The following is a 230,686-nucleotide window of genomic DNA, read 5'->3' as shown; positions in this document are numbered from 1 at the left end:
CATCGTCTCCGGATCGTATCCCGCTTGCGTGCCGAAGCCGATGGTACAGCCCCAGGCTGCCTTGACCAGCAACTCGATCGTACCCTCCAGTCGTCGTTCCCAGCGGCGGACCACGCTTCCCTCGACCGGACCGGTCAGGCTCCACAGGTGCTGCAGTTTCGACCAAAACGGGTATTCGTACCAGGGGGTCGTATGGATGAAGGTGGAATAGTCTTTGGCGACGGTTTGCATGAACCGATCTTCCCTGGTTCTGGCCTGCCAGGGGCCCTCTGAGTCCCACCAGGTGGTCAGGGCACCGATCGTACGTTCATAGGTTCCCTTGAGAAGATATTCGGCGGTAAAGCTCGAACCGATCACGCCGATCATCACGTGGTACCCCCAATTGAAGGAGGGGGCGTTCCACGTTTCGCGAAGCACTTGTCGGTAGAGACACCAGAACTGCCGGATGCTTTTGAAGTAGGGGAAGTCGCTGGGGGAGTGTGTTTGAACGAAGCGGCCGAACTCGTCGGCGCTATAGACGATGTACCATTCGGGGAGCGTCAGGAAGGTTTGATCCCTGCTACGGGTGTGCGCGGTCAATGCGCGGAGTTTTTTTTTATGTCTTCGGCTGAAGGGGTGACCACCGATGGCTGGGCCACGGACGAGACTGCCGCCATCGTGGGATGGTAATACTTGTCCCACAGTTTGTTGCGAAACCGATTCTCGGGGTCGAGGCGCTGCTTCAGGTTGAACCATTCGGCGACTCTCGGGTAGGCCCGATGAAACTGGTCTTCCGTCGCATGGAGTTGATAGGGGAGGTAGTAGGTGCCCCCGACCGACAACACGGCGTCGATCAACTCGCGGGTCCAAATGCCGACTGCCGTTTTCTCGTGCGGCCTGGTGCCCTGTTTGTAATAGATCACGAAGGCAAAGACTTCTTCGCGCGCCCAGGCCATGAGGGATCCACGATCCGGCGTCGCGTGACGAATAGAGACGTTGAGGATATTGGCATCGTAGCGCGTGAAAATTTCGGCCATCTTAGGCACGAATTCATCGAACCGCTGCACCGGGACGAAATATTCTTCCAGGACATAGGTCGATGATTCCCTCGACGGCGGCTCCAGCTGGTGAACGTCGTAACTGGCCTCATAGTTGCGCCACACGACCGCGTCGCCGCGCAATCGGAGCGGATCAATGACGTGTTGGCGCAAAGACTTGCCGAGGGGCATTTCCGATAGCCAATACGAAGCCAGTTGGTCGAGTGGATACTGGTTCTGTTTGGGCATCAGGCGATCCTCGACCGTGACGCTCTTGTCCGTTGATGCCCAGGTGATGGCGACCACCTGGTTGTAGTCCGGCGGGTAAATGTCGCCGTTGTGAAAGATGGCGGTCTTGGACGGCTTGATCTGGCGGACAAAATAGTCCCGGTAGGCCGTCACCGGCATGCGGTCGACCAGACGTTCGACCTTCTGATTGTCGGCTAAGTTCAGTGTGGCTTCCACGATCACGCCGAGCCCGCCATACCCTCCGATGCAGCCGAAAAAGAGTTCGGGGCGCTCCGTCGGACTGGCCTCCACCAACTGTCCATCGGCGAGCACGACCTTGATGGATCGAACGGACCCAATCAACGGGCCCTGTCCCACATAGCGTCCATGCACGTTTACGCTCAGCGATCCGCCGACGGTAAAGTTGGAATAGGACTGCATGATTTTTAGCGACAGATTGGACCGATCGATCACCTCTTGAATCGCGCGCCAGGTGATGCCCGCCTCCACCGTGATGGTTTTCGACTCCGGCGAAAATGTGACGACGTGGTTCAGCCCGCGCATATCTAAATGCAGTGTGTGCTCCGACGCCGTTTGGCCGCCCATACTGAAGTGGCCGCCGCCGATGGAGATGGGGCCGCGATGGGTGCGAATGAGCGTACGCACCTCGTCGATGGTGGTCGGCACGGCCACCTGATCGACCTCAATCGGATTGATCTGTGTGACATCGTTGACGATGGGGCCCGCAGTCGCAACGAGGGGCGATGTCGGAAGGGCGCAGATGAGCAGGGCCGCGAGGAGGCGATATGGGATGAACATCGTGTTACAGCGGTCTGCTTCCGGGTTTGACAAAGACCATCAAGGTGTTTTTCGTCGGATCATGGGCCTGGAGGGCGATCGCGTTGGATTTCTGAAATCCAACCGTGCCGAGCGCCTGCTCCAACTGCGGGACCGATGTGAAGTTCCGAACCTGTGCCGCGTTGTCTGCCCAGCTGATGTGGAGCCCGGCATTGAAGACGTCATGCGCCAGGGCGACGAAGGCCTCCATTTCAGGGCTATCGACATCGTGGTCGCGCACGACCAGCCGTCCACCGGGCCGTAATACCCGCCAAGCCGACTCGATAAAGCGCGCCCGCTTCTCTTTCGGCGCGTGGTGGAACCCGATGAAGTTGCTCACCAAGTCGACGCTTTCGGATGGAATCAGGTTGCCGTCGAATGGATCGTAGTCGCCCATCGGGACGTACTCGCCGAGCGTCGTCAGTTGTCCGCGCTCGGCGATGTCGTTGGGCGAGAAACCCGGCTCCAGATCGTTCACGATATAGAGCGGCCCGTCGATCGGGATCAGCTTGCGGAGTCCGTTGGCGTAACGTCCCGTGGTGCCGATCTCGACATAGCCGGAGAGCCTGCGCGTGTTGCCGAGGAGATCCGCCGTCTGGCGGGCCATCTCTGCTTGTTGTTTCTTGAGCGCGGGCAGGCCGTAGGTGACTTCGGAGAGAAAGGGTTTGATGCCGGTAAGCCGCTCCTGCAATGTGCGATAGATGTCCTGGTCGGACCGCAATTCCCCGGTCGTGTCGATGATCAATTGATGAAACGGACTTTCGGGATAGAGGTGGTAGACGTTCTGCAGAAACAGGAAGAACCGGTCGCGGGCCCGCAGGTCATCGTACACCGCATGGAAATTCGAGCGCGTCGCTATCGGTGGCTGAGTTGTCGCCATGGTTGTGTGCGAGCCTTCGGGCATCATGCCGGCTTCGGCCCTGTTGGTAAGATTCAGGAGTGATGCCAGCGGCGAAGAGCCGTCCACGAGTCTTGTCCAGGAAGAAACGGCGAGGGAACCGACTGCGGCTGCCGCACATGTGAGTGCCGTACGGCGTGAGAGGGATGGGGGTGTCTGCATACGATTGATGGGGCTGAGCCCAGTGTGGGAGTTGTGCTTGTCAGTATAGGCGCTTCATTGTGAGGCTCAAGAAGATTTGCGTATTGCGCGGCGGGCCATGGCCTTCGGCTTCCTCCCTGCTGGGCGTGGCCTTCTCCAGGTCGTCGTCCCAACAGGCGAGTGCTGAAAGTGCGACATGAGGGGGTCTGCTCAAATAAAAATGTCTGGGGCCGGAAACATTCTCCTTCTCTTCTCGTCATATTCAATATGTGACGCATGGGCAGGTGTGATGCGCGCATGGAGACCTGGCAGTCTGTTCGATTGTGACGCATTGTCGCAGTCGTGGAGCGATTCGTGAGGAGGAGGAAGACAAAATTGTGAGTGGAAGCGATTCTTTTGGCGCGGAGGGTTGATCTCAGCGCATTGCTCCGTTAGCTATGGAGGGGTACGTCCCTGACGGCCGCAAGCCGGTCCAGTGCAGAGCGAGACGAGAACATTCTCGCCGCACGGATGCTTCTCCTCTCGGCGGGTTTTCCTCGCTCGAAGCCGACAGCGGGCTTCAGTTGTTCCGTATAAATCGTCGGTCCTTGGCGCGTCTCTCGGGGTCGCGTCGTGGGTCATTTGTACAGAGGGGTTCGGCGCGTAATGGATCTGGTCAAAACTCATCATGGATTCCGGTTGCTGTCCCGCCCTGGGGCCGACGCAGAGCCTGCCTGCTTGGACGCTCCGCCCGCTCTCGGCCGGCCCGATCAGCCGGTGCTTGTGGATCGGATCGATTGGATCGTGGCTGCGTTGGTGGCGAGTTTCGTTGCGGGCGCGTGCCTGCTGCTCGCCCGATCCATGCCGTCATTCTTGTTTCAGTCGATGGATTTTTGGTTCGAAGCCGATACGCTGCGAGAAATCTCGAACATGACCCGTGTGCATGATGACCACTATCGGACGTCGGTCCACCCGTTGTTCTCCTTGCTCACGTTCATTCCGGTCTACCTGCTGAAACATGGTTTGGCGACCACTCCGCTTCGCGCGGTGGTGCTCGTGAGCGGCGTGATCGGCGGGCTATGGGCCGGGACGTCATACCTGCTGTTCCGCTTGCTTGGTTGTCGCAGGCCGGATGCGTCGGTCTTTACGCTGCTCGGGCTCTGCAGCGCCTCGGCGCTGTTCTGGTTTCCGGTGCCCAATTCCTATTCCTGGGGCTCGCTCTCGATCATGCTGGCTCTCGTACTGCTGTTGTGTGCTGAACAGCGGCCGTTCGGCGCCACGGCCTATGTGATCGCGAGTGCGCTGACGCTCAGCTTTACCGTGACGAACTGGATGGCAGGCCTACTGGTGACGTTGGTTCGATGGCCCTGGAAGCAGGCGGTGCAACTCTCCGTTAATGCGTTGTGTGTGGTGGTCCTGCTCTGGGGCGTGCAGAAGTTCATCTTTCCCACGGCGGAATTTTTTATCGGCCATCGGGAAGAAACGGAGTTCATCAATCATCCTCAATCCGGGGGCGTGGCCAACGTCCTGTCCTCCATCATTTTCCACACGATGGTTGCTCCGGATGTCCGATTCATGAAAGACGATGCGTACACCCAGGCCAAGACCGATTCGTTTCGCCTGTCCGAACGGCTGACGTTTCAATTTTCTCGCCCGGGATCGTCCGGGCCGCTGGGGCTGCTGGCCGTCGGGCTCTGGTCGGCCTTGCTGTTGAATGGGCTGTGGCGGCTGATCACCCTCAAGCAGCATCTTCGGTTCCGCCTCGTTCTGGCCGGCCTGCTGGGGTTTGAGATGCTGCTGCACCTCCTCTATGGAGAGGAAACGTTCGTCTACAGCCTGAATTTTCTTCCCCTCCTCCTTGCCGTTGCCGCCTTGGGGGCTATCAGTCCAGGCCGTCGGGTGGTGGTGGGTCTGGCCGCGTTGCTCGCGCTCTGTGCCGGCCTGAACAACTGGCAACAGTTTCAGGAGGCCACGCGCTCGGCGACGCAGTTTACGCCGCAGCGTGAGCTGATGACGAACATGATGCAGAAAGATCCGGATCGACTCTGGCCCCGCTCGGTGGGGCATGTGCCGCTGGCGCTGCCGGGCGCTCCCGAGGGTGGCGCGGCCTATCACGAGCCGGGCGGAGACTTCAGCCCGCATGTCCCCAGTTTCGGTGTCTCGCTCTGGCTCTGCGATGCCGACGGATTGCCGGTCGTGACCAGCCAGACGGTGCCGCTCAGCGATATCCAGCAGCGATTCGCGCCCTCGACGCATCCGAACATTCCGGCCATCGTGACGCAGACACCCTATTATCAGGCAACCTGGTCGCGCTTGGATGCCACGCATTGGGAGCTGCGGTTCAAAAATTACACGACTTATATTCCCGCGGTTGTCATTCGAAGCGTGGGCCCGTCTGGAGGTCCGGTGACGGTGTTGGACTCTGACGGGACGCAGGTTGGCATCAATCACCGGTGGGCGGTGAAAGCCACGCCTACGCCCGATGCGATCACCCTGGGAGATGAGAATACGTCCGACTGGATGATCGCGCAGTCACCGGCCAAATCCTGGAATGGCGAGACGGGCTGGGGATATGCCCGCATGAAGTTTGCGGCGCCTTCAGCAGGACCCGACGGCGAGGTTCGTGTGGTGGTATCCGATATACAGCCTCCCGTCGACAGCCGGAATTACTACACGCATTTGCCGAAGCGTGCGCGTCTTGCGCTGCCCGAGCCTCGCCTGCAGACCTCCATGGATGCACAAACCGCGCACCTCATGATGAGTCTCGTCGAGGATGAAACCCGACCCGGCGATCCCACGTTTTTTTATCGTGCCTGGCATCGACAGGGTTCGTACATTACGGCGGCGCTGACGCGGGCCGGTGATCCCCACGTCAGTCGGGTTCTCTCGCAATTTCTGGCCTCGCATGATTTTGCCGGTGGCTCCGGCCCCGAGGCCGATGCCCCTGGATTGGCCATCTGGGCGTTGACTGAGTCGGCCTCCTACATTGCGGATCCGGTGCACGACCAGTGGCTCTGGCCGCACATTCTCCGGAAAGCCCAGCGTATCGAGGGGATGTTGACGGCCCGGGCACCACTGGTGGAACCCTATTGGATTCCTTCTCCCCATGACTTCAACCACGGTCGGCAGACCAGGACGGCGTTGCTGGCTCAACCGGCGCAGGACGGCCTGATTGTCGGCCGCGTCGGAGAAGACTGGCCGCTCTTTTATGTGAATGCGGTCAGCTATCGCGGCTTGCTGGCTGCTGCTGAATTCGCCGAGCGGCTGGGAAAGCGTCAACCGGCGGCTCGCTGGCGACAGCATGCCCGGGAGTTGGAAGAGAGTTGGCAGCGGCAATTTCCAAACGGCTCGCCGGACAGCGTTACCATACCGGTCAGCCTGCGTTCATTGGCCGGTTCCGCGTCACGACGTCATCCGTTGGGGCAACCGATCACGACGTATCGGCCTCCTGCGGTGTCCCCGACGGCGGCCACCCAACTGACTCAGGCGCACCGGGCATTGCGGTTTGGCCGACCGGAAGCGGTCTGGACGGTGCTTCATCAGCTCTGGAGTCATCAGGCGTCGCCGGGCCTGTATACCTGGGATGCGCCTCGGCCGACGCAGGATGAAGTGGCGGATGGGTGGCAATACGCGCGAGGTTGGCACAACGAAACCGCCGTCTCGCCGGACTATGAAACGGCGGCGTTGCTGCTGTTATTGCAGCAGGACATGCTGGCCTATCTCGATGAAGCAGCGGCGGAGCCGACGGTGGTGGTCGGCGCCGGTATTATTCCGGCCTGGCTGTCACAACCGATGGCGGTATCGAGTCTCGCCCTTCCCGGCGGGTCCATCACATGGCAATGGGACGGGCAGAAGATGCGGGTGACGTTGCGTGGGCCCTCACGGAAGATTCAGTTGGGTTCGGCCTTCCCTCCCGGCACCGAGCTCTCCGTCGTGCAGAAGCCGGTGCGCCGTTGAGTCTGCCGGTGGCCACATGAATCGCCGGCGGTCAGAATCCCCGGCCACCGCCGCCGCCGAACCCGCCGCCTGACGATCCGCCTCTGCCGAATCCAGATCCGCTGGAGCTGCGTGGGGCCGACGTCATGGTGGAGCCGGCGCGTGTGGCCATGTCGCCCATGCGGCTGGTGAACCCGCCGGTGTTGAATCCACCCGGATTGACGCCTTGATACCAGACGGGTGAGGTCAGCACGATGGATTCAAAGGCTCGTGCCCAATTCTTTTCCACTCCGAGCGCCATCGCATAGGGGAGAAATTTCTCGAACAGCTCCGGCGTCTTCACGACTCGATCGAAACGATCGGCTTCCACGCGAGTCAGGAATTCCTCGAATCCCAAGACGCCCTCCAGGGCCCTGGTGCCTTGCAGGGTGCGAGCCGGCATGATGCGGCCGAACCCGACCACGATCAACCCTGACAGCACACCGGCCCAGAGGAACGTCATCGGCGCCATGCCCCACCGACCGGCCAGCGCGGAGAGGGCCACGGTCAGCAGCATCCCCAACACAATCCCGCCGATGAGATATGCCTGCTTCACTCGATCGGGGCGCTGCGCGTAGTACTTCCGTTGTTGGAGCGACTCGAAGATGGCGTCCTGAATAGGGGGCAGGGATTTGTAGAAGCGGTGTTCCAGCGAACTCAGCGAGACGTCCTCGGTGGTGCTGTCGCTGAACAACGCTTCCAGCAGGAGCCGCTCGTAGGGTGGCAAGATGGCCCACTCCTGCGCAGGCTTGGTGCGCTGAAAGCGATAGTCGGTACTCGACCAGAGGCCGAACAAGTGTTCGGCCTTCTGCTCGGCAATTCGAAGATAGCCTCGTACAGCGAGATCGACGAGGGTGGCGGTGAGGTCGCGAGTGTCGGGACTATCATCCACGAGTGTGCCGGCTTCGGCGGGAGTCAGTCGATCCGGTGGTTCGTAGACGACCGTGATGGGCCGGAGTCGCGGGTCCCTACCTCGCGTGGCCCACAGCCGATACATCACGATGAAGACGAGCAGGGGAATCCCCAACGCCCAGTTGCTCACGAGGAACGTCTGTGCCTGATCCAGGGCCGTAGGGGCCGCCACGATGCCCTTGTCCCAGCCGACGACGGCCGTGAGGCCTTCGCGAAACCCGAGGGCACGGGGCATGGTCATCCACACGCCGGCCCCGACGATCTCGACGGTGGCCGCGGTCTCGCGTGCGCCATAGGCTCCGGTGAAGGCTTGGGCGCGGATGCCTGTGGTCTGCGGCGGGAGAATGATCCGCACGGAAGCCTGCTCGATGGGCACATCCCATTCGTCGCCGGTGACGTTCCAATAGAGTTCGTCGTGGTCCTCGAAAAATTTCAGTCCGTTTCTGACACGGTATTTCAGCACGAAGGTTCGGGTGGCGTCGGTCGCACCTGGAATCCAGATCCTGAAATTCCGGTAGTGCCGCTCTCGACTGCTGTCGACTTTGAGCGGTGTTCCGGCGTCATCCGTGACGGTGACGCGATCCAGCAGGAGGCTGTAGTTAAAGCCTTGCGGCGTCCGATATTCGATGGGGATCAGTCGCTCGATTCCGTTCCACGCTCCTTCGAAACGGGGACTGACGGTCTCCGTGACCAGCAGGTCTCCGCCGGACAGGACTTGGAGTTCGACATCGAACCGGCTGAGCACGAACGAACGGGCTGCCGCTGGGAGCAGGTGGCTAAAGGTGAGGAGGCAGAGCAGAGGGACGATGAGCAGGCGCGGCGCAAGCCGTGGTTTTCGCCCGGCGCTCACGGTCGAACCGGCGGGTCGGCCCACGCTAGAACTGCACCCGTGGTGGCTCGCGTTGGATGGTGTCCGTGAGTTCGAAGAACTGGCGGCCGACGAAATTAAACCAGCCGGCAATGAGGTTGGTGGGAATCTCCTGGGTCTTCGCATTGTAGTCGCGGACCACGGCATTGTAATAGCGCCGGGCGTTCTGCACGGCCTCTTCGATTTGATTGAGGCTGCCCTGGAGTTGGTTGAAGGCTTCCACTGCCCGCAATTGCGGGTAGGCTTCGGCGAGGGCAAACAGGGATTTCAGCGATTGGCTCAGCTGGTTTTCCGCCGCGCCTTTCGCCTCGGGGCCCTGTGCCGACATGGCTTTCGCCCGGGCGTTGATCACGGCTTCCAGCGCGCCCTTCTCATGGGCGGCATAGGCCTTGACGGTTTCCACGAGGTTGGGAATCAGATCGTACCGGCGCTTGAGCTGTACGTCGATATCGGCCCAGGCGCTTTCGCAGGCGGCGCGGAGACGGACGAGCGAGTTATACATGCCGATGACGATCATTAGAAACACGATCAACGTGGCGAGGACCATCCAGCCCATCGGTGTCTCCTTACGGATTGAGGTGAGGTACGTACGGACCTTCCGGGATGATAGCCTGCCCCCTGAAATCTGTAAAGCCGAGGCTGGTTCCTTGTCTTGCGGCGGAGCAAGATGTGCCGCGGTTCCTGCGGGTGGGGAAGGTCTGCCGAATAGCTTGACCGCGCGTGACTTTGTGCGGTGCCCCAGGTATTCTCCCGCGACGTGAACTGTTGCGGGGAATGGCCCTCGAATCGGCAGCCGGGCCGGTGGTCACTTCAAGGAGGTGTGTATGCGGCATCGTGGGGGACGAGCGGGATTGAGCTTGGTGGTGCTGTTCCTCTGGTTACTTGGCGGGGCTTTTGTCGGTGTCCCTTCCGTACCGGCCGAGGACTCGACGGTCGAACTCAACAGCCCGGATGTCATGCGTCAGCTCCTTGAACAACAGGTCGGCAAACGGGTGAAGATCAAGCTGCTCTCCGGGCAGGATCTCGATGGGAAGGTGGCCAAGGTCGGGACGCAGGCGGTGCTGCTCAGCGAACTGAGTGGCATGGAATTTTTCGATGCCACCCTGCGCCTGGATCAAGTGGCCGCTGTGGTCGTAAAGGTCCGCACCAAGTAGCGGGTCTGCCGTCCCTTACCGCTCGACACAGTCCAGCAACAGCCGGGGCAAGCTTGGATCGAGGCAGGGAAGTCGGGGCGCGGTTGACTCGCGGGCGTTGGACGAAACGTATGGCATGATGGGAGTGCGTGCATGAAGGAGGGCAGGGATGCAGGGCTTCTTGAGCAATTCCTCGCTGAGGATCATCGACGGCTTGATATATTGCTGCAATCGGCGGTAGCCGAGTCGGGGCAGGTCAATCACCAGGCGTACGATCAATTCCGCGCCGGACTGCTTCGCCACATCGGCATGGAGGAGAAGATTCTGTTTCCTGTCGTCCAACGATGGCGTGGCGGGGACCCGTTGCCGATGGCCGCCAAGCTTCGACTCGATCACGGCGCATTGGCCACGTTGCTCATGCCCACGCCAACCCCTACGATCCTGGCGACTATCCGACGCTTGCTGACGGATCATAATGCGTTGGAAGAAGGCCCTGGTGGTGTGTACGATCTTTGCGATCAGCGGGCTGGTTTCGAAGCCGAGTCACTACTGACGGCATTGCGCGCCGCCCCGCCGGTGGCTGTGATGCCGCATTCCGACAGCGCTGCGGTGATGACCACGTTGCGCCGCACCTTGGAGCGGGCCGGCTATCGCCTGGATACAGACTCAGGTCGCGATGTGTCGATGCCTCCGACCCGGGTATCCTGACAGAAAGTTTTCGCGCCTATGGTTGTCCGACACCCTCAACGTCTTCCGCTCTTGGCTTTGGGCATGCTTGCATTGCTCACAGGTCTGTGGGCGGGGCTTGCGCGGCTCGGGTGGAACGTCCCGCTCCCGCGGGCTGGATTTTCCTCGTTGCATGGCCCGCTCATGGTGTCCTGTTTCCTGGGCACGTTGATCAGTTTGGAGCGTGCGGTCGCGTTGGCTCGTCCCTGGGCCTATGCCGCGCCGTTGCTGACGGGACTCGGCGGTGTGGGCTTGATCGTCGGAGCCCCGCTTCTTGCGGCGCAATTGTCGATCCTTGCCGGCAGCCTCGGGCTGGTGGCGATCTTTGCGGCGATCGTTCGCCGTCATCCGGCGCTGTATACGTTCACCATGGGTGGCGGGGCCATTCTGTGGGCGTCGGGCAATCTGCTCTGGTGTCTCGGATGGCCGGTTTTTCTGGTTGTCTTCTGGTGGGCGGCGTTTCTGGTGGTAACCATTGCCGGTGAGCGTTTGGAGCTGGCCCGGTTGCAGCAGGTGAGCGGAGCCGCGCAGGCGGCGTTTCTGTTGCTGCTCGGCATCCTGCTCACCGGGCTACTGCTTCTGGGCTGGTCGTATGACGGCGGTGTTCGTGTGTTCGGGGTGGGGCTGGTCGGTCTCGCCCTGTGGTTGGGACGGCATGACATCGCAAGGCGAACCGTCAAGCAAACAGGGCTGACGCGATTCATTGCGATCTGCCTCCTCACTGGGTATGTCTGGCTCGGCATCAGCGGGTTGTGCGCCATGCTGTTCGGCGGTATGCCGGTAGGCCCGAAGTATGACGCCACGTTGCATGCCTTTTTTCTTGGGTTCGTCTTTGCGATGATCTTCGCCCATGCGCCGATCATCTTTCCGGCGGTGCTTGGCGCGAGGATGACCTATCGTCCGCTGTTTTATGCGCATGTGGTTCTGCTGCACATCACCTTGTGTCTGCGTCTCATCGGTGACGCGGCAGGGTGGAGCGCTGGTCGCCAAGTCGGCGGCCTGCTCAATGCCGTGACGCTGCTCCTGTTTCTCGTCAACACGGTGTCGGCGCTGCAGAGTCCTCCGGCGCAAGCGGGACGAGTGGAAATCCGGACCTCGTGATGTATGCGGCAGGCAGACGGCGGTGTTGCCGGTGAAAGGATCAGTTGAATGACGATGGAGAAACAGAGTGCAGGTTCCGACCCACGCGTACTCGACGCCCTGCGGCAGGTGGTTGATCCCGAGCTGGGTGTCAATATTGTCGATCTGGGATTGGTGTACGGCAGCGAGGTGCGGGATGGTCAGGTGCATGTGGCCATGACGATGACGACGCCCGCCTGTCCGATGGAAGAATTGTTGATGGAGATGGTGCACTCGGCGATTTTGCGCGAGCTGCCGGAGGCGCGTTCGGTGGACGTCGATCTCGTATGGGATCCTGTCTGGAAGCCGGAGATGATGAGTCCGGAGGCCAAGGCACAGCTGGGTCGGACGTAGGAATGATCAGATGCCTGTGGAGGCGGCACGAGTGTGCGTGGCGGAGAGTGACTGAAAGGTGTGTCGACCGTGAGCGAGGACCAATCCAGGCAGGCGCGCGAGTTGGTGGAGTCGGTGTACCGCTCGGACTCCCGCCAGGTGCTTGCCACCTTGATTCGTCTGCTTGGGGACTTCGATACGGCTGAAGAGGCCCTACACGATGCCTTCGCCGTGGCCGTGGAGCAGTGGGCGCGGGAGGGGGTGCCGGCCAATCCGAGGGCCTGGCTTGTCTCCACCGGCCGCTTCAAGGCCATCGACGGCCTGCGACGGCGCGCCCGCTTCGACGCGTCTTTGACGGAACTCGCCAGACACCTGGAACTTAGCACGAGCGACCCCGAAGACTGGAACGACGAGGCGGTCGAGGATGACCGGCTGCGGCTGATGTTCACCTGCTGTCATCCTGCTTTGTCGCCAGAAACGCAAGTGGCGATGACGTTGCGCGAAGTCTGCGGTCTCACGACCGATGAGATCGCCCGCGCATTTCTCACGAAGCCTGCCACCATTGCGCAACGTATCGTGCGGGCCAAGGGGAAGATTCGTGACGCCCGCATTCCGTATGAGGTGCCCTCGGCAGCCGATTTGCCTGACCGGCTGGATGCCGTGCTGCGGGTCGTGTACCTGGTTTTTAATGAAGGGTATAGCGCCTCGTCGGGGGACTCGCTCACCCGGCACGATCTGTCCGGTGAGGCGATTCGTTTGGGCCGACTGTTGATCGGGTTGCTGCCAGAGCCCGAGGCCCTTGGGCTCCTGGCGGTGATGTTGCTGCACGACTCGCGTCGCGCCGCGCGCACCTCGCCGACCGGCGATCTGATTCTGCTGGAGCATCAAGATCGCTCGTTGTGGAATCGGGAGCAGATGCTCGAAGGAGCCGCGCTGGTGGAGCGGGCACTCGCGTTGCGTCAGGTCGGTCCCTATACCATTCAGGCCGCGATTGCCGTCGTGCATGCCGAAGCCCCCGATGCCGCGTCGACCGATTGGGCGCAGATCGTCGGTCTCTACGATGTGCTGGTGCAGGCTGAGCCGTCAGCCGTGGTCGAGCTGAATCGGGCGGTGGCTGTGGCGATGCGCGACGGTCCGGCAGCGGGGCTGGCCTTGGTCGATGCGATTCTTTCCCGAGGCGAACTCGTGAACTATCACCTGGCGCATGCCGTTCGAGCCGACCTCTGCCGGCGACTGGGGCATCACACAGATGCCCGGGCTTCCTATGAGCGTGCCGTGAGCCTTACGCAACAGGAACCGGAGCGGAGGTTCCTGCAGGGACGATTGAGAGAGCTGGCCGACTGAGTAGGGCGCGTGCTCGCACGTGATCGGGCAATTGCGCATGCACGACGTGGTGATCGCCGTAGGCTGTGAATGGATGTCGGGTATGCCCCAAGCGGCCAATGATGCGTTGGAGCAGATGGGTTCGCACTCGAACCGTATCGCCATTCAGCTGATCACCTGTTGGTCACACCTCTGTGGCCGTGGCGCCCAGGTCGGTACAGGTCGCCGGCTTGTCTGCCCCCTCAGTATATTGTGCGCACAAGTCCGCCTTCGGCGCGGATACAGGCTCCATTGATGACCGACGCCCGCGCGCTGCACACAAAGGCGACGATGTCTCCGATTTCTCGGGGCTCGATCAGGCGACCGATGAGGGACGTCGGACGGTTCTCCGCAATGAATCGACGTTCAGCCTCCGTCTGAGGAACGCCGGGAAAGACATCCCGGATGAATTTCTCAACTCCCTCGGTGCGTGTGGGGCCGGGGAGCACGGAGTTCACCGTGACCGTTGTGCCTTTGGTGAGTTCAGCCAAGGAGCGAGCGATTCCCAACTGCATCGTCTTGGTGGCGCTGTAGTGCGCCATCTCGGGCGCGGGTGAAATCCCTGATTCACTCGAGATGAACACGATCCGCCCATGGCCGCGTGCCAACATTCCCTTGAGATACTGTCGTGCCAGCCGCACGCCGCTCATGATATTGACGTCGAATATCTTCTGCCAGGCGGCATCTGTCTCATCGAAAAATCCGATGGCTTCGTAGATACCCAGATTGTTGACGAGGATATCGACCTCCGACCAGGTCGAGAGGGTTGTCGCGCATCCCTCGGCGGTGCCGTTATCAGCCACCAGGCCGACGAGGTCGAGGTTGGACAGGCTCCGGCGGAGTTCCGCCAATGCCGTCTCGACGCTGGACGGTGTGCGACCGTTGACGATGACTCGTGCCCCTTCGATGGCCAGGGAGCGCGCGATTTCCAGCCCGATGCCTCCGGTCGAGGCGGTCACGAGAGCGGTCAGACCATTCAAGTTCAAGTGCATGCCAACAGACCTCCCACGCTGAAGGGTTTTCTTCTCAGCCCAGGCCAGGGACCAAGGTTGGTGGAGACGTTCCGATCGCCAACGGATGCCGTCCCTCGCATCAGGATTTCCGTCGATGGATAATGATGGAATTCCCATCCGGGTCTGAGACGATCGCCATGTGGCAGACGGGTGTTTCCAGCGGTTCAAGCCGGAACGGGCACTGGTGCTCCTTGAGGCGTGCAATGGCCGCGGTGAAATCTTCCACTTCGAGACCGACCGACCCGCCGCCTGGGGACGGCTTCCAATCCGGTGCGCTGTTTCCGATGCTGAGCGTGTTCGACCCGAGATCGTATTCGACGAACCCCTTGTCTCCCTTGCCGAAAAACCGCGATTCTTTGAGCCCCAACAGGCCCTCATAAAACCGCCGCGCCCGCGGGAGGTCGGTAACCGGATAACAGGTGAACGCGATGTCCGTGACCTTCATGTCGCTCCTTTCGTCGATTGGTCGGCGCCCAGCCTATGCTGCACGTTGGCGATCGTGCTTGCAAGGGCGGTGGTGGTCGTTACCGCCGAGGTAGAGTCGGAGGTGCTGAGTTCCTAACAACTCGAAATTATAAGCGATTCATTGGTTCGTTGTGCCATGTCGATTTTGCCCGATGCCGACGACTATCTTCTGTAAGGGGATAACGAACAGAAGGAGGACATGATGGCGACCAGGACCAAGAAACGGGCGGTGAAGAAACCACAGGCGGCGGCCAGTGTTGTCTGGTTTGAGGTGCCCGCCGACGATCTCGACCGGGCGAAGAAATTTTATGGCGCATTGTTTGGCTGGAGCTTCGCCAAAATTCCTGCCGCCATCGACGACTACTGGCACATTGATACTGGGGGGAAGGATGCGACGCCCGACGGCGGCCTGATGCCACGTCTGTATCCGGAACAGTCCATCACCAACTATGTGGGTGTGCCGTCGGTGACGATGGCAATGAAGAAGGTCGAGAAGCTGGGAGGCACGATTTGCAAGCTCAAGACGGCAGTGCCCGGCATGGGCTATTTCGCGATCTGTCAGGAGACGGAGGGCAATACGTTTGCCCTATGGGAAATGAACGAACGCGCCAAGTGAGAATGCTGCACAAAAGCCCTCCAGCGTCGTTCTTGTATCGCTCACTGCGGCCCTGCTGGCCTGGCTGGCCTGGCTTGTTCAGCATTCTCAATGCAGTCGTAGCCCCTTAGCACCGTGAATCCATTCGAGAGAGGAGTGGTCATGAAATATCTCTGCCTGGTGTATGTCGAAGAAAAGACGTTGAATGCCCTGCCCCGGGATCAGCGAGTCGCGTTGTCGGACGAATCGATGGCCTACTGTGATGAGCTGCAACAAAACGGACAGCTTCTTGGAGCCTCTCCCCTTCACCCGGTCGAAGCGGCAACGACGGTGCGGGTACGCGCCGGGAAGGTCTCCACGACCGATGGGCCCTTTGCTGAAACGAAGGAGCAGCTGGGCGGGTACCTGTTGATCGATGTCAGAGATCTCAACGACGCCGTCCGGATCGCCTCGAAGTTTCCCGCCGCTCAGTACGGCAGTATCGAGGTGCGGCCGATCAAAGAGGGCGGCTGTGCGTGATGGTTCGGTCGATTAAGGTCACGGATCGATGAGCCTTGTGGAGGCGCGGCATGAAATTCATCTTGTTGGTGCATCACGACGAAACGGCATTCGAGCAGATGAGCGACGAGACAAAGAAGGGCCTGCTGACGGAATCGATCGGGCTCTGCCATCAATTGGATGCGAAGGGGGAGTATGTGCACGCCTCGCCGGTTCACCCGGCTGCCACGGCGGCGATCGTTCGGGTTCGAGAAGGTACGCCCATTGTCACCGACGGCCCCTTCATCGAAACGCGGGAGCAGATGGCGGGCTATTTTCTGATCGAGGGGAAGGATCGTGATGCAGCCGTGGCGATTGCCGGTCGGGTGCCCGGCGCGCGCATCGGGACGGTTGAGGTGCGGCAAGTGAGGGAGATCACTGGATTGCCGTGACGCGTGAAGAATGAATGCTTCAGACGTTTCAGGAGATACGAACGACGAGATACGCGTTACGGAATACTCACGGTTGAGAAAGGAGTCCGATATGAGCCGGGTACGGGTACTTGTCGGGACGAAGAAAGGCGCGTTCATCCTCACCTCGGATGGTACACGGAAACGGTGGGACGTGCAGGGGCCTTACTTCGGTGGTTGGGAGATGTACCATCTGAAAGCGTCGCCTGTCGATCCGAATCGGTTGTATGCCTCGCAGACCAGCAGCTGGTTCGGCCAGGTGATTCAGCGGTCGGATGACGGCGGCAAGACCTGGAACCCGCCGGGAACCAAACCGGAAGATTTGATGGGGACGGACGGGATGCCCAATGGCGCCAGCAACATGTTCGTCTACGATGCGTCGACGGAAACCGGCCGGCCGCTGACCACCCACCAGCATTATGACGGCACGCAGCGGCCATGGGAGTTCAAACGCATCTGGCACTTGGAACCCTCGCTGACCGATCCGGATACGGTCTTTGCCGGTGCGGAGGATGCCGCAATCTTCAAATCATCGGATGGGGGCAAAACCTGGAGTGAACTGCCGGGCCTCCGCAGCGCGAAGGGCCATCTTTGGCAGCCTGGCGCCGGAGGGATGTGCCTGCATACCATTCTGTTGGACCAGAGCCGGCCCAATCGTATGTACATTGCCATCTCTGCGGCGGGGGCCTTCCGCACCGACGATGGCGGCAAGACCTGGAAACCGATCAATCGCGGTCTCACATCACCATATGAGTTGCCGGACGCGGATGTCGAAGTCGGCCACTGTGTGCATCGCATTACCATGCATCCGTCACGTCCGAACGTGCTGTTCATGCAGAAGCATTGGGATGTCCTGCGTAGCGACGATGCCGGCGACTCGTGGCATGAAGTCAGCGGCAACCTGCCGAGCGATTTTGGGTTTCCAATTGCGGTGCATGCCCATGAACCGAATACGGTCTATGTGGTGCCGATCAAGAGCGATTCGGAACATTATCCGCCGGAGGGGAAACTCCGGGTGTATCGCAGCAAGACCGGCGGCAATGAATGGGAGGCCCTCACGAAGGGGCTGCCGCAACAGGATTGTTATGTGAACATTCTGCGGGACGCGATGGCAGTGGATTCACTGGAGCCCTGTGGGCTCTATTTCGGGACGACCGGTGGGCAGGTCTATGCCTCCCGCGACGGCGGTGACAGTTGGACGGCGATTGTGCGGGATTTGCCGGGGGTGTTGTCTGTAGAGGTTCAGGCCCTGTAGCGAGACGCCGAAACCGCCTTCCAGCGGCGTTCTCGCCTCGGACGCGTCCTCAACGTAGCCCCAAGGCTACGCCTCCGGCGCCTCCGTCGGCTGCGGCCTTGCTGGAAAGGCGTTTTGAGCGCTCGCCAAGAATCGTCAGGTGCGGCCTTGCTGGACGTCCATTTTGAGCAGCCTTGTGATGAGGCGTAGCGGGTGAGAGGTCACGAGGAGTTGAACGTTTATCGAACCGTTCGCGAGATACGAGATACGCTTCACGAGATACGTATTCCAGCCCACGAGATGAGAGACAAACCATGGTACGAATCATATTGCCACAGCATTTGCGGACCTTGGCGCGTGTGACAGGGGAAGTGGCGCTGGATGTGACCTCTCCAGTGACGCAACGGGCCGTGCTCGATGCGCTTGAGGCTCGGTATCCCATGTTACGTGGAACTATTCGTGACCACGTGACGCACAAGCGGCGGCCGTTCATTCGTTTCTTTGCCTGCGAGCAGGATTTGTCGCACGAGTCGGCTGACAGTCCGCTCCCTGAGCTTGTCGTGACGGGCGCTGAGCCGTTGCTCGTTGTTGGGGCAATGGCGGGGGGATAAACAGGATGGAGAGCATATGGATCATAGCCTGTGGCAAACAGCGAAGGCCTGAAGGCACGGATGAATCTTGCTCTCGTGCCATGGGCTATACGCCATAAGCCATTGGCTCTTATCGAGGAGTGACCTGTCATGCAAAAGATAGCGCCATGTTTGTGGTTTGACGATCAGGCCGAAGAGGCAGCGAAGTTTTATGTGGCGACCTTCAAGAAGGCGAAGCTCGGTCCTATCACCTACTATGGCCAAGCCGGCGCGGAGGTCTCGGGACGGCCGAAGGGGTCGGTCATGACGGTGGCGTTTGAGATCGATGGGCAGGAGTTTCTCGCGCTGAACGGCGGCCCGATCTTCACGTTTTCTGAAGCGGTGTCGTTGATGGTGAAATGCGAGACGCAGGACGAGATTGATTACCTGTGGGAGGCCCTCTCTCAAGGTGGAGAAAAGGGACAATGCGGGTGGCTCAAAGATAAGTTTGGGCTCTCATGGCAGATCGTGGTGCCGGCGTGGGATGAGATGTCGCGCGACCAGGATGCTGCGAGGGCGGAGCGGGTCATGGTGGCCATTCTCAGTATGACCAAGCCGGACTTACAGCTTGTTCAACGGGCCTATGAGGGGCAGTGAACGCAGACAGGACTGGGAGGCACAACCATAATCGCCGTCAGTCTTCTGCCGGTTATGCCGTGGGTGCGATCGTGACACACGTATGGATCGATCAGCGAGCCGGTTGTGTTCCAGCTCGTGCGGGGTCTCTTCGACAGACTGCAAGTACACCTGCGCTTAGAGAGCAGGAAGAGCGGCTACGGGCGCGAGTGGCCGGGAAGCAGTGGGAGTGGGGTATGGCCAGACTTGATCTGATCGTATGAGACGAGCATAGTTCTAGAAGAAGATACTCAACTCCTCTGAGTCAAAATTAGGAGGTTATGATGCGATACATTACGGTGACACTGATTGCGCTTGCGGTGGTCATGAGCACGTCGTTTGTTTTCGCTAAAGAGAAAAAACATGACAAACAGATGGACCCGCAGGCGATGATGGAGCTCTGGCAGAAGTTGGCTCAGCCCGGCGAGCCGCATCAGGCGTTTGCTGGTTTGGCCGGCAGTTGGACGACGACGACCAAGGAGTGGATGGAGCCGGGCAAACCTCCCACGGAAGCCGGCGGGACCGCTGAACTGAAGATGCTGTTGGACGGACGCTTTCTCTATCAGGAGTTCAACAGCCAGATGATGGGGCAGCCGTTTTCGGGAATCGGGATCGATGCCTACGACAACGTGCGCAAAAAATATGTGACCGCCTGGATGGACACCATGGGAACGGGAATCTTTATCATGGAAGGAACGGCAAGTGCCGACGGAAAGACCATCACGCTGAAAGGGTCGCATCCCGAACCGGGCGGCGGGCAGATGCGCCATCGCGCAGTCTGGAAGTTGGTGGACCACAATACGCAGACGTTCGAGATGTATGGGAACCACGGGCACGGCAAGGAAGCGAAGATGATGGAGATCACCTATACGAGGAAGCCGTAAGGTGCCGGCCTCCGCGGTCGTGTTGCGTGACGCGTGCACATCAAGGGATGCTGACAGGATAGGACAGGGTGCAGATATCATGACCAGGGTTGCCGAATGAGCGGCTCGTGGGTCATCAATGTTTCGAATGGAGGCCTGTATGCAGCGAACGATAGGATTGCTCGCGATGGTGCTGATGTTGACGAGCCTGAGCGGCTGCAGTTATCTCTTTTACCCCCGAGCCGGTGACTATGCCACGCAGGCGAAGGGAGCGAACGGTGTCGAGACGATGATGAACCTCACCAGTATGATGGAGGCGACCGCCTCCAAGGCGAAGGGTGGAAAGGGTGTCGATACGGCTTTCGACGACCTACACAATCAGTTCCATGCCTTGAGTGATTCGTTTTGCGGTGTGACGGATGCACAAAGCAAAACACCGGCCTATGCGTTGGCGGTAACGCATAAGAAGGAACTCGGAGCGATCTTCAAGCGGCTGTGGAAGTTCAAAGAGGATCAGCCTCAGCGAGACCAGCATCTCGACTTGCTAGCTGCTGAGTTGAAAGAACTTCGCGAGACGGTACAGACGATCAAGTAGCGCTGGTTGCAGAGGGGATGGCAGTCGGGGAGCCCAGACGAAGGCCCGCCTCATCCCTAATCTTCATCCTCACCTTAATCATGTGTCACCTCGTTGTGAGGTATGACCCGTACGTCTCATGATGTCTCTTTTTGAGCAGTATCGGTAGCGTCCGGTGCTGCGTCTACACGCAACTATCAGCTGCATACGTGGCCCTGCCCGCGTTGCTTACGCAGGAGCAACTCTGTAAGATACGCGTCCGATTATTTTCCGTGAATTGCGTATTCAGCTTTTATCAGGGAGTAAGCATGGCCAGGCGATCACGACTTTCAACTGTAGCCCCGATGCTCTACGGGTGCCTTGCATTGGCGCTGCTCTCGAGTTGTAAGCAGGAGGTCGGGTCCTCCCAAGCTCCTCCAATGCCTGAGGTCGGTATTGTCGTGGCGACAGCGCAGGATGTGCCCGATGAGCCGGAGTTCATCGGACAGTCGGAGTCTTCGCGGCCGGTGGAAATCAGATCGCAGGTGACTGGGATTCTTAAGGAGTGGTTCTTCAAGGAAGGCCGCGACGTTAAAAAAGGCGACCGCCTGTATCAAATCGATCCGGTGCCCTTCCATGCCGCGATGTTGAGCGCCAAGGCGAAAGTCGCTCAGGCGGAAGCGCGACTGGTGCAGGCCAAGCAGAATTTAGCCAGGGTGAAGCCCTTGCTGGCCGAGCAGGCTGTGAGTACGAAAGATGTCGATGATGCGGTGGCCGAAGAAATGGCCGCGAAGGCAAACCTCGAAGGCGCCAAGGCGGAACTGGTCAAAGCCAAATTCGATCTCGACAACACGCTGATTGTGGCCCCTATCAGCGGCATGATCGAGCGGACGCGCGTGTATGAAGGGCGGCTGGTGTCGGCCCAAACCGATCTCCTGACGATCATTCAGCAGGTCGATCCCATGTATGTGATTGTCAGCGCGCCGGAAAGTTTTCTGCTGAAGCGACAGCGTGACAGTACGGCCAAACGAATTCAGCACCCTGGCGTCTATCAATTGCGCGGTGTGCTGACCTTTGCGGACGGAACCACATACGGGCAGGAGGGGGTGTTGGACCTCCTGGATGTCGGACTCAAAACTGATACGGGCTCTCGGCAAGCGCGGGTGGTGTTTCCCAATCACGATCGTGTGTTGCTGCCGGGGCAGTTCGTACGGGTGCGCTTCAAGGGCACGGTGAAGACGGGCGCGATTCTGGTGCCGCAACGTGCTGTGCAGCAAGGCGCCAGGGGGTCTATCGTGTTTGTCGTCGGGAACGACGATAAGGTCGAGATGCGGGAGATTCAAGCCGCGAGCTGGCAAGGCAATCAATGGATCGTTGAGCAAGGGTTACATGTGGGGGACCGCATTATCGTGGAAGGTCTGCATAAGATCGCGCCCGGCGCGCCGGTGAAGCCCGTGCCGCTTCCTGCTCCTACCGCGACGACCGTTCCGACTGCCGCCAAGCCGCAGCCGGAGAACGCCTCGTGATCTCCCATTTTTTTATCGACCGCCCGATCTTTGCGTCGGTCCTCTCCATCGTCATCATGGTGATCGGCCTGGTCGCGCTGCAGGCGCTGCCGATCGCTCAATTTCCTGAAATCACTCCCCCCGTCGTCCAGATTGAGGCCGACTATCCGGGTGCCAATGCGGAGACCGTCGCCGACTCTGTGGCGCGCCCCATCGAGGTGCAGCTCCCTGGCATCGATAACCTGCTCTACTACGATTCCACCAGCACGAACGACGGGCACATGTCGATCAAGTTGACGTTCGAGATCGGCACGAATGTCGACATCGCCCAAGTGCAAACTCAGAATCGGGTGAAACTCGCGGAACCTCAGCTGCCGCCTGAGGTCGTGCGCCAGGGTGTTAACATCAATAAAGTCTCTCCCGATCTGCTGGCCGTGGTGGCGCTGAGCTCCACCGATCCGACGCATGACACGGTGTATTTGTCGAACTATGCGATTCTGCGGGTCCTCGATAACGTGAAGCGATTGCGCGGTGTGGGCAATGCGGTGGTGTTCGGCTCCCAAAACTATTCAATGCGGCTCATCCTGGACCCCGTCCGAATGGCTCAGCTCAGCTTGACGCCGACGGACATTGTCAACGTCGTGCGTGAGCAGAACCGTGATTTTCCTGCCGGGACGATCGGCCGTGAGCCGGCCTTGAAGGGCACCGAGCTCACGATTCCCGTCATTACGCAAGGCCGATTGACGGAGGTGAAGGAGTTCGAGGAGTTGATCGTCCGTGCCATGCCGAATGGATCGATGGTTCACTTGAAGGATGTGGCTCGCGTTGAACTGGGGGCACAGTCCTATACGTTGGAAGGGCGTTGGAACGGCAAACCGAATGTGTTTTTGTTGACCTTTCTTTCTCCTGGCGCTAATGCGCTCGAAACGGTGAAAGAGCTTCGAGCTGAACTCGCCGAGGTGTCCAAGAGTTTTCCGAGCGGCGTGTCCTACGATATTCCTTATGACACGACACGCTTCATCGATGTCTCCATTAAAGAAGTGGTGAAGACGCTGGCGGAAGCGATGGTGCTCGTGATTCTGGTGGTCTATCTTTTCCTCCAGAGTTGGCGCGCGACCTTGATTCCCGGCGTGGCGGTGCCGGTTTCTCTCGTCGGCACCTTTGCCGGGATGCAGGCCTTGGGTTTTTCCGTCAATACCTTAACTCTGTTCGGTATGGTATTGGCAATCGGCATCGTGGTGGATGACGCGATTGTTGTGGTGGAAAATTGCGAACGGCACATGACTGAAGGAGGGCTTTCTGCCAAGAATGCCGCCAAACGGGCGATGGAAGAGGTGACGGGGCCGGTCATTGCCATTGTGTTGGTGCTGTGTGCGGTATTTGTGCCGGTCGGATTCTTGGGTGGCATTACCGGCGAGTTGTATAAGCAGTTCGCCATTACCATTTCGATTGCGGTCATTATTTCCGGGTTTGTTGCGTTGACCCTCAGTCCAGCGCTCTGTGCCCTCGTTCTGAAGCCCGGTGAGGAGCGGCATCATGGATTGTTTGGCCTTTTTAATCGATTCTTTGCGTGGCTGCAGTTGCGGTATGTCTCGACAGTCGGCCTGGCGCTGACCCGACGATTTTTGTCGGTAGCGGTGTTTGCGGTTCTGCTGACCGGCGTATTCATGTTGTTCCGGATCATTCCGACCAGTTTCTTGCCTGAAGAAGATCAGGGGTACTTCATCACCATCGTGCAATTGCCCGATGGCGCCTCCAAGCAGCGGACGGATGCGGTACTGAGCAAGATCGAGAGTTATTTCCTGGCAAGTCCGGTCATCCATTCGACCGATTCCTTGTCGGGTCAGAACTTCGTCTTCAATACGCGAGGGCCCAATTCCGCCACGATGTTCGTGCCGTTGACACACTGGGACGAGCGCAAGGCTCCCCAGCACCATGTGAAGGCCCTGATCGGCGCCGCCTTTGGAGAGTTTGCTAAGATCCCGGAAGCGCTCATTCTGGCGTTCAATGCGCCTTCTATTCGCGGGCTCGGTGCGACGGGTGGGTTTACGCTGCAGCTTCAGGATCCGAGCAGCGGGGATTTCAACAAATTCTCCGCTGCCGCCCAGGAATTCGTCGGCAAGGCAAGGCAGAATCCGGCGGTCGGGGCGATCGGCACGAGTTTTCGCGTCAGTGCGCCGCGCATTCTTGCGACGGTCAATCGCGAGCGGGCCAAGGCGTTGGGCGTGCCGATCTCGGAAGTGTTCGATACCATGCAGGCCTATTTCGGCAATTTCTACATCAACGACTTCATTAAGTTCGGTCGCGTTTTCCGAGTACAGACCGAGGCCGATGCGCAGTATCGATCCACACCTGAGGATATCTCGAAGATTTATGTCCGGGCGATTGGGCCTCAGGGCGCCACCATGATTCCCTTAGACACGGTGGTGAAGACGGAGTTCTCGAGTGGTCCTGATCCGGTAACGCATTTTAATGGCTATAATACGGCGTTGGTGTTGGGGGCTGCGGCACCTGGATACAGCTCGGGTCAGGTGCTGGACGCGCTCGAACAAGTAGCGAACGAGGTGCTGGTCCCGCAGGGATACGGGATCGATTGGAGCGGCATTTCCTATCAAGAGCGTATGGTCGGCAGTCAGTCGCTCTATGCGTTCGCTTTCGGGTTGCTTATGGTGTTCCTGGTGCTGGCTGCGCAGTATGAGAGCTGGGTGGTGCCGTTTGCGGTGATTCTGGCGGTGCCGATCGGTTTATTCGGCGCGCTCAGCGCGGTCTGGCTGAAGGGTATGACCAATGATATTTATTTTCAGATCGGCCTGGTGACGCTGATCGGACTTTCGGCGAAAAACGCGATTCTGATCGTGGAATTCGCGAACAAACGATACGAGGAAGGCCATCCGTTACTGGAGTCGACGATGGAGGCGGCGAAGCTCCGGTTTCGGCCGATCGTCATGACGTCGATGGCCTTCATTCTCGGGGTGGTACCGTTGGTTATTGCCACCGGCGCCGGCGCCGCCAGCCGAAATTCCATCGGTACCGGGGTATTCGGAGGGATGTTGGCGGCGACCTTTCTGGCCATCTTTTTCGTGCCGCTATTTTTTGTGTTGATCCGCTCGTTGAGTCGCCGCGTGAAAAAGCAGACTCCTCCGGGACAGGATCCGCCGGGTGATCCCGAAAAGGAGCGAGACTATCAACATGCGTAGACTAGCCCTGGTTCTTTCCGCAACTCTTCTGGCGTCCTGTGCTGTCGGCCCTGACTTCACCAAGCCGGATGCGACCACCCCGGATGCCTTCCGTATGGCCGAGCCCGGTAGCGACGCGGCATCAATCGCGAATACTCCCTGGTGGGAGCTGCTCAAGGATCAGGAGCTGCAAAAGCTGATTCGTACGGCCTTGGATGAAAACAAGGACCTGAAGCGCGCGGCGGCGGCGGTGGAGGAGTTCCAATCTCGGTTGTTTATCGCCAAAACTGATTTCGCTCCGCAGATGACCGTGACGGCGAATGGGCCGGTGCTCGGTCGAAAAACCAATTTCTTGTTTCCCGGGTTCCCCAACCCGTTCAACTATTACCTGCAAGGCAACTTATCCTGGGAGCTCGACATCTGGGGGCGCATTCGTCGATCCAATGAGGCTGCGCGTGGGGATCTTTTGTCGCGAGAGGAAAATCGGCGTGCCATTGTTTTGCAGTTGGTGAGTGGCGTCGCGGAGGCCTACTTTGAGTTGTTGCAGTTCGATATGCAACTCGACATTGCGCGGCGAACACTCAAGTCTTGGGAGGAGTCCGTCAGGATCGCTCAGGCGCGTTTGCGGCAGGGAATGATTTCCAAGCTCGATGCCGATCAATTCGAGGCTCAGCGGGCTAATGCTGCTGCTAAGGCGGCGGAGTTCGAACGTCAGAAAGTACAGAAGGAAAATCAACTCAGTGTGCTGCTGGGCCGGAATCCGGGCCGGATTGTTCGTGGGCATTCCTTGACGGAGCAGGTGATGCCGCCCGACGTGCCTCCTGGTCTCCCCTCTGAATTATTGCAACGGCGTCCGGATATTCTGCAGGCGGAACAGGATCTAGCCGCCGCTACGGCTCGCATCGGGATGGCTAAAGCTGATCGTTTTCCGAAAGTGAGTATCACCGGCATCCTAGGTGTGGCGAGTCCGCATTTGTCACGGCTTGTGGCCAACGAAACGGCATTCGGCGTGGCAGGGTTTGGCTTGACCGGACCGTTGCTGAACGCACAGATTCTTGGTTTCCAGCAGGAGGCTGCTGAGGCGCAGGCCCGCCAGGCCGTGGCTCAGTATGAGCAGTCTGTGCTGGTCGCGTTTAGAGAGGTGGAAGATTCGCTCGTGGCAGTCAGGACGGTTCGGGAACAGCGTGTGGCACAGTTGCAGCAGGTAGACGCATTGCGGTCAGCACTGAGTCTCGCCAACCTTCGCTACAAGGGTGGGCTGGCAAATTACCTGGATGTGTTGATTGCGCAGCGCGATCTGTTTGAGGCCGAGCTGGCACTCATGGGTACGCATCGGCTGCATCTGGTGTCGATTGTGCAATTGTACAAAGCGTTGGGTGGTGGATGGATACCGGGAGAGGAGTCGCCGGTGCAACCTTTACCTGCGTCTTCTGGGTCCGAACAACGTTCGTGATGCTGGTTCCCTCGCTTCAGCTCTAGCCTGTCCCCCATTATTTCTTGCCGAATCTCTCATGCGTTGAGATGCAGTGCACGGGCATGCCGTCAGCCTAAATACCTTCGTGGAAATCCGGAAGGTGTTGCTGTGGGAGTCAGGCTCGTCGGTGTGCTGTGGTTGTGAGCGTGAGAATCATGGCGAGGATTCCGCCTAACAAAGCCATGAGCAGAATTGTAAGCCCGCTGTGTATCCATGCTGAGCTCGTCTGGACCCCGAGAACGATGTTCGTAAGGTTGAACGTCCAGAGGCTGGCTGCCACCCACCCCAAGTGCTCTGCCCGGTTTTGAGAAACACGAATGCCTGCCAGGGCGAAGCCCAGCACTCCTGACAATAAATTTCCTAGATACGTAGTCGACGGTTGGTTCTCCAGGTTCATCCCTGCCATAGCCATGCCCAGCCCGGCAGCAAAGGTAAGTCCATATACGATCGCCGCGTCACGTGTCACAGTTTTTAGGTAGGAGCTCATTGCCGGCTCTCCAACTGAGGGTGCTCGCCGGGTTGTCCTGTCTCCAATCGCTTCAAGGGAAAGAACAGCAGAGTGTGAGAGATGCCAGGAGAGGCCGCGGCATGTGGTAGTTGAGGTCTCATGCTCTCGGCTGTGAGGTGCTTCACCCGTGCCTCCATGTGATTTTCAATAAAATGTGCGATTTGGAGTAACCGCCCTGGGCGACGAGGGCGGGTGGGAACTCGGACTTTGGTTCCATCCTGGCCCAGAACTGGCTCTGGCGGACCGCTCACATGGTGTTACGGCCTTCTTTTGTGAGTTGGACTGAGAGGGCGGGCCGCGGAGTTGATTGATTTTCGGTTACGCCACCAACGACTAAGACGCCGAGTCAGCGCAAACACGAGGTTGTCGATTGCGAGCACCACCGCGCCGATGATGAACAATCCCAAAACGAGGGCGAGTTCTACGTCAATGGACATGGTCTATTCCGTCGGTCTAGTCACGCGTGAGTCATGAGGTGTGCGAGGTGTTTCAGTGTGTGACCCTCTTTCTGATTATCGTGACCAGGATGCCTCGTGCCGAGTGCTTCGTGGCATCCTGGTCGGGATTCTGAAACTAGGCAGCCAGGTGAGCGATCGCTTCTGCTCCTAGGTGGATAATCTCTCTGTCGTGGGCGGGAGTTCCGGAAGTGGGAAGATGGAGTGGGGTGCCTTGAGTCGCTCGGTTGTGCTGCAAGATCTTCTCGGCCACATTCCCGCAGTTCATGCATCGTTTGGCTTGAAGCCACATGGGCCCCGAGGAGTCTTCCATGTCCAAAAGGAAATCTTCGACCATACATCCGTTGCAGCGAGTACAGTTCATAATGTGTCCTCCATTGTTCAGTGCCTATGTGTAAGCGTAGGTCCGGAAGGTCCTCTCCGATAGACCTGAATGAAGTACTTCCTTGGCGGTACCCGTAAAGGCGTGGTGTCGAGGGCGTATCATCGTGCGTTCCTTTCGAGGGCAGGGGAGGGCCTGCCCTATCTATGTCCTACTCTGCAACTGTAATGGTGAGTTCCGAGCGTATATCTTGAAATTCGGGCTCCGGGGGCAGGTGTGCGGCGAGAAATCCATCTAGATGAGTGCGCTCATCGGCATCCATGATGAGCAACTCCACGCCAAATCGATCTCCTTGTACCCAAGTCACTTGTGCCAAATGGACCGACACGGGTCGGTGGGCGTCGGGCCGCTGTAGCTTTAGTGCGAGATAGTCTCCATCCACGAGGCTGTGAGGGGTGGGGCAAGGTGATCCGTCCGGGTCGGTATCGAGGATACGGCCTCTGTCGGCGCAGCCCATGGTCACATCAGACAGGATGCAGTGGACTAAGAGCTTTCGATGGGATGGACGAGTCATACGAGCCTCCTGCATCCGATGAGCGGGTTCGCCGTCATCTCGATCCTGAGAGTAGCTCGGTTGTGCCTGATCAGATAGTCTGCGAAGTGGGTACTTCTAACGAGGGAACGGCCAGGGCTGGGCTGCCGGAAACAACGGCCGCGAGCAACTGTAATATGCGTCCAGGGCTTCCCTGGGTGTATGGGCTAGCGTGTCGTGGGTTTGTCTGTGAGGGTGGGGGGCGAGGTATTCATCGGAGACAGCTGGTCAGTCAGATAACGGTGCAATGCCGCATAGTCCTGGTGTTCAGGTCCCAGGTGGATAGTTCCGTGCTGCTTTCCGGTTAAGAGTGCCCATGCAACCGCCTGTTGAACCAATTGCGTGTCGGATAGTGCATAACGAGAGAACTGAGCTCGCGCCGCCGGCGGCACTATCACTTCGATCGAAACAGGGGCAGAGCTGTACGTACAATAAAACTGATGGCCGGTACGAAACACCAAATGGATGCCCTCGATCGATACGGCGCCGTGATGATCGCAGGTGAGACAGTAGAACCACGTGAGTCCACTGGGTGATGGCGAGAGGCCTCGGCGTGTCGTTCCTTCGGTCATGATGCCCCCGCAATCCGGCTTTGGACAACGGGGTCTCTGGCGTGAGAGAGGTGCGCTCGGTGAAAGCATGGCTTCTTCATCTGCAGGTTCATTCGAAATGTAAGACACTCTTCAACCCTTCGTTTTTGGGTCGATACTGGGGGTCGTGGATCAGGCGTGCGTGGACGGAGGCATCCAGCACTTCAGTATTCGTCCCTGTTTGCATGACTGGCCGATAGAATCGTGAATGAAACCATTTCCGAAAGCTGCCAAGACACTCGGTGAAGGAATCGTGGATGGGGCTCAGGGCGTTGGGCTTCACGGGGATCGCCTGCGCCCCAATGGCTAATCCCTTCTCGATCGAGTGCAGTTGTAGCCAGGCTAAGCCGAAGTCGGCCAGATTCCGGTCCGGATAGGTTCCGCCTAAGTCGCCGTGTGCGCCGGCGAACCATCGTTGTTCAATAGATTGGTCGGGGCCGGCTGGAGAGGTCCATAGGGTCGCGTTGTGGTCCGCACGATGCTCATCAATGGCGAGGGCGTGGTAAGCCCGTCTCACGATTGCGCTCAACTCCGTATCGTGAAAGTTGTAACGGTGATCGTTCAACCACTTGAGGGCGTTCGTCGGAATGCCAAGCGGGCCGACCGTGTCCCAGAGACCCAGCAACGTGATGGAAACCTCTAGTGTTCCTCGCCGTCGTGTGGACGGCGGTATCCTGCGGTGGCCATTGCTGGGCCCATTTCGATAGAGGCGATAGGCTTCGTCGAGCGCTTGATTGGAGGGATCGAGGATGAGCTCGGTGAGGCATTGGGTAAGAGATGTAGACGGTTCAGCTGAGCTCGCAAGCTGGGAGGCTGCCTCGCGTACACGGCCGACAAGGTCTGCGTTCAGTAACTCTGCAGAGACGAGGCCTGTGGTGTTGAGAAGGCCCGCCAGGGAACGGGCGGTATACGCGCCGCGACTGAACCCATAGATAAAGAGATCGTCTCCTGGTTCATAAGAGGCTGCGAGATACGCGTAACCATGGAGAATCGATTGGTCCACCCCGTAACCAAATGCGCCATCGCGGAACCGATGAAACCAGGGGAATTGGGTTCCGGAGTCATACCATTTTTGTTGCGCCCGTCCGTCGCACGTCCTCGGCAGGATGGAATGGTAGAGCCGCAGCACATTCGTGGTCGCTGTTGACTCTTGGCGCATGCCGGGAGGGGGTTGTTGGGCGGAAATGCCTGAGGACGGTACCCATCCCTCAGTGTCCGGAGGTTGCTCCCACATGCCGTCGAAGCACAGAATCAATTGTTTGGACACACAACGTCTTTCTCTCACGCAGCCGAGAGACCAATGGAGCACTTCGTGTGATCCGCTTGCCGTGAGAGGAAGCGGTCCGGTTCAAGCAGCGATGTGGCTGCAAGGGCTCGGCCCTACGAGAGCAATCTTAATGCCACTATTGTTTGTCATGGGTCTGGCGACGCGGGCATCATGGAATGTGAAAGATAGACGGGGGAATGGCGCGGGAACAGCCCTTGTGGACGGAGAGTGAAGAAAGGTTGCCGTTCACTGGTGAGATCTCTGTATCGAATGGGATACGTGTTCGTATCCGAACGCATACTCAGTGCATTCGTGAACTTGTGGGGGAATGTGGTGGTGGTAGTTGAGCGAGAGCCGCGCGGGTGAGCAGAGAATCGTTTCGGCCTTTTGCTTAAGGATGCTCACGCAGCTGATGGTGAGTCAAAATTCGTTCGTCGCGCAGATGCATGGGGGCGCGGCTATTGGCCGCCGGACTTTCTGAGTAGCTCTCGATCCTGTTCGATTTGGGAGGCCAGCTGGTGGAGTGCTTGTGTGGTGGCGTCGGTGATGGGGTCTTGATCAGAGGCCGTAACCCATCTCACTGACGAGCCGAACGCTTCGCCTTCGGATGCGTAGGTCTTGAGCGGAGCTTGGCCGGAAACAGATAAGTCGGTTTCAAGATGTACCCGGTACAGGTAGCGGTCAGGTGCCCGAAGTGTCAGCCATGCTTTGACAACCAGGCGTAGGTCGGCGGGTTCTGTGCCGATGGTGGTAAAGGTTTGACGCTGTGCGAAATACTCGATGATGGCATGTCGCAAGTCTGTCGCCGGCCATTCAAGGAGGGGAATGCCCGGCATATGATCCGCCCCTTCTATGGCGAGGAACGGCACCTCGAGCTGCACTCTAGCGGGTAACGTCGCGGAACTCTGTTCCTGCGGCATCGGGGCGACGTGGATGTTGTGCACACACCCGGAGGCGAGGAGAGATGCGGAACAGAACAGGATGGTCAGTCGATGCCTGATTTTCGGCATGGTTCGAAGCATACGTCGTGTCACCGGGATTGTGAGGGCGACGGAGGGCTGAGGATGTTCAAGTCACGAATAGCGCGTGTTGCTTGCTCTCGATAGGTCCGTTCCGTCGAGCCCGTGTAGGTATCAATGACACGCTGGTAGGTCGCTCGGGATTGCGGGTACTGTTTCTTGATCGAGAGGTATTGCCCCAAGGCTAACCAGTTTTGGGCCGCCGTTTCATTGGCCGTCCGTAGGTCGGTCCATTCACGATCCACCTGGTTGGTTCCCGGCTGATTGACGCGTCGAGTGACGATCTCGCCCAACTGGGATGAGAGGTGTTCGATGGCTTCGTTCTCTCGGATGGCGGCTGCCACGCGATCATGTTTCAAGTGATCGTAAAAGGCTTCGACATGATCCTTGATGGTGTCGGCGCGTTTCTCATGGATGTCATGTGAGCAGTGCGCAAAGGTGAGGCCGATCATGAGCAACACCACGCCCCGCCCTATCGAAGTTGTCAGTGAGCGAATCGCCATCGTTGCCTCCTCGGTCGTGTGGATCTGGTGCGCGACGTTGTCTGTTCGATGTCGCGATCCTACCCTAGAGGCGCTGGAAAGGCGAGACCGCACTTGAACCTACGGCACAGACTTGAAGAACAGCACAGAGAGCGGTGGCAGGGTCAGGGTCAACGAGTGTGATCGTTCATGGGCCGGAATAGGCTCCGCGGTTACGCCGCCGAGATTCCCGAGTCCGGTCCCGCCGTAGATGGCCGCGTCACTGTTCAGGAGTTCTTTCCAATACCCGCCGTGCGGGACACCGATGCGATAGTGCAGTCGTGGAACCGGCGTAAAGTTACAGACGACGGCGATGTGTTGTCCCGGTCCGCGGCCATGGCGTAAGAGGCTGATGATCCCGGCATCCACATCCTGACAATCAATCCACTCGAATCCTCGCCGGTCGAAATCGAAATCATGCAGGGCCGGTTCGGCGCGGTAGAGCTGGTTGAGGTCGGCGACCCATCGTTGCAGACCTTGGTGAGGCGGGTACTGAAGCAGGTTCCAATCAATGCTGTCATCGTGAGCCCATTCCCGCCACTGACCGATTTCGCCGCCCATGAAAATCAGCTTCTTCGCCGCCTGCGCATACATGTAGCCGAACAGCGCGCGGAGATTGGCGAACTTCTGCCAATCGTCGCCAGGCATCTTCCCTAGGAGCGAGCCCTTCCCATGGACGACTTCGTCGTGGGACAGCGGCAACAGGAAGTTCTCCTGGAAGGCGTATAGCATGCGGAAGGTAAGATTGCGGTGGTGGTGTTTGCGGTACACGGGATCCAGTGCCATGTACTCCAGTGTGTCATGCATCCATCCCATATCCCATTTCATGCCGAAGCCCAGTCCACCGGCGTAGGTTGGTCGCGAGACGGATGGCCAGGAGGTGGATTCTTCCGCAAAGGTCTGCACATCCGGATGGCGGCGATAGACTTCTTCGTTGAGTTGGCGCAAGAAGGTGATGGCCTCCAAGTTTTCCCGGCCGCCGTGGCGGTTGGGAATCCAGTCGCCTTCCTTTCGCGAATAGTCCAGATACAGCATTGAGGCCACGGCATCCACTCGCAGCCCGTCGGCATGGTACTGCTCCAGCCAGAAGAGCGCGCTGCTGATGAGAAAGCTTCGCACCTCGTTGCGGCTGTAGTTGAACACCGCCGTCCCCCAATCGGGGTGGAGCCCCTGGCGGGGATCCGCATGCTCAAAGAGATGGCTGCCGTCGAATCGGCTCAGCCCGTGTTCGTCGGTCGGAAAGTGTGACGGGACCCAATCCAGAATCACTCCGATGCGGTGTTGGTGGAGCTGGTCGATCAGGAACATGAGGTCTTGCGGCGTCCCATAGTTGCCGGAGGGGGCAAAATATCCGGTCGTTTGATACCCCCAGGAGCCGAAAAACGGGTGGTCCATCAGGGGGAGGAACTCCACGTGAGTGAAGCCCAACCGCTGTACATATTCGATGAGTTTCGGCGCGGCTTCGCGATAGCTGAGGGAGCGGTTGCCTTCGCCGGGAACCCGCATCCACGAGCCCAGATGTACTTCGTAAATGCTGATCGGAGCATCCAGCGCGTTGTGCTGGGCGCGGGTGCGCATCCAGTCGTGATCCTGCCAGGTGTAATCAAGGTTCCAGACCACGGAGGCGGATTTCGGCGGGATTTCGTTTAGTTTGGCAAACGGGTCTGTCTTGATGAGCACCGCACCGTGGTGCCGCGATCGGATGTGAAATTTGTACAGGGTGCCCGTTCCCACTCCAGGGACGAACCCCTCCCAAATGCCTGAAAATTGACAGGGGTGGAGAGGATGGCGTGTGGGATCCCAATGGTTGAAGGTCCCGAAGACCGAGACCTGCTCAGCTTCCGGTGCCCACACCGCAAAGTAGGTACCGTCGATACCCTGGAAGGTTGCGGGATGTGCCCCCAGTTTGTCGTAGAGGTGGAAGTGCGATCCTTCGTTAAAGAGGTGCAGGTCGTCCGCCGATAGCAAACTGCACGCCTCGGCCGTGAGGTTCGTTGCTTGCGAGCCCGGAGCGAGCGGTTCGTCGGGGCGATGATGTGCACGAGTATCCACAGTTGCAGAGTACTGTGGTTGAGGGCAGATCGTCAATCAGCCGATTGTCCCAGGAGTCGGCAATTTTTCCGAAGGCAGGAGTCAGGCAGACTAGTGACACCTCTCAATCAAGTATGGTATGAATCAACCCGCTTGTACGGAGTCTCTTCGTCCCCATCGTCTAGCCTGGCCTAGGACATTGCCCTTTCAAGGCAGTAACACGGGTTCAAATCCCGTTGGGGACACCACACCAACCCACAGTACCGCTCTTAGCCCAGCGTTGTATCATTCGTTATGCCTATTCACAGGGCCGACTGTAGGCATCTACGCTTTACATCTACGGTCTGTGAGGTCCGGCGCGTGTGGCGCTATTACACCGAACCCAAGCCGCTCTGCATCACGAAACCTTTCTTCGTCGTCTCCGAAGCGTACATGAAAGAATTTTCCAACCGGCAGCCACACACACAGCCAGATTCGAGCGGAGGGCAACGGTTCATACAGGTGATGAGAAGGGACAAGCCAGGAGTGGCCTTCCAAAGCTTACCCTAGGCCAGATCTCCGGGATGGGCTCAAGGTTCTGTAACTGGAGCTTCCCATCCGCATACGCGGCCGTCTCTTCCTCGGCCGCTCACCCTGCCTGACGCATCAGAAGTGTCCATGACACGTAGTTCCTGGTGAATTTTCTGGACTCGAGAAGTATGCTTTTTCTGTAGTTTGCGCATTCTCTGCATGTTGATTAGGTAGGATGCGGTAAGATCTCTTTCCTGAATTATCAAGGTCTATGTCGTCAGTCTCACTGCCGTGATTCTCTTCTGGCCGGTTCCAGGCCAAAGTCAGGTCTACTTTGATTTTGATCAGGCGCTGTGTCATACCTGCTACATTGCAGGTGCCTGCATACTAAGCCTGCCCAGGATTCCCCCGTTCGATGGAGCCTATATTCCTGTCCGTACGCCGGCACTGATACCTCGGAGATGAAAGGGCAATGTGAACGCGAGCAACTGTTGGCTCGGCAAGCGCGAGCCCTTGTCCGCTCTGCCCTTAGTCGAGCCGAAGAGAAACATTTGCGCGAAGCCAGTCGAGATCAGTATTGCAGGATTGATGCACGTGTATTCGCCGACGGTCAGGACCTGTGTAAGAGCCTGATAGGCGAGGGCACGCGCCGTGCGCTATGACCGAGGGATAACAATAAAAGATTGGTGCACAGGGATTGAAGGCAATGTTCTTGGATTGTTTGGGGAGGCGGGCCATGACGCGTGAAGAACCCTTATACTACTGTCCTATTTGCCGGACTCCTGTCGTGCCCGAACGCCTTCTGATCAGGCCGGACGCTCCCAAGAGGCGTGGGGCTCCTGCGCGGCCTGAGTGGCACTGCAACCAATGCGGACGAACCTTCGCCCCGGATTACTTCGACGCATCGCCCTAGCAAAGGATTCGAGACTTGGAGCGATGAAGGATGAGGCGTGGCAATCAGGATATGTAGCAATGCGAGCCGCATCTTCATGCGGCGTCCTCATGGCATACGGGAATCAGAAACGATTGAGGCAGGGGTGTGCGCGCTGCCTGCCTATCAGGCTAGAGAGGTTCGGGTGTGCGCGAAGGGAAGTGCCGTCCTCTCCAGGCCAGAGGAGCATCTCGACGGTTTGGCGGTCTCTGCACGGGCTGATCGAGCGAACGCTCCGGCTCCCAAGTCGGTCTGCTTGAGGCAGCCGTTGCGACCTTAACCCCAAGCGAGTAGTGTGCCAATTGATCGAATTTCTAAAAATGCTGGGGGCTGGGTTAAGCGGAGTTTATACTGTGCTGCTGGAGCGTGGGTTCAGTCAGAATCACTCCGCGATCTATGGAGAGCAGTCGTGCTGAAAATACTTGCGCATTGGCCTATGGTCACGATCACTTCGGTGTGGGTCACTTCATTGATCGCCATTTTATTGTTCGTTCCCGACCATCAACGGTATCACCGCCGAGTTGAAAAGATGGAAATGCTATTGCGCGCGAACTGTGCGCAATGGAACGTGGTCAAGGACCCTCCCTTTATTCCCGTTCACCAATTGCTCGTCACGAAATGCCTTCCGCCCAAGGCGTGAGGGAATGCAGCTGGCGACGAGTGTCGCGGTGTGAACACGATATCCAACAGTCTGCATGAGCTGGTCTGCCGGTCTCTCAATCCTGCTCAAACACACTCCACGATGACGCGTTGCTGAATCTGTCCGCCGACTTCGCCCGTATGCTCAATCGCCTGCCGTCGGGCATGCATGTAGGGCGCGGCGTTCGATGCGACCTCTGCTGCCCGTTCAAACAGCGTCGGCCATTTCCCGCCATGTGTTTTGATAGCTGTCGATTCCTTTTCAACTAGTGAACTCCTAAACGGCTCACGTATGAACTGTGACGGCCAGACCTGTTTGCGCGTGGCGGCACGTCACTGACCCCGAAGAGCAGCGTCTGCCATCAAGACCGTCTGGCGCGAATAAGGTCTGCAACCGGGAACCCCCAGTTCTTGGCTTGGGCGACGAGGCGCTGGTAGGTGGTTTCCTCGAGCTGAGGTGATCGCGAGAGAATCCAGAGAAATCGGCGATCGGGCGTGCCGACCATCGCGGTTCGGTATTCCGGATCAAGCGCAAGAATCCAATAGTTCCCTTCACGAGACGAACCGAAGAGCCGTGCGAAGAAGTTGTCGAAGACCACGGTGAGCCGTGCGTTGGTTGCGGGATCGATCACTGTTGCCACACCATCCACGTGGTCCACTCCGCCGCTGTCCGTCACGCACTCGTTGTGGACCCCGAGGGTGCCGTTGGGCTGGTTGGTATATAGCGCTGTGGAGTTGATGCAGTGACGTTGAAACCACATCGGCAATCGGGCGATCTCGTGCCATGTTCCGGCGTACCGGGCGAGATCTACTGAAGCCACTGTCGATAGGGGATCTTTCTGCTCCACGCTCGCACACGCTGTTACGGTAACGCAGAGTGCCGATATCGCCAACGTCGTGCTCACTCTGGTCCAGTTATCTAGCAGGCCTCGCATCCGTAATTTATCAATCAGGGTGTTCATAGTGTGCACGTGGGGTGTTGCAAGGATGCGCTCCGTGAGATCATCAGCTCGGGCCGTCACAGCCGTGGTGTCATCATAACAAGCACCGATGCCGCTGTGTATGCACACGAGTGGATGCACATTGAGTGCAAGAGGTTGTGCGGAGTGAAGAACCGACGCCGTGCTTAACCCGTATGCTCGTGGCACTGTTTTGGTTCCTTGTGCATCATCGGTGTGAGCGGAATGTCCACCCACCTCTCTCCTTCATGGCGTTCGAGTTTCTAAATGGAGTGCAGGCTAAACCCGATTCGCCCGTGAATGAGTTCTGGCTCAGACTTCCAGATCATCACGCACCCGTCTTTTGTCAGACCCACGGTTCCCATATGCCAGCCTGGAACCAGGTCTGACGACTCAAAACGAACTAACAGCCCTTCTGGCAGGTCCTGTGCAGACGTCGGAGTGGGAATGTGGAGAAGGACCAGGAGCGTAATCGATAAGACGAGCGCGATGTGAGACATGGCAGCTCCTTTCTCGACGAACTGGTTCGGCCAGTGTGGGGTGATCTAAAAAATATGTCAATGCGGGAAAGCCGAAGTCGAGATGATTCGCGGCAGCTACTATGTAGCCTTCAAGTTCAAGGTTGTCCCGTGCCGTAGGTGTTTCTCCATGCCGCCTCTCCTTAAAAAATGGGTGAGGGATTGCAGGCTCTAGAAAGGAGTATGAACCGTGAATTGAAAGCGCCTCACCGTACTGTGCAGAGGTATCCCAAGCCCAACAACCAGGTCGTTCTCAGCGGATAGTCCGGCGACACACAAGTCCGCCGGCTACAAACCTCCTACGAACCTCAATTGGCCAGCATCCGCTTCCTGACAGCGTAACGGGTTTATCGGGGCTGAGTGTTCTGTTAGAGGCCTGGCCCTCTCCCACGCGCCATCTTCCCTACGGCTGCATTTCCCACTGTCTTGTCAGGTGTAAGTTCCGCCACGAGTCACGTGACCGTTCCCTAGGTAGATATCGTGGCCTACCAAAGTTTTTGCCCGCGTCCATCTTCCGAGGAATAGTCCGCCAAATGATCTCCGTTTAGGATCGCCCCAGTCGAACGTGAGGCACGCGAACTCGTCGAAGATCGAATTACCTTCAATCAATCAGAGGAGACACAGCATGGCAGAGGTGAATGAGTCCAAGTCGCAGGGCGGGAAGTCGGTGGCAGTCAATGTTCGGCTAAAACCGGTCGGTCCGTTGGATCAGCCGACTCTCGTGAACTACACCCATGTCGGTCTCGCTCAGGGCCTCGGCTATGTCGATTTCGGATTTCTGGAGCCTGCTTTACTGGGGGCGCTCACCCAGCGCGCGCAACGGGGAGAGGCCTTACCCAAGCACCTTGAGGGGGTCAGAGCCGCACGCATCGCGCTCCCGCTTGATGCCCTGGTGCGCTTGCAGCAGCAACTGACTACGATGGTGAATGGCTTCCAACGGACTCCTACCGCGCAGTCGTAACCCATTTTCAGACGAAACACGAGCTTCATGGACGCACTCGCCCACGAATCCAATTTGCCTGTCTCGGATACGGGACTCCACTGCCTGTTGTTACTGGCCCGCTTCCACGGCTTGGCGGCTGATGGCGCGCAGCTGCGGCATCAGTTCGGGGAGGCGAGCCGGCCGCTCACACTCGGTGAGTGGCTGCGTGCCGCTACGCATGTAGGGCTCAAGGCGGGGCGGGTCAGGACAACCTGGGCCGGCCTCGCCGACAAGCCGCTTCCCGCCATGGCGGTTGGTACGGACGGACGCTGTGTGCTTCTGGCGAAAGTGGAGGCTGGTCACGTGCTGCTGCAGGATCCGCAGCAGCCACGGCCCACGATGTTGCCTCAAGCGCAATTCGAGTCGATGTGGGGTGGGGAACTTGTCCTGGTGACCAAACGGGCCGCTCTTCGCCCGGAGGATGTTGCGTTTGGTTTCAGTTGGTTCATTCCTGCGATTGTCAGACACCGACGGTTGCTCGGCGAAGTCCTGCTCGCCTCCTTCTTTCTGCAACTCTTTGCCCTCGTCACCCCGCTTTTCACGCAAGTCGTGATCGATAAGGTGCTTGTGCACAAGGGATTTACGACCCTGCATGTCATGGCGGTCGGCATGATCGTACTGGCGCTGTTCGATGCACTGTTGAGCGGCCTGCGTACCTATCTTTTTGCGCATACCACCAACCGGATCGACGTGGGTCTTGGCGCCCAACTGTTTCGACATGTGCTCGCCCTGCCGCTGGCGTACTTCGAGGCGCGCCGGGTGGGCGATACAGTCGCGCGCGTGCGAGAACTGGAGCAGATCCGCCAGTTCTTGACGAGCAATTCCGTGACCGTTCTGCTGGATGTCCTGTTCACAGCCGTGTTCCTCGCCGTCATGTGGGGCTACAGTTCGACACTGACATTGGTTGTCCTCGCCTCACTGCCGCTCTACGCGATTCTGTCGGTGGCGATCACGCCGATGATCCGCACCCGCCTCAATGAAAAGTTCACCCGCGGTGCTGAGAACCAGTCCTTCCTCGTCGAAACCATCAGCGGTATCCAGACGGTGAAAGCGTTGGCGGTTGAGCCGCCTCTCCAGCGCCGCTGGGATGAACAATTGGCCGGCTACGTCAGCGCCAGTTTCAAGGCGACAAGTGTCATCACGATCGCGGGCCAGATTGCCGGCTTTCTTCAGAAGGCCACCACGATTGCCATTCTTTGGATCGGTGCCTATCTGGTCATCGGCGGGGAGCTGAGCATCGGGCAGCTCATTGCCTTCAACATGTTGGCTGGCCAGGTGACCGGGCCACTTCTTCGGCTGGTGAATCTCTGGCACGAGTTCCAGCAGGTCGGTATTTCGATCCAGCGATTAGGGGATGTGCTGAACACCAGGCCGGAGCCCTCTTACAACCCGAGCCGGACGACGCTCCCGCAGGTGGTCGGTCAGATTATGCTGGAGGGCGTCACCTTTCGGTATCGACCCGATAGCCGCGACGTGCTCCGCCAGGTTTCCCTCCTGATTCAGCCGGGGCAGGTCATTGGCATCGTCGGTCGATCTGGCTCGGGGAAGAGCACCATCACGAAATTGATTCAGCGGCTGTATGTTCCTGAACGTGGCCGGGTCCTGGTCGATGGCGTCGATTTGGCACAGGTGGACCCAGCCTGGCTCCGGCGGCAAGTCGGCGTGGTGTTGCAGGAGAATTTTCTTTTCAACCGCTCTGTCCGGGACAACATCGCCTTGACCGACCCGGGGCTCTCCATGGACCGTGTCATACAAGCGGCGAAGTTGGCGGGCGCCCACGAGTTCATTCTTGAACTTCCGGACGCCTACGATACGGTCGTCGGGGAGCATGGCTGCTCCCTCTCCGGCGGGCAGCGGCAGCGTATCGCCATCGCACGCGCGTTGATTGCCAATCCCCGGATTCTCATCTTCGACGAAGCCACCAGTGCTCTGGACTATGAGTCCGAAGCGATCATTCAGCAGAACATGGCGCAGATCTGCAAGGGCCGCACGGTCATCATCATTGCTCATCGGCTCAGCACGGTTCGCCCCGCGCACCGGATCTATGTCATCGATCAAGGCCAACTGGTGGAGCAGGGGACACATGAGGAATTGCTCAAACGGCAAGGCATGTATCACCGGCTGCACGCACACCAGGAAGGGAAGGCCGCATGAGGATACACATGATGCGATGGTGGCAGCTCTGGTCTGCGGCCTGGGAGGCAGACCGACGACGGCCGCTTGCGGCGGCCCCTTCGCAGAGATCGGTCGAGTTCCTACCGGCGGCGCTGGAGATTCAAACCGCACCCCCGTCCCCGATCGGGCGGGCCATCCTCTGGACGATCATGGCGTTGCTCACCGTTTCTGTGGTCTGGGCCTCGGTTGGTCGGATCGACATCGTGGCGACGGCGCAAGGGAAGGTTATTCCCAGTGGGTATTCCAAAGTCATTCAGCCTTATGAAACCGGTGTCATCGCCGCGATCCGCGTACAGGACGGCCAGGTGGTGAAACGGGGTGAGGTGCTGATTGAGCTCGATCCGACCCAAAATCAGGCCGACCGTGACCGTGCGTCGAATGAGTATCGTGCCGCCAGGGTGGAAGCCGCCCGTCTCCAAGCCCTCATTGCAGGCGTGCCCACGTTTGTGGCCCCACCGGAGAGCGATCCGCAGTACGTCCGGCTCCAGCAACAATTGCTTCGCGATCAGCTGACCGAGTATCAGGCGCGAGTCGACGCCACTCAACATATCATCGCGCAGCGGGCAGCGAGCATGGATGCCACCAAGGAAAATATTCAGCGGCTGATCTCGACGGTGCCCATGGAGACTGAACGGGCCAGCGCATTCAAACGTCTGATGGAGCGTGGTGCCGTCACCAAGTTGGACTATCTCCAGGCGGAAGGGCAACGGATCGACAAGTTGCAGGAGTTAACCGGGCAACAGCACAAGCTTCGGCAGGATCAGGCCGCCTTGGCGGAAGCTGAGAACAATCGCCGTGCGCTGGTCTCAGAATTCCAGCAGACCAAACAGGCCGAACTGTCGGCCTTGGAGACCAAAGCCGCTTCTCTATCGCAGGAGGTGACGAAAGCCGGGCAGAAGGCGGAACTGCAGCGGCTCGTGAGTCCGATCGATGGCGTGGTGCAGCAGCTGGTGGTCCATACGGTCGGGGGCGTGGTGACCCCGGCGCAGCCGCTGCTCATCGTAGTACCGCAGGACCATCCGGTCGAAGTCGAGGCGCAGTTGGAGAACAAGGATGTCGGCTTTGTCAAAGAGGGGCAGTCCGCCGAGATCAAAATCGAGACCTTTCCATTCACCCTCTACGGCACTATCCCGGGCAAGGTGCTGACCGTGTCGGACGATGCCCTGTCGCTCAACAAAGATAAATCGACGGAGGGATTAGTGTTTGCTACGCGAGTGAGCCTTGCGAGTGGGACCATTCCGGTAGAAGGCAAACTGGTGCATCTATCTCCCGGCATGGCGGTGACGGTGGAAATCAAGACCGGCCGCCGGCGCGTGATCGAGTACCTGTTGAGCCCAGTGCTCAAGTCGTTGCAAGAGAGCCTGAGGGAACGGTAAGCCGATGCCACGTCTTGGACTCCCAGTCGGGCGGGTACTTCTCGTTGCGAGCTTGATGGCGCCGTTGATCATGTTCAAGGTGGCGGGTGCCACCGAGGCACTGCAGGCGACGAAGATTTCCGTGCAGGAACTTCACCTGAGCCTACGGGCGGCGATGGCTGCCGCGGCCGAGCAGAACCCCTCGGTGTTGCTGTCCAAAGAACGAATCGAGGCAGCCCAAGGGGAGGTCACGACCCAATTAGGCGCCCTGCTTCCAAATCTTTCCGCCAACGCGCGGCAAAGCCAACAGACGCAGTTTCTCGGTACCTTCGGTCTCGCACCGGTTCGGACCGAACCCTTCAGCATTTTTGATGCGCGGGTGAGCGCCTCGCAGAATCTATTCAGCCTCAGTCTCATTCAGCGCTGGCGTGCGTCGCGGGAAGCGCTTCGGGTCGCGGAGTTTGACGCCCAAAGCAGCCGCTTCGATACGATGGCCAGCACAGGCTTGGCCTATCTCGAAGGGGTCAAAGCGGCCGCGGCGTTGTCCATGCGTCAGGCCAATCTCCGGTTAATTCAGGAGCTGTTGGCGACGACCAAGCTTCGGCAACACGAAGGGGCGGCAACCGGATTAGAGGTCGCGCGTTTGGAAGGGCAACTGGCGAACGAACAGCAGCAGGTCGTGGCGGCACAGGCTGAGCTGGACCGGGCTAAGAACACCCTCGGGAATCTGTTGGGGCTCACCGTTGAGGTCCGGATGACGCTCACTGATCAATTGCAGCCCCAGGTGCCGGAGGCCGCGGCCGCCCAGGCGGCGTGGGAGCAGGCCGTCACGAATCGAGCTGAGGTGCAGGCGCAGGCCAAGCGGATTAAGTCAGCGGAACTCAGCTATTCATCTGTGACCGGAGAGCGACTACCGTCATTGGTCGCGCAGGGTGATACGGGCCTGATCGGCAATCGTTGGAACAATAGCCTGGATACGTACAATATGGCACTCTTACTGCAGATTCCTTTGTTCGACGGCGGCCAACGCGAGGGACGGATCAGTACGGCCCGGAGCCAGGTGCGACAAGAAGCTTTTCGAATGCAGGTGGTGCTGAATCAGGTGCGCGCCGAGGTCAATGAAGCCCGTATCGCGCTGGCCGCAGCCAGAGACAAGGCGGCGCTAGCCCAGGCGGGGTTACAGGCCGCGACGAAAGAAACGACCTTGGCTAAAGACCGCTATGCCATCCTCACGGCCGCCAGCCAGTTTGATGTGATCACCGCCATCACCTCGATGGCGCGGGCTCGAGAGAATCTCGTTGGGGCGTTATTTGAACTCAACGCCGCCCGGGTGAATTATGCACGGGCGACGGGGACATTGGAGTCGTTGGGGTAGGGGCCCGCACAAGCTTGATGGCGTGAACGGTTATTCGTGGGGACAGAGGATACGAAGGCCTTGCAGGAGGGGTGGTGTCGAGGCGGTGAGGTGAGAGTTGGTCGAAGCCATTGAGGCGGGAATAAGCTGGGCGAAGCAATGCACCTTCACGGAAGAGGGTTGGTCATGAGAAGTCGAGGAATCGGGATGGCGATGCGGCTACTGGTCGCAGTGATGGTTCTGGAAGGGATGGCCGGAACGAGCCATGCGGGGCTGTTTGGAGCAGACGAGACGCCTGGTGAGCGGTTTCGGAAGGCCACTGCACGGGAGGCAGAATACTGTGCTACGCACAAGATTAAACCAACCAATCGTCGGTGTGACATTACGACGCTACAACCGGCTGATCCCTTGGCGACAGAGGAGGGTCGGTTCGCCCACTCCATCAGAATTCCGAATCCCGTACCGGCAGACAGCGGCTACAAACCGGGTATGACGCCGGAGCAATACTTTGACCATTTGTGCAAGACCGAAGCGGGGGAATTCATCTACAAGACGGTGGAGGATGTGGAAGGGCTGTACATGATGCGGCCACGGAAGGGAGCGACAGACTTTGAACTGGAGCACTTGTATGCGCTGGAAGATCCGTATGGGCATGAGAACTGGGAAGCGACAGCGCCTGCTCCTGCATTCGTGCATCCGGGTCAGTACGGCTTTCTGGAAATGCCGATAACGGATAGACGAGAGCCTGATTGGCGCAAAAAATATGTCCATTCGTCCCTCATGGTTCCACCACAGCCAGGGGCAAACATTCAGCGATATTTTGGATATGACGGGCGTAATCAAAAAAGTTTGCAGAAAGAATACGACGTGAATCGCAAAAGCCGGCATGGGTACACATGGCGTGGGATCACGCGGCCCCATGATCGGGAGATGGGAATTGCAGGGGGGGAACTAATTGTATTGGATTTGGAGGCAAACGAGGTGCTGGCTGTGAGGCGTGGATATATTCGTAGTGGAGACGTACGGAAAAACTTAACTGGGGTTTGGTGGTTGGGCGGACACGTTTGCAAGAGTGATAGCACGAGATTGTTCCGGACGGTTGAGTATATCGCACAAGTTCTGCATCCAGTGCCCACACAAAACAAGGAGACATTCCATGTCACAAAGTGACATTCCCCTTTGGCTCAACTTTGCGCTGCAGCAGTTAGCTGCCGAGAGTTATCTGCACGACGTCAATAGAAATGATCCCACTGCAGCGGCAGCTGCTCTGGTCAAAGGTAACAACCGCGCGGGCTTTCCTGAAACCGGCTTCACGCGCATGACGACGGTGCAGGCAGAGCAATTCGTCCAGCGCTATCAAATCGTCGATCAGCACGCCAATGATGCCACGGGGTTCAGCGCGACGTTAATCAAAGATCTGAATGATCCAACCGGCAAGACCTTCACCCTCTCCTTCCGCAGTAGCGAATACCAAAATCAGGTTCAGGGTGGCGATTGGGAGCGTGATGGGGCTGCAGCCGCCGACGGCGAAATCGGCCGCTATGGGTTTGCCCTTGAGCGAAGAAATGGTGTCAGGACTCATTTTGAGGCATCTGTGGCCTGCATAAGGGCCGTGTGAGGAGTGCATGGGGCGTCCACGTCGCACGACGTAAGCCGATCTGGTCTACACGTCCTCAATCAGGGCAATGGACGGATGTGCCTGTTCGAGCAGGACGGGGACTACGCGGTCTTTGAGCGGGTGCTCGCGGAGGGATGTCGACGCGTGCCCATGCGGATCGTGGCTTACTGCTTGATGCCCAATCACTGGCACCTGCTGTTGTGGCCGGCGACAGATGGCACCGTGTCCCGCTTCATTGGCTGGGTGACGCTCACGCATACGAAACGGTGGCATAGCTATCGGCAGAGTGTGGGGACTGGTCATATGTATCAAGGGCGTTTCAAATCCTTCGTGGTGCAGCAGGATGCCCATCTGCTGACCGTCTGCCGATACGTCGAACGGAATGCCGTGCGCGCAAAATTAGTTGAGCGGGCCGAGCAATGGCGCTGGAGTACCGCGGGCCAGCAGTCCGTCTCAGACCGGGTGGTTCCGCTGAGTACCGGGCCTGTCGAGTGGCTACGGTGGGTGAATGAGACCGAATCGGCCGAGCAGGTGGTCGCCACTCGGAAGAGTGTGGTGAAAGGCCAGCCGTGCGGGACGGACGCGTGGGTCGCGCAGATGGTGATGGACTGGGGCTTGCAAGCGACCCTGCGCAGTCCCGGACGATCACGCCGTGACGACCGGAAATGAGTCCTGACACCATAATGCGCGATGCCGACAAGGAGGCATAGATGATAGCGCTGTCTCTGCTAATTGTTCTGGTGCTCTATATTGTGCTTGCGTGGATTATGATTCGAACGGTCGGGTGGCTGTCCGGTGTCTTCGCCTTCACGGCTGTCACAAGGAAAATCTTGCAAGGCCTCTGTGCTGTATTCTTTGTGCTTCTGCCGACATGGGACATTATTCCTGGCCGACTGTCCTTCCAGCATCTGTGCGAGACCGAAGCGGGAATAAAAGTGTTCAGAACAGTTGAGGTGGAAGACGAATTCTTCATGTCAGATGGGCAGCCTGATCAGAAAAAGCTTGTTCTGCTGTACTCACAACAAGACAAGAGGGACTCTGAATTCTCACCATGGATGCATATAGTCAAAGTTGAAAGCTCGATCCAGGCAAAGCGAACAGGGGAAATTCTGGGAGCAGCGACAGACTTTGTTTATTTCGGCGGATGGATAGGTTCACGAATCGCGCCCATGTCCCCAATTACTTGTCCCAAATATCCCAATCACAGCGTTCACGGCATTATTTGGCAAGGGGTCTTCAAACCAAAGCAAGCATTCATGCAGGGAGGGAAGTGAGATGTCCGATCCCATTGGTGTGTATTTTCAAAACGCCCAACTATCGATGGCTGCCTATGCAGACTTAACTTTATCCATGAACACCAGCCCTAATATATTTAAACAGCAATTAAAGGATCATGGATTTACGAGCTCCCTGGCGGATCAATTTATCGCCACATACACCATCGCTGCTGACACCTTTACCGATCCTTCGACAGGGTTGTCGGTGACCCTATTTCAGAAGAATGGGACTACCGAGAAAGTCTTGGCGATTCGCGGAACAAATACAAATGAGATCAGCGATCTCATCACGGATGGTCTGCTAGCGGCCGGAGAAGCTGCGACGTTAAGTCCTCAGTATATAGCGCTCCAGCAGTACTACTCGCAGCTAATTGAACAGGGGATACTCCGCTCCAATGAAACTCTTACCGTCACAGGCCATTCGCTTGGCGGATTCTTAGCCCAAGCCTTTACGGTTGATTATGCTACCAATGTTCACCACACCTACACATACAACGCGCCAGGCATAGGTGGTGTGGCCATTGAGGTGCTGGAACGGTTGGGCGTTGCAGCAAGCGCAGTCACTTCCGGCCTCATCACCAACATCATCAGCAAGAACGGACTATCAGTCGCTGCTGGGCTAGGCACACAAATTGGTACGCCGGTGAACATCTTTATCGAGGCGACAGGTTTCAACACTTCTTTTCATGACCATCAAATAGTCACCGCTACTGATGCCCTTGTATTTTACGATCTCGCTGCGACCATTGATCCGACGATCGAGCTTGCCACAGTTACCAAATTTCTTGAGGCCTCGTCATCAACAGCTGGCCGTCGTTTAGAGGCGAGTCTTGATGCCCTCCGTGTCCTGTTTACGGGAGATCGGACGCCGACTCCTTCAGGGCCATCTGGATTAGGTGATCCCAACCGTGAGGCCTATTATTCCAACCTCATCGATCTCCGCAACGACCTCGTCGCCATCAATATTTATCAAATCAACAGTCTGGTTGGTGCGCCGAGCAGTACCGTGTTTAGTCAGGCGAAGAGCCTGACCCTCGATGGACTGTCCTACCGCTACGCCTTACGCGAACTCAATCCATTCGTCGTGACTGGCATCGACTATGAGACCCTCCACAATCAGGACCATTCGCTCGACCTCTACGATGCCAATACTGGTGCGGGTGTGTGGACTCAGCTGGCACTTAGCGACCGAGCGGAATTATTGGCCGAGAAATTGCGGTTCAATCAGGCGGATGGGGTTCCTGCCAGTCAGATATTGTTTATCGATGAGGCGAGCTTCTTCAATAACCAACGTGGGGCTGCGGCGTCCGAAGCGGTAATCTTCGGGGATGCTGAGGGTCGAGAATATCTCGGGAGGAGAGGAAGCGACCATATATATGGTGGGGCTGGAGAAGACACGATTCGTGGGGCTGGAGGTCAAGACTATCTTGAGGGTGGTGGGGACAACGACAGGCTATTCGGCGAAGCTGATAATGATATTTTACTAGGGCAACAAGGCAGCGATTTTCTCGACGGAGGTCGTGGCGCGGATCGTATGAGTGGCGGCACCGGAGACGATATCTATATTGTCGATAACCCAGGCGACAGAGTCGTCGAGTTTGAGGCGGGGGGAACTGACGAGGTGCAGGCTTTGGTGGATTTTACGCTGAGTGCCAATGTGGAACGGTTGATTCTTACAGGATCCGACAACATCGCTGGCATCGGTAATGAGCTCGACAACACGATAATAGGTAATAGTGCTAACAATAGACTGGCAGGACGGAGAGGCGACGACATCCTCGAAGGCGGGGTTGGATTTGATACGTATATCTATCAGTCAGGCGATGGAACAGACCGGATCGAAGATAGTGATGCGAAAGGGGAAATTATTTTTGATGACCGCTTGTTGCAAGGAGGCATTCGTCGCGTTGGTGATGGCGCCAATACCTACACCAGCCTTGATGGCCGAACCACCTATGTGATGGCCAATACCGACCTCATTGTGAACGGCGTCCTCATCGTGAACGAGAACTTTCAAAGCGGGCAGATGGGGATTCAGCTGCGAGATGTTTCCCATCTTCCGTCTGATGCAGGCGCTCCAGTGGGGCCCTTTGGTGATGTGCTGGTGGGAGATGGTGGGGATGAGATTCTCGTTGCTACCAACCCGTATTCGTACGCCATGTATGGCAACGAAGGAAACGACGTTCTGCTCTCCCAGGTGCCGTCATTTCATGATTCATTCTCTGATCTTCGTGATGGTGGGGCTGGTGACGACATCTTATTCGGTGCCGGAGGGAATGATTATCTTGTCGGAGGCAGCGGGAATGACTATGCCGACCTATCCGATGGAGATCTTTTTTTCGGGGGCGATGATAATGACATTGCTGTGACGGATACGGAGATCGCGAATTACGTATGGACCCGTATCGGCGACGGGGCACATTACATCGACGGCGGCGCCGGTCAGGACGTGTTATTGGGAGCGCTGGGTGTTGACGTGCTGCTTGGTGGCGCGGGCGATGATGTTCTCAGGGGAGAAAATCGGCCGGAGGGTTGGATCGCAAAAATATATGACGGAAATCTGACGTGGAACAATTTTCCCATGCATGCGTTCGTATCGACTGTGGGAGCGGACGACTATCTGGACGGCGGTGCAGGAAACGATTTCATAGTCGGCGATGGCGGCGATGATGTACTGATCGGTGGAGAAGGGGACGATACTCTCCACGGCGAATCGGACTTTGCACAGACTCTTCCTGGAAACGATTGGCTTGAGGGCGGCGCCGGCCATGACCGGCTGTTCGGTGGAGCGGGAGCCGATTTGCTTTCCGGTGGGGATGGCGACGATCTCCTAATCGGTGATTTTTCAGACGATCCTGGATCAGCCGATATTCTCGATGGCGGTGCCGGAACTGACGAGCTCCAGGGTGGAGGGGGCGACGATATTCTCTATGGCGGCATTGGTATAGATCGGCTCGGTGGATTCGGGGGGGATGACTTTCTCGATGGCGGAGCCGACAACGACGAACTTCAAGGGGGTGTTGGCGCAGACTCTCTTTGGGGCGGGACCGGTGACGATAGTCTCTATGGCCAGGAAGATGATGACAGTCTTTTCGGGGACGAAGGCGATGATCTCCTGGTCGGTGCGGAGGGCCGCGATACGCTCTTTGGAGGACGAGGTCACGATGGCTTGTTTGGTCAGGATGGTGATGACCTCCTCGCTGGAGAGGAAGGCGACGATCTTGTCGTCGGTGGACTCGGCAATGACCAGCTTGAGGGCGGAGACGGGATCGATGACGTGCAGGGCCGAGAGGGTGATGATGTGGTGATTGGCGGCGCTGGGAACGACTTTCTGTATGGTGATGGCAATGACCCTACTGTCCTGAATCTCCTTGGGGGTAATGACACGCTGACTGGCGACGAAGGTGATGACCAATTGTGGGGCGGCGCGGGGCAGGATCAATTGTTCGGTGGCGACGGCGCTGATCAGTTAGTCGGTGATGTGGGAGATGATGCCTTGTTCGGGGATGCCGGTGATGATTCCCTCTTTGGAGACTCGCCGCTCTTTGTGAATCAGGCGGGAAACGACATACTCGACGGCGGTGACGGCAATGATGTACTTCAGGGCGTGGGCGGAGATGATGATCTCCATGGCGGTGCCGGGAATGATCTCCTGATCGGTGGGGACGGACTTGATACCTATCGCTTTAATCTGGGGGATGGCGTCGACTCAATCCAGGATGATGCGAGGCAGAGTAACCGATTGGTTTTTGGCGCCGGTATTACAGCGGCATCCCTTAGTCTGGACGTCGCAGCTGGGGATTCGCTTGTGGTGCGCGTGGGCAACAGTGGCGATGCTGTTCAGATCGTCGGTTTCGGGCTCGATTCACCGGCGGAGTTTTACACCATCGGCCGGTTCGAGTTTGCGGATGGCACTGTATTGACGGATGCCCAACTACTCGCGCGAGGATTTCACCTGTCCGCGCCGCTGAATGGGGGAACATTACTCGGCACTCCCTTTGCCGACCATATGCAAGGCAGTCAGGCCGCTGATTGGTTTCACGGGGGCGATGGAAACGACGTCTTGATCGGCGGCGAGGGAGCTGATGTGTTGGAGGGGGAGGCCGGTGACGATCTGGTGGATGGTGGCGCCGGGAATGATCGTTTGTATGGGGGCGGTGGCGTGAATGTGTTGTATGGCGGCGCCGGGGACGACCTGTTAGAGTCGAGTGACGCCGGCGATCAGCTATTCGGCGGGACTGGCGATGATATCTATCGCCTCCTCTCCGAGCTTCCCACCGTGTCAGAGGATGCGAATTCAGGTATCGACACCATCCAGCTGGCGCTAACTGCTTCGCTCGCCTTTCACGCTCCTGACCATGTTGAGAACGTTCAGATCCTAGACGATTTTTATTTAGACCCGACGCAGCGAGTGGATGTGGTAGGGAATGTTCTAGACAATCAACTGTCTGGCCCCAACCTGCTCGATGGGCGGGAGGGAAACGACGTTCTTGTCGGGGTAGGTGACAATACATTTGTGTTTGGCCGTGGGTATGGGCAAGACATCGTACGTATGGGCATGCAGATGTATGCCCATACGGGTCTCGACCAAGTGCAGTTCCTGGCGGGTGTCGCACCCGCTGATCTCGTGCTTGAGAATCATGCTAACGATCTGGTCGTAAAGATCAATGGAGCCACCGATCAATTGACTGTCGGGTCCTACTTTGTATCGCCGGACAACAAAGTTGACCACTTTGTCTTCGCCGATGGAACGGTTTGGAGTCTGAGTGATATCGAGGGACGCGTACGGGCGTTCGTCGGCAGCGAGGGTGACGACACGTTCTACGGAACCTTGGGGGATGACACCATTCGAGGGTTAGGCGGCAACGATCAAATTCGAGCTTCACTAGGTAACGATCGTCTCGATGGAGGTACAGGAAACGATTTTCTGGAGGGGTATGTCGGTGATGACATCTATGTGTTCGGCCGGGGATACGGGCAAGATGTTATTGATGAGCAAGGCGATGCCACAGATGTAGATACGCTTCAACTTGCGGAGGGAGTTAGCCCGGGCGATATCATGTTACAGGCGACGCCTGATTTCGGCAGCGACGTGATTCTTAGGATCAACAATACTTCGGATGAACTAACTCTCGGCGGATTTTTCTTGTTCGACTCGCTTCGTGTGGATCGGATCCAATTCGCTGATGGGACTACCTGGGATTACAACGCGATGCTGGCTCGCGTCGAAGGTGTAAATCTGGTGGGTACGGAAGGCAATGACTATCTCTTCGGGAATGTCACGAACGATACTCTGTCGGGATTGGGAGGGGATGACAGTCTTGACGGTGGAGCCGGTAATGACACGCTTCTTGGGGGCGTTGGGGCTGACCAGCTGGATGGCGGTACAGGAAATGACACGTTGGACGGAGGGACTGGTGTCGACGGCATGGTCGGTGGATATGGAAACGACCTCTACCTGGTCGATGATATCGGGGATGGAGTGACGGAACTGGTAGGCCAAGGAACGGATACTGTTCGGAGCAGTGTCACCTATACGCTGGGCGCGAACGTTGAGAATCTGATTCTTAGCGGCAGTGCGGTTATTAATGGCACTGGAAATTCCCTCAATAATATCTTGACCGGCAATGGCGCGGCCAACGTCCTCACGGGCGGTACTGGGAACGACACTTACGTCGTCGGGGTAGGGGACACGGTTGTGGAAGCGGTGAGTGCCGGAACTGATACCATCAAGACCGACATGGGTTGGACCTTGGGCGCCAACGTGGAGAATCTGGTATTGACGGGAACCGCAGCTGTGGACGGGACGGGGAACACTCTCGCCAATAGCCTGACGGGGAACAGCGCTTCAAACACGCTCAATGGAGGGGCGGGGGCAGATACGCTGATCGGAGGTCAAGGCAACGACACGTATGTAGTGGACAACATCAGTGACAAGATTACTGAATTGGCCAATGAAGGTACCGACACGGTTCAGAGCACGGTGACCTATACGCTGGCTGCCAATGTGGAGAATCTCACGCTGGCCGGGACCTCGGCGATCAACGGAACAGGGAATGGGTTGAGCAATATTCTGATTGGGAATAGTGCTGCGAACCGACTGACAGGTGGTGCCGGGAACGACACCTATATAGCTGGGGCGGGCGACACCGTTGTCGAAGCCCTGAATGCCGGGATTGATACCGTCCAGAGTTCTGTGACCCATACGCTTGCGGTAAATGTCGAAAACCTGACGCTTACAGGGATAGCGGCCATCAATGGAACGGGCAATAGCTTGAACAACGTCCTGACTGGCAACAGCGGCGCGAATGTGCTCACTGGCGGGACTGGCGCCGATACGATGGCCGGTGGGGCGGGGAATGACACCTATGTCGTGGACGATGCTGGAGACGTGGTGACAGAAACTGCAGGCGGGGGAACTGACCTGGTGCAGAGTTCTATCACATATGTCCTGGGAAGCGAGGTTGAAAACCTCACGTTGACGGGCACCTTGGCGATCAGCGGCACCGGGAATGCACTGAATAACAGTCTCACCGGCAATACCGGCAACAACATTCTGGATGGAGGCGCGGGTGCCGATGCGCTGGCCGGAGGGACTGGCAACGATATCTATGTGGTGGATAACCTCGGGGACACGGTGACCGAAGCTGCGAGCGCCGGTACGGACAGGGTACAGAGTGCCGTCACCTTCACGCTTGGAGCCAACATCGAGAATCTAACGCTCACGGGCACGGCAGCGATCAATGGGACCGGTAATACGCTGAACAATATTCTCGTCGGCAATAGTGGCGCGAACGTGCTGAGTGGGGGGACGGGAGCCGACGCGATGTCCGGCGGGGCCGGCGACGACACCTACATTGTGGATAATGCCGGGGATACGGTGACGGAGAATGCGAATGCAGGCCTCGATACGGTGCAAAGTTCCCTCACGTATATTCTCGGTGCCAATCTCGAGAGTCTGACACTCACCGGCACTGGCGCTATCAATGGGACGGGCAATACACTGGACAACGTTTTGATCGGCAACAGTGGCGCAAACGTCTTGACTGGTGGGGCGGGTAACGATACCTACGTCGTCGGGACGGGCGATTCGGTGGTTGAAAACGCCAGCGCGGGGACGGACACCGTCCAGAGTTCGATCATGTGGACGTTGGGCGCCAATCTCGAAAATCTGACGTTGACGGGCAGCGCGGTGATCAACGGGACCGGCAATGCCATGGATAATACTCTGGCAGGCAACACTGCGGGCAATGTCTTGACCGGCTTAGGGGGCAACGACACCTACTTGTATAGTCGAGGCGGCGGCCAGGACACAGTGATCGACAACGCGGGCACAGCAGACAGCGTGCTCTTCGGAGCCACAATCAATCCACTGGATCTGGTGCTCAGCCGACAGGCCAATGACCTGCGACTTGCGATCCACGGCAGCACGGACCAGGTGACGATTCAGAGCTGGTACGGAGGTGCGACGAATCAGACAGAAATGATTCAGGCGGGTAATGGACAAACGTTGCTGAATACGCAAGTCGATCAATTGATTCAGGCCATGGCGACCTTCACTCAACAGACAGGGCTGACGTGGGACCAGGCCATCGATCAGCGACCGCAGGAGGTCCAGACCGTCCTCGCTGCCAACTGGCACTAGGCTGCAGAGCCGTCGCCCCGCCTAACTGGCGGGGTGATGTTCTTCCTGACCACGTCACTTGCTCCTTCTTCTCGGCAAGGCCGGAGCATAATCCTCTCTATCTCCTCACTTTCCACACGCTCTAGTCAGGAAAAACGCTCAATGGGCGGGGTGCTGCGCGGGTTTGCGCTCCCCAGTACCGAAGAGGTACAGCCTCCGTGGGATGGCCGGGACTGGTTTGGGTGGTACAGTCACAACATCACCGCAAGGCAAACAATCTGAGTCCATACCGCGCGCCATTCTGACCGCGCTTGTGAGGAGGTCAATGATGTCACAACGAACGGTTCTGTTTCTCTTCCTGTCGATGGTATTGGCCAGTGCCATCCAAGGCTGTACCACCATGAAGGCCGGCTCTTCCACCACCTTGCCCAGCAGTGCGTTCTTCTCCGTCGAAGGCATTGAGTTGAAGTCACTTCAAGCGATTGCTCACACGCAAGATGCCCGCATCAAGAGTTGCCACAAAGGGTCGGCCTGTGAGGAGGCTTACTACATGCGTGGGTTGGTGGCCCTTTTTGAGAATCGTGCCGATGCCATTACGGTGTTTCAGGAATTACGCACGACCATGCCGAATAGCCGTTATGAGGTTGCGACGACGGGGTGGTTGAATCTGTTGCAGGATAAGGCTCCGGACTCACCACATCACCAAGCATTGATGGTTCAGTTAAAGGAGGAAGTGCTCCATAACCTAATGGATCGATCGGACCTTGCTGTGGTTCGGAGTGTGAAAGAGCAGGATCGTCGGGTTGCAGAGCTGAAATGATCAACTGTGACTAGCGTCTGACTTCGCCTCTTGTCCGGCGGGCATGGTTCGCATGCCTGCCGGTACTGTTTCTGCACCCATCTCCCCCCATCATTCCTTGGCGTATTTCCTGATTAAAAATAGGCAGCGATTGCTTCCACCAGCCGGAAAGCGCTCCGGGCCCGTGTGCCTCCTTGGCGTGCAGTTGAGTTTGGCCAGAGGGGCGGCTACACTTTGCGAGGAGTCGCGCCGGGTTACCGGTAGGTGTTTTTCTGGTGGGAGGTGCGTATGCGTCTGCTCGATATCACCGTTGTGTTGTCCGCCATCCTGGTGTTTGGAATTGGCTCGATTCGAGCGGCCGAGCCGCAGGCGGGAGCGAATGGTCTGGCAGGAGGGGCGCAGTCGATCACAGGAAAAGATGGTGCGCCGATGATGTTGATTCCGGCCGGGGCGTTCACGATGGGGAGTAATGACGGGTTACCGGCAGAGCGTCCTGAACATACGGTGACCCTCGATGCGTATATCATCGATCGATATGAAGTGTCGCTGCAGCTCTATCGAAAGTTTCTCCTGGAGGCGAAACGTGATGCGCCTCCAACCTGGGACGATGAAGCGGCAGAAACGGTCGGCGATCGTCCGGCGGTCGGGATGGGCTGGGGTGATGCGGTGGCCTACTGTACTTGGGCGGGGAAACGGCTCCCGACGGAGGCCGAATGGGAAAAAGCGGCGCGCGGGACCGATGGGCGGCGCTACCCATGGGGACACATGCAGCCCTTTGTTGATATTGCGAACTACAATCGCGGGATATGGGTGAGCGAAGCCGTTACGTTGGTCGGTGTGGCCGGTGGCGTGGAGGGGATGAGTGTCCGCCATGGATTGAAAGAGGGCGGCCGCAGTCCGTACGGCCTTCATCACATGGCGGGGAACGCCGCTGAATGGGTGGCCGACTGGTATGATCGTGACTACTATTCGAAAAGTCCTGATAAAACGCCCGCAGGCCCGTCCAGTGGCGAGAAACGGGTGATTCGTGGTGGGTCGTGGTCCGATCTGCCGATGACGTTACGTGTCTCCGCGCGTGTGTCGGCTGAGCCGGATTTTCAAGATCGAACGGTTGGATTTCGCTGTGCGATGGCGGTTGCGCCATAGTGCCACAGGTGAGTCCTAGAGGGATGCGTCTGTAAGGTTCCCATCGCTTGTCTATGCGTGATTCGGGTGCCACGTCCTCGTCTTTGCCGTCGAACCGAAGGCACAAGGCGTTAGCCGCGTTGGCTGCTGCGTGTGTGTGCTTGGTTGCCCTGGCGGGGGTTCGGAATCTCTCGTCTTCTCCAGGTTCTTCCCCATCTGCTCAGAGTATAGATCCGAACATGGTGCCGTTGGTGACGGGAGATGAACCGATTCAGGAGATCTTTGTCCGTGCTGGTTGCCCGGTCTGTCATCAGATCCCAGGCATTGCCGGTGCGAAGGGGCAGGTTGGTCCACCACTGTGGCTGGGGAAGACCGGGGCGAGTCGCCTGTCCGATCCGCAGTATAAGGGGCAGGCGCAGACGGTTCGGGAGTACGTTGTGGAGTCCGTGGTATCCCCGGAGACCTATGTCGTGCCAGGGTTTCCGGCGAATACTATGCCGACGTGGTACGGACGGAAGTTAAGTGCGGGTGCCTTGGCGAAGATCGCGTCGTATCTTGAGCAGGCTGCAGACGAGTCGCCAGCCGGGCTTCCCTAGACGGAAATGCCGATCAAGTGTGTGGCGCCGTGGTGCGTCGGAGCCCCGGCAGACCTCAGGCATCGCGCGCCTTCGTTTCCTCAGCGTTTCTTGTTGCCGCCCTGGCCCATTTGTCCTTGAATCTGGAATCCTTTTTCATTCCGGTCGTTCTTGTCCAGGAGCGCAGCCACTGCGTCGTCGCCTTTCAACCCCGCCAGTTTAATTTTTAGGCGCAGGTTGTTGGCGCTGTCGGCGTTGATCAACGCTTGTTCGATGCTGATTCTTCCAGCTTTATAGAGTTGCAACAGCACGTGGTCGAATGTCTGGCAGCCCTCGTCGATGCCCTGTTCCATCGCCTCTTTCAACGTATCGATCTCCGAACGTTTGATGAGGTCCTTGATGCGCGGTGTATCCAGCATGATTTCGAGCGCAGGTACGCGGCGGCCGTCGAGGGAGGGGATTAAGCGCTGAGAGATGATGGCCCGGAGGTTCAGCGAGAGCTGCAGATAGATCTGCGCGTGCCGTTCTACCGGGAAGAAGTTCATGATGCGTTCGATGGATTGGTTGGCGTTGTTCGAGTGCAAGGTGCCGAGGCACAGGTGACCGGTTTCGGCGAAGGTGATGGCCGCTTCCATGGTTTCCGTGTCACGAATTTCTCCGATGAGAATGACATCCGGGGCCTGGCGCAAGGTATTCTTGAGTGCGTTGCCGAAGGAATGCGTGTCAAAGCCGACCTCGCGTTGGGTGACAATCGATTTCTTGTGGTGGTGGACGAACTCGATCGGGTCTTCCACGCTGATAATGTGCCCGGCGTGTACGGTATTCCGGTGGTCGATCATTGCGGCCAGGGATGTTGATTTGCCTGAGCCGGTGGCACCGACGACCAGGACCAGCCCGCGCTTGGTCATGGCGATGTCCTTGACGATGGGCGGCAGGTCCAGTTGCTCAACGGTCATGATTTCCGCTTTGATGTGACGAAACACCAGTCCGACATTGCCCTTTTGCCGGAAGATGTTCACGCGGAAACGGCCGAGTTCCTTGTAATAAAGGGCGAGGTTCATCTCCATCTTCTCTTCGAACTCACCGCGTTGCTGTCCACGCATGAGGGCCAACGCCAGCGTTTCGAGCTGCTCGTTCGTGAATGGGGGAGCATCGGTCCGATGGGTCGAGCCATGGATGCGATAGATGGGGGGTGCATCGACGGTGAGATACAGGTCTGACGATTCCTGTTTGACCATCACTTCGAGAAGGGTGCGAACATCCATGAAATGCCTCTCTGTAATCCTGAGTGAAGCCCGAGACGACTGCGCGGACGGTGCTGCTTACGCGGCACCTCCTGCTGCGGCGCTAAAGAGATTGGCATTCATGCTGCGCGACTGTGCCTCGGCTTTTGTCACCATGCCACGTGTGGCGAGGTCGAACAGGGCCATATCCATGGTCTGCATGCCGTCTTTTTGGCTGGCCTGCATGATGCCGGGTATTTGATGGAGTTTGCCTTCGCGGATGAGGTTCCGCACCGCCGTGGTGCCGACCATGATCTCCACCGCGGCAATCCGTCCGCCGCTCTTTTTCTTGAGGAGCGTCTGGGTCAGGACTGCCTCCAGCGTTTCTGAGAGCTGCGCGCGGACCTGAGCCTGTTGATTCGGAGGGAAGGCGTCGATGATCCGGTCGATGGTCTTCGGTGCGCTGGACGTGTGCAGGGTTGCAAAGACCAAGTGCCCGGTTTCGGCCGCGGTCAGAGCCAGCTGAATCGTATCTAGGTCGCGCATTTCGCCGACGAGAATGATATCCGGGTCTTCGCGAAGCGCGGCGCGGAGGGCATTCGCGAACGACAGTGTGTGCACGCCCAGTTCTCGCTGGTTGACCAGGCATTTTTTGGATTTGTGCACAAACTCCACCGGATCTTCGATGGTGAGGATGTGGCCTTCAAAGGTGTTGTTGAGATAGTCGATCATGCCTGCAAGCGTGGTGGATTTTCCGGAGCCGGTCGGACCGGTCACCAGGATCAGGCCTTTCTCTCGGTCGCACAGTTGTCGAAGGATCGGCGGCATGCCGAGTTTTTCCAGGGGAAGGATCTCTGTCGGAATGGTCCGGAAGACGGCCCCCAATCCACGTCCTTGCACAAAGACGTTGACGCGGAATCGGGCAATGTCACCCAGGTCGAATGAGAAGTCACATTCCCGGTGTTCTTCGAAATTTTTCCGTTGCGCGTCGCTCATCATGTCATAGATGAGCGCGTGGGTTTCATCCTGAGTCAGTGGGGGATGGTCGAGTTTCTTGAGATCGCCATGCAGGCGGATCATCGGTGGTTCACCGGCGCTGATGTGGCAGTCCGAGGCGCCCTGTTGGACGCCAAAGGTCAACAATTTGGAGATATCAATCATCAGATCACTCCATGCAGTGAGAAAATGTATGGATGAACGAGCGTCGCTATGAGTGGATGATCATGGCTCGTCAGGTTGATTCGATCATGCCATAGGGGTGTAAGAAAGCAAGAAAATACCCAGAAGAGACGAGGCTGCCGGATGCGTATCTGCGGAGAGAAGTTGGTGCTTACATCATGTTGAGTGAGCGACCCACCTCGGTCAGTGCTGCAAGCGCGTGGTCGATATGCTCATCGGTGTGGTCGGCGGTGATCGTAAGACGAATCCGACTCGTGGACGCCGGCACCGTCGGTGGACGAATTGCGGGGGCGTAGACTCCCAGAGTGAGCAATGTGCGGGCAAAGTGCATCGCGCGATCGGGATTGCCGACGATGATTGGGAGGATGGGGCTCTCCGATGAGGCGAGCCGGAAGCCGAGGTCACTGAGTCCTTGTGCGAGGCGGTCGCGATTCCGCCATAATCGGGCGCGCCGTTCGGGCTCCTGCCTGATGATGCGGAGTGCCGCTGTGGCGGCTGCCGCGGAACCCGGCGTGGGGGCAGTCGTATAGGTGAAGGCGCGGCAGGTATTTACGAGATACGCAATGAGCTCGGTTGATCCGGTCAGGTACCCTCCGGCGCTTCCGATGGCTTTACTTAAGGTGCCCATGTGATAGGGCACGCGCGATTCGACATGGCAATGTTCAAGGGTGCCTCGTCCTGTTTCTCCGAGGATGCCAGTGCCGTGTGCATCGTCGACATAGACGGCTGCGCCAAATCGTTCCGCCAACAGGGCCATATCTCTCAAGGGTGCGATGTCTCCGTCCATACTGAAGATACCGTCGGTCACGATGAGAGTGGGGTTGCTGGAAGTCCTACGGGCGAGCAATTGTTCCAAATGATTCATGTCCCGATGGTGGTAGATGCGAAATGTGGCCCCGCTCAAGCGGCAGCCATCGATCAGGCTTGCATGGCAGAGGCGATCGGCCAGGATGAGTCCGTCTTTTCCGATCAATGCCGGAATGGCGCTGATATTGACCAGATATCCGGCTGCGAAGGTGAGTGCGGCTTCCGTGCCTTTAAACCGGGCGAGTGCTGTTTCGAGTTCCTCATGGGGTGTCAGGCTGCCGCAGACGAGACGTGATGCCCCGGATCCCGCTCCGTAGTGACGCGTTGCTTCGACGGCCGCTTCGACGACAGCCGGGTGCGTGGCGAGCCCCAGGTAATTATTGGAGGAAAGCAGGATGACGGTCTGTCCGTCGAGCGTAACTGTCGGTCCCGTGGCCGAGGCGATGGTGCGGAGTCGGCGCAGCAGATGCTGGTCCTGTAATTGTTGAAGATGCTCCTTGAACATGGCGTCCTGTGCCGTGAGAGCCTCGAATATTTGACAAGGCTGACTGCTCCCTAGTATAAGGCGCGAGGCCTTCGGAAACGACCGCTTCTTTTACCGTGTCTATGGACTGATCGAGAGAGCATGAGTTATCGAATTAAGGTTCCCGCAAAGGTCGATCCACTCGATGAAGCTCACCTGTTGACCGGAGTGGAGCGGTTTCTGCTCACCTTGCAGGAACAGCGGCGGGCGGTTCTGGTTGGACTGGGAGTCTTGCTCGTTGCTGCGGCGGTGGTCGCTGGCGTCGTGTGGTACGACTACCAGGCGACGCTAAAGGCTCGCGAACTCGATCAGGAAGCGACGCTCCACTATCTGAACCGGCCAGCTGACGATCCGAAAAAATCGCACGAACAGCTTTCGCAAGCCATCAATCTCTACAAGCAGGTTGTAGATCAATACCCACGGAGCCCCGTTGCTCCGCTGGCCCTATTTCATTTAGGGAATGCGCAGGTGCTGGCGAATGAGGTTGACGCGGGGATTGAAACCTACAAACGATTCATGTTGCTTCATGGCTCCAATATCTCGCTCTTGGGGCTTGTTCAGCAGCGGCTGGCCTACGCCTATTTGGCGAAGGGCGATCGTGATCAGGCGGTGAAGGCGTTTACCGGCATTCTCGAGATCCCCGGCGCCCTGAATAAAGACCACGTACTCTTTGAATTGGCAAAATTGGAAGAATCGCAGTCTCGTCCTGAGGGCGCCCTGGCGCACTATCAGGACCTGATGAAGAATTACCCCAACTCGCCCTTCACCAGTGAAGCGGCTGTCAGAGTGAAAGTGTTGGAAGTGAAGAAGTCTCCGGAGAGTCCGGCGGCCACTGCGACACCTGCTCCGTCCGTCACCGCGCCGGCCCCCCAACCCGAAGCGCCAGCCAAGTCCTCGAGCAAGTCCCCCGCATCGTCCTCCAAGAAAAAGCCCTAACGCGTTCCTCGGGGTAATCCGCTGGAGGTGGTCGCACTAGTTGGCGATGACCAGGCGGCTTCCTGCCTTGATGGTCTGGCTCGTCAGATTATTGTTCGATTTGAGTGTCTTCACGGAGATATTGAATCGCTTGGCAATTTTCTCGAGGGAGTCGCCCACGCGCACGCGATACCAATGACCGGAGTCAGGCGTGCCTTTCACCTGTCGGACCTTCACTGGCAGTGGCAGGGGCGCAAATTTGTGTGTCGGAGCGCGATCCAGCAATTGTTCGACCTTCTCTCTGGTACCGACTGGAACTTTCAGATGATATTCAGGATCGTCCGGCGGTGTGGCATCGCGCCGTAATTCCGGGTTTAGGATCTTGAGTTCCTGGTACGAAATTCCTGTGACATTGGCAATCGCTTTGAAGTGGATGGGACGCTTCACCACGACTTCTTCAAACTGATGAGGGCGGACGTCGTTTTGCGGAAAACCATAACGATCCGGGTTCTTAGCGATGATGGTCGCGGCCATGAATCGGGGGACGTATTCTTTCGTTTCTCGCCGGATCAGTCGTGTTTTCGCAATATCTGAAAAACTTTCTGCTTGCGCCGTATGGAGCGCTCGCATCACTTTGCCTTCTCCGGCGTTGTAGGCCGCCATGGCGAGGGGCCAAGTCCCAAAGAGGTCATAGAGATCCCGCAGGTAACGCGCTGCTGCGACGGTCGATTTGACCGGGTCTCGTCGTTCGTCTACATAGCTGTCCACGCGCAGCCCATAGACTTTGGCGGTCCCCTTCATGAATTGCCACGGACCGGCTGCCCGGGCGCGTGAATAGGCGTGGGGATTGAATCCGCTTTCCACGAGAGAGAGATAGATGAGATCGCTCGGGAGCTCGAATTCGGAGAAGATGCTATCAACGAGCGGGCGATAGTGGCTGAGGCGGATGAGCCACTGCTCAAATCGATTACGGATCGAGACATTAAAGAAACGAATATGGCCTTGAACGGCGGGGTCGAGCACAATCGGCACGTTGTAGGCCGTGGCCTCTTCCGATTCTGGCCCCTGTACCGCGGCAGCTTCTTGGATCACCTCTGCCGGTGGGGTCAGGAGATCAGTAAATCGAACGGTTTCGCCAGTGAGGGGCTTGAGCTGAAGGAGCGCCTCGGCCGGCGGGACTTCCGTTGACGGATCGCTGGCAATGGGGGCTGGAGGTTCAGTCGCGTCGAGTTCTGCGGAGGTACGGTCTTCTTCTTCGTCCAACGAGTATTCCGGTTCCTGGACCGGGGAGGGGGCGCCTTCAGGGTTCGCTTCTGCGGTCGCAGGTGCGTCAACTGGAGGTAGAGTTGGTGACTCCGCTCCTGCCAAGGCCAGCCACGACAGAGAGACTAGGCAGAAAGAAAGCAGCGGCAGCGCACGGACACCAGTGCCCAGGAAACGTGCATGCATAAGTGTACCTACTAGACTGTTCAGGGAATGTGAGACAACCGACTCTCGAAGGGTAGCCTATCGATGAGGTCACAACTTGTCAAGAAATTGAGGGAGTTGAGTTATTGGCAAGAGGGTGGTTCGAAATGATGTCGCAAAAGTCGCGCTTCATTCCTGCGAAGAATCTTGTGTGACGGAGTGAAGTGGCTGAAAAGATGAGTATCTTCACGGTTCCTTACCTTGACACCTCAGGGGGGCTATGGTAGCGTACGCCCCTTCTAAATCCCTGACATTGTTCGTTCTGCACAGTTGAGGAGGATCGCCCCATGCTCAAACGGTATCTGCTAGCTCCCGGCCCCACCCCCGTTCCTCCGGAGGTGTTACTGGCGATGGCCAGACCGATGATTCATCACCGGGCGCCTGAATTCGATAAAATCTTCGCCGAGGTTCGTGAGGATCTGAAGTGGTTGTTTCAAACCAGGAATGATGTCTTGATTCTCGCGGCGTCCGGCACCGGAGGCATGGAGGGATCGGTTTCGAATTTCTTGTCACCAGGAGATAAGGCGCTCACAATCAACGGCGGCAAATTCGGTGAGCGATGGACGAAGCTGTGTAAGGCATTCGGCGCGCAAGTGACTGAGTTGAAAGTTGAATGGGGGCGCGCAGTCGATCCCCAGGCTGTCGCCGATGCGTTGAAGAAGGATCCGTCGATCAAGGCCGTGTATGTCCAGGCAAGCGAAACCTCCACGGCAGTCGCCCACGACGTCAAAGCGCTCGCCGATATCGTGAAGGGGTACGAAGAAACTATTTTGGTGGTGGATGCCATCACGGCGTTGGGCGTACTCGACCTCAAGACCGACGCTTGGGGGCTCGATGTGGTCATTACCGGCTCGCAGAAGGCCTTGATGTTGCCGCCGGGGCTCGCCTTTGCCAGCGTGAGTGAGAAGGCGTGGCGATTGGCTGACAAGGCGAAGAATGCCGCCTTCTATTTCAATTTTAAGCGCGAACGCGAAAACCAGCAGAAGAGCACGACCGCCTATACGCCGGCCGTGTCCCTCATTCTGGGGCTGAAAGAAGTGATGAACATTCTGAAGGCCGAGGGGTTGGAGGCCGTCTTCGCCCGTCATGCGATGTTGGCGACGGCGATGCGGGAAGGTGTGAAGGCCGCTGGGCTTTCGATCTTCCCTCAAGAGCGTCCGAGCGATGCGCTAACCGCTATTTCGGCGCCGGAAGGCGTGGACGGCCAGGCGATCTACAAGAATTTACGAACCCAGTACGGGATGACGGCGGCAGGCGGCCAAGACCACCTGAAGGGTAAAATCTTCCGTATTTCGCACATGGGCTATATCGATAGTTTTGACGTCATCACGGCCCTGGCGGCGGTGGAGATGGTCATCAAGGGGCTGGGCTATCCCATAAAACTCGGTAGCGGGGTGGCGAAGGCTCAGGAAATTATTATGGGCAAGTCCTAGACTCACCGTCAGGTAAGGCGTCACGACAATGAAAATTTTGGTCAGCGATAGTCTCTCGAAGCAGGGTGTTGAGGTATTGGAGAAGGCCGGCTTTACGGTGGTGGTGAAAACCAAACTGCCGAAAGAGGAGCTGCTGAAGGAAATCAAGGATGCGGACGGACTGATCGTCCGCTCCGGGACGAAAGTCACCGCCGAAGTCATCGCGGCAGCCAGTCAGCTGAAGGTCGTCGGACGAGCCGGTTCCGGCTTGGACAATGTCGATACCCCCGCTGCCACCCGTCGTGGCATCGTGGTCATGAATACGCCGGGCGGCAACACCGTGACGACGGCCGAGCATACGATGGCCATGATTTTTTCAATGTCGCGTCGCATCCCGCAAGCCACCGCCTCGACGAAGGCAGGGAAGTGGGAAAAAGAAAAGTTCATGGGCGTGGAGTTGTATAACAAGGTGCTTGGCATCGTTGGTGTCGGTCAAATCGGCGGGTATCTGACCAAGCTTGCCCAGGGAGTCGGGATGCAGGTGATGGCCTATGATCCCTATCTCGCGCCGGAACGCGCGGAAAAAATGGGCGTGACCATCGTCGAGTTGGACGAGCTGTTCCGCCGAGCCGATGTCATTTCCGTGCACACGCCGCTGACCCCTGAAACCAAAGCGCTGATCAATGCCCAAGCCATCGCCAAGATGAAAACCGGCGTGATGATTGCCAACTGTGCGCGTGGCGGGATCGTCCACGAAGGGGATTTGTGCGAGGCGCTCAAGTCGAAGAAGGTTGCCGCAGCGGCATTCGATGTGTTCGAGGATGAGCCGGTGAAGCCGGACAATCCGCTGTTGGCGTTGGATAATTTTATCTGCTCGCCGCACATCGGCGCCTCCACCACGGAAGCGCAGGAAAATGTGGCCATCGGTATTGCTGAGCAGATCGTGGAGTATTTTACCAAAGGGATCGCGCGTGGTGCGGTCAACATTCCCTCGGTCTCGCCGGAGTTGTTGCCGAAACTTCAGCCCTATCTGTCGCTTGGGGAGCGTGTCGGTCTGTTGCAAGCGCAACTATTGGAAGGTGGCCTGGAACGGTTGACCGTCGAGTACAGCGGAGAAGTCGCGGGCTTGAATGTGGCACCGTTGACGATTGCGGTGCTGAAGGGCCTCCTGACCCCCATCCTCGAAGATCCGGTCAACTATGTGAACGCGCCGGTCGTCGCCAAGGAACGTGGCATTGAAGTCAAAGAAGTGAAAATCAGCGATGCCGGAGACTTTACCAGTGTGATCCGTGTGCGGGTGGAGGCCGGGAAGAAGTCTCATCAAGTTGCCGGGACCCTCTACCACCGCAAAGATCCGCGTATCATTGAGATCGATCAATTCAAGGTGGAAGTGGTGCCCGACAACCATCTTCTGCTGATCCAGAACGAGGATCGTCCTGGGGTGATCGGCACGTTGGGGCATATCCTTGGCGATCACAACATCAATATTGCGCGGATGCAATGTTCACGGGAGGAGCGCGGCGGCAAAGCGTTGCAGATTTTCGGGCTTGACGCGCCGCTTCCTAAGCCGGTCCTCGATCAGATTACGAACAGCAAGCATATCCTTTCCGTGAAGGTCGCAGACCTGTCGAAAGGGTTGTAGATTGCCCGGCAGTCGACCATGGGCGCTCTTTCGTTGAAGGCCACTTCTGCTTCCTCGCCTCTGATGGCAGGTCGGGAACGGTCACTCATTCCGGTTGGAATGAGTACCATCCTTCCTGACGCCGCTCGACGTATCCGACATCTCGAGCAGACGCTGCTCGCCGTGCTTGCGCGGGGGGGCTACGAAGAAATCATCCTGCCGATGTTCGAGTACCTAGACGTCCTTGCGCCTGGTCTAGAATCGGAGCTCCTCGAAAAGTGTTATCAACTGGTCGATCGGACCACGGGTCGATTGATGCTGCTCCGTCCCGATGCGACGGCTCAGATTGCCAGAACCGTAGCCATGGGCATGATGGGCGAGCGGCTTCCGCTGCGGCTCTGCTATCGCACATCCGTGTTTCGGTATGAACGCGAGCATGCCGGTCGTGACCGTGAAATTTTTCAAGTCGGAGCCGAGCTTATCGGTGTGGACGGGGTTGCCGGCGATGCTGAGGTGCTGACGCTCCTGTTGGAATGTTTGGCGCGAGTAGGACTGTCTGCGTTTAAGGTTGCGGTCGGCCATGTCGGATTTTTTACGGCCTTACTGGCCAAATCCGGCTTATCGCAGGAGGGCCAAAAACGTGTGGAGCATGCGGCTGCACGGAAAGACATGCCGTTGCTCGAAGAATTGTTGACGCGGGACGGTGTATCTCGGTCGGCGGGGCGTGTCATCCTCGAAGCGCTGGAATTGTGCGGCGGCCCAGAAGTCCTTGCGCGGGGACGAAAGTTGGTGGGCCGTGATCGGACGCTCCTGAGACCGCTCGAGCGCCTCGCGCAGGTGTATGAGCGCTTGGTGTCGCCCGGGCAGCAGTCCGTATTGATCGATCTGGGCGAGTTCCGCGGGTTTGAATATTATGATGGGATTGTTTTTGACGTCTTTGCCCCGGGTATCGGTGCGGAGTTGGGAGGCGGGGGCCGATACGACCATCTGATGGGCCGGTTCGGGCGCACCGCGGCCTCCACCGGGTTTGGCCTTGACGTTGATCGCCTGTTTCGAGCCCTCGACGCGTCCGGCGCCTCCACGCTGTCTCATGCATCCTCCTCTGAAGTTCCCCGCTCCAAACGCGTGGCGGCGGAGTCGCGACGGCGCAGGAGCCGGGCATGAAGTCGCTCTCCTCGGTTGATCTCACTGCCCCCAAATTGCCGCCGCAAAATGTCGAAGCCGAACAATCGGTGTTGGGCGCAATTTTGCTCGACAATACGGCGATGGCGAAGGTCATGGAGGTCCTGACGGATGAAGAATTCTACCGGACCGCGCATCGCAAGATTTACCAGGCCATGTTGGAGTTGTCCGATCGCGGCGAAGTCATCGATCAGATTACCCTCACGGAATGTTTGAAGGGGCGCTCCGAACTCGAAGCGGTCGGGGGATCCGCCTATCTAGCCGAATTGGTACAAGTGGTGCCGACAGCGGCGAATATCCGCTATCACAGCAAGATCGTGCGCGATAAGGCGTTGCTGCGAGGGCTCATTCAAACTTCGACGGAGGTGGTGACCCGCGGCTATGACGGAACAGTGGCGGTCGATGAATTGTTGGATTTCGCCGAACGTTCCGTGTTCAGTCTTGCCCAGGGAAAGCTGGATCGTTCCTTCACGCCGGTCAATCAGATCATCAAAGAGAGTCTCGATGTCGTCGACAAGCTGTCTAAGCGGAAGGAACGTGTCACGGGCGTGCCGACGGGTTATATCGATCTGGATGACCTTACGGCCGGATTGCAGCCGTCGGACTTGATTGTCATTGCCGGCCGTCCGAGCATGGGCAAGACCAGTCTGGCCCTGGGGATGGCGCAGCATGCTGCGCTGCATGCCAAGACCGTCGTCGGTATTTTCAGCCTCGAAATGTCGAAACCGCAGCTCGTGCTCCGCATGCTGAGTTCCGAGGCCCGTGTCGATTCGCACGCACTCCGGACCGGCCGGCTGCAAAAGGAAGATTGGTGGCGGTTGGCGGAGGCGGCCGGCAAGCTGGAGCAGGCGCCGATCTTTATCGATGATTCCGGTGCGGTGACGGTGCAGCAGATGCGTGGAAAGGCCAGACGGCTCAAGGCCGAGCGTGGGCTCGATCTGTTGATTGTCGACTACCTGCAGCTCATGCAGGGGAAGAGTGATTCCGAGTCACGACAGCAGGAAATTTCGGATATCTCGCGTTCCTTAAAAAGTCTGGCCAAGGAGCTGAACGTCCCGGTCATTGCCCTGTCTCAGTTGAGCCGTGCGGTGGAAGCCAGAAAGCCGCCGGTTCCCATGCTGGCCGACCTGCGTGAGAGCGGTGCCATCGAGCAGGACGCCGATGTGGTGATGTTTATCTATCGTGAAGAGGTGTACGAGCCGGGCACCGAGCGAAAAGGTATCGCCGATATTTTGGTCAGCAAGCATCGCAACGGGCCGATCGGGAAGCGGGAACTATTCTTCCACGACCGGTTCGCCAAGTTCGAGAATCTTGAGACGCGTGAGGTCGTTTGACGCGTTCTTTCTCGGGCCGGTATAATTCCCCTCATCCACGGGCCCTCGAACCGTCCCCCTGCAGATTGAGCGGATGATTGTGCAACGATTGTGTGAAGAGTATCGGCAGCCACCTCTCTCCAGAGAGTGCGCTAGCATCAGAACCGTAGTGCTCCTGTTGGCAGCCGTGTCGTGTCTCACTGCCGCGTGTCAGAGCGCGCCGCCTGCTCGGTCTATTCCACCGCCGGTTCCCGCAGTTGCGCCGGTGGTTCCTCGTGCCACGCCCTCCTCCTCCGATTCTCGCGCCTCCTATCACTTTCTCCTCGGGTATCAGGCTGAGCTGGCACAGGAGACGGAGTCGGCGATCAAGGAATACCAGCTCGCGTTGCAAACGGATCCCACGTCGAATTATCTCAAGGCCCGTTTGGCCGTCCTCTACTTCACCGCGGGTGATGTGCCGTCGGCAGTGCGCTTTGCGGATGACGTGGCTGATGTGCCGGGGTTGGATGCGCAGATGTTGGGGCAAATCGGCGGCATGTATGCGGCTGCTGGAAAGCCCGACAAGGCGTTGAGGTTGTTCAATCGTGCGATTGAGCAGGAGCCGCAGCGCAGCGAGCATTTCTTTGCCAAGGGGCTGTTACAGGCCAATCAGAAACAATATGCCGAAGCCGAAGACACGATTCGCGCCGGGATCAAGATCAGCCCGGACTCGGCAGTTGGGTATTACTATCTGGGTCGTATCGGAGTTGAGGCCAGGGATTTTGACAAAGCGACCACTCACTTCGAGCAGGCGGTGACGTTAAATCCGGCGTTTGAGCCGGCGTACGTGGCGCTTGGATCTGTCTATGAAGCCAAACAGGACCGAGATAAGGCGATCGAGATCTATCGCCGCTACTTGCAGAGTGTGAACCCGAAAAATCGGGAGATTCGGCACCATCTTATTCGCCTGCAAGTGTCGGCGAAGCAGTACGACGAAGCCTTGAGGGAGTTGCAGGAGATGTTGGCCGAGGATCCGTCTGATCTTGATGCACAACTTCGGATGGGGCTTGTCTATGGGGAGCAGAAGAACTATCCCAAGGCGATTCAGCAGCTGACGCAGATTCTCACGGTGCGTCCGACGGAACTCAAGGTCCGCGACTATCTCGGTTACTTGTATGAGGAGAGCAAGGATTACGTCAATGCCATGGAGGCGTACCGCTACAATCTCAGCCTGGAGCCTTCGTACTTTGAGGGACATCTTCACTTGGGTGTGTTGCAATATCGGACCAAGCAATACACAGAGGCCATTCAGCATCTTCGCGAAGCCGGCCGATTGAATCCCAAGCAGCCTGAGGCCCATATCGTTCTTGGCCTTGCGCATTTTCAAGTCGAGCAGTATGAGCCTTCGCTCAAGGCGTTTCTGGAGGGAATCCGCCACAATCCGGACAATGCGGACCTGCATTTCAACGCCGGCACCGCTTATGACAAGTTGGATCGATTCGACGACGTGGTGAAGTCGATGCAGATGACACTCGCCTTGGATCCTCACCACGCCGATGCCATGAACTACTTAGGTTATAGCTATGCAGAACGTGGCGTGAAGATTGAAGAGGCCATCGCGCTGACGAAGCAGGCCGTCGCACTTCGACCGACCAACGGGTATTATGTCGATAGTCTGGCCTGGGCGTTTTTCAAGAAGGGCCTGCTATCTGAAGCGCTGACGGAGATGAAGCGAGCGGTCGCACTGGTCGGCGACGATCCCGTAATTTATGAGCATCTCGGTGAAATTTACTTAAAGCAGCAACATCTCTCAGATGGGCGAGAGGCCCTCCTGCATTCCCTCGAACTGGATCCCTCGAATGACAAGTTGATGCAGCGATTTCGTGAACTCGGTCTGGGTGATCCCGACAAGGAAGACCGCATCCGACAAGCGCTTCGACGCGTCTCAGATCGTAAGGGGGAGTCCGCGACTCCCGCTCCATAGTACTCCCGCGCTGCTTCACTTCCATAGATGGTCATGACCTAGTCCGGTGCCGTCGACGGGATGCCCGTTCCAGCTCCGGTTTTTCCTGCCGATTTTCAACCTACTTACGAATAATAGGCACCTTCAGCTTCTCACCGATCCTACAGGTGAGAGCTGTGCCTGTTCGATTCAGTCAATTTTTGGCACTTTTCCCCTAAGGATTCAGGTCCACGAATTGGCGCTGATCGGGCTCCCTTGAAAAATTGCGCAATAAATGTCAGTTTTGACAAGTACTTATAAGTATGGCTGCCAAGTGGCGGGTTCTTGGCACAAGGCCTGCTTATGGAAGGCCTGACTGTAGCGCGTGTGCGACAGGGGGCATCTGAATGGGATTTCTCAAGATCTGTGATCGCACCGTATGGTGATTGAAACGAAGGAGCGAGGGTTCACGCTGATCGAAGTGATGGTCGTGGTGGTGATTATGGGAATTCTTGCTGCCTTTGCCATACCGAATTTTCTTCGATATCGGGCGCAGGCAATGCAGGCTGAGGCACGGTCGAATTTGGCGGGTATCTTCGTGGCCGAGGCCTCGTTCTTCACGGAACGAAAAGAATATGGAAACTTCACGGATATTGGATTTGCGATCGCTGGGGCTGGGACGAACCGCTACACCTATCGTACCGGATTAGGGCTTGGAGCAGGTCTTGGGCCGAATGGCGGCAATCTCTGCGGGCCGTCCAGTAGTTGCGACACGATTCAGACGGAATCGCCTGCAGCGGGAACCATCATCTTCACGGGAATAGTCGGAACCGCGTTGACCTCGTCGTCAGGGTTTACCGCAACAGCCGCTGCGGATCTCGATGGAGATGCCACCCATGACGGCTGGTTTGTGAACGATGTGAAGCAGGGATTGAATGGTGCGCAACCCAACGATGTGTCGAGTTAGTGAGAGGGCAAAACTTGTCAGAAGATGACGGAAAACGGAACCGGGGCTAGGCAGCGCTGGTCATGGTTGAGTCGAGAGTGGATCTAAGTAACTGGAAAATAGAGAAAATGAAGAAGAACTACAGGAAGGAGGTGTTGGGCATAGAATCTGCTATACCCAAGATCTGCTAGGCTTGAAAAAGGTGTGTCGTAGGAAGAGGCAAGAGAACAATGTGTCGGGTGAAGTGGCAACATTAGGAAAGGGAGGACGTATGTTGAAGCAAATCAAGGGTCAGAAAGGTTTTACGTTGATTGAGTTGATGATCGTCGTGGCGATCATCGGTATCTTGGCGGCCATCGCCATTCCCAACTTCTTGCGCTACCAGGCGAAATCCAGACAGTCTGAAGCCAAGACCAACCTGGGCGCGATCTTCGTGGCGGAGACGGCCTACCTCAGCGAAAACTCGAAATATGGAAGCTTTTCTGAGGTTGGATATGCCCTTGCTGGTAACACCAACCGGTACACCTACCGAAGCCCGGCGCCTGGTGGTAACGCGGCTTCCGCAGGCACGGCTTACCCGGCTGCCAACTACGACCAGATTCCCTGCGGTGCTCCTGCTGGTTGCCCGGTTCAGAGTGACGCATCCCCAGCGGTACCGTCATTGGCAAGCAACGGAACGTCGGGTGCAGTCGGCTTCACCGCGTCGGCGGTGGCCAGCATCGACAATGATGCGACGGTTGACGGATGGTCAGTCAATGATATCAAGGGTGGTTTGACCCAGGCGGTTCCTGACGACGTGATCAGCTAACGATCAGTCGTAGCGTGTCTCAGAGACGGGGGAGGAACCATGTTCCTCCCCCGTTTTAATTTCGGGCGATCCATTGGCGGCCTGCGCGATGAACGCACTGGGTTTGTCTGTTCTGCGGCCATTGCCTACCACGTCGAGTATTCAAATTCACTTTGCCAAATGGGGCTTGTCTGATAAAGCAGGAGGGAGCTGCTTCGCCACGAGACTAAGGCCTCGTTATGAACGTTCCGCACTCCATGTCGCTGCTGATGATCAGCGCACTCGTGATTATCTCGCCCCTGCAAGAGGGTGGTACGACTCATCCCGCACAAATGGTCATCAGGCTGTTGGTTCTGGCGTGGCTGGGAATTGTTTTGGCAGCCGGTGTTCGAGCAGGGAAGCTCACCATCCCTGTACTGACAATGCGGTACGTCGTGCTGGCGTTTGTCGGACTGGCTTTGGTGGCGACGATTTTTTCGCCCTACGCTCATCCGAGCCGGCAGTGGTTCATCATGATCGCGGGGTATGCGACGTTGTTCTATTTGCTGGTCTCCTTCGTGGACCGATGGGAGCATATTCGTACGCTGAGCATTGTGATCGTGCTGATGGGCGTGGGCGAAGCAGCTGTGGCCATCGTGCAAGGATTGGCCTGGGATGTCTTGAGACCCACCGGCACGTTTTTCAACCCCAACTTTCTTGCCGGGTATCTCACGGTGACTTGGACAATTCTGTTGAGCGTCGCCATCTACGGCTCTCGTCAGGTCTCGGCACGTTCACGGTTGTGGACGTCCCCTGTCTTGTGGTGGTTTGGGCTGGGCACGGCTTTGGGCGGCCTGTTCTTTGCGGTTCTATTGACCCAGTCTCGTGGGGGCATCATCGTATTTCTTGTCGGAACGGTCTTTGTGCTGATGGCTCGGTATGGATGGAAATTAGCCGGCAGTTGCGCGTTGTTGCTGGTGCTCGCCGGTATTCTAATTCCCACGCCGATCCGCGAGCGTATCCTGATTGAGCATCAACAGAACCCTGTCTCCTATGCTCGTTGGCAGATGTGGCAGGCAGCGATCTCGCAGATGGTCGACCATCCGTTGGGCATTGGATTGGGGCTCTATCAGTACACGTACCCTCTCTATGCGTTTCCTGTTGATGGTGAAATTTCCCGGTTTGGAAAAGTGGCGCAAACTCCGCACAACGATTATCTCCAAATGGGCGTCGAGATGGGGCCCGGGGCGATACTCGTGTTTGGAGTCGGGATTGTCCTGCTCCTCCGAGAGCTGCGGCAGGTCCTTCAGTCTCGACTGCGGCGTTGGCAGAGAAGTCTCGTGGTGGGGGCTGGGGGAGGGGTCATCGGATTGTTGACCCATGCCATGCTCGACTCGAGTTTGCGCGAGTCGGCTCTGGCGATCCTGCTGGTGGTCTGTGGCGCATTGATTGTGTCGGCCGCACGGTTGACTCGTGGGCAAACCGACGCCGTGTATGTCATGTCGACTCATTCACGCTGGGCATGGGGAATCGGGGCAACATGTCTGGTGCTGGTTGCCGGCGTAGACGTGACGCGGATGGGTGTCGCCTGGATGACGTTTGACCGGGCTTCGCGTCAGGCCATGACGGGTGAAACGGATGCGGCAATCGAGGGGTTGAAGACCGCCGTTGCATTGGATCCAGGCAAGGCGCTGTACCATCATGGTCTGGGATCAGTCTATGCGAGAGCCTTCGAAGCCTCTCGCGACAAGCAGGATTTCCAATTGGCCTATGCGGAATTTAAGCAAGCGATCGAATTGAATCCGCTCGATAGTCGCCTCCTCGGGTTGCTGGGGCAGCTCTATGTTTCCGCAGCGCACGTTCCCGCTGTTCCCGTGGCATCCGACGATCAGCAGAAATTCTGGTTGCGTGCCGCGGTTCAGGTCTACGAACGGGCCATCGGTCTCGCGCCCTTCTCCGCCACGTATCGATATGAACAGGCCCGACTCTACTGGATGCTCGGTGAACGGAGCGACGCTGAAAGGCGGGCCGCAGAGGCGGAGCATTTGGAGCCGAATTTTCTGCCGGCTCGTGGTTTGTTGGCTCGCCTGTGGATCGAACAAGGGCGCGTTGACCAAGCAAGATCACAGTTGCACGAAATTCTGGCGCGGCAGGCGCGCTACAAGGAGTGGCGAAAGAATAGTCTCGATCAGGCATTCTTGAATGTCGATGTCGCCCCGCTTCGTGCGGCAGTCGGAGAAACGGCGGTAGCCGGATGAAGAGCAGGACTGTAAAGCAGTGGCTGATTCAGGCGGTATTTGGGCTGAGTCTCCTCGCAGGTGCCTTGATGGTACTCCATCTCCTGGATGGGCAACGAACTGCGGTGGCGCGTGCCGAGCAGTTGGCCTATCTCCCTAAAGGGGAATACCTGAAATTGGCGGTGCTCGGCTATCGGCAGGTCGTTGCGGATCTGATCTGGCTGCAGGCGGTCCAACACATCGGTGCAAAACGAGACACGCAGCGGGGCTATACCTGGACCTATCACGCCGTGGATGTCTTGACGGACCTGGATCCCACATTTATTCCTCCCTATCAGGCGACGGGACTGTTTCTTGGCGTACTCGTTGGTCGACAGAAGGAAGGTTTGGCGATCCTGGCTAAGGGAATTCGCCACAACCCGTCGAGCTGGCAACTGCCCTTTCTGGCCGGATATGTCTCCTACTACGAGCTCTGCAATCCGGCGGCGGGAGGAGAATACCTTCGCATCGCGGCACGTGTTCCAGGCTCTCCGGCCTATCTTCCTCAGTTGGCCGCGCGCATGACGGTTGAGAGCGGTGACCCGACAGCGGCGTTCGAATTTCTAGATCGGTTCTCCAAGAGCGTGACCGACGAACGGGTTCGTGCGGCCCTGCTGCAGCGGATGAAAGAAATCCTCCAGGAAAAGGACCTACGTTTTCTGGAAGAAAGCATTCGCCGGTATCGCGCAAAGTATGGGCAGGTTCCGTCGAAGTTGGAAGATGTAATGCTGCGGGGAATCATTCAGCAATTACCGTCCGATCCGTTGGGCGGGGAGTATGAGGTCGATGCCTCCAGCGGAGTTGTGCGTGCGACGTCGAAGCGTGACCGGCTGCGCATTCATGAAAAGGTGGCCTGCCAGAACAAAGCCGGCGAAGTGATACCTCAAGCCTGGGCTAATCCACTCCCTGCTGGGGAATGAAGATGGAGGCGTGTCGTGGACGATATTGTCACCGAAGCGTTGAGTAAATCGTATCCCTCCGGTTGGCCTGGTCGGCCGCCCTTTGTGGCCTTGGATGGATTGTCACTGACGGTTCGGCGGGGAGAAATTTTCGGGTTTCTGGGCCCGAACGGTGCAGGAAAAACCACCACGCTCAAGATTCTTCTCGGACTCGTTCGTGCGACCAGCGGACGTGCGTTTCTGTTGGGCGAATCTGTAGGCGATGTGGCGACTCGCCGCCGGATTGGTTTTTTGCCGGAATCGCCCTATTTCTATGACTATTTGACGGCAGAAGAATTCCTGGGATTTTACGGACAATTGGCCGGTTTGAGCCGCGCAGTCACCACTCAGCGAGTTGACGATCTGTTGCAGCTCGTCGGGTTGGCCGAGGCGCGCGGCCGACAATTGCGGAAATTTTCTAAAGGGATGTTGCAACGCATTGGTCTCGCACAGGCGCTTATCCACGATCCCGAGCTCGTCATTCTCGACGAGCCGATGACGGGTTTAGATCCGGTCGGCAGAAAGCAGGTGCGGGATCTGATTCTGAGTCTGCGCGATCGTGGGAAGACGGTCTTTTTCAGTACACATATTTTGCACGATGTCGAAATGATCTGTGATCGCGTCGGTATTGTCATGAAGGGGCGATTGGTGGCCAGCGGGCGGGTCGATGAACTGGTCCGACAGGATCATACGCAATCGGTCGAGGTCGTCTGCCAGCAAATCAAGACGGACGGCAACGCTCTCATCAACTCGCTCGCCACGCGGGTGCTGCAGCAGGGCCAGCAGTGTTTGATCGTGCTGCCTAGCCCTGATGCGGTGGATGCCTTGGTGGGGGAGATCCGTCGTCAGGGGGGGCGCCTGCTTTCGGTGACTCCTCATAAGGCCTCACTCGAAGATTTGTTTTTCCATGAGGCCGCGCAAGAGCCCTCGCGTGTACCGGCGCATATGACGAGTGGGAGGGCGTCCTAATATGGGTGCGATCGGCGTCATCGCGGTGAACGCGTTTCGTGAAAGTCTGCGCGATAAGATCCTCTACAATCTGGTGTTATTCGCCGGATTACTGATCGGACTTTCGGTACTGCTGGCGGACCTCTCCATTACCGAGCATCATAAGGTGATCGCGGATATGGGATTGGCGGCGATCAATCTGATCGGCGTCATCATTGCCATTTTCATCGGCATTAGTTTGGTCAATAAGGAAATCGAACGTCGCACGATCTATACGATCATGGCCCGGCCCATCAGTCGCACTGTGTTTATTATGGGGAAATACTTTGGCCTGGCGCTGACGTTGTCAGTGAATATGGCCGTCATGCTGGCCGTGTTCCTGCTTACCCTCTGGCTCTACCACGTCCCGATCGAGAGCTCTCTCTTCCAAGCGGTGCAATTGATGTTCGTCGAAATTCTGATAGTGACTGCGATTGCACTCTTTTTTTCGACGTTCACCTCGTCGACTCTCAGCGCTATTTTTACCCTGGGGCTGTATGTCATCGGACATCTCACTGCGGACCTGCGGGCGATGGTGGCGAACGGTGAAGGCGAGGTCGGAAAGGCGGTGGTCGATCTGTTGTATTACCTCTGCCCCAATCTCGAAATGCTCAATATCAAGGGGCAGGCGGCTGTCGGTGTCTCCGCGACGCCGGAGTATATGATGCTCGCGTCCCTCTACGGGTTGTTGTATGCGGGGGTATTGGTGACGGGGGCCTGTCTGGTGTTTCAGCGGCGAGATTTCTGATCAGATGGCGTTCTCTCCCTGATGGAGCCAGGAGCGGTCAGGGCTAGGCGTTCAACAGACTACAATCGTGTGGCCGGTAGGAGTTGAGAAAAGTTTTATGCAGGTACCATCGATCTCAACAACACATGGAACTAAAACGCGCGATGTGTATTGGGAGCATCTATGGGATCTGGTGGTCATTTTGACGCAGAAGGAAATCAAAACCCGTTACAAAAATAGCGCGCTGGGATATGTGTGGTCTGTTGCGAACCCTCTGCTGTTTGCGGTCATTTATTACATTGTGTTTGGGCAGATCATGAAGGTCCCGATCGAGAATTATTCACTGTTTTTAATGGCTGGACTCCTGCCTTGGCATTGGCTGGCCAATTCGGTCATTGCCGCGCCCAACGTGTTTCTTGCCAACGCGACTCTGATTAAAAAAGTGCGTTTTCCTCGTCATGTCTTAGTCGTTTCCTATGTACTGAATGAGGGCATTCACTTCGTCCTATCAATTCCAGTCATTGCAGGCTTCCTACTGGTAAATCAGATGACCCCCTCTTGGAACTGGCTGACCGGCATTCCGATTCTGCTCGTGGCACAATTCCTGATCGTGTATGGACTTGCCATCACGCTGGCTTCTCTAAATTTATTCTTTCGGGATTTGGAGCGACTGACTGCACTCTTCATTGCAGGTTTATTTTTTTTGACCCCGATTACCTACTCGAGTGCGATGGCGCCAGACTCATTTCGTTCACTCTTATATGTCAACCCGGTTGCTCCGTTGATAGAGAGTTGGCGTGAATTGTTTATGCACGGACAACTTAGTTGGCTGGTGGTCGGAGGGTGCTATCTCAGCGCGATGGGCACGCTTCTAGTCGGCAGCTTCGTGTATTGGAGAATGTCCCCTAAGTTTGCCGAGGTGATATGACGGCGATCGGTTTCGACCACGTTTCAAAGTGGTATCCGAGATATCAATCCTTATCGTATGGGATCAAATCCTCTTTGTTGCACTTGCCGGAGACTTTTCGCTCTTTGAAGCGTGAGAGAGTTCGGGTTCTGGATGATGTGTCGTTTCGAATTGGAAAAGGAGAAACTGTCGGTCTCATCGGACCCAACGGTGCAGGTAAAAGTACAACATTGGCTTTGATGGCCGGCGTCGTGGAGGCCGAGGCGGGGGAAGTCGTGGTCGGCAGCCGTGTCTCCCCCTTGCTTGAACTTGGTGCGGGGTTTCATTTTGATTTGACGGGGGCTGAGAACATTATTCTACACGGTGTTCTGCTTGGCCTGACACGTCGAGAAGTCTCCTCAAAAATGAAGGCCATCATAGCCTTCAGTGAACTTGAAGCGTCTATCAATCAGCCATTGCGTACGTATTCCAGCGGAATGATTGCGCGGCTTGGATTTGCCATTGCCTCCCACCTTGACCCCGAGATTCTCCTGATTGACGAGATCCTGTCGGTCGGTGACTTGTCATTTCAACTCAAATGTAACGCTAAAATCGATGAGTTTAAGCGACAGCAAGTCACCATGGTGCTTGTCTCGCACGCGATGGATCATGTGCGAAGACTTTGTGACCGAGTCATTTGGTTGGAGAAGGGGCGAATAGTGGGCGAGGGAGCACCCAGCCTGATCGTGGCTGAATATGAAAAATCGGCGCAGTCGAGGCACGTTGAGATTCGCCCCTCTGCTGCCTAAGCGGGATCTCGTCGGCGACGACGAGGGCATGTTCACGAGGGCGGTCGAACCCCCTGTCTCTATGTGGCAAGAACGGGCGTAACGCAAGAGATTGCAGAGCAGACGAGAGAGGGAAAATGGCTTCAATACGGCGTATCGATCAAAACAAGATTGCTAGCGTTTCCGAAGATCGCCCTCCCCATCCGTATACCTGCGAGTACTATCAGTCCAGTCTTGGGCCTGTGCCGTATAGTCGCTATGAAGGGAAATGGCTACAATTTTTTGGTTCCGTCGCGGACCATATCGTTAAGCAAATTAACCCCCGGAAAGTCTTGGACGCCGGGTGCGCGAAAGGTTTTCTGGTTGAGGCTCTTCGAGATCGAGGGGTTGAGGCGTACGGAATTGACCTATCCGAGTACGCGATTAACGAGGTGCGACGGGATATCAGGCACTATTGTCGAGTGGCTTCATTGATCGAGCCTATTGATGGGCGCTTCGACCTCATCGTGTGCATTGAAGTCCTCGAACATATTCCAGAAGAGATCGCTCCGAGAGTCATTGCCAACCTCTGCCGAAGCACGGACGATATCCTTTTCTCATCGACTCCCGATGACTTTACCGAACCCACGCATGTGAATGTGCGGCCGCGGTCCTACTGGAATGCGCTATTTTCAGAACAAGGGTTTGATTTAGACGTGGAGTTTGATGCCTCCCGTATTGCTCCGCATGCGATGCGATTTGTCAAAAAACCCGTGCGCCGCTGCGTGATCGATGCGTTGCTGAAACAGCGCGAGCAACTACGGCACACCTTCGAGCGCACTGATGAAGAGCAGCGGAAATTGATTCAAGAGTTGGAACGCCGTTTGGAAAAAGTCGAACAATCGGTCGGCTGGAAGGCTGTTGTTCTTCTGAAACGCCTTCGTGAGAGAGTGTGCCCTCTTCATAGCAGGAGACAATCCGGCTATTTGGCGCTGCGATCGGCGCTCCTCACGCTCATGAACGGTGAGTGGCGTTCGTTTCTGAATGGTCCGCCTCACGGAGGTCAGTCCTCGACCATCGAGTCTAATGCTGGAACTGCACAGCCAGCACCAATTCCAATCTCTCCAGAATCCGCATTAGCGCACTCGCTACTTGATGGACTGAAAGGTCTCGAGATAGGGCCGGCGACTCACAATCCATTCGGACTGAATACTAGAAATGTTGAATTGCCCGCGGCGCATGAATTTTATGCTGAGGAACAGCGGCGGCTTTCCGGTCTCGAACCACCACGGGTCGATCTGTGGGCTGCAGCCGACAATATTCCCGTCCCAAATCAGAGTGAAGGGTTTATTCTCACCAGCCATATTCTCGAGCATTTGCCCAACGTCGTTGGGGCACTGATGGAATGGGACCGCATAGTCATCGATGGCGGATATGTCTTCATGATTGTTCCTCACAAGTGGGCCTTTGCTCTTGATGCGAGCCGAGAGCTCACTTCTTTCGTGCATTTCATGGACGACTATGTTCAGAAAGCCTCGCTTGAGAGTCATCCGCTTGAAGGGGTGCCGGGCGGAAAAATGGGACACTATCACACATTTACCCCTGACTCGGTTTTGCAAGTCGTTGAGTGGATGTGCCGGAACAAGCTCTGCGATTGGAAGCTTGTCGCGCGCGAGGACATTGATACAAAAGTGGGAAACGGTTTCACCCTGGTGTTTATGGTACGCCACCAAGACCGAACTGGTTTTCGTGATGGGGAGACTAAATTGTGAGCAAGGTGCTCCTCATTAGCAACGATGTCATCGGCAGGCAGATGGCTGGCCCCGGTATCAGGACATGGGAGCTGGCGAAACTGCTTGCGACTGAGCACGCGGTGACTCTATTAACTCCGAGCCGAACCGATCTTCAACACCCGAGATTATCTACACAGCTATCGACGCAAGATTGCGTGCGGACCTGTGCAGACACACATGATGTCGTTATCGGCCAAGGACAAGTACTAAGCCGATATCCATTCCTATTGGGCCATTCGATCGTAAAAGTCGTCGACCTGTACGACCCATCGCCGGTCGGATACTTAGAGACAACTCAGCCTCACACGGTCAGAGGACAGCTGGAAAGTCACCATGCTTTGGTCCGGGAGCATTACAACTATTTGCGTGCCGGTGACGCCTTTCTCTGTGCAAGCCAGAGGCAATGGGATTTTTGGGTTGGCATGCTGATGGCGGCCGGAAGAATTAACCCGGTCGTCTATCAAGACGACCGGATGCTTCGCAGTCTGTTGATAGTGGCACCCTTTGGTGTTCCCGCGCAGGCCCCCGAGCATCGGCGGCGAGTTCTAAAAGGTGTGTGGCCGGGGATCGATCGTGACGATGTCGTCCTGCTGTGGGGGGGAGGGCTCTGGGAATGGTTTGATCCCATGATGGCAGTAAAGGCGATGAGCATTGTCGGTCGCCAGCGAACGGACATCAAGCTGTTCTTTATGGGAGTCAAGCGACCCAATGCCAGCGTGACCACGTCTCATACTGCTGATCAAACCATTGCGTTAGCTGAGCAATTGGGAATTGCGAATCGTTTGGTGTTTTTCAACGATTGGGTGGCGTACGAGGATAGAGAAAATTTTTTACTGGAAGCTGATCTGGGATTGAATGTCCATCGAGATAACCTGGAGACTCGATTTTCGTTTCGGACACGTATGATGGATTACATATGGGCGGGACTTCCCATCATTACTACAGAAGGCGATCCACTGAGTGACCTGGTGAAGCAAAACCAGCTTGGGATGACCGTGCCTTGCGGAGATGCCGAGTCGTTGGCCCAAGCGATTCTGCGCGCAGCGGATTCCTCGGCAACCAGGCAAACGTGGAAACTCAATTGCCTCGCGACAGCGAAAGAATTTTCTTGGGACCGCGTATTTGAACCCGTCGTCGCCTGGTGTCGTTCACCGATCCAGGCACGAGACAAAGAATATACGGACTTATGGAATTCCTGTGTAGACAACTCCAGGAATTGGCCGAAGCATGCGTGGGAGTATTACCTGCAACGAGCCATCCATCATTACCGCGTGACTGGAATGAGAGGCCTCGCGACCCGTGTCATTTCATGGTCGTGCGGGAGATAACGGACGTGTTTGCGAGTCGCGCTCATCAATGTCGTGAGGCAGTGCATCAAGATGCAGGATGTGTTCGCCTTGAGGTATCCCGGCCGTAGTTGTCCCGTCCCGCAGGTCGCTGGTTTTCACTCCTAGCGAGTCTTACGCCCCCGTCAAAACAACGAAAAACCTATTCTTGCAAAAGAACTCCGGTACTATTTGAGCAGTCGGTCGTGTGCGCGCAACCGGCGGATATTTCAACGCAACAGGGCAGAAACACGTGCAATGACGGTCACGTATTTCTCGAAAAGCTCAATCGTCGGTCCCAGCAGTCGCTATCGCGTCTATCAATTCCTGCCTCATTTCCAAGCGGCGGGAATCGACTGTCGCGTGGATCCTCTGTTTGGGGAGACGTACTTCTCCATTCTGAAGGTGCAACCGGCCGCGCTACGGACGCTCTTCAAGATTCCCTATGTGCTCGCCTGTTTCCTCAAGCGACTCTGGACGGTGCTGGCTCTGGGCAGGCAGGACCTGATCGTGCTGGAGGGGCAGCTCTTTCCCTATGCGCCTCCGTTGGTGGAGCGGCTGCTGCGTTGGTGTCGTTATCGAGTGGCGGTCGAAATGGATGACGCAATCTATCTGACTCCCATGCACGAGCAGAAGATGCCGGCGTTACTCTCGATGGCCACTGGGGCCATTGTCGGGAACGAGCAGCTTGCCGCCTATGCGAGGCAGTTCTCGTCCCGCGTGTGTGTCGTGCCTACGGTGGTTGATACCGATCGATTCAGGCCGGAGCCGACACGATCCGCCGACTTGCCTGAAGAGCATTCTGGAGCAATCACGGTCGTGTGGATCGGTCTGGCCTATAACCTGAAATATTTGGATGTGGTCGCGCCGGCCCTCCGCGAGCTCCAGCGTACGTTCCACGTGAGACTCCGCGTGATTTGTTCGCAACCACCCCACCTGCCGGGCGTTGATGTCGAGTTTAGGGCCTGGGATTTTGATCGAGAGGTAGCAGATCTACAGGATGCCACGATCGGTGTGATGCCGCTAGAGGACACGGAGTGGGCTCGAGGCAAGTGCGGCTTGAAGCTGTTGCAGTACCTTGCAGTGGGAGTGCCCTCGGTGGCTTCTCCAGTGGGAGTGAATCGCGACATTATTGTGAGCGGAGAGAACGGGTTTCTCGCCGCCACCGAGCAGGATTGGTATGAGCGCCTCGACGCACTGTGCCGGCAGCCGCAGTTGCGCGCTCGAATGGGGCAGGCCGGGCGTCGGACCGTGGAGGAGCGGTACTCCCTGAGGGTGTGGGGCCCCCGGCTTGCGGACGTGTATCGCACATTTGCGCAGAGCGAACGCCAGGATATGGCGCGCCAACCTGTCCTCGGTCCTGTGCCCGGCCACAGTCGTTCGACAAGGACTCGATGATTCTCCTCACGCTGACATTTCTGGTCGCGGTACTCCTGTCGCTCTACGGCGTGCCGATCGCGCGTCGAGCGGCTTTGAAATTCGGGATCGTCGACTGCGCGGACGGTCGTCTGAAGCATCAGCGTGAGCCGGTTCCGTATTTAGGCGGACTCGCGATCTATCTGGCCTTTCTGGTCAGTCTGGCCTTCACTTTCGAGTTTCGGCAAGACGTGCTCGGGATTGTGCTTTCGGGCACGCTCATCGTCATGCTGGGGTTGATTGATGACTTTGGCGTCCTGACCCCGGGAACCAAGCTGGCTGGCCAATCTTTGGCGGTGTTCGTCTTGATCAAGAGCGGCATCCGGATCGAAATTGCGTCACTGCCTGATTGGGTCGACATCGTACTGACGGTATTCTGGATGGTCGGCATCATCAATGCGTTCAATCTGCTGGATATCATGGACGGGTTATCGGCAGGGGTTGGGGTGATCAGCGCCGCATTTCTCTGTGTGGTCGCCATCCTGAACGGTGATCAGGCGATTGCCTTTATGCTGGCGGCGCTCATCGGAAGTCTGCTTGGATTCCTGCGATACAATTGGCGGCCGGCCTCGATTTATATGGGTGATGCAGGGGCCATGTTCATCGGCCTGATGCTCGGCGCCCTCTCGATGATCGGCAAATACACGGAAAGCCATTCCGTCTCCCTGCTGACTCCGGTGTTGATCCTGGGCATGCCCATTTTCGATACCCTCTTCGTCATGTATATCCGGTTCTTGCGCGGACTCCCGGTGTTTCTGGGGAGTCCCGATCACGTTGCGATTCGCTTGCGGCATTGGGGGCTCTCGGTGACTCAAGTCGTTCTGATCAGTTATTTCGGCGCCGCATTATTGGGCGGGATCGGTCTGCTGGTCATGGCGGTGCCTCAGGATCTTGCCATGCTGTTCAGTGGCGTCACGCTGTTGTGCCTGGGCGTGGCTGCTGTGGCACTCACACGGGTGAACGTCTCGGGTGGAGCCGCAGCCATACGTGCCGAGTCGGTCACGGCACGTTCGACAGAAAGGACCGGCGCAGTATGATTGTGATTGTCGGGGCTGGATTGGCGGGACTCAGCGCGGCCTATCACCTGCGCGGGATACCCTACAAGATTGTGGAGCGTGAACGTGAGGTCGGAGGACTTTGTCGTTCTTACGTGAAAGACGGGTTTACGTTCGACTATACCGGGCACCTCCTCCATTTTCGGCAAACCGCGATCAAAGCGTTGGTCGAGCGCTTGCTGACCAACCAATTGCAGCGGCATGCCCGCAAATCGTATGTCTATTCCCACGAGACGTATACCGAGTATCCGTTCCAGGTGAATACGCATGGCCTTCCGCCGGAAGTGGTGCGGGAATGTTTGCTGGGATTCATCGCCACCTTGTCGAATCCATCGTCCACGCCGCCGCCGGAAGGCCGATCGTTCAAACAGTGGATCATCGACAGTTTGGGCGAAGGCATTGCAAAACATTTCATGGTGCCTTTCAACGAGAAATTGTGGCAGGTGCCGCTTGACGAACTCACGTCCGACTGGGTGTCGTGGTTGGTGCCGAAGCCCGATGTCAAAGATGTCGTCAACGGCGCCTTGGGAATCAAGGACAAGGCCTTCGGCTACAACCCATCCTTCCAATATCCCGTCAGTGGCGGCATCAAGGTGTTGCCGGAAGCGTTTCTCCCGTCGGTTGAGCAGCTCTCGTACGATTCCGAGTTGGTGGAGATTGAGACGGGTCGGCGGCGCGCGGTGTTTCGCAGCGCGCAGGGGGAACGGACGGAAGCATATGAGCGGATGGTCTCGACGATTCCGTTGCCGGAGCTGGTGCGGCGGTGTGTCGATCTGCCGGCGTCGCTGAAGGAATTGGCTGCGTCGTTGCGATGGGTCTCTGTGTATAACGTGAATATGGCGGTTGCGCGCGAAGGCATTTCCGATAAACATTGGATCTATTTCCCGGAGCATCGGTATCCGTTTTATCGCGCCGGGTTTCCGATGAATTTTTCTCCGGCGATGGGCCAACCGGGATGCAGCTCCCTTTACGTGGAGATCTCTCACCAGCCGACCGAACGAGACTCCGATGCAACGCTCATCAAGCGAGTCCGTCAGGGATTGGAGCAGGCCGGGGTGTTGCGGCCTACCGATGAGGTGGTGATGTCGGATGTGAAAGATCTGTATTACGCCTATGTCTTGTTCGATCGGTATCGCGGTCGTGCCGTGCAGGAGTTGCTGGCCGAGCTGGAGCGACGCGGCATCTCGTCAATCGGGCGGTATGGAATGTGGGAGCATACGTCGATGGAGGACGCGATTGCTCAGGGACAACAGACGGCTATGCGTTTGCGGATGAAGGCTGCAGCCTGAACACGAGGATGTCATGGACGTAGTCTGTCATGTCATTACCGGGCTGGAATTGGGTGGCGCGCAGGAAGTGGCGATGCATGTGGTGTCGGGCCTGGATCGCAGCCGGTTTCGCCCGGTGCTCCTCGCAGGTCCTGGAGGGCTGCTCACCGACGAGGCGCGGGCGCTCGACGGCGTCGAAGTCCGCGTGATTCCATCGCTCCTGCGGGAGATTCGTCCCCTCCACGATGTGCGCGCACTGTGGGAATTGGTCGAGACGTTCCGACGCCTCCGTCCAAAGATTGTACACACCCACAGTTCAAAAGCTGGTATCCTAGGGCGGCTTGCCGCCTGGTTTGCTGGTGTCCCCTGCATCCTGCACACGATACATGGGTATGGCGTGACGCCCGCGCAGCCGTTCTGGCAACAAAAAGTATTCATCGCGCTGGAATGGATGGTCGGCCGGGTCACGACCCATTGGATTGCGGTGTCGCACGCCGACCGGCGGCAGGGGATTGAGTGGGGACTCTTTACCGCCTCGAAAGTGTCGGTGGTGAGGCCTGGGATCGATCCGACGGTGTTTGCGGCCCGTATCGAGGGATCGGAGCGCGACCGGCTGCGGGCCATGCTGGGCGTGGGGCCGGATCAGCTGCTCGTGGGAACCGTCTCGTGCTTGAAACCGCAAAAATCTCCCGAAGACTTTGTCCGCGTCGCCAGGCTCGTGTGTCAGCGTGTTCCCGCGGCCCGTTGTGTGCTCGTCGGCGATGGTGTGTTGCGGCCGCAGATCGAAGCGTTGTTGCAGGCACACGGGCTCCAGGAGCGCGTGACCCTGCTGGGCTGGCGGCGCGATGTGGCTGCCTTGCTGAAGGCGTTCGATGTGTTCGTGTTGACGTCGCAATGGGAAGGGTTGCCCTGTGCCATTCTCGAGGCCAGAGCCAGCCGGATCCCGATTGTGGCCACCAGGGTGGGGGGCGCGGCTGAGGCGATTGTTGAGGGGATTCAAGGGACGCTCTGCCCGGCCGGCGATGTTCGGGCTATGGCTGAACGCGTCTGTCAACTCCTGGAAGACGACCGCTTTCGCGCCGACCTTCGCACCGGCACGCAGGAATTTCCGGAAGAGTTTACGATTCAGGAAACGCTCAAGCAGTATCAGTCGCTCTACATGTACCTTCTGCATGCCACGCGTCCGAATGAAGAAAACATGAAATTGCAGCCTAATCGACTGTAGCCTATAGAAGGGGGAACCGGGGGATACGATGAACATTCCGCTGCTTGATCTCAAAGCTCAATATCAATCGATGCGCAGTGAACTCCTCGCTGCGATTGAGGCTACCTGTGATGAGCAGGGTTTTATCCTTGGTCCGCGGGTGATGGCGCTGGAGCAGGCGGTCGCGTCGTATACCGGGAGTGCGCATGGTGTGGGAGTTGCCTCGGGCAGCGACGCGCTGCTGTTGGCGCTGATGGCACTGGGCGTCAAAGCCGGTGACGAAGTGGTCACGGTGCCCTTTACCTTCTTCGCGACGGCCGGCGCGATTTCACGGCTGGGGGCCAAGCCGGTCTTCGTCGATATTCGCCCCGATGATTTCAACATGGATCCGGCGCTGTTGGAGCGGGCCATTACCAAACGGACCAAAGCGATCATTCCGGTGCACCTCTTCGGGCAATGCGCCGATATGGCTGCGATTAATGAGATCGCCCGACGACACAAGGTCGGCGTGATCGAGGATGCCTGTCAGGCCATCGGTGCCCGGCAGAACGGACGGCACGCCGGAGTCTTGGGCGATGTAGCCTGCTTCAGTTTCTTTCCCTCGAAAAACCTCGGCGGTTTTGGGGATGCCGGCATGGTCACCACCAACGACAAGGCGCTGGCGGAGTCCATTGCCATGTTGCGGGTGCATGGGAGCCGGGTGCGCTACGTCCATGAGGCGATCGGCATCAATAGCCGATTGGATGCGTTGCAGGCGGCGGTGTTGCTGGTGAAACTGACACGGCTGGACCAGTGGGCGGAAGGCCGACGCCGGAATGCCGCGCGGTACGTACAGTTGTTCAAGGACGCGAACCTAACAGACCGGATCGCCTTGCCCGTCGTGGGGGCCAACAACTTTCACGTCTTTAATCAATTCACGGTTCGTGTCCAAAAGCGTGACGAGTTGCGGGGGTATCTGAAAGAGCAGGGCGTGGGGTCGGAGGTCTATTACCCGCTGCCACTGCATTTGCAAAGCTGTTATCGTGACCTGGGTTGTCAGAAGGGGGCGTTCCCGCAATCGGAACGTGCCGCCGAAGAAGTGCTTTCGCTGCCCATCTATGCGGAACTGTCCGACGAACAGCTTCAATACGTCGTGCAGACGATCGCCTCGTTCTATCGCAAACGCTAGTATTCGCACCGCTGTCCGGCTCGGATTGTCTTCCGGGTCGGACCGCGTATCACCATCTCCCCACAGTCGAGAGTGCCACACTCGTCGCTCGGGTAAGTAGCGGCCTGGCTTTTCTGCGTCCAACGGCTGTCGCCTGTTGCCCGCTGTGGAGCAGGAGCCGGGATGACTTCCTCCGCCTGGATGAGTGACCGGTGCGTGCTCAGTGTGGTCGTCGAATCGACGACAGACCTTGCCGCGGCTCGGCGTTCAAGTCTGAACAGCGATGATGCAGTGATGTACACCAGGGCCTGTTGTGGGCATTTTCCGTTTCAGGAGCCGACCCCTGCAATTCAAACCATCTGCTGTGCAAGGAGGTCCTGCCGAGGCTGGTTTTCTCCTGGCAAGTGGCACTGGCCAGAGCCCGGAGCCGGCGGCGTCCGTTCTCGCTGGAACTGGCCGTCCTTCTTGCGTGATGGCCCTATGAATGCTGCACAGGAGGCATAGGTATTGCTGTCAGGAATGAGAGTAGGAGGCGCGGTGTAGTTGTACGTATGACAATTCCTTCGTCATTTGTTCTCGGTATGTCGCGGAGCAGTCATTCTATCTTGGGAGTGGCGCTGGCGTTGATCGCAGCCATCGGGGCCATCGATTGGTGGTTGCCCATGGGCGTGACCATCACCACTCTCTACGTAGTCCCTGTGCTCATCGCCTCGCGCATCCCCCATGCTCGCATGACGTTCTGGGTGGCAGCGCTTGTGTCGGTTGTCACGATTCTCGATATGTTCGACCGGCCGCTGTTTGCGTTGACGTGGGTGAGCGCCGTGAATCGGGCGTTTGTGCTCATGGTGATTTGGGTGACGGCGTTGTTGTGCCTGCGCCGGCAGCGGGATGAGGCCGAATTGCTGCGCATTAATGAAGATGTCGAGCAGCAGGTTCAAGAGCGCACGGCGGACCTGGCCGCTGCGAATCAGGAACTTGAAGTGCTACGAGCTGAAGCAGTCTCTGAACTGGTCGCGATTGTGAAATCGTCCGACGATGCGATTGTGGGGATGACGTTGAACGGCATGATTCGGAGTTGGAATCCGGGCGCGGAGCGAGTCTATGGGTACAGTGCCGAGGAAATGCTGGGTCGGCAGATTTCGGTTCTCTGTCCTCCGACCCGATTGGATGAAGTGCCGATGATGCTCAACCGGATTGCGTGCGGCGAGCATGTTCGTAATGTCGACATGGTCCAGCGGCGAAAGCAGGGGGATCGTATCGATGTGTCGCTGACGATCTCGCCGGTGAAGGATGCGGACGGGTGTGTCATGGGCGTGTCGGTGATTGCGCGCGATGTCACGGTGAAACGTCGCATCGAAGCCGCGTTACGGGAAAGCGAGGCTCGGTTTCGGATGATGGCGGATATGGCTCCCGTGATGGTGTGGATGGCTGGACCGGATACACACATCACGTTCATCAATAAACGGTGGTTGGAGTTCACCGGGCGTACCGTGCAGGAAGAGATCGGAGACAATTGGTTCACCGGTATTCACGACGATGATCTGGATCGCTGTCGAAAATCGTATCTGGAGGCCTTCAAGTCGGAGCAGCCGTTCTTCCTGGAATATCGGTTACGGCGTCACGATGGTACATACCGATGGATCATGGATACGGGAGTGCCCTTGTTCGACGAGGAGGGGCAATTTGGCGGCTATATCGGTACCTGTATGGACTTGACGGAACGTAAGGGTATGGAGGACCAGCTCCGTCGCATGTTGAAGGAAAAGGACAGTCTGCTGCGGGAGGTCCACCATCGGGTCAAAAACAATCTGCAGGTCCTTTCCAGCCTGCTGAATTTGCAGTCGGCTTCCATCAAAGACCCGGTCGTCACCCAGCTGTTCCGTGAATGTCAGGTGCGTATTACGTCGATCGCGCTGCTCCATGAGACCTTACACCGCTCGAACGATCTGTCACGAATTAAGATGGGGGACTATGTTCGCACATTGACCGGCCACCTGTTCCGTTCCTACGGAGTCGATCCGACGGTCGTTGCGCTGGAATTGAACGTGGAGGATGTCGAGTTCGATATCGACACAGGGCTGACCTGTGGATTGATCATCGATGAGTTGGTCTCCAATTGTCTGAAACACGCCTTCGTCGACGGCAGCGGTGGAACGATACACATCGACCTGCTTGATCGTTTCGATGAGACCTTTACGTTGTGCGTGAGCGATAACGGCATCGGGATCCCTAAGGACGGGGTGCTCAATAATCCCGACTCTTTGGGGTTGGAACTTGTCACACTCCTGGCGGAGAAGCTGGACGGCCGCACCGAACTCAGAAGCGGGGCCGGCACGGAATGGCAGATTCGGTTTCAGCAACTGCCATGTGCAGAAAGGGTGTGACCGCCATGGAACCAGCCAACATCTTGATCGTGGAAGATGAGCCTGTGGTGGCGAAGGATATCCAGCTCAGTCTGCAACGCCTTGGGTATCATGTGCCGGCGACCGCGACCTCCGGAGAAGAGGCGATCCGCAAGGCAGTCGAGATACATCCCGACCTGATCTTGATGGATATCGTGTTGAAGGGGGAAATGGACGGCGTGGAAACCGCCCTTCAGATTCAACGGAAGCAGGAGGTGCCGGTCATCTACCTCACGGCCTATGCCGATCATGAGACGTTGGAGCGCGCGAAAGTCACCTTTCCTGCCGGCTATATGCTGAAGCCCTATCAGGCGAATGAACTCCGAACCACGATTGAGCTGGCGCTCCATCGTTCGCAGCATGACCGTCATATACGGGAGCGATTGCAGTGGATCGCGACCACCGTGCGCGGTATCCGTGACGGTATTGTGACGACCGATCGTGGGGGGCAGGTCACGTATATGAATCCCGCCGCTGAGGATGTCACGGGTTGGAGTCTGGAGGAAGCGGCGGGGGTGTCCGTGGCCGCTCTCTTGGGTATTCAAGCGGCTGAAGCAGGACAGCCATCGGAACATCCGGTCCAGCAGGCGATGACGCAGGTCTGCGTGGTGACGATCGATGACGCGACACTTCTCAGCCGACAGGGCGGGCGCCGGACGATTCGTGGGAGTGTGGCACCGGTCGTCGACGACGGTGGTGCCGTACTCGGCACCGTCTTGCTCTTCCATGAGGTTTCTCCAAGCGGGCAGGGGCTGCTCGTGTCGAACACACGGAGCGAGGTCCGGTGGAACATGGATCTGCGGCTGGGGTGTCTCCAGGGAATCATCAATTTGTGCTCCTGGTGCAAACGCGTGCCCGACCAGTCCGGCAAGTGGTATGACTTGGCCACGTTTATCGCAGAGCGATCGGCCATCCAGTTTAACGGCGGGCTTTGCCCGGACTGTATGGACCAATGTTTCCCCTACGACGTCAGGCAGAAGTAGTCTCTCACGAAGCCGACGGGGAGGTTCGCCACTGAGTTTCGGTCTGTAACCCGCCGCGTTCAACCGAGTGCCCTGCTTGTGCGGAAGGCGCTGCCGTGTCTGATGCGCCTCGGCTTCCTCACGCTGCCTTGCGCGAATTTCCGAGAAGGCTTCAAGAATGCGCAAGAATAGACTATAGTAGCGCTGCATACTCACAGACGACTTGTGGCAAACTCTACCCTGACAACTCCAGACTCGCGTCCTCTGCGGATCGCGCTCATCGGTGCCGGCCGTCATGCCCAGCACCATGCCCGCGCTATTCTGCGCTGCCCCGGCGTTCAGCTGGTGGCGGTGGCCGACCCCTCTGATGTCGCCCAAGCAGCCATGCGCGATATTGTCCCGGGCATCGGCTGTTTCAAGACACCCGAGGAACTCTTCGCCTCCGAACGTCTCAATGTGGTGCACATTATTACTCCGCCCGCCTCCCATGCGCCGTTGGCTCGTATGGCGCTAAAGGCCGGGTGTCATATCTATGTCGAGAAGCCCTTTACGGAGTCGGTCGAGGACGCACAGCAGATCCTGGATGAGGCGAGCGCCAAAGGCCTGCGTGTCTGTGCCGGTCACCAGCTCCTCTATGAACCGCCGACCCGGGTCCTGACCCAGTACCTGCCTTCAATCGGCCGGGTCGTGCATGTCGAGAGTTACTTCTCTTTCCGTACCGTGCGCCATGCGCCCGGTGGCCGCAAGGTACTGCGTGCCGACCACCAGCTACTGGATATTCTGCCGCACCCCGTCTATTTGTTGCTCCAGGTATTGGAACAAGCCGGAACGGGACGTACCGAGCTGCTGTCTCTGGAGGTGAGTCAGGCCGGGACCGTGCATGCGCTGGTACGACGCGGCGGCGTAACCGGAACGTTGATCGTGACGCTTGAGGGGCGTCCCGTGGAGAGTTATCTGCGAGTCGTGGGAAAGAACGGATCGTTGTTCGCAGATTACGTTCGGAGCACGACTCAGCGTGCCATCGGTCCCGGCTCGTCCGGTATCGATAAGTTGTTTGCCCCGTACCGACAAGCCTGGCAGTTATTGATCGGCACGACTTCCGCGATGGCAAACCGTTTCCTCAAGAGCCAGCGGAGTTATCCCGGGCTTGCGGAACTGTTTTCTGCGTTCTATGAATCTGCGCGGACCGGTGGGGCGTCGCCCTTGTCGCCGGAGAGTTTGCTGGAGACGGTGCGCATCTGCGAGCGTGTGGCGAAGGCGCTCAAGGTGGGAGAGGCGAAGGCCTTGGCTGCCGCCGCCCCGAAGCCGGTCGAGAGCCGGGGGGTCCTGGTCACCGGAGGAACCGGGTTTTTGGGGAAGGAAATCGTGCGAACGTTGTTGTCGCGCGGGCGTCCGGTTCGTGTGGTGGCGCGACGGGAGCCATCTCCTTGGGAGCGGATTGCAGGCGCCGAATATGTGGTGGCCGATGTGGCTGCAGGAGCCACTGCGGAGCTGTTCAAGGGCGTGGATACTGTCATTCATGCTGCAGCAGAAACCGCCGGTGGCTGGCCGGAGCATCAGCGGAACTCGCTGGATGCCACCGAGCATATGGTTCGAGGAGCCGACGCGGCAGGGATCACCCACTTCGTGCATGTCAGTAGTTTGGCAGTCCTGGCGCAGGGCAACGGTCGTTCGATCGGCGATAACCATCCATTGGAGCCGGACAGCAAGGGATCCGGTCCCTACGTGTGGGGCAAGTTGGAGTCGGAACGCTTGGCCGTTCAGCTCGGCAAGGAACTCGGTCTCTCCGTGAAGGTGGTTCGTCCAGGCGCGTTGGTCGACTACCGTGATTTTGACCCGCCGGGCCGTCTCGGCAAGCGGTTGGGGAATATCTTTGTAGCCGTCGGGTCGTCGAGCGATCGTTTGGGGGTAGTCGACGTCGGGTTTGCCGGCCGCTTCCTCGGGTGGATGACGGACTCGTGGGATGAGGTTCCGAGCCCGTTGAATCTGCTCGATCCGGTTTCCCCGACGAAGCATGAATTGTTGGAGCGGCTGCGGCAGGCCAATCCTGATCTCACGGTAATCTGGTTGCCCAGGTTTGTGTTGGTGCCTCTCTCCTGGCTGGCAACGTTGGCCCAAAAAATTCTGCGTCCCGGGAAGCCGGCCATCGATGTCGCTAAGGTCTTCAGCGTCCTTCCCTACGACACCTCCGGAATTGCAAAGCTTGCCCCTCAGGTCGATCACGTCGCCGAACAACGGTAACCGGCCCTCCGGCATGGTGTACGTCATTGTTGCTGATCACATGGGGTCGATTCGTCCTGTGCGACCGTAATGAGTGTATTTGTGGAAGTGCTTGAAAAATATGGCGATGCTGGATGGGTTGAAAAAGATGCCTTTCCGGGGTTGATTTGAGGCGTCAGAGGGGGTAAGTCTTAAGAGTATTCTACAAGCAGGGCCAGTCTCCAAACGGCAATCGCCTCACCACTGAAGAGTTGATCATCATGAACATTGGATTGAATGCGCGTGCGCTGACCATCGGTCTGGCCTTTCTGGGTGTGGTCTCAGGCTGTGCGGTGGACCATCGCTGGCGTTCAGCCATGCAGGAAGGCAATCACGCCATGCGTTCCGGCGACTACACGCATGCGGAGGAATCCTTTGTGGCCGCTCGCAAGGAAGCAGAGGTCCTCGATCCACAAGGGAAACGTCTGGCCGAGACGTTGAGTCAGCTGGGTGAAGTGAATCGTGAGCTAGGGCGGCTTCCACGCGCCGAGGCTCTCTTTCAGGAGGCCCTGGCGATCAGGGAACGCGTGTATGGGCCGGCCCATGCCGAGACGGCTGCCAGCCTGACCGACTTGGGTGAGCTCTACCGCCTGCAAGGGCTCTACACGCAGTCCGAAGCGCTTCATCAACGGGCCAGGGAAATTCGCACGCAGGTGTTCGGCGCAGACCATAGCAAAACAGCGGAGAGTTTGAACAATATTGCCGTGGTCTATCAGGATCAGCGGCGGTTCGCTGACGCAGAGCCGGTCCTGCAGCGCGCCCTCGTGATTCTTGAGAAACAACTCGGGCCGGAACACAGCACGACGGCCATTACGCGCGACAACCTGGCGAAGATGTACCAGGCACTAGGGCAGCACGCACGCGCGATGCCGTTGTATCAACGTACGTTGACGATTCATGAAAAGACCTACGGTCCCAACCACCCGATCGTAGCCAGGAATCTTGAAAATCTGGCAGATACGTATCGGGCAGAAAACCAATACCCTCAAGCGGAAGTGTTGTATCAACGTGCCGTCAGCATCTTTCGGAAATCCCTCGGAAACGACCATATCGATACGGCCGAGGCGATGAGTCGCTTGGGTCAACTCTATGAACTACAGGGGCTCTACTCCCAAGCGGAGCCGCTCTTTCAGCAGGCGATTGCGATCCGGGAAAAGCAGCAGGGCGCAGAGAGTCCTCAGGTCGCGGGTGAACTCAAAAACCTGGCGGGACTGTATCAATCGCAGAATAAGCTGGAACAGTCCGAGGAACTCTATAAACAGTCGCTGGTCATCTACGAGCAATCCGTCGGCTACGATCGTGAGAGCTATGTGAAGGCGCTGAGGAGTTATGCCTCTCTGTTGCGCCGCCGGCAGCGTTCCGGCGAAGCCGAACGTCTTGAGGAGCGGGCCAAGAGTGTGTTGAAGCGCCTCTCCCTGGAGACCCAAAGTCAGGGGAAAACCGCTGCCGATGTTCCGCTTACCCCAGTGTCGCCGTGACTTTAGCTGCGGTGCCTGTTTCTTCCACGGGCCGTGAGCACGTTGCTCCTTACCATCCTTTCCCAAGAATCCCATTCCCTCCCCGGTTCTCGAGTCGACCCGCTGATCCCATCGTTGTTAGTTCCGGGCCAATCCCCGCCGGAAGTAGCGCTTGAGGCCGTAGGCCCAATCCCCTACACTGTGCCGGCGAACAAGTTAGCGTGATCCACCCAGAGGGACTCCGATGAATCGAATGCTGATTGCGATGCTCGCCCTGGCTGTTCTGGCCACTGGGGCCTGTGCCAGTAAGCCCCAGAAGAAACAGTTTCAGCGTCTGGCGGGTGAATTCGTCTCGCCGGTGCACATTACCAAGCCGGTCGATCAGCAGAGTGCGGTGATCGGGATCACGATCAAAAGTCCCGCCTGGGTACCCAACACCGAAGATCGATTGTATTTGGTGAAGATCGAGAACGATCGCGATTTATTCGAGGGCTCCAAGCTGATTCCGACCAGCATCCTGGCTCCGCCTCCCGGGGCCAGGGGAGGCGGGACGGTGTATGTGCAGAATCTTCCCCCAGGGCGGTATGCAGCCGTGGCCTTCAGCACCTCGGAGAAGGGATTCGGCAAGGTACGCGAAGTCACCCTGTTCCTGCTGCCCAAGACGGTGGTCAAAGAGAGCGATACGACTGTCGTTCCCGGCAGCATCAGCTTCATGGGGGAGTATGAAGTCGGCACGTCCACGATGGTTCTGCAGGAAAAGTCGGCCGATCCGGTCCAGGAGCATTACTTCGAAGCATTTTGGGGCAAACCGCTGGCACAGGTCATTGCCGACTTTCAGGTGCTCGGCACCCCGGCTTATTTCGCTGTGCACACGGTGAGTGTGAAGCAGGGGAATCGCGATGCCAATGCTGAAGCGCGGTTCCTGGAGGCCGCCAAGCGCGACCTCGAACCGGCCTGGGGGCCGGTGATCGAACGGCGTCGACTTGCGGCGAAGTAGGGCTTGATTGCACGCACATCCGATGCCGCGCCTCTCCGGCGTTGTGTGTGCCCCGATTTTGAGATTGTCTGAATCATGACCCCTGCGTCTTGTGCGCAGGGGTGCCTGCCGGTGGAATAGAACGTTCTCCTCCAGCCATCCTCACCTGTTAACGGAAAATTTACCTTGCCCGCACGTGTCCGTGACCTTCGCCCTGTAGGCTGACGGTGAGAAGTCCACTCTCAGCACAGGAGGGGTAGTATGCGACTCGTAAAACCAGGCGTTCAGATGTTTTGGTCTCGCCCTCGCCGCCAGGATATTTTGTCCCTCCGTCATGCACGGCCGAAGACCAACGGTGTGTGCCTGGAGTGCCGGAAGGAGATTCCCTTCATACAACTGAGACACCGGCCGCACGCGACTCTTTGCGCAAGTTGCGTTCAAGAGCGCCTCGAATGCCTGTGTGCGGATGCGCTCTAGCCGGGACTAGTCGCGAGGGCAACCGCTCGTCTGAATAGTGGTTGGTCCCTGTTCTGCTGAGTCGCTGTCGTGGGATGCCGCCAGGATAGCGTCGAGGTACCGTGTCCGGGAGATAAAGCGGACGCTGTCCCTGCCGAGGTCTTGAGCGGGTTCGTGCGGATGGTGCCGCGGGCACCGGAGGTTGCGGTGTTCATGCGGTCATCGCCCTGGAACGTCGCGCTGCGAATCACCGCTCTCCGATCGTTTTAATCTTCCTTTCCTGCCTTGCTCCCGTTTGCCATGATGGCGTGATCAGACCGGGCTGGACCGGGGCCGGTCGTTCGGCCTCACAAACGCGCAGGTTCGGGTCAAAATGGGTGGGCTGTTCCGCTCCGGCTCAGAAGAGGGGAACAGCCCGGGAGAGAGGTGCGGAGAGGTGGACGCAGCTCAACTCCCAATCGATATGCTCGAGTGATGTGTGCGTAACGACGCAAATGCCCGGTGGCGTGGGTGGCGTTGGACGGCCTGCGCGATCCTCATGGTGCTCCCTTCCTCATTGCCGAGCCCCCAGCATAGACGGCTGGAGTGACAACCGGATAAGCGACCGGTTAAGGCGGAGTTAATAATGACGAGCGGCTGCGCTAGAAGGGGGTTAGGTGACGAGCTTGTTCATCAGCGACTGCTGGGCCGACCGCGCGGCTCTTCGTCCTGGCGTTTGCCGCTGGTAGGTCCCGTCGCGATGGAGAATCCAGGCGTCCGTATTGTCTTCAAGATAGGGACGGAGGCCTTCATCGATCACGCGTTGACGCAGGGTCTTCTCCAAGACCGGAAATGCGACCTCGATACGACGAAAGAAATTGCGATCCATCCAGTCGGCGCTGGAGAGAAAGACCCGATCGTCGCCGTCATTCAAGAAATAAAAGATCCGGCTGTGTTCAAGGAAGCGCCCGATAATGGAACGTACCCGGATATGCTCGGAGAGGCCCACGATGCCGGGCCGTAAGGCGCAGGGGCCGCGAACGATCAAGTCGATCTTGACGCCGGCCTGAGAGGCCTTGTAGAGGGCTCGAATGATCTGGGGTTCGAGCAGCGCATTCATCTTGGCGATGATGTGGGCTGGTCGGCCTTGTTTTGCACGATCGGTTTCACGTCCGATCCATTTCAGGAGCGTGGCATGTAGGGTAAACGGTGACTGGAGCAGGTGCTTGAGCCGTCCCGGCCGGCCCAGGGATGTCAGTTGCTGAAAGACCGTCCGGACATCCAGCCCGATTGCGGCATCGCAGGTGAGCAATCCGAAGTCGGTATACAGCCGCGCATTACGAGCGTGATAGTTGCCGGTTCCGAGATGTGTATAGCTCCGCAGCAGACGCCCTTCCCGCCGGAGGACCAGACTCATTTTTGCGTGGGTCTTGAGTCCGACCACACCGTAGACCACATGCGCGCCGGCTTCCTCCAAATCATGCGCCAACTCGATATTGGCCTCTTCATCGAAGCGGGCCCGTAGCTCGATCACCACGGTGACTTCTTTCCCGCCTCGCGCGGCATCGATCAGCGATTGCACGATCGCGGAATCCGCCCCCGTCCGATACAACGTTTGTTTAATCGTGAGGACGTGCGGGTCCGTCGCTGCCTGGCGCAGGAATTCCGTCACCGGCGCGAAGGACTGATAGGGATGATGTAAGAGGATATCGCCCTGCCGGATGGCGTCGAACCAATCTTCGCTCGGCACGGGAGTCGTGGGAATGCCGGGGGTGAATGGCTGAAATTTCAGATCGGGCCGTTCGACGAGATCGGGCACCGCCATCAGTCGATGTAGATTGACCGGTCCATGGCATTGATAGACGTCTCGCGCATCCAGATGGAATTGCTCCCGTAGGAAATAGACCAGGTCGGGCGGACAGTTGTCCGCCACTTCTAGCCGTACTTCGTCGCCGAACCGCCGCTCGGGCAGCTGTCCTTCGAGCGCGCGCCGAAGGTCGTCGACATCTTCCTCATCCACGAAGAGATTGCTGTTGCGCGTGACGCGGAACTGGTAACAACCGGTGACGTGCATGCCGGGAAAGAGTTGGTGCACAAACGCATGGATCACCGATGAGAGGAACGCAAAGTCGTGCGGCCAAGCGGCGTTGCGTTTCGGCAGCTGAATCACGCGTGGAAGCGACCGTGGAACCTGCACGATCGCGGTTCCGTTGGGGCGACCGAAGGCATCGGTTCCTTCGAGCGTCACCAGAAAGTTGAGACTCTTATTAAGGAGTTTGGGAAAGGGATGCGCCGGATCCAGGCCCACCGGACTCAGGAGGGGGAGTAGTTCCCGAGAAAAAAATCGGCGCATCCATCGAATGTGCGCGGGCATCCAATCGGCGCGCTTGAGAAACCGGATTCGCTGGTCGGCCAGCTGCGGAATGAGGGAGTGATTCAGCACAACGTATTGCTCGTGAACCAGTTGGTGCGTCAGTGCGGCGATACGAGCCAGGAGTTCCGACGGGGTCAGGCCGTCCGCACCCCGTTGTTCCACGCCATGGGTGACCTGCTCCTTGAGTCCCGCGACGCGGACTTCGAAGAACTCGTCGAGATTGGAACTCACGATGCAGAGAAACTTGAGGCGCTCCAGCAGCGGGACCTTCTGGTCCTTTGCCAGATCGAGAACGCGGCGGTTGAACTCCAGCAGGCTTAATTCGCGGTTGAGATACCATTCCGGCCGGGAGAGATCACTGGTGGTTGGACGGCGAACGGTCGTTTTCGACGTCGCTGCGTGGGGTTGAGTCTCTGACGGTGTCTGTGGCGATGACATAACCAGTGGGTCGGCAGTCTACTCCAACCGCAGCTGGCGGTGGATCAAGAAACGGTTAAATGTTGGGCGATCCACCATGACTGCCGACGTGGCGGCCTGTGTCACAGGGCGCATCCGATGCGGGCAGTGGAGACCACGAAGTTGTCGAAGTACCGTTGCTGCACGTGTGCAAACGGGACGGAGGTCCAATACTGCTCCAGGTACACGGCGTTGATGCCGTAGTCACGATAACTCCCGATCCAATTGATGCCGCTTCGTTGCGCCTCCAATCGATCGTCGATCCAATACTCAAGGACGCCGTCGCCGGCATCGCCGTTGTTCAGCTTCATGTGCACTTCGATACAAAACCACGTTCCGATGTTGGTCTGGCTGAAGAGCGGAGTGTGCCCGCCGGCAGCGCCGAGCCAGCGCAAGCGAGGGAAATCATTATAGGTGGTGGTGCGCAACGCGCCTGATTCGTCCGTGCCGGACGCAGGGTCGAGATAGAGCCGTTCTGGGTCCGATCCAGGTAACGCGCCGCTCCAGAGATGGCCGATGGCAGCTTGCGCAAACCGGTCGCTCGAAAGAATCGTGGCCCTGGTCAACTTGTCGGCGCCTCCGCCTGTCCAGTCCGGGTGCAGTCGCAGGTCGAACCGCCAGTAGATGTCGCGGTACTTAGCGGTCCCGGCATCCACCGGTTTCATATACGCGCTGGGAGTCTTGCCGAACGCCAGGTGGAGGGATCCGCCGTGGGGATCCCCGGGCAGGTATTCCGCACGCATGCCGGTTGAATGGCCGACCCCTGCTCCGGCCTCGCGGACGAAGCGGCCATGTCGGATGTCGTACTCGAAATAACTCTCCAGCCGGTCGACTTCGAAATCGTCACACCAGAGCCATTCCGGATGACGGCTGTGCCAATCGGCGCAAGCGGCATCGGAACGCTCGGTTGCAGCGGCGGCATGGCCTGCCTCGACGAAGCAGGCAGCGACGAGCACCGCCGCCGCGAGACTCCATCGAAGCAGGCTGCTCATGGCTAGGTCGTCACCGCCCCTTCCGACGCGGAGGAGACGTGGCGGGCATATTTCCCCATCACGCCGGACAGGTACCGTGGTGACGGGTGCTTCACCTTCTTCAGCCGCGCGGCCAGTTCCTTTTGCGTCACGTTGACGTCGAGGCGCCGCTTCGTGATGTCGAAGGTGATGATGTCGCCGGTCTTCACCGCTGCGATCGGACCACCTTTGATGGCTTCCGGCGCGACATGCCCGGCCATCAGGCCATGCGTGGCTCCGGAGAACCGACCGTCAGTAAGCAGGGCGACGGAATCGCCGAGTCCCGCTCCGACGATGGCGGCCGTGACACCCAGCATCTCTCGCATGCCCGGGCCGCCAGACGGTCCTTCGTATCGAATGACCACCACATCGCCGGCTTTGATCTTGCCGGCCTGTACGGCCTTGAAGGCATCTTCTTCACGCTCGTAGACCTTGGCCGGTCCGCTGAAATGCAGAATGGAGTGGCCGGCGACTTTCACGACGCACCCATCCGGAGCGAGGTTGCCCTTGAGGATGACCAAGCCGCCTGTCGGCTTGATCGGCTTGGCCAGGGGGCGCAGGACTTGCTGGTCCGGCTTCTCCGTAGCGGCCTTGGCTTCCTCACTGATGGTGCGTCCCGTGACGGTGATCTGATCCGGGTGCAGGATCTTCGCGTCGAGCAGGCGCTTGGCGACCAGAGTGGTGCCCCCGGCGGCATATAAGTCCGCCGCGGTGAATCGACCGCCCGGCTTCAGATCGGCCAACAACGGCACCTTCCGGTTGATCTTGTCGAAATCGTCGATGGTCAGCCGCACGCCCATTTCGCGTGCCACGGCCAGCAGGTGCAACACGGCATTCGTCGATCCGCCAGTCGTCGCCACCGCGGCGATCGCATTTTCAATGGAGCGGCGTGTGATGATCTGCTTGGGACGAATGTCTTTCTTCAGCAGGTCCATGACCAGTTTGCCGCATTCGAACGCCACGTCGTCTTTTTTCTGGTCCATGGCCGGGACGCCATTGCGGCCCATCGGTGAGATACCGAGGAATTCAAAGGCGATGGCCATGGTGTTGGCGGTGAACTGGCCGCCGCAGGCACCGGGTCCCGGACAGGCATGGTCCTCCAAGTCTTTCAGCTCGGCGTTGGTCATGTTGCCGGAAGCGTGTTTCCCGACGGCTTCGAAGACGTCTTGAATCGTGACGTCGTGTCCCTGGAACTGTCCCGGCATGATGGAGCCGCCGTAGATCATGAGTGAGGGGACGTTCAACCGGCAGAGGGCCATGACGGTGCCTGGAATCGTCTTGTCGCAACCGGACAGGGCGACCACTCCGTCAAACAAGTGTCCACGTGCGACCAATTCGATGGAGTCGGCGATGACTTCCCGGCTGATCAGCGAGGCCTTCATCCCTTCGGTGCCCATGGAAATACCATCCGACACCGCGATGGTGTTGTATTCGATCGGCGTGCCGCCTGCTGCACGAATCCCGGCTTTTACCCGCTCGGAGAGGCGGCGGAGGTGGTAATTGCACGGCATGACCTCGATCCAGGTGTTGGCGACGCCGATCAGGGGGCGTTCGAGGTCCGCGTCGGTGAAGCCGACGGCTTTGAGCATGGCGCGGGCCGGGGCGCGGCCCGGTCCATCGAGCAAGTTGTGGCTTTTGTGTCGTGGGTCGATCGTCATGGAAACTCCTTCAGTTACGGGACCGGAAGACTACCGTTTAGTACAGCGCGTGCTCTGTCGCTCGCATGAGGCACGAAGATGTCTACTTCAACCGTCGGGACGCCGCTCCGACAACCCTGACGACGGGCGGGCTCGCCGCTCAGTCGGTCAATAGCCTGTGCAAGGATGCCGCCTTTCCTCGCAGCTCCGCGCGCCCGTTTCGCGTGGCATCTCGGCGGTTTCGTCACGCGCTCTCGTGAATCATGCGGGCTAGTGGGTCGCGAAACTTTCGCACAGAAGGGCGTGGAGGGTCAATCCGCGGATCTTACGGCCAAGTTGGAATCAGGCACAGAATGGTACGGGTAAAGGGGGCAGCGCGAAAGAACGAGGGGGAGGAATGGCAGGGGCGCACCCGGAGGCGCGCCCCTGACGGGCATGGACTAGTGCTTGTCTTTCTTGTCGTGCTTGTCCTTCTTCTCGTGTTTCTCGTGCTTCGCTTCTTTATCGATGACGGTGCCTGTTCCCGCGTCGATATGGACTTCCGTCATGGTGCCGTCGGCTCCCAGCACTTCGACTTCCCAGACCGTTTTGTCGTGCTTCTTTTCCAGCTCGGCTTCGACGGCTGTGCCGGGGACCGCGTCCAGCGCGGTCTTAATGGCCTGGTCGATGGTGACCTTGGCATCCTTCACCAACTCGGCGGCGTCACACTTCTCGTCCTTGCCTTTGTGTCCCTTGTCACTCCAGGCAGGTGTGGTCATGAAACAGAGTGCCGCGACCATCAGGGCGGGTACTGCAACGTGCTTGATCATGTATGACCTCCGGTTCTGTGGGATGTACGGGTTAGTGGGGTTTCGCCTCACCGTGCGGGTTGGCGCCGTGTGGATTGCTGCTATGCGGATCCTTGCCGTGGGGAGCAGTCTGGCCCTTATGCTGCTGCATCATCTTCTCATGCTCGGCTTGTTCCTTCGCACGTTGTTCCGGAGTCAGTAGTGCGAGAGCTTCCCGTCTGGTCTTGATCGACAGGACGCGGAGTCCGATCTGCACATCGGCGCTTTGCTTGAGCTTGGCTTCGATGGCGGCGATGTCCGACTTCTCCTCGTCGTTGAGGGCCTTCACTTCCCGTTCGGCGACTTGGATATCGGCTTCCATCTTGATCCGGTTCTTGTCGAGATTGAGCTGGAGCTCCTTGAGTTTGGTGACCTGTTCGGCGCTCAGCCCGATCTCTTTGTCATGCTTCAGAAGATGACGAATGAGGTGCCCGGCTCCGCCGTGCATCATCATTTCCATCATCGCGGCACCCATGCCGTGCTGGCCTTTTTCGTGGCTGCCGCCGCTGTGCCCGCCGTATCCCCCTTCGGGGTTCGCCCAGGCGGGGGAGATCGTCAGCGCGCAGGCGATGGCCGAAGCGGTAGCCAATGTGAACAGTTTCGTCGTCATTCGTTCCTCCTTCAGTTGAGAGCGGTTAATGTCCGGTTAATCCGCGTAACAGCCCTTGGTCTCCGGTGAGGGCATTCACCATAAATTGAACGGCCAGTGCGGCGAGCAACAGGCCCATCAGCCGTGCGATGATTTTCTCGGCGATAGGATTGAGCCACTTCGCGCTGCGTGCGCCGATCGCTAATATAATGTAACTCGCCAACCCGATCAGTACAAGGCATCCCAACAATACGGCCTGCAATATCCAGGTAGTCGCCTGCGTCTCCAGGAGAATCACCGTCGAGATCGCAGCCGGTCCCGCCAGCATAGGGATGGCGAGCGGGGTGATGGCAATGTCGTCCTTACTGGTGCCAGCCGCCGTTTCCGCCGCCGTTTCCTGCACGGTGGATCGTTGTGCGCGGAGCATGTCCAGCGCTACGAGTAATAAGATCAGCCCACCGGCAATCTGCACCGCCGGCAAGGTAATGCCTAGAAATTTGAGGACGGTTTGCCCGAACAGGGCGAACCCCGTCAGGAGCGCGACGGTGACCATGCAGGCGACGCGCGCAGTCCGGAGCCGTTGTGCCACGGAATCTCGTGGGGTCATCGCGAGGAAGGCCGGGACCACGGCAATAGGGTCGACGATGACGAACAGAGAGCTGAACGCGAGGAGCGCGTATTCGGCAATGGTCATAGCGGGAGTCGGCCTTAGTGTGGCGTAGGTCAGGATGAACTGCGCCGCGATGCGGCAATGATCTCCGCCCGAGGGTCGAGATGGCGCCCGCGGCCTAACTGTTCATAGAGCGCTCGCTCCTCGTCGGAGATGGCGGTGGGCATGACGACTTTCAGTTTCAGGAAGAGATCTCCCTGCTCGCCGGTCGAGGTCGGGAGGCCCTTGCCCTTGAGGCGTAGCTTACTGTCGGTTTTGCTGCCTGGGGGAATTTTTACCTTCACCGGTTCCGTCAGGGTCGGAGCCATCACCTCAGCGCCCAGAGCCGCCTCCCATGGCCAGATGGGGAGGGTGACCTGGATATCGAATCCCTTTTGCCGGAAGACGCCGTTTGCTTGGATATGGACGCGCAGATAGAGATCGCCGGGCTTGCCCCCGTGCATGCCTGGTTGTCCCTTGCCGGCCAGGCGGACGCGGGTGTCAGCCTGCACGCCTGCCGGTATGCGGACTTCAATGGTGCGTTTTTCAGCTTGCGTGCCCGAGCCGCCGCACACGATGCAGGGACGGCCGCGCACGATGGCACTGCCCCCGCAGGCTTTGCACGGCACGCGCTCAGTGAGATCGATGCGCCGCGTGACCCCGGTCAAGACGTCGCGGATGGTGAGGTGAACGTCGGTTTCCAGATCTTCCCCATCAACCGCAAACCCCGGAGAGGCGCCACCACGAGTGCGTCCGCCGAAGAAGGTCTCGAAGATATCGCCGAAGTCGCCGCTGAATCCGCCTGCCTGGCCGCCGCGACCCGCTTGGGCGCCGGCCTGTTGTCGTGCCTGCTCATAGGCTTCCGCCTGTTCCCAGTTCGAGCCGTACTGATCGTATTTTTTTCGCTTATCCGGGTCCGACAGCACTTCGTGCGCTTCGTTCAACTCCTTGAATTTCTTCTCCATCTCCGTCTTTTTTGTGCCGGTATGGAGATCGGGATGGATTTCGCGGGCGCGGCGGCGAAACGCCTTTTTGATGTCGTCGGCCGTCGCACCGCGTGGCACGCCGAGAATGTCGTAATAACCGCGTTGAGATGTGGCCATCAGGGTCTATCCGTGGGAGATAATTCGGTGCGCACAGGCAAGAGTGCAATCCTTTCCGGAGCTTACGAGGTCTCCTGGCGCATTGCAAGCGAACTTGCGCTTTTTCTCTTCCGCCTGCCGAGGTCGTTAATAAAGAGATAAGAAAACCTGGCCCGCAGTCAAGTGGGTGGGTCGGAGGGTGGATCGGAACGATGGTGGTCGATCAGCACGCGTTGTCTGTAGGTCGTGTGGCCGGAACCGCAGTTCACGGCGGATTCGCTGGCGGGGATTCCGTCCTGATCAATGCAATCGACGAATCAGCGCCGGCCGTCCGGTGTTCCTCCACTTCAAGCCGTTGCCTATCATGAGGGGGCAATCGAACTACCGGCGGCAATGTGCCCTGTCTTGCGCATTCAATGGGCCCTGCTAGAATGGGCGCGTGAGGTGCGCAGTCATCAGTCGCGCAGTTCAGCTGGGACGGCATTCATCCAAAAGAAGGACCCGCAACTGCCGTTTCTGGGCTCATTGTTTGATTGCAAGACCTGACTGTTAATGTCCTCCACGCTTTACAGGAGCAATCCATGGGACTCCTCGGGTTTCAGTCTCAATACGTTCGCGATTTGATATCCAATGGGTATCCGAATTCTTTTGAAAAAGGCGCGGAGAATGTGACCAAGGATTTGTACTGTGACTGTGTTGGTGGTGTCTGTTGAAGCGCTATATCGCCGCGAGCTTGCTGCTGGGGGTGTTGCTCACAATGAGCTCATGTATTCTAGACGAGATTTCAATTGGACTGGTGCCAGATGGACGTGAGCCTTGGTTCACGTTTCATTATGTCAAGAACACAAAAGAATCCGTGTCGATTATTGATTTAGAAATCATTGAGTCTGAGACGGGCAAAACCATCTGGAAAATTCGTGCGTTCAACTATCCACAATTCGAACCCGGGAAACACGATTGGGAGGCTTGGAAAAGAGTTAAACCTGTTACTCTGGCCACCCTGAAGTTTGGACAAGTGCCGGAGGGACTTGAGCAAGTTTTTCCTGACGCGGGCCTTCATCCACATCTAGAGCCCAACGTTAGGTACATTGTGAGTGCGAGTTCAGCCGTATCAGGAAAGATGGAATTTATGCTCAGTGGTGAATGTCGAAAGATTTCCCTAACATCATTCTCCCAAAAACATCCAGATTACCTGTTGCCAGAACGGTGCGTAGACGTTTCGTAAGCTGCAAACGAAACAAAACGAAGCGAGAACAATTTCTTTGCCGCCAATGGCGCGACGGCTTCGTTGACCTACTGAGGCCGGCCGGACACTCACTTATAACCTCGAGAACAAACCTCTCACAATCACGATCGCGGGCCAAACCACTACGTTCGTCTATGACGGGGACGGTGGGCGGGTCAAGAAGACGGCAGGGACCACGACCACGCGCTATGTCAGCAAGCTCTACGAGTGTGACAATGCGAGTTGTTCACGAGTGATCTTTGCGGGTGGCCAGCGCATTGCGACGATTGGCGCCAGCGGGGCGATCTATTACTAGCACACGGCCCACCTTGGTTCATCGAGTGTGATGACCGACAATGCTGGTGTCAATGCAAGGCGCGGTCAGGTCTTGCAATCATACATTCTGACGAGTAGCGCGGGCTGGCTACGGCCAGCGCCTCGACGGCATGGATGATGGTAGCGAGTTCAGAACCCTAGCCCATGTGTCACACCCACGGATCTGATTGGTCGTGCTTGCGGTGAGGCGAAGCTACGGGTCGTCCTCAAGTGGGCATGGCGTCGGGCGAGTCAAAGCGGCGGTGGTCGATGAAGAGATGCAATTTATCGAGAGGGAAAAAGAGTGTCACTGTTTGTCCCTGGATCTTGTCGGTGCGTCGGGCCGCACGCACCACGAGGCGAAGTGCACCGATCCGGCAATGCAGCAACAGGTCTGCCCCCAGGTCCTCCACCAGCTCCACCGTTCCTGTGGCCTGCAAGGCTTCCGGCGATTCTCTGATCGTGATGTCCTCCGGGCGAATGCCAAGCGTGGCGGCCGAATTCTCCGCCGCGTGAGGTGCGCTTAGCCTTGCCGGCAGCGGAAGGGTCAGATCATGACTTCGAAAGACGGTTGCGCCGTCTTTTGTCGTGAGGGTGCCTTCCCAGAGGTTCATGGGTGGTGTGCCGATGAAGGAGGCGACGAAGGGGTCGGCCGGTGCGGTGTATGTGCGATGGGGGTCATCCGCCTGGCGGATGCGTCCACCCTCGATGACCACGATGCGATCGCCTAGCGTCATGGCTTCCACCTGGTCGTGGGTGACATAGATCATCGTGGCCTGCAGGCGTTGCTGGAGCTTTTTGAGCTCGATGCGCATCGACGTGCGCAGCTGTGCATCCAGGTTGGAGAGTGGTTCATCGAATAGGAACAGCCTCGGCTTACGCACGATAGCCCGTCCCATCGCGACCCGTTGTCGTTGCCCACCGGACAGGTCCTTGGGTTTGCGATCGAGCAGCGGCTCAATGTCCAGCAACTGTGCCGCTTCGGCGATTCGTTCATCGATCACCTGGCGCGGAGTGCGTCGTATGGTGAGGGCAAAGGCGAGATTCTCGCGAACCGAGAGGTGCGGATACAGCGCGTACTGCTGAAAGACCATCGCAATATCCCGTTCGGCCGGAGGGAGATGATCGACGGCTTTTCCGTCGATATGCACCTGCCCTGATGTCTGGTTGTCGAGCCCGGCAATAATGCGTAGCAACGTGGATTTCCCGCAACCGGAGGGGCCGAGCAGAATCGTAAAGCTTCCATTGGGAACTTGCAGCGAGATATCGCGCAACACGGGTTGGGCACTAAACGATTTTGAGATACCACGCAGTTCCAATTCAGCCATGAGGGTTCCCTTCGAAGCGCACGGTGCTTAACAACAGGCTATTCGGAACGGCCTGTCCAGCAAGGCCGCAGGACGTACGTCGACTGAGGCGTATAACCGAGCACGCCGCTGGAAGCCCTTGTTCAACATTCTGCTAGCCTTTGACCGCTCCGGCGGACAATCCACTTACAATCCATCGTTGACATAACAGCACAACCACGATCAACGGAAGAGTTGCCAGAACCGACGCTGCGGCCAGTTCGCCCCAGGGCATGGTGAATTCTCCCTGAAAAAGTGCGATGCCGACAGGAAGGGTCTGTTGTTCCGGCTGGGTGAGGATCAGGAGCGCGAAGAAAAATTCGTTCCAGGCATAGATCAGGATCAGGATCGCCGCGGTAAAAATCCCCGGCGTCGCCAGCGGGAGCGTGATCCGGAACAGGGTCGCCCAGGGCCCGCACCCATCCACTCGCGCGGCATCCTCCAACTCGGGCGGGAGTTCTTTGAAGAAGCTGGCCAAAATCCAGATCGCCAGCGGCAGGGTTAATGCTACATAGGGGAGCACGACGCCCCAGCGGTGGTTGAGCCCGCCGAGGGAATCGAGCAGCCGCCAGACCGGTCCGGCGATGGCCATTTGCGGGAACATCGAGACGCAGAGCAGCACCGCCAGAATGCCCTGTTTTCCGGGGATGGTGAGCCGAGCCAGAGCATAGGCGGCCGGGATGGCGAACAGGAGGGCCAGCAATGTTGTGGAGCCGGCCACCATCATGCTGTTCAGTGCATAGTCGAAGAGGTGATGCTCGAAGAGGGCTGAGCGATAAAATCCCAGGCTGCCCGAGGGCCACCAGCCGGGCGGCGCGGCCTCGATCTCATGTTGCGACTTGAACGACGTGAGGACGAACCAGAGGAACGGCAGCAGACTGAGTCCCACCGTACCGAGGATGCCCACTGCGAGCAGAATCCGACGATTCATGTTCGTCTGCGCTCCAGGAGGCTCGACCCGATGGCGCGCAGATACGTCAACGACAGCGCCAGGATCATCAGGAATACGGCCACGGAGACCGCAGAGCCATACCCGATGCGGCCCTCCGTGAACAGGGTTTGGTAGCCATAGAACTGCAGGACCTGCGTGGCGTCGCCCGGGCCGCCTTGTGTCATCACGAACACCAGATCGAAGACACGAAACGCATCCATGGTGCGAAATAAGAGTGCGAGCAACAGCGCCGGCTTCAGCAGCGGCAGAGTGATGTGCCAAAATCGCTGCCAGACAGTGGCCCCATCCACACGCGCTGCGTCGTAGAGATCGTTGGGAATGACCTGGATGCCGGCGAGGATCAGCAGCGCCGCAAAGGAGGAGGTCTTCCAAACGTCGGCCAGTACAATGATGCCAAAGGCCACGCCCGGATAGGCCAGCCAGGGGATGTAGTCGGTGACGCGTTCACCGAACAACAATAAATTTGCGAACCCGTACTGGTCGTTGAAAATGTAGCGCCACAGCTGCGACGCCACCACCGTAGGAATAGCCCAGGGAATCAGGATGGCGGCCCGAACGAGACCACGTCCGCGAAACTGCTCATGAATCACGAGGGCGATGATCAGCCCGCAGGCCAACTCGAGCAGTGTCGAGAGGAGGACAAAGGCGAGGGTGACGAACAGCGCCTGCTGCGCGACGGGATCGTGGAGCAGCGCCACATAGTTGTCCAGACCGACGAACGGACTGCCGAGCTGCGGGAGTCCGATGAAGATATTGTGTAGGCTGAGCCAGAGCGAATCCAGAACCGGGTAGAGCGCAAAGACCATGGTCACCAGCAGGGCCGGGGCCACCATGGTCCAGGCCGCCAGGCTCTCTCGATGTCGGAGGATTGAGGCTGAGCGGCTCATGGCGTCACTCTCGTGAGTGCGAGCAGACGATCGATGTGGGCGTCGGTGACGGCCGCCTCTTGTGCGAGGTCGAGGCCGTCGATGGCGAGGGCCCGGCTGAAATACCGTTGCAGTGCATGTGAGACGGCGGGATACAGGGGGGAACGCGGGCGAGCGGTCGCAGACCGGAGTACGTCCAAGTGGGTGCGCAGTTGTGGCGCAGTCGCCAGCAGATCCGGGTCTGAAAACAACGCCTGACGAGACGGCGCAATGCCGGCCTCCTGCGCGAACTTCTTTTGCATGGCCTGGCCGGAAAGAAATTCGATGAGTGCCCAGGCTTCGTCCGGATGTTGCGAGTACGTGCTGATGCCGTAGAGCCAGCCCCCGAGTGCCGCTGCGGTGTGTCCTTCAGTGAGTCCCGGAAGTGGCATGACGGCGACCTGTCCGGCGACGGTCGAGCGAGTTCGGTTGTTGGCCAGTTCCCATGCATAGGGCCAGTTCCGGTGAAAGACGGCATGGCCTTGCAGAAAGACGGAGAGGGATTCCGGTTCTTGATAAGTGAGCGCCGCGCGTGATGCGAGCCTGCCGATCACCCGGTCACGAACGAACTGCACAGCAGCCAACGCTTCGGGGCTGGCCAGAGTGGAATGTGTTCCATCCGCTGTCAGCAGGCTGCCGCCATGGCCATGGATAAACTCCAGCAGGTTACAGACGAGGCCTTCGTACTGTTTGAATTGAGCCGTGTAGCCGCGCAGCGTTGGGTTCGTCGATCGCTCCCCGGTGACGATGGTTTCCGCCTGCCGGGCCAGTTCGTCCCAGGTCGTCGGGGGTGAGAAGCCGTACTTGGTCAACAAATCAGAGCGGTAGTAGAGCAACCCGGCATCGATGCGACTGGGGACCCCATAGAGATGGTCGGAATATCGACCGACTTCGATGGTGGCGGGGAGAAACTGCTCGCGCATGGCCGGAGCAAATCGCTCGTCGAGCCGACGAGCCCACCCGGCTTCCGCGAACTCCGGCACCCAGATGACGTCCATGAAAAAGACATCGACTGTGGTATCACGATTTTTCAGCTTCTGCGTCAGCAGATCGTGATACGCGGTGGAGCTGTGGGGGGCCAGTTCGCGCACCACCGAAATGTGAGGGTAAGCTTGTGTGAACTCGGCAAGGGCTTCGTCCCATACGCGCGGGTGATCGGGCTTCCAGGAGACGAAACGTAGGGTGATGGGAGTCGCTTGGGTTCCGGCTCCTGGCTGCGGCGCGGACTCAGCCTGGGGTCGGCTGACCGACAGCACAGTAAGCAGGAGCGCCAGCAGTCCGAACCAGCGAGGGACTCTCAGGGGAGAGACTGATATGCGCGGGATGCGCTGAGAGAGGGAAATCCATCGCATCACTCTCTCAGGTTATACACAGTCGAGCGAGGCGATGCAAAATTCCCCAGTGGGCGGGGAAAGAGAATTAAAGGTGCTGTCCTGTTCAATTCGGGTCGTTTGCGGATCATCAGGCCTACACTGTCATATTGACGAATCCGTGGGCTTTGGGACGATATGCTTGAAAAGTTTGGTATTTTTCTTGTCCTGCCCCTGTGGCATGACCGGTGCTTTCTTAGAGACACATGCCTGACTCATTCATGCGGTGAGGGGTATCGCCATAGTTTCAAACAGGCGGCCGTCTGTGTTGACGGTGTAGGACAGGATGGAGGAATCATGATCGGGAAGAAACAAGGGGCCACTTCGCCAGCTCTGAGATTACGGTGGCGTGTCTGTATTGCTGGCTTGTTGGTATCGTTGCTGACCCTGGTTGTGCTGCCTGCTGCCTGGGCGGTTCAAGTCAGTCCCTCAAGTCTCACGTTTCAGGCCGTGCAAGGGGGCCCCAGCCCTTCGAGTCAAGTCATAGATTTCTACAAGAAAACCTCCAGGCAGGTGAGTTGGGCGAGCAGTGACAATGCTGCCTGGCTGAGTGCCTCTGCTGCGTCCGGGGTGATGACGACATCCGCGCAAGTGGTTGTCTCGGTGGATACCACTGGTTTGGCCGCCGGCAGTTACAGCGGAGCGGTGACCATTACCATCAGCAAGGGGGGATCCGTCTCCATTCCTGTCACGCTCATCGTGTCGCCGTCTACATCTTCCGATACGGGCACAGGTACGAGTAAATCCAGCACGTCAGCGACGCTGACCTGGGCGGCGAATACGGAAAGTGACCTAGCCGGATACAACGTCTACGTAGGGACCGCATCCGGGGTGTACGGCCCACCGGTCAATGTCGGCGCTGTCACGTCGCATACGGTCGGCAATCTGCAACTCGGAACGACCTATTACTTTGCGGTGACGGCGTATGACGTGAATGGGAATGAGAGTGTCCGGTCGAGTGAGGTCAGCAAGAGTTTGTATTGACGGGAGCGCTGGCCGACGCTTCATGTGTCGTTTGGGACGAGCTCAACGAGGTGTGGCGGTCTTGGCTTTTGCCATCATCTTGCAGTAGGAGCAGGTGTCGGCGGTGGTGGGTTGTCCGCAGGATTGGCAAGGGTGGAGTGTGCGCTGATCCTTCTCGGCCATGGATTCGGTGGTGGGCTCCGGCTTGGTTTGCTTCTCTAGAAACCCCCAATAAAAACGTTGTTTCGTGCCGGGCGATTCCGTTTCCAGCCGGTTGAGGACCTCTTTATAGAGGATCATCTTGGATCCCTTCGCCATCGGGCATTCTTCGACGATGTAATCGATGCGATTGACGACCGCGTAAGCGGCGATCTCGCGTTCCGACAATCGGCAAAGCGGTTTCACCTTCTTGGCGAACCCTTCGACGGAGGCCGGCAAGGTGGGGCTTTGCTTGTCCAGATATTCATCCTGCCAGTGCAACACGTTGCCTAAGAGGCGAGCAGCTTCGTCGTCGAGATTGTGGCCCGTGGCCATCACGTCATAGTCCTGTTCTACTGCGGCGCGATTAAATTGGTATCGTTTGATGGTCCCGCAGGTCGAACAGGTAGGGCGATGAAGAATGGTGGCCAATTCACGAATGCCGGCGCCGGCTTCCTGCTCGACGACATGGACGATCAGTTTGGCGCCATGGGCAGCGGCCACGTTGTCCGCGTAGTGCCGCACTTTCCGATGCGATTCTTCAGAGTAGCTGCCGATGCCGAGATTCACATAGAGCGCATCGGCGCGGTAGCCGAGCTTGAGGAGGATGTGCCACAAAGCGAGGCTATCTTTGCCGCCGGAGACCGCCACCAGGATGCGATCCTCGGGCGTAAACATCTTGAACGATTTGATCGCGCGCGCGACCTGCTCGTGCACGAAGGTTGTGAAGCAGCTCTTGCAGAAGGCGGCATTGTGTCGCGGGAGGCTGATGACGGCTTTGGTTTTGCACTTGCCGCAATTCATGGTTTCATCACACTTTCGGTCTGCAGTGGGCAGCGTTCAGCAACAGGCAGGATCACATTCCGCCAAACTGTGAGTTGAAAGCCGAGTGCTGACAACTGACGGCTATCTTCCGCCGGAGATCACCGGCCGGATTTCAATCTGGTCGGCATCCGCGAGCATTTCATCTTCCGTGACCAGTTCATCGCCCCGGATGACGAGATGCGCCTCAATCACCAGATTGAGTTCGCGTAGCAATTCCTTGGTGCGTTTGGGTCCTTTGATTTCAACCTGGCGTTGTGGATGACTGAGATGAACAAGCATGCGCGATGATACGGCTGAGTTGTGTGGGATTGCAATGTGGTTGGCGCGTCGAGGTTCGGTCGTGAGCCGGTGCGCGGGCGGCGCGGTCGGTAGGGGGAGGAATGGGGTGCGACCTGCTGTTGGCTACTTGATCCCCGCGATGATGTGGCACACCAGTAGGCCGATGATGCTCAAGAAGGTCAGGGCGGACCCGACTGCGAATTACCTATAGGTGGCGGAGGAAGGTCGGCGGAGGGTAAGCGAACATCCCTCCGTCCGCGCGAAGCCGTGAAGGGCGTGCTGTCTACCTGCGATCTGCCCCGTTACAGGATGGCGTCGCGGAGGCACTTGGCTGATTCTTCCGGTGCGACCGGGTTGATGTAAAACCCCGTGCCCCACTCGAATCCGGCGACCTGGGTCAGCTTCGGGATGATTTCGATATGCCAGTGATAGAAATCTCCCGTCTTCTCATGCAGTGGCGAGCTGTGCAGAATGAAGTTGTAGGCCGGGTGAGCCAGCACGGCATCCATGCGCCGTAAGGCTTCGCCGAGGATCGGCGCCAGAAATTCAAATTGGGTGCGTTGACATTCTTCGAAATATCCCGTGTGTCGTTTCGGGAGGATCCACATTTCAAACGGAAAGCGCGGGGCGTAGGGGGTCAGGCAGAGAAATTCCGGATTCTCCAGCACCACACGGGCGCCTTCCGCTGATTCCTGCCGCAGGATGTCGCAATAGATACAACGTTCCTTCTGCTGGAAATGTTGCCGGCAGCCGTCGATTTCTTCGAGGACGCTGGTGGGGACGACGGGCAGGGCAATGAGTTGGGAATGGCTGTGTTCCAGCGTCGCGCCTGCCGCCGCGCCTTGATTCTTGAAGATCAAAATATACCGTAGCCGAAGATCTTTCTTGAGGTCGAGGATCCGATCGCGATAGGCCCAGAGCACATCCTCGAGCCGCTTTGCCGACAAGTCGCTGAGGCGTTCTTTGTGCGTCGGGGTTTCGATGATGACTTCATGGGCGCCGATCCCGTTCATCCGGTCATAGAGCCCGAGGCCTTCCCGTCCCATGTCCCCTTCCACATGCAGGGCGGGAAACTTATTGGGGATGACTCGCACGGTCCAATTCGGACTGTCCGGCTCCGAGGCATGCGGGCGGTACGCCAGAATTTCCTTAGGCGTCAGGCGCTCCTGTCCCGGACAAAACGGACACATGGACGCCGACGGCAGCGGTGCCGACGGCATGTGCAGATCTTGGGGGCGTCCGCCGCGTTCGGTTGAAATGATGACCCAGCGGCCGACGATCGGATCTCTTCTTAATTCGGGCATCTCGACTCCTCTAGTTGCCAATGATCAATACGCAATGCTCGCTGTTCAATGACGGGGCGCAGGGTGAATGCCTCCATGAACACGAGACAGCAAGTATTGTCGTTCAGACTCGCCACATTGTGGCTTCAAAATCGTCTCCCGGTCGGTTGAATGTGGCCGGGCCGTGATGGGGATACCGGGCGATTTCCATCCCATGTTCCGAGACCGTGAGTGTCAGTCGCAATTCCGCGCCGACCTCAATGCCCAGCTCCTTAAAGGGGATACCCAGCTCCAAGATTGTTCGGCGGCAGATCGTGCTCAAGGTGCCCCTGTCCAGATACGCGCCGGATTCGTCTGCTCGCGTGAGTAGGATCGTGTCCGCGCCCTCGGCGGTCAGCGCAAAGGACAACTTATATTGCTGGATGCCTGAGCCGATGTACAACTCTGCGACACAGGCGTCCTGGCGTGACTGGGATCGCTCGTCGAAATCCAGTCTTAGGTAGAGGTGTTCGCGGTCGAATCCGAAGAGAATGGCGGTGAAGAGTCCTTCGGATTTCCACATGGCTCCCAGCGGCGGCGTCGTGTTAATGGTCCCGGCCCCACGCCATTCAAAAAAATTCGAGGACAGTCCGTCGAGGGTCGGCGTAATTAACGCCAACGGGAATCGAACCTGGTCCAGGCCTTGCGGGGTGCGGGTCTCGACCAGGGGCTGATTCAAGATCTCGGGCGGCGTCACTCCGGCGTAGGTCCAGACGTTGCGCAGGTGGGTGCGGAACAGCCGGTCGAATTCCTGCTTGTAATCGGTATCAAAGTCGTCGCCATACCACCAGAACCAGTCGCTGCCTTCGGCGGCATAGAGCTCGTCCCAGGCTGCGCGTGCTCGTTCCGGCGTCAATGACGGTGTGAGTTCGACGAGTCGCGACCGCGTGTGTTGCAGGAGGTCCCAGCCACGATTGTCTTCCTGGTGACCGATCCAGATTTTGAAGTCCTGGTTGATCCAGGAGCCGGAGTGCAACTGCTCGAGGCGTTGAGGGGGAGGAACGGATTGTAAGGCGTCACTGATGGTATTCAAGTGAACGCGAATGCCGTGGCCGATATGGAGCCCGTCCTGTTCGAAGGCGCGAAACAGCAGAGAGAGGAAACGTTCGCCGCCGTCGTGATAATGCTCCCAAGGGTTTTCCCCGTCGAGAATAACAGCCAGGAGTCCGTTCTCCAGTGGAATGTCGTAGGCGAGGCCTCGGATTCGTCGGAGCACATCGTCGGCGGCGGATTCCGGTGTGGTCTTGTGGTAGACGAACCCGAACGCGTCGGAAATGTCCCGATCGCGAAACACCATGGTGAGCGGCTGATCCGCGGTGCCGACTGCGTAGGGCTGGTAGAGGTGATAATGGCGATTCCAGGCTTGGTCGGCCATCCGGAGCGACCGGTAGAGGATGCCCTCGTCAGTGGCCAGCCAGCGAATTCCAGCTTGCCCCAGAATCGGCAACAACTCGGGACAGACCGAGCCCTCGGACGGCCAGAGCCCAGCCGGGGGGCGGCCGAACGTGTGTGTGTGGTACTCGATCGCCCGTCGCACCTGGGCTTCGGCATCGGCAGGAGCGTGGAAGCGAGCGGGCAGCGGCAGGTCGGGTCTGGCGCGGCGAGTGAATTCCGAGTCGATAACCAGCGGCAGGATCGGATGAAAAAATGGCGTGGTGGTCAACTCGATTTGCCCACGGTCCTGAAGCGCCTTGTACATCGGAACAATCTGCCGGATCGCGGTCTGTTGCAATGCCAGCACTTCCTGCTTGTCCTCTTCCGTAAATCCCCGATTTTTCGCGCGCAATTCCGCCAGCCGTGGAAAACGCTGCAGGCTGCCGTATCCGAACCAGGCGAGATTGTGCCAAACCTGGAGGTCGAGAAATTCCTGCGTTGAAAATTGTTTGGCCAGACGATCGAGGTCGTGCCCCTGGACATCGACGCCGCGTTTCACCAGCAGTTCCTGGTAACGAGGAAAGGGGCGTACCATGGTGGCCCAGTTGGCCGAGAAGAAATGGCGGATCAGGAAAGCCTTTTCAGTCGGGGTCAGGTCGGCCGCCGGGCGCTGGGCATATTCCAGGAATAGATCGCGGACGCGGCCGGTGGAGAACTCTTCCAGTTGCAGCAGCAGCGACGGAGTGAAGTTAAAGGTCGAGCGGGCTTCCGGGAATCGCTCCAGGAGGAAGGCCATGTCGAAGTAGGCCTTTGTAGCGTGCAAGCGCACCCAGGGCATACTCGCAGACCCGGTGAGCGGGTCCGTGTAATACGGCTGGTGCATATGCCAGAGGAAGCAGAGTTGAATGGTTTTCATCGGGAAGTTTCTTGCAGACTCAGGGGCAGTATGTCATAGGGGTAGGAGCGTTGCAACGAAACAGCGCGATCGAGGTCGGTGTAGTTTGTTTTTGCCTGGGCGCGAGTGATCCCGTCGTCATGAATTGGCTATTCGGCAGACATCGGGCATTGAAAAGATGGCATCGAATCAGGTGATCACCAATGGCCTCGGCGCGGAGTCGCTGCGGTCTCCACTCTCGGTTCTCCGGTACTGGGGGCCGGTCTTTCTGTATGCCGGAGTGATTTTTCTGGTGTCGTCGATGTCGAGTCCACCGGAATCAGTTTCGTCGTTTCTCGGGGAGACCTCCGACAAGGTCTTGCACCTCGGCGAGTATGGTCTTTTGGGGGCCTTGGTCTATCGGGCCTGTCGGCATGGCGCGGGCGCCTGGGTGGCCGACCATGCGGTCATCGTGGCGGTGGCCGGTTGCGCGCTGTACGGTCTGAGTGACGAGATCCATCAATTGTTCGTGCCGCTTCGCGAGGGAGATCCGTTGGATCTGGTGGCGGATTCCATCGGCGCGACACTCGGGGCCTGGATCTGGCGCTTCCTGCAACCGCGCGCTGTTCAGTCAACCCTGTAGCCTCCGCGCATCTTGCCCGCCCCTGCGCCTGCTTGCAGTGCTCAGCGCTTACCAGGCGTAGGCCTCGGGGGCCGCGCCGCCGGGGCCGGGGAAGATGGTGTCCAAGGTCTTGAGGTGGTCTGGAGTCAGCGCCAACTCCAACGCCGGGAATGCGGATGTCAGCTGTTCCATGGTGCGCGGACCGATGATGGGCGATGTCACGGCCGGTTGGTGCAGCAGCCAGGCGAGGGCGACGGCGGCCGGTGTGGCCGGCAGTGTGTTGCAGAACTGTTCATAGGCTTCCAGTTTTGTGCGGTGCGTCTCGATGTCTTTTCGAACGTCCTCGTCTGCCCGTCGCCCGGTCGTGTGCGCGCTCAGCGCCCCTCCAAGCAGGCCTCGCGCCAGGGGGCTCCAGGGAATGATCCCGATTCCATAGGCCTGACAGGCCGGAAGGACTTCCAGCTCGACGGTTCGTTCGAGGAGGTTGTAAAGACTTTGTTCGGAGATGAGCCCCAGAACGTGGCGTGATTTCGCCAGCTCTTGGGCCTGTGCAATATGCCAGCCGGCGAAATTGCTGCTACCGACGTAGAGCACCTTCCCTTCGCGGTAGAGTTGATCCATCGCCTGCCAGAGTTCTTCCCACGGGCACTCACGATCGATGTGGTGCATTTGGTAGAGGTCAATGTGGTCTGTCTGCAGACGCCGGAGGCTCTCTTCGCACGCGCGTTTGATATGCAAGGCGGAGAGGCGCGACTGGTTGGGCCAGTCGCCCATGCGGCCATAGACTTTGGTGGCCAACACCACTTTTTCACGTCGCCCGCCGCCCTGGGCGAACCAGCGCCCGACAATCTGCTCCGTCACCCCTTCGCCGACTTTCCTGCCATAGACGTTGGCGCTGTCGAAAAAGTTGATGCCCCGTTCCAGCGCCTGGTCCATGATGGCAAAGCTGTCGCGTTCGGAGGTCTGCGGCCCGAAATTCATGGTGCCTAAACAGAGGCGGCTGACCTGTACTCCAGAGCGCCCGAGATGAACGTAGTGCATCTGCGTCTCCTTCATGTAGAGGGCCCAGGATCCCGGGCCGTACCGGAGCTGACAACCGATCGTGGCCGAAAGGGCCTGCAGCAGGTGACTTTCTGCTGGCAGTTCAACCTGGTTTGGCTATAATGCCGATCGTATGACAACAACAAATCCAGCCGCTCCCGCGGCACCGCTCGCACCCCCTGATCCTGCACGCATCGCCCAAACCGTTGCAACCACGCTGCCGTTTCGCGGCGAGGTGGCCGGCTTGACTCCGCTCGCCGGCGATGCATCGAATCGCCGGTATTTCCGGATCGCCCTGAAGGGCACGCCCTCGGCGTTGATCCTCATGCAATTGGCCGATCCGGAAGGGTTCAAGAAATCGGAAGAAGCTGTCAGCGGCGCGTCCGTCCAGATTGCGGAACTGCCCTTTACCAACGTGCTCACGCATCTGCAGCGCACCGGTGTCACTGTCCCGCAGTTGCACTACTACGATCGCGAAGCCGGTCTCCTGTACTTAGAGGATTTCGGGGATCTGACGTTGGCGGAAGCCTGCCGTGATGTGGATCGCGCCCGATTGGTGGCGCTCTATTGTCAGGCGATCGATCAATTGGTCTTGCTTCAAGTGAAGGGGACGAATCCACCCGCGCCCGGCTGTATTGCCTTTCACCGGCGATTCGATGTGCCGCTGTTGATGTGGGAGTTCGACCATTTTCTCGAATATGGGATCACGGCCCGAATCGGACGACCGATGAAACCCGAGGACGAGAGGGCGATCCGAAGCGAGTTTCAACGCATCGCCGAACTCCTGGCCGGCCAACCGCAGGTGTTCGTCCATCGTGATTACCATTCACGCAATCTCATGGTCGACGGATCGCGCCTCGGTATCATTGATTTTCAAGATGCCCTCATGGGCCCGGCGACCTACGATTTGGCGTCGTTGTTGAAAGATGCCTACATTGAGTTGGATGATGCCGTGGTGGACGGGCTGGTCGATCATTTTCTCGACGGCCTTGCTGGCCATGGGCAGGGTTGGACCGATCGGGCCTCGTTCCGCCGGTTATTCGACTTCACCAGCATTCAACGCAACCTCAAAGCTGCCGGTCGGTTTGTCTACATCGATCAGGTCAAACACAATCCGAAGTTTCTCGCCGACATCCCTCGTGTCCTGGGCTACGTGAAGCGGAATTTGTCGAAGTATCCCGAACTGGCGGCATTACGTCAGCACGTGGCGCCCTACGTAGCCGAGTTGCAGCAGGCGTGAAACGGGTTGCTGGTGCACGCCCCTCTCTCTCGAGGTGTTACGCTTCACGAGCCACACTGCACGGTTGTTTCACATGAAAGCCATGATCCTCGCCGCGGGCCTCGGAACCAGGTTGAGGCCCCTCACCGATATCACACCGAAGCCGCTCCTTCCGGTTGCCGGCACGCCGATGATCGTCTGGAATGTGCTCCTCTTAAAGCGTCATGGCATTCAAGAGGTGGTGATCAACCTGCACCATTTGGGCGCGATGATCCCGCAGGCGCTGGGCGACGGTTCGGCATTCGGGATGCACATCCGGTATTCGCACGAACCCGTTATTCTCGGCACCGGCGGCGGGATCAAGCAGGCGGAACCGTACTTTCACGGTGAGCCGGTGCTGATTCTCAACGGCGATACGTTGTTCGAGCTGGATCTCGGCGCATTGATGGCGTTTCATCGCGAACGACAGGCTGCCGCGACGCTGGTGTTGCGACAGGATCCGGAGGCTGCTCGCTGGGGACTGGTTGAAGTCACGGATCGGGGCGACGTGGTACGGATTACGGGTCGTGGCCGGGAGGGATCGGCGTCGACGACCGGCCGCATGTTTGCCGGTATCCATATTCTGCATCCGCGCCTGTTGCGTGACGTGCCGGTGGGGAAGGAGTCCTCGATCATCGATGCCTATGTGCGTGGCATTCAGGAGGGGGAGCGAATTCTGGGATACGATTTCAGTGGCTACTGGAGCGATGTCGGCACCCCTGAACGGTATGCGCAAGCAGAGCGGGATGCGGCAGCCGGGTTACTGAGTCTCGCTGCCAGAACGCCTGATGGCGCGTCTCGGGGGACACCTGTGAAGCGTGAAGGGTGAAGCGTATCTCGTTGGGACTAAGTGTGTGTGGTTCGTGGTGGTAGGAGGAGAGCTGTACGGTACACGCGCTCTGCTTCTTCCGTGTAGCCGGAGGCTCAAAAGGGCCGTCCCGCAAGGCCGCAGCAATGCGAAGAGGCGAGGCGTACCCTTGCGGTACGTTGAGCTTCGGAGCGATGCGAGAACGAAGCGGGCGGGCTTTTTCAGCCTCCGGCCTGGTTACTCGTCGGGAGTGGATTTTCGCTGCTTAATCAGTCGCGCCAGATAGGTTCGCTGCAGGTCGAGAAACTCCGCTGCTTTGGTCTGGTTCCCCGCCGCTTTTTCCAATGCCCGCTCAATGATGTAGGCGCTGTGCGCTTCCATAGACTCATGGTAGGTGAGGCTGAGGTAGGGCAGCGCGTGCTCCGAGTGACCTTTTCCTGTCACGTCGTCGGGCGACAAGGCTAGAAATTCAGGTTCAATCACGTCGCTTGGACTGAGCACCACGGCGCGTGAGAGCACGTTGTCGAGTTCGCGGATGTTGCCGGGCCAGGGATAGTGAGTGAGCGCGGCACGGGCCGACGGGCTCAGCGAGACGCCCGGGCGTTTGGCTTCGTAGGCATGCCGCTTGAGAAAGAACTCGGCCAGTCGCTCGATGTCCTCACTCCGTTCCCGTAACGGAGGGAGTGTAAAACTGACGACGTTGAGCCGGAAAAACAAATCTTCCCGGAACTGCCCGGCCTTCACGGCCTGCTTCAGATCCTTGTTGGTAGCTGCGACAAATCGGATATTGACGGAGACCGACCGCGTGCCGCCGACTCGTTGGAACTCCTTGTCCTGCAGCACGCGCAGCAGCTTGGCTTGCAACGGTAATGGCATATCCCCGATCTCATCGAGAAACACCGTGCCCCCCTCCGCCATTTCAAGCTTGCCCTTTTGAAGCCGGTCGGCGCTGGTGTAGGCGCCGCGCTCGTGGCCGAACAGTTCGTTCTCGAGCAACGTCTCCGTGAGCGCCACGCAATTGATGACGACCATCGGCATGTTTTGGCGCGGGCTCCACTGGTGGATGGAGCGGGCAAAGAGTTCTTTGCCGGTGCCGCTTTCCCCAAGCAGGAGAATGCTGGCATCCGAGTTGGCGGCGCGATGGGCGGATTCGATGATGCCCTTGATCCTCGAACTGTCGCCGACGATGGTGGCATAGCGGTTCTGGACGTCCGACTGGAGGGCGGCCACCTGCCGCTTCAGGGAATCCCGTTCCAACGCCTTCTGGATCACGATCAGGAGATGGTCTTTTTCGAGGGGCTTGGTGAGGAAGTCATATGCGCCATGGCGCATCGCTTCTACCGCGTCGGGGATCGTGCCGGCCGCAGTCATGACGATCACGGGAATGTCTTCGAATTGTTTATTCTGGGCCATGCGTTTGAGCACGTCCATGCCCTTGAGGCGAGGCAGGTAGAGGTCCAGTAGAACCAGATTCGGAGATTCTTGCTCGATCAGCTCGATGCCGCGCAGGCCATCGGCGGCCGTCAGCGTCTTGTAGCCTCCCGCGTCGAGACGATCCTGCAACATCGTGACGATGTCCTGGTCGTCATCAACAATTAATACTTTGGCTTTCATGGGTTCGGCTACCAGCTATCGGCCATCCGTGCCTCGCGGCTAGCCTTCCATTACATTCATGACCAATCCGGTGAGCGGTTTGGGGAAGAAGTAGGTCGATTTGTGCGGCATCCGTTCACCCGCCGAGGCCACGGCTTTCACTTCAGCGACTTTGGTCGGGTTCAAGAGCAATGCGGCGGTACCGGTTCCTTGGCGCACCCAATTCAGGGCTTCGTGATCGTCTTTCGAATACAGCATCGCTTCCTGTTCCTGCTGCGTGGGGCAGAGTGTGGCGACCACGTGCTGCTGCAGTAGGGACACGTCGAGCCGATCGCGCGGTGACGCCGTGGCCGAGGGGCGATGGGCGGCGCGCAGGGTCAGCAAGTAGTACTGAGGATCATTCTTCAGTGCCAGCCCGAACATCGGCGCGGACTGTCCTCGGCTGCGCAGGGTTTCGATAAACTGCCCCCGGACCTGTGTCTCGGTACCGGCTTGAAAGGGGAGCGCCGTGACTTCGAAGATTGGGTCCAGCACGCGGAGCACATCTTTCGGGGCCGGAACCGCGGTCGTGAGTACGCGGTGTGTCGGCAGGACGGTCAGCCCCTTGTCCTCCAGGCTGGCGAACAGCATCAAGACGTTGTCGTACGGCTGGGGGGACGATGGTGCGCCGGCCTGTTGGCGTCGCGCGCGGCGATAGTTGAGGGCGGTTTCATACCGATGATGGCCGTCGGCGATGAACAGTTGCTTGGTGTGCATGATCTCGACGACCTTGGCGAGCACCGCCGGATCGGTCACGCTCCACAGCCGCTGGCGGAAGCCCACGTCGTCCTGAAAGTCGATGCGTGGTTTGTCGGCGGCGATCGACTGTTCGATCAACGTGAGCACGTCGTTCTGGGGATCCGAATAAAGCGAAATGATGGCGCTGAAGTTTGCGCGGCAGGCTTCGAGCAGATTGAGCCGGTCGGTTTTCGCCGCGGCGCGCGTATTCTCGTGCGGGTAAATCTTGCCCGAGCCGAATTCTTCCAATTCAACCGTTGAAAGAAAGCCTTTGAAGACTTTGGTCGGTGTTCCGGGTGCCGAATAGGGCGGTTGGTATTCGATGGTGTGGTAGTAGATGGTCGGCTTGTCGTCTCGACGCAAGGCGCCGGACTTCAACCATGCTTTGAGCGCGCCCGCAGCGCGGAGGTATTTATTGTCGCTGGGGGTATCACCCGGCTGTTCATAACCGAGTTCCAGGCGAATGACGTTGTTCGCATGGCGATCATGCAAGGTCTTCTGCAGCGTCGCATCGATAATATCGTAGGGCGGGGCGACCACCTGGCGGACGTCGCCGACGGTCGAAGGATTGTAGAGTGTGCCGTGAAAGGGAATGACGTGTGCCATGCGGGTTCCTATCCTTTTTTCTCGTGGGTGCGGTGTGGTCCTGTTCGTCCGGCGGTGCCGCTGAACGAGTACGCGCTGTCAGCAGAGCGTGAGCCTTGTGAAACCGGGCGGCGGCAACTCAGCGGTCGCGAGTCACCATGTAATCGGCGGCGATGGACAGGGCGCGCTTAGCGGTGTTGTCGTGGAACAGGTCGAGATCGCGTTTGGCGGCGGCGACGAACGCGCGTGCCCGCTCCATGGCGTAGGCGATGGACCCATACTCCTGCATCAAGCCGACGATGCGGCGGAGTTCCTCGTCCGTCAAGGTACGAGTCTCCATGCGATCCTTGATCAACTGCCGATCCGGCTCCGAGCAGTGCTGCAGGAGGTGCAACAGCGGCAGGGTCGCTTTGCCTTGCCGCAGGTCCTGCCCGAGTGTCTTGCCCAGGTGTTCACCGTTGGCGGTATAGTCCAGCGTATCGTCCGCCAATTGGAACGCAATGCCCAGCCGCTGTCCGAACCGGAACAGCGCTTCTTGTAACTCTTCCGTCGCTCCACCGACGATCGCGCCGATTTTACAGGACGCCGCAATCAATCCAGCGGTTTTATGTTCGATGATGCGGAGATATTCCGGTTCCGGCATCAGCGGATTGCCGTTGTAGTAGAGTTGCAGGACTTCGCCTTCGGCCATCTTGCGGCAGGCTTCCGAGAGCGCCTCGTTGATGCCTTGATTGCGGAAGTCGACGATCTGGCAGATCGCGCGCGAATAGAGATAGTCGCCCACGAGAATGCTGATTTGATTGCCCCAGACTTTGCTCGCGGTCCGGCGACCCCGGCGCAGGTCGGCGTCGTCGACGACGTCGTCGTGCAGCAGGGTGGCGGTATGGATGAATTCAACCAGGCTTCCGAGTGCGTGATGGTCTTGCCCGGCGTAGCCGCAGAGATGGGCGCTGAGGAGCACGAAGAGGGGGCGGACGCGTTTGCCGCCGCTGTTCAAGATGTGGGCGGCGACGGTGTTGACGAGGGCAACGCTGGAGTCGAGATTTTTCCGGATCTGTTCTTCGACCCCCTCCAGTTCTTCGCGATACACGTCCCACACATCGGCCATGCTGTGGAGCGTGAGGGTGGTCGGTCCGTTCGACATGGAGCGGATAGTAGGGCAGGAAACTCCACTAAGTCAAGCGCCTGTCATGCCGCTTCTCGGGGCGATGGCCTCGTCGTTCTCTTGACAGTTTCACGGCCCATCCAGTAAGGTGAGGTCTCATTTTATTTCCCCAAACAGTGGTAGCAGTCACCGTGGTCGTTTGCCAGTTTGAACGTCCCCCTGTGGGGAATCTATTCCCCAGGTCATTGCCTGCCTCCTAGAAGAGAATACGTTCCATGAATATACCGGGGCTTCCTCCCAAACAGGGGTTATACGATCCTCAGCACGAGAAAGATGCGTGCGGGGTCGGCTTCGTCGTCGACATCAAGGGGCACAAGTCGCACCTGATCGTGCAACAGGGGCTGCAGGTGTTGGAGAATCTCGCGCACCGCGCAGCGCAAGGCTGTGATCCGTGCACCGGTGACGGAGTCGGTATTTTACTGCAAGTCCCGCACGAGTTCTTCAAACGCGTGACGAAGGATGTCGGAATCAAGTTGCCCGGCGCGGGAGAATATGGCGTGGGCATGCTGTTTTTGCCGCCGGATGCCGACGCCAGAAAACAGTGCGAGACCGTGTTTGCCCGCGTGATCAAGGAAGAAGGCGCCAAGCTTCTCGGCTGGCGTGATGTGCCCGTCAAGAGTGACGCGATCGGAGAGGTGGCGCGCACCACTGAGCCCTTTATGCGGCAGGTGTTCATCGCTCGTGGCATCTTCACGGACGAGGAATTTGAGCGACGGTTATACGTCATTCGAAAGTGTGTCGAACGGGCCATCCGCGAATCCGCGATCGAAGGGCGGAACTATTTTTATATCTCCAGTCTATCCAGCAACACCATCGTCTATAAGGGGCTACTGCTCCCGCATCAGATGCCGCAGTATTACCAGGACCTGACCGACAACAGTCTCACGAGCGCCTTGGCCCTCGTGCACGCGCGGTTCAGCACGAATACCTTCCCGACTTGGCCGCTGGCCCATCCCTATCGCTACATTGGCCACAACGGTGAAATCAATACGTTGAAGGGCAATGTGAATTGGATGCGCGCGCGGCAGGGGCGGCTGAATTCCGAGCTGTTCGGCGAGGACATGAAGAAGTTGTTTCCGATTGTCTACGAGAATCAGAGCGATTCGGCCAGCCTGGACAATGCGCTGGAGTTTCTGGTGCTCGGTGGGCGGTCGTTACCGCACGCCATGATGATGCTGATCCCGGAACCCTGGGTGGCAAATCCGCAAATGGACTTGGATCGCCGCGGATTCTATGAGTACCACGCCGCGATGCAGGAACCCTGGGACGGACCGGCGGCGGTCTGTTTCACCGACGGCAAACTGATCGGCGCGACGCTGGACCGCAACGGACTGCGCCCCTGCCGCTACCAGGTGACCACCGACGGGTTAGTCGTACTGGCCTCGGAAGCCGGTGTGTTGCCGATGGACCCCCAGCGCATTCGCCAGAAGGGCCGCTTGATGCCGGGCCGCATGTTCCTGGTCGACACCGAGCAAGGCCGCATCATCGACGACGAGGAAGTCAAAGCCGATATTGTGCGCCGCAAGCCTTATCGGTCGTGGGTCACGGAGCATCGGATTTCACTGGATGAGTTGCCGGACCCGATCAATGTTCCGCAGCCTGATCATCCCACGATCCGGCAGCGTCAGCAGGTCTTTGGCTACACCGTCGAAGAATTGAAGATGGTCATCACCCCGATGGTGGTGGAAGGGCAGGAAGCGATTTCCTCGATGGGCACGGACACGCCGTTGGCGGTGTTGTCGGAGCGGCCGCAACTCCTGTTCAAATACTTCAAGCAACTGTTTGCGCAGGTCACGAACCCGCCGATCGATCCGATCCGCGAAGAGCTCGTGATGTCACTCACGACCAGCATCGGCCCGAAGCCTAACCTGATGGATGAGCATCCGGAATCTGCCCGGCGCATCCGGGTAAAGCAGCCGATCCTGACGAATGCCGATCTGCACAAGATTCGGGAGATCGCCGATCCGCATTTCAAAAGTAAAACATTAAAGATGCTGTTCCGCGTCGCCGAAGGTCCGGAAGGGTTGGGGGCCGCGGTGGACGATCTCTGCCGCCAGGCTTCGCAGGCGATTCGCGAAGGATACAAGTTCCTCATTCTCAGCGACCGCGGGGTGAATGCGGACTACGCCCCGATTCCGAGTCTGCTCGGCGTCGCGGCGGTGCACCATCACCTGGTGCGGGAATGCACGAGGACTGAAGTGGGCCTGACGGTGGAAACCGGTGAGCCGCGCGACGTCCATCACTTCGCCTGCCTGATCGGTTTCGGCGCCGGAACGGTCAATCCCTATCTGGTGTTCGAGTCGTTGGTGGACCTGGAGCGAGACGGCTATTTCCCCGAGGGCCTGGACGCGCCGACCGCGGAAGGCAAGTTCATCAAAGCCATTAACAAAGGTTTGCTCAAGATCTTCTCGAAGATGGGCATCTCCACGGTGCAGTCTTACTGTGGCGCCCAAATCTTTGAAGCGATCGGGCTCAATCGCGAATTAATCGACCGCTATTTCACCGGGACGCCGTCGCGGATCGAAGGCATCAGTATCCAGGAAATCGGCGAAGAGTCGTTGCGCCGCCATCGTGTGGCCTATGAACCGGTTCCCATTCGGCAGTTAGATTTCGGCGGCGAGATTCACTACCGGATTCAAGGTGAACATCACAACTGGAACCCGGATACCATCTACAAACTTCAGCATGCGACCAGAAACAACGATCCCAAGACGTTTGCCGAGTTTTCACAGCTGGTGAACGACGAGAGCAGGCACCGGTCGAACCTGCGGGGTTTGTTGGAGTTCAAGTATCTGCCCGAGGCGATTTCGCTCGACGAAGTGGAGCCGGCCAAGGAAATCGTGAAGCGGTTCACGACTGGTGCGATGTCCTTTGGATCGATCAGCAAAGAAGCCCATGAGACGCTGGCGATTGCGATGAATCGCCTGGGGGCAAAGAGCAATACCGGAGAGGGCGGTGAAGATCCGGAACGGTTTGCGCCGCTCCCGAACGGCGATTCGAGAAACAGCTATATCAAGCAGGTGGCCTCGGCACGGTTCGGAGTCACGAGCCACTACCTCGTGAATGCCAAGGAGCTTCAAATCAAGATGGCGCAGGGGGCCAAGCCGGGTGAAGGCGGGCAACTCCCCGGTCACAAAGTGGATGAGAACATTGCACGGTTGCGGTATTCAACACCGGGCGTGCAGCTCATTTCTCCGCCGCCGCATCATGACATTTATTCGATCGAAGACCTGGCGCAGTTGATCTTCGACTTGAAGAATGCGAATTCGGATGCGGCCGTCTCGGTCAAGCTGGTCTCCGAAGTGGGCGTCGGCACAGTGGCCGCCGGTGTGGCGAAGGCTCATGCGGACAAGGTGTTGATCAGCGGCGATTCGGGAGGGACCGGAGCCTCTCCGCTCTCGTCCATCAAGTATGCCGGTGTGCCCTGGGAGTTGGGATTGGCGGAAACGCATCAGACGCTGGTCCTCAACGACCTGCGCGGCCGGATCCGTGTCGAAACCGACGGCCAGATGAAGACCGGGCGCGATGTGGCCATTGCTGCGCTGCTGGGCGCAGAAGAATATGGGTTTGCAACGGCCCCGCTCATCATCGAAGGCTGCATCATGATGCGGAAGTGCCATCTCAATACCTGTCCTGTCGGCATTGCCACGCAGGATCCGGTGTTGCGCAAAAAGTTCACGGGCCAGCCGGAACATGTCGTCAATTTCTTCTTCTTCATTGCGGAAGAGTTGCGACAGATCATGGCCAAGCTGGGATTCCGGACCATCAACGAGATGGTCGGTCGTGTCGATAAGCTCAAGATTCACAAGGCCGTTGACCATTGGAAAGCCAAGGGCCTGGATCTGACGCCGTTGCTCAAGATGCCGGAAGTCGGCCCGGAGGTTTCTCGCTACTGCGTGCAGAAGCAGGATCATGGGATTGCGGAGATTCTGGACCGGACGCTCATTGAGCAGTGTCGGCCAGCGATCGATCGCGGCGAAAAGATCACACTTGACCTGCCGATCAGGAATTTGAATCGCACGGTCGGCACGATGCTCTCCAGCCAGATCGCGAAGAAGTACGGGTTGGAAGGCCTGCCTTCCGATACGATCACGATCAAGTTTAACGGGACAGCCGGCCAATCGTTCGGCGCGTTTCTCTCGCGCGGGATCACGCTGATCCTTGAAGGCGAGTCGAACGACTATATCGGCAAGGGTCTGTCCGGCGGCAAGATCATCGTCTTCCCGCCGAAGAACGCCATTTACACACCGGAAGAAACGATTCTCGTCGGCAATACCTCGCTGTACGGTGGTACGCAGGGCGAAGCCTATTTCTACGGCATGGCCGGGGAACGCTTTGCGGTACGAAACAGCGGCGTGCGGGCGGTCGTCGAAGGGACCGGCGATCATGGGTGCGAATACATGACCGGCGGGGTCGTGGCGGTGCTGGGGCGGACGGGCAGGAATTTCGCTGCGGGGATGTCCGGTGGCGTCGCGTTTGTGCTGAATGAGCTGGATAAATTCCAGTCGCGCTGTAACCTGGGTATGGTGGAATTGGAACAGGTCACGAGCGATGACGACAAGAAGTTGCTGCACGAGATGATCACCTCCCACTTCATGTACACGGGCAGTCGGAATGCCAAGCGTATCCTGGATGGCTGGGACGCGATGCTGCCGAAGTTTGTGAAGGTGATGCCGATCGACTACAAGCGTGTGCTGGCCGAACGGAAATCGGCAGCGGCCAAAATAGTTAAGTAACCGTGAAGCGTATCTCGTGAAGCGCGAGACCGGATGGTCCGTGGCGAGCTACGAGAGACGAATACAAGCAAGAGACGAGTAAGCAATGGGTGATCCAAAGGGCTTCCTGAAATACGCGCGTGAGGGACCGAAGCGGAAACCGGTCGAGTTGCGTGTGCTCGATTGGAAGGAAATGTATGAGCCGATCGCCGAGGACAAGCTCAAGGTCCAGGGCGCCCGTTGCATGGATTGCGGTGTGCCGTTTTGCCAGGGCAATACCGGTTGTCCGGTCGTGAACCTGATTCCGGAGTGGAACGATCTCGTCTACCGCGGGCGCTGGAAAGATGCGCTCAAAGCCTTACACACCACGAATAATTTTCCAGAGTTCACCGGTCGGCTCTGTCCCGCGCCCTGCGAAGGGGCCTGCGTGCTGGGGATCAACAGCGATCCCGTGTCGATCCGTGTGCTGGAATGGAATATCATCGACCGTGGCTTCAACGAAGGTCTGGTCGAACCGGCCATGCCGGTCAGGAAAACAGGCAAGACCGTGGCGATCATCGGCTCTGGGCCGGCCGGTCTGGCGGCGGCGCAACAGCTGGCGCGGGCGGGACACAGTGTGACGGTGTTCGAAAAGTCTGATCGTATCGGCGGGTTGCTGCGCTACGGGATTCCCGATTTCAAAATGGAAAAGTGGGTGATCGACCGGCGGCTGGAGCAGATGAAGGCCGAAGGGGTCGAGTTCAAGACCGGCGTCACGGTGGGGCAAGATATCACCGGCGAGCAGTTGCGTCGGCAGTTCGACGCGGTCGGCTTGACCATGGGCGCCGAAATGGCGCGTGACTTGCCTGTTCCCGGTCGGGACCTGAAGGGGATCCATTTTGCCATGGAATACCTGACCCAACAGAACAAGCGGACGGCGGGCATTTCCGTGTCCGAAGAACCGATTACCGCCAAGGGCAAACGGGTGATCATTATCGGCGGTGGCGATACCGGATCCGATTGTGTGGGGACCGCGCATCGTCAGGGCTGCAGCGACGTGCATCAGTTCGAAGTGTTGCCGGAGCCACCCCCTTCGCGCGCGAGTTCGACTCCCTGGCCGCTCTGGCCCATGCAGCTTCGCACCTCGCATGCGCATGAAGAAGGGTGCAATCGCCAGTGGAGCGTCTCCACCACCAAGTTTACCGGTCACAACGGCCACGTCACTAAACTGCATGCCAATCGGGTCAAGTTCGAAGGCGGCAAGTTCGTGCCGATGCCGAACACGGACTTTGAATTGGATGCGGACCTCGTCTTGCTCGCCATGGGGTTCACGGGCCCGGTCAGAAACGGTGTCCTCGACAGCCTCGGCGTCAGCTACGATGCACGTGGTTGTGTGAAGGTCGATGACAATTTCATGACCAATCTCGACGGCGTTTTTGCCGGCGGCGATACCAAGCGCGGCGCCTCCCTCATCGTCTGGGCCATCGCCGAAGGACGTAAGATGGCGGCAGGGGTGAACCAATATCTGCAAGCCAATAAGTCTGCGAAAACGGGCCGCTGAAAAAGTCGTTTGTAACTCGCTCCCCGCGCGCCGAGACGCGCCTTTCACCAAAGCTTCTCTCGATCCGCTCATGCCCTCGACATTCAGAAGTCGTACGCTCCAGGCACTGTCGGCCGGCGTCTTGTCGTCGTCTACGAGCGTGGCACTCTCTTTTCGTCGCATCGCGACCTCGCTGCCTTCCCGCTGACTCGGATTGTTGAGCGGCCTGGGGAGTGGCGCACCTTCCTCACACAACGTTCCATTTTAGAAATCTCCTGGCCGTCATTTTGGGTCTGATGGTAGAGTTCGGGGGAAGACCTCTTCGGCGGAACGTGGCACGTTCGTGAACATGTTCATCCCGGGAGATTCCTCCATCGAGTCTCACGCATCACTACGTATAGCGGGGGCAGAGTGAATTCGACCGAGTGTGCGCCACCTGTGCGCATCGTAGGCAGCCGTTGACCCCTCATTGCCATTCGCCACAGGTTTGCACGCGGGTGGAGTGTCCTGGAGAGTTCCCCAACCACGAAGGGTGATGGAAGATGCAATATAGACATGTTCTGATCGGTTTGCTTTTGGGGAGCTGTGTGTCTGTCCCGCAGGTTTTTGCGCAATCGGCGTTGGTCCATATTCAGGGCGAGGAAGGCAGCCGGGAGGCCTACTTCGCCGATTTTGGCGTTGTGCTGGACCGGACGCCAATGGATAAAATTCTTGGTCCCATGACCGTGAAGCAGCTGGATACGACCATTGTCTATGAAAGTGCGGACAAGCCGGAGTTTAGCGAGTTGCGGCTGCAATTTGAATGTGTCGTCAAACATGCGTACGACGGGAAAACCATCCCCAAGCAGCCGGCCTTCGATGCGCCGGTGAAGGTGAGAGTGGGAGAAGGCAGTTGGAAGCTCCGGCGCGAGGATATCAAAAGCGAGGATCTGCCTGCCGGCGATTGGCGCACGTCGTCATCGCCCGTGTTGCTGAAACTTCACAAAATTGCGTGCAACGAAGACGTGATGCGAACGGCGATCATTAAGGCTGCGAAGCGCAACAATGATATGGACATCTTCAAGAATGAAATTGCGACCATCGGTCTTCCGAAAGATTTGCAATTGGTGGGACAAGGGACCTCATCTGACCATATGGCCTTTGCATGGGAGGTCTTGTGGAGTGGGGCCAAGCGTCCGGACCCCACCGGCAAATGGTCCCGTCGTCCGACAAAACAAGAACAAGAAGCGTATCAAGCCAAGATGGCGCAGCTGAAGAAGCAATTTGACCAAGTGGCTGCAGGGATCAAGCCGCAACTTGAAGCCAATATCAAACAGCTGGATGCCGAATTTACGTTCCGTGAAATCGCCGCAGATATCCGAGGCGGAAGAAAACTCTCTCGCAATGAGGGCCTTATGCTATCGGTGTGGGAGGGGAAAACTGAGAGTGACGTCGCGACAAAAATGGGGGCTCCGGTGGTGTCATACGCAGGCGATCTCCACTTTCTCAGCTACGGCCAAGAGTTCGACAATCGGGTAGTGGTCGGCAACAAGTACGCAGTCTGGGAGGAGGGAGTGTATGAACATTGCAATGTCCAGTATGTCTTGCACGCCGATGAGAAGAACGTCTTTCGCGTGGCCGATGTCAGGATTTGGACCAGTTCCACTCAGCTTGGCCAAGTGCGGTTCGCCTGCGATGGCCTGTTAGATGTTCCCAATGAGAGAAGAGTGAAAGAGAGAGGGATGAAATGAGGAAGCTTGCGCTGTTCGTCTCGTTGCTGGCGGCCGCGACCGTGGTGGAAGCCGGGTCCTATGATCCGTTGGAAGATTTGGTGTCAACTGCCAAAAAAGAGATCAATGCGAGTGAGGCCATCGAACAATCCAAAGATCGGGTCCTGAATAATCCACGGGCCGAGAAAATGAAAAAGGGGTATTGGCAATTTTTTCAGGCCAAAAGCGGCGCAAAGCCAGGCGAGTTTTGCATGGCAGTGTATTGGCAAATGGGGAGAATGATCAGCATCACGGGACCCGGTGGTGACTATCGGGGGGCCATGCTGGGGTTTGTGGCCGTGGAGCCGAAACCGCCCTTCCCGCGGCCCGATAATCCCAAGGATATTCAGAAAGTAAAAGTCACCTTGACTCAGGGGAATGACCCGTCCGCAACGGTTACGGCCCTGAACCGCACCGTGGGAGCGTTCGCCGATGAAATTCAGTTTCCGGTTCCAACCATTGAGGCAGCGCTGGCTGGGATGGAAGATGCATTGAATTTCCGGATCGAGTATCAAGGCAGCAATATTTTTGAGCTCGAGTGGCACTCAGGTCTTGCCGCGCGCGACATGATGAAAAAATGCCTTCAGGGTGAGAACGTCAATGGGAAAGAAGTGTTGTGAGGTGATGTTCTGCGGAGGTTTTCTCCCTGCAGTCGTCGTAGTGGCCTGGTAACGGTATGTCAGCGTAATCCCCGCGAGGGCGAGAACATGTATCGGGAGTCTTTTGGGCCTGCATAGATGAGAATAGCATGACCAACCTCGCCGGCGTCTTTGCCGGCGGTGACACGAAGCGCGGCGCCTCCCTAATCGTTTGGGTGATTGCCGAAGGGCGAGGGGCACGCCTGAAGAGATTCACAGCGGACTCGCTTCTAACGTTTATCCGGCTATCCGGAAAGCGGGGCGAACGCAGTGCTATTTCCCGCCGTGCGAAGATCCGGCGAAACACGCCACACTACGCTGGGTGGCCGGAGAAGATGCACTTAGCCAAGCAGTCATCCGATTGGAAGGGAGTTGGGGACGGTGATGTGAGGGTGAAAAAACGGTCGATTCCGTTTCTTGCCTCATTCAGCCTACTATGCTTCCAGTAGGAGCCGATTTTGTGTGCCCTACGCTCCGCGGAGCCGTTGTGGAGAGCGATCTTCCGATAAAAGTATGTACCCGGGATCTCTGCTTGAAGTGTTTATTGGTTCCTGGCACCATTTGCCCTGCACTGGAATTCCTTCGCCTGCGGTCAATGACCGCAGCATCTCAGTCAGTCCAAGCTTCTCTATTCAGCTCAGTCTTGTTGATTCCCGCCCATTCTCTAAGGTCAGTCTGAGGGTCTGGTTCAGACGTATTGACACAAAAAGATGGTGGAACGTAGCCTGTGACAACCTCTCTGTAGAAAACATAAGCATTTCAGTTTTGATAGGAATTCATGATGGGACAGGATCATTGCTCGAGCTCTTTCTCTCCAGACCGGCCAATAAATTCCAAGAGTGAAGATCTGCTTGGAAGAGCAAATTTTGCAGAGTCATTAGCCAGGGCAATAAAATCCTGGAAAGGGAAAGATAGTCTGGTAATAGCTCTCTATGGGCCATGGGGAAGCGGGAAGTCTTCAGTAAAGAATCTTGTCTTAGACAGCTTGAAGTCATCTCCTTCAACCTGCCCTTCAATCCTTGAATTCAATCCTTGGCAGTTGGCTAGCCAAAGCCAGATTACCGAAGCGTTCTTCACGGAAATCGGGACCCAATTGGGAAGGGTGGATACTTCTGCGAACGCAAGTCAGTTGGCTGCCAAATTTCATGCATATGGCCGATACCTTCGCACCGGCCGATTTGCCCTCATCGGGGTCAAAGGGATTATACTTACGATACTGGGCGTGATCGGGGTTTTGAATTTAGTTGGAGCCTTCTTCCACTGGTACTTGTTTCTTGAGACTATGGCAGCAGGTGTACTGCTTCTGATGATCGTTCTTGGATATTTTTCAAATCTATTCGAGTCAATATCAGAGTCGTTTCAGGGCGAAGCAAAATCGCATGCGTTAACTATTCCGGAAATGAAAGGTGAGCTTGCCGGCATGCTCGCAATGCTGCAAAGGCCCATCCTGGTTGTGCTGGATGATGTTGATCGATTGTCGAGCGATGAACTGAAATTAGTATTCCAACTCCTGAAGGGGAATGCAGATTTTCCTAATCTTATTTATTTGTTACTCCTAAGCTTGGATCACGCTGAAGAGAGTCTTAAGCAATTGGGCGGGAAGGATTACATCGAGAAAATCGTGCAGGTTGGATTTGAAATTCCTAAATTGGAGAGACTTCAGCTCGATGAGCTATTGGGAGATGAAATCGAAAAGGCGATGAGGGTGCATGGTTTTCTGGATAGTTTTATCTCAGAGATTGATCGTTGGAGATCGATCTATACTTTAGGCGCACGAGGGTTTTTCCGGACTATTCGAGATGTTCGTCGGTTTGCTTCGGTGCTTGCCTTCCAACTGTCGCATTTTAGCGGAGCTTCAGCTCAAGAGGTTAATGTAGTCGATTTAACCGCGCTCCAGGTTCTTGCGTTGTTTGAGCCGAAGGTCTATCAAGCCATCTTCTTGATGAAGCACCGTTTGGTCGAAACCGGAGACCATTCAGGGTATCTGCTCGATCAGACTCTGAATAAAGATGCCAAGCAGGAGTCATTGCTGGATCGATTGCAGGCTAGTGCAAGTGCTGAAAATAGAGGCTATGTGCGCGAGATTCTTGTTGGGCTCTTCCCTCGCGTACCTTTCGATAAAAAAGATGTCCGCTTTAGTGGGGCGAGGGAATCGTCCCTCATACAGTCGTTAAGGATTTGTCATGGTGGATATTTTGATCGCTACTTTTTGCTATCTATCTCTCAGCGCGATCTTCCAGAATCTGAGCTTCACGAACTTATTTCGCTAAGCACAAATAGGACGAGATTTGTCCTGGAAATTCTATCGGTCGTTCAGCGAGGCCTCTACGATATTCTTTTTGAGCGGCTAGAGGCTAACGCCGATAGGTTCGATATGGATCAGGCTGAAGAGGTTGTCACCGCTTTGTATGATGTAGGTGACATGATTCCCCAGATCAAGACAGCTCTTCATGGTGGAATTCCTGAGGAACGAATCGCTCAAGTTGTGAGTGCGATTTTGGCGCGCGAGTTGGATGCGTCAAGGAGACAGCAGATTCACATAACAAGCCTTCGTAGATCTTCGGGAGTGTATGTTCCGCTACTCACTCATACTCAGCTATTTCATGCTTCTTCCATGAGTGGTTGGCCAGATTTTGATGTATGTTTGAGACAATCCCAAGAAGAATGTGTCAAGAAAATTGAACTGGTGGCTCAAGCAGGAACGCTAAATTCGAACAGAAATCTAGGTCACATGCTTCGATACTGGGATGGTATGGGAGGACCCGAGTCGAGGGTTAGACAATGGGTTTTAGATCTAATTAAGGAGCCAGGCGGGCTAGTGAAGTTCTTGCGGGTTATGTCACATCTGGTTACATCAACAGAGGGGCGGTTTCTTCGGACTGATGTCCAATTTGCAAAGGAGTTTATATCTCTGGAACAGCTAGATGAGCGAATTAATCATTGTTTAGGAGACCACATTGATGACAAAGCTAGGGGTGTCTTGAGCGCATGGAGGGAGGCACTATCCTATCTGAAATCATCTTCTGACCAAGCTGGCCAGCATAGTGATGTGGACTTCGCATTGGTGGAATTGTAAAGCGCGAAGACAAGACTCCCACGCGCTGAATAACAGTAACCCGCTGTTCTTCAAACTAAGTTCGCGCCGAGCTGTGATTGAGCAGGAATTTAGGACTAGCCGAAGCAATAATTCGAGTGATTGCAGCAAGAGGAAATTCAGAAGATTTCCACTTGGTCGAGCAGCTTGATCCCTAGATTTCTTTGGTTCTCGTCTGTATGTTTTTAGCACATAACTCTAGAGAATTATCACAATGGTGCAACAAACATATCCCCGCAGTCCCAAAGCCTTGCTTGGTGGCATTGCCCACTTGGGGCGGTTTATCGACAAGATTAAGCTCCGCAATGCCGGGCAGACTTAGGACTACAATTACATTACGGTCGGGTTCGATAAGTATCTGGTCGATTTTCTTGGGATCGGTCCGAAAAGCAGGAAAATGTACCGGAGTATTTTTGAAACAAACCTGCTCCTTCAGTCGAGTCCGTGCGGGCGTTCCGTTTAGGGACAGAATTTCTGGGAGATTAGGACTCTACGCCGGCGGTGCTGAGGGTTGATTCTGCGTACGCTGGGATGGGAGCTTGATACGCTGGCATGGTTTCGATGAATTGCCTGACCCGTTCATGGTCTCCTTGGCGGCACCTGAAAACCTCGATGCCGAATTGACCGTCCTTGCACCAGCGGACAACGGACACTTCTACTCCCACCGGGGCTCGCTCCTGCGCCACGGCAATCTCCAGCGGCCAGACAGGTTCCTGCATCCAGCGCAATGTCGCTGCGCATTCTGCCTTCTGTGGGTGGGATGTGAGCAAGGTGGCGAATCTTGTGTCGGTGTCACTATAGATGTGTGTCGAATATCCAACTGGGATCCGATGATATTATCGTGTCTGCAGGGGCCTCTCTCCTGTTAGATACGTATCGGCAGAGTGGCAGAATGCTCGATCAAGTGGCGTCGCCAGGTGAGTTGGGTGTTTGGGCTCTGCGGCTGTTCCGGAAGATGATCCGACGAAGCGTTCCGTGGCCGCATTTGCTAGACTTCTTTTTTGCACGTCTGTATCTTTTCTGCATTCACCAACTTGGAGCGTATCGCATGACACAAACAGCATATTCTCCGCAGCCCCAAAGTTCTCCTTGGTGGCATCGCCCATCTGGGGTGGTTTATCGACAAGGTTCGCCTGCGGCATGCGGGTAAGATTCCGGACTACAACTGCATCATGGTTGGGGTCGATACGTACCTGATCGACTTTCTGCAGATCGGTGCCAGGAGAGCGTGTCTCTCCTGGTGGTTCCCCTGCTCTCACTGCTTGCCTTCCCACGCCATCAAGCCCGACACCCTCTCTGCTTGCTTCTCTTGAAATGTGTGTGTATTATTTTGTGAAACGTACACATGCTCAGCGGAGGCGTTATGCGCACCAATATCGTGATCGACAATGGCTTGATGCGGCGCGCAATGAAGGCGACCGGGCTCTCCACTAAGAAAGCCGTGGTGGAGGAGGGCCTTCGACTATTGATAAAGGTGAAGGACCAGGAAGGTATTCGCCGTTTGCGCGGCAAAGTTGAGTGGGAAGGAAATCTCGGTGCGATGCGAGAAGGTCGGATCAAGGCTGCTTCGTGATTATTGTCGATACGACGGTGTGGGTAGATTACCTGCGAGGAACTCGCACTTCCCATACTGACTGGCTGGATTCTCAACTGGCGAGCGAACGTCTTGGTCTTACCGATTTGATCCTGTGCGAAGTATTGCAAGGTATCACCAGTACCAAGAAGTTTGAGGCGGTGCAGGAGGAGTTGCTGAAGCTAGCCGTTTTCGAGACAGGGACGGTCGCAATCGCTGTCGAGGCAGCGCTGAACTACCGGCGGCTCCGTGCTGCCGGGCGAACAGTTCGAAAGACTATCGATTCTCTCATTGCGACATTTTGCCTGATGGAGGGGTACGGCCTGCTCCACAATGATCGTGATTATGATCCGTTCGAAGATGTGCTCGGATTGAAAGTCATTCATCCCTAAGAAGGAAAATTTGCTTATGTCTGACCAACAGTATCCCCGCAGTCCCAAAGTGCTCCTTGGTGGCATTGCTCATCTAGGGCGGTTTATCGACAAGGTTCGCCTACGGCATGCAGGCAAGATCCCGGACTACAACTACATCACCGTTGGGTTCGATAAGTATCTGATCGACTTTCTGCAGATCGATCCGAAGGCCTTCGAGCAGCAGGTGCTGACGGATGCGAGCGATGAGAAGTTGTTGGCCTGGGTAAAGACCAACAGCCGCAAACATTCCGATCAAGAGATTGCCGAGTGGTCGAAGGGCATGCTCACTGGAGGCCCGAAGGACGAGGCGGCGAAGCAGCGGTATCAGGTTCGCTTACAGGATATCGCGACCAAGCGCGGGGTCCCGGTGGCGTCGTTGCCTCCCGCAACCACCTGGGTCGATGCAATCGAATTGGACGAGGGACGGATGTAGGCGACGAGTCTTTCCCCTGTGGGGCAAGGGCTGTTGGTGTTCCTTTCGACGTTGCCTCGTTGAGCAGTCGCTAGAATTAGAGCCCTGGTGCTGTGGTCGTTGGTTTTCAGGCCAATGGCCCCGCATCGGCGGCCGGTGTGAGTCTCCCCAATCATTGTTTCCCTCGCTTCTCGTTGTCCGCGCGCCGCCCCACTTCACTGTCGACATTCTGGTTGGGTTGGCCAGGTTCAATCAGCCGTAGAGGTACGGTGTGAACAGGACCCTCCTCAGCATGGGCTGCCCACAACATTCCCTTCCGAGCCCATGCTGCCGGCACAGATCTATCACCATCTCCCTCAGTATCCGCCACCGCAGCAACTCGTGAATCTGGTTTTTGGTCTCATGTGTTCTCCCTAATGTTATTCCGGTTAGGGGGATCGAACTCTCACTTGTCGCGCTCCTGAGTCAGGAGCGCGACAGTCTATCAGTCAAATCCTGACATGCCTCGGTTGAGGGTTCCCACAAGGAGTTCCGCCGTCGTCCGATTCCGGCATTCGCAGCTCAGTGGCACACTGGAGGTCATGATACCCACGATCAAGAATACGTCCCGTACACCGACATATCCTGGATCCATGGTGCGACGCTTTTGCAGGAGGGCGCGATGATCACAGTGCTGGTTGTGGCTGAGCAAGAATTGGTGCGTATCGGTCTGCGAACGGTTCTGGATCGCACCGCGGACATCCGGCTTATCGGGGAGGTCGGCACGGAGAAGGATGTGTTGGCCGAAGTCGATCGGTTGTGCCCGGACGTGGTGTTATTCGATCTCCAGCCGACGGCTGTGTCTGGCGGGTATATCGTGCGCCAGCTCGCGCTGGTGCCCGGTGGACGGCGAAGACTCGTTCATTCTGGCCCACTCAACGAGGGAGGGATGAGCCATACCCTGAGGACCGGGGCCCACGGGTTTCTCCCTATCGATGCAGACGAGGGAGCTGTGATCGACGCGATTCGGTCAGTGAAGAGCGGGCGTTCCTACCTTGGTTCTCGAATCGCCAATCGAGTGGTGGCACGGGAACGGAAGAAAAGGGTTGCCGCACAGCGGTGCGAAGCGGGAGTGAGCTAGCATCGACACGCTCGCATCGGTACGAGGATTGCGGGTGGCCTGCCCGAGAAGAAGATCGCGCGTGATGCCGTCGATATGCGTGACACGCTCTGTGTCATATACCGTTCTAAAATTAGGTGCTAGCGGCTGCAGATGTTTAGAAAGACAGCCAAGTAAGAGGAAGGGTACGAGAGTGGCGCGATGCCTTATTGTCGATGCGGATAGAGAGCGCCGGGCTAGCGTTCGTCTCAGGCTGGAACGGGATGGTTATGCTGTGCGAGAGGTCGAAGACGGTAAAACCTGTCTGGCCATTTTGCGCGCCAGTTCTGTGGACGTGTTGGTTGTTGATTTAGGACTTGTGCGGCCGGCTTCCGTTGACTTGATCAGGGAGGCGAAACGCCAGCTGCCATCGTTCAGAATCGTCGCGGTCACTGATGCGAGCCATCGTGCGCGGGATGGATCGGTCGGAGAGGCGTTGGCTGCCGGGTCTGTGTTGATGATTCAAAAACCGTTCAGCTTTGCCCACCTGTTACAGGTGGGCAAGTTTGTGGCGGTGCGCGCACAGTAGTCGGGCATTGCGTCGGTACACCGTCACGAGGATTGCAAAGGAGGTCATGATGAATGGGCTGAATGTGGCGTCTCGCGGAGAGCAGACAGCGGATTCAGTCCAAGATGGGATAGCAAGGAAGGAGGAGAATGAGCGGGAGATTGCTTCGACGAGTCAGGACTGCGTGTGCATGAATGGACTCTCCGGACGAGCGAAGCCGCTGCCGGACATGCTGATGCATGATCTGTTCAATTGTCTCACCAACGTGATCGGATACGGCGAGTTGATGCAGCAAATTGTGAAGGGCAATGACAAGGCGGAATTCTACATGAAGCAGGTCATCTCCGCGGGCAAGCGAGCGCAATGTCTGCTGGAGAAGGAAAAGAAGGATGAGATGGCAGGCGGATCGACTCTACCGCCTGCATAGCCTCGATCGAGTGTTTGGCCAAACCGCGAAGTGAGGCGAATCAGGGTATGAAGTCGATTCTTATTGTTGATGATCAGGAATCAATCAGGCAAGTGGTCCGGGAAATTCTCGAAGCCGCTGGATATCGAGTGGACGAGGCGAGTACCGGCCGTGAGGGACTTGCGCAATATCGTCGTGCGCCTGCGGATTTGATTCTAATGGATATTTTCATGCCGGATGGTGACGGACTGGAAAGTCTTGTGACCCTGCGTCAGGAGTTTCCGGACTGTCGAGTGGTGGCGATCAGCGGGAGCAAGTCGATGGTGGGCCCGGTGAATTTCCTGCATGTGGCGAAGATCCTCGGAGCGAAGAATGTGCTGGAAAAGCCGTTTGCGGTGGATGACCTGTTAGGTGTCATCGCGAATGAACTGAAGCCGTAACAGTCCTTGCCCCCCTGCTGCAGTCCGGTTGTATCCCTGTCTGTGACGAACCCGTGGCGCCAGAGTATGTGCTGGCTGTACCTGGGGTTTCCCCTCCACCGGTTCCGTGTCCCCCTACAAGTCCGACACCTGCCTCTGTTTTCCGCCCGCAAGATATCGCCAAGCGCCCTCACGACCCGTGAGGCGTCGATTCCTACCGCACTTCGGACCATCCGTTGGATTGCGACTTAAAGATGACGGTGCGGGTGGACGTATGAACCACTATGCCGTGTTGACTGCCATCGACGGACAGGACGCGCTCCTGCGGCGTCCACGATAGGTCAAAAAACCCGCCGGTATAGGTCGAGAACCCTAACGCGCGTTCAGTGGTAATGGCGACGGCGACGTGTCCCTGGCCGCGGAGCTGGGTGACCGTCTCACTTGGGCCGAGTGCCGTGGCAGTCCAGTGTCCACGCGTCTCTTGAAAGCCATACACGTGTTGGTTTGTGTGGGCGAGAATCAAAAACGGCAGCAGCTGGTAGCGTTCCATCCGTTCCTCAACGCCGAGAGAGACCTCCCGCCATTGCCGGAGCCCGGCAGAAAAACCCAGGAGTCGGGTGGACGTTTGTGCAAACCCGGTGTGGCCTCGCGCGCCGGAGCGCACAACGGACTCGCCCGGTTTGAGCGACTCCTCGATTCCGCCGCCCGCCGCCGGCCAGGCGATGAGTTTGTCGGCCGTCGATGTGATCGTCACGTGACCATGCCCGCCTTGGCTTTGCGAGAACGACGGTGTCAGCAGGCAGCCGGTGATAGAGACTATGATGGTAGTGAGCATGCGGGTGAGCGATCGACGCATAGATGGTCTCCTTACGTCTCAACCTACCACAGCCTTCCCTGCAAGCGAAGGTTGAATCGTTCGGGCCGGTCGCGCTGTGTCAGATCGGTGCAGTGGTGGTCGGTGTCTTCAGTGTGCGATCGTGGTAACAATGTTCGTTCCGCACGTGCAGAGAAGAGGCGATCAGGTGAGATCTCGTTGGATTATCCTTTCATGTTCCCTGGCACTTTGTGCCGGACTGCCATTGCTTGGGGTCTGGTGGGCGGGGAAGCCTCTGGCGTCGTATCTTGAATTCCCGCCGGTGACGCGGTTCGTTGTGCATGAACCGTTTTCCTGGCCGGTGTTCATTGGGCTGGCCGTGGTGATCGTCGGGATGCTTGCTCCGTTCGGGTTACGCGTGGTTCGAACCACGCACGCTGATGTCCGAGAAACGGCTGATCCGAACCACGCGCCACATGTCACGCTCCACGAGGGGCGCTCACCCGTGGGCCGGTTTCCCTGGTGGGGGTGGCTCGGAGTTCTTTGGACATTGGGCATGTGGGTCTTAGCTTGGACTCGCTTCGATTGGATGCAGCCTCTCCAGCCCCATACCTTTACTCCGCTCTGGTTCGGCTACATCGTGCTGGTGAATGCGCTGACGTTTCGCCGCACCGGCCATTGCATGATGGTGCATCGACCACGCTATTTTGTGTCGCTGTTTCCGCTCAGTGCCGGCTTCTGGTGGTTCTTCGAATATCTGAATCGCTTTGTTCAGAACTGGCACTACGTTGGTGGCGGCGTGTTAAGCGAATGGGACTATCTGGTGCGCGCGACGGTACCATTCTCAACGGTACTGCCGGCGGTACTTGGTACGGCAGAATGCGTGACTGCTTGGCCGCGATGCTGTGCCGGGCTGGATCGGTTTGTCACGATCGAACTCAAGAACCGTGTGACTTGGGGATGGGCACTTTTGATGGGTTCGGCTGCCGGGCTGTTCGGTCTCGGCCTGTGGCCTGACTATCTTTTTTCGTTGGTGTGGGTGGCGCCGCTGCTGCTGCTGACGGCGCTACAGTTGATTTGTGATCAGCCGACTATGTTCAGCGAGACGGCGCATGGTGATTGGCGAACCCTCTGGGCTACGGCTCTTGCGGCACTGATCTGCGGATGGTTCTGGGAGATGTGGAATGTCTACAGTCTGGCTCGCTGGGAATATACGGTGCCGTTCGTCCAACGGTTCAGACTGTTTGAGATGCCTCTGCTTGGGTACGCCGGGTACCTGCCGTTTGGGCTGGAATGTCTAGCCGTGGCGGACGCGTGCTTGTCGAGAAAGTTTTCTGGAGGCGTGGCGTATTATCGCGCGCTGGAGGGCGCGGTTGATTTGGCGCAGCGAAAACCGACGGTGGCGGAACGTTGATCGGCCGGCGCCCCGCTGCGGGTGGCGGTTCGAAGCATGATCTGCCTACTCTTCCACGACCCTCCGCGCAGGCTCTTGTATCGACCGCTGGTTGGGCCCGGTGGGTTGCGTTCCGGCATGTAGGCGTAATAGTCGAACCCGAACCAGTCGTGGACCCATTCGGCGACATTGCCTGCCATGTGATGGAGTCCGTAGTAGCTTTTCCCCGCGTCCCCGCTGCTCACAGGGGCCAGGATCGGAATTTCATGCACATGATGTTGTCCGAACATCGCGAGGGAACTGTCGGGGAGGGTATCTCCCCAAGGAAACCGGTTTCCGTTGGGCCCGCGCGCAGCTTTCTCCCATTCCGCCTCCGTCGGCAGGCGTTTACCTAATGAGCGGCAGAGGCTATCGGCTTCCTTCCAGGTCACATACAACGCCGGCCATTGGGTCAGGGCCTCATCGGTCACGGAATGTACCGTAATCACGTGCCAGATGAGATGCTGGAGATCCTTTGATGGATGCAGCTTGTGAGCGAATAGATAGGACAGATATTCTCCGAGGTTAATTTCGTCACGATCGATTTCGTACGCGTCCAGCCAGACGCGGTGTTGCGGAAGTTCCGTATCGTCGAACTGCGTGCCCATCCCATAGGGATCGTCATCCACTCTCACGCTGCCCAGCAAAAACGGACCTTCCGGAATCTGAATCGTCGGCGAGCCGGCTGTGAGTTTGGCGATGGAGGTCAGGTGTTTGGCCAGTTCAGCCGAAGGCGGGGGACTGGGAGCGCGGTTGCCGGCGGAGAACCCGGGACCGGACCAGGTTGAGACGAGGAGCAGGATCGCGAGGCCTACGTAGCGTGGAAGGGACGCCAGTCCCGGTAAGGCGGAACGTGCAGGCATTACAGTTTACTCGGCGGGGCGACGGCTTTTCCGATTTCGGCAATCAGTCGGCGTTCGATCTCTGCGGTTTCCTCCGCATCCACCGCCAGGATACGACCACCTTGCGCCAGCCGTTCAAAGTCGGCTTTCACGCTCAACCGGGTGACGTTGGACGGCATGGTTTGGAGCGACACGACATACTGGTTGCGGGAGCCTGACGTTTCCAGCGAGGTCGGGGTGGTGACTTTGCGTTCGGTGACGTAGATCGTTTTCTGGTCGGTCTTCACGCTGACTTTCATGCGGTAGCCGTTCCTCGCCAGAGCCTCTTCGGTGGCTTTTCCGACTGCGGCCAGCGGGCGCGGGAGGTCCTCGACCTGCGAGCCCTTTTCATCGATGCGGATATTGTCCGTGGCCTGGGCCGCTTTTGCGGCGGTCCGCTGAATTTCTCCCGACAGCTTCTTCGATTCGGCCAGGGTGGAATCGAGTTTCGTGCCAAGCGCTTTTGCCTCAGTCTGCAGCGCCTTCGCCTCGGCTTGGGCATGTTCCGCTTGCTTCTTGGCGTCCCGCAATTCCTGGTTCAACAGATCGATCTGCTGCTGCATGACCTTATTGCCGTCCTGCAGCGAATTCAAGACCGACTCTTGCTTTGCCAGCTGCTTGCGCAGACTTTCGTTTTCTTGTCGAAAGGGAGACTCGTCCGGGGCGCATCCGACACACCACGATAGGATTGCGAGGCTGAAGAGAGGCGCGAGCGATCGCTGGGGAGGCTTGATCATAGTTTGGGTAAGACCATCAGAGCAATACCAGAGTTTGGCCCCCCTTGTCCATCTTCATTCAAGTTCCCGCCGGTTTGACCCGTCACGAAACAAGCAGCTATTCTGTGGTCATGGGGTGTTGGGGCAAGATGATTTTGTGTGTCGGTCTGGTGTGGCTGTATCTGTCGCCGACGATCGTGTTTTCTGCCCCGGCACCGGAGCCGGCGCAGCCGCAGCAGTCTGTGCCGGCTGAGGAGTATCCGTTCTATGACCTCGCCGTCGAAACAAAGTTTCTGACCTCTCGCACCAGGCTGGTCGTCATCGAACGCATGACGGCGACCCGTCTGCATCCGGAGGAGCCGCAACTGCCGACAGTCGCCTGGTTTTCAGCGCAGGCATTTTTCGAGGGCAGGTTGCCCCCGGACCTCATTCGTGACTTTGTCGCCAAGACGTATCGGTCTGCTCGATTGGAGACCCGCTTTGGCTTCGGTGTGCGCTACCGGTTCGTGTCGGGTGAGGGCGTGCCGGACGCTGAAGCTGCGGTCCCGGTTGTTCCCGTGGCGTGGCCGGTAGAGGAGGGTGGTGACGGGGATGCTGTCGAGGTCCTCGACCGGTTGGCCTTCTCTCGTGTGGGCCTGACAGTACGAGGCGATCAGGCCTTGTTGTATGTGGCCAACCAACGTCCTGATGCGACCGGTGCCGGGTTTTTATTCTGGTTCGTGCGGCGCCAGAGAAGCTGGGAGCTGTACGATACGGAGGTTTTGTGGGTTTCGCAGCCGGACCAGAATCCTTCAGGCCGGCGATAGCGGGGGAGGAGTGGTACGTTGTGGTGGCTGGTTGCTTCGCTACTGAGGGGTGTACATGATTCGCAAGACCTTTTCTGTTCCACCGCTGGGTTGTAACTGTTCGATCATCGGAGATCCGATCACCAAACAGGCGATCGTGGTCGATCCGGGCGGGGCGCCCGAGCGTATCTTGCAGGAGGTCCGTGCGATGGGGTTGACCGTGGTGAGTATTGTCCACACCCATGCGCATTTCGATCACTTTCTTGCCTCCGGAGCGATGAAGCAGGCGACCGGTGCCGCGCTGTGCCTGCACCCAGACGATCTTCCTCTCTGGGATATATTGGAGATGCAGTGTCGCATGTTTGGCGTCTCTTACGTGCCGGCTCCGCCTCCGGATTATTGGTTGAAGGACGAGGAGCGGTTGGCGATCGGCGAGTTGGAAGGGATCGCGTTGCACACGCCCGGGCATACCCCCGGGTCGATGTGTTTTCATTTTCCTGCCGCGAAGGTCGTGGTGGCGGGTGACACGTTGTTTCGCGGAGCTATCGGCCGTACCGATCTCTGGGGCGGGGATTTCGATGCCATCGAGCAGTCGATCCGGGAGCGACTGTACACACTCGACGAACAGACCGCCGTGGTGACCGGACATGGACCAGAGACGGAGATCGGGAGGGAACGAGCGACCAATTCCTTTGTGCGAGCCTAGCTGCGGGGCCTCATCGCGGGTCCCTATGCGATTCACAGGAGGGAACCATGCGCGCGACGACACGATGTTGCTGGGTGCTGCCGCTCCTCTCTCTGGCGCTGATCTTGTCTTCTTCGAATCCCCTCGCCCATGCCGACGAAGGCGGCGGTTCTTCCAACGTGACCATCAGCGATGTGCGTGTCCGGCTCTCCGATCATGGCCCCGTGGTCTTGCTCTCGGCGGGCGGGAAGCGCATCCCCATTTTTGTCGACCATACCGTGGCCGCCTCCATTCAAGCGGCCTTGACCGGGGAGAAGTTGCCCCGCCCGCTGTCTCACGACTTGATGCATACGATTCTCGAGTCACTCGGCGGTCGTGTGGTCCGGACCGTGATCACCCTTAAATCGGGCACGTATTACGGAAGCCTGACCGTGGCGTTTCAGGGGCAGGAGAAGGTATTCGACAGCCGGTCCTCGGATTCCATTGCGTTGGCGATTCATTTTCAGGCGCCCATTCTCGTGGGACGAGACATGTTGGATGCGGTCGGCACGTCGATCGGGGAGCCCAAGCCGGAAGCCTTATAGGGTCGCGAGCCCTGTTGTTCGACGGACCCGTCTTGCCAAGAAATAGGCAGTGCTGGCGTTTGGGCAGATTCTGGCCTATCGTACGGCTGATGTGAGGCAGCCTGTTTCTGATCGGGTACGGAGGCCGAATTCAACATGAAGAATCATCGTAAACATGAACGTGTTCACGTTCAGTTTCGTAGTCACTTCTCGATGAAGGGAAAGATGCTGGCCGGTGACGGGGATCTGACCGACCTGTCTCCCGGAGGCTGCCGTATTATCAGCTCGATTCAGGTTTTAGCCGGTTCGGAGGTGGAGTTGTGCATTTTCCCAGGGGACAGTGCCAACCCTATTCTCATCGATGGGGCTACGGTCTGCTGGTGTCGGCCGAATGAGTTCGGTCTCTCCTTCACGAAGATCCGAACGCCGGTCCAGCGTCAACTGACCGATGTCTGGCGCAAACTCGCCAAACCTGCCTAACAAGTTGTTGATGAAGGCCGCCAGCGGCGTTCTCGCCTCGCTCAGCGGCTCACCGTACGGGGCGAGTACGATTCGCCTCTGCGCTTGCATCGGCCTTGCTGGACGGATTTTCTGAACAGCCTGCCGGGTGCCAGACGCAGCTGTGCACGTTGCACAACGCTCCTTTTCTGGGTGCGGCGTGCGGTTGGTCAACGCGCTCATTGTCGCGTGTGATTCTCGAAGTGAATGGCCTCGGTTGGATGGACGCGACTAGATCTTCATCGCGTCGCGCACCTCGGCCATGGTTTGCGATGAGACGGCCGTGGCCCGACGACGTCCGTCTTCGGCGATCTCGTCCAAGCGTGACGGATGTTGAGTGAGGGTGGCGCGTGCGGCCCACATCGGGGCCAGGCGCTCCACGACGCGATCGGCCACCAGCTTCTTGCAATCGATGCAACCGATGGCCGCCTTGCGACAGTCCTGGTTGATCTGCTCGATCACCGGCAGCGGGGAGAAAATCTTGTGAAAGTCGTAGACGGGGCAGACATCCGGGTTTCCGGGATCGTGACGTCGCACTCGCGCCGGATCGGTGATCATGGTTTTGATCTTTTGCCGCACCACCGGTTCCGTGTCGGAGAGATTGATGGCGTTGCCGTAGCTCTTGCTCATCTTGCGCCCATCCGTGCCCAGGACTTTTGCAAACTTGGTCAGGAGTTCCTGCGGGTCGGGAAACACCGGCCCATAGAGGCTGTTGAAGCGGCGCGCGAGTTCGCGCGTGAGTTCGAGGTGCGGTAACTGATCCTTGCCGACCGGCACGAAATCGGGCTTGTAGAGCAGAATGTCTGCCGCCTGCAGGACCGGGTAGCCCAGAAATCCGTAGGTGCTCAGGTCGCGTTCCTTGATCTCTTCCTGTTTCTCCTTGTAGGTCGGGTTCCGTTCCAGCCAGGACACCGGAATAATCATGGAGAACAGCAGATGGAGGATGGCATGATCCGGCACCTGGGATTGCACGAAGACGGTGGCGCGGGTCGGGTCGATGCCGGCCGCCAGCCAATCGATCAACAATTCCCGCACATATTCTCTGATCCGGCTGGTGTCCGCGTAGTTGGATGACAGGGCATGCCAATCCGCCACGAAGAAAAAACACTCGTATTGCCCCTGCAGCGCGTTCCAGTTTTCCAACGCCCCCAACCAATTGCCGAGATGGAGCAGCCCGCTGGGCTGCATCCCGCTGAGTACCCGCTTCTGTCCCGTCGTCATGCGATCACCCTTGTACACGTCATGCTGTTCGGTTGAGCTCCGTGAGTGTGGATACCCTGTCCCCAGGCAGCCGCTCAGCTTTGGAGCAGTAGGTTATTCCAGTGGGACGAATTTGCCTTGTTTGACTTGAATGAGAAAGACGTGGCGATTGAGCGTGCCGTCGGCGCTGAACCCACTCGGGCCGCTCAAGCTCGGCAGATCGTGCTGCATCATCAAATAGTCGCGGACGCCCTCTCCGGTGGTCGCCCCTCGCTTGATGGCTTCCACGGCGAGCCGAGCGGCGTCATACCCCTGGGCGGCGAACAGCGAGGGCGTGGCTTGAAATCGTTTGCGATACCGTTCCACGAATTCCTGCACCACCGGACTGGCGCTATCCGAAAAGAAGCCGTCGACGAAGACGCTGCCTTCCACGCTGCGATCGGCCACCCGCGCGAAGTCGGGGGTGTTCCAGCCATTGGTGCCCAGGAGTGGCACGGTAATATCGAAGAAGGCCAACTGGGCCGCCAACAGGCCCACGTCGAGTGAACGGCCGGGGATAAAGACGGCGTCGAACCCCGGTGAATACAGCAGGCGCTTATTTTTCTTGCCGACCGCCTTCACGGGAGCTTTTGTGGGATCGTTTTCGATCAACACTTCGACGCCATACTTCTTGAGGTCTTCGGCTTTGAGTCTTGCGATGACCGCACGGAAGTCTGTGTCGCCTTCCTTGTAAGATTCGCTGGCGATGATCTCTCCATCCTGCTGCCGGATCTCCTGTGTGAACAAGCGCGTCAGGTCGCGGCCATAGGCAGAATCGGGATAGAGGATGGCGATGCGTTTGTAGTGTTGCTCACGGCTCGCATAGTCTGCCACGCGTTTGGCTTGGTGGCCGTACGTGAGCGCCGTGCTGAAGACGTAGGACCCAAACCGTCGAAGATTCGGGGTGGTGGCGCTGGGTGTGATCAATGGAATGCGCGTCCGTTCGGCCATTTCCGCCATGACCGGCAAGTTCTTCGAGAGGAGCGGACCGATGACGGCGAGCGGGCGATCATCGGACAGCACATCTGAGAGTTCATCGAGGAAGGCCGCACGGTCGGATTCCGTATCTTTGACGATCAAGCCGATGGAAGGCGTCTCGCCCCCGTCTTTGGATCGTTCCAGGGCCAGCTGAATGCCGTTGAGCACCTCGGTGCCGAACGGGGCCAGTTTTCCGGACATGGGAAAGATGGCGGCGATGGAGTAGGGGTGCGCTTTGAATTTCGTCCGCACGACCGCCTGGAGTTCGGCCGCCTTCGCGGCATAGGCATGGTTGGGGAAGCGGCTTAAGAAGAGGCGCAAGTCCCGCTCGACCAGATGATCTTCTCCTGCGGCGGTATGGAGATCGATGAGCTTGATCGAGGCCAAGTCACCCGGAAAGGTTCTCGGATAGGCCTCGCGTACGCGCACGAGCGTGGGGACGTCGAGTTGTTCGTTGACGAGCTGCCGGATGTGGGTCTCGGTCTCGTGGGCCTGGTCGCCGACGTCCAGAGGGATCTCTTCCAGCCAGGCGTGAATGGCCCGAAGGTAGTCTTTCTTTTGCGCCTGGAATTCGCCCGTGAGCCGCAACGCATCGCGTTTGATGGCGGAGTCCACCGACAGGCTGCGGACTTCGGAGAGCAGCGGCAGCGCCAAGTCGAGATTGCCGGCGCGCGCGTGAGTTTTAGCGAGCAGCAGTTTGGCGCGATCGGCGAGATCGGAGTTGGGAAATTCACCGAGCAGCTGATTGACATAGCGGATCGTTTCGGTATGCTCTTTCATGCCGAACATGGCGGCGGCCATCAACAGATAGGCATCGTCGAGGAGGTCCGGCGCGGGGCCGCTCTCCATGAATCGTCGCAGCATGACGGCTGCTGCTTCCGGCTGTTCCGCGTCGATCAACCGTTTGACTTGGTCGAGGCTGGCCTGGCCTGTGGTGGTCGTCGTTTTGGCCTGTCCGGAACGGGACGGCGCAGGATTTTTGGGGGGTGGAGCTGCCTCGCCGAGCGTGACAAGCCCCGCGAGAAACGCCACCGCGAGGGCGACGGTGCACGCGCGGTAGTGCGGGCTGCGGGGTACTGATCGAGGAACCATTGACTCCTGTGCGTGGCGAACATTCTCGCCGCGAGTGTGGTTACTATAGGAAACAGGTGCGGGGGTGTCAAGGTAACTCGAGGACGATGCGTGGTGTCCGGAGGGAGGCGCGGCTATCGTCGCGCAGCCTATGCGTGGTTACCTCCAGCGAGGGTCATTCCCATGAGCCGTGGGCCAGAGGAATCGTCAGCGTCCATCCCCGAGCGACTCCCGTTAGCGCCGTTCATCGAGCGGTACTGGGATCACGTACGGATCGCACGTGGCTTGTCGCGTAATACGTTGCTGGCGTACCAGCGAGATGTTGCGGTCTTTCAACGCTATCTCCGGGATCGGCGCGTGTACGATGTGGGTGAGATGGTGCCGCCGCTGCTGGCCGGATTTCTCGACCATCTGCATCAGGCCGGTCTGGCGTCGTCGTCCCGCGCGCGCGCGCTGGCTGCGGTGCGCAGTCTCTTCCGTTTTCTCAAGCAGGAGGGGGTGGTCACCGCCAACCCGACCGTGAGTTTGCGGAGTGCGTCGCGGGCACGCCGGTTACCAAAAACATTGAGTCCCGAGGAAGTGACGCGCCTGCTGGATCTGCCGTCTCGTCCGTTGCCGGAGGAGCACCGCGATCGCGCCATGGTGGAGGTGCTGTACGCCGCCGGTGTGCGTGTGTCTGAATTGATTTCGTTGCGGGTCGATCAATGCAATCTGGATGTGGGCTATGTCGGGATTACCGGCAAGGGTGACAAGCAGCGGGTGGTGCCGATCGGGCGACCGGCGGTTGAGGCGCTGCAGGCGTACCTGCTCGTGGCGCGACCGGCATTGCTGAAGCAGCGTTCGTCACGCTACGTGTTCGTGAGCCGTCGGGGCACCCCGCTGACACGACAGGCGTTCTGGAAATTGCTGCGCCTGCGTGCGCAGCGAGCCGGCATCGCCAGGATTCCCTCGCCGCATATGTTGCGACACTCATTTGCCACGCACCTGTTACAACACGGCGCCGATTTGCGATCGGTGCAGGCGATGTTGGGGCATGCCGATATTGCGACGACACAAATTTATACGCATGTCGACGCGTCACAGTTGAAAAAAGTGCACACGGCGTGTTTTCCACGCAACAGATCTCGCGGGTGAATCCCGTTGCGGCGTGGGCTGGGTCTCCTGCGATAAAAACTGTGGCTGTTCAAGAATCCGGCAAGAATAATGCAGGATTCTTGGTTGACACTGCTTTGTGGAGTTGATAGCATCCCAAAAATCTGCCGAGAGCGAGAAAAATCGGGCGGATAGCTCAATTGGGAGAGCGCTGCCCTTACAAGGCAGAGGTCACAGGTTCGATCCCTGTTCCGCCTACCAATGAAGAAATACAGGGAATTGTGCGCAGGGCATTGCCTTATCCATTAGTAGTGATGTACAAGGGTACGCTCTACCGTATTTTGACTGTTTGATTCTGAATATCTGAATTCTTCTTCCGCCATCTTGGGTTGCGTGGGGCCGTCGTTCAGCCTGGTTAGGACGCCAGATTGTCAATCTGGAAGTCGCGGGTTCAAATCCCGTCGGCCCCGCCATTCCCCCAACTTTAGGTACAATCCATGCTTACCGTTTTCATGCGACGCCATGTGAAGGGAAAGGTCTAGGCTCATGTTCCAATCAGGCGTGATGGGGTTGGTGGGCTCACTCGGAGCGGTTTCGAAAATCGTGCTCTTGCTGCTCTTTGTGGCCTCGATTCTTTCCTGGGGCGTGATTTTCTATAAATGGCGGGCATTCAAAGCGGCGGATCGTGAGGATCAACGGTTTTTCAATGCCTTTACGAAGATTCGCGATCTCGATGAACTGTATCGTCAGTCGAAGCGGGCCGATGGCAGCCCGAGTGCGCGTGTGTTTCAAGGGATTATGGATCGTGTCCTGACGGTCTCAGGTGATGGCACGGTCAGCGCGGGGCAGACAGCCGGCAGCTCGAAGGATTCGGTGGCTGCCATCGATCATCAATACATGGACAAGACCGTAGCCTATCTGGTGCAGAACCAGGTCTCGCATCTTGAGTCGTATCTGCCGGTGCTCGCTACCACGGGGAACATCACGCCCTTTATCGGACTGTTAGGGACCGTGTTGGGTATCATCGATTCGTTTCGTGAGATCGGGACCCAGGGAACCGCCAGCATCGCGGCCGTGGCGCCCGGTGTCTCGGAAGCGCTGGTGGCAACGGCCGCCGGACTGTTTACCGCCATTCCTGCCGTGATCTTCTACAATTATTATCTGACCCGCATCCGTAAGACCGTGTTCCGGATTGAGTCGTTTACGGTTGAGGCCATGCGTTCATTACAGACTCGGCTGAAGCAATCGACGGTCGGGGTGCAGTCATGATGTCGGAGACTCGTCACCGGCGGTTCATGGCGGAGATCAACGTGATCCCGTTGGTGGATGTGGTGTTGGTCCTGCTCGTGATTTTCATGGTGACTGCCCCGATGTTGTATCGCGGGATGGATATCAATCTTCCCAAGTCTGCCAGCAATACGATTAAGCCTGAAGCGAGAGCCGTTTTGTCCATTGAGCGCGATCAGCGTTTGTATTTGGATAAGGATGCGGTGAGTGTGGTGCAACTTGAGCGGAAACTTCGAGCCTTAAAAGATCAAAGTCCCGACGTGGCGCTCTATCTCCGCGCCGACCGGGATGTGCCGTACGGGATCGTAGTGCAGGTGATGGATAGTGTGAAGAAAGCCGGGATTGAGAAGCTTGGGATGGTGACGGAACCCACAGGTGCCGAACGCGTCAGTGAGTCGGTCGCGACTCCTACGCAGCCACGCAAAAGGTAGCGGCGCCGCGACTCGCGCGCCACACGGTCGTATCGCAAGTCATGACGTTCCAGGCCCTGCCAAGACATACTGCGTTGTTCCTCATCGGGGAGTTGGGTGAAGCCGGAAGCAGCCGTCTTCGCAAGACGGTGGTTATTTCCCTGGTGCTCCATCTCTGTCTTCTCGCCGCGATCATGGGGACCAAGTTCTTTAAGAAAGTAGAGCGCCCGCTGTCGGCGGTGGAAGTGTCGTTGGTCACGTTGCCGCCTGTGGACGCGAAACCTGAACCCAGGGTTGAGAAGGCGGTTCCCCATCCCACACCGAAGCCGGTTCAGTCTGCACCGATTCCCGTGCCGCCCAAACCGGTGCAGATCCCGACACCGCCACCGGTTCAGTCGACGTCTGTAGCCAAGCCGGCACCACCGGCTCCGGCTCCAGCCCCGGCGCCTCGTTTGCAGGCTCCCGTGCTGGCGACACCACAGCCGGTTCCGCAGGCCGCGAAGGCGCCTGCGTCTGCCCCGGCGACGAATCGGGCCGATGTGCTGCGGGATGTGATGAAAGATATTGAGCTGCCGCCGAACGCCCCACAGTATGGCGATCTGGCGCCGATGAAGCCGGCAGACGTGAAGAAGTCTGCGCAGCCGAAGGTGGGTGGTCCCGAGCGTTCAGATCTGGATGCCATGCTCAAAAAGCTCAACGTGCCCGAGATGGCTGCCGCTCAATCTGGGGCTCCGCAGGAGCCTCCCAAACCGGCGGTCACCCCGACGAAACGTGCCTCGCTGTCGGAAGAGATGACTACCGATCTCGATCGCGAACTGCAGGATTTGAAAAAGTTGCAAGCCCTTCCGGCCGCCAAGTCGACTGAGCCGGTGCGGGAGGTGAAGCCGATGTTTCGCGAACCCCAGCCGGCCGCGAGCGCCCCGCCGGTGACGGCCAGTGTCCCCCGGAGCAAGCCTGAGACGCGGTTGCGAGTGGCCGGCATGCCAGGGTCGAATCAATACCTGGCCCGCGTGCAAGCACGGATCAGCGCATTCTGGACGGCTCCGCCGGTCGATATCTCCGGTAAGGCCCTGACCGTCACCGTCCGATTTCGTCTGGAGCGCGATGGGCGGGTTGGGACGGTTATCATCGAACAGTCGTCAGGGAACGATTATTATGATATGGCTGCACAGCGCGCGGTGCAGAGTGCGATTCCGTTGCCGCCCTTTCCTCCTGATTTGACGGATTCGTATTTTGATGCCCATTTTACTTTTGCCGTAGGCGAGGCTGCAGGATGAATCGGATAATCATCGGTCTTATGATCGCCCTCTGTGTCGTGGTGGGAGCCGGGCTTCTCGGGATTCTGGATTCTCGGGCGACCGATGTCTTTCTCGAAGCGACCCGGCCGGACTTCCAGAAGATTCCTATCGGCGTATTCGGCTTTCAGAATGGCGGCGGCCCCGAATGGCTCGGCGGGCGGATTGAGGAGGTGCTGAAGGCGGATCTTCAGCGCTCGTTGGTGTTTTCGCTCGTGGATTTGCCGGGAATCGGGGTGAAGGCGCGGGAGGTGTCGACGACCGACAAAGCGATTTTTAAGCAGGCCGCCGAGAACGGCGTCTCCGTCCTCGTCTGGGGAAAATCAGGGCAGAAAAACGGCAGCAAAGACAGTGAACTGTTGATGGACGGCTTCGTTTATGACAGCGGAAGCGACGAGGTTGTCGGTGGAAAACGCTATGTGGGTTCGACCTCGGTCGTGCGGTTGATGGCGCATCGGTTTGCCGATGAATTGGTGTTTCGCTATACCGGAGAGCCGGGGATCGCTCGCACGAAAATTGTGTATGTCGCCGAGCACGGCAATGCGCGTGAATTGTTCGTGATGGACTACGATGGGTATGAGCCCAAGCAGATCACCGCGGACGGATTTCTCAATCTGATGCCACGTTGGTCGCCGGATCGTCGGTTCATTGTGTTCACGGCCTACCGAAGCCGAAATACCCAGGACATCGATATCCTTGAGCTTGCGACCGGCAAACGCTGGACGCTGGTCTCGATGGCTGGCTTGAACATTACGCCTGCGTTGTCGCCCGATGGGAATTTCTTGGCGTTTGCCAGCAGCCAAGACGGCAACTCCGAAATTTATAAACTCGATACGCGAACCAAGACTCCCCAGCGGCTGACGGTCAATCAGGGTGGTGACCTTTCTCCGACCTGGTCTCCGACCGGGCGTGAAATTGCGTTTACGTCTGACCGTGGCGGCGCTCCACAAGTCTTCATCATGAGCGCGGATGGCTCCAACGTGCGTCGCCTGACCTATGAAGGTGATTACAATGCCGCTCCGGCCTGGTCGCCGCGCGGAAACTGGATTGCGTATGTCTGCCGGACTGCTCAGCGATTGTATAAAATCTGTATTGTGTCACCAGACGGGCAGAAGCGGGTTCAGGTCACGACGGGACCCGGGATCGATGACTCGCCGTCCTGGTCTCCCGACGGCCGGCATATCACGTTCAGTGCGACCGTCGATGGCAAAAGCCATATCTATATGGTGGATACGGACGGGAAGGGGTTGGAACGCATCACTTTTGGTGGCACGCACAATAGTTCGCCGTCCTGGTCTCCGGCGCTGTAAGCATTAAGCATGATGAGCAGGTACTCACCGAGTCTACGATATATTAACCATTCACCAATCCATGAGGAGTAACAATATGAGGATACCGGTAGTGACAATGGGCCTGACAGTGGCCGTCGGGATGTTGTTTGTCGTGCAGGGTGGGTGTTCGAAAAAGTCTATTCAGTCGGGCGGAGACGCACAGTCGACGGAGCGCGGCATGGCCAAGTCGGGCGGGCCTGCTCCGGGTGCCACGGGATCAACCGGTGGAGGTGGCTTCGACGCTCCGAGCACCACATTCCCGGATCTGTCCTTGTCGAGCAAGCCGCAGGACGAACCTGAGAGCGGCGGATTGCGTGGATTCGATTCGGTGTCCGGTGGAAAAGCTCCGTCCGAAGAGCGTTTGGGCGGCGGGGGCACGATGCTGGCCAAGGTGGAGCCCTCGGAGAGCACGGCGCGCCAGATCGAGGATATTCGTCGCGAGCAAGCCAAGGAGCAGGCGGCATCGGCGGAAGCCGGATTGCGCGACGTATACTTTGGGTATGACAGCTGGACCATCACCGAAGATGGGCGGCAATCCTTGACGCAGGATGCGCAGTGGATTAAGGCGAACGCCGGTGCATTAGTGAAAATCGAAGGCCATTGCGACGAACGCGGCACGCTGGCCTACAATCTCGTCTTGGGCGAAAAGCGCGCCAAGGCCGTCCGGAACTATCTGGTCGAGCTGGGTGTGGGCGCCAACCGGTTGGCGGTGGTGTCCTACGGCAAGGAGAGGCCTTTCTGCAACGAACGGACTGAAAGCTGCTACCAGCAGAATCGACGCGGGCACGTAGTCGTCCGGTCGAAATAGCTGTTCCGATCAGGGATGATGTGACATGATCCTCCGGAGCAAGACCGGTTAAGGGAGACCTGTCATGGACAGTGGATGGCCATATCGAAGTGAAATGGTAACGAAACCATTACGCGGGCGCCTTGGAGCGGTCGGCGGCATTGCTGCGCCGGTCCGCGTCGGTGTGCTTGTGTTGGTCGCATCTGGGTTGGCCTTGTTGTCGGGATGTGTGGCGCAGCAGGCTGACCTGAAGCAGACTGAGCGTGAACTGCAGCGCCGAATCAAGCAACAAACGGAGGAGCAGGCTCAGACCAGGGCTCGTCAAAACCAGGAAATTGTGTCGCTGCGTGAACAGGACATTCCTTCCTTGCGCGGCGATGTCGATAAGGCCATACACCGAACTCAGAGTCTGGAAGCGCGTCAGGACGACTTACTGGCGAAGCTGGCCTCCCAAGACTCGAAGGTCAATCAACGATTTGGCGAAAGTGAGAAACGCTCCGCTGAAGAAAGCAAGCGATTGGGTTGGGTCGAAAAGCAGCTGGTCGATCAGGATGCTTTGCTGAAGAGCGAGCGAGACCGAAACCGGGCGGAGCTCGCGGCGGTGACGTCCCGTTTGGAGCAGGTCACCGCTCACATCGATGCCATTCAAAAGAACGTGCTTGATGCCATGCAGAAGACCACGACGGTGCTCGCGCAAAAAGTCGACTCTCGTCTGGACGATCAGCAGAAGGTGTTGCACGGTCTTGAGCAGCGCTCTCAGAATGTCGCGCAGCTCGATTCACAGAACAAGGTGTTAGCCGACCAAGTCTCCAGGCTCAACCAGGCGCTGGTAGATTTTAAACAGGCGCTCGGAAACTTAGGCGAGCGTGTGGTACAGCAAGATCAAACCGTGAAGCATCTGGCGTCTGCACTTGAGCAGGACACAGTGGCGTTGACGAAACGAGCGGATGCACTGGCCGGAAAAATCGACGCCGATAATAAGGTGACGGCCGAGCATTTGAATGAAGTGAATCGGAGTGTCGCTTCGGTGGCGAAGGCGTTGGAAAACGCCGGCGGAAAATTCGTGTCTCGGGAGGATGATCATGAGCGCCGCATCGATGAGACGACACGTGAACTGAGTCATGTCCAGGGGCAAATTCAGACCCTGGACAAGAATTTGGAGAATCAGCACGCGTTCTTGAAGCAGGTGGAGCAACATCTGTCGGTCTTACGAGCGAGTGCGTCGCAGCGGGCTGAGCAGGCCCCGGCCGTGGCCGAAGTCACGCCGCTTGCACAAACGCAGGCGATGCCGTTGCCGGACGCGGTTCCACCGTCCGCGCCATCTTCCGTTCCGTCGAGCGGGTCGATGGCCCACTCCGAAAATCGCAGCGCCGCGCTGATGGCGGATCGCGAGTCGTACGAACGGACGCTGACCCGTTTTAAAGACGGTGATTTAGAGGGCGCCCGCCAGGGTTTCGCAGAGTTTCTCCTGCAGCATCCCCACTCGGATCTGGCTCCGAACGCCCGGTTTTGGCTGGGTGAGTCCTACTACGGGAAGAAGGATTTTTCACGCGCCATTGATGCGTATGATCAGGTGCAATTGAACCATCCTGCCAGCGAAAAAGTGCCGGCTGCATTGCTGAAGAAGGGGTACGCCTATCTGGCGCTCAAAGATCGGAAGAAAGCGGCCTCTGCATTGAAGCAGGTCATCGACCTGTATCCGAGGTCTCCTGAAGCCAATAAGGCGATGGATAAACTGAATCAACTAAAGGAGTTGCACTAACGATGAGGCTCCGATTCGTGGCGGCGTTGCAGGTGGGGGCTGGGTTGATCTGCGGACTGAGCTTGGCAGGGTGCGCGAAGCATGCTGACTTCTTGGAGGTCCGGGATCAGATGTCGATTATTGCCCGGACGCAAGATCAAGAACAAAAGCGATTCGAGGCGATGCAGCGGAGACTGGAGTCGCTTGAACGGGTTCGAGAGCCCGAAGGCGGGAAGTTGCGACTCGACGATGCGCTGGCCCGACTTCAGAAGCTCGAGGGGCGTTTGGCCAAGATTGAGGAAACTCAACTTGCCCAAGCTGCTTCGATCCGGTCGGATCTTGCGCTCGCCGAAGCCAACCGTCAGGCGCGCATCTCGAAGCCGTCTGGGCCTGCTGACCCTCCGACCCTGATACCGGGAGTGCCGTCGATTACGCCTACCTCAGCATTTAACTTGGCGTATAACGACTATCTCAACGGCAAGTTCGATCTGGCGGTCGGTGGATTCCAGCGCTTCATCAAGGATTTTCCGTCGACCTCGCTGACGCCCAACGCCCACTATTGGCTTGGTGAATCGTATTATGGTCAGAAGGATTATATCCGGGCGATGCAGTCGTTCGAGCACGTCGTGAACGAATACGCGGGCAATGAAAAGGTGCCGGCGGCGCTCTTTAAGCTCGGCTTGTCGGCGGCGGAAACCGGTGATACTGCGAAATCGAGGAAATATCTGAAGCGGGTCATCGAGGAATATTCCACGTCGGATGAAGCCAAGCTTGCCAAAGCGAAGATGGCCGAAATTCGATGACCCTGGGCCTGCTGCACGGTCCTCTCCCCATCCGCTCATCCTCGGTTCGAACCTCAGGGGGCGTTTCCTCCCATGGACCTCGCGAGTAGTGTGGAAAAGATTCAGGTTCTGCCAAGCGATGTCATCGGTCGCATTGCGGCAGGGGAGGTTGTTGAACGTCCCGCTGCGGTGGTGAAGGAACTCGTCGAAAACAGTCTGGATGCCGGCAGCCGAACGATCACCGTTGAGGTCAAAGACGGAGGTCTCGGCTTGATTCGTGTTACCGACGATGGCGAGGGGATGTCCCGTCGTGACGCCTCTCTGGCCTTTGAGCGGCACGCCACCAGTAAATTGCAATCCGATCACCAGCTCGGGGCTATTCGCACCATGGGGTTCCGTGGAGAAGCGCTGCCGAGCATCGCAGCCGTCTCGAAAGTCAGGCTCACGACACTGTCTCGTCAGGAACAGGTGGGCACGCAGCTCTGGCTCACAGCCGGAACCATCACGCGAGTGGAGGATGCCGCGGCGATTCCGGGGACGTCGATCGAGGTCTCGGAGTTGTTCTACAATACGCCTGCCCGCAGGAAGTTTCTGAAGTCCACCACGACGGAGTTTTCTCACATCAGCCATGTCGTGCAGCAGGCCGCACTCGCGTCGCCGCAGGTGCATGTGCGGTTGATTCATAACGGGCACGAGGTTTTTGCGCTCCCCGCCGTATCCTCGCCTCGCGATCGTGTGCTGCAGGTCTATCGCGCCGCGTTCGGTGATCGGGCGCTGGCCGTCGATGTTCAGCAGAACGGTCTCTCGCTGAAAGGTTTCATCATTGATCCGGTGCGCGCCCGCGCCGGACGAACGCCGCAGGAGCTCTTCGTCAACCGTCGGCCGATTAAAAACAGCACCGTGCAGCATGCCGTCGTCGATGGCTATAGTTCGTTCCTCGCCAAAGGCCATGCTCCGCTTTTTGTGCTCTTCCTCGATGTCGAGCCCCAGCGGGTCGACGTCAACGTGCATCCGACCAAACGCGAGGTGCGGTTTGCCGATAACGAGCAGATCCACCAGATGGTTCGTGCGGCGGTGCGTCATACGCTTGGTCGTGCGCAGGTTGAATCGTCGATGGCGGGGGCTGCTCATGCGCATCTGAGCGGCGGGGCGTCATCTACGACGGCCGCTCCGTTCGTAGAGGGGACGGGCGTCGGACCGCCGGCTGCCGCCTATCCCTCATGCACGGACGCGAATGTGCCTGTTGCGCCGATGCCATCAGCTGAGGGCCAAACCTCGTTTGTGGGGGAGGGCGGCACGCCGTACCAGTCAAGCGAGACGGTGGAGATTATTCCGTTCGGCCAGATGCACCGAACCTATCTGGTGGCGCAAGTGGGCCACGAACTCCAGGTGATCGATCAGCATACGGCGCATGAGCGAGTATTGTTCGAGCGGCTGTTGCGGGCCTGGCAGGGCAAGAGTTTGCCGTCTCAGCCGCTGCTGTTACCGGAGCCTCTGGAGTTGCCGGTGCAGCAAGCCCTTATCCTTCAGCGCCATCTGGTTGAGCTGGAAGGCCTCGGTTTGCTGATTGAACCATTCGGGCCGTCTTCTTTCCTGATCCGCAGTCTCCCGGTCATGTTGGGGCACCCTGATTTAAGGGCGTTGGTTCAAGATTTAATAGACGATCTTGAGCAGTGGGATTCGATCTCCTCGCTGGAAACGAAGGTGAAGCCTATTTTGGCGTCTCTGGCCTGCCATGCGGCTGTTCGGGCCGGCCGCACGATGGCGCTTCCCGAGATCAAGCAGCTGGCGCAGGACTGGGTTGCCGAGGGGTTGATTATGACCTGCCCGCACGGTCGACGGGTGGCCTTCCGTCTTTCGGGCGACGAGCTGGCTCGGTTGTTCGATCGCGCATAGGCAGAGGGAGCCAGGGAATAGTGCGACTGTCGGAATCGCAGCGAGCGTCGCGACCCCTGGTGGTGTTGGTTGGACCGACGGCTGTCGGCAAAAGCGAGATCGGTCTTCGGTTGGCGCACGCGCTGGGTACGGACCTGCTGACCGCGGATTCACGTCAGGTCTATCGCGGGATGGATATTGCGACCGACAAGCCGACGTTGGAGCAGCGGCAAGGCGTGCCGCATCGCCTCATCGATCTCGTGAATCCCGACGAGTCGTTTAACGCCGGGCAGTATCGCCGGCTGGCGCTACAGGACATCGAACGGCTCTACGGCAATGGGCAGGTGCCGTTGGTCGTGGGCGGCACGGGACTGTATGTTCGGACGTTGTTGCATGGATTGTGTGATGCGCCGCGCGCAGACCAGGCCTATCGTGAGTCGTTGGTGCAGGAGGCTCGCGCGCAGGGCGGCTATTTTTTACACGGTGAATTGACGCGGATTGATCCCGAATCGGCTGCGCGGCTCCATCCGCACGACGAAGTGAAAATCGTGCGGGCGCTCGAAGTCTATCATCTGTCGGGGCAACGCCTGTCGGAGATGCAACGGCAGCATCGGTTCGCGGAGCAAGAATTTTCGGTGCTGTTGATCGGCTTGAATCGGGATCGTGCGCAGCTGTATCGCCGCATCGACGACCGAGTCGAGTCGATGTTCGCGCGGGGTGTGGTGGCGGAAACCGAACGGCTGCTTGCCGATGGGTATGGGCGGGAGTTAGGCGCGATGAAGGGGCTGGGATATCAGCAGGTCGCCGGGTTTCTCGCCGGAGAGTACGATCGGGCTGAAGCGCTCCGTCTGCTGAAGCGCGATACGAGACATTTTGCCAAACGCCAGTTGACCTGGTTTCGGAAGGAGCCGGGCTTGCGCTGGTACGAGTTGACTGAGCAGGATCGTTCGGAGGATGTGGCCGGGCGCCTGCTTGAGGAGATTGGTTCGTTTCTACGAGATCCGGTACGTCGACGGCCGGCGGACATGCCGCGCCCGTCGCTTAACATGGAACAGGAATCGACCGCATGACGCAATCAAAGAAGCCCGGGAAGGCCGCAATCGGGATTATCGGCGGCAGTGGGTTGTACGACATTGAGGGATTGGAGCGGGTTCGAGAGGTGCGCGTTCGTACCCCGTTCGGAGCGCCGTCCGACGCCATTCGTGTCGGTGTGCTGGGGGGCCTGCGGGTAGCGTTTCTCTCTCGGCATGGGCGGGGGCATCGGCTCAGCCCCAGCAGCATCAACTATCGCGCCAATATCTATGCGTTGAAATCGCTCGGGGTGACACAAGTGATTTCGGTCAGCGCCGTCGGCAGCATGAAGGAATCCATCCGTCCAGGCGACGTGGTGCTGCCGGATCAGTTCATCGATCTGACGAAACGCAGAGTATCCACATTTTTCGACGAGGGCCTCGTGGCGCATGTCGGCTTCGGGGAGCCGGTGTGTGCATCGGTAGCGGATGTGTTGGAGCAGGCGGGACGGTCCGTGGGGGCGAGGCTTCAACGAGGGGGCACCTACGTATGTATGGAAGGACCTCAGTTTTCGACCAAGGCGGAGTCCCGACTCTATCGTCAGTGGGGGGTCGATGTGATCGGCATGACGAACATGCCGGAAGCCAAACTCGCCCGCGAGGCGGAGCTTTGTTACGCAACGGTGGCATTGGCCACGGACTATGACTGTTGGCATGACACCGAAGAGGCGGTGACCGTCGAGGCCATTCTGGCCACGCTGCACAAGAATGTCGAACTGGCGAAACAGTTGTTGAAGGTCGCCGTGCCGAAGTTGACCCCGGATCGGGCCTGTGCCTGTCACCAGGCGCTGCAGACCGCGATCGTGACTGCGCCGGATCACATCTCTGCTCCGGTGAAACGGCGATTAAACCTATTGATTGCTCCCTATGTGCGGGCGCGGAAAGGAAAACGGTGAGGCATGGGTAAATTATTGGTCGTGGGGTCCGTGGCATTGGATACGGTGAAAACGCCGTTTGGTGAAGTGACTGAAGTGCTCGGAGGATCGGCGACGTATTTCTCAACGGCGGCGAGCTATTTCACCTCGGTCGATCTGATTGCGGTTGTCGGGGAGGACTTCCCGGAGCAGCATGTGACGTTCCTGAAGAGCCGGAAGATCGATCTGACGGGATTGGAGCGGCGACCGGGTGCCACGTTCCGCTGGAAAGGAGCCTACTCCCACCAATTGAACGAAGCGCAGACCCTCGATACCAGACTGAACGTGTTCGAGACGTTTCGCCCTAAGATTCCCGCGCAGTACAGCTCGCCGGATGTGCTCTTCCTGGGAAATATCGACCCGAATTTGCAGCTGGATGTCCTGCAGCAGGTGAAGCGGCCTGCCCTGGTCGCCTGCGATACGATGAATTTCTGGATCAACGGCAAGCGCGATGCGCTCTGGAATGTGTTGCAACACATCGACATCCTCATCATCAATGACGGAGAAGCGCGGGCCTTGGGCGAGGACACGAACCTTGTGAAGGTAGCCAAGAAAATTCTCGCGCGGGGACCCAAGCATCTGATCGTGAAGCGCGGCGAATATGGCGTGTTGATGTTCAATGACAAACAAGTCTTCGGGGCGCCGGCTTTTCCGCTGGATGACGTGAGAGATCCCACGGGTGCGGGTGATACGTTCGCCGGCGGATTCCTCGGCTATCTGGCCGCAACGGGAAACCACTCCCCCGAGGCGATGCGCCAAGCCATCATCTTCGGCAGCGTCATGGCCTCGTTTACAGTAGAAGCCTTTAGCCTTGACCGATTGAGGATCCTGGATTACAAAGAGATTGAGGCGCGCTTCAAAGAATTCAAGCGTCTCACCCACTTTGAGGATGTCAACGCATGAGGACACGTCGCCGAGAGCAGGATCGCGCCGCGCACCCCGCTTGGATCGGTCGGGGGGGGCGCTGGATGGTACTGCTCCTGGGTTTGTGCGTGTTGAGCGGGTGCGCCAACGAAGAGAACCTGCGCAAGTCGAAAGGGTTCTATCAGGAAGGGATTGCCCGGCTGAGTTCGGATCAGCAGCAAGCCTATGTCTCGTTTCAAAAGGCGGTGAAGCTCAATCCCGACAATAAGGAAGCGCACTACGCGTTGGGACATATCTATTCGTCGCAAGGACGACTCAAGCTGGCTGAGGAATCTCTGCGTGAGGCGATTCGGATCGACGGCGACTATGCCGAGGCGAATACCTACCTCGGGCAAGTGTTGGCTAATCAGGATCGATGGAAAGAAGCCATTGGAGCGTATCGCCAGGCGCTCAGCAATCCGCTCTATCCGACGCCGGATCTGGCACGCTTCCACTTGGGAAAAGCCTTGATGCATGAAGGTGACCTCCAGGGGGCGATGGAGGTATTGGAGGACGCCACGACCGTGACTCCGCCGAATGTCCCTCCCGCCATGCTTCAGTTGGAGTTGGCGCGTGTGTATCACAAGCTCGGATTTGATGTGCGGGCCCGCGAGGCACTTTCGAAAGTGTCGAACTTGGACAAGGGCGGAGAACAGGCGGCCGCGGCGCAGGCACTGCTCGGTCAGCTCAAACCATAGGCGGATATCATGGAATCAGTGGGTGAATTTTTTCGACAGGTGCGCGAGACGAAAGGCCTGACGATCGATGAGGTGGCCTCAAAGACCCGTATTCGTACGGATTTTGTCAAAGCGCTCGAAGAGGGAAATTTCGCCAAGTTGCCCGACCAGGTGTTCGCGCGAGGATTTGTGCGGTCCTACGCGCGATCGTTGGGGCTCGACGAAGAAGATGCGATCCATCGCTTTGCGCAGTCCGCGGGCGCGTTTTACGAAAAACAGGGTGAGCGGGAACGGCTGAGGCAACGGCAGGTGGAAGAGGAACGGCGTCGCAAAGCCAACCGTAAAGCCGTGGGGATTGCGATTGCCGTGGCCATTGCGACGTTGGTGTTTCTTCTCAGCCGGGAGCAGTCCTCGACCCTGGTGCGTCGTTCCGGGTCGGACACCCCGCCGCTGAGTAAGAAGAGCGCACCGTTCGTCAAGGACGCGCGTGATGCGCCGCGTCAGGGGTTGGAGCTTCCGCCTCCCATCGCAGCGCCGGCGAAACCGGTTGAGCCGATGGCCGTTCCGCCGAAGTCTGTGCAGGAAAAAGCGGCTGCTGCGGTGCCGCCTCCCCCTGCCGCTCCGGTAAAAGCGACATCGGTCCAGCCGCCGGAACAGGTTGCCGCCCAGCCCTCTTCCTTCGCGGGATCCGATGGCCCGCTGGCAGGGCTGTCCGTAGATGGGCCCGCCGGGCCTGATGGCCCGCTCGTCCTCGATCTCGATGCCACTGAGCTGAGTTGGGTGGTGGTGCAAGTCGATTCCGGTAGTCCTCAGGAAGCCTTGCTGCGCCCTGGCGAGAAGGCCCAATGGAAAGCCCAGGACCAGTTTATGGTCACGCTGGGTAATGCCGGTGGCGTACGCGCTGAATTAAACGGCAAGCCACAAAAGCCTTTCGGCCCGAGCGGGAAAGTTGTGCGAGACGTCGTCATCAAACGATGAGATGAATGATCCAGGAGCGGCCTCGTTGTTGTCGGTGTGAGGCCGCGCGTTGCTGCTCCCTCCCCCCCGTGTCCCTCCGTCCCTCCCATCCAACGCCTGTCGCCAGGAGCTCCGCTGGGCCTCGCGCGCACAAAGGAATGAGGCGCGCAGGGGGCCTCTGGGGCGCAAAGGTGTCACGGTTGAATGCTGGTACGTACCAGTCAGGCATCTGAACGGTAAAAATCGCCCAATTTCAGCCTCTTTTCACATCTGTGGTTTTGGCACGGCCCTTGAGTCTGCGGTAGGCGGGCAGAGGCGGAGAGAGGGCAACGAGGGCCGCCCGTTCCCTTGACAAGACAGAAAACGCGTTGCTATAGTTCGCCTGTTTTGTCGCCCTTATCGCCGGCTTTTTGCCACGCTGTTTCTGATAAGCGAGTCGTTGTTCATGCGGTGGGTTCAACACAAAGGAGGAGTTCTGATGGGGTATTTTTCTAAGTTAGTTGGAGTGTGCGCGGCCGTCACCTTATTGTCTGTGGCGGTGGTGGGAGCTGAAGAAAAGGATCCGTTGAAGCCTCGTGTTGCGCCGGATCAAATGGCGGATGCAAAGGCGATGAAGAACCCGGTTGCCTCCACCCCGGAAAGCATTGCCAAGGGCAAGGCACTGTATGAGGGCAAGGGCACCTGCTTCAATTGCCATGGGAAAGAAGGAAAAGGCGACGGTCCTGCCGGCGCGATCCTCAACCCGAGCCCGCGTAACTTCACCAACTGCAAGTTCCACAAGAAGCGGAAGGACGGCGAGCTGTTCTGGGTGATCAAGAACGGCAGCGCAGGAACCGGTATGGTGTCCTTGATCCCTGCGGCTATCAACGAAGAAGAAGCCTGGATGATCATCAACTATGAGCGCAGCTTCTGCAAGGGCGGAGAAGAGTAGTCGAACGTTTCAGCTGATTGGCTGAATGTCTGGGGGCGGCGAGGGTATCCTTGCCGCCCCCATTCTTTTATGCAGCCGGCGACGGCATCCATAATCTAGCGGAGAAAGAATGGGGGGCGGATGATGTCCGTCGCTCCAAGCGATCGACTGCGAGCTTCTGTGAGTCGATCGAGACGGCTGGAAGAGACCGTCGTTTCCGTTAGGGCTTGCTGGTCGCAGGAATGGTAGGTGGTTTGGTAAGAATCACGTCCAGGTTTTTATCCTGGGCTCGCAGCGCAGGGAGAATTTGCGGTTGTTGTTCCTGCTTGAAGGTGGTGCGCGCTGCCGCCGGGACTTTCCGATTGACGAAGTCCGTCACCTCGCCGATCGTGACCTCACCGTTTCGGTTGAGATCTGCTTCGCCGCGAAGTCCTCGCAAGAGATAGTAGGTGAACAATCCATGACGCAAGGTATCTGATTCCAGGCTTTTTCCAAAACCCGTCGTGCCGACCAAGTGTAGTACTTTCCCCGTCAGCCCGGTCCATTTCGGCGCTGCGCCTTTCGTGCCGTTCTTGAGCACAGACCCGTCGAATATGAACAGCACCTGCCTCGCCTTCAATCGTTCCAGTGCCGCCTCCAAGTCCTTGAACGGATACAGGCGAGTGGGTGATCCCAGGGAGCCATCATAGGGAATCAGAAAGGTATCCCCGGTCGGCGAGACGACTGCTTGGCCGGCGAAGTACACGGTGACGAGCGAGTCCTGGGTAATTTTCGACGGGAGCCAGTCGAGCAGCGCTTCCTCGATATCAGGGCGCAAGGCGCTCCAATCTTGGAGCAGCCGTACGTTGTGTTTCGGCAATCCCCCTAATGACTGAAAGTAGGTCGCTACCATTTCGGCATCAAGGGCGGCGTACTTGCGCGCGCCGATGGGCTGTTCCCGATAGCTACTGAGTCCGATGGACAGCAGATAGTCGTTGGTTCGCTGTCCCCCTGTGGTCGGTGCGGGAATGTGGTCCACGTCGTCGGTAGTGATGCCGGTCGACCGTACTGTGGCGACGAGCCTCTGGGGTGGGGACGTGGGTTGACCGGTTTCGCTTGCCAGGGAAACGTGAAACTCCGCCTGCTGTGGACTGAGCGATTGCGGCAGGGTCGCGATGAATTCCAAGGACTTGGAGCTGCCCGCTTCCATGGCCCCCGTTGATAACGTGGTGGCTGGGAATTGCGCAATCAGCGCCGGCGGGCCGGTCAGTTGAACGGCCATGTTCTGCACCGTTTGGGCGCTGGTGTTGACGACGTCGACTCGCACACGGATCCGTTCGCCGCCCTCGAAAACCTGGTTGCTGTTTTCATCCAGCAGCGTGGCCTTGAATGACAACGGAGGTGCCGTCGTGGTGGCCGCGCTTGCAGAAGACAGGGCGGGGGGGGGATTCTGCGAACGCTCGGTCGTTGCGACGGATTGGGGGGCGGTCGCTGCGGTTGCCGGATGGGTGGGAGCCAGCAACACACGCGCTTCCTGCATGAACTGCGTCGCCAACACGGTGGACGTATCCTGAAGCAGGGGATCAACGATGTAGTCGCAGCGTTGTTGGGTCAGCTCGAGCTGCACCCGTTCTTTTCGCGTGGATTGCAAGGGCCGCTCGGCCAACGGTGCGCCGGATGCATCGAAGAACTCTGCGAGGGCGTCCAGGCTGAGCTCGGCCGGGGCACGGTCATAGAGCGCGTCGGTTTGAATTTTGAATCGAGGGTCCAGCATGCGTATCCGTACCGTCACGTCCGGTTTTCCGGCGCTGGCATCACTGCCGGGAAGTACCACGGCACGAAACGTCTGATGGGCAGCTTGGATCAGCATGTCTTCGACGGTCGGACCGATGGAGAACAGATGGATCCGTCCGCAGTTGTCAATGTATTCGGCCTTGGCGGTGGCCAGGGACTGGTCGACATCCAATTGAAGCGTCAGGGGCACGGGGGGGCCGAGATCTGGCAGCGTCTGCCGGGCAAAACGGGACTTGATACTCTCACAACTGACGGAAGCCAGCACAGGGATTAAGAGCATTCCAAGAATGAGCGCGCGGTGCGTCTTCAAGCCAAGGCCTCCTCTAGCCGTATTTTGAAGGAGGAACGGTACAGGAAAGGAGGGGGCTTTGCAACCGACTGCCCGTGCGGCTTGCGACCCGTGCAGGGCTCGTTTATTCTACCGCCGCCGGTGCTCCGGCTCTTAAACGGAAGGTGGTGGATTCGTCGTGTTGGTGCTCGGCCTCTCCAATATGAGAGATGCGGCGGCGGCGCTCCTCTCTGACGGTCGTATTGTGGCGGCGGCGGAAGAAGAGCGATTCGTTCGTGAGAAGCACGTGACGGCCTTGCCGGTGCAGGCGATTCGTTATTGCCTGCGTGAGGCGGGAATCACCTTGCGTGAGGTCGAGGCCATTGCCGTTCCCTGGAAATATTGGCAGATCGGGCGGCGTGCCCGGCTCGCCCTGACGGCGATGCTGCGCTCCCCGCAACTGTTCCGAGTGAAAGGGACTCGCTCGTTGGAGCGGGTCGGCCGGGAGTGGATGGAGTTGTTCCGGTTGCGGGAGGAACTGACCACACGCGTGGATGCGGGCGCAATCCAACCGGTCTTTCTCGATCACCATGTGTGCCATGCCGCCAGTTCGTTTCTGGTGTCGCCCTTCGAGCGGTCGGCGATTCTCGTGGTTGACGGCGCGTCTGAAGCCGATACCACCCTGATGGCAACCGGTGACGGCAGTCAGATCACCGTGCTGGATCGCACCCCGCTTCCCCATTCGCTCGGTCAGTTCTATGCCGCGATGACGGCCTTTCTTGGGTTTCGCCCTGACCGGGACGAATACATTGTGATGGGCCTGGCGTCCTCCGGGGAGCCGACGTTTGCTCCTGCCCTGCGTCAGCATATTGTGCGGCTGCTGCCACGCGGGCGATTTGAATTGAATGTCCGGCTGCTTGATTTTCATCTCGCCCGCGCCGGATTCTTCGTCGAGGAATTTGTGCGCCTGTTCGGCTCGCCGCGGCAGTCGACGGAGGAACTCACTCCACGGCACCGCGATCTGGCTGCCAGCGCGCAACTCGTCCTGGAAGATACGCTGCTCCATCTCGGTCGTCACCTGCGCACCCTGACGCAGGCTGAATCACTCTGTCTGGCGGGTGGGGTTGCCTATAATTGCGTGGCCAACGGCCGCCTGCGGGCCGAACTGGGGTTCAAAGATGTTTACGTGCCGCCGGCCGCCGGCGATTCGGGCGCGGCGCTCGGGGCGGCCTTGTGGTGGACGGCGAGGCGTGACCGGGAGGCGGGACGATGTCGCTTGACTGATGCGTACCTGGGGCCACACTTCGATGAAGGTGCGTGTCGGGCAGCGCTGTCCCAGGCGGGCCTGGTGGCCGAGTCCCTGACAGACGATCAATTGTATGCGCGGGTTGCCGCTGAGTTGACACGGGGGCGTCTCGTGTTCTGGTATCAAGGCCGGATGGAGTGGGGGCCTCGTGCACTGGGGAACCGGAGCCTGCTGGCGGATCCACGGCGGGAAGACATGCGGGAGTTGATCAATAGTAAAGTGAAATGCCGGGAGACGTTTCGCCCCTTCGCTCCATCGGTACTCGCTGATCGGGCGCACGATTTTTTTGAGATGCCGGCTCCATCACCCTACATGCAGTTCACGGTGCGGGTGAAGGCCTCGGCGAAAGGAATCCTTCCGGCCGTCACGCATGTCGACGGCACGGCTCGGGTCCAGACGGTGACGCGTGAGGCCAATCAGCGGTTTTATGACCTCCTGACCGCGTTCGGACAACTCACCGGTGTTCCGGTGCTGCTGAATACGTCGTTCAACGTGCAGGAGCCGATCGTCTGTACGCCCGAAGATGCGGTGCGCTGCTTCCAGCGGACTCAGGTGGAGTGGTTAGTGCTCGGCAATCTACTGGTGGGCAGATCCTCTCCACAGGCCATCTCGAATCATGTCTGTTGAGCCCGTTCGTGTGATTGATTCCTCCCCTCAGCGCCTGGTCGTTCTGTTGCTTGAGTGTCTTCTGGTCGGCTTCATTCTGAATCTCACGCTGCAGCCGTTGGTCGAGCCGGACTTGGGATGGCATCTGCGCGCCGGGCTGGATTTGATCGCCCAGGGCTGGCGGTTGCCGGAGACCGATCCCTACTCCCATACCATGCCGGATTGGCATTGGATCGAGCATGCCTGGTTGACTGATGGATTGCTGGCGATGATCTACCGGGTGATGGATCCGGTGGGCGGCCTGGGTCTGATCCTGTTCTTCGGCGGCGTGACGTCGCTGGCCTGGTGGGTGGCCGCATGGCAAGCCAGGGTGCCTCGGACCTACCGATTGGCGGCCATCGTGGCCAGCCTTTGGGTGGCCTTGCCGTTCCTTGGCGCACGCACGCAACTGGTGAGTTTGCTCGGCGTGGCGATGCTGTTGTGGGGGTGGCGTCACATTCAGGATGGACAGCGGGCATGGATTTGGGGGCTGCCCCCGTTGTTCCTGCTCTGGGCAAACCTGCATGGCGGGTTTACGGCGGGGCTTTTTCTCTCCGGTGTGTTGTTGGGCCTCTCCGTGCTGATGAAGGTCTGCACGGAGTGGTCTGTGGTTGCGGTGACACGTGATGAGCCGGTGCTCAGTTGGGACGATCTTTGCCGCTGTGCGATTGCGCTGAGCATCGCGGTGGCGCTCACCTTGCTGAATCCCTATGGATGGCGGCTCTACCAGGAGATTTATGAGTCCCTGACCGATCGGTTCATGATCGAGACGTTGCGGGAATGGCAGCCGGTGTCTTTTCAGGGATGGGCCGGAAAGGCCTATGGGATGTATCTGGCCGGGCTCGCGTGCCTGATGGTCGGATGGTATCGTCGGGTGGAACCGGTTCGATGGGGCCTGCTGGTGCTCATGCTTGGGTTGTCGCTACGGCATTGGCGGAACGTCACGCTGTTCCTGATCGTGAGCCTCCCGCTGGTGGCGGAGTTGCTCGCGCTGGCCATCGGCTCCTGCGTTCGGTGGGTGCCGGCTGTGAAGTCGCACGCGGTCGCGGTGGTGCTCATGCTGACCCTTGGAACGGCCGGTGCGCTCTATGCCTTGGGGACCGAACATCTGGAGCACGTCTGGTTATCGGGAACGTCGCCGGATGTGTATCTTGAACAGACGGAATATCCGATTGAGGCGGTGCGATGGATTCGGAGCCATCGGGAGGAAGTGGGAACCAGGTTGTATAACGACTACAGCTATGGCGGGTTTCTCCTCTGGCACCTTCCTGGCGAGAAAATATTCATTGATGGTCGCATGCCGGCCTGGCGGATCGGCGACCGGCAGATCTTTCAGGACTATGTGGAGCTGAACCGTGAGGACGCGCCTCAGTTGGCGTTGTTGGACCGGTATGCCGTCGATTGGGGGCTCATCCAGCGGGGCAGCGCGCTCGCGCTGGCCTTGGAGGCGCACGATGCCTGGAAGCCGGTCTATGCCGATCCCAAGGTGGTGATTTTGCGACGGCGGGAATGATCGGCTGGATGCCTGTTAGAAATGAGTGGGTTTGTGGAGGCTAAGGCCGGTTCGATGCCATTTGGTGCGAGCCGGCCGCGTCGTATGTACAGCCCTTGCGAGTCACGTTTCCGGATGGCCTGGAGTTCTTGCAGCATGACGAACCCGTCGCGCCAGGGGCGAACTTTCGAGCCTGGCTGGTCGATCCAATTGATGGGGACTTCCGCCAGCCGGTAGCCGCGTTGGCGCGCGACATAGAGCAGCTCCAAGTCGAACGCATACCCATCGACGCAGGCGACCGAAAACAAGTCTTGAGCGATCGATCGACGAAAGAGCTTGAATCCGCATTGCGTGTCGGCAATATCGCGAAGGCCCAGGCGTTGCACGATGTGGTTGAAGAGATTTCCCAGCAGGTTACGATGCCACCGTGCCCGGACGGTGAAGGTGGGATCTTGGGACGCCAGTGCCCGTGACCCGATGGCGAGATCCGCTCCTGCCAGGAGCGCCGATTCCAGTCGTGCCAATTCTTCGATCGGCGTGGCTCCATCCGCGTCCACAAACAATTGATACGTGCCACGCGCCGCCTGCATGCCACGGCGAACGGCCGCGCCTTTTCCCATGTTGCTGGTCAGCCGAATGAGTCGCACGTGGGGGCAGCGATGGGCTACCGACTCGACTGCCTGCGCGGTCTGGTCGCGACTGCCGTCATCGACGACGAGGACTTCATAGGTCCCGCCGCGTTCATCCAAATACGCAAGGACCTGCTTCAGGCAGAGTGGAAGGCGTTGCGCCTCGTTATAGGCCGGGATGATGACCGAAAGGGAAGGCGTCTGGGTCGGGCAGGGTGTCACGTCGGGACAGCCTCGTGTCGGATTGTGCGGGACCGATCCGTCCGCCAGCGGCGAATGGTGCCCCACGGTATCTGACCGAGGAGCGAAATGCAAGGCGTGAGGATCGGGTCTTGACAGCGCCATCGACCGGGGGCGATCGTAATCGCACCACGGTAGGATGCCCTAGCGTAGTTCTCTGGCGGGAGGGTGCGATGAGCCGGAACCAAGGCTGGGTTCTGTGGTTGGCCTGGATGTTGTTGCTGACCGGTTGTGCCGTGACGTCTCCACCCAGCCGGTTGAGCCAGTATGTCGCTCTTGCCGCGGCCGACGAATCAGCCGGCGTTGAGTTGCCGGTGCAACGTCCGCTTCGAACTGCGCTGGTTGTGCTCTCCGATCGGTCGGCTCAGGAGGCGGCCCCGGGTATGCCTGAGGAGGCTCAGGCAAGACTGGCTGAGACGCTCAGTGAGCAGGTCAATCTGGGCTTTCCCATTGCTATTAAGCGGGTGGTGAATCTCGGTGAGATTCCGGTGGGTGCGCCGCATCCGAATTGGACTGACCTTGCGCGCCAGCAGAGTGTGGACTATGTCCTGGTCGTGGTTCTCTCGAGCACAGAGCAGGAGTATCCCGCCTCGCTGTTTCTCGGCTGGACGAGCCACCGGCAGCCGGGGTTCCGTCGCGACAACTGGTCCTTGGCGGAAGCGGCCCTGGTTGATGGCTCAACAGGCCGACAGCTTCTCCGCGCGGAGGGGCGAGCCATGGCGACGTTGGATAGTCCCACGGCGCCTGGGATTTCGCAGTGGTACCCGGTCATTTATCTGCGCCCGCAGGATCCAGAGCGGCGCATCTGGCCGCCGTCCTATGAAGGCGCCCCTGTGACGCTTCGTGTGGTGTCGATGGAGCAGGCGGCGAAGCGATTGGCCGGGAATCTACAGCGAGCCTGGGTCGAGCAGCGGGAGCTTGAGTTGGTTGCGATGCCGAGGCCATGACGACTGTGTATCGGAGAAACGGGCTCCGCGTTTTCCTCTTTGAAGGCGATTCTGTGATTAGTGTAGAATGACTCGTTCATGATGGCGCGGAGGATGGTTCCTCATTTTCAGGTTTCCAGAGGAGTACACATGACGTATCGACATCGGCGCAGGAAAGTGCTGTCCGTACTGGCAGGGATTCCCATGATCGCTGCCACGCTCCTAGTCGGCGGAATGCAGCCAGGGTCTCAGGCTCAGGCGGCAGGTGTCCCCCCGGCGTTTGCGCAGGGATTCTCAGAAATCGTCAAGTCGGTGACCCCTGCAGTCGTCAACATTGCCGTCACCGGTGGAGGGGAGGGGCGTCGCGAAGGTCGTCGTCAGCTTCCTCCGGGCGGACCATTCGGTGGCCCGCCTCCCGGCCCTGGTGATGAGCCGCCCGGTATGGAACCGCCAGGTGGACCCGGTGGCCCGCCAGGCCCTCCCGGTGGTGGTCCCCATCGCCCTGAACAGAGTGCCGGATCCGGTGTGATCCTTGAGCCGAACGGGTATATCGTCACCAATAACCACGTGGTTGAAGGCGCGACCCAAATCACGGTGACTCTGTCGGACCGCCGCGAATTTCCGGCCAAAATCATCGGAACCGATCCGAAGACGGATTTGGCCATCATTAAGATCGAAGCCAAAGACCTCAGCTCCATGAAGTGGGCGGATTATGACGAGTTGCAGGTCGGTGACGTGGTGCTTGCGGTGGGCAGTCCGTTCGGCCTGAGCTCAACCGTGACCATGGGCATTATCAGCGCGCTGGGACGCGGGAACGTGGGCATTGCCGATTACGAAGACTTTATTCAGACCGATGCGGCCATCAATCCGGGTAATTCCGGTGGAGCGTTGGTGAACTTGCAGGGCAAGTTGATCGGGATCAATACGGCGATCTTCTCCCGCACGGGCGGATCCGAAGGCATTGGTTTTGCCATTCCGAGCAGCATCGCGACGGACATCGTTGAGAGCCTGACGAAAATGGGCAAAGTGGTGCGCGGGTGGATGGGCGTGGCCATTCAGGAAATTACCCCGGCCCTGGCGAAGTCCTTCAAGTTGCCTGAGGAACGCAAAGGTGTGCTCATCAGCGATGTGAATGAGAATGGTCCCTCCCATACGGCGGGCATGCGCCGTGGCGATGTGGTTATTGCATTCAACGGCAAAGAGGTGCAGAGCGTCAGCCAGCTGCGGAACTTAGTCGCGCGGATGGGGGTCGGCAAGGACGCCGACATCAAGATTCTGCGTGAAGGGAAAGAGCAGCTGTTGAAGGTGAAGGTGGCTGAGCGGCCGTCTGACGAAGTGCTCGCCAAGCGGGAGCCTGGTCCTGCCGCTCCTCCGGCTGAGACGGTGAAGCCGCCGGACAATGTCTTGGCGTCGTTACGGGTTCAGATGCTGGATGCCGCGATGCAGAGCCAGTTGAACATTCCTGCAAAAACCACCGGCGTGGTGGTCAGTTCCGTTGAGGCCGGCAGCCCTGCTGAATCCGCAGGGTTGCAGCGTGGCGACGTGATTCAAGAGGTCAACCACGAAGTGGTTAAGAGCCTTGAGGATTACCAAAAGGCGTCAGCCAAGGTGAAGAAAGACGAAATGGTGGTGCTCCTGCTGAGTCGGCAGGGGAACAATCTGTTCGTAGCCGTCAACCCGAAATAGACAGCAACCAGCGGACCGCTTTCGGCTATCAGTCTGATTCCGACTGATGGCCGAAAGCCTCCTGCTGAAAGCGATTTTGAATGGCTGACGGGTTCAAGTTTCAAGAGTGGCTGCAAGACACGGTCTTTAAGCCGCTTGAAGATAAAAAAATGCCGGTCATGGAGCACTTGGTTGAGCTCCAAGTCCGGCTGACCCGTGCAGTCATCGTGACGGCGATTATCTTCGTCGGAACGTTCTTTTATGCCGATACGCTGGTGAAGTGGATCCGGGTGCCGCTCCAGAACATGTTCGTACCCGGATCCCTGTCCTGGATCCCTACTGATCTTCCCACCGTCCCCTTCGTCTTTCTCGCACCGGCTGAAGCGTTGTGGCAAAACGTGAAAGTGGCGGGTCTCTTTGCTCTGGTGCTGGGGACTCCTTATATGTTGATTGAGTTCTGGCATTTTGTGGTGCCCGGCCTCCATGCGCAGGAGCGGAGATTTGTCGGTCCATTTGTGATCCTGAGTACTCTGGCGTTTTATTTGGGCTTGTTGTTCTCGTTTTTCTTTGTGCTCCCCTTTGCGCTCAACTTTTTGATTTCGTATGGCGTGAATGCCGGCTTTATTCCGCAACTGTCGATTGCGCAATATGTCGGATTCGCGCTGTGGTTTCTTCTGGTCTTCGGTCTCATTTTTGAAGTGCCGTTGGTGATTACCCTGCTGGCCAAACTGGGTTGGGTGGATGCCCCGCTGCTGAAACGATATCGCAAGTGGGCCTTCCTCGCGGCGTTTATCTTCGCCGCGATTCTGACGCCGACGCCGGACCCCTTCAATCAGTGCCTGATGGCGCTGCCGATGTACATTTTTTATGAGGTCGGGATCGTGAGCGCCGGAATCTTCAACAAGAAGAAAGCGGCCGCTCCCGAAGAGTCGCTTGTGCCGGCGGTCGCTGCGGCGGGCCCCGGTCTTGGGAAACCAGGGCCATCGATGCCGGCCGGTGGCGGTGATAGTGACTATGTCGGTGTGCCGACTGGTCGTCGAGGGTAAGGCAGGGCAGGATTCAGCAACATGACGAAAGCACGCTTTCGTTGTTCGCATCATGATGTACGCTTTATGAGGAGTCTGAGATGCCACGCGAGTTAAACGTCATTTCACAGCCCGGTTCCAGCAGCGGTGGAGATGCCTGCACCTATATGTGGGCCTGCGCCATTTGCGACGAAAACGAAACCTGTCAGAAAGACAAGGAAGGCCACAGTCGGTGGCTCGTCGCGAAACGTATGGAACGGATTGAATATAAAGTGCTGGTCATGAGCAACAAGGGCGGAGTGGGCAAGAGCACCTGCACCACCAATTTGGCCGTCAGCCTTGCGCTCAAAGGCTGGCATGTCGGGATTTGCGACATGGACATTCACGGTCCCAACATTCCGAAGATGGTCGGCGCCGAAGGCCAGAAGCTGAAGATCAGCACCTCGGGCGGAATCATTCCGTTTCAAGCCTACAACATGAAGATCGCGTCGATGTCGTTCTTGTTGCAGAACTCCGATGATCCGATCATCTGGCGCGACGCCTATAAATACGAATTCATCAATCAGCTGTTGGGAGGGGTGGAATGGCAGGATCTCAATTTTCTGTTGATCGATCTGCCCCCCGGGACCGGCAACGAGTCGGTGACGACCATTGATCTCTTAGGCGGTGTCAGCGGGGCCGTGATCATTACGACACCGCAAGAAGTGGCGCTGCTCGACTCTCGGAAGTCGGTGACCTTCTGTAAGGACAGCGAAGTGCCGATCGTCGGCATCGTCGAAAATATGAGCGGCTTGGAGTGTCCTCACTGCCATAAGGAAGTGAATGTGTTCCGCAAGGGCGGTGGCGAAGCCTCGGCTTTGGACATGGGTGTTCCCTTCTTGGGACGGATTCCGTTGGACCCTGATGTGGTGACCCAGAGCGATGCGGGCGAGCCGTTTGCGCTCTTTAACTCCGATTCGGCAACCGCGCAGGCGTATCATGATATCGCCAATCAGGTCGAAGCGTTCTGCAAGAAGAGCGGATCGCTGGTCAAGCTGGCGCCACGTCAGCAACATTGATGGGACGGTGACGCGTGAAAGCTCTTGATGCAACAACCGGATTGACTCCGCTCCACGAGGCGCAGCGTATTGTGCTGGACGCCACGACTCCGCTCGGTCTTGAGAAGATCTCCATTCTCGATACGTTGGGGCGTGTATTGGGTGAAGATATCATCGCCGAACGTCACAATCCGCCGTGGGACAATTCCGCCATGGACGGCTTTGCCGTGCGGGCGGAAGATATTCAGCAGGAGCAGACGATTGCCAAGCCGGTCATGTTGACCGTCATTGAAGATGTGCCGGCAGGAAAGATGCCGACCAAGACTGTGGGACGGGGGCAAGCGATCCGGATCATGACTGGTGCGCCGATTCCGAAGGGCGCGGATACCGTCCTCAAGGTCGAGGATACGGAGCATACGCCCGATTCGGTGCGTGTCTTCAAGCCGGAGCCCCGCGGATCGAACATCCGACCGCAGGGGGAAGATGTGAAAAAGGGCGAGTGCATCATTCCCAAAGGAACGACCATTCGTTCCGGCGAAGCGGGCATGCTGGCTATCCTGGCGAAGTCTTTTGTGTTGGTGTATCAGCGTCCACGGGTCGCGATTTTGTCGACCGGTGATGAGTTGGCCGATCTCGATGAGCGGTTCAGCGAAGAGAAAATCATCAATTCGAACAGTTACGGCATTGCCGCTGCGGTGCAGGAGGCCGGTGGCGTGCCGATCCTGCTGGGGATCGCGCGAGACACGCCTGCCGCGTTGAAAGAAAAGATTTCGCACGGATTGAATGCCGATATTCTCGTGTTGTCGGGCGGTGTGTCGATGGGTGACTACGACTTCACAAAAGCCGTCTTTCGGGATCTGGGCGCCGAGATGAATTTCTGGAAGCTGGCGATCCGACCGGGCCAGCCGCTTGCCTTCGGAAAGATTCAGGGCAAACTGGCGTTCGGATTGCCTGGGAATCCTGTTTCCTCGATGGTGACATTCGAGCAACTGGTGCGACCTGCGATGCTGAAGCTGGCGGGAGCGCGAGGGTTTGGGCGCCCGCTGCTGGAGGCGGTGTTTCAGGAGAAGTTTTCGAAGCGGACCGACCGCCGGCATTTCCTCCGTGGAGTGTTGTGGCGGGAGAACGGAGTGTTCAAAGTTCGGACGACCGGCGATCAAGGGTCAGGCATTCTCACCTCCATGGTGAAAGCCAATTGTCTGATCGACCTTCCCGTCGAGGTGGAACGGGTTAATCCGGGCGACCCGGTGACCGTACAATTGCTCAGTGGGTCGGCCTGGCTGGAGCAGGCGGCCCCGATGGCCCCGACCGGTCATCGCCCATCCTGTTGTTGAGCCGCGAAAGGAACGTGTTCATGTCCGTGCCGATTTTGTCTTTTGTCGGACGATCCAATAGCGGCAAGACGACGCTGATTGAGCGTGTGATCCCTGAACTGGTCAGGGCAGGATATAAAGTGGCCACCGTCAAACATGCCGGCCATGGATTCGATTTGGATACGGAAGGCAAAGACAGCTGGCGTCACAAACAAGCCGGGGCCAGCAGTGTTGTCATCATCTCGAAAAGCAGCCTCGCGATGTTCGCCGATGTGTCGGACCATATGAACGTCGAGGAGGTGCGCGAACAGTATCTCGATGCATCCTATGATTTGATCCTGGCCGAGGGATGGCGGAGCGAGGGGTATCCCAAGATCGTGGTGGTTCGTGATCAAATCGGCGAGGTGCCGGTCTCGCAGGATGGGCTGCTGGCCATCGTGTCCAACAAGCCGGTCGAGACAGCGGTCCCGCTGCTCGACCCCGATGATGTGGCCGGCGTGGCGGCGCTCATCATCCGGCACTTCCCCAAATCTCAACGGGATAATGCGTAAGACCTCCGTCATTGTGCTCGGAGCGATCATGGCCGGCGCAGTGGCTTTAGGAGGAGTTGCGGTTCCGCTGACCAACCATCCGAAGTTTTGTGCCAGCTGTCACACTATTCAACCGGCCTATGAGCGCTGGCTGGAATCATCCCACAAAGAGGTCGAGTGCGTGGCGTGCCACGTTCGGCCAGGAGTTGTCGGCTGGTTGGAAGACAAGGCCTGGCATGGCACCAGGGACGTCGCCATCTATCTGTTCGGCAAACCGACCGAGCCGTACAATTTACGCGCGCATGTCGATTCAGCCGTCTGTCTGGGATGTCATCGGAACATCTTGCGCGTGTCGGAGATTGCGACCCGGGATTTACCGGCACCCGTGAAGGATGTGGGACTGGTCATGAGCCACCGCAAGCACATGGACGCATTCAGTCAGCGTGGGCAGGGCGAGGGCTGCACGACCTGTCATGCGGCGGTCGTGCATGAACGGCCGATCAAAGGCTATCCCATCGTGATTCCTCGCGGGCATGTGTCGGCCGATAGCCGACCCTGGAAGCCTGAACATCCCGAAAGTTCCGTCCTCCACAAACGGGCACAGGCGGATTGCTTCCGTTGTCACGATAATAAAACCGAGTATGACGGTCGAGTCTTGAGCCGGAAGTGCGAAACGTGTCATCTGCCTGAGAAACTCACGGAATTCTTGTCGTTTTAAGCCACGGGAACCCCAGTTCCATGTCATCTGCGGTCGTCGAAGTACGCAATCTGATCAAACGCTTCGGCGAGTTCACGGCAGTGGACGGGATTTCATTCGACATCGGGCGAGGGGAAATCCTCGGGTTGTTAGGCCCGAACGGCGCCGGAAAAACGACGACGTTTCAGATGATGCTGGGGTTGGTCACGCCCACATCCGGATCGATCCGGATGTTCGGACTCGACTTGCAGACCAACCGGGAGGCGATTCTCCAGCAGGTGAATTTTTCCTCCACATACATTTCGTTGCCCTATTCGCTGACGGTGGAGGAAAATCTCCGTGTCGTCGCTCGGTTGTATGGGATGTCCAACATGGCCGGCCGCATCGACGAGATGGTGAAGAAGCTGGAGATGGACGAGTGGCGAAACAAGCTGACTCGCAAACTTTCGTCCGGGCAGATGACCAGGCTCACACTGGCCAAAGCGCTGCTCACGGAGCCGAAGGTGCTGTTTCTCGATGAGCCGACGGCAAGCCTGGACCCGGACATCGCGCATAAGATCCGCGCCATCCTCCTGGAGGAACGGCAGGCCACCGGACTCAGCATTCTGTATACCTCCCACAACATGCGGGAGATGGAGGAAATGTCGGATCGTATTATCTTCCTGCAGCGAGGAAAAATCGTCGCGGAAGGCACGGCGAAGGATATCGTGACTCGGTTTGGACAAGCTGATCTGGAAGATGTGTTTCTCAAGTTGGCTCGCGAACAGTAGCGGCAACCTGAGATCGGGTCTTTGTGGAAGGGAGTAGGGGCAGTCATGGTTGAGATGGGAATGTCGTTCGGTCTGGGCCTGATCATCGGAGGTCTGAGCCTGATGTTGGCGTGGGGACTGTTGTGGCTCGTTATCGGCGGCATCGGCTTGGCCCGGCAGACATGCGGTTGGGCGATCTTCATGAGCAGCGTCAGCAGCACGGCCATTGCGGGATTGTTGATGGCGGGGGCGCTCTGGCTGGCGGATTCGGCGAGGCTCACGAGTGCTGCGCTGCAGGTCGGTCTGGCCGGGGTTCCGCTGGCGTTGCTCGTCGCAGCATTCTGCCGTTTGGAGGATGGACGGCAGATCGGTCCGGCCTTCCTGGAAGGCAGCCGCCTCATGGTGCATCAACTACTTGGTGTGCACGATGAAGGCTGCGGGCATTGTCATGAGAAACCTGTTGCCGAGCCGCCGTGCCACCAAAAACCCTGTTACGAGCAGTCCTGCCACGAGAAGCCTTGTGAAGGGAAGCCCTAGCGGCCGATGGCTTATCATCGTATTGCAGCTCTGGTGATCCGTCACCTGTATCTCTACCGCCGCAGTCTGCCGCGGGTGATGGAGATCATCTACTGGCCCTTTCTCGACCTCGTGGTCTGGGGATTCATCACGGTTTATTTGGCGACGTTTCAAGGCCAGATGCCGGCGGTGGTCACATTTCTCCTCGGGGCGTTGATTCTCTGGGACGTGCTCTTTCGCTCGCAGCAGGGCATCACCATTTCGTTTCTCGAAGAAATCTGGGCGCGTAATCTCATGAACCTGTTCGCCAGCCCACTCACGCCGAACGAATTTCTGGCGGCTACCATGGTGATGAGCCTGTTTAAAATCACGGCAGTGTCGATGGTGATGTCGGTCTGCGCCTGGATCTTTTACGGGTACAACGTCTTTATCCTCGGGCTCTGGCTGCTGCCGTTCATCATGAATCTTGTGCTCACCGGCTGGATCATCGGTGTGTTCACGACATCGTTGATCATGCGGTTTGGACAGGAGGCGGAAGTGTTGGCCTGGAGCATGGTGTTTCTGTTTCAGCCGATCTCCTGTGTGTTTTATCCCATGGAAGTCCTGCCGTCCTGGCTGAGAGCCGTGGCCTCGATCAATCCGGCCGCCCATGTGTTTGAGGGCATGCGCGGCCTTCTGGCCACCCATGCCGCTCCCCTGAGCAGTCTGAGCTTGGCCAGCGGGTTGAATCTTGTGTATCTTGGAGCGGTCATCCTATGGTTCCATCACACCTTCAGTGTGTGTAAGGAACGGGGGTCGTTGGTGCGGGTCGGTGAGTAGTCGATCTACCGAGCAGGGAATAGGGGAGTAGTGGGATGAAGATCAAATCAGGGCAAGTCAGGCAGGCACTGCTGCCGGTCGGTCTCGAATCCTTTTCGTTTCATCAGACGCCGGTCCTCGTGATCGAGAATTTTTGGTCTGCTGAGGAGCGGACTCAGTTTCGACAGGCGATGAACCGTGCGAATTGGAATCAGTTGCACGATTTGTCATACGTCCGGCAGGATTTTCCCAACTCCGGGAACTGGGCAAAAGCTGAGATTGCCCAGCCGCAGGGACAGCTCCTGCTCAGTCGATTGGAGATGCCCTGCATTCAGGAATATATCGAATCGTTCCCGAATATCACCAGGCGGCATTTGGGGTTCAGCTACTATTCCTATAGCGCCGGTGATTGCCTGCTCACCCATGATGATACGGATCAAGGTCATCCGGCCGGTGGGAAGCCTGCTCCCCGTCGTCGGCTCGCAATGGTGAGTTATTACCATGAAGAATGGGAATGTGATTGGGGCGGAGAGTTGATGATCTACTCAGCGACCGGTGACACAAAAAACGGAAAGCCGGATCTGGCCATTTCGCATTGTATCGCTCCCAAGCCGGGGTCGTTGGTCATGTTTACCGTGCCCCGGTTTCATCGGGTGTGCCGAGTAGACCAAACAGCGGGAGATCACAAGCGCCTCTCAATTGCCGGTTGGTTCATGACCGAACATACCTGATGGGTAATGTGTTCGGCGTACTGCAGAAGAAATGGTTGCAAGGTGAGGGGAAACAGAGCCAGGTATGAGTGGAACGCGGACCTACACGTGTCGGTGGGCAGTGACAATCAGCACTTGGGCCGGCTTTCTGCTCTTATTCCGCCAACAATGATGAATTTGCGACGGAATGCAGGCGGCATCCCCTCGCTTGAGACTATACAGGGTTTCTTCCAACGTGAGTTCGACGGTTCCCTGCAGGACGACGGCGAGTTGTTCTGCCTGACGTACATACGGCCGTGATCCGCTGGCGCCGCCCGACTCCAGCGTAATGACCATGGGTTCTAGCTGGCTGTCTTCACTGATCGGCCCGATCGCTTCGATTCTGGCTCGAGACCACTCGCTTTCCACTACCGGTCTGGCATCCGCGCGGATGACAGCCGCGTGTGATGGACTGATAGTTCTGAAAAACTCTCCAAGGGTTACGCCGAGCGCCGATGCAATCCGCTCGGTGGAGGCAATAGAGGGAGAGGCCTGCCGGAGTTCGACCTGTGAGATAAAGCTGGGAGAGAACCCGCATTTGTCCGCGAGAGTTCGGACAGAGAGGTGGCGGCTTTTGCGGAGACGGCGAACGATATCGCCGACATGCATTTTCTTTCGATCCTCGGTTGCCAGGCTCTTCCGAGGGGCCATCTTCTTGGTCTTTTTCTCCACGTCGTCCTATCTTTTGGTGCCTGCTCGGGACTCGCGCGCTGGGTGTAGCATGTTTGGGGGGCTGGCGCAAGCCGGCCGACTGGGCACGAGTGTCTCAAGTATAACGGTGGTTGCCTTCCAATAGGGAGGGCTTTGTAGCCAAGGGACCACCCTGATGCGATGCTGCAGGTTCCTATTCCGGTATATACCTGGTTCGCCACTCCAGGAGCGGCCGAACAACTCCCGGCCATCGACCGTGAAAGTCCCCCCGTGCTGAATCTCCGTCCCCGCTGTCATCCACACGAAATCCGATCGCTCGGGGGGCATGCACGTGCAGGCGAAAAGGATCTTCCGTCATCATCAAGGATGAGACGGCTACCATTCCCTCGGCAAGTAAGTTTCCGGGCATTCTGGCGGTGGACGTATACCGACCGGTCGGGCGAGGGGTTCGCTGCCACGCGGGGTCGCGGTCGTGCGCGATAAACACGAGGACATCTTCTTCATTGTAGAGATTGAAGACCGGCACAAAGATATGTCCGGGTTTCACGACATCAAATTCCACTTCAAGGTCAATCGGTTTGCGGATGTCGAATCGGTCCGTGACGATGCCGGCCTCAGTCCGGACTCGCACGGCACGTAGGCGAACGACGTCATTGGCCGGGGCCTGGGTTGGATCAGGCCATTCGACTGCGGGTTGAATGTGCCCGGCGTGGAGGTAGTGATTCACCACGTCATGAGCCGGTCCTGCCTGCACCACTTCTCCCTTGTTCAGGAGAATCGCCCGGGAACACATCCGGGTAATCGCCGGCATGTCGTGGGAAACGAGAATCACCGTCCGCCCATGGTGTCCCACATCTTCCATCTTCCCCATGCATTTCTTTTGAAACCGGACGTCTCCGACCGCCAACACTTCATCGACGATGAGAATGTCCGGATCCATGTGGGCCAGCACGGAGAACCCGAGCCGGACATACATTCCGCTGGAGTAATGTTTCACGGGTGTGTCGATAAATTGCTCCACCTCGGCAAATGCCACGATCTCGTCGAACTTTTTCGCAATCTCCTGCCGCTTCATGCCGAGGATCGCTCCGCTCATGAAGACATTGTCGCGCCCGGTCAATTCCGGGTGGAATCCCGTGCCCACTTCCAATAAGCCGCAGAATCGGCCGTTGATGATCGCACGGCCTTTGGTGGGTTCCGTCACCCGTGAAAGAATCTTGAGGAGCGTGCTTTTGCCCGAGCCGTTGGTGCCGATGACTCCGAAGACTTCGCCTTTTTTGATCTCAAACGACACGTCGCGTAGTGCCCACAGGGTGTCGTTGCTCTGGGGAGGCGCCGGTCGCCGACCGGCAAGGTGGCGGAGTCCACGCGCCAAGGCTCCGGCCAGGGAGCCGTCTTGGGCATGTGTCGTTCCTAGGCGATAACGCTTGGAGAGACCGGTTACGCTGACAGCGGTGTCACTCATCTAAATTAGATCGGCGAAGGTACGCTCCACCCTCCGAAAAAATATGACGCCGCCGATTAAGAGCAGCGCCACCATTGCCAGACTCACAGCCATCATGGTCCAATCAGGAGCCGTCTTTCCGAGCAGAGCCCACCGAAATCCCTCGATGACCCCTGCCATCGGATTCAGGCCGTAGTACCAGCGCAACGATTCCGGTACCAGAGACGCAGGATAGAGCACAGGGGAGGCAAACATCCATAACTGCGTCATCAAGGGAACGACGGAGGCCACATCGCGATATTTCACGTTGAGAGCCGAAAGCCACAGGCTGACCGAGAGGGCAGTCAGCAGGGCGATCACCACGAAGAATGGCAGGAACAGCACCGTCCACTGAGGAACCTGCTGATACCAGGCCATCATGCCGATCAGGATCAGTAAGCCCACGGCAAAATCAACCAGGTTGATGAAGGTCGCAGCGATTGGGATGATCAGCCGTGGAAAGTAGACTTTCTTAATCAGGCCTCCCTCCGTCACCACACTTAACGTGCTGCGTTCGAGGCTTTTTGAAAACAGGGTCCAGGGGAGAATCGCAGCAAACGCAAAGATGGGATAGGGCAACCCATCCGACGGCATTTTAGCCAAATACCCGAACACCAGCGTGAAGATCAGCGTGCTGAGCAGAGGCTGCATGAGAGCCCAGCCAGCTCCGATCGCCGTCTGTGCGTATCTTGTTTTCAGATCTCGCCATGCGAGAAAGTACAAGAGCTCACGCGACGCCCACAGCTCGCGCCACCCGACCTGGACATATCCCGTACGGGGTTCGATCACAATGGAGGATGGATTGCTCTGCGGAAATGAGTCGGCCATAGTCATGTGAGCTCTGCTGTCGAACAGGTGCATCCGCTCTGTGTGACGAGCGTGGAATGGGGGCCGGCATGAAGGCTCCTGAGTGCCGAACGATCTACGAATCTCTGAACTCGCAAGATGCATTGTTTGGCCGGATCCACCATCACCTGCCTCGAACGATAATCACTCACGACTTTCCCTTCCCAGTCAGAAACTGTTTGAGTTCGCCGATATTCTTCATGTCGGCCAGTTCATTGCCCTTGAATCGGACTCCGAACGCCTGCTCGATGCCAAACATCAGATTGATATGGGCCACCGAGTCCCAGCCTTCGATATCGGACGCGGTCATCTCATCGGTCAACCCCAGCGTCTCGTTATCGAACACCTGGCGAAACACTTCTTCCAATCGATCGTGCAACTCCATTCATTCCCCCAGATATTTTCGGTGTGTAATCATCTCGGCAGCATCATGGCGCCGACGGAACGCTCTCTTTCTGGGACCCCTGTTTCTGAATAGCAGCCGAAGGCGGCCGCTTGCATGGCTAGCCGGCTTCGCCGTACCGACGTGTTGCGCAGAGTCAGAATGCATCTAAAACGTATCCAGTATGTGCATGTTCGGTGACCGATCGAGACATGTGAGTTGTTGCACGATGGCAGCGGCGGCTCGTTCGATTTCCATCGCTCCATGCCGTCCCACGGTGGTGTTGGTTTGATCCGTTAACAGCTTTGGAGGCCTGACAATGAGACTGTGGACCGTCGGATTCTGAATGGCCGCCCACTGTGCCAGTCCCTCCAGTGCACATTTGGCTGTGGCATAGTGGGGCCAGTCCGCAGGAAGGTCCTGCACAAATGCCGAAGAGATAAGCACGTTCCACCCGGAGCGTTGAGCCAAGTCGCTCAGAAACGTGGACATGGGCATGCTCACCAGCGCGACGCTTTGGGTGAGGAAGGTTTGAAACTGTGCCACCTTTTCCGGTATGAACGGGAGAGGGCGAATAGGGGGCGACGCGTTGCAAATCAGTATATCAAGCCCGCCGTGTCGTTCGACGATATGCTGTTGCAGTGTTCGGCACCAATCGATATCTGATGCATCTCCCTGTGTCAGTTCGATCAGGCCGGAGGCGTCTCCAAGGCTCGTCCGAATCTGTTCCGCCTCCCCGCCGCAGTGGAGGTAATTCAAGAAAACCGTGCAGCCCTGCGAAGCCAAGGCCTGTGTGATGGCCGCGCCAAGCCCCCGGCTTCCGCCGATCACCAGGGCGACCTTGTCCTTCAATCGATTCGATCTCGGCAACAGGTCAGTGAGACGATGCAGTGAAGGCCGCGGTGAGTCCTCTCGCACGAAGGCCCACATCTCGGTCGTCGCGCACGCGCTGGCCCCCACGGAGAGCGTCCCGGTAGTGTGCAGCAAGTCAAGTCGCTCATCGTAGCTCTGAACCGTGAGCTCATAGGTGAGTGGGGACGGGCCCATTTCTCCATCGGCAGGCAACGTGAGTTCCAATCGCCAGAACACGGCGCGTTTTCCCGGTAGCTCCATGCCGACGGCGTAACTGACCCACATCATGGCCGAAACGTCCGTCAGGGTTGCGCCTTTTTCGAAGAGTTTCCAGCGATCGGCCAGTTGCCTCAACTCTTTGATCGACGGTGCATATCGGCCGCTCACGCGAGTACCGGCACCCAGGTGCGCTTTGGTGCGGTCTGCTGCTTCCGTGAGCCCGGCCGCATCTTGATCGGCCGTCTCGTGCCGGGCCTGATGATCCGGCGAAAACGTCATACTCGCTTTCAGCATGAGACGGGCGGCATCATAGAGTTTTGCGACCGCACGGTCCCCCGATGGCTCCACGATCTCCACGCGGTAGGGGACGCCGACGGTGAGGGGATTACGGAACTCAACAGAGAGGTGTCGCAGCCGTTGTTTCGGGCGATCGGGGAAATGGCCGAGGATCGCCAGGACGCCCAGCATGCCGAATACGACAGGCTCACCATAAGGCGAGGCCCGCGCGTATTGCTCGGAGACATGCAGAGGGTTCCTATCCCCGCTGGCTGCGCTGAATTGAGCCAGATCCTGCGTGGTGAAACAAATGGTGGTCATGTGCGGCGAGGAGGCACGGACTCCGGACTGCGATTCAGGACGCCCCATCAGCGCTCTCCCAGGTATGGACAGAGGTCACAAATGTATTGGCGATCAGGCCCTTCGCCGCAAGGTCATAACTCCAGATCTCATCACGTCCATTTGTGCCGACACGTTCAAACCCATGTTTGGCGAAGGCGTCCGCCGCCATTGCATTTTTTTGTGTCGGAGAGTAGGTGCCTCGGAGGAACGTGCATCCGAGCTGTGCCGCCCGCCGACAGAGATGCTCCAGCATGGTGGCTTCAACGGTTCGGCCAATGACTCGACAACTCATCAGCCACGTGTCGATATCGAGGACGTGTTCCTGTTGCCGTGCGATCATGACGCTGACGAGCCCATGATCGGTGTAGCGATCGCGCAACCGTAGCGCGAGATGGACATAGTTCTCGTCACGGAGGAAGGTTTCCAGCTGCGCCATGCCGTGGCGTCGGGTGGTGAGATTGAACTGGTTGGTCTTTCCGATAAGCTGGGCGATCCGAGGCAGCTGCGATGCGTCGAACGGTGTCACGATCGCTTGCATGCGAAGGCTGCGATAAAATTCCTCGATGGTTCCGGCCGCGGCCTCCAATTTCATGATCTGTGCGCGGGCTCGATATTGGTCGGTTCGCTCATGATCCTCGGCGGTCAACGAGCTTGTTTCGAGCAGAAGGTATTGCGACAGGGTCCTGAGGTACAGCGACGGATCCTCCGGCAGGGAAATGACATCGACCTCTGGAAGAAACGTGCGCACGATCTCCCGCTCAGCAGGGTTATCATCGACGAAGACCATGGCATCCAGGCCGATCTGGAGTGTCTTGGCGATGGTGCGGATATTGTCCGGCTTCGATTCCCAATTGGCGACGAAGAGGGCGATATCGTCCAGCTTCAGTCGCATTTCCGGGTGTTGTTCGAACGGTTGGATGGCATCGGCATGGTTATTTTTCGAGCACACCGTCAGGATGACGCCCTTCCGCTTGAGTTTCAGAAGGTAGTCCTGAAACGCCGTGAATGCCTCACCGTCAGGCCCTTGTCCTAACTTGATGCCCGCCAATCCATCTTCCGCAATCACGCCGCCCCACAAGGTGTTGTCCAGATCCAATACCAGACACTTACGGCTCAATCCGAGATCCGCGGCGATCACCGCTGCGGTATGTCTTGCGAGCAACGGCAGGGCTTCAAGGGCAACGGCTTGTTTGGACAGGTTCCAATATCGGGGATCGCACCATCGTTGTTTTCCGAAGAGTGCCGAAAGCCGTTCGCAGTCCACTAGGGAGACATTGTTCGCAGCCGCTTCACCCAGCTTCGCGTTGACTGCGTGCGTCATCATGTATCGCGAACCGGGAAGCCTGGTGGCGAGATGGCCTGTAGGGACTTCGCAGGGCAGCGCGAAGTTATGCTGGACGAGTCGGGCGCGGGAGCGTTCTGCAACCATCTTCCAGAGGCCGGTCCAGCGAAGCACTTCCGTGTGGACATCCTCCTCTGGGTTCTGGCTGTAGTCAGGGAGATGAAGGTCGCCTTCGTGAACCGCCAGGACGACGATATCCGGACCGAACGCATAGAGCGTGCTGCTGGGATTGAGGATGTCCTGCTGGTATTGTCCGTATTGGCTTTCGTATAGGGCGACTTGGATGCCGAGTCTCTCTGCCGCCAGGCACAGCATCGGGCCTAATTGAGTGGTGGTATAGCTGCCGAGGAGCGCCACCTTGACCGATCTGAGCACCTGTCGTCCTGCCTTTGCAGCGTTGCGCTGAAACAAGGCCCAGCCAGCCTGCCATGCCGAATAGTCATCACCGGAATCGACGATCGCAAGCGCCCACCGGCAGACATCCGCATGGTTGCCGCGCTGTTCATAACAACGGGCAAGTTTGAGGCAAAGGGCCGCTGCCGGTGGAGTGGTCACCCCTTCCAGATAGGCCATGATCGCCTGCTCGATCTGTCCGTTCTTGCGGAGGATGTCGCCACGTGTTTCAGCTGTGGCAGTTAAATCGTGACAATGAACCCGGGCGATGTTCATGATGTATGGCTTGTTATTCCTGCAACGCGCAGATTATTTCGATGCAGGGATGCTGCATGCAAGCTGATCCAGGGACGTTGGCTTGAACCGACTTCATTGTTGGCGTACCCCCTGACGGAGATCCCTAGTTGCTCCGGGTGCCTGACGAACGGTCGGCAAATGAATGACGCGAGGCGCCTCAGCGAACACCCTGGATCCGGCCGGGACGTCCGACATGACCACGGCATTCGGACCGATGACCGTATCGTCGCCGATCTTCACTCCGGCAAAAATCACGGCGCCTGGTCCCACTTCGACTCGTTGGCCGAGTTTCGGTCCTTTATGTAAGGTCTTTTGTCCGCCATATCCGGCTCCGATCGTGGCTCCGTGGCGAATCACGCAATCGTCTCCGATCTCGGATTTCCAGTGAAAGACGATGCCGTGTTGGTGAACCAGCCAGAGCCTTCGGCCGATTGTCGTCGTCAAGGGAATTTCGATTCCGTAGTGATTCCGGACGTATCGGTACAGGACATGGTAGAACGTGAGCAGGACAGACTTGAGAACGCCGCTGCGCCGGTTCGAGATCCATGTGCCAAAGCGGTGAACGGCTAGTGCACGAAGGCCAGGCATGGTCCAGTCGTGGCAGTGCACGGCCCAGTCCTCTAGGATCTGGGCCCAGAGCTCTCCTAGGCCTCGATAAAGCCTGACGAATGTTCCCAGCACTGGCACCTCGGTCACGTGGATGAGTTTGGAGCGAACGTTCCTGTATCGTACACTTGCGCCCGATTGAGGGAGCCCAACGATTGCCGAGCAACCTGCGGTACCATCGGGGGATCGCCTGGGGCAAGTCCCATGGGTATCGCGTCATGAATCGTCGAGAATTGCGCGCGCGTGAGGTTAGTCGTCATGGGCCACTAGGCGTGCTTGAAAACAACGAAGGGGAGCGGTGTCAGACACAACTTCGTCCGTCAGGAATCGGGTATCGGACCTCATGCTCAGCCTTGGCAACATCGGTATATGTTAGCATATGTCCAGTATTACTGGACATATATAAAGCTTTCTTTCGGATGCGGAGTCAAGTTTTTTTCTGCGCGGTTCTTTTTGCGCCAGCTCATCCGCCCACATCGGGTTGGTGCGCCTGTGTCACATGTAGGTCCTTCCCTGCCAGGCTGTCGTTTTTGATGAGATAGTCGATTTGTATTTGAGAGCGCGGCCATCGGTGATGGATGAGGATACGAGCGTACATGTCCCGCGCAGCATCACGAGAATTCGTCAGTGGATCGATGAGGTTGGTCAGTCTTGTGATGGTCCGACTGACGCGGATCGAGTGTGAAAAAGCCCTATTTCATAGCTTGTATGGTCGGGGGACGCATGGTACTATTCCGCGTCTCCCGCTGGGGCCTGGTGAGGGATGCGTTGAAATAGTTCAGGCCTGACTCGATGTTGCCTTGCCCGGGAATCTAATCGAAAGCCAGACCCAAGTCGCCCCGTTACGTAGCGTCTTCGGCCCGTCCTTTCCCTTTCTTTCCTTCGTTCAAGACAATGTCACTACCCAAGAGGAGGACCCACATGGGTTCTAAAATTTATGTTGGCGGGTTGCCCTATTCGGCAACCGAACAGCAGTTAAGCGATTTGTTCGCGGTGCACGGGGCGGTGGAATCGGCCCGGATCATCACGGACAAATTTACCGGCCAATCGAGAGGTTTCGGATTCGTCGAAATGGCCTCTTCCGACGAGGCGCAGAAGGCGATTTCGGCTCTCAATGGGACGGACATGGGTGGCCGGACATTGACGGTCAATGAAGCGCGTCCTCAGGAGCCCCGCTCGGGCGGCGGACCTGGACGGAGCGGCGGCGGCGGGGGATTCAACGATCGTGGTGGCAAGCGCGATCGCTGGTAACGCCTAATTTCGTATCAGTTCATGGGGCAGTCATCCTTGTGGTGGCTGCCCTTTTTTTGTGTCGGTGGATCGACCTGATCGTCGGCGGTGGTCGCTCAGCGGGAGGATCATCGGAGGGAAGGTCAATCGAGGAGCCGAAGAGTCAGGTCGTCGAAATAGGTGACGGCATCGGCTTTGGTCCAGAGTCCAATCCGCCCGCTTGAGAATGTCTGGTCACAGATTCGAAACAGCACGGCATCGTCGTAGAGGGCTTTGAGTTCGCATCCACGTTGGACAATGCGTAGCTTGTGCCATCCGGTGGCAGGGACTGAGCGATCGATTTGCTTGACGACCTGCTGCACGCCTTTTACGACACGATAGAGTCGAACCTTTTGTTCGACCGAGCTGGCTCTCAGGAGATAGTAGTTGCGGTCATCCGTCGCGTGCCAGACGAGCCCTCCGCCAAGATCAGCTTTTCCGGCCACGGCCAAATACGAGACCTCGGCATCAATGTTGGTGCTCGCAGTGCCCTCCACGAGCAGTAGTTTGTGTGCCTGATCCGTTCCTTTCGGCTGTAATTGTGCCAGCACTTGGGAGGAGCTTTTCGCGCGGTCGGTGATGAGGATTTTCCACTCGCCGGCCGCGCGGCTGTCGAAAAGTGTCCCGACTGTGAACGAACTGGGAAGGGTGCCCGGCGCCGCGCCGTCAAAGTCCCATTGTTGAGTGTGCCGGGATTCCGGATCTTCCTGCTCTGCCGGGAACGTGATGGTCGGCGTTAGGCCGGTGATGCACAGTGCGGCCAGTAGAAAGGTTTGCAGAGGTTTGAGACGCATCATGATGGGTACTGTCTCAGAATGGCACATCGCAGGTCACCGTCCTGGCGGAAGCGTTGAGGACTGTACACCAAATGGGGTGTGATCGGCGAGAGGGGAAAATGACTATGCCGTCAGGTCGAGGAAGGCTCCTGGCCACCCATGTCGGCAGTTCTGCGCCGGCGAGTGAGGCAGGGGTTATGGCATCTCCAGTTCGCGGAGTTTGGCTTCGGCCTGTTCCAGCCATCGCCGAGTGGCGGGTGTATCGAGTTCAAGGCGAAGGTATTGCCTCAACTCCTGAGCGGCTTCCATACGTTGCCCGACGTCTGCCAATGCGTTGCCGAGGTTGAGGCGGAGCTTCGCATCGTTGGGCCGGAGGTGCAGGGCGGTGCGGAATTCGGTGATGGCGGCCTCCGGCTGATGCTTCTCCATCAGTCCGAGGCCTAGATTGAAGTGAGCGTTGACATCGTTCGGTTGCAGGCTCGCCGCGGTACGATATTCTGCGATCGCCCCATCGAGGTCACCTTTGGCTTTGAGTGTGACGCCCAGATTGTTGTGCGCGTTCACATCACTGGGGTTCTGCCGCAACACTGTTCTGAACTCCGCAATGGCGCCATCCAAATTTCCCACTTCTTTCAGCGCGACCCCGAGATCATTGTGGGTTTTCGGATCGTCCGGTTTGAGGCGCAGGGCTTCCTTGAATTCACTCATAGCTGCGTCGTTCTGTCCGATATCGAGCAGCGTATTCGCCAAGTTGAGGTGGGCGGCGAAATAATTCGGCTGGAGCCGGAGCGCATGTTTAAATTCATCGATGGCCTGTCCCAAGTCGCCCTTGAAGACGAAGGCCACACCCAAGTCGTTGTGGCGCATGGCTTCTGTGTCGGTGTCTACCGGCTGGGCAATCTTGTCGGTGGTCGAAAGAATCTGTTCTTCCGCAAGTCCCGGCTTGTCAGCCATCGCGGGTTTGAGGGCTGATTTATCGTGGGGAGCAGCCATCACCTGTGCTGCGAAGGACGTGGTAAACCCGAGCACCAAGAGGAGAGGCGCAAGGGAAATCTGGCCTGCTAGGGAATGGTCACGGACACCGTGTTGCATGAAAGGCTCCTTCCGGGAAATCGCACGAAGAATAGAATGAGTCGGCATGATCGGTGCCTGGTCCGCCACTTGCGCGAAGACATCAAGGTGCATCCTGTCAAATAGCCCTTTCTGGGCGAAAAGTTCAAGTTGAAAGTCCGCGCCACCGTGGTGCGTGGGGCACACGCTGTCTGAGGGACTTCTGGATGTGCCTGTTGGCTCGAGAGCGCACGAGTGGCGAGGTGAGGCCTTACGGCCTGGCGGAGATGGTCGAGGGTGTCGTGGGCGAATCGTCCAGTGTCTGCCATCCGCCGCCGAGGGCTTTGTAGAGGCCGACCATGTCGGTGAGGCGGGCGCGCTCCGTTTGCGCCAGTTGGGTTTCCGCTGCGAGCATGGTTCGTTGGGCGTCGAGCACATCGAGGTAGTTGACCAATCCTTTGCGGTAGCGCACCTCGGCCAGCCCGACGGCGGCCGTGGCGGCTGAGGCCTGCTCACGTTGGCGTGCGAGTTGTTCCGTGCGTGACTGGATCGATACCAGGAGATCCGCCACTTCGCGGAAGGCGAGTAGAATGGTTTGTTGGTAGCCTTCCAACATTTGTTGGTAGCGAGATTCGGCGGCATCCAGCCTCGCGACATTGGTTCCACCCAGAAAGATGGGCAGGGTGACCGATGGCCCGATACTGAAGTTCGCGCTGTTGCCTGTGAACCAGTTTGCGAATTCGGCGCTCTGTAATCCTCCCTGTCCCGTGATGGAGAAGGTGGGAAAGAAATAGGCGCGTGCCTGACCGATGCGGGCGTTGGCGGCCATCAGTGATGCCTCCGCTTGCAGGATGTCGGGTCGCCGCTCCAATAGTTGCGACGGGAGGCCGACGGGGATATCCGGCTGTACGATGACTTTCCGCAACGATGTGGATGCCAAGACGAGGCTGCCCGGCGCGGCTCCCGTCAACACTTCTAGTCGGTGTAATTCTACGGCGCGCAGGCGGATCAGATCCGGGATTTGTCCGGCGGTTTCCGCGACGAGGACTTCCGTTCGTTTCACGTCCAGGTCGGAAGCCAGGCCCACCGATGCCCGTTTGGTGATGATGTCGAGTGAGTCCCGCCTGAGAGTCAGGGCGCGTTGCGCGATTTCAATTTGCTCGTCCAACTCACGAATTCGAAAGTAGGACTGTCCGACGTCGCTGATCAAGGTGAGCGCAATCGCACGGGCATCCTGCTCGATCGCCTGTGCGTCTGCCGATGCCGCTTCCATTCCGCGACGGATGCGGCCCCAGACATCCAGTTCCCAGCGGAGGTCGGCCGCTCCGTTCCAGAGATCGAAACTGCTTCCAGGTCTGGCAAAGACCTGAGGCCCCGGTTGTTGGCCGGTGGCTAAGCCCAATCCCGCCAGAGTGTTTTTTGACACCACGATATTGCTGTAGCTGCCTTGCACATTCAATTGCGGGTAGAGTCCGGCGCCAGCGGTCGTGACGGAGGCTCGTCCCTCCAGCACGCGGGACACGGCGCGTCGGATGTCATGGTTCTGGGCGAGGGCGCGTTCGATGAACTGGGTCAGTTCCTGGTTGTGGAAGGCCTGCCACCAGTCCGCTTCCGGGACCTTGTCGGAGGATCCAGCCGCTAAGGGGCCGGAAGCCATGCGCGTCCAGTCTGCGGGTGTGTCGACCGGTGGACGGTGATAGTTCTGCCCTTGGAGACAGCCGGTAGAGGAGAGCCCCAGCACAACGCATATGGCTGCCGCGACGATCGGTCTGCTGAACGTGCGCTGTTTCATTGAGTCGGTTCCCCAGTGGAACGGGTCTCGCCCTGAGGCTGCGCCGGTGTTGCTGCGGGTGCGCGATCGATGAATACATCGACCTGCTGCCCGGCATAGATTGGAAACGCCGGCCGATCGAAGCGGTAGATAATCTGGAGCACTCGCGTATCGACCCGCTCGCTGTTCTCGCCGGTGAGAGATTTCTTGGGGACGATATAGGGTTCGATACGCACGAACGTCAACGGAATCGCCTGAGTCGTATTGCCTTTCAGGTAGGCGACACCGGATCGATTCGGCGCCACTAAGGGCGCATTCACTTCATCCACTTCTGCGCGGACTTGCAGCTGCTGCATGTCTCCCAGGAGCATCAGCGGTTCGCTGGCCCCGGTGGTCAGAGCAAACTCACCGGCTCGGACATTGACCTGCAGAATGGTTGCGGCTCGAGGCGCCCGGACCGTCAGGCGCTCTAGTAGGAGTTGGGTTTCATCGCGTTGGGCGATGACTTGTTTGAGGGTGGCCTCGTAGCGGCTCATCGCGCGTTTCGCCATTTCCGAGGCATACCAAGTACGCTTCACATCGTCCTCACTGACGGCTCGGCTGTCGCGCACCGACTTCAGTCGCTTGAGCTGCGTGTCGAGATCCCCGATGCGATACTTCTGTTCTTCCACTTGCGCCTCCGCCGGAGGAATCGCCGCCTGACGGGCGACCAGTTGCGCGCGGAGATCTCGATCGTCCAATTGAAGCAGCGGGTCGCCTTCACGGACCCGGTCACCGACTGTGACAAAGACTTTTGTGACGAGTCCGGCTGATGGGGGGCCGATACGCACGTTTTCGTTGGCTGCTTCGATGATGCCGGTGGCAGCTACGGTGGCCTCAAAGGATGACCGCGGTGGTTCGACCAGTGGCGTGGGCATGGGCGGGTTCTTGCCGGCGGTCAGGATGACCCAGGCGGCAAGCGCTGCGCCAGCGACGGCGAGCCAGACACTCAAGCGATTGAAGATGGTCATGCCGTCGCCTCTCTCTGAATCGGGTGAATGCCGACGATACGGCCGTCGGTCAACTCTGCCATTCGATCTCCAAACTGAAAAATGCGACTGTCGTGGGTGACCACGATGACACAGCGGTCGGGCGCTCGCCCGACGTCGCGAATCAACGCCATGATCTTTTGCCCGTTGGGGCCATCGAGGGCGGCCGTCGGTTCGTCGCACACCAGGAGTTTTGGTTCGTTGACCAAGGCTCTGGCGATGGCGACCCGCTGCTGTTGGCCGCCGGAAAGGTTTCGGGGCAAGAATTCTGTCCGGTCGCCGAGGCCCACGCGTTCCAGCATCAGGCGCCCGCGTGTAATGGCCTCTTTGTTGCGAATCCCCTGAATCAGCAGCGGGATGGCGACGTTCTCCGCAGCCGTCAGCGCGGGCAGCAGATTGAACTGTTGGTAGATGAATCCCATCGTTTGCCCACGGAAACGGGTGCGTGTGCCAGGGGACATGTTAGTCAGTGACGCGCCCAGCACGTCGAGATCTCCGGCATCGATGTCCAGGATCCCGGCGATGGCCGACAACAGGGTGGTTTTCCCTCCACCGGATTCCCCGACGAGGAGCAGCAATTCGCCGAAGTACACGTCCAGGTCGATGCCCTTGAGGACCGTGACCGTGGTCTCGCCGGACCCGAACGACTTGATGAGTCCTCGAACCTGGACGGCGGTCGAGGGCAGTGTTTCCTGGCCTGCGACGGCCGGCGCGTGTGACTGTGAGGCACCATCCATTGTTGTCATCGAAACACAATCGCCGGTTCAAGCCGGGCCAGTTTGATGATGCTGATGAGTGCCGACAAGGTGCAAATCATGAGCAGGGCGACAAAGACCAGGAGGAGCAGCGGCCAGGTTTCAAGGAACGGCAACTGTCCCTCTCGCGCGGTCAGCAGGCCGAAGCCGGTTGCGAGTCCGATGCCGACACCGTACCCCGTGATCCCCACGGTAAAGGCTTGCAGGAGAATCATGCGGGCTAGAGTCGCGGTGGACGCTCCCATGGCTTTGAGGGCCCCAAACTGACGCAGGTTTTCGACGGTGAACAGATAAAATGTTTGCCCGGCAATGGCCATGCCGACCACAAAACCCAAGAGAATCGTGGTGCCGAAATTGATTCCGATCCCGGTGTTCTTGAGGACCCAACCGATGGTTTTCCATCCGAAGGCATCGGCGGTGAAGGCGCCCAATCCCGTCTGGTCACGGATACGCTGGATCACCTCGTCCGCTGGCGCGCCGTCCTTGGCCTTGGCGAGGACGTAGGACAGGGTGCGCCGTTCCCGCGGCACGTAGCGCAAGGCTCGCTCGTAGGTGGTGTAGACGACAGGAATGTTGGTGAAGGTCTTTTGCGTCTTGGCGATGGCGACCACGCGGGCCAACTTGTCGTTGAGCTCGAACACCGTCCCGACTGAAATTACCTGTGGTCCACCCATGCGTTCAACGGCCCATTGATCGAGGGCCACGGCGTCAGGTTGCCGGAGGTCTTCGAATCGACCCGCCAGCACTTCCGTAGGACGGCCGATCAAGGAAGCCGAGTCCAGGCCCGTCAAGGTGATCTGGTGATACTCGCCGTTGGCAAGTCTGGCCCGGAGGAGTCCTTTATACAAGGGGACGGCCCATTCCACCCCGGGGATGCTGCGGACGCGGTCGACGGTGGTGTCGGCGATTGGTTTGACTTCGTCCACCTGCGCGATGCCGGGGTCCGTGACCCAAATCGGCACATTGAGGTTGCTGATACTCGATTGAGACCACATCATGAGGCCCCAAAAGATGGAACCCTGCTGAACGATCAACATGACCGCAAAGCTGAGGCCGCAGAGCAACATGAGGTATTTGGCGCGATCACCGAAGAGCATTCTGAGGGCGACGTAGTTCATTCGTGGTCCTCAGGGGCCACGGTGATGGGGGCATAGCCGACCACGCGTGGCAATTGCGGGAGGCTCACTTGATCGTGCCGATGGAAGAAGTAGGTGCAGATCCTGGCGATGGGACAGCCGTGGTGCAGGGCCACCGTCCAGAAGCGCCGCACGTGCTGGCCGTCCGGCTGTTGCTCTTCGTCCATGAGACGAAACGGGCCGGGAAATACATCGGTGAACGTAATACCTTTTGCGGCACATCGTTCGGCCAGGCCTTCGGTCAGAAAGTCCAGGATGTCCCCGCACCAGGCGAAGCAGCGCCCGTCTGTACTGGCTTCTCCAGAGGGGAGGAGTTCCATCTGTCGTTCGGCAACATAGGCTTGGATCTCATGAGTGACGGTTTCTGGTGTCAGTGGAGAAGCAGTGTCTTTCATGGAGCAGTCTTAGAGCAGGGAGGATGCCCGCTTAGATCGTAGTCTCTTTCGGATGCGCAAGTGATGGAAAGTTTAGGTAAATGAAGGACACGCGAAGAATAGAGAACTCGCAAATTCGTAGGGGGGAGTGCCGAGCATTCGGCAGAGCCGAGATGCGCCTGCCCATATGTGGGCATTCATGAGGGGTGTCGAGGCGGGCGACTGATCTCCAGCTTTTTCATGCGGTGTTGGAGGGTCGACCGCTTCATTCCCAATTGTTCTGCAGCCCCTAGTTTGCCGGCGAGGATCCAATTGGTTCGTGAGAGTGTCTCCACGATGTGGGCTCGTTCGGCTTCCGCAAGTGTGCGAGGCTCGACAGGCTGATCTTCCCCATGCCCCAACCCATCAAGGTCCTCGGTTGTGATCGTGGACCCTTGGCTCACGATGACCGCACGTTCGATCACATGCTCCAGTTCCCGAACATTGCCGGGCCAATCGTATGCGGATAAGGTGTTGAGTGCCGCGTTGTTGATTCGCGTGACGGGTTTTCGATGGCGAAGACCGTATTTTTTCACAAAGTGCCGGGTCAGCAGGGGGATATCCTCGCGGCGTTCCCGAAGCGTTGGAAGGCGGAGCGGAAACACGTTGAGGCGATAGAAGAGATCGGCACGAAACAATCCCCGTTTGATGGCCTGCCCCAGATCGACGTTGGTGGCGGCAAGCACGCGCACATCGACGTGAATGGTTTGGCTTCCGCCAACTCGGTTGAATTCCTGAGCCTCCAGGACGCGCAGGAGTTTCATTTGTACGCCGATGGGGAGGTCTCCCACTTCATCAAGGAAAATGGTGCTCCCGTGCGCGAGCTCAAAGCGTCCCAGTTTACGGGCCGTTGCGTTGGTGAAGGCGCCTCGTTCGTGACCGAAGAGCTCGGATTCGATCAGTGTGGGCGGGAGTGCGGCGCAGTTGACGGTAATCAGTGCCTTCTTTTGGCGTGGTGAGAATCGATGAATCGCTTGAGCGACCAGTTCTTTGCCTGTACCGGTTTCTCCCGTGATGAGGACGGTGGAATCGGTCGGCGCCACCTGCTCAATGGCCTTCAGCGATTTCTGGAGTGCCACGCTGTTGCCGATCAGGCTTCTCAGGTCGAGAGAGGCGCCCATCTCCTCACGCAGGTAGACGTTCTCTTGTTCCAATTGGTCTTTCAGCTGACGGATCTGTTCGTAGGCGGAGAGGTTGGCGATGGCGTGCGATAAGTGAAAGCCGATCTGTTCCGCCAGTGCGAGGTCGCGCTCGGAGAAGGCGTTCCGCCGTCTGCTGCCGATACCTAAGAAACCATAGGGGGCCCCATGGACCAGGAGTGGGCAGAGCATGGCTGAGCATATGCCGAGTGATTCGAGATAGCCGTGCTCCGCAAATCGCTCTTGGTTGTGTCCGGTCAGGAGCAGGGGCTTTCCCGTGGCCAGGATTTCAGCCGGCGCCATCCGCGCGAAGGGAAATTGTCGGAGCGCTTCCTGATCGACGTTCACACCCTCGCAGGACGCGATCTCGAACCAGGGGCGGTCGGGCGGACCGGTGAATCGCACGAGACCGATCATGTCGTGGTGGATGATCTCACGGAGAATGGGCTGAATCGAAGGAAGAAGGGTATCCAGTGTCATAGTGCCGAGCACGACCTGGTTGTTGATGGCGACTAAGGTGTCGCGTTCCTCGGCCGCTAAGACAGCGGTCAGCACCGGTGCGATGTGAAGGCCGAGCAGGTCGAGAAACAGCCGGTCTTCTTCCGAAAAGATGCCGGATTTCCCGATTGAAACGGCCACCATGACGGCAAGAGTTTTGGCGGTCGCGCCGGTCATGGATTCGGAAGGGATCCTGATCGGGGACACCACCACGGAAGTGGACCGACTAATGTTCGGATCGATGGCCTGCGCCTCGGTCCAAGAGGAGGTACTGAGGTCGTCTGTCACGATGGCTTGTCCGGCGAGAACTGCGGCTTCCTTGATGGTACCGGCTGCGGGCAATTGCGCGATGGAATAGGCGGGAGAGGCCGGGTTGCACAAACTTTCAGACACGGGAGAGAAGGACGCCGTGCGTTCACTGTACAGGTAGAGTCCGATGACGTCACAGTCCAACAGGGGTGTGAGCTCCTGTTGGAGGCGTTCATCGAACTGCCGCAACGTTTTTGCCTGGAGCAATGCGCTCAGAATGCGAAAGCGGTCACGACTGTTCGTGGGGGTGCCCATATGCGGGCACTCTACCATGTCGTCAATATGGATAGAAAGCCGACCCAGTAAGGCGCTGAGCGGATGAGCTACATTGCTCCGTTTGTGGTTCGCCCCTTCAGTGCCGCAAGGCGTGGTTTGTCGAGCGTGACATACATGGTCTTCTCTTGAGTCACCGTGACCGCCCCCGGTGCCTGGCCCTTGGATTTCTTGACCCACTTGCGCCTGGTATAGATGACGTCGCCTTTCCCGCTTTTTTTGAGATCGCTATACAGCAGGGCGAGTGTGGCTGCGTCCCGTATGGTTTCCGGCGGTGGGTCGGTGCCTTTCTCCAATCGCACGACGACATGTGATCCCGGCGTGCCGCGTGCATGGAGCCAGAGATCGTCACTCTTGGCGAGGCCGAATGTCAGTTCGTCATTCTCGCGGGCATTGCGTCCGACAAAGATCTGATGGCCGTCCGATGAAATGAAGCGTCGAAACGGCCCGCGGCGTTCCTCGTTGGCGGCTTGCTTCCGGCTTGGACGAGACATGGTTGTTGGTGTGGTCTGCCGATCATGAGTGGGCGCCTGCCAGGTCCCATTTTTGATGGTCTCCAATTCAGCGTGGAGTTGCTGCACGTCCGTCTCGATGGTGGCCACGCGGGGTAAAATTTCGCGCTGGGCGGACACGAACTTTCGATATTTGGCGAAGTACGCATCCATATTGGCCTGAGGCCCTTTGCTGGGATCGAGCGGGATCGTCAATTCCGGCAGTCGCTCATCGTAATAATCCACGACCGAGACGGCGGGGAGTCCTTTCTTGAGTAAGCCCAGGTTGGCTTTCAGTAGTTCGCCATATCGTGCATAGGGTTCGTATCGTCCTGCCTGTTCGAGATCGCGTTTCAGTGCCTCCATACGTCGCAGAAGTTTCTTGAGTGTTTTTCGCAGGATCGATTCCCGCTGTCGGACCTGGGTGAGGCGCGACAATTCTGCTTCACGCTCACGATAGAGAATTTCCAGCCTGGATGAGAGCGGAAATGGATCTTCGTTGGTTGGAAGCCGAGGCTCCGGTGCGGGAACAGCCGTCTCGGAGGGCGATGATCGTGATGGGGACGGGGTCTGATAGGTCTGGTTCACACGGTCTTTGTTGTGGCGAAGTGTGGCGAGCACTCGTCCTTCTCCATTCAAAAACAACAGGTCCGCGTTTCGACCAAACAGTTCTGCGACCAAGGCGACCGGGCCGTCCCGGCTCGTGAGAGTCAGGCGAGCAATGCGGTCGCCAGGGATAGATTCAATGCTCTCGATACGTGCGCCTTGTATGCGTGCCCGCAGCAGTTGGCAAAACGACGGCGGGGTCGGCGGGTTGGGAAGGGTTTCGCGCACGAGGTGAATCCGCGCCGTTCCATCGCGTACGGAACAGAGCAGCCGACGAGTGTGCCCGGGAACACGCACTTCCAGTAGCAGGGAGTCGGGGAGGGGTTGGGAGATCTTTTGGATCCAGCCTTCTGCCAGGGCCAGGGCCAGTTCCTGAACAATGGAACCAATTTCTGTCGCAGTGTGTGCCATTTTCAGTCTGTGGTTCCCGCCTTGTAGGAACAGGTCTGACCCCTGATTCGAGAGGGACGCACCGTTAGCCGATTCTACCCATTTTTGTCTCATGAGACCAATTCGGTCACAGCCGAGTCAATTTGTCGCGACAGGATCGATTTTGGTGGTATTGCATCTTCCGGCCAGTTGAAGAAATAGCCGGGTCAATCGGTGGCATCTTCATTGCTTCTTTTCAGGCCGAGCGGTTGTCGAGTTGTTCACGTGGGCGTGAGATCCATCCGAGCAGGGCCGAGCAAGGCGGATATCTCACCAGTTGTCCGAAGGGAGGCGACTCATGACGTGCACGCGCTGTGAAGGATTGATGGTGACGGATGACTTGGTCGATCTGCAAGAAAGTTTTCACCCGATGCGTCTTTCTGGACACCGGTGCCTCAGCTGCGGCAACGTGGTGGATCCTTTGATCCAGCGCCATCGCATGGTGCAGAATTCCCATCTCCACCCTGTTCCGCTCTCGGTTCCGGAAAAGCCGTTTCTCTTTGACCTCATAAAGCGGACTGCCTAGGCGAGGTCGGCTTGGTGGAGCGCGCGTGTCAGGCGAGGACCGGACTTGACCTCACCGTGCTGAAAGACTGCATGGCATGTGAGGAGCTATGCGTACCGGGTATAGTTCGCTGGTGTGTCGATACGAACCGCGATCGTTCAGAAGCGTCTCTCGCATCCTTCGGCTGGGCCCAGAGTGTCGCGAATCGCCGCTAGCTATTCGTTTTCAGCGCTACGCTCATAGGGTAACTCTCGGCCTATCCTGTGGTCCGGAGCCGGTTCCGGCGTCTGATATACTTGCCATAGTTGAACGTGACATCGTACGTCCGATGCGCTCTGGCGGATGAACTACGCATCGGGCAACGTACCGCAGAGGTGATTATGCAGCAACATGATTTGTCAGGGGTACCTAAGCGTCGGGAACGGCCGACAGGGGTGGTTCCGGCCCCAGGTTTGAGCGCATCGAATAATCCAGCTGCTCTTGGCTGTCCGATCGACAAATGCGAGGGGAGCCTGCATGCTGATGCCTCCGGGTACAATTTTCGGACCGGATTGGAGGCATTGGTCTGCACACAGTGCGGGCATCAAGGCTTTCGATCACGGGATGGGGTCATTCTCTTGTTCCGAGGAGGGTATGAATTCAAGTTTAGCTACGGCCCGTCAGTGCAGATGCTCACCGTGGTGCTCAGCTCCGCCTCGGTGAATTTGTGGGGCACGCATGGTGTGACTGATGAGCAACTGGCGAAGCTTGCCGCAGAATGGATTTTGCTGCGCGGGAATACGATGTCGCGGGTGCATTTAGGTCTTCCCGCTGAAGAGTTTGCCGACTTCTATCTCTACTTCTGCCAACGATAGCGCACGCGGTCAGTTCTTTCCCCTCTGTCCCGGACGTTTGCCATCCGGGGTTCTCTCTTCAACCATGACGCAGTGGTAGGCGCAGACCTGGTGGGAGACGTTACCATTTCCCCAACCAGTTCCGGCAGCCTGCGAAATACGACCCAATCGCGATGGCGAGGATGAACAGAATCTGCATCACGTGCTGAACGAGCACGCTTGGATCGATGGTTCGAGTCACGAAGAGCACACCGGCAGCCACTAACGTCACGACGAATGTGGTGCGCTTCGGGCAGAGACTGCCATCGCGTTTGCTCTGAGCGGCCAGCACGATCCACACGCAGGCCCAGCCGATCGCCCCGACGACGAGTGCGGCGGCAAGATCGGTCATGCCGACCATGAGACTGCTGAGCGCTAACTCCATTTTCGGGCGGCGTGGTAGTTCGATGCGTATGCGATAGAGTTCGCCGACAGAGAGCGCCAGCCAGATCAGCAAAATGCCGAGCAGAAAACTCCCGCGCCCCATTTCGTCCGGGAACAGACGTTTGCGAACCGTTGTGTCGGAGGCGGGCCTTACAGGAAATCCCTGGAAGTGCGGCGTAAAGTCGTAGCCGCATTCGCAATACTGGACGGCATCAGGATTCGCCATCAAGCAACGGGGACATTCAAGCGGGATGGGGTTGCCCATTTTTCAGCGAGAGTCGTGGTAAAATCGCGCGCCGTGCCTTTGCCAAGGGCCGTGGTTGTTCAGGAGGATCGTATGGCTGTATCGGCGCGCTCGTTCCGGTTTGTGTTTCTCGGCGGCCTGTTCGCCGCCACATCCGTAGCCGCAGGTGCGTTCGGCGCCCATGCGCTCAAATCGATTCTCGATCCACCCATGCTTGCCGTCTATGAAACTGCGGCACGGTACCAAATGTACCATGCTCTCGCTCTATTTGTCGTAGCCTGGCTGGTGCGTGAGACGGAAGATCCGCTGGCAGTGAAGGCCGGTTGGCTCTTTTGCATTGGGATTCTCTTGTTCAGCGGCAGTTTGTATATCGTGGCACTGGCAGGAATCAAATGGATGGGGGCATTGACTCCCTTGGGCGGTCTGTCTTTTATTTCCGGATGGGCCTGTGTGGCCTGGACTGCCCGGCGCGCGGGACATGATCAGTGATGCTGGCGACGTGGTGACACTGCAGGCTTCCCCCCTCCCTCCGTCACGCAGGTTGCGGTCCGTTTGCCGGTGATCGACCCCCATCCGCCTGCTGTATTCACAAATGTTCCTTCCAGGCGTTGGCCTTCTCCTGAAAATAACAGACTGTCTTCCTGCACACCCGCCCTGGTTTCCCATCGCAAATAGACGCTGTCGCCGAGCACGATGATTTCTGCGGGACTGGTCGACGAAGCCATGCCAGGCGGAGCGAAGATCACGGCGGTCTTTTCCTCGCGATGATTTTGATGATTGTGAATCGACCATTGCCATGTACCGCACAATCGTGTGAGGCCACGCTGCTGTCGAACCTGGTCCTTCCAGTTGTAGAGCCGGAACCATTCCCGATGTACGGTGTCGATCGCCCATGTTTCGATTTGGGCAGTCGTTCCGTGGAGGGAGGGGGCTGCCTCCTGTGTCGGGGACTCTTTGAGCAGCGCCGACAGTTGGTGGAGAGGCGTCTCCAGTGTCGTGCCTTCGGTCAACCAGGTCATCTGGGATTCGATTTGCCGCTGAAGGTTTTCCCGTTGCCCTGTTTCCGCGGTCGTGCTGAGGTCTTTGGCGGCTTGTGTGAGTTGCCATGCGGCCAGTCCGCGGATCAGTTCACCGGCCGATTTGGTGAGATCTGGGATCAGGAGCTCTTGACTCATGGCCGGCGTCAAGCCCTTGGCTCCGAGTGTCATGGCGATGTCGTTCAGGCCGAGCTGCGGGCCGACGACGCTCTTGAACAGGCTCAGCGAATCGCCCTGGGTCGGGAGGGCTGCCAGCGGTGCGGCATCGGCCCGCACCAGGTCGTGAAAGGCGGGCAGGCGATTGGCAAGGGTCGGTTTAGTTTGGGGCGGCGGCTCATCGGCCTCGGCAGCGCCTACTGTCGTCAGCAAGGCCGTGACACAGCAGGCGATGAGCAGGATGCAAACTGAATGATTCGGCATGCGTGCGATGACTTTCATTACGAGCGGAACCGTGGGCGAGAGGCCCTGTGCGGTGACTGGCCGCTACCGGCTACCTTGTCCATTGGGGTCCGCTATGTTCCTTGGAAAGAGGTCTTGAGAAATGCGACGGTGGCATCCCAGGCCCTGGCTGCGGCCTCTGCCTGGTAGCCTGCCGGGCGTGTCTCGTCACAGAACGCGTGAGGGGCGCCTGAGTAGGTCTTGATCTCAATGCGTTTCCCTTGGCTCGCGGCGGCGCGGAGATGATCGACATCCTGCTGTGTTGCCCAGGTGTCCTGTTCGGCCTGGTGATAGAGCAGCGGACTCATCATATTCGTCAGCTGGTCGGGAGCGGTGACCTTCCCATAATAGGCCACTGCGGCTCGCAGTCGCTTGCGCTGGCAGGCAAACCGGATCGCCAGAGACCCGCCCAAACCAAACCCGACAACGCCGTGGATATTGCGTTTGGTATGCTCCGTGGTGTTGAGGTATTCGCAGCAGCTGTTGATGTCCTGGAGCTGGAGCTGTTCATTGCACTTGGCCATGAGTGCCTCTGCCACGTCGGCGTTCGCGGTGACCATGCCGCCGAGTCGTCCGTATAACTTTGGAATGATCACGCCGTAGCCCTCGCAGGCCAACCTGGCGCCAAGATCCGTGATCTGGGAATTCATCCCCCACCAGTCATGCAGCAGCACAATGCCGGGGTAGGCGGTCTTATCCTGCGGCCAGAATTGAATACATTCCACCTGCACGTCTTTGCTCACGCGCGTGCGGATGTAGGGATCCACCATGGCATCCGTGGCGGTGGGAATCGCCATACCACTCGGGAAGCGAGCCGTACCGGTTCCGATCTGATCCAGCGAAAAGGGTGCTGCCTGAGTAGTCATGGGCGATGAGGTCCTTTCTCGATTGGCGTCTGCGTCCAGCGTATTCTGGGTACTATAGGGAGCGTATTTGGGCGTTGTCAATCGAGGTGGCGACGGATGGATCGACTCATATTGACCGGTTCTCGTTAGGTCGGTAGAGTGCGCAAGAACCATGTCTCACGAACCGCGTGTCCCCCTTGGAGTCGGGCTGATCGGCCTCGGCCATCATGGCAGCCGCTATGCCAAACACCTTCTGCATGACCTGCCTGAGGCGCGTCTGGTGGCGGTCAGCCGCCGCCGGGTTACTGAAGGACATGGTCTGGTCTCCGCGCCGGCCCTGGCCTGTTACACCGACTATCATGAGTTGATTGCCGACCCTCAGGTGGAGGCCGTGGTGGTGGTGACGCCGCCGGCGATCAATCGAGAGATCTGTCTGGCCGTGGCACAGGCGAGGAAAGCTCTGCTGGTGGAGAAGCCGTTGGCGATCTCGGCGGCCGACGCCCGAGCGATCGCGCAGGCAGCGCAGGGAAGCGGACAGCCCATGATGACCGCACAGACGCTGCGGTTTGATGCCGCAGTAGGGTTGGTACAGGAACGGCACTCGCAGATCGGTGTCCTCCAGTATCTCAGTCTGGCTAGCCGTATGGAACCGCATGGGATGAGTGGGGATGGCCGGGGATTCGGTGGACGCGGCTGTTTGCTTGAGACTGGCATTCATCTCTTGGACTTGGCTCGCGTCTTGACCGGAGAGGAGATTCGGACGGTGTCCTGCGAGATGGATGTGGTGCCGCCGGATGGAGCGGAGCGTCGTGTCGTGGGGCGTCTGACCACTCAGGGCGGTCTGGTGTGCCTGTTGGATGTGTCGCGGGTGTCGTCGGGACGAATCGGGCGAGTGGAGTTGGTCGGAAGCGAGGGACAGTTGTCAGCTGATTGGTGCGGGCAGCGAGTGGTGCAGGTTTCTGCGCAGCACGGGGCCGGCGACTGGTCGAGCGTGATGTGCCCGACCGTGCTCCGGACGCTACAGGCCTTTGTGCGGTCGGTGCGCGACGGCTTGCCGCCCCCGGTGACGATCGAAGACGGCAAGCGTGCGGTTGAAATTGCGGAAGCCTGCTACTCATCAGCCCGGCTGGGTGGACGAGTGGTGCCGGTCGAGTATCTGTAACCTACGTTTCCGCCACGATGTGGGTGTCGGTTTCTTCCACTCCTTCGATGGCGTGAATCCGCGTAATCACAACATCCGAGAGTGCCCGTTCATCGGCCACATTGATAAACACGAAAATGTCGGGTTGGCCGAAACAGGCGTGAATCTGCTCCACGCCGGCAATGCTTTTCAGGGCGCTGAGCACGGATTTTCCTTTGCCTGCCTTGACCTTGATCAGAATGTACGCTTTCGTTGCCATGATGCCTCCTCGGGCTACAATTCGTGAGAGAACGTGCGATTGATCTCGCGGGGCTCGCTGCTACAGGACGGTCATTCCGACGTTGCGCCGGGCATTTCCCGGCGACGCTGGGCATAGACCTGCTGGAAGGTCTTGCCTTGTGCGGAGAATGCGGCGTTGCTCTGTTCATACAGGTGCGCAAGAATATCGAAGTCCTGCTTGCCGATATTGAACTCCCGGAACCCCTCGTTGAGCCCAGGGGTGTTCCAGGCATGGTCGGTGCGACCGGCTGCCATCACTGCGTCGAGGGTATCCGCCGACCAGCCGTTTCGACGAAAGGTGGTTTCGACCTCCTCGGCGCGAGGGCCGAGCGTGACGCGATGGGCGTCGGTAAAGAACTGCCGGACGGCGGGATCATGACTCTTCAAAAATGCGGATTGAAACTGAATGACGGCCTTGATGATGCCATTAGCCTGAGGTGTGCCCTCTGGCGGAAGAATTCCGGCGTCTTCAAACGTGGCGAGCAGGGCCATCACGGATCCGATATACACCGACGAGGTTCGTGACGGCTGGGCGACCAATGGCATCGATGAGACCGGTATGTCGCTCCAGGGTTGCCCGAGGGCAAGGGCAGGGAAAAGGAACGCCAGTGACAGCGCGGCCGGGAGGAGACGAGCTCGGTGCGACCGGTGTACCATGCTTGGGCGGATTCCTGAAGGCCCCATCGCTCTAAAGGGGAGGACCATGCTGTGCCCCCGGTGCCGTGCCGTTAGCATGGCGCATTATACAGAACGGGCGTAGAGCACGCTACAGCTTGGGCAAGGGGGAGCGAGGAATGTGCAGGTAGCAATTGAATTCAGCCGGATCAACTGCCTATAATTCGGCCACTGGAGCCGGTTTGCGGCCGGTATCGTGTTGTGTGTGGCTCGATCCGAGCGACGAAGAACCGGGGGGACTGTGCTGGCCAACGTGTTGAGTGCCGCGATTGTGGGCGTCGACGCGCATCTGGTTGACGTCGAAGTCGATATTTCCTCCGGCCTTCCTCAGTTCTCCATCGTCGGGCTCCCCGATGCGACCGTCCGGGAGAGTCGTGACCGGGTTCGTGCGGCGCTCAAAAATAGCGGTTTTCACTTTCCTGTAAAAAAAGTCACAGTCAATCTGGCCCCCGCGAATATCAAGAAAGAGGGTGCCGGCCTGGATCTGGCCATTGCGCTGGGCATTCTGGCGGCCGAAGAGATCATTCCGCATGAAGCGGTGAAGGACGTTGTGTTTGTCGGAGAGCTCTCGCTGGATGGTCGCCTGAAGCCTATCCCCGGCGCGCTTTCGATCGGCGTCGTGTGTCGCCGTCGTCATCCGGTGTTGGTCTCCGCCGAGAATGCCGGAGAGGTCGCGCTGGTTGACGGCACTGAGGTGTTCCCCATCCAGACGCTGCCGCAGGCAGTAGAATTCCTGCGCGGCGTGCTGCCGATTGCGAAGATGACCGTGTCGCTGGATGGTTTGGCCACTTCCGGGCTTCCCGACGATGAAGATTTCGCCGATGTGAAGGGGCAGGCGCATGCGAAACGGGCCCTTGAGGTCGCTGCGGCGGGCGGACATAACCTGCTCATGATGGGGCCGCCTGGGTCCGGTAAGACCATGCTGGCGCGCCGTCTGCCGGGAATCTTGCCATTGTTGGCCCAGGAAGAAGCGCTGGAGACCAGCCGCATTCATAGCGTGGTTGGGCAGCTCTCCAAAGAGCAACCGCTCATGCGGCGTCGGCCGTTTCGAGCCCCGCACCATAGTATTTCCGAGGCCGGCCTGATCGGTGGAGGAACGACCCCACGACCCGGGGAAGTGTCGTTGGCCCACAACGGGGTGCTGTTTCTGGATGAGGCCGGAGAGTTCGGGCGTGCGACGCTGGACGGGCTGAGGCAACCGCTTGAAGATGGCCATGTGACGGTGACGCGCGTCAGTGGTTCTCTTCGGTTTCCTGCCCGGTTTATGCTCGTGGCCGCGATGAACCCCTGTCCCTGTGGCTATTATGGCGATCGAGGCAAGGACTGCGTCTGTAGCGCGGCGCAGGTACGACGGTACCGGGGACGCTTGTCCGGCCCATTGCTGGATCGCCTTGATCTGCAGATCGAAGTGCCGGCCGTACCGATTCGCGCATTGGGCGACGAGGTAGCCGCGACTGATTCTTCTGCCGTGATCCGCTCACGGGTGATGGCTGCGAGGGCCCGCCAGGCTGAACGGTATCGTGGCGAGGGGATGTACACCAATGCCCAATTGAAACCACGTCACCTGAAGCAGTATTGTGCACTGGATGTTCAAAGCCGGGAGTTGCTGGAGCAGGCTATGACCCGGTTGGGGTTTTCGGCTCGTGCGCACGGACGAATCTTGCGGGTGGCGCGCACTATTGCCGACTTGGCCGAGTCTGGTAGTATCGAGCCGGCACATCTGGCCGAAGCGATTCAGTACCGAAGTTTTGATCGCCGAGTGGAGCTGTGAAGGAATCTCCTATCATCCATACCGCGCGCGTGTTTGCATGGTGGTTTATTGTCGGCGCGACCATGGCGATGGCCGTTATTCTGTTGCAGGGCGGCATCCGCGAAGCGCTCCAGGCTCAAGGCTCGGTATGGGAGCTGAAGCTGGTGGAGTTGATGACGACCATTCTGGGCGGTGGATTGTTAGGCGGCTGTATTGCGCTGATTTTGGACCGTATCAAGAAGGCATAGCGGGCACGCCCCGGTGCCGTGCAGTATAAGGAGTCGTGGCGATGGATATTGAAGTCGGTTCCAATCTGTATCGGAATTCCAACGGCATCATCGATATCGAAGGGGTGCCGCAATTTGAAGTGGCCATCAAGGAACCGGCGCGGGCATTGCTCGTGAATTTCGCGCTGTTCGACGACGTGGGTCGCATGATGGCGAAGGTCGTCGACAGCAATCTGACCTTCAATGAGCGGCGTGCCTATCAGCTCGCGAAGAGTCCGACGACCGTGTCGTTGAAGCACGAAGAGTCAGGGACGGTGGTCTTTACGTTGGAGTTGAAAGAGGGAAACCGGGTGGTGTTCAGCCGCGGGTCCTTTCACACCATCAAGGGGCATCGTTTGGACGTGTCGCAAACCGAATGGCGAATCGACAAAAAACAGTTCAGTGGTAAGGATACAGACACGAAGGGAGGGGCGGTGTTCATCGGATAACACGATCCGTCTGTTCCGCCCCTCCTCACTGGTGCTGTCGGTACTTATGGCGCGACCGTCGGTACAATAGCGATGTGCCCGTCTTTGAGATCCACGACTGCCGTATCCCCATCCCGCAACTCGCCTTTGATCAGCTGACGCGCCATGGGGGTTTCGATTTCCTGCTGAATGAGCCGCTTCAACGGTCTCGCCCCATACACGGGATCGTACCCGCGTCGACCGAGATTCTGCAGTGCGTCCGGCGTGACCGTCAGGGTAATCCGCCGTTCCACCAACCGGGCCCGCAACCGCTCCAACTGGATCTCCACGATTTTCGCCAGGTGTTCGTTGCCCAAGGCATGGAAGACCACGATTTCATCGACCCGGTTCAGGAATTCAGGCCGGAAGTGTGCCCGTAGGTCCCCGGTCACTTGAGCCTTCATCGTTTCATAGGAGGCCCCGGCCTGTTGCGCTTCCAGGATGTGTTGGCTTCCGATGTTCGACGTCATGATCAGCACGGTATTCTTGAAGTCCACGGTGCGGCCCTGAGAATCGGTTAGCCGTCCGTCGTCGAGGACCTGCAGGAGAATATTGAAGACGTCGTGGTGCGCCTTTTCGATTTCGTCGAACAGGATCACGGAGAACGGATGTCGCCGCACAGCTTCGGTGAGCTGGCCGCCTTCTTCGTAGCCCACATAGCCGGGAGGGGCGCCGATCAGTCGTGCGACCGTGTGTTTCTCCATGTACTCCGACATGTCGATGCGAATGAGGTTGGACTCGTCATCGAACAGCGTGACCGAAAGCGCCCGGGCCAGTTCCGTCTTGCCGACACCGGTCGGCCCGAGGAATAGAAACGAGCCGATCGGACGATTGGGATCCTTGATGCCGGAGCGCGCCCGCAAGACGGCATCCGCGACCGCTGTGACGGCCTGCTCCTGCCCCACCACACGTTGATGCAGGAGTTCGTCCAGCTTCAGCAACTTTTCCATTTCACCTTCGACCAGGCGGGTGACGGGAATGCCGGTCCACCGACTGACGACGGCGGCAATATCCTCCTCGTCCACTTCTTCTTTGAGGAGGCGGTTTTCGTTTTGTTTCTTGCCGAGGTGTTGCTGCTCTAGCTCGAGTTCCCGTTCAAGCCTCGGCAATTCGCCGTAGCGCAGCTCAGCGACTTTATTCAAGTCGTACGCTCGTTCAAACTGCTCGATTTTTTGTTTAACGTCTTCGATCTGCTGACGGATTTTCCTGAGCTTACTGACGGAAGTCTTCTCCGATTCCCAGCGCGTTTTGAGTGCCTGAAGGTCGCGATTTTTCTCGGTCAGTTCTTTTTCAATCGATTGGAGCCGTGCCTTGCTGCCCGCATCCGTTTCCTTTTTCAGCGCTTCCCGTTCAATCTCAAGCTGAAGCACCTTGCGCGAGACTTCGTCCAACTCGGCCGGCAAACTGTCGATCTCCGTTCGCAGGCGTGCGGCAGATTCGTCGACGAGATCAATGGCCTTATCCGGAAGAAACCGATCGCCGATATAGCGGTTCGACAATTTGGCAGCGGCGACCAGCGCCGCATCCTTAATCCGCACCCCGTGGTGCACTTCGTAGCGCTCTTTCAGGCCGCGGAGGATTGAAATGGTATCTTCCACGGTCGGCTGGTCCACGAGGACCGTTTGAAAGCGACGTTCCAACGCGGCGTCTTTCTCGATGTGTTTGCGATATTCGTCCAGGGTGGTGGCTCCGATGAGGTGCATTTCTCCTCTGGCGAGCATCGGTTTGAGGAGATTGGCGGCATCCATGGCACCCTCTGCCGCGCCGGCCCCCACCACGGTGTGGAGTTCATCGATGAAGAGCAGCACTTGGCCCTGCGCCGATTGGACTTCCTTTAGAACGGCTTTTAATCGTTCTTCGAACTCGCCACGGAACTTGGCCCCGGCCACCAGCGCGCCCATATCGAGGACGACGACACGTTTTTGCTTGAGCCCTTCCGGCACGTCTCCTTTGACGATGCGTTGTGCAAGTCCCTCCACGATGGCCGTTTTGCCGACACCCGGCTCACCAATGAGGACGGGATTGTTCTTGGTTCGACGCGAGAGAATCTGGATGGTCCGCCGGATTTCATCATCTCGACCGATGACCGGATCCAACTTGCCCTGCGCGGCGAGTTTTGTGAGGTCGCGCCCATATTTTTCCAACGCCTGATAGGTGCCTTCAGGGTCTTGACTGGTCACGCGTTGATTTCCTCGTACCTGCTGCAGAGCCGTGAGCAGGCGTTCGGGCGTAAGATTGAGCCGGCGAAAGACCCCGCCTTCCTCCGCCATGGCCAGGATAACGTGTTCGACGCTTACGAAATCATCACGGAGCTCCTTCATCCGATCTTCGGCCTTCGTCAGCAACGACCCCAGGCGCGGCGTGAGGTGGATTTGCCCGGGAGCCGCGCCCGGCCCATGAACTTGAGCCACTTTGGTCAGGGCTTGCTCCGCAGCTTGGCGAACAGCCGCAGGAGAGACCCCGGCCTGTTCGAGCAAGGATCCAGCTATCCCTCCTTCTTGCTCCATGAGGGCTAGGAGTAGGTGTTCGACATCAATGCCCTGGTGTCCCCGGCGCATGGCAAGGGCGGATGCGCTCTGCAAGGCCTCTTGTAGTTTGACGGTCATCCGGTTCATATCCATGTGGCTGACTCCTGGGTGGGTATATCTAGTGAAAGAACATAATCACATCGATGCTCAAGTCAATACCGCCTCCCAGGCCGCATCCCGCTCCTGCTCTATGGCTAAAGGGTCCGTGGATTGACTTGACCTCCCGTGAGCTTCCAGCTTATTGTCCGCCTTCGATGGATGGAACCGGTTTCTCTGGGCGGAGGGACTTCCCCGCAATGCGCAACGGCCTCCTTGCGAACACCCCATGTTGACCGTATTTACCTCGACCTTGCATCTCTATCGGGATGCCCTGCACGCAACCGGCCGCTCCCTGGCCAGAGGTTGGGTGGTGATACTCGCCGTCATCGTATTCACGTTGCTCATGTTGCTTGCCCTTCAGGTGGCTCGCCCCCTGGGGATGGCCGGGGGCTTTTTGCTGGGTGCCGTCAATGCGGTCCTGATCGGTGCGATCCTCAGCCTGATCGAGCAGTCTGTGAAAGGTATGCGGACCATTACGATCGGCGATGCGGTCGAGAGTATGGGGCACTATTTCTGGGACGTCATCAGCGTGGGGTTTGTGTTGTGGATTCCCACCATGCTGCTGGATACGAGCCTGCGCGCCAACCCTGACAGCCAGTTTCTCGTCACCGCCTGTTTGTTGTTGGTGTTCATTCTCCTGAACCCCGCGCCGGAAGTCATCTATCTGACCCGGCATGATTCACCCCTTGATGTCTTGAAGCGAAGTTACGATTTCGTGCTCGACAACTGGATCGAATGGTTCTTGCCGATGGCGTTGGTCCTGGCGCCTCTCGGACTCTCCCTGTTTTTCAAGCTGTCCAGTCAGCTGGGGCGGGGGGCGGGATTGGATTTCATCCAACTGGTGTTTGTGCCGTTTACCGTGCTCAGTGCCTGGCTCACAGATTTCGGGATTTCTGCGGAACTGACCGGCATGATGGCCCTGCTGCTGACCCCACCGCTCATGGTCGGCATGCTGATCTTTCGCGGCCACCTGTTCGTCGCCCTCTCCGCAACCTCTCGGCGACAGCGCTTGTACCAATCGCAGTTCCACGACTCCGCTCGATAGGGCGCACTCCAGCCGTCCATCGTCCATCCCTGTGTGCCCTGTGCGTTGCACAATATGGAGAACTTGTTGAGGGCGTGTACGAAGTGGTGTATGGCTTAACCTACACTACAGAATGCCCTGATCCATGTGCGATTCACCGGGGAGAATGCGCCGGCGTGCGCCTCTCGATTTTTTGGCGACTGATTCTGACGTATGTGGTCATCATTGCAGTGATGACAGCCGTCAACGTTTATGCGTTGTTGCAAATTCGAACATTGGCTGGGCTCAATACCGAGGTCGGTTCTCATCATCATCCTGAAATTGAGTCAGCCAAACGGTTATTGAGCTCGTTCTACGAGCAGGTTCACAGCGAGAAAAAGTACGTGGCGGTGCCCGCCGCTACCTTTCTCGAAGACTTCGACGCAGAAAGCAAAGAGTTTCAGCTTGGCCTCCAAGGCTTGCTCGCGCAAGCCACATCCGAGTCGGAGATGCGACTGCTCAAGGCGGTCGAACGGATTCAACAGGCACATTTGGAACTGTTTCAGACACAACTGACGGAGACCGGAGGGCAAACGGTGCAGTCGGACGTGGGGTACTATGATGAGCGGCGGGAGGCGTTGGCCGGCAGCATAGCCTCGAATTTACAGCAGTACATTGGGCTGCACGAATCACGTATTGCGGTGGGGGTCAATGAATCTCGCGCCAGCTCGATTCAGGCGGAATCGGTCACGCGACAGTTGATCCTGGTGGCGTTGTTATTCGGGCTCGGTCTAGCTTCGGTGGCAAGTTACAACATTCTTCGTCCGTTGCGGCGACTACAATCCACGATTCAGGAGATGGGGCAGGGGAATTTTCAGGCCAGCTTGGATGGCCCGGCGCCGCGAGAACTGCGCGAGTTGGGCGATACCGTGAAGTGGATGGGAGCCCGGCTGCAGCAACTGGACGATATTAAAAGCGAGTTTCTTGCGCACGTCTCGCACGAACTGCGCACGCCGATGGCCTCCATTCAGGAGGGGACGCATCTGCTCCTGGATGAAATTCCAGGCCCCCTGACACAGGACCAACGCACGACGCTACGGATCATGTCGGATAGCAGTCGCCGGTTGATGTCCCTTATTTCGACCATTCTGGATCTGTCGAAAATGGAGTCCGGTATGATGGAGTACCGGTTTGTTCCCACAGATCTCCGTCGCGTGGCAGATATTTCGGTCAATAAAATCAGGTTGTTGGCTGATGCGAAGCAGGTGCAGCTTCAGGTGGAGGCGCCACCTGAACGGTACTGGGTGCGGGCGGACAGCACGCGGATCGAACAAGTGCTGGACAATCTGCTCTCGAATGCGTTGAAGTACAGTGCTGAAGGGGCAGCCGTGAGACTTCAGATGGCGCCGAGGCGTGATGAAGGGCTTCTGTTCGTTGATGTGATGGACTCGGGACCCGGTATCCCGGCGGAGGAAGTGCCACATATCTTTGAGCGATTTTATCAAGGCCGCACCAAAACACGACATGCCTCCGTCGGTAGCGGGCTGGGGTTGGCCCTTGCCAAAAAGGTAGTGGAAGCTCATGGTGGTCGTATTTGGGTGGAGAGTGAAGTCGGGAAAGGAACGACGGTTCGGTTTTTCTTGTGTCTGACCAAACCGGGGTTATTCGCATAGTGCAGGTTTTTTTGACTATAAGCCTGGTCTTGCTTGCGCTAGGGGGAGGATTGTCTGCTGGCTGCAGCACCGTAACTCCGCCCCCTCTCCAGGCCCCCTACTTTTCCGGTGAGAGGGGTGACAGTAAGGCTCTCCAGGCTCTTATACGTAAAGAAAATCAGCTGGCATCCAAATGCGCTAGTAAAAATACCTGTGATCATGTATTCTTCGCGCGGGCGCTGGCGTCGTTGTATGAAAGTCGCGAGTCAGCCAGCCAGTATTTTGAGAAGGTCATTGCGGTCGCGCCGAAAGGCCAATTAGCTGCATCGAGCCGCCTCTGGCTGCAATTGCTACAGGGTGAAGAAGTGCCCGCCGATCAATCCTGGATCCGTTCCGTGTGGAGTGCTCCAGCCATCGCCCACACACAGACGATTCTCTCCCAGACCATTGAGCGAACAGTCCATGATCTGCTTGATCGCGAACTCACGATTCAGCAGTTGCGGGCGCTGCAAGATAGTGAAACTCAGACGCTGGAGGCGGTGCAGCGGGAGCTTCAGGACCAGGAGCGAAAGGTCGAGTTGTTCAATTCCAGACGGGAAAGCCCTCGTATGTCCATCGAGCCCGCCACCCTTCAAAGCCTGCAGCGACAAGTGAACGAGCGTGATCGAAGGATCGAGGAACTCACCGGTCAGTTGGAAGCGCTCAAACGCATTGATCAGGAAATGAGAGGGAAAACCCGTCCGATCAAACCCCCGTCGAATGTCGTTTCACCACAACAGTCGGAGTCGTCCAAACCATAGGGATCGCCATGGAGCAGGAACGCATTCTTGTCGTAGATGATGACGAAGGCCTGTTGCATCTGTTGAGGATGCGCCTCTCAGCGCTTGGTCTTTCGGTGACGCCGTGCACCTGTAGCCGGGATGCGCTCATGGCCGCGCGCCAGGAAACGTTTGACATCGCCATTACCGACTTACGGTTACGAGCAGAGGATGGACTGGTGCTGACCGAAGACCTCCTACAGATTCAGCCCGGTTTGCCGGTCATCATCCTTACGGCCCACGGAAGTATCCCTAATGCCGTGGAGGCGATGCAACGCGGGGCGTTCGGTTATCTGACCAAGCCGTTCGATGACAAAGAATTGAAAGCCACGATTGACAAGGCACTGATCCAACTGCGGATGACGCGGGAGATTCAACGACTCAAATCGTTAGTGAAAGAGCTGTACGGCCTGGAGAACGTGATTGCCAGAAGTCCTGCCATGCAGCGATTGTTTCAACAGGTCGCGCAAATCGCGGATTCAGATGCCACCATTCTCTTAACCGGCGAGACCGGAACGGGGAAAGAAGTCCTGGCTCGTGTCCTCCATGCGAATAGTCGTCGCTCCAAAGGGCCTTTCGTGGCCTTGAATTGTGCGGCGATCAGCGAGGGACTCTTCGAAAGTGAATTATTCGGACATATTCGTGGCGCATTTACCAGCGCCATGACTGCCAAGCGGGGTCTCTTTCAAAGTGCGAACGGGGGGACTCTCTTCCTTGACGAGATTGCTGAAATGTCCTTGCCGATGCAGGTGAAACTTCTACGTGCGGTGCAGGAACGGGAAGTGTGGGAGGTCGGCGCCGATCATGCAACGAAGATCGACGTGCGGATTATCACAGCGACCAACAAAGATTTAGCGGAAAGTGTGAAGAGTGGAGCTTTCCGGCATGATCTCTACTACCGAATATCTGTAGTGCCCCTCTTGGTTCCACCGTTGCGTGAACGGAAAGACGATATCCCGCTTCTCGCGCAACACTTCCTGAAACAGAGCGCCAAACGCTCGAATAAGGATGTTCGAGGATTTACCCCGTCCGCCATGCATCGACTGATGGCCTATCCTTGGCCGGGCAATGTACGGGAGCTGGAAAACGCAGTGGAGAAGGCCGTAGTGATGTCTCGGCAGGATATGGTGTTGCCAGACTTGCTTCCAACGGCTGGCGTGACGTCGGACATTGGCCTGAAACCATTGACCGAAGCCAAGGAGGAGTTTGAGCGGACCTACTTGCGCAATGTGCTCCAGATGACGGGAGGGAATATCTCTCGTGCCGCACAATTTGCCGGCAGATACCGTGCAGATTTCTATAAGATGTTGAAGAAATATGGATTACATCCATCCATGCTGAAAGAGCGTCCGGATCTTGATCTGAGCGATCTGGAGGAAGTAACGGAGGAAGTCAGGGATGCTTAGCGCTCAACGTGGGGAAGTATACACAGGTGGCGTCCGACGAAACGTTCCAGTTTGAGTGCCGCTGAGCGGTGAATTTTTTGGATGTGGACCCCGAAGTCCTGTCCGCTGATCCATTGTACGACGGCCTGTTCGATTTCCAGTGGGACCTGTTCCTCAGGTAGGTCCATTCGTAGCGTGAGTCTCATGCCAATCTTGACTTGATGGTCACCTTGGATTCGCCATCCTCCTGACGACATGTCCCAGACGGTACCTTTCCCCAGAAAATCTTCCGAAAGATAGTATCCCGTGCCACAAATCATGGCTCTCTGGAAGGTACGGAGCTTAAAGTGCTTCGGCATGGTGCGCCTCCCCCAGCGTGGTTATGTAATGAGAGCTGGCCGCACTTTCCGGGTTGCTGAGCCGCCATATCGAGGATGCCTACGCATGAATTCGTCGAGGCGATCTTGGTCGATTCTGGATGTGCGAATAAATTCGGTGCCAAACTTAAATCCGTCAGCCCATCGGACGGCTGCGAGTGTGACATGTAGCGGGGGCTGTTGGTCGGGCAGGAACAATTGAAGTTGAATATATTCTCCTGGATACATTTTTTTCGAGCTCTCCAGGAGGCAGCCTGGAAGTGACAGGTCGAGCACGCGACCTTCAGCAACGACATTCTCTCCGGCAAGTATCACCGAACAGTCGACCGAGACTCGTTGGCTATATCGCTTTCTCATGATGCCCCCATTACGCGGTTGCTACTATTAGCACTAGAGGGTTGGTCTGCCGTTGTTACCAACCTTATTCTAAGGTTGGCCGTGTGACTAGTCCCCAGAATTGGTAATTCTTTGGGGGGGGCATAGACTTCAGCTGGTCCTCTAGAGACAGAGTTAAGAATAGGCAACAAATAGGGCATACCCCTTTTACCCGAAGGCGACGAAGCAAAATCGAGCCAGATTCGGAGGAATCGCTAGGGGAGCTCTCTCGATTCGGCACCCACGACGGTTCTTGTCTGCTGGTGGGCACTCGCGTAGAGTGCCCACGGGGGATCGGCTGTAGTCAGGGGAGGCTGCGAATGAAGACATTGCTGGAGGCACAGGTACTTGAGCGGCTGACGGTGGAGCTGCGACGACTGATGCGCAGGTTGCTCATGGATGTGTGCCAGGATTTTGAGCAGAATTATGCCGATGCTGTCTGCACGTTTGTATTGCCGATCGATTGGTTTCGCAGGTTGGGACAGTCGTTCACCCTGGAGGAATACAGCAACTGGAAGGTAGTCGGGTGGATCGAGTCGTTGAACGACTTGCTGTATTTCATCGATATCCTGGTTCAGGTGAGGAGGGAGCGATCTCGCGGCGAAATTGCTACGCAGCTCCGTGCGGAGTTTAGCGAAAAGTTCTATGAGCACGGGTATGCCGATGAAATTTTCCCCAACGGCCGGTCTGAGCCGCGCCTCCTGCTTGGCCGACTGACCGTTTTTTGCCAACGACTGGCCAGGGACGTCACGCAAGAGTCGGTCTGTCTGGCTCCTCGGCTGGCTTGTGAGTGGGTGGCCGGACAGGGCAAGGGTGCCTGGCTGGTGCCCTGTGATTTGAATGCGAATGTGGAACGTGTGGAATTACCCTGGACATGTGCGATCGGGATAGCCGGTGTGTCCTATGCGGCTCCAGGGCCGGTTCGATCAGCCCTCAAACGGGCAGGAGGGCAGGCCGAATTTCTGATCAAGCCGTCCGGGATCGATCTGTTGGTGGGCGATCAGGACTATGTCATGGTGGCATACGGCAAGAAGGCGCGATGGCATTGGTGCCGTCTCGAGCCGCAATGCCTTAGGGAGAGCCGATATGGCTCGCTTGTACTTGGGCCGACACTGGTCTATGGAAAAGATAAGACGCCGGTGGGGGTGCGGCCGACGAGGCCGGAGATTGCCATACGCATGCGACAGGCACTATCCGTTATTGGCTCCGCCTGGCCGGAGGGGGATCGGTTGCTTGCATTGCTGACTTCGCGGGTCGTGCCACTCAAAGCCACCGGGGTTGTGAGCTTCAGCTATCGGCACCGTCCCGGCCTGTCCGCCATCAATTGCTTTGATCGCGACCGGCTCGATTTGATCGACGATCTGATTCATGAGAACAGCCATCACCATCTCAATCTGCTCCTGCGTAAAGACGTGATGTATCAGCACGATCACAATCAGGAAATTTTCTATTCGCCCTGGCGGCGCAGTTTGCGGCCGCTGAGGGGGATTCTGCACGCAACTTTCACGTTCACCATGGGGGCGATGTTGTTTGAGCGGTTGGCCACCTGGGGGTCCGGTCGGGCAGGGAGCGCACGATGGAAAAAGGCCGGTCTAAGCGTGCGCGATCTCGATCGGGCACGCTACCGCTGCCTCGAAGAAATCGACTCGGTGCGTTATTCCCTGAAGGATCTTGACCTCGCTGGCGGCCACTTCAAATGGCTGACTCGCGGAGGAAAGCGAGCGGTGGCACAATTGGGAGATATCCTCGCGCAGATCGAACAACAGATGCTGACCCATGAGAAGGATGTGAGCCGGTCGTCGTTCGGCCCTGCCTTACGCCGCCATCGGGCCGAGTTGGCCCGTGCCCGAGAGTTGTTTAGTCTGGTCTAAGCACGGTCATGTTGCCTGCCAAACGTTACTGCTCACGGCATGACATCTCGTGTGGAGAATCAGTTCTCTGCATGCGGCAGTGCGATGTGGATTTCCGCCGCCGCATGATGGACGTGACTCGCGCAGATTGTCCCGTCATATTTCCAGTCGTCGTATCCAGCAAGATACGATGAATATCCAAGAAGATAGGGTAGGCGGAGTTTTTGACTGAATCTGTTCGCCGCATGTCTCCTGCAGACTCTACCAAGAGCGCGAATCTGTCTCGCAGCGCTCGTTATCTTCGCAACGAAGGGGCGTTGAAGGAGTGCGGTGGCTGAGGCGTGCCTTGATGGTACGTCGTAAGGAAGGGCACGACGGAGAACGCCCCCGGGGCCTTTTTCAGCCGCCGTCAAGGCTCGACGGTGACGTCGACGAATGCCGGCACACTGTCCGCACCCTTCTTGTCCGTCACGCGTAGCTTAAAGCGAAAAGTGCGTGTTTCTGATACATAGGGCGCGGTAAACGAGGGCTCCGGCATGTTCACGTCGAGCATCGCGACTTTGCTGCCGCGTATCTGACTCCAGGCATAAAATAGGGCTTCACCCTCCGGGTCGCGACTCTGCAATCCACTCAGGCGTACCTTCGCGCCAGCCTTGACCGTTTTGGCGGCACCGGCGTCGGCAATCGGCGGTTCGTTCGTCTCGGGATTGACCTCTACTCGTATGTCCAGCGTCGCTTGTTTGTCACGATTGGTCACCGTGAGTGAGGTCTTGCCGTTGCCGACAATCTGCAGCAGGCCGTCCGGCAAGACTTTGAGGATATGGTCATCGCCGGAGGTGTATTTCGTGCCGGTACTGGGCGACGACAAGGGGCGTATCACTCCGTCGGCGAATTCCCCCACGACGGGGAGTTCGAAGATCTTGCCGAGCGAATCGACGTGACCGTAGGCAGAGGATTGTCCGGTACGACCAAGCTGCAGCGGTTTCTCTGTCTCGAAGTCGATCGATAGCAGATCTGCAGCAGGTCGGACGGTGACGAAGACTTCATCAAATACGGTTTTGCGGCCCAGGCGGCCTTGTGAAATATCAGCGATGGCCAGCAGTCGCATGCGGCCGATGGCGTCTGACGGGACAGGCAACGCGCCGCCATAGGGTGGTACGCGGTCGACGGTGGAGGTCAGCGCGGGCAGGGCTACGACCGGTGCTCCAGTGATGCTGTCTTTCTGCCAATATTTCTCCGAGGCCATGCTGCCTTGGGAGGGTTTTCCCGTTCGTTCTTCTCCTTGCTCGACGAGGGCCTCGGTCTGTTCCGGGTACCAGTAGTAGCGTACCTCGACGAGACCTGCTTCTCTCCCTGCTTCAATCTCAACAGGAACCGCCTGTCCGGAAGTCAAGACCGCACCGTCGGTCGGAGCGACGATCTTAAACGCCGATGCCGGCCCCACAGGTACACACAGCAATAGTGTGAGCGCACTGAGGCACGCTCCGGCCGTCCTCCTGTTCATTGAGCCTCGGGATGGTGTCGGTCGCATGCTCACCTCGTGAGGTGGTAGGGCACGTCGGTTAGGATGACGCGGTCCTTAAACAGGAGGGCGCCTTTCAGCATGAAGGCTCGTTGATTATGGAGAATATTTTGCCACCAACGGGCGGGGAGAATTTCCGGTATCACCACTGTCACCCAACATTCCTGATCCTTCTGTAAGACCTGTTCAAGATAATCGAGTAAAGAGCTTAAGACCGATCTGTAAGGAGAAGGGAGTACCGTGAGAGGGACGCCGCAACCCCACTGAGCCCACTGAATCTCCACCCGGGCGGTCTCCTCCGGATCGACATCGACGAGAACCGCACGGATATCTCCGGATCGGCTTCGTGCGTAGTCTACGGCGCGAATGACGGCCCGATTCACCCCGCCGATCGGCAGTACCACGATGTTGCGCCGGGGCATAGGGGGGCGATGTCCACGGGACAGTGCGACCTGTTCCGAGACGGCTTTATAGTGAGAGCGAATCGCGCGAAAAAATGTAATGAGGAGCGGGATGAGGACGATCACGATCCACGCGCCATGGGCGAATTTCGTGCTGGCAATAATCAATGTGGCGATGGCGGTGGTGACTGCGCCGATGCCGTTGACCAGCAGTTTCTTTTCCCAATGTGGCCCTTTCTTGACGAGCCAACGTTTTACCATTCCGGCCTGGGAGATCGTAAAAGAGAGGAACACGCCGACGGCATAGAGCGGAATCAGCGCATGCGTGTCGCCGTTGAATAACACGATCAGTAGGCAAGAGAACACGCCTAGAATGATGACGCCGTTTGAGAAGACGAGCCGGTCGCCCATCATGGACATTTGGTGCGGCATATAGCTGTCACGGGCCAGAATCGATGCCAGGCGCGGGAATCCGTTGAAGCTGCTGTTGGCGGCCAGAATTAAAATGACCATGGTCGATGCTTGCACAAGGAAGTAGAGCGGGCCCGTTCCGAAGGTGGCGCGCGCGATTTGAGAGACGACGGTCTCATCCCCTTTGGGCACGATCCCGAAGTAGTAGGCCATGGCGCTGATACCGATGAACATGGTGCCGAGAATCGCGGCCATGCCGATCATGGTAAATGCAGCGTTTTTCGGTTCAGGCTTCTTAAATGCCGAGACACCGTTCGAAATGACTTCGACTCCAGTGAGCGCGGTACAGCCGGAAGAAAAGGCGCGAAGTAGGAGAAACAGCGTCAACGGTTCCGTGGACGTGATGCTGGGGGGCGGCTCGATGTGTACCGCATGGCCGAACAGAATCTGGACGACGCCGACGCCCAGCATGGCCGCGATGGTTGCGATAAAAATATAGGTCGGCACGGCGAAGAATTGCCCCGACTCGCGGACACCGCGCAAGTTGACGACGGTGACCAGGAGGATTGCGGCGACGCAGAGGGCTTCGCGATGGGGCAGGAGGCTCGGGACGGCTGAGGTGAGCGCGGCCATTCCGGCCGCGACGCTGACGGCGACGGTCAGCACATAGTCGATCATTAAGGCTGCAGCCGCGACCAGTCCCGGCCATTCGCCGAGGTTCGATTTGCCGACAATGTATGCGCCGCCACCCTCAGGATATTCAAAAATAATCTGCCGATAGGACATCGTCAGGATAATCAGCAGGCCGATGATCGAGAGGCTGAGCGGGATGGAGTAGCCGACCATGGCTGTGCCGGCCAGGGTCAGGACGAGCAGAATTTCCTCCGTGGCGTAGGCCACCGAGGATAAGGCATCGGAGGAAAAGACGGCTAGGGCGAGTCGCTTAGAAAGGCGTTCGTGAGCGGCTTCCTTCGTCTTGAGTGGCAGGCCGACCAGCCAGCGTTTCAAGATCATGGGTCATTATGCCTCAAGTTGCGGAAGAGAGACAATGGAGGGGCAAATCTTCCCGCAGCGAGCTTCGCCCATGTCTCAGTGATTACATCGTTCATATTGTGCGTCGATGAGGACGTGTGCTTCTTGAGTGAGCCCAGGGCAATGTGACCACTTGCCGTGCGCGAGGAAGGGGAGGGGGTTGACAGAGACGGATGACTTCAGTAATCTCCGACACTTGTTTTCTAGGGAGTGCTTTGCGTGCGCGATGCCGCAAGCGTAAGCCAGAACACGTATCTCTAGTGCCGAGGCTGTTATGTTCTGATCGTAAGCGCTCATAATTTTTCATCTGTTTCTATCCAAACTCTATCCAAGGAGGCCGGTCCATGGATTGTCATTGGTTCACTCGTGTCACATCGCGCGCCCTCAGCGTCATCGCTGGTGGCGCGCTTGTGTGTCTTCCGCTAGCCGCATCGGCTGAGACTCAGCCGCTTGTGGGTCATGCGGCGCCGCAACAAACAGCGATGTCTCATCAACTCCCGTCTTGGGCGGAGAAGTTGAAGGGACAGACGATCGTCGAAGATGCGATGGCTGGAAGGCCGGAGCGTTCCGCGATGGTTGAGCAGCAGCACCAACGGATCATGGAGCATTTGACCCATGACCCGCAGGCGCAACAGGTCAATACGGGTATGTTCAATACCCAGACCATGATGCACCAATATGGGGCAGGCGGTCAGGACCTCCTCTTGATGTCCGACCCACGAGTGGAGCCAGTGGCACTATCGGGAGGCGGCAAGTGCCCAGCTTCCGCACCGGTCAAGCAATACAATGTCTCGGCAATCAACGTCGAGATCACGCTCAACCAGTGGCTCGATTTTTATCCCGGCTACATGTACACGCTGGATGAAAATCTTGACAAGGTTCGGGCAGAAGAAACGAAGAATCGGGAAGCGCGCGAGAAGGAAGGCTTCGATCCGGGCGCGGTGATTCCCGGTGTGCAAGCGCAGTGGATTCAACCGCTGACGATTCGCGGGAACCAGGGGGATTGCGTCAAGATCAAGTTGAGCAACAAGCTGGAAGGTGGCGAAGACGTCAGCCTGCACATCCATGGCTCCAGCATGGTGGTGAGCGCAACGGGTGCTGCTGCGGCCACGACGAACTCCGACAGCATCGTCCCGAAGGAGAAGAGCGGAGAGTTCGAATGGTACATCCACCCGAGCACGCAAGAAGGCGTGCGGCAATTCCACACCTTTGCGAATGATCGCGAATTGACCGTCATGGGCCTCTTCGGGTCCTTCGTGGTCGAGCCACGCGGATCCGAGTACCTGGAAGCTTTGGGAACCGGTGCTCCGACGCCCACGTCGAGCGGCTGGCAGGTCATGATCAAGAATGGGACCGGTCCGGACTTCCGAGAATTCGTGCTCTATTACCACGAAGTCGGCGACGAAGCATTTCGCCCCGTCAACAAGAAGGGCGACTTCCTGCCTCAGCGTGACCCGCTGACCGACGCCTATCGCCCCGGTGGTCGCGCGATCAACTATCGTAGCGAGCCGTTTGGAATCAACAACATGCACGTGCAACATGAATACTTCGGGTTCGAAGACGAGTCGATGGGGTACAGCTCGTACACCTTCGGCGATCCGTCTCCCACGATCCCGCGCTCGTACATGGGCGATCCGGCAAAGTTCCGCCTCGTGCATGGCGGATCGGAAGTGTTCCATAGCCACCATCCCCATGGCGGTACCATCCGCTGGCCGCGTAGCCCGCGTGCGATCGATGACATGAATCTGTGGACGACCGCCGGAAACGGGCCGGTCAAGTATCCGGTCATCCGTGCCAAGACGGACCGGGTCGACGTCGAAGTCATCGGGCCGTCAGAAGCGTTGGACCTCGAGACGGAGTGCGGATCCGGCCTCTGCCAGCAGTTGGCCGGCGATTTCCTGTTCCATTGCCACGTGGCGCACCATTATGTGGCGGGCATGTGGGGGTACTGGCGGGTATACAACACCCTTCAGCAGGGCGACATGCGCAATGACGTCATGCCGGACTTGCTTGAGTTGCCCGACCGGAAAGGTCGCATCAAGGGGCCGATCACCTCGGACAAGTTAGTCGGTCAGACGGTGGATTGGTTCGGCAAGTCCTTCAAAATCGTCGAGAAGGGCAAGAGTGATTGGAAGTCCAATCCAGCCACGATCACGATCAAGGACTGGGTTGAAATGCAGCTCCCGACGATGGGCAAGCCGGGACACAAGAACGACGAAAAAGGGCAGACCGTGTCCTACGATGCCACGGTGTTGGATTGGGCTTGGGAAGGCACCCGCGCATTGAGCGAGCCGGAAAGCACGATCGACAATCCGAAGTACAAGTCCACTCATCCGGGCAAGCGGCATCCGATTACGTTCGAGCCGTTGACCGGTAAAGTGGCATGGCCTCACCTCACTCCGCATTTCGGAAAACGTGTCATGTTCTCCCCGAACCACGTGGGTGCGCCCTGGTTGGAGATGATCCGCCGGGATGCCAACGGTGAAGAAAGCGTCGATCAGTCGCTGCCTGGTGAGAACGGCAACTGGAGCCTCTGTCCAGAGAATGCCGGACGGAAGCACTACAATGTTCATTTCATTAAGCTTCCGATCACCATCGCCAAAAAGACGGGCAAGGAGCCGCCGGTCATCGATCCGAACGGCTTGATCTATGTCTTGCACGAAGAAGAGGCGGAGATTCGGAAGAATGATGATTTGAAGTATCCGCTGGTCGTTCGCGGCAACATCTACGATTGCGTGGACTGGACTCTGACCAGCGAGTGGGACGACGATGACTACACCAACTTCCAGTCATCGAAGATCAACACCCACTGGCATTTCCTGCAGTTCGACAACCAAGCCTCCGACGGCGTGATCACCGGATTCTCCTATGAGCAATCCGTGCGTCCGTTCACGATGCTGGAGAAGAAAAATGCAAAGGGACTTCCCGTCCCGATGAATACCGTCGTGACCGCCGCTGCCAAGAGGGGCGCGAACACGATCACGGTGAAGAATGCCAAGCAGTTCCATGTCGGGATCCTGCTGCTTGTCGGTGCCGACAATGTGAAGGGGAATGAAATTTCCCGTATCAAGGCCATCAACGGTAATACGATTACGTTGGCCAAAGGGCTGAAGCACGATCACCCGGCCAATGACATCGTCACGGTCGAGTTTGTGCGGCAGCGGTTCTGGGTCGATGCGGACGTGGGGACCGTGTTCTGGCACGATCACGCGTTCGGTGCGACCACCTGGCCGCATGGTGGCTTCGGCACCTTCATCGCCGAGCCGGTCGGATCGACCTATCATGACCCGAAGACCGGAAAGTTGATCCGTAGCGGACCGATTGCGGACATTCACACGAATGAACCGGTCGGTCATGGTGTGAACAACAGCTTCCGCGAATTGATGGTTCAGGTGCACGACACCGTGCCGCATACCGTCAACATCGTGACGGCGGGCAATCCTCCCGGGCAGCCGATTGAAGTGGCGCTCGAGGCGGGAAAGACCGTCTCCTTCATGATGCCGGAGAAGATCTACATGACGCCGATGCCGTTCTTGAATGGTGGCACGCATACCACCGGCAGCGGTTTGAATTTCAGGGCAGCGCCGGTCGCACAGCGGTTGGCGACCAATCCTGATTCGTCACAGATTTTCAGCAGCCTGGTTCACGGTGACCCGTATACGCCGACTTTGCGTGCCTATGTCGGTGACACGATGGTCTTCCGTCTGTTGCATACCCTCATGAACGAGTCGATGGTCTGGACCCTGTCCGGCCACACGTTCTGGACCGAGCGGTATGCGTCGGACGCCAATCGGAAGAATTCAATCCATATCGGTATCGCTGAACGGTATGACCTGGTGGTTCCTGAGGCGGGTGGATCGCGGCATCAGGCCGGTGACTACATCCACTTCAACGGCCGGTCCTCGAAGTTCTCCGAGGGTGGCTGGGGCATCATCCGGGTGTTGGATAAGGAGCAGACTGATTTGAAGAAGTTGCCCGCGGGCTTCTCCAATAAGGGCGAGATGCCGAAGCCCCTACCGGTGTGTCCCGCCGATGCTCCCGTCAAGCAGTTCAACGTGGTGGCGATGGACTATGCCGGCATGAAGTTCAATGCCAAGGCACCGGAATCCATCGAAGTGGACTTTGAGCGACGGATCCTCATGACCAATGCCGAGGCCAAGATCTATGCACTGGAAGAGGATACCGCAAAAGTCGCCGCCGGCGCGCATCCAATGCCGCTGACGTTGCGTGTGAACAGCGGTGATTGCGTCAAGGTACATTTGAAAAACAAGATGAAGGACAGCAAAGCCTCCTTCTCTGCGATCGGCCTGGCCTTCGATCCGAAGGATTCCATGGGCGCGAACGTGGGGAACAATCCGGGTGACCAGACGGTCGCACCGGGTGGCGAACGTGAATACACGTACTACGCGGATCCGTTTAACGGCGAGACCACGTCGTTGGTGTGGGATTGGGGTAATGTGATGACCAATCCTCGGAACGGGTTGTTCGGTGCCGTCGTCGTCGGACCCAAGGGATCGAAGTATCGTGATCCCAAGACCGGCGCGGATCTGTCCAATAAGAACGCCTGGGCGGCCGATGTCATTATCGATCGCTCGGTGCCGGGCAATGAAATGCGGGCCAATTATCGTGACGTGGCCTTGTTCTTCCAAGACGAGGACAACATCATCGGCACGAGCTTCATGCCCTACGTGCAGAACGTGGCGGGCTTGACCGGCGTGAACTACCGGTCGGAACCGTACAAGTTCCGCGAAGAGCAGGGTTGTTCGCTCGGCAAGGTGTTCCAACCTTGCAAGGCGGATAAGCCGGAAGATCCGGCCACTCCGCTCATCGAGGCGCATGCCGGTGACCCGGTGCGCATCCACGTGTTGGGTGTGAGCAATGAGCAGAACGGCATGTTCAGCGTCGAGAAGCACGAATGGCCGATCGAGCCGTTCATGCGTGGCGCTGACCTGATCAGTGTCGTCGAGTTCTCTGGTTCCGAGACGATCGATGCGTTCCTCCCCTCGGCGGGTGGCATGTATCGTCTGCCGGGCGACTATGTGTACAGCAACCAACGCTTGCCGTACTCGCAGTCCGGTCAGTGGGGCTATGTGCGGGTATTGCCATCCGGTGATACGCGGCTGTTGCCATTGGCTGGAGCCAGCGCCGGCACCAAGAGCGCCGAGATGGAACTGCCTGTTCCGCAGGCGATTCCTGTCGCGGCTAAGTAGACTGATCGCATCTCTCACGAGATGAGGTGAGAAGGGGGGAGCTCGAAAGGGCTCCCCCCTTTTGTTGTTCGACGGGGATTGTGTATGATGATCACATACATCTAACGTCCAGTCGATACGGTTTGTATCGATATCATACTTACTACTGGAGGAATGATATGCGATTAGTCGGCCTTGCCGTGCTCTGCGCTGTCAGTGTCTGCTGGTCTCCTTCCTGGGCTTATGAGGAGATCGCGATCACGGATGGCGGTACCATAAATGGAACAGTTACTATGACCGGGGGAAAACCAACTCCGAAGGGATATAACCTGATCACATTTCCAGATCCGGTCTATTGTGGCCGCATATCGACCGGAACGGGTTGGCGAATTCTTGATGAGTTTTCACTGGCGTCCAGCCAAGGGTTGAAGGATGTCGTCGTCGTCCTGACTGATGTTACAAAGGGGAAACCGTTCAAGTTTGAACCCTTGACCATTGAGGCGAGGGATTGTCGGTTCCTTCCTTTTGTCACCGTTGTGAAAGATGGCTCTGAAGTG

General features: G+C 58.1%; 190 protein-coding genes and 3 tRNA genes (2 of these 193 running past the window's edge). 125 read left to right on the top strand and 68 right to left on the bottom strand.

Annotated features, from left to right (window positions below):
• The 3 genes in view from V9G17_06070 to V9G17_06060 are tightly spaced (at most 4 nt apart) and all read right to left on the bottom strand, a layout consistent with a single transcriptional unit that may run on beyond the window.
• Positions 1 to 579, bottom strand: partial view of a hypothetical protein gene (locus V9G17_06070; GenBank protein MEI2752151.1) — the 5' portion only. 384 nt of this gene lie to the left of the window's left edge; 579 of the gene's 963 nt are visible here — the first part of the coding sequence; its start codon is at positions 577 to 579; its stop codon lies off the left edge, out of view.
• Positions 576 to 2,063, bottom strand: coding sequence for an FAD-binding oxidoreductase (locus V9G17_06065; GenBank protein MEI2752150.1), 1,488 nt, complete (start codon positions 2,061 to 2,063; stop codon positions 576 to 578). The genes V9G17_06070 and V9G17_06065 overlap by 4 nt, the downstream gene beginning before the upstream one ends.
• 4 nt (positions 2,064 to 2,067) lie before the next feature.
• Positions 2,068 to 2,961: a methyltransferase domain-containing protein gene (locus V9G17_06060; protein ID MEI2752149.1), complete on the bottom strand. Its 894-nt coding sequence runs from the start codon at positions 2,959 to 2,961 to the stop codon at positions 2,068 to 2,070.
• An 804-nt stretch (positions 2,962 to 3,765) separates the two neighbouring features.
• Between V9G17_06060 and V9G17_06055 the strand changes: the two genes are divergently transcribed.
• Positions 3,766 to 7,056, top strand: coding sequence for a hypothetical protein (locus V9G17_06055; GenBank protein ID MEI2752148.1), 3,291 nt, complete (start codon positions 3,766 to 3,768; stop codon positions 7,054 to 7,056).
• Positions 7,057 to 7,087: 31 nt separating this feature from the next.
• On the opposite strand, the gene V9G17_06050 is transcribed toward V9G17_06055, so the two are convergent.
• On the bottom strand, positions 7,088 to 8,860 hold the full coding sequence (locus V9G17_06050; protein MEI2752147.1) for a DUF2207 domain-containing protein: 1,773 nt from the start codon (positions 8,858 to 8,860) through the stop codon (positions 7,088 to 7,090).
• 1 nt (position 8,861) lies between these two features.
• The gene (locus V9G17_06045) at positions 8,862 to 9,410 is read right to left on the bottom strand and encodes a LemA family protein (GenBank protein ID MEI2752146.1); all 549 of its coding nucleotides are present in this window, start codon (positions 9,408 to 9,410) and stop codon (positions 8,862 to 8,864) included.
• 268 nt (positions 9,411 to 9,678) lie between these two features.
• Here V9G17_06045 and V9G17_06040 point away from each other — a divergent pair, with 268 nt between their 5' ends.
• The 5 genes from V9G17_06040 (at position 9,679) to V9G17_06020 (ending at position 13,509) form a co-directional block, all read left to right on the top strand.
• Positions 9,679 to 10,008: a hypothetical protein gene (locus V9G17_06040; GenBank protein MEI2752145.1), complete on the top strand. Its 330-nt coding sequence runs from the start codon at positions 9,679 to 9,681 to the stop codon at positions 10,006 to 10,008.
• Between the two features lie 132 nt (positions 10,009 to 10,140).
• A complete protein-coding gene (locus tag V9G17_06035; GenBank protein MEI2752144.1) occupies positions 10,141 to 10,695 on the top strand; it encodes a hemerythrin domain-containing protein in 555 nt (184 codons plus the stop codon).
• A gap of 63 nt (positions 10,696 to 10,758) precedes the next feature.
• The gene (locus V9G17_06030; GenBank protein ID MEI2752143.1) at positions 10,759 to 11,814 is read left to right on the top strand and encodes a hypothetical protein; all 1,056 of its coding nucleotides are present in this window, start codon (positions 10,759 to 10,761) and stop codon (positions 11,812 to 11,814) included.
• 48 nt (positions 11,815 to 11,862) lie between these two features.
• The gene (locus tag V9G17_06025) at positions 11,863 to 12,186 is read left to right on the top strand and encodes a metal-sulfur cluster assembly factor (GenBank protein ID MEI2752142.1); all 324 of its coding nucleotides are present in this window, start codon (positions 11,863 to 11,865) and stop codon (positions 12,184 to 12,186) included.
• Between the two features lie 69 nt (positions 12,187 to 12,255).
• The gene (locus V9G17_06020) at positions 12,256 to 13,509 is read left to right on the top strand and encodes an RNA polymerase sigma factor (protein ID MEI2752141.1); all 1,254 of its coding nucleotides are present in this window, start codon (positions 12,256 to 12,258) and stop codon (positions 13,507 to 13,509) included.
• Between the two features lie 221 nt (positions 13,510 to 13,730).
• Here the strand turns inward: V9G17_06020 and V9G17_06015 are convergent, their stop codons facing one another.
• On the bottom strand, positions 13,731 to 14,519 hold the full coding sequence (locus V9G17_06015) for an SDR family oxidoreductase (protein ID MEI2752140.1): 789 nt from the start codon (positions 14,517 to 14,519) through the stop codon (positions 13,731 to 13,733).
• 100 nt (positions 14,520 to 14,619) lie between these two features.
• The gene (locus tag V9G17_06010) at positions 14,620 to 14,985 is read right to left on the bottom strand and encodes a VOC family protein (GenBank protein MEI2752139.1); all 366 of its coding nucleotides are present in this window, start codon (positions 14,983 to 14,985) and stop codon (positions 14,620 to 14,622) included.
• Between the two features lie 219 nt (positions 14,986 to 15,204).
• On the opposite strand from V9G17_06010, the gene V9G17_06005 reads away from it, so the two are divergent.
• The 11 genes from V9G17_06005 to V9G17_05955 all read left to right on the top strand — a co-directional run bounded on the left by V9G17_06005 (position 15,205) and on the right by V9G17_05955 (position 26,575).
• Complete coding sequence (locus V9G17_06005) at positions 15,205 to 15,621, top strand: VOC family protein (protein MEI2752138.1); 417 nt, start codon at positions 15,205 to 15,207, stop codon at positions 15,619 to 15,621.
• Positions 15,622 to 15,762: 141 nt separating this feature from the next.
• Positions 15,763 to 16,119, top strand: a complete 357-nt coding sequence (locus tag V9G17_06000) for a YciI family protein (protein ID MEI2752137.1) — start codon at positions 15,763 to 15,765, stop codon at positions 16,117 to 16,119.
• Between the two features lie 50 nt (positions 16,120 to 16,169).
• Positions 16,170 to 16,529, top strand: coding sequence for a YciI family protein (locus V9G17_05995; GenBank protein ID MEI2752136.1), 360 nt, complete (start codon positions 16,170 to 16,172; stop codon positions 16,527 to 16,529).
• 91 nt (positions 16,530 to 16,620) lie between these two features.
• Positions 16,621 to 17,802 (top strand): exo-alpha-sialidase, encoded by a 1,182-nt coding sequence (locus tag V9G17_05990; GenBank protein MEI2752135.1) that lies wholly within the window; start codon positions 16,621 to 16,623, stop codon positions 17,800 to 17,802.
• 293 nt (positions 17,803 to 18,095) lie between these two features.
• A complete protein-coding gene (locus tag V9G17_05985) occupies positions 18,096 to 18,392 on the top strand; it encodes a MoaD/ThiS family protein (protein MEI2752134.1) in 297 nt (98 codons plus the stop codon).
• 129 nt (positions 18,393 to 18,521) lie between these two features.
• On the top strand, positions 18,522 to 19,007 hold the full coding sequence (locus V9G17_05980; protein MEI2752133.1) for a VOC family protein: 486 nt from the start codon (positions 18,522 to 18,524) through the stop codon (positions 19,005 to 19,007).
• A 299-nt stretch (positions 19,008 to 19,306) separates the two neighbouring features.
• On the top strand, positions 19,307 to 19,909 hold the full coding sequence (locus tag V9G17_05975) for a DUF1579 domain-containing protein (GenBank protein ID MEI2752132.1): 603 nt from the start codon (positions 19,307 to 19,309) through the stop codon (positions 19,907 to 19,909).
• 139 nt (positions 19,910 to 20,048) lie between these two features.
• Positions 20,049 to 20,483 (top strand): hypothetical protein, encoded by a 435-nt coding sequence (locus tag V9G17_05970; protein MEI2752131.1) that lies wholly within the window; start codon positions 20,049 to 20,051, stop codon positions 20,481 to 20,483.
• A 287-nt stretch (positions 20,484 to 20,770) separates the two neighbouring features.
• Entirely contained in the window at positions 20,771 to 21,967 is a 1,197-nt protein-coding gene (locus V9G17_05965) for an efflux RND transporter periplasmic adaptor subunit (GenBank protein ID MEI2752130.1), read from the top strand.
• On the top strand, positions 21,964 to 25,143 hold the full coding sequence (locus tag V9G17_05960; GenBank protein MEI2752129.1) for a multidrug efflux RND transporter permease subunit: 3,180 nt from the start codon (positions 21,964 to 21,966) through the stop codon (positions 25,141 to 25,143). Before V9G17_05965 ends, V9G17_05960 begins: the two co-directional genes overlap by 4 nt.
• Positions 25,136 to 26,575, top strand: coding sequence for an efflux transporter outer membrane subunit (locus V9G17_05955; GenBank protein ID MEI2752128.1), 1,440 nt, complete (start codon positions 25,136 to 25,138; stop codon positions 26,573 to 26,575). The genes V9G17_05960 and V9G17_05955 overlap by 8 nt, the downstream gene beginning before the upstream one ends.
• A gap of 1,517 nt (positions 26,576 to 28,092) precedes the next feature.
• On the opposite strand, the gene V9G17_05950 is transcribed toward V9G17_05955, so the two are convergent.
• The 5 genes from V9G17_05950 to glgB all read right to left on the bottom strand — a co-directional run bounded on the left by V9G17_05950 (position 28,093) and on the right by glgB (position 33,922).
• Positions 28,093 to 28,455 carry a hypothetical protein gene (locus V9G17_05950; protein MEI2752127.1) on the bottom strand — a complete coding sequence of 121 codons (363 nt, stop codon included), beginning with the start codon at positions 28,453 to 28,455 and terminating at the stop codon, positions 28,093 to 28,095.
• Positions 28,456 to 29,133: 678 nt separating this feature from the next.
• A complete protein-coding gene (locus V9G17_05945) occupies positions 29,134 to 30,330 on the bottom strand; it encodes a DUF2235 domain-containing protein (GenBank protein ID MEI2752126.1) in 1,197 nt (398 codons plus the stop codon).
• A 458-nt stretch (positions 30,331 to 30,788) separates the two neighbouring features.
• Positions 30,789 to 31,352, bottom strand: a complete 564-nt coding sequence (locus V9G17_05940) for a hypothetical protein (GenBank protein MEI2752125.1) — start codon at positions 31,350 to 31,352, stop codon at positions 30,789 to 30,791.
• A gap of 8 nt (positions 31,353 to 31,360) precedes the next feature.
• A complete protein-coding gene (locus tag V9G17_05935; GenBank protein MEI2752124.1) occupies positions 31,361 to 31,852 on the bottom strand; it encodes a hypothetical protein in 492 nt (163 codons plus the stop codon).
• Positions 31,853 to 31,951: 99 nt separating this feature from the next.
• Positions 31,952 to 33,922: a 1,4-alpha-glucan branching protein GlgB gene (glgB, locus tag V9G17_05930; protein MEI2752123.1), complete on the bottom strand. Its 1,971-nt coding sequence runs from the start codon at positions 33,920 to 33,922 to the stop codon at positions 31,952 to 31,954.
• 149 nt (positions 33,923 to 34,071) lie between these two features.
• Between glgB and V9G17_05925 the strand changes: the two genes are divergently transcribed.
• Both V9G17_05925 and V9G17_05920 read left to right on the top strand, forming a co-directional pair.
• A tRNA-Glu gene (locus tag V9G17_05925) sits at positions 34,072 to 34,149 on the top strand.
• 1,602 nt (positions 34,150 to 35,751) lie between these two features.
• A complete protein-coding gene (locus V9G17_05920; GenBank protein MEI2752122.1) occupies positions 35,752 to 35,982 on the top strand; it encodes a hypothetical protein in 231 nt (76 codons plus the stop codon).
• 361 nt (positions 35,983 to 36,343) lie between these two features.
• On the opposite strand, the gene V9G17_05915 is transcribed toward V9G17_05920, so the two are convergent.
• The gene (locus V9G17_05915; protein MEI2752121.1) at positions 36,344 to 36,943 is read right to left on the bottom strand and encodes a lipocalin family protein; all 600 of its coding nucleotides are present in this window, start codon (positions 36,941 to 36,943) and stop codon (positions 36,344 to 36,346) included.
• A gap of 260 nt (positions 36,944 to 37,203) precedes the next feature.
• Positions 37,204 to 37,440 (bottom strand): hypothetical protein, encoded by a 237-nt coding sequence (locus V9G17_05910; protein ID MEI2752120.1) that lies wholly within the window; start codon positions 37,438 to 37,440, stop codon positions 37,204 to 37,206.
• Between the two features lie 643 nt (positions 37,441 to 38,083).
• Here V9G17_05910 and V9G17_05905 point away from each other — a divergent pair.
• The 12 genes from V9G17_05905 (at position 38,084) to V9G17_05850 (ending at position 56,363) form a co-directional block, all read left to right on the top strand.
• Positions 38,084 to 38,419, top strand: a complete 336-nt coding sequence (locus V9G17_05905) for a hypothetical protein (GenBank protein ID MEI2752119.1) — start codon at positions 38,084 to 38,086, stop codon at positions 38,417 to 38,419.
• A 27-nt stretch (positions 38,420 to 38,446) separates the two neighbouring features.
• Positions 38,447 to 40,594 carry a type I secretion system permease/ATPase gene (locus V9G17_05900; GenBank protein MEI2752118.1) on the top strand — a complete coding sequence of 716 codons (2,148 nt, stop codon included), beginning with the start codon at positions 38,447 to 38,449 and terminating at the stop codon, positions 40,592 to 40,594.
• A gap of 8 nt (positions 40,595 to 40,602) precedes the next feature.
• Positions 40,603 to 41,991 carry an HlyD family type I secretion periplasmic adaptor subunit gene (locus tag V9G17_05895; GenBank protein MEI2752117.1) on the top strand — a complete coding sequence of 463 codons (1,389 nt, stop codon included), beginning with the start codon at positions 40,603 to 40,605 and terminating at the stop codon, positions 41,989 to 41,991.
• A gap of 4 nt (positions 41,992 to 41,995) precedes the next feature.
• The gene (locus tag V9G17_05890; GenBank protein MEI2752116.1) at positions 41,996 to 43,345 is read left to right on the top strand and encodes a TolC family protein; all 1,350 of its coding nucleotides are present in this window, start codon (positions 41,996 to 41,998) and stop codon (positions 43,343 to 43,345) included.
• 165 nt (positions 43,346 to 43,510) lie between these two features.
• Positions 43,511 to 44,494 (top strand): hypothetical protein, encoded by a 984-nt coding sequence (locus V9G17_05885; protein ID MEI2752115.1) that lies wholly within the window; start codon positions 43,511 to 43,513, stop codon positions 44,492 to 44,494.
• Positions 44,481 to 44,942: a hypothetical protein gene (locus V9G17_05880; protein ID MEI2752114.1), complete on the top strand. Its 462-nt coding sequence runs from the start codon at positions 44,481 to 44,483 to the stop codon at positions 44,940 to 44,942. Before V9G17_05885 ends, V9G17_05880 begins: the two co-directional genes overlap by 14 nt.
• A 3-nt stretch (positions 44,943 to 44,945) precedes the next feature.
• Complete coding sequence (locus V9G17_05875) at positions 44,946 to 45,611, top strand: transposase (GenBank protein MEI2752113.1); 666 nt, start codon at positions 44,946 to 44,948, stop codon at positions 45,609 to 45,611.
• 41 nt (positions 45,612 to 45,652) lie between these two features.
• On the top strand, positions 45,653 to 46,216 hold the full coding sequence (locus V9G17_05870; protein MEI2752112.1) for a hypothetical protein: 564 nt from the start codon (positions 45,653 to 45,655) through the stop codon (positions 46,214 to 46,216).
• A 1-nt stretch (position 46,217) separates the two neighbouring features.
• Positions 46,218 to 53,864, top strand: a complete 7,647-nt coding sequence (locus tag V9G17_05865) for a calcium-binding protein (GenBank protein ID MEI2752111.1) — start codon at positions 46,218 to 46,220, stop codon at positions 53,862 to 53,864.
• 304 nt (positions 53,865 to 54,168) lie between these two features.
• Complete coding sequence (locus tag V9G17_05860) at positions 54,169 to 54,663, top strand: hypothetical protein (protein ID MEI2752110.1); 495 nt, start codon at positions 54,169 to 54,171, stop codon at positions 54,661 to 54,663.
• A gap of 267 nt (positions 54,664 to 54,930) precedes the next feature.
• A complete protein-coding gene (locus tag V9G17_05855; protein MEI2752109.1) occupies positions 54,931 to 55,788 on the top strand; it encodes an SUMF1/EgtB/PvdO family nonheme iron enzyme in 858 nt (285 codons plus the stop codon).
• Positions 55,789 to 56,006: 218 nt separating this feature from the next.
• Positions 56,007 to 56,363, top strand: coding sequence for a hypothetical protein (locus V9G17_05850; GenBank protein ID MEI2752108.1), 357 nt, complete (start codon positions 56,007 to 56,009; stop codon positions 56,361 to 56,363).
• Positions 56,364 to 56,443: 80 nt separating this feature from the next.
• Here the strand turns inward: V9G17_05850 and V9G17_05845 are convergent, their stop codons facing one another.
• The 3 genes from V9G17_05845 to bioF all read right to left on the bottom strand — a co-directional run bounded on the left by V9G17_05845 (position 56,444) and on the right by bioF (position 60,056).
• Positions 56,444 to 57,625 (bottom strand): PilT/PilU family type 4a pilus ATPase, encoded by a 1,182-nt coding sequence (locus V9G17_05845; GenBank protein ID MEI2752107.1) that lies wholly within the window; start codon positions 57,623 to 57,625, stop codon positions 56,444 to 56,446.
• Positions 57,626 to 57,664: 39 nt separating this feature from the next.
• Positions 57,665 to 58,726 (bottom strand): type IV pilus twitching motility protein PilT, encoded by a 1,062-nt coding sequence (locus V9G17_05840; protein ID MEI2752106.1) that lies wholly within the window; start codon positions 58,724 to 58,726, stop codon positions 57,665 to 57,667.
• Between the two features lie 169 nt (positions 58,727 to 58,895).
• The gene (gene bioF, locus V9G17_05835; GenBank protein MEI2752105.1) at positions 58,896 to 60,056 is read right to left on the bottom strand and encodes an 8-amino-7-oxononanoate synthase; all 1,161 of its coding nucleotides are present in this window, start codon (positions 60,054 to 60,056) and stop codon (positions 58,896 to 58,898) included.
• 120 nt (positions 60,057 to 60,176) lie between these two features.
• On the opposite strand from bioF, the gene V9G17_05830 reads away from it, so the two are divergent.
• A complete protein-coding gene (locus tag V9G17_05830; GenBank protein ID MEI2752104.1) occupies positions 60,177 to 61,010 on the top strand; it encodes a tetratricopeptide repeat protein in 834 nt (277 codons plus the stop codon).
• A gap of 36 nt (positions 61,011 to 61,046) precedes the next feature.
• Here the strand turns inward: V9G17_05830 and V9G17_05825 are convergent, their stop codons facing one another.
• Positions 61,047 to 62,438 carry a transglycosylase SLT domain-containing protein gene (locus V9G17_05825; GenBank protein ID MEI2752103.1) on the bottom strand — a complete coding sequence of 464 codons (1,392 nt, stop codon included), beginning with the start codon at positions 62,436 to 62,438 and terminating at the stop codon, positions 61,047 to 61,049.
• 305 nt (positions 62,439 to 62,743) lie between these two features.
• On the opposite strand from V9G17_05825, the gene V9G17_05820 reads away from it, so the two are divergent.
• The 25 genes from V9G17_05820 to V9G17_05700 all read left to right on the top strand — a co-directional run bounded on the left by V9G17_05820 (position 62,744) and on the right by V9G17_05700 (position 95,483).
• The gene (locus V9G17_05820) at positions 62,744 to 63,889 is read left to right on the top strand and encodes an alanine--glyoxylate aminotransferase family protein (protein MEI2752102.1); all 1,146 of its coding nucleotides are present in this window, start codon (positions 62,744 to 62,746) and stop codon (positions 63,887 to 63,889) included.
• 28 nt (positions 63,890 to 63,917) lie between these two features.
• Positions 63,918 to 65,510 (top strand): phosphoglycerate dehydrogenase, encoded by a 1,593-nt coding sequence (gene serA, locus V9G17_05815; protein ID MEI2752101.1) that lies wholly within the window; start codon positions 63,918 to 63,920, stop codon positions 65,508 to 65,510.
• A 99-nt stretch (positions 65,511 to 65,609) separates the two neighbouring features.
• Positions 65,610 to 66,653 (top strand): ATP phosphoribosyltransferase regulatory subunit, encoded by a 1,044-nt coding sequence (hisZ, locus tag V9G17_05810; protein ID MEI2752100.1) that lies wholly within the window; start codon positions 65,610 to 65,612, stop codon positions 66,651 to 66,653.
• On the top strand, positions 66,650 to 68,005 hold the full coding sequence (gene dnaB, locus V9G17_05805; GenBank protein MEI2752099.1) for a replicative DNA helicase: 1,356 nt from the start codon (positions 66,650 to 66,652) through the stop codon (positions 68,003 to 68,005). Before hisZ ends, dnaB begins: the two co-directional genes overlap by 4 nt.
• A gap of 244 nt (positions 68,006 to 68,249) precedes the next feature.
• On the top strand, positions 68,250 to 69,947 hold the full coding sequence (locus V9G17_05800) for a tetratricopeptide repeat protein (protein ID MEI2752098.1): 1,698 nt from the start codon (positions 68,250 to 68,252) through the stop codon (positions 69,945 to 69,947).
• Between the two features lie 397 nt (positions 69,948 to 70,344).
• Positions 70,345 to 70,872 carry a type II secretion system protein gene (locus V9G17_05795; GenBank protein ID MEI2752097.1) on the top strand — a complete coding sequence of 176 codons (528 nt, stop codon included), beginning with the start codon at positions 70,345 to 70,347 and terminating at the stop codon, positions 70,870 to 70,872.
• Positions 70,873 to 71,122: 250 nt separating this feature from the next.
• Positions 71,123 to 71,659, top strand: coding sequence for a prepilin-type N-terminal cleavage/methylation domain-containing protein (locus V9G17_05790; GenBank protein ID MEI2752096.1), 537 nt, complete (start codon positions 71,123 to 71,125; stop codon positions 71,657 to 71,659).
• A gap of 218 nt (positions 71,660 to 71,877) precedes the next feature.
• A complete protein-coding gene (locus V9G17_05785; protein MEI2752095.1) occupies positions 71,878 to 73,875 on the top strand; it encodes an O-antigen ligase family protein in 1,998 nt (665 codons plus the stop codon).
• On the top strand, positions 73,872 to 74,813 hold the full coding sequence (locus V9G17_05780; GenBank protein MEI2752094.1) for a hypothetical protein: 942 nt from the start codon (positions 73,872 to 73,874) through the stop codon (positions 74,811 to 74,813). Before V9G17_05785 ends, V9G17_05780 begins: the two co-directional genes overlap by 4 nt.
• 15 nt (positions 74,814 to 74,828) lie before the next feature.
• Complete coding sequence (locus V9G17_05775; GenBank protein ID MEI2752093.1) at positions 74,829 to 75,800, top strand: ABC transporter ATP-binding protein; 972 nt, start codon at positions 74,829 to 74,831, stop codon at positions 75,798 to 75,800.
• 1 nt (position 75,801) lies between these two features.
• On the top strand, positions 75,802 to 76,566 hold the full coding sequence (locus V9G17_05770) for an ABC transporter permease subunit (GenBank protein ID MEI2752092.1): 765 nt from the start codon (positions 75,802 to 75,804) through the stop codon (positions 76,564 to 76,566).
• A gap of 97 nt (positions 76,567 to 76,663) precedes the next feature.
• On the top strand, positions 76,664 to 77,473 hold the full coding sequence (locus V9G17_05765) for an ABC transporter permease (GenBank protein ID MEI2752091.1): 810 nt from the start codon (positions 76,664 to 76,666) through the stop codon (positions 77,471 to 77,473).
• Positions 77,470 to 78,240 carry an ABC transporter ATP-binding protein gene (locus tag V9G17_05760; protein MEI2752090.1) on the top strand — a complete coding sequence of 257 codons (771 nt, stop codon included), beginning with the start codon at positions 77,470 to 77,472 and terminating at the stop codon, positions 78,238 to 78,240. Before V9G17_05765 ends, V9G17_05760 begins: the two co-directional genes overlap by 4 nt.
• A gap of 116 nt (positions 78,241 to 78,356) precedes the next feature.
• Positions 78,357 to 79,970: a methyltransferase domain-containing protein gene (locus V9G17_05755; protein MEI2752089.1), complete on the top strand. Its 1,614-nt coding sequence runs from the start codon at positions 78,357 to 78,359 to the stop codon at positions 79,968 to 79,970.
• Between the two features lie 248 nt (positions 79,971 to 80,218).
• Positions 80,219 to 81,319 (top strand): glycosyltransferase, encoded by a 1,101-nt coding sequence (locus V9G17_05750; GenBank protein ID MEI2752088.1) that lies wholly within the window; start codon positions 80,219 to 80,221, stop codon positions 81,317 to 81,319.
• Between the two features lie 255 nt (positions 81,320 to 81,574).
• Positions 81,575 to 82,714 carry a glycosyltransferase family 4 protein gene (locus tag V9G17_05745; GenBank protein ID MEI2752087.1) on the top strand — a complete coding sequence of 380 codons (1,140 nt, stop codon included), beginning with the start codon at positions 81,575 to 81,577 and terminating at the stop codon, positions 82,712 to 82,714.
• A complete protein-coding gene (locus tag V9G17_05740; GenBank protein MEI2752086.1) occupies positions 82,711 to 83,769 on the top strand; it encodes an MraY family glycosyltransferase in 1,059 nt (352 codons plus the stop codon). The genes V9G17_05745 and V9G17_05740 overlap by 4 nt, the downstream gene beginning before the upstream one ends.
• Positions 83,766 to 85,076, top strand: a complete 1,311-nt coding sequence (locus V9G17_05735) for an FAD-dependent oxidoreductase (GenBank protein ID MEI2752085.1) — start codon at positions 83,766 to 83,768, stop codon at positions 85,074 to 85,076. Before V9G17_05740 ends, V9G17_05735 begins: the two co-directional genes overlap by 4 nt.
• 13 nt (positions 85,077 to 85,089) lie before the next feature.
• The gene (locus tag V9G17_05730; GenBank protein ID MEI2752084.1) at positions 85,090 to 86,280 is read left to right on the top strand and encodes a glycosyltransferase family 4 protein; all 1,191 of its coding nucleotides are present in this window, start codon (positions 85,090 to 85,092) and stop codon (positions 86,278 to 86,280) included.
• Between the two features lie 28 nt (positions 86,281 to 86,308).
• Positions 86,309 to 87,427: a DegT/DnrJ/EryC1/StrS family aminotransferase gene (locus V9G17_05725; protein ID MEI2752083.1), complete on the top strand. Its 1,119-nt coding sequence runs from the start codon at positions 86,309 to 86,311 to the stop codon at positions 87,425 to 87,427.
• Between the two features lie 590 nt (positions 87,428 to 88,017).
• The gene (locus V9G17_05720) at positions 88,018 to 89,790 is read left to right on the top strand and encodes a PAS domain S-box protein (GenBank protein MEI2752082.1); all 1,773 of its coding nucleotides are present in this window, start codon (positions 88,018 to 88,020) and stop codon (positions 89,788 to 89,790) included.
• A gap of 5 nt (positions 89,791 to 89,795) precedes the next feature.
• On the top strand, positions 89,796 to 90,791 hold the full coding sequence (locus V9G17_05715; GenBank protein ID MEI2752081.1) for a response regulator: 996 nt from the start codon (positions 89,796 to 89,798) through the stop codon (positions 90,789 to 90,791).
• 204 nt (positions 90,792 to 90,995) lie between these two features.
• Entirely contained in the window at positions 90,996 to 93,011 is a 2,016-nt protein-coding gene (locus tag V9G17_05710) for a Gfo/Idh/MocA family oxidoreductase (protein MEI2752080.1), read from the top strand.
• Positions 93,012 to 93,250: 239 nt separating this feature from the next.
• Complete coding sequence (locus V9G17_05705; protein MEI2752079.1) at positions 93,251 to 94,507, top strand: tetratricopeptide repeat protein; 1,257 nt, start codon at positions 93,251 to 93,253, stop codon at positions 94,505 to 94,507.
• Between the two features lie 223 nt (positions 94,508 to 94,730).
• A complete protein-coding gene (locus V9G17_05700) occupies positions 94,731 to 95,483 on the top strand; it encodes a hypothetical protein (GenBank protein ID MEI2752078.1) in 753 nt (250 codons plus the stop codon).
• 1,087 nt (positions 95,484 to 96,570) lie between these two features.
• Here V9G17_05700 and ppk1 read toward each other — a convergent pair.
• The 7 genes from ppk1 to V9G17_05665 all read right to left on the bottom strand — a co-directional run bounded on the left by ppk1 (position 96,571) and on the right by V9G17_05665 (position 104,542).
• The gene (gene ppk1 / locus V9G17_05695; protein ID MEI2752077.1) at positions 96,571 to 98,709 is read right to left on the bottom strand and encodes a polyphosphate kinase 1; all 2,139 of its coding nucleotides are present in this window, start codon (positions 98,707 to 98,709) and stop codon (positions 96,571 to 96,573) included.
• A gap of 101 nt (positions 98,710 to 98,810) precedes the next feature.
• On the bottom strand, positions 98,811 to 99,719 hold the full coding sequence (locus V9G17_05690) for a hypothetical protein (GenBank protein MEI2752076.1): 909 nt from the start codon (positions 99,717 to 99,719) through the stop codon (positions 98,811 to 98,813).
• A gap of 2 nt (positions 99,720 to 99,721) precedes the next feature.
• A complete protein-coding gene (gene ilvD / locus V9G17_05685; protein MEI2752075.1) occupies positions 99,722 to 101,395 on the bottom strand; it encodes a dihydroxy-acid dehydratase in 1,674 nt (557 codons plus the stop codon).
• A gap of 419 nt (positions 101,396 to 101,814) precedes the next feature.
• On the bottom strand, positions 101,815 to 102,183 hold the full coding sequence (locus V9G17_05680; protein ID MEI2752074.1) for a PepSY domain-containing protein: 369 nt from the start codon (positions 102,181 to 102,183) through the stop codon (positions 101,815 to 101,817).
• Between the two features lie 31 nt (positions 102,184 to 102,214).
• Positions 102,215 to 102,811: a Spy/CpxP family protein refolding chaperone gene (locus V9G17_05675; protein ID MEI2752073.1), complete on the bottom strand. Its 597-nt coding sequence runs from the start codon at positions 102,809 to 102,811 to the stop codon at positions 102,215 to 102,217.
• A gap of 25 nt (positions 102,812 to 102,836) precedes the next feature.
• On the bottom strand, positions 102,837 to 103,484 hold the full coding sequence (locus V9G17_05670; GenBank protein MEI2752072.1) for a MarC family protein: 648 nt from the start codon (positions 103,482 to 103,484) through the stop codon (positions 102,837 to 102,839).
• Positions 103,485 to 103,513: 29 nt separating this feature from the next.
• Complete coding sequence (locus V9G17_05665; protein ID MEI2752071.1) at positions 103,514 to 104,542, bottom strand: DnaJ C-terminal domain-containing protein; 1,029 nt, start codon at positions 104,540 to 104,542, stop codon at positions 103,514 to 103,516.
• A gap of 688 nt (positions 104,543 to 105,230) precedes the next feature.
• Between V9G17_05665 and V9G17_05660 the strand changes: the two genes are divergently transcribed.
• On the top strand, positions 105,231 to 105,746 hold the full coding sequence (locus V9G17_05660) for a hypothetical protein (protein ID MEI2752070.1): 516 nt from the start codon (positions 105,231 to 105,233) through the stop codon (positions 105,744 to 105,746).
• A 542-nt stretch (positions 105,747 to 106,288) separates the two neighbouring features.
• On the opposite strand, the gene ugpC is transcribed toward V9G17_05660, so the two are convergent.
• The 4 genes from ugpC to V9G17_05640 all read right to left on the bottom strand — a co-directional run bounded on the left by ugpC (position 106,289) and on the right by V9G17_05640 (position 110,616).
• The gene (gene ugpC / locus V9G17_05655; protein MEI2752069.1) at positions 106,289 to 107,389 is read right to left on the bottom strand and encodes a sn-glycerol-3-phosphate ABC transporter ATP-binding protein UgpC; all 1,101 of its coding nucleotides are present in this window, start codon (positions 107,387 to 107,389) and stop codon (positions 106,289 to 106,291) included.
• A 133-nt stretch (positions 107,390 to 107,522) separates the two neighbouring features.
• Complete coding sequence (locus V9G17_05650) at positions 107,523 to 108,338, bottom strand: carbohydrate ABC transporter permease (GenBank protein ID MEI2752068.1); 816 nt, start codon at positions 108,336 to 108,338, stop codon at positions 107,523 to 107,525.
• The gene (locus tag V9G17_05645) at positions 108,335 to 109,246 is read right to left on the bottom strand and encodes a sugar ABC transporter permease (protein MEI2752067.1); all 912 of its coding nucleotides are present in this window, start codon (positions 109,244 to 109,246) and stop codon (positions 108,335 to 108,337) included. Before V9G17_05645 ends, V9G17_05650 begins: the two co-directional genes overlap by 4 nt.
• Complete coding sequence (locus V9G17_05640; GenBank protein ID MEI2752066.1) at positions 109,243 to 110,616, bottom strand: ABC transporter substrate-binding protein; 1,374 nt, start codon at positions 110,614 to 110,616, stop codon at positions 109,243 to 109,245. The genes V9G17_05645 and V9G17_05640 overlap by 4 nt, the downstream gene beginning before the upstream one ends.
• A gap of 315 nt (positions 110,617 to 110,931) precedes the next feature.
• Here V9G17_05640 and V9G17_05635 point away from each other — a divergent pair, with 315 nt between their 5' ends.
• A complete protein-coding gene (locus V9G17_05635; protein ID MEI2752065.1) occupies positions 110,932 to 111,618 on the top strand; it encodes a fibronectin type III domain-containing protein in 687 nt (228 codons plus the stop codon).
• Positions 111,619 to 111,660: 42 nt separating this feature from the next.
• Here V9G17_05635 and V9G17_05630 read toward each other — a convergent pair whose 3' ends face one another.
• The 4 genes from V9G17_05630 to V9G17_05615 all read right to left on the bottom strand — a co-directional run bounded on the left by V9G17_05630 (position 111,661) and on the right by V9G17_05615 (position 116,511).
• Positions 111,661 to 112,599, bottom strand: coding sequence for an ATP-binding protein (locus tag V9G17_05630; protein ID MEI2752064.1), 939 nt, complete (start codon positions 112,597 to 112,599; stop codon positions 111,661 to 111,663).
• A 102-nt stretch (positions 112,600 to 112,701) separates the two neighbouring features.
• Positions 112,702 to 112,899 carry a MoaD/ThiS family protein gene (locus V9G17_05625; GenBank protein MEI2752063.1) on the bottom strand — a complete coding sequence of 66 codons (198 nt, stop codon included), beginning with the start codon at positions 112,897 to 112,899 and terminating at the stop codon, positions 112,702 to 112,704.
• Between the two features lie 302 nt (positions 112,900 to 113,201).
• Positions 113,202 to 114,203 carry a galactose-1-phosphate uridylyltransferase gene (gene galT, locus V9G17_05620; GenBank protein ID MEI2752062.1) on the bottom strand — a complete coding sequence of 334 codons (1,002 nt, stop codon included), beginning with the start codon at positions 114,201 to 114,203 and terminating at the stop codon, positions 113,202 to 113,204.
• A gap of 103 nt (positions 114,204 to 114,306) precedes the next feature.
• Entirely contained in the window at positions 114,307 to 116,511 is a 2,205-nt protein-coding gene (locus tag V9G17_05615) for a glycoside hydrolase family 57 protein (protein ID MEI2752061.1), read from the bottom strand.
• Positions 116,512 to 116,668: 157 nt separating this feature from the next.
• On the opposite strand from V9G17_05615, the gene V9G17_05610 reads away from it, so the two are divergent.
• Positions 116,669 to 117,112 (top strand): VanZ family protein, encoded by a 444-nt coding sequence (locus tag V9G17_05610; protein ID MEI2752060.1) that lies wholly within the window; start codon positions 116,669 to 116,671, stop codon positions 117,110 to 117,112.
• 48 nt (positions 117,113 to 117,160) lie between these two features.
• Here the strand turns inward: V9G17_05610 and V9G17_05605 are convergent, their stop codons facing one another.
• On the bottom strand, positions 117,161 to 118,132 hold the full coding sequence (locus V9G17_05605; GenBank protein ID MEI2752059.1) for an aldo/keto reductase: 972 nt from the start codon (positions 118,130 to 118,132) through the stop codon (positions 117,161 to 117,163).
• A 133-nt stretch (positions 118,133 to 118,265) separates the two neighbouring features.
• Here V9G17_05605 and V9G17_05600 point away from each other — a divergent pair, with 133 nt between their 5' ends.
• Together V9G17_05600 and V9G17_05595 are read left to right on the top strand one after the other, a co-directional pair.
• Complete coding sequence (locus tag V9G17_05600) at positions 118,266 to 119,372, top strand: phosphotransferase (protein MEI2752058.1); 1,107 nt, start codon at positions 118,266 to 118,268, stop codon at positions 119,370 to 119,372.
• Between the two features lie 73 nt (positions 119,373 to 119,445).
• Positions 119,446 to 120,219: an NDP-sugar synthase gene (locus tag V9G17_05595; protein MEI2752057.1), complete on the top strand. Its 774-nt coding sequence runs from the start codon at positions 119,446 to 119,448 to the stop codon at positions 120,217 to 120,219.
• Positions 120,220 to 120,435: 216 nt separating this feature from the next.
• Here V9G17_05595 and V9G17_05590 read toward each other — a convergent pair whose 3' ends face one another.
• The 3 genes from V9G17_05590 to V9G17_05580 form a co-directional block, all read right to left on the bottom strand.
• Positions 120,436 to 121,812, bottom strand: coding sequence for a sigma-54 dependent transcriptional regulator (locus V9G17_05590; GenBank protein ID MEI2752056.1), 1,377 nt, complete (start codon positions 121,810 to 121,812; stop codon positions 120,436 to 120,438).
• A gap of 39 nt (positions 121,813 to 121,851) precedes the next feature.
• Positions 121,852 to 123,174 (bottom strand): DUF1015 domain-containing protein, encoded by a 1,323-nt coding sequence (locus V9G17_05585; GenBank protein MEI2752055.1) that lies wholly within the window; start codon positions 123,172 to 123,174, stop codon positions 121,852 to 121,854.
• 118 nt (positions 123,175 to 123,292) lie between these two features.
• Entirely contained in the window at positions 123,293 to 124,297 is a 1,005-nt protein-coding gene (locus tag V9G17_05580; protein MEI2752054.1) for a polyprenyl synthetase family protein, read from the bottom strand.
• Positions 124,298 to 124,533: 236 nt separating this feature from the next.
• Here V9G17_05580 and gltB point away from each other — a divergent pair, with 236 nt between their 5' ends.
• From gltB to V9G17_05515, 13 genes are all read left to right on the top strand, one after another.
• Positions 124,534 to 129,054, top strand: coding sequence for a glutamate synthase large subunit (gene gltB / locus V9G17_05575; protein MEI2752053.1), 4,521 nt, complete (start codon positions 124,534 to 124,536; stop codon positions 129,052 to 129,054).
• A gap of 85 nt (positions 129,055 to 129,139) precedes the next feature.
• Positions 129,140 to 130,573 (top strand): glutamate synthase subunit beta, encoded by a 1,434-nt coding sequence (locus tag V9G17_05570; GenBank protein ID MEI2752052.1) that lies wholly within the window; start codon positions 129,140 to 129,142, stop codon positions 130,571 to 130,573.
• Between the two features lie 566 nt (positions 130,574 to 131,139).
• Complete coding sequence (locus V9G17_05565) at positions 131,140 to 132,282, top strand: hypothetical protein (protein ID MEI2752051.1); 1,143 nt, start codon at positions 131,140 to 131,142, stop codon at positions 132,280 to 132,282.
• Positions 132,279 to 132,920 carry a hypothetical protein gene (locus V9G17_05560; GenBank protein ID MEI2752050.1) on the top strand — a complete coding sequence of 214 codons (642 nt, stop codon included), beginning with the start codon at positions 132,279 to 132,281 and terminating at the stop codon, positions 132,918 to 132,920. The genes V9G17_05565 and V9G17_05560 overlap by 4 nt, the downstream gene beginning before the upstream one ends.
• Before the next feature lie 796 nt (positions 132,921 to 133,716).
• Positions 133,717 to 136,014, top strand: a complete 2,298-nt coding sequence (locus V9G17_05555) for a P-loop NTPase fold protein (protein MEI2752049.1) — start codon at positions 133,717 to 133,719, stop codon at positions 136,012 to 136,014.
• Positions 136,015 to 136,246: 232 nt separating this feature from the next.
• Positions 136,247 to 136,354, top strand: coding sequence for a DUF5069 domain-containing protein (locus V9G17_05550; protein ID MEI2752048.1), 108 nt, complete (start codon positions 136,247 to 136,249; stop codon positions 136,352 to 136,354).
• A 1,041-nt stretch (positions 136,355 to 137,395) separates the two neighbouring features.
• A complete protein-coding gene (locus V9G17_05545) occupies positions 137,396 to 137,605 on the top strand; it encodes a type II toxin-antitoxin system VapB family antitoxin (protein MEI2752047.1) in 210 nt (69 codons plus the stop codon).
• The gene (locus V9G17_05540; GenBank protein ID MEI2752046.1) at positions 137,602 to 137,997 is read left to right on the top strand and encodes a PIN domain nuclease; all 396 of its coding nucleotides are present in this window, start codon (positions 137,602 to 137,604) and stop codon (positions 137,995 to 137,997) included. Before V9G17_05545 ends, V9G17_05540 begins: the two co-directional genes overlap by 4 nt.
• A 16-nt stretch (positions 137,998 to 138,013) precedes the next feature.
• Positions 138,014 to 138,451: a DUF5069 domain-containing protein gene (locus tag V9G17_05535; GenBank protein MEI2752045.1), complete on the top strand. Its 438-nt coding sequence runs from the start codon at positions 138,014 to 138,016 to the stop codon at positions 138,449 to 138,451.
• A gap of 640 nt (positions 138,452 to 139,091) precedes the next feature.
• Positions 139,092 to 139,550, top strand: coding sequence for a hypothetical protein (locus V9G17_05530; protein ID MEI2752044.1), 459 nt, complete (start codon positions 139,092 to 139,094; stop codon positions 139,548 to 139,550).
• 172 nt (positions 139,551 to 139,722) lie between these two features.
• Positions 139,723 to 140,097, top strand: coding sequence for a response regulator (locus V9G17_05525; GenBank protein ID MEI2752043.1), 375 nt, complete (start codon positions 139,723 to 139,725; stop codon positions 140,095 to 140,097).
• 169 nt (positions 140,098 to 140,266) lie between these two features.
• The gene (locus V9G17_05520; protein ID MEI2752042.1) at positions 140,267 to 140,503 is read left to right on the top strand and encodes a hypothetical protein; all 237 of its coding nucleotides are present in this window, start codon (positions 140,267 to 140,269) and stop codon (positions 140,501 to 140,503) included.
• Between the two features lie 47 nt (positions 140,504 to 140,550).
• On the top strand, positions 140,551 to 140,922 hold the full coding sequence (locus tag V9G17_05515) for a response regulator (protein ID MEI2752041.1): 372 nt from the start codon (positions 140,551 to 140,553) through the stop codon (positions 140,920 to 140,922).
• A gap of 193 nt (positions 140,923 to 141,115) precedes the next feature.
• On the opposite strand, the gene V9G17_05510 is transcribed toward V9G17_05515, so the two are convergent.
• Entirely contained in the window at positions 141,116 to 141,757 is a 642-nt protein-coding gene (locus V9G17_05510) for a hypothetical protein (protein ID MEI2752040.1), read from the bottom strand.
• A 223-nt stretch (positions 141,758 to 141,980) separates the two neighbouring features.
• Between V9G17_05510 and V9G17_05505 the strand changes: the two genes are divergently transcribed.
• Positions 141,981 to 143,129, top strand: a complete 1,149-nt coding sequence (locus V9G17_05505) for a hypothetical protein (GenBank protein MEI2752039.1) — start codon at positions 141,981 to 141,983, stop codon at positions 143,127 to 143,129.
• On the opposite strand, the gene V9G17_05500 is transcribed toward V9G17_05505, so the two are convergent.
• Together V9G17_05500 and V9G17_05495 are read right to left on the bottom strand one after the other, a co-directional pair.
• Entirely contained in the window at positions 143,066 to 144,010 is a 945-nt protein-coding gene (locus V9G17_05500; protein MEI2752038.1) for an SUMF1/EgtB/PvdO family nonheme iron enzyme, read from the bottom strand. The genes V9G17_05505 and V9G17_05500 overlap by 64 nt on opposite strands.
• Positions 144,010 to 144,765 carry a hypothetical protein gene (locus tag V9G17_05495; GenBank protein MEI2752037.1) on the bottom strand — a complete coding sequence of 252 codons (756 nt, stop codon included), beginning with the start codon at positions 144,763 to 144,765 and terminating at the stop codon, positions 144,010 to 144,012. Before V9G17_05495 ends, V9G17_05500 begins: the two co-directional genes overlap by 1 nt.
• Before the next feature lie 104 nt (positions 144,766 to 144,869).
• On the opposite strand from V9G17_05495, the gene V9G17_05490 reads away from it, so the two are divergent.
• The 4 genes from V9G17_05490 to V9G17_05475 all read left to right on the top strand — a co-directional run bounded on the left by V9G17_05490 (position 144,870) and on the right by V9G17_05475 (position 147,257).
• Complete coding sequence (locus V9G17_05490) at positions 144,870 to 145,550, top strand: hypothetical protein (protein ID MEI2752036.1); 681 nt, start codon at positions 144,870 to 144,872, stop codon at positions 145,548 to 145,550.
• A 55-nt stretch (positions 145,551 to 145,605) separates the two neighbouring features.
• Positions 145,606 to 146,235, top strand: coding sequence for an MBL fold metallo-hydrolase (locus tag V9G17_05485; GenBank protein MEI2752035.1), 630 nt, complete (start codon positions 145,606 to 145,608; stop codon positions 146,233 to 146,235).
• 47 nt (positions 146,236 to 146,282) lie between these two features.
• Complete coding sequence (locus V9G17_05480; GenBank protein MEI2752034.1) at positions 146,283 to 146,798, top strand: bifunctional nuclease family protein; 516 nt, start codon at positions 146,283 to 146,285, stop codon at positions 146,796 to 146,798.
• A 135-nt stretch (positions 146,799 to 146,933) separates the two neighbouring features.
• Complete coding sequence (locus V9G17_05475) at positions 146,934 to 147,257, top strand: PilZ domain-containing protein (protein MEI2752033.1); 324 nt, start codon at positions 146,934 to 146,936, stop codon at positions 147,255 to 147,257.
• Between the two features lie 249 nt (positions 147,258 to 147,506).
• On the opposite strand, the gene trpS is transcribed toward V9G17_05475, so the two are convergent.
• Together trpS and V9G17_05465 are read right to left on the bottom strand one after the other, a co-directional pair.
• Positions 147,507 to 148,496: a tryptophan--tRNA ligase gene (gene trpS, locus V9G17_05470; protein ID MEI2752032.1), complete on the bottom strand. Its 990-nt coding sequence runs from the start codon at positions 148,494 to 148,496 to the stop codon at positions 147,507 to 147,509.
• Positions 148,497 to 148,589: 93 nt separating this feature from the next.
• Positions 148,590 to 150,584: a penicillin-binding protein activator gene (locus tag V9G17_05465; GenBank protein ID MEI2752031.1), complete on the bottom strand. Its 1,995-nt coding sequence runs from the start codon at positions 150,582 to 150,584 to the stop codon at positions 148,590 to 148,592.
• A gap of 162 nt (positions 150,585 to 150,746) precedes the next feature.
• On the opposite strand from V9G17_05465, the gene xerD reads away from it, so the two are divergent.
• The 17 genes from xerD to V9G17_05380 all read left to right on the top strand — a co-directional run bounded on the left by xerD (position 150,747) and on the right by V9G17_05380 (position 166,615).
• On the top strand, positions 150,747 to 151,697 hold the full coding sequence (xerD, locus tag V9G17_05460) for a site-specific tyrosine recombinase XerD (protein ID MEI2752030.1): 951 nt from the start codon (positions 150,747 to 150,749) through the stop codon (positions 151,695 to 151,697).
• A 143-nt stretch (positions 151,698 to 151,840) separates the two neighbouring features.
• A tRNA-Val gene (locus tag V9G17_05455) sits at positions 151,841 to 151,916 on the top strand.
• A 134-nt stretch (positions 151,917 to 152,050) separates the two neighbouring features.
• Positions 152,051 to 152,128: transfer RNA gene (locus tag V9G17_05450), tRNA-Asp, on the top strand.
• Between the two features lie 73 nt (positions 152,129 to 152,201).
• Positions 152,202 to 152,924 (top strand): MotA/TolQ/ExbB proton channel family protein, encoded by a 723-nt coding sequence (locus V9G17_05445; protein MEI2752029.1) that lies wholly within the window; start codon positions 152,202 to 152,204, stop codon positions 152,922 to 152,924.
• The gene (locus tag V9G17_05440) at positions 152,921 to 153,373 is read left to right on the top strand and encodes a biopolymer transporter ExbD (protein ID MEI2752028.1); all 453 of its coding nucleotides are present in this window, start codon (positions 152,921 to 152,923) and stop codon (positions 153,371 to 153,373) included. Before V9G17_05445 ends, V9G17_05440 begins: the two co-directional genes overlap by 4 nt.
• Before the next feature lie 41 nt (positions 153,374 to 153,414).
• A complete protein-coding gene (locus V9G17_05435) occupies positions 153,415 to 154,629 on the top strand; it encodes a TonB family protein (protein MEI2752027.1) in 1,215 nt (404 codons plus the stop codon).
• Entirely contained in the window at positions 154,626 to 155,957 is a 1,332-nt protein-coding gene (gene tolB / locus V9G17_05430; GenBank protein ID MEI2752026.1) for a Tol-Pal system beta propeller repeat protein TolB, read from the top strand. Before V9G17_05435 ends, tolB begins: the two co-directional genes overlap by 4 nt.
• A 76-nt stretch (positions 155,958 to 156,033) precedes the next feature.
• A complete protein-coding gene (gene pal / locus V9G17_05425; protein ID MEI2752025.1) occupies positions 156,034 to 156,786 on the top strand; it encodes a peptidoglycan-associated lipoprotein Pal in 753 nt (250 codons plus the stop codon).
• A gap of 94 nt (positions 156,787 to 156,880) precedes the next feature.
• Positions 156,881 to 158,527 (top strand): tol-pal system protein YbgF, encoded by a 1,647-nt coding sequence (gene ybgF, locus V9G17_05420; GenBank protein MEI2752024.1) that lies wholly within the window; start codon positions 156,881 to 156,883, stop codon positions 158,525 to 158,527.
• 2 nt (positions 158,528 to 158,529) lie between these two features.
• The gene (gene ybgF / locus V9G17_05415) at positions 158,530 to 159,309 is read left to right on the top strand and encodes a tol-pal system protein YbgF (GenBank protein MEI2752023.1); all 780 of its coding nucleotides are present in this window, start codon (positions 158,530 to 158,532) and stop codon (positions 159,307 to 159,309) included.
• A 72-nt stretch (positions 159,310 to 159,381) separates the two neighbouring features.
• Entirely contained in the window at positions 159,382 to 161,184 is a 1,803-nt protein-coding gene (gene mutL / locus V9G17_05410) for a DNA mismatch repair endonuclease MutL (protein ID MEI2752022.1), read from the top strand.
• A 20-nt stretch (positions 161,185 to 161,204) separates the two neighbouring features.
• Positions 161,205 to 162,233 (top strand): tRNA (adenosine(37)-N6)-dimethylallyltransferase MiaA, encoded by a 1,029-nt coding sequence (gene miaA / locus V9G17_05405; GenBank protein MEI2752021.1) that lies wholly within the window; start codon positions 161,205 to 161,207, stop codon positions 162,231 to 162,233.
• Entirely contained in the window at positions 162,230 to 163,129 is a 900-nt protein-coding gene (gene mtnP, locus V9G17_05400) for an S-methyl-5'-thioadenosine phosphorylase (protein ID MEI2752020.1), read from the top strand. Before miaA ends, mtnP begins: the two co-directional genes overlap by 4 nt.
• 3 nt (positions 163,130 to 163,132) lie before the next feature.
• Positions 163,133 to 164,050, top strand: coding sequence for a PfkB family carbohydrate kinase (locus tag V9G17_05395; protein MEI2752019.1), 918 nt, complete (start codon positions 163,133 to 163,135; stop codon positions 164,048 to 164,050).
• Complete coding sequence (locus V9G17_05390; GenBank protein MEI2752018.1) at positions 164,047 to 164,748, top strand: tetratricopeptide repeat protein; 702 nt, start codon at positions 164,047 to 164,049, stop codon at positions 164,746 to 164,748. The genes V9G17_05395 and V9G17_05390 overlap by 4 nt, the downstream gene beginning before the upstream one ends.
• A gap of 9 nt (positions 164,749 to 164,757) precedes the next feature.
• Entirely contained in the window at positions 164,758 to 165,705 is a 948-nt protein-coding gene (locus V9G17_05385) for a RodZ domain-containing protein (protein ID MEI2752017.1), read from the top strand.
• 457 nt (positions 165,706 to 166,162) lie between these two features.
• A complete protein-coding gene (locus V9G17_05380) occupies positions 166,163 to 166,615 on the top strand; it encodes a c-type cytochrome (protein MEI2752016.1) in 453 nt (150 codons plus the stop codon).
• Between the two features lie 199 nt (positions 166,616 to 166,814).
• Here the strand turns inward: V9G17_05380 and V9G17_05375 are convergent, their stop codons facing one another.
• On the bottom strand, positions 166,815 to 168,677 hold the full coding sequence (locus V9G17_05375) for a hypothetical protein (protein MEI2752015.1): 1,863 nt from the start codon (positions 168,675 to 168,677) through the stop codon (positions 166,815 to 166,817).
• Between the two features lie 157 nt (positions 168,678 to 168,834).
• On the opposite strand from V9G17_05375, the gene V9G17_05370 reads away from it, so the two are divergent.
• Together V9G17_05370 and V9G17_05365 are read left to right on the top strand one after the other, a co-directional pair.
• Positions 168,835 to 170,568: a carbamoyltransferase C-terminal domain-containing protein gene (locus V9G17_05370; protein MEI2752014.1), complete on the top strand. Its 1,734-nt coding sequence runs from the start codon at positions 168,835 to 168,837 to the stop codon at positions 170,566 to 170,568.
• 10 nt (positions 170,569 to 170,578) lie between these two features.
• Positions 170,579 to 172,099 (top strand): hypothetical protein, encoded by a 1,521-nt coding sequence (locus tag V9G17_05365; protein MEI2752013.1) that lies wholly within the window; start codon positions 170,579 to 170,581, stop codon positions 172,097 to 172,099.
• Here the strand turns inward: V9G17_05365 and V9G17_05360 are convergent.
• Complete coding sequence (locus V9G17_05360; GenBank protein ID MEI2752012.1) at positions 172,057 to 173,052, bottom strand: dolichyl-phosphate beta-glucosyltransferase; 996 nt, start codon at positions 173,050 to 173,052, stop codon at positions 172,057 to 172,059. The genes V9G17_05365 and V9G17_05360 overlap by 43 nt on opposite strands.
• Before the next feature lie 68 nt (positions 173,053 to 173,120).
• Here V9G17_05360 and V9G17_05355 point away from each other — a divergent pair, with 68 nt between their 5' ends.
• From V9G17_05355 to V9G17_05305, 11 genes are all read left to right on the top strand, one after another.
• Entirely contained in the window at positions 173,121 to 173,894 is a 774-nt protein-coding gene (locus V9G17_05355) for a hypothetical protein (GenBank protein MEI2752011.1), read from the top strand.
• 129 nt (positions 173,895 to 174,023) lie between these two features.
• A complete protein-coding gene (locus V9G17_05350) occupies positions 174,024 to 175,559 on the top strand; it encodes a Do family serine endopeptidase (GenBank protein MEI2752010.1) in 1,536 nt (511 codons plus the stop codon).
• An 80-nt stretch (positions 175,560 to 175,639) separates the two neighbouring features.
• On the top strand, positions 175,640 to 176,584 hold the full coding sequence (gene tatC / locus V9G17_05345; GenBank protein ID MEI2752009.1) for a twin-arginine translocase subunit TatC: 945 nt from the start codon (positions 175,640 to 175,642) through the stop codon (positions 176,582 to 176,584).
• Between the two features lie 80 nt (positions 176,585 to 176,664).
• Positions 176,665 to 177,621: an Mrp/NBP35 family ATP-binding protein gene (locus V9G17_05340; protein MEI2752008.1), complete on the top strand. Its 957-nt coding sequence runs from the start codon at positions 176,665 to 176,667 to the stop codon at positions 177,619 to 177,621.
• A 14-nt stretch (positions 177,622 to 177,635) separates the two neighbouring features.
• A complete protein-coding gene (gene glp, locus V9G17_05335; GenBank protein ID MEI2752007.1) occupies positions 177,636 to 178,934 on the top strand; it encodes a gephyrin-like molybdotransferase Glp in 1,299 nt (432 codons plus the stop codon).
• Positions 178,935 to 178,954: 20 nt separating this feature from the next.
• Positions 178,955 to 179,464: a molybdopterin-guanine dinucleotide biosynthesis protein B gene (mobB, locus tag V9G17_05330; protein ID MEI2752006.1), complete on the top strand. Its 510-nt coding sequence runs from the start codon at positions 178,955 to 178,957 to the stop codon at positions 179,462 to 179,464.
• The gene (locus tag V9G17_05325; protein MEI2752005.1) at positions 179,457 to 180,161 is read left to right on the top strand and encodes a NapC/NirT family cytochrome c; all 705 of its coding nucleotides are present in this window, start codon (positions 179,457 to 179,459) and stop codon (positions 180,159 to 180,161) included. Before mobB ends, V9G17_05325 begins: the two co-directional genes overlap by 8 nt.
• A 20-nt stretch (positions 180,162 to 180,181) precedes the next feature.
• On the top strand, positions 180,182 to 180,910 hold the full coding sequence (locus tag V9G17_05320) for an ABC transporter ATP-binding protein (GenBank protein MEI2752004.1): 729 nt from the start codon (positions 180,182 to 180,184) through the stop codon (positions 180,908 to 180,910).
• A 45-nt stretch (positions 180,911 to 180,955) separates the two neighbouring features.
• Positions 180,956 to 181,426 carry a hypothetical protein gene (locus V9G17_05315; GenBank protein MEI2752003.1) on the top strand — a complete coding sequence of 157 codons (471 nt, stop codon included), beginning with the start codon at positions 180,956 to 180,958 and terminating at the stop codon, positions 181,424 to 181,426.
• A gap of 6 nt (positions 181,427 to 181,432) precedes the next feature.
• Positions 181,433 to 182,224 (top strand): ABC transporter permease, encoded by a 792-nt coding sequence (locus tag V9G17_05310; protein ID MEI2752002.1) that lies wholly within the window; start codon positions 181,433 to 181,435, stop codon positions 182,222 to 182,224.
• Positions 182,225 to 182,259: 35 nt separating this feature from the next.
• Positions 182,260 to 182,934: a 2OG-Fe(II) oxygenase family protein gene (locus tag V9G17_05305; GenBank protein MEI2752001.1), complete on the top strand. Its 675-nt coding sequence runs from the start codon at positions 182,260 to 182,262 to the stop codon at positions 182,932 to 182,934.
• 81 nt (positions 182,935 to 183,015) lie between these two features.
• Here the strand turns inward: V9G17_05305 and V9G17_05300 are convergent, their stop codons facing one another.
• The 7 genes from V9G17_05300 to V9G17_05270 all read right to left on the bottom strand — a co-directional run bounded on the left by V9G17_05300 (position 183,016) and on the right by V9G17_05270 (position 190,623).
• Positions 183,016 to 183,624: an XRE family transcriptional regulator gene (locus V9G17_05300; GenBank protein MEI2752000.1), complete on the bottom strand. Its 609-nt coding sequence runs from the start codon at positions 183,622 to 183,624 to the stop codon at positions 183,016 to 183,018.
• 172 nt (positions 183,625 to 183,796) lie between these two features.
• Complete coding sequence (locus tag V9G17_05295) at positions 183,797 to 185,068, bottom strand: ABC transporter ATP-binding protein (protein MEI2751999.1); 1,272 nt, start codon at positions 185,066 to 185,068, stop codon at positions 183,797 to 183,799.
• A complete protein-coding gene (locus tag V9G17_05290; protein MEI2751998.1) occupies positions 185,069 to 185,920 on the bottom strand; it encodes an ABC transporter permease in 852 nt (283 codons plus the stop codon).
• Between the two features lie 160 nt (positions 185,921 to 186,080).
• Positions 186,081 to 186,317: an acyl carrier protein gene (locus V9G17_05285; protein MEI2751997.1), complete on the bottom strand. Its 237-nt coding sequence runs from the start codon at positions 186,315 to 186,317 to the stop codon at positions 186,081 to 186,083.
• 165 nt (positions 186,318 to 186,482) lie between these two features.
• Positions 186,483 to 188,030 (bottom strand): SDR family NAD(P)-dependent oxidoreductase, encoded by a 1,548-nt coding sequence (locus tag V9G17_05280; GenBank protein MEI2751996.1) that lies wholly within the window; start codon positions 188,028 to 188,030, stop codon positions 186,483 to 186,485.
• On the bottom strand, positions 188,017 to 190,014 hold the full coding sequence (locus V9G17_05275) for an HAD-IIIC family phosphatase (GenBank protein MEI2751995.1): 1,998 nt from the start codon (positions 190,012 to 190,014) through the stop codon (positions 188,017 to 188,019). Before V9G17_05275 ends, V9G17_05280 begins: the two co-directional genes overlap by 14 nt.
• A 93-nt stretch (positions 190,015 to 190,107) precedes the next feature.
• The gene (locus tag V9G17_05270; protein ID MEI2751994.1) at positions 190,108 to 190,623 is read right to left on the bottom strand and encodes a serine acetyltransferase; all 516 of its coding nucleotides are present in this window, start codon (positions 190,621 to 190,623) and stop codon (positions 190,108 to 190,110) included.
• Positions 190,624 to 191,562: 939 nt separating this feature from the next.
• On the opposite strand from V9G17_05270, the gene V9G17_05265 reads away from it, so the two are divergent.
• Positions 191,563 to 191,892: an RNA-binding protein gene (locus tag V9G17_05265; protein ID MEI2751993.1), complete on the top strand. Its 330-nt coding sequence runs from the start codon at positions 191,563 to 191,565 to the stop codon at positions 191,890 to 191,892.
• 122 nt (positions 191,893 to 192,014) lie between these two features.
• On the opposite strand, the gene V9G17_05260 is transcribed toward V9G17_05265, so the two are convergent.
• From V9G17_05260 to V9G17_05220, 9 genes are all read right to left on the bottom strand, one after another.
• On the bottom strand, positions 192,015 to 192,707 hold the full coding sequence (locus V9G17_05260) for a hypothetical protein (GenBank protein ID MEI2751992.1): 693 nt from the start codon (positions 192,705 to 192,707) through the stop codon (positions 192,015 to 192,017).
• 174 nt (positions 192,708 to 192,881) lie between these two features.
• Positions 192,882 to 193,778, bottom strand: coding sequence for a tetratricopeptide repeat protein (locus tag V9G17_05255; protein ID MEI2751991.1), 897 nt, complete (start codon positions 193,776 to 193,778; stop codon positions 192,882 to 192,884).
• A gap of 229 nt (positions 193,779 to 194,007) precedes the next feature.
• On the bottom strand, positions 194,008 to 195,528 hold the full coding sequence (locus tag V9G17_05250; protein ID MEI2751990.1) for an efflux transporter outer membrane subunit: 1,521 nt from the start codon (positions 195,526 to 195,528) through the stop codon (positions 194,008 to 194,010).
• The gene (locus V9G17_05245) at positions 195,525 to 196,517 is read right to left on the bottom strand and encodes a biotin/lipoyl-binding protein (protein MEI2751989.1); all 993 of its coding nucleotides are present in this window, start codon (positions 196,515 to 196,517) and stop codon (positions 195,525 to 195,527) included. Before V9G17_05245 ends, V9G17_05250 begins: the two co-directional genes overlap by 4 nt.
• The gene (locus V9G17_05240) at positions 196,514 to 197,281 is read right to left on the bottom strand and encodes an ABC transporter ATP-binding protein (GenBank protein ID MEI2751988.1); all 768 of its coding nucleotides are present in this window, start codon (positions 197,279 to 197,281) and stop codon (positions 196,514 to 196,516) included. Before V9G17_05240 ends, V9G17_05245 begins: the two co-directional genes overlap by 4 nt.
• Positions 197,278 to 198,408, bottom strand: a complete 1,131-nt coding sequence (locus tag V9G17_05235) for an ABC transporter permease (protein MEI2751987.1) — start codon at positions 198,406 to 198,408, stop codon at positions 197,278 to 197,280. The genes V9G17_05240 and V9G17_05235 overlap by 4 nt, the downstream gene beginning before the upstream one ends.
• Positions 198,405 to 198,821, bottom strand: a complete 417-nt coding sequence (locus tag V9G17_05230; GenBank protein ID MEI2751986.1) for a DUF6022 family protein — start codon at positions 198,819 to 198,821, stop codon at positions 198,405 to 198,407. The genes V9G17_05235 and V9G17_05230 overlap by 4 nt, the downstream gene beginning before the upstream one ends.
• A gap of 176 nt (positions 198,822 to 198,997) precedes the next feature.
• Positions 198,998 to 201,040: a sigma 54-interacting transcriptional regulator gene (locus V9G17_05225; protein ID MEI2751985.1), complete on the bottom strand. Its 2,043-nt coding sequence runs from the start codon at positions 201,038 to 201,040 to the stop codon at positions 198,998 to 199,000.
• Positions 201,041 to 201,108: 68 nt separating this feature from the next.
• Positions 201,109 to 202,566 carry an NFACT family protein gene (locus tag V9G17_05220; protein ID MEI2751984.1) on the bottom strand — a complete coding sequence of 486 codons (1,458 nt, stop codon included), beginning with the start codon at positions 202,564 to 202,566 and terminating at the stop codon, positions 201,109 to 201,111.
• A 316-nt stretch (positions 202,567 to 202,882) separates the two neighbouring features.
• Here V9G17_05220 and V9G17_05215 point away from each other — a divergent pair, with 316 nt between their 5' ends.
• Both V9G17_05215 and V9G17_05210 read left to right on the top strand, forming a co-directional pair.
• On the top strand, positions 202,883 to 203,110 hold the full coding sequence (locus tag V9G17_05215; GenBank protein MEI2751983.1) for a hypothetical protein: 228 nt from the start codon (positions 202,883 to 202,885) through the stop codon (positions 203,108 to 203,110).
• Positions 203,111 to 203,469: 359 nt separating this feature from the next.
• On the top strand, positions 203,470 to 203,943 hold the full coding sequence (locus tag V9G17_05210) for a hypothetical protein (GenBank protein ID MEI2751982.1): 474 nt from the start codon (positions 203,470 to 203,472) through the stop codon (positions 203,941 to 203,943).
• A 100-nt stretch (positions 203,944 to 204,043) separates the two neighbouring features.
• Here the strand turns inward: V9G17_05210 and V9G17_05205 are convergent, their stop codons facing one another.
• A complete protein-coding gene (locus V9G17_05205; GenBank protein MEI2751981.1) occupies positions 204,044 to 204,610 on the bottom strand; it encodes a hypothetical protein in 567 nt (188 codons plus the stop codon).
• A 72-nt stretch (positions 204,611 to 204,682) separates the two neighbouring features.
• Between V9G17_05205 and V9G17_05200 the strand changes: the two genes are divergently transcribed.
• Positions 204,683 to 205,078 (top strand): DUF423 domain-containing protein, encoded by a 396-nt coding sequence (locus tag V9G17_05200; protein ID MEI2751980.1) that lies wholly within the window; start codon positions 204,683 to 204,685, stop codon positions 205,076 to 205,078.
• Here V9G17_05200 and V9G17_05195 read toward each other — a convergent pair.
• Both V9G17_05195 and V9G17_05190 read right to left on the bottom strand, forming a co-directional pair.
• Entirely contained in the window at positions 205,072 to 206,064 is a 993-nt protein-coding gene (locus tag V9G17_05195) for a hypothetical protein (GenBank protein MEI2751979.1), read from the bottom strand. The two genes, V9G17_05200 and V9G17_05195, sit on opposite strands and share 7 nt — an antisense overlap.
• 74 nt (positions 206,065 to 206,138) lie before the next feature.
• Positions 206,139 to 206,930, bottom strand: coding sequence for a dienelactone hydrolase family protein (locus tag V9G17_05190; protein ID MEI2751978.1), 792 nt, complete (start codon positions 206,928 to 206,930; stop codon positions 206,139 to 206,141).
• A gap of 151 nt (positions 206,931 to 207,081) precedes the next feature.
• Here V9G17_05190 and V9G17_05185 point away from each other — a divergent pair, with 151 nt between their 5' ends.
• Positions 207,082 to 208,071, top strand: coding sequence for a Gfo/Idh/MocA family oxidoreductase (locus tag V9G17_05185; protein MEI2751977.1), 990 nt, complete (start codon positions 207,082 to 207,084; stop codon positions 208,069 to 208,071).
• Position 208,072: 1 nt separating this feature from the next.
• On the opposite strand, the gene V9G17_05180 is transcribed toward V9G17_05185, so the two are convergent.
• Together V9G17_05180 and V9G17_05175 are read right to left on the bottom strand one after the other, a co-directional pair.
• The gene (locus tag V9G17_05180) at positions 208,073 to 208,309 is read right to left on the bottom strand and encodes an Lrp/AsnC ligand binding domain-containing protein (GenBank protein ID MEI2751976.1); all 237 of its coding nucleotides are present in this window, start codon (positions 208,307 to 208,309) and stop codon (positions 208,073 to 208,075) included.
• Between the two features lie 71 nt (positions 208,310 to 208,380).
• Positions 208,381 to 208,986, bottom strand: coding sequence for a hypothetical protein (locus tag V9G17_05175; protein MEI2751975.1), 606 nt, complete (start codon positions 208,984 to 208,986; stop codon positions 208,381 to 208,383).
• A 223-nt stretch (positions 208,987 to 209,209) separates the two neighbouring features.
• Between V9G17_05175 and V9G17_05170 the strand changes: the two genes are divergently transcribed.
• The 3 genes from V9G17_05170 to V9G17_05160 are packed head-to-tail and all read left to right on the top strand — an operon-like array spanning position 209,210 to position 211,469.
• A complete protein-coding gene (locus V9G17_05170; protein MEI2751974.1) occupies positions 209,210 to 210,775 on the top strand; it encodes a YifB family Mg chelatase-like AAA ATPase in 1,566 nt (521 codons plus the stop codon).
• On the top strand, positions 210,772 to 211,002 hold the full coding sequence (locus tag V9G17_05165; protein ID MEI2751973.1) for a hypothetical protein: 231 nt from the start codon (positions 210,772 to 210,774) through the stop codon (positions 211,000 to 211,002). Before V9G17_05170 ends, V9G17_05165 begins: the two co-directional genes overlap by 4 nt.
• A gap of 41 nt (positions 211,003 to 211,043) precedes the next feature.
• Entirely contained in the window at positions 211,044 to 211,469 is a 426-nt protein-coding gene (locus tag V9G17_05160) for a hypothetical protein (GenBank protein MEI2751972.1), read from the top strand.
• A 44-nt stretch (positions 211,470 to 211,513) separates the two neighbouring features.
• Here the strand turns inward: V9G17_05160 and clpB are convergent, their stop codons facing one another.
• Entirely contained in the window at positions 211,514 to 214,108 is a 2,595-nt protein-coding gene (gene clpB / locus V9G17_05155; protein MEI2751971.1) for an ATP-dependent chaperone ClpB, read from the bottom strand.
• A gap of 232 nt (positions 214,109 to 214,340) precedes the next feature.
• Here clpB and V9G17_05150 point away from each other — a divergent pair, with 232 nt between their 5' ends.
• From V9G17_05150 to V9G17_05130, 5 genes are all read left to right on the top strand, one after another.
• A complete protein-coding gene (locus V9G17_05150; protein ID MEI2751970.1) occupies positions 214,341 to 215,159 on the top strand; it encodes a hypothetical protein in 819 nt (272 codons plus the stop codon).
• 155 nt (positions 215,160 to 215,314) lie between these two features.
• Positions 215,315 to 216,790, top strand: a complete 1,476-nt coding sequence (locus V9G17_05145; protein ID MEI2751969.1) for a HAMP domain-containing sensor histidine kinase — start codon at positions 215,315 to 215,317, stop codon at positions 216,788 to 216,790.
• A 227-nt stretch (positions 216,791 to 217,017) separates the two neighbouring features.
• The gene (locus V9G17_05140; protein MEI2751968.1) at positions 217,018 to 217,569 is read left to right on the top strand and encodes a hypothetical protein; all 552 of its coding nucleotides are present in this window, start codon (positions 217,018 to 217,020) and stop codon (positions 217,567 to 217,569) included.
• 8 nt (positions 217,570 to 217,577) lie between these two features.
• Positions 217,578 to 218,993, top strand: a complete 1,416-nt coding sequence (locus V9G17_05135; GenBank protein MEI2751967.1) for a sigma-54 dependent transcriptional regulator — start codon at positions 217,578 to 217,580, stop codon at positions 218,991 to 218,993.
• A gap of 1,051 nt (positions 218,994 to 220,044) precedes the next feature.
• On the top strand, positions 220,045 to 221,595 hold the full coding sequence (locus V9G17_05130; protein MEI2751966.1) for an HEXXH motif-containing putative peptide modification protein: 1,551 nt from the start codon (positions 220,045 to 220,047) through the stop codon (positions 221,593 to 221,595).
• A 388-nt stretch (positions 221,596 to 221,983) separates the two neighbouring features.
• On the opposite strand, the gene V9G17_05125 is transcribed toward V9G17_05130, so the two are convergent.
• Entirely contained in the window at positions 221,984 to 223,018 is a 1,035-nt protein-coding gene (locus V9G17_05125) for a hypothetical protein (GenBank protein MEI2751965.1), read from the bottom strand.
• An 89-nt stretch (positions 223,019 to 223,107) separates the two neighbouring features.
• Positions 223,108 to 224,922, bottom strand: a complete 1,815-nt coding sequence (locus V9G17_05120) for an APC family permease (GenBank protein MEI2751964.1) — start codon at positions 224,920 to 224,922, stop codon at positions 223,108 to 223,110.
• A gap of 362 nt (positions 224,923 to 225,284) precedes the next feature.
• Here V9G17_05120 and V9G17_05115 point away from each other — a divergent pair, with 362 nt between their 5' ends.
• Entirely contained in the window at positions 225,285 to 230,150 is a 4,866-nt protein-coding gene (locus V9G17_05115) for a multicopper oxidase domain-containing protein (protein ID MEI2751963.1), read from the top strand.
• A gap of 272 nt (positions 230,151 to 230,422) precedes the next feature.
• A protein-coding gene (locus V9G17_05110) for a carboxypeptidase-like regulatory domain-containing protein (GenBank protein MEI2751962.1) crosses the window boundary here: on the top strand, positions 230,423 to 230,686 show its 5' end (the start). 531 nt of this gene lie beyond the right edge of the window; the window shows 264 of its 795 coding nt (coding positions 1-264); it begins with the start codon at positions 230,423 to 230,425; its stop codon lies beyond the right edge, outside the window.

Source organism: Nitrospira sp., assembly GCA_037045225.1.
GTDB lineage: Bacteria > Nitrospirota > Nitrospiria > Nitrospirales > Nitrospiraceae > Nitrospira_A.
This window is presented reverse-complemented; position numbering and strand designations above follow the sequence as displayed.

What these genes read in the sequence shown, in the direction of transcription:
- V9G17_06065 (MEI2752150.1), bottom strand. Translation starts at nt 2,063, where the DNA reads ATGTTCATCCCATATCGCCTCCTCGCGGCCCTGCTCATCTGCGCCCTT.
- V9G17_06060 (MEI2752149.1), bottom strand. Translation starts at nt 2,961, where the DNA reads ATGGCGACAACTCAGCCACCGATAGCGACGCGCTCGAATTTCCATGCG.
- V9G17_06055 (MEI2752148.1), top strand. Translation starts at nt 3,766, where the DNA reads ATGGATCTGGTCAAAACTCATCATGGATTCCGGTTGCTGTCCCGCCCT.
- V9G17_06045 (MEI2752146.1), bottom strand. Translation starts at nt 9,410, where the DNA reads ATGGGCTGGATGGTCCTCGCCACGTTGATCGTGTTTCTAATGATCGTC.
- V9G17_06040 (MEI2752145.1), top strand. Translation starts at nt 9,679, where the DNA reads ATGCGGCATCGTGGGGGACGAGCGGGATTGAGCTTGGTGGTGCTGTTC.
- V9G17_06035 (MEI2752144.1), top strand. Translation starts at nt 10,141, where the DNA reads ATGAAGGAGGGCAGGGATGCAGGGCTTCTTGAGCAATTCCTCGCTGAG.
- V9G17_06030 (MEI2752143.1), top strand. Translation starts at nt 10,759, where the DNA reads ATGCTTGCATTGCTCACAGGTCTGTGGGCGGGGCTTGCGCGGCTCGGG.
- V9G17_06025 (MEI2752142.1), top strand. Translation starts at nt 11,863, where the DNA reads ATGACGATGGAGAAACAGAGTGCAGGTTCCGACCCACGCGTACTCGAC.
- V9G17_06015 (MEI2752140.1), bottom strand. Translation starts at nt 14,519, where the DNA reads ATGCACTTGAACTTGAATGGTCTGACCGCTCTCGTGACCGCCTCGACC.
- V9G17_06010 (MEI2752139.1), bottom strand. Translation starts at nt 14,985, where the DNA reads ATGAAGGTCACGGACATCGCGTTCACCTGTTATCCGGTTACCGACCTC.
- V9G17_06005 (MEI2752138.1), top strand. Translation starts at nt 15,205, where the DNA reads ATGATGGCGACCAGGACCAAGAAACGGGCGGTGAAGAAACCACAGGCG.
- V9G17_06000 (MEI2752137.1), top strand. Translation starts at nt 15,763, where the DNA reads ATGAAATATCTCTGCCTGGTGTATGTCGAAGAAAAGACGTTGAATGCC.
- V9G17_05995 (MEI2752136.1), top strand. Translation starts at nt 16,170, where the DNA reads ATGAAATTCATCTTGTTGGTGCATCACGACGAAACGGCATTCGAGCAG.
- V9G17_05990 (MEI2752135.1), top strand. Translation starts at nt 16,621, where the DNA reads ATGAGCCGGGTACGGGTACTTGTCGGGACGAAGAAAGGCGCGTTCATC.
- V9G17_05985 (MEI2752134.1), top strand. Translation starts at nt 18,096, where the DNA reads ATGGTACGAATCATATTGCCACAGCATTTGCGGACCTTGGCGCGTGTG.
- V9G17_05980 (MEI2752133.1), top strand. Translation starts at nt 18,522, where the DNA reads ATGCAAAAGATAGCGCCATGTTTGTGGTTTGACGATCAGGCCGAAGAG.
- V9G17_05975 (MEI2752132.1), top strand. Translation starts at nt 19,307, where the DNA reads ATGATGCGATACATTACGGTGACACTGATTGCGCTTGCGGTGGTCATG.
- V9G17_05970 (MEI2752131.1), top strand. Translation starts at nt 20,049, where the DNA reads ATGCAGCGAACGATAGGATTGCTCGCGATGGTGCTGATGTTGACGAGC.
- V9G17_05965 (MEI2752130.1), top strand. Translation starts at nt 20,771, where the DNA reads ATGGCCAGGCGATCACGACTTTCAACTGTAGCCCCGATGCTCTACGGG.
- V9G17_05955 (MEI2752128.1), top strand. Translation starts at nt 25,136, where the DNA reads ATGCGTAGACTAGCCCTGGTTCTTTCCGCAACTCTTCTGGCGTCCTGT.
- V9G17_05950 (MEI2752127.1), bottom strand. Translation starts at nt 28,455, where the DNA reads ATGACTCGTCCATCCCATCGAAAGCTCTTAGTCCACTGCATCCTGTCT.
- V9G17_05940 (MEI2752125.1), bottom strand. Translation starts at nt 31,352, where the DNA reads ATGCTTCGAACCATGCCGAAAATCAGGCATCGACTGACCATCCTGTTC.
- V9G17_05935 (MEI2752124.1), bottom strand. Translation starts at nt 31,852, where the DNA reads ATGGCGATTCGCTCACTGACAACTTCGATAGGGCGGGGCGTGGTGTTG.
- V9G17_05915 (MEI2752121.1), bottom strand. Translation starts at nt 36,943, where the DNA reads ATGAACACCCTGATTGATAAATTACGGATGCGAGGCCTGCTAGATAAC.
- V9G17_05910 (MEI2752120.1), bottom strand. Translation starts at nt 37,440, where the DNA reads ATGTCTCACATCGCGCTCGTCTTATCGATTACGCTCCTGGTCCTTCTC.
- V9G17_05905 (MEI2752119.1), top strand. Translation starts at nt 38,084, where the DNA reads ATGGCAGAGGTGAATGAGTCCAAGTCGCAGGGCGGGAAGTCGGTGGCA.
- V9G17_05900 (MEI2752118.1), top strand. Translation starts at nt 38,447, where the DNA reads ATGGACGCACTCGCCCACGAATCCAATTTGCCTGTCTCGGATACGGGA.
- V9G17_05895 (MEI2752117.1), top strand. Translation starts at nt 40,603, where the DNA reads ATGATGCGATGGTGGCAGCTCTGGTCTGCGGCCTGGGAGGCAGACCGA.
- V9G17_05890 (MEI2752116.1), top strand. Translation starts at nt 41,996, where the DNA reads ATGCCACGTCTTGGACTCCCAGTCGGGCGGGTACTTCTCGTTGCGAGC.
- V9G17_05885 (MEI2752115.1), top strand. Translation starts at nt 43,511, where the DNA reads ATGAGAAGTCGAGGAATCGGGATGGCGATGCGGCTACTGGTCGCAGTG.
- V9G17_05880 (MEI2752114.1), top strand. Translation starts at nt 44,481, where the DNA reads ATGTCACAAAGTGACATTCCCCTTTGGCTCAACTTTGCGCTGCAGCAG.
- V9G17_05870 (MEI2752112.1), top strand. Translation starts at nt 45,653, where the DNA reads ATGATAGCGCTGTCTCTGCTAATTGTTCTGGTGCTCTATATTGTGCTT.
- V9G17_05865 (MEI2752111.1), top strand. Translation starts at nt 46,218, where the DNA reads ATGTCCGATCCCATTGGTGTGTATTTTCAAAACGCCCAACTATCGATG.
- V9G17_05860 (MEI2752110.1), top strand. Translation starts at nt 54,169, where the DNA reads ATGATGTCACAACGAACGGTTCTGTTTCTCTTCCTGTCGATGGTATTG.
- V9G17_05855 (MEI2752109.1), top strand. Translation starts at nt 54,931, where the DNA reads ATGCGTCTGCTCGATATCACCGTTGTGTTGTCCGCCATCCTGGTGTTT.
- V9G17_05850 (MEI2752108.1), top strand. Translation starts at nt 56,007, where the DNA reads ATGGTGCCGTTGGTGACGGGAGATGAACCGATTCAGGAGATCTTTGTC.
- V9G17_05840 (MEI2752106.1), bottom strand. Translation starts at nt 58,726, where the DNA reads ATGATTGATATCTCCAAATTGTTGACCTTTGGCGTCCAACAGGGCGCC.
- bioF (MEI2752105.1), bottom strand. Translation starts at nt 60,056, where the DNA reads ATGTTCAAGGAGCATCTTCAACAATTACAGGACCAGCATCTGCTGCGC.
- V9G17_05830 (MEI2752104.1), top strand. Translation starts at nt 60,177, where the DNA reads ATGAGTTATCGAATTAAGGTTCCCGCAAAGGTCGATCCACTCGATGAA.
- V9G17_05825 (MEI2752103.1), bottom strand. Translation starts at nt 62,438, where the DNA reads ATGCATGCACGTTTCCTGGGCACTGGTGTCCGTGCGCTGCCGCTGCTT.
- V9G17_05820 (MEI2752102.1), top strand. Translation starts at nt 62,744, where the DNA reads ATGCTCAAACGGTATCTGCTAGCTCCCGGCCCCACCCCCGTTCCTCCG.
- serA (MEI2752101.1), top strand. Translation starts at nt 63,918, where the DNA reads ATGAAAATTTTGGTCAGCGATAGTCTCTCGAAGCAGGGTGTTGAGGTA.
- hisZ (MEI2752100.1), top strand. Translation starts at nt 65,610, where the DNA reads ATGAGTACCATCCTTCCTGACGCCGCTCGACGTATCCGACATCTCGAG.
- dnaB (MEI2752099.1), top strand. Translation starts at nt 66,650, where the DNA reads ATGAAGTCGCTCTCCTCGGTTGATCTCACTGCCCCCAAATTGCCGCCG.
- V9G17_05795 (MEI2752097.1), top strand. Translation starts at nt 70,345, where the DNA reads ATGGTGATTGAAACGAAGGAGCGAGGGTTCACGCTGATCGAAGTGATG.
- V9G17_05790 (MEI2752096.1), top strand. Translation starts at nt 71,123, where the DNA reads ATGTTGAAGCAAATCAAGGGTCAGAAAGGTTTTACGTTGATTGAGTTG.
- V9G17_05785 (MEI2752095.1), top strand. Translation starts at nt 71,878, where the DNA reads ATGAACGTTCCGCACTCCATGTCGCTGCTGATGATCAGCGCACTCGTG.
- V9G17_05780 (MEI2752094.1), top strand. Translation starts at nt 73,872, where the DNA reads ATGAAGAGCAGGACTGTAAAGCAGTGGCTGATTCAGGCGGTATTTGGG.
- V9G17_05770 (MEI2752092.1), top strand. Translation starts at nt 75,802, where the DNA reads ATGGGTGCGATCGGCGTCATCGCGGTGAACGCGTTTCGTGAAAGTCTG.
- V9G17_05765 (MEI2752091.1), top strand. Translation starts at nt 76,664, where the DNA reads ATGCAGGTACCATCGATCTCAACAACACATGGAACTAAAACGCGCGAT.
- V9G17_05760 (MEI2752090.1), top strand. Translation starts at nt 77,470, where the DNA reads ATGACGGCGATCGGTTTCGACCACGTTTCAAAGTGGTATCCGAGATAT.
- V9G17_05755 (MEI2752089.1), top strand. Translation starts at nt 78,357, where the DNA reads ATGGCTTCAATACGGCGTATCGATCAAAACAAGATTGCTAGCGTTTCC.
- V9G17_05745 (MEI2752087.1), top strand. Translation starts at nt 81,575, where the DNA reads ATGACGGTCACGTATTTCTCGAAAAGCTCAATCGTCGGTCCCAGCAGT.
- V9G17_05740 (MEI2752086.1), top strand. Translation starts at nt 82,711, where the DNA reads ATGATTCTCCTCACGCTGACATTTCTGGTCGCGGTACTCCTGTCGCTC.
- V9G17_05735 (MEI2752085.1), top strand. Translation starts at nt 83,766, where the DNA reads ATGATTGTGATTGTCGGGGCTGGATTGGCGGGACTCAGCGCGGCCTAT.
- V9G17_05730 (MEI2752084.1), top strand. Translation starts at nt 85,090, where the DNA reads ATGGACGTAGTCTGTCATGTCATTACCGGGCTGGAATTGGGTGGCGCG.
- V9G17_05725 (MEI2752083.1), top strand. Translation starts at nt 86,309, where the DNA reads ATGAACATTCCGCTGCTTGATCTCAAAGCTCAATATCAATCGATGCGC.
- V9G17_05715 (MEI2752081.1), top strand. Translation starts at nt 89,796, where the DNA reads ATGGAACCAGCCAACATCTTGATCGTGGAAGATGAGCCTGTGGTGGCG.
- V9G17_05705 (MEI2752079.1), top strand. Translation starts at nt 93,251, where the DNA reads ATGAACATTGGATTGAATGCGCGTGCGCTGACCATCGGTCTGGCCTTT.
- V9G17_05700 (MEI2752078.1), top strand. Translation starts at nt 94,731, where the DNA reads ATGAATCGAATGCTGATTGCGATGCTCGCCCTGGCTGTTCTGGCCACT.
- ppk1 (MEI2752077.1), bottom strand. Translation starts at nt 98,709, where the DNA reads ATGTCATCGCCACAGACACCGTCAGAGACTCAACCCCACGCAGCGACG.
- V9G17_05690 (MEI2752076.1), bottom strand. Translation starts at nt 99,719, where the DNA reads ATGAGCAGCCTGCTTCGATGGAGTCTCGCGGCGGCGGTGCTCGTCGCT.
- ilvD (MEI2752075.1), bottom strand. Translation starts at nt 101,395, where the DNA reads ATGACGATCGACCCACGACACAAAAGCCACAACTTGCTCGATGGACCG.
- V9G17_05680 (MEI2752074.1), bottom strand. Translation starts at nt 102,183, where the DNA reads ATGATCAAGCACGTTGCAGTACCCGCCCTGATGGTCGCGGCACTCTGT.
- V9G17_05675 (MEI2752073.1), bottom strand. Translation starts at nt 102,811, where the DNA reads ATGACGACGAAACTGTTCACATTGGCTACCGCTTCGGCCATCGCCTGC.
- V9G17_05670 (MEI2752072.1), bottom strand. Translation starts at nt 103,484, where the DNA reads ATGACCATTGCCGAATACGCGCTCCTCGCGTTCAGCTCTCTGTTCGTC.
- V9G17_05665 (MEI2752071.1), bottom strand. Translation starts at nt 104,542, where the DNA reads ATGGCCACATCTCAACGCGGTTATTACGACATTCTCGGCGTGCCACGC.
- ugpC (MEI2752069.1), bottom strand. Translation starts at nt 107,389, where the DNA reads ATGGCTGAATTGGAACTGCGTGGTATCTCAAAATCGTTTAGTGCCCAA.
- V9G17_05650 (MEI2752068.1), bottom strand. Translation starts at nt 108,338, where the DNA reads ATGAATCGTCGGATTCTGCTCGCAGTGGGCATCCTCGGTACGGTGGGA.
- V9G17_05645 (MEI2752067.1), bottom strand. Translation starts at nt 109,246, where the DNA reads ATGAGCCGCTCAGCCTCAATCCTCCGACATCGAGAGAGCCTGGCGGCC.
- V9G17_05640 (MEI2752066.1), bottom strand. Translation starts at nt 110,616, where the DNA reads ATGCGATGGATTTCCCTCTCTCAGCGCATCCCGCGCATATCAGTCTCT.
- V9G17_05635 (MEI2752065.1), top strand. Translation starts at nt 110,932, where the DNA reads ATGATCGGGAAGAAACAAGGGGCCACTTCGCCAGCTCTGAGATTACGG.
- V9G17_05630 (MEI2752064.1), bottom strand. Translation starts at nt 112,599, where the DNA reads ATGAATTGCGGCAAGTGCAAAACCAAAGCCGTCATCAGCCTCCCGCGA.
- V9G17_05625 (MEI2752063.1), bottom strand. Translation starts at nt 112,899, where the DNA reads ATGCTTGTTCATCTCAGTCATCCACAACGCCAGGTTGAAATCAAAGGA.
- galT (MEI2752062.1), bottom strand. Translation starts at nt 114,203, where the DNA reads ATGCCCGAATTAAGAAGAGATCCGATCGTCGGCCGCTGGGTCATCATT.
- V9G17_05615 (MEI2752061.1), bottom strand. Translation starts at nt 116,511, where the DNA reads ATGAAAACCATTCAACTCTGCTTCCTCTGGCATATGCACCAGCCGTAT.
- V9G17_05610 (MEI2752060.1), top strand. Translation starts at nt 116,669, where the DNA reads ATGGCATCGAATCAGGTGATCACCAATGGCCTCGGCGCGGAGTCGCTG.
- V9G17_05605 (MEI2752059.1), bottom strand. Translation starts at nt 118,132, where the DNA reads ATGCACTACGTTCATCTCGGGCGCTCTGGAGTACAGGTCAGCCGCCTC.
- V9G17_05600 (MEI2752058.1), top strand. Translation starts at nt 118,266, where the DNA reads ATGACAACAACAAATCCAGCCGCTCCCGCGGCACCGCTCGCACCCCCT.
- V9G17_05595 (MEI2752057.1), top strand. Translation starts at nt 119,446, where the DNA reads ATGAAAGCCATGATCCTCGCCGCGGGCCTCGGAACCAGGTTGAGGCCC.
- V9G17_05590 (MEI2752056.1), bottom strand. Translation starts at nt 121,812, where the DNA reads ATGAAAGCCAAAGTATTAATTGTTGATGACGACCAGGACATCGTCACG.
- V9G17_05585 (MEI2752055.1), bottom strand. Translation starts at nt 123,174, where the DNA reads ATGGCACACGTCATTCCCTTTCACGGCACACTCTACAATCCTTCGACC.
- V9G17_05580 (MEI2752054.1), bottom strand. Translation starts at nt 124,297, where the DNA reads ATGTCGAACGGACCGACCACCCTCACGCTCCACAGCATGGCCGATGTG.
- gltB (MEI2752053.1), top strand. Translation starts at nt 124,534, where the DNA reads ATGAATATACCGGGGCTTCCTCCCAAACAGGGGTTATACGATCCTCAG.
- V9G17_05570 (MEI2752052.1), top strand. Translation starts at nt 129,140, where the DNA reads ATGGGTGATCCAAAGGGCTTCCTGAAATACGCGCGTGAGGGACCGAAG.
- V9G17_05560 (MEI2752050.1), top strand. Translation starts at nt 132,279, where the DNA reads ATGAGGAAGCTTGCGCTGTTCGTCTCGTTGCTGGCGGCCGCGACCGTG.
- V9G17_05555 (MEI2752049.1), top strand. Translation starts at nt 133,717, where the DNA reads ATGATGGGACAGGATCATTGCTCGAGCTCTTTCTCTCCAGACCGGCCA.
- V9G17_05550 (MEI2752048.1), top strand. Translation starts at nt 136,247, where the DNA reads ATGGTGCAACAAACATATCCCCGCAGTCCCAAAGCCTTGCTTGGTGGC.
- V9G17_05545 (MEI2752047.1), top strand. Translation starts at nt 137,396, where the DNA reads ATGCGCACCAATATCGTGATCGACAATGGCTTGATGCGGCGCGCAATG.
- V9G17_05535 (MEI2752045.1), top strand. Translation starts at nt 138,014, where the DNA reads ATGTCTGACCAACAGTATCCCCGCAGTCCCAAAGTGCTCCTTGGTGGC.
- V9G17_05530 (MEI2752044.1), top strand. Translation starts at nt 139,092, where the DNA reads ATGATCACAGTGCTGGTTGTGGCTGAGCAAGAATTGGTGCGTATCGGT.
- V9G17_05520 (MEI2752042.1), top strand. Translation starts at nt 140,267, where the DNA reads ATGAATGGACTCTCCGGACGAGCGAAGCCGCTGCCGGACATGCTGATG.
- V9G17_05515 (MEI2752041.1), top strand. Translation starts at nt 140,551, where the DNA reads ATGAAGTCGATTCTTATTGTTGATGATCAGGAATCAATCAGGCAAGTG.
- V9G17_05510 (MEI2752040.1), bottom strand. Translation starts at nt 141,757, where the DNA reads ATGCGTCGATCGCTCACCCGCATGCTCACTACCATCATAGTCTCTATC.
- V9G17_05500 (MEI2752038.1), bottom strand. Translation starts at nt 144,010, where the DNA reads ATGCCTGCACGTTCCGCCTTACCGGGACTGGCGTCCCTTCCACGCTAC.
- V9G17_05495 (MEI2752037.1), bottom strand. Translation starts at nt 144,765, where the DNA reads ATGATCAAGCCTCCCCAGCGATCGCTCGCGCCTCTCTTCAGCCTCGCA.
- V9G17_05485 (MEI2752035.1), top strand. Translation starts at nt 145,606, where the DNA reads ATGATTCGCAAGACCTTTTCTGTTCCACCGCTGGGTTGTAACTGTTCG.
- V9G17_05480 (MEI2752034.1), top strand. Translation starts at nt 146,283, where the DNA reads ATGCGCGCGACGACACGATGTTGCTGGGTGCTGCCGCTCCTCTCTCTG.
- V9G17_05475 (MEI2752033.1), top strand. Translation starts at nt 146,934, where the DNA reads ATGAAGAATCATCGTAAACATGAACGTGTTCACGTTCAGTTTCGTAGT.
- trpS (MEI2752032.1), bottom strand. Translation starts at nt 148,496, where the DNA reads ATGACGACGGGACAGAAGCGGGTACTCAGCGGGATGCAGCCCAGCGGG.
- V9G17_05465 (MEI2752031.1), bottom strand. Translation starts at nt 150,584, where the DNA reads ATGGTTCCTCGATCAGTACCCCGCAGCCCGCACTACCGCGCGTGCACC.
- xerD (MEI2752030.1), top strand. Translation starts at nt 150,747, where the DNA reads ATGAGCCGTGGGCCAGAGGAATCGTCAGCGTCCATCCCCGAGCGACTC.
- V9G17_05445 (MEI2752029.1), top strand. Translation starts at nt 152,202, where the DNA reads ATGTTCCAATCAGGCGTGATGGGGTTGGTGGGCTCACTCGGAGCGGTT.
- V9G17_05440 (MEI2752028.1), top strand. Translation starts at nt 152,921, where the DNA reads ATGATGTCGGAGACTCGTCACCGGCGGTTCATGGCGGAGATCAACGTG.
- V9G17_05435 (MEI2752027.1), top strand. Translation starts at nt 153,415, where the DNA reads ATGACGTTCCAGGCCCTGCCAAGACATACTGCGTTGTTCCTCATCGGG.
- tolB (MEI2752026.1), top strand. Translation starts at nt 154,626, where the DNA reads ATGAATCGGATAATCATCGGTCTTATGATCGCCCTCTGTGTCGTGGTG.
- pal (MEI2752025.1), top strand. Translation starts at nt 156,034, where the DNA reads ATGAGGATACCGGTAGTGACAATGGGCCTGACAGTGGCCGTCGGGATG.
- ybgF (MEI2752024.1), top strand. Translation starts at nt 156,881, where the DNA reads ATGGTAACGAAACCATTACGCGGGCGCCTTGGAGCGGTCGGCGGCATT.
- ybgF (MEI2752023.1), top strand. Translation starts at nt 158,530, where the DNA reads ATGAGGCTCCGATTCGTGGCGGCGTTGCAGGTGGGGGCTGGGTTGATC.
- mutL (MEI2752022.1), top strand. Translation starts at nt 159,382, where the DNA reads ATGGACCTCGCGAGTAGTGTGGAAAAGATTCAGGTTCTGCCAAGCGAT.
- mtnP (MEI2752020.1), top strand. Translation starts at nt 162,230, where the DNA reads ATGACGCAATCAAAGAAGCCCGGGAAGGCCGCAATCGGGATTATCGGC.
- V9G17_05395 (MEI2752019.1), top strand. Translation starts at nt 163,133, where the DNA reads ATGGGTAAATTATTGGTCGTGGGGTCCGTGGCATTGGATACGGTGAAA.
- V9G17_05390 (MEI2752018.1), top strand. Translation starts at nt 164,047, where the DNA reads ATGAGGACACGTCGCCGAGAGCAGGATCGCGCCGCGCACCCCGCTTGG.
- V9G17_05385 (MEI2752017.1), top strand. Translation starts at nt 164,758, where the DNA reads ATGGAATCAGTGGGTGAATTTTTTCGACAGGTGCGCGAGACGAAAGGC.
- V9G17_05380 (MEI2752016.1), top strand. Translation starts at nt 166,163, where the DNA reads ATGGGGTATTTTTCTAAGTTAGTTGGAGTGTGCGCGGCCGTCACCTTA.
- V9G17_05360 (MEI2752012.1), bottom strand. Translation starts at nt 173,052, where the DNA reads ATGGCGCTGTCAAGACCCGATCCTCACGCCTTGCATTTCGCTCCTCGG.
- V9G17_05355 (MEI2752011.1), top strand. Translation starts at nt 173,121, where the DNA reads ATGAGCCGGAACCAAGGCTGGGTTCTGTGGTTGGCCTGGATGTTGTTG.
- V9G17_05350 (MEI2752010.1), top strand. Translation starts at nt 174,024, where the DNA reads ATGACGTATCGACATCGGCGCAGGAAAGTGCTGTCCGTACTGGCAGGG.
- tatC (MEI2752009.1), top strand. Translation starts at nt 175,640, where the DNA reads ATGGCTGACGGGTTCAAGTTTCAAGAGTGGCTGCAAGACACGGTCTTT.
- V9G17_05340 (MEI2752008.1), top strand. Translation starts at nt 176,665, where the DNA reads ATGCCACGCGAGTTAAACGTCATTTCACAGCCCGGTTCCAGCAGCGGT.
- mobB (MEI2752006.1), top strand. Translation starts at nt 178,955, where the DNA reads ATGTCCGTGCCGATTTTGTCTTTTGTCGGACGATCCAATAGCGGCAAG.
- V9G17_05325 (MEI2752005.1), top strand. Translation starts at nt 179,457, where the DNA reads ATGCGTAAGACCTCCGTCATTGTGCTCGGAGCGATCATGGCCGGCGCA.
- V9G17_05320 (MEI2752004.1), top strand. Translation starts at nt 180,182, where the DNA reads ATGTCATCTGCGGTCGTCGAAGTACGCAATCTGATCAAACGCTTCGGC.
- V9G17_05315 (MEI2752003.1), top strand. Translation starts at nt 180,956, where the DNA reads ATGGTTGAGATGGGAATGTCGTTCGGTCTGGGCCTGATCATCGGAGGT.
- V9G17_05310 (MEI2752002.1), top strand. Translation starts at nt 181,433, where the DNA reads ATGGCTTATCATCGTATTGCAGCTCTGGTGATCCGTCACCTGTATCTC.
- V9G17_05305 (MEI2752001.1), top strand. Translation starts at nt 182,260, where the DNA reads ATGAAGATCAAATCAGGGCAAGTCAGGCAGGCACTGCTGCCGGTCGGT.
- V9G17_05295 (MEI2751999.1), bottom strand. Translation starts at nt 185,068, where the DNA reads ATGAGTGACACCGCTGTCAGCGTAACCGGTCTCTCCAAGCGTTATCGC.
- V9G17_05290 (MEI2751998.1), bottom strand. Translation starts at nt 185,920, where the DNA reads ATGACTATGGCCGACTCATTTCCGCAGAGCAATCCATCCTCCATTGTG.
- V9G17_05285 (MEI2751997.1), bottom strand. Translation starts at nt 186,317, where the DNA reads ATGGAGTTGCACGATCGATTGGAAGAAGTGTTTCGCCAGGTGTTCGAT.
- V9G17_05280 (MEI2751996.1), bottom strand. Translation starts at nt 188,030, where the DNA reads ATGGGGCGTCCTGAATCGCAGTCCGGAGTCCGTGCCTCCTCGCCGCAC.
- V9G17_05275 (MEI2751995.1), bottom strand. Translation starts at nt 190,014, where the DNA reads ATGAACATCGCCCGGGTTCATTGTCACGATTTAACTGCCACAGCTGAA.
- V9G17_05270 (MEI2751994.1), bottom strand. Translation starts at nt 190,623, where the DNA reads ATGCCTGGCCTTCGTGCACTAGCCGTTCACCGCTTTGGCACATGGATC.
- V9G17_05265 (MEI2751993.1), top strand. Translation starts at nt 191,563, where the DNA reads ATGGGTTCTAAAATTTATGTTGGCGGGTTGCCCTATTCGGCAACCGAA.
- V9G17_05260 (MEI2751992.1), bottom strand. Translation starts at nt 192,707, where the DNA reads ATGATGCGTCTCAAACCTCTGCAAACCTTTCTACTGGCCGCACTGTGC.
- V9G17_05255 (MEI2751991.1), bottom strand. Translation starts at nt 193,778, where the DNA reads ATGCAACACGGTGTCCGTGACCATTCCCTAGCAGGCCAGATTTCCCTT.
- V9G17_05250 (MEI2751990.1), bottom strand. Translation starts at nt 195,528, where the DNA reads ATGAAACAGCGCACGTTCAGCAGACCGATCGTCGCGGCAGCCATATGC.
- V9G17_05245 (MEI2751989.1), bottom strand. Translation starts at nt 196,517, where the DNA reads ATGACCATCTTCAATCGCTTGAGTGTCTGGCTCGCCGTCGCTGGCGCA.
- V9G17_05240 (MEI2751988.1), bottom strand. Translation starts at nt 197,281, where the DNA reads ATGACAACAATGGATGGTGCCTCACAGTCACACGCGCCGGCCGTCGCA.
- V9G17_05235 (MEI2751987.1), bottom strand. Translation starts at nt 198,408, where the DNA reads ATGAACTACGTCGCCCTCAGAATGCTCTTCGGTGATCGCGCCAAATAC.
- V9G17_05230 (MEI2751986.1), bottom strand. Translation starts at nt 198,821, where the DNA reads ATGAAAGACACTGCTTCTCCACTGACACCAGAAACCGTCACTCATGAG.
- V9G17_05225 (MEI2751985.1), bottom strand. Translation starts at nt 201,040, where the DNA reads ATGGGCACCCCCACGAACAGTCGTGACCGCTTTCGCATTCTGAGCGCA.
- V9G17_05220 (MEI2751984.1), bottom strand. Translation starts at nt 202,566, where the DNA reads ATGGCACACACTGCGACAGAAATTGGTTCCATTGTTCAGGAACTGGCC.
- V9G17_05215 (MEI2751983.1), top strand. Translation starts at nt 202,883, where the DNA reads ATGACGTGCACGCGCTGTGAAGGATTGATGGTGACGGATGACTTGGTC.
- V9G17_05210 (MEI2751982.1), top strand. Translation starts at nt 203,470, where the DNA reads ATGCAGCAACATGATTTGTCAGGGGTACCTAAGCGTCGGGAACGGCCG.
- V9G17_05205 (MEI2751981.1), bottom strand. Translation starts at nt 204,610, where the DNA reads ATGGGCAACCCCATCCCGCTTGAATGTCCCCGTTGCTTGATGGCGAAT.
- V9G17_05200 (MEI2751980.1), top strand. Translation starts at nt 204,683, where the DNA reads ATGGCTGTATCGGCGCGCTCGTTCCGGTTTGTGTTTCTCGGCGGCCTG.
- V9G17_05195 (MEI2751979.1), bottom strand. Translation starts at nt 206,064, where the DNA reads ATGAAAGTCATCGCACGCATGCCGAATCATTCAGTTTGCATCCTGCTC.
- V9G17_05190 (MEI2751978.1), bottom strand. Translation starts at nt 206,930, where the DNA reads ATGACTACTCAGGCAGCACCCTTTTCGCTGGATCAGATCGGAACCGGT.
- V9G17_05185 (MEI2751977.1), top strand. Translation starts at nt 207,082, where the DNA reads ATGTCTCACGAACCGCGTGTCCCCCTTGGAGTCGGGCTGATCGGCCTC.
- V9G17_05180 (MEI2751976.1), bottom strand. Translation starts at nt 208,309, where the DNA reads ATGGCAACGAAAGCGTACATTCTGATCAAGGTCAAGGCAGGCAAAGGA.
- V9G17_05175 (MEI2751975.1), bottom strand. Translation starts at nt 208,986, where the DNA reads ATGGTACACCGGTCGCACCGAGCTCGTCTCCTCCCGGCCGCGCTGTCA.
- V9G17_05160 (MEI2751972.1), top strand. Translation starts at nt 211,044, where the DNA reads ATGGATATTGAAGTCGGTTCCAATCTGTATCGGAATTCCAACGGCATC.
- clpB (MEI2751971.1), bottom strand. Translation starts at nt 214,108, where the DNA reads ATGGATATGAACCGGATGACCGTCAAACTACAAGAGGCCTTGCAGAGC.
- V9G17_05150 (MEI2751970.1), top strand. Translation starts at nt 214,341, where the DNA reads ATGTTGACCGTATTTACCTCGACCTTGCATCTCTATCGGGATGCCCTG.
- V9G17_05135 (MEI2751967.1), top strand. Translation starts at nt 217,578, where the DNA reads ATGGAGCAGGAACGCATTCTTGTCGTAGATGATGACGAAGGCCTGTTG.
- V9G17_05130 (MEI2751966.1), top strand. Translation starts at nt 220,045, where the DNA reads ATGAAGACATTGCTGGAGGCACAGGTACTTGAGCGGCTGACGGTGGAG.
- V9G17_05120 (MEI2751964.1), bottom strand. Translation starts at nt 224,922, where the DNA reads ATGATCTTGAAACGCTGGCTGGTCGGCCTGCCACTCAAGACGAAGGAA.
- V9G17_05115 (MEI2751963.1), top strand. Translation starts at nt 225,285, where the DNA reads ATGGATTGTCATTGGTTCACTCGTGTCACATCGCGCGCCCTCAGCGTC.